At 60.9% G+C, this 230,686-nt stretch carries 210 protein-coding genes, 3 tRNA genes, 1 other RNA gene, 14 pseudogenes and 1 riboswitch (1 of these 229 running past the window's edge); of the genes and pseudogenes, 94 read left to right on the forward strand and 134 right to left on the reverse strand.

Going from position 1 to position 230,686, the window contains the following annotated elements:
* Window positions 1-170 precede the first annotated feature (170 nt).
* The 11 genes and pseudogenes from msrQ to N4R57_18300 all read right to left on the reverse strand — a co-directional run bounded on the left by msrQ (window position 171) and on the right by N4R57_18300 (window position 9,494).
* On the reverse strand, window positions 171-800 hold the full coding sequence (gene msrQ / locus N4R57_18250; GenBank protein ID UYV36898.1) for a protein-methionine-sulfoxide reductase heme-binding subunit MsrQ: 630 nt from the start codon (window positions 798-800) through the stop codon (window positions 171-173).
* Complete coding sequence (gene msrP / locus N4R57_18255) at window positions 800-1,705, reverse strand: protein-methionine-sulfoxide reductase catalytic subunit MsrP (GenBank protein ID UYV36899.1); 906 nt, start codon at window positions 1,703-1,705, stop codon at window positions 800-802. The genes msrQ and msrP overlap by 1 nt, the downstream gene beginning before the upstream one ends.
* 400 nt (window positions 1,706-2,105) lie before the next feature.
* Window positions 2,106-4,135 (reverse strand): annotated as a pseudogene (locus N4R57_18260) (NADPH-dependent 2,4-dienoyl-CoA reductase).
* Between the two features lie 99 nt (window positions 4,136-4,234).
* A complete protein-coding gene (locus tag N4R57_18265) occupies window positions 4,235-4,612 on the reverse strand; it encodes a DUF4175 domain-containing protein (GenBank protein ID UYV36900.1) in 378 nt (125 codons plus the stop codon).
* A 167-nt stretch (window positions 4,613-4,779) separates the two neighbouring features.
* A pseudogene (gene arsH / locus N4R57_18270) lies at window positions 4,780-5,424 on the reverse strand (arsenical resistance protein ArsH).
* A 10-nt stretch (window positions 5,425-5,434) separates the two neighbouring features.
* A complete protein-coding gene (locus N4R57_18275) occupies window positions 5,435-5,791 on the reverse strand; it encodes a metalloregulator ArsR/SmtB family transcription factor (GenBank protein ID UYV36901.1) in 357 nt (118 codons plus the stop codon).
* 218 nt (window positions 5,792-6,009) lie between these two features.
* Window positions 6,010-6,303, reverse strand: coding sequence for a monooxygenase (locus N4R57_18280; GenBank protein UYV36902.1), 294 nt, complete (start codon window positions 6,301-6,303; stop codon window positions 6,010-6,012).
* Between the two features lie 55 nt (window positions 6,304-6,358).
* The gene (locus N4R57_18285; protein UYV36903.1) at window positions 6,359-6,739 is read right to left on the reverse strand and encodes a hypothetical protein; all 381 of its coding nucleotides are present in this window, start codon (window positions 6,737-6,739) and stop codon (window positions 6,359-6,361) included.
* Between the two features lie 25 nt (window positions 6,740-6,764).
* A complete protein-coding gene (locus N4R57_18290) occupies window positions 6,765-7,535 on the reverse strand; it encodes a DUF6478 family protein (protein UYV36904.1) in 771 nt (256 codons plus the stop codon).
* Between the two features lie 183 nt (window positions 7,536-7,718).
* Window positions 7,719-8,411 (reverse strand): hypothetical protein, encoded by a 693-nt coding sequence (locus N4R57_18295; protein ID UYV36905.1) that lies wholly within the window; start codon window positions 8,409-8,411, stop codon window positions 7,719-7,721.
* 162 nt (window positions 8,412-8,573) lie between these two features.
* A complete protein-coding gene (locus N4R57_18300; protein UYV36906.1) occupies window positions 8,574-9,494 on the reverse strand; it encodes a threonine/serine dehydratase in 921 nt (306 codons plus the stop codon).
* Window positions 9,495-9,573: 79 nt separating this feature from the next.
* On the opposite strand from N4R57_18300, the gene N4R57_18305 reads away from it, so the two are divergent.
* Entirely contained in the window at window positions 9,574-10,416 is an 843-nt protein-coding gene (locus N4R57_18305; GenBank protein UYV36907.1) for a TIGR00730 family Rossman fold protein, read from the forward strand.
* Window positions 10,417-10,577: 161 nt separating this feature from the next.
* Here N4R57_18305 and N4R57_18310 read toward each other — a convergent pair whose 3' ends face one another.
* The gene (locus N4R57_18310; GenBank protein UYV36908.1) at window positions 10,578-11,012 is read right to left on the reverse strand and encodes a 6,7-dimethyl-8-ribityllumazine synthase; all 435 of its coding nucleotides are present in this window, start codon (window positions 11,010-11,012) and stop codon (window positions 10,578-10,580) included.
* Window positions 11,013-11,097: 85 nt separating this feature from the next.
* Window positions 11,098-11,375, reverse strand: a riboswitch (FMN riboswitch).
* Window positions 11,376-11,495: 120 nt separating this feature from the next.
* Between N4R57_18310 and N4R57_18315 the strand changes: the two genes are divergently transcribed.
* Genes N4R57_18315 through N4R57_18325 form a run of 3 tightly spaced genes read left to right on the forward strand, consistent with a single transcriptional unit; the run spans window position 11,496 to window position 12,637 of the window.
* A complete protein-coding gene (locus N4R57_18315; protein ID UYV36909.1) occupies window positions 11,496-11,828 on the forward strand; it encodes a metalloregulator ArsR/SmtB family transcription factor in 333 nt (110 codons plus the stop codon).
* Complete coding sequence (locus tag N4R57_18320) at window positions 11,825-12,310, forward strand: SRPBCC domain-containing protein (GenBank protein ID UYV36910.1); 486 nt, start codon at window positions 11,825-11,827, stop codon at window positions 12,308-12,310. Before N4R57_18315 ends, N4R57_18320 begins: the two co-directional genes overlap by 4 nt.
* A gap of 12 nt (window positions 12,311-12,322) precedes the next feature.
* Window positions 12,323-12,637 (forward strand): hypothetical protein, encoded by a 315-nt coding sequence (locus N4R57_18325; GenBank protein UYV36911.1) that lies wholly within the window; start codon window positions 12,323-12,325, stop codon window positions 12,635-12,637.
* 156 nt (window positions 12,638-12,793) lie between these two features.
* On the opposite strand, the gene N4R57_18330 is transcribed toward N4R57_18325, so the two are convergent.
* Window positions 12,794-13,267, reverse strand: coding sequence for an MOSC domain-containing protein (locus N4R57_18330; protein ID UYV36912.1), 474 nt, complete (start codon window positions 13,265-13,267; stop codon window positions 12,794-12,796).
* A 338-nt stretch (window positions 13,268-13,605) separates the two neighbouring features.
* Between N4R57_18330 and N4R57_18335 the strand changes: the two genes are divergently transcribed.
* On the forward strand, window positions 13,606-14,217 hold the full coding sequence (locus N4R57_18335) for a LysE family translocator (GenBank protein ID UYV36913.1): 612 nt from the start codon (window positions 13,606-13,608) through the stop codon (window positions 14,215-14,217).
* A gap of 4 nt (window positions 14,218-14,221) precedes the next feature.
* Window positions 14,222-14,677, forward strand: a complete 456-nt coding sequence (locus N4R57_18340) for a GNAT family N-acetyltransferase (GenBank protein ID UYV36914.1) — start codon at window positions 14,222-14,224, stop codon at window positions 14,675-14,677.
* A 176-nt stretch (window positions 14,678-14,853) separates the two neighbouring features.
* On the opposite strand, the gene N4R57_18345 is transcribed toward N4R57_18340, so the two are convergent.
* On the reverse strand, window positions 14,854-15,846 hold the full coding sequence (locus N4R57_18345) for an asparaginase (protein UYV36915.1): 993 nt from the start codon (window positions 15,844-15,846) through the stop codon (window positions 14,854-14,856).
* A 220-nt stretch (window positions 15,847-16,066) separates the two neighbouring features.
* On the opposite strand from N4R57_18345, the gene N4R57_18350 reads away from it, so the two are divergent.
* Window positions 16,067-16,555, forward strand: coding sequence for an invasion associated locus B family protein (locus tag N4R57_18350; GenBank protein ID UYV39616.1), 489 nt, complete (start codon window positions 16,067-16,069; stop codon window positions 16,553-16,555).
* 27 nt (window positions 16,556-16,582) lie between these two features.
* Here the strand turns inward: N4R57_18350 and N4R57_18355 are convergent, their stop codons facing one another.
* Window positions 16,583-16,798, reverse strand: coding sequence for a hypothetical protein (locus N4R57_18355; GenBank protein UYV36916.1), 216 nt, complete (start codon window positions 16,796-16,798; stop codon window positions 16,583-16,585).
* A 90-nt stretch (window positions 16,799-16,888) separates the two neighbouring features.
* Here N4R57_18355 and rlmN point away from each other — a divergent pair.
* Window positions 16,889-18,075, forward strand: a pseudogene (gene rlmN, locus N4R57_18360) (23S rRNA (adenine(2503)-C(2))-methyltransferase RlmN).
* A gap of 229 nt (window positions 18,076-18,304) precedes the next feature.
* Window positions 18,305-18,535, forward strand: a complete 231-nt coding sequence (locus N4R57_18365; protein ID UYV36917.1) for a hypothetical protein — start codon at window positions 18,305-18,307, stop codon at window positions 18,533-18,535.
* Window positions 18,536-18,920: 385 nt separating this feature from the next.
* Here N4R57_18365 and N4R57_18370 read toward each other — a convergent pair whose 3' ends face one another.
* Together N4R57_18370 and serB are read right to left on the reverse strand one after the other, a co-directional pair.
* Window positions 18,921-19,751: a 3-keto-5-aminohexanoate cleavage protein gene (locus tag N4R57_18370; protein ID UYV36918.1), complete on the reverse strand. Its 831-nt coding sequence runs from the start codon at window positions 19,749-19,751 to the stop codon at window positions 18,921-18,923.
* Between the two features lie 152 nt (window positions 19,752-19,903).
* The gene (gene serB, locus N4R57_18375) at window positions 19,904-20,779 is read right to left on the reverse strand and encodes a phosphoserine phosphatase SerB (protein UYV36919.1); all 876 of its coding nucleotides are present in this window, start codon (window positions 20,777-20,779) and stop codon (window positions 19,904-19,906) included.
* A gap of 158 nt (window positions 20,780-20,937) precedes the next feature.
* Between serB and N4R57_18380 the strand changes: the two genes are divergently transcribed.
* From N4R57_18380 to N4R57_18395, 4 genes are all read left to right on the forward strand, one after another.
* Window positions 20,938-22,083: a phosphoserine transaminase gene (locus tag N4R57_18380; GenBank protein ID UYV36920.1), complete on the forward strand. Its 1,146-nt coding sequence runs from the start codon at window positions 20,938-20,940 to the stop codon at window positions 22,081-22,083.
* Window positions 22,084-22,182: 99 nt separating this feature from the next.
* Window positions 22,183-23,778 carry a phosphoglycerate dehydrogenase gene (gene serA, locus N4R57_18385; GenBank protein ID UYV36921.1) on the forward strand — a complete coding sequence of 532 codons (1,596 nt, stop codon included), beginning with the start codon at window positions 22,183-22,185 and terminating at the stop codon, window positions 23,776-23,778.
* Between the two features lie 250 nt (window positions 23,779-24,028).
* A complete protein-coding gene (locus N4R57_18390; protein UYV36922.1) occupies window positions 24,029-24,538 on the forward strand; it encodes a hypothetical protein in 510 nt (169 codons plus the stop codon).
* Window positions 24,539-24,827: 289 nt separating this feature from the next.
* The gene (locus N4R57_18395) at window positions 24,828-25,646 is read left to right on the forward strand and encodes a serine/threonine protein phosphatase (protein ID UYV36923.1); all 819 of its coding nucleotides are present in this window, start codon (window positions 24,828-24,830) and stop codon (window positions 25,644-25,646) included.
* 254 nt (window positions 25,647-25,900) lie between these two features.
* On the opposite strand, the gene N4R57_18400 is transcribed toward N4R57_18395, so the two are convergent.
* The gene (locus N4R57_18400; protein UYV36924.1) at window positions 25,901-27,478 is read right to left on the reverse strand and encodes a hypothetical protein; all 1,578 of its coding nucleotides are present in this window, start codon (window positions 27,476-27,478) and stop codon (window positions 25,901-25,903) included.
* A gap of 101 nt (window positions 27,479-27,579) precedes the next feature.
* Between N4R57_18400 and N4R57_18405 the strand changes: the two genes are divergently transcribed.
* Window positions 27,580-28,752 carry an acetyl-CoA C-acyltransferase family protein gene (locus N4R57_18405; GenBank protein UYV36925.1) on the forward strand — a complete coding sequence of 391 codons (1,173 nt, stop codon included), beginning with the start codon at window positions 27,580-27,582 and terminating at the stop codon, window positions 28,750-28,752.
* Between the two features lie 79 nt (window positions 28,753-28,831).
* Here the strand turns inward: N4R57_18405 and pbpC are convergent.
* A pseudogene (pbpC, locus tag N4R57_18410) lies at window positions 28,832-30,876 on the reverse strand (penicillin-binding protein 1C).
* Between the two features lie 2 nt (window positions 30,877-30,878).
* Window positions 30,879-36,310, reverse strand: a pseudogene (locus tag N4R57_18415) (alpha-2-macroglobulin family protein).
* Between the two features lie 176 nt (window positions 36,311-36,486).
* Here N4R57_18415 and N4R57_18420 point away from each other — a divergent pair.
* Window positions 36,487-38,706, forward strand: a complete 2,220-nt coding sequence (locus tag N4R57_18420) for a response regulator (GenBank protein UYV36926.1) — start codon at window positions 36,487-36,489, stop codon at window positions 38,704-38,706.
* Between the two features lie 18 nt (window positions 38,707-38,724).
* Here N4R57_18420 and ilvD (N4R57_18425) read toward each other — a convergent pair whose 3' ends face one another.
* The 7 genes from ilvD (N4R57_18425) to N4R57_18455 all read right to left on the reverse strand — a co-directional run bounded on the left by ilvD (N4R57_18425) (window position 38,725) and on the right by N4R57_18455 (window position 47,920).
* On the reverse strand, window positions 38,725-40,557 hold the full coding sequence (ilvD, locus tag N4R57_18425) for a dihydroxy-acid dehydratase (protein ID UYV36927.1): 1,833 nt from the start codon (window positions 40,555-40,557) through the stop codon (window positions 38,725-38,727).
* A gap of 170 nt (window positions 40,558-40,727) precedes the next feature.
* Window positions 40,728-41,768, reverse strand: a complete 1,041-nt coding sequence (locus N4R57_18430; GenBank protein ID UYV36928.1) for a fatty acid desaturase — start codon at window positions 41,766-41,768, stop codon at window positions 40,728-40,730.
* 77 nt (window positions 41,769-41,845) lie between these two features.
* Window positions 41,846-43,138, reverse strand: a complete 1,293-nt coding sequence (locus N4R57_18435; GenBank protein UYV39617.1) for an amidohydrolase family protein — start codon at window positions 43,136-43,138, stop codon at window positions 41,846-41,848.
* A gap of 168 nt (window positions 43,139-43,306) precedes the next feature.
* Window positions 43,307-44,248 carry an ABC transporter permease gene (locus N4R57_18440; protein UYV39618.1) on the reverse strand — a complete coding sequence of 314 codons (942 nt, stop codon included), beginning with the start codon at window positions 44,246-44,248 and terminating at the stop codon, window positions 43,307-43,309.
* The gene (locus N4R57_18445; GenBank protein ID UYV36929.1) at window positions 44,248-45,315 is read right to left on the reverse strand and encodes an ABC transporter permease; all 1,068 of its coding nucleotides are present in this window, start codon (window positions 45,313-45,315) and stop codon (window positions 44,248-44,250) included. Before N4R57_18445 ends, N4R57_18440 begins: the two co-directional genes overlap by 1 nt.
* Window positions 45,312-46,850: an ABC transporter ATP-binding protein gene (locus N4R57_18450; protein ID UYV36930.1), complete on the reverse strand. Its 1,539-nt coding sequence runs from the start codon at window positions 46,848-46,850 to the stop codon at window positions 45,312-45,314. Before N4R57_18450 ends, N4R57_18445 begins: the two co-directional genes overlap by 4 nt.
* An 80-nt stretch (window positions 46,851-46,930) precedes the next feature.
* Window positions 46,931-47,920: a BMP family protein gene (locus tag N4R57_18455; protein UYV36931.1), complete on the reverse strand. Its 990-nt coding sequence runs from the start codon at window positions 47,918-47,920 to the stop codon at window positions 46,931-46,933.
* 216 nt (window positions 47,921-48,136) lie between these two features.
* On the opposite strand from N4R57_18455, the gene N4R57_18460 reads away from it, so the two are divergent.
* Window positions 48,137-48,613, forward strand: a complete 477-nt coding sequence (locus tag N4R57_18460; GenBank protein ID UYV36932.1) for a hypothetical protein — start codon at window positions 48,137-48,139, stop codon at window positions 48,611-48,613.
* On the opposite strand, the gene N4R57_18465 is transcribed toward N4R57_18460, so the two are convergent.
* The 3 genes from N4R57_18465 to N4R57_18475 form a co-directional block, all read right to left on the reverse strand.
* Window positions 48,588-50,366, reverse strand: coding sequence for an SLC13 family permease (locus N4R57_18465; protein UYV36933.1), 1,779 nt, complete (start codon window positions 50,364-50,366; stop codon window positions 48,588-48,590). The two genes, N4R57_18460 and N4R57_18465, sit on opposite strands and share 26 nt — an antisense overlap.
* 84 nt (window positions 50,367-50,450) lie before the next feature.
* A complete protein-coding gene (locus N4R57_18470) occupies window positions 50,451-50,948 on the reverse strand; it encodes a RidA family protein (protein UYV36934.1) in 498 nt (165 codons plus the stop codon).
* 72 nt (window positions 50,949-51,020) lie between these two features.
* Entirely contained in the window at window positions 51,021-52,055 is a 1,035-nt protein-coding gene (locus N4R57_18475; GenBank protein ID UYV36935.1) for an AraC family transcriptional regulator, read from the reverse strand.
* A gap of 127 nt (window positions 52,056-52,182) precedes the next feature.
* Between N4R57_18475 and N4R57_18480 the strand changes: the two genes are divergently transcribed.
* Window positions 52,183-52,740 carry a hypothetical protein gene (locus N4R57_18480; protein UYV36936.1) on the forward strand — a complete coding sequence of 186 codons (558 nt, stop codon included), beginning with the start codon at window positions 52,183-52,185 and terminating at the stop codon, window positions 52,738-52,740.
* Complete coding sequence (locus N4R57_18485) at window positions 52,668-53,213, forward strand: hypothetical protein (protein UYV36937.1); 546 nt, start codon at window positions 52,668-52,670, stop codon at window positions 53,211-53,213. The genes N4R57_18480 and N4R57_18485 overlap by 73 nt, the downstream gene beginning before the upstream one ends.
* 294 nt (window positions 53,214-53,507) lie before the next feature.
* Here N4R57_18485 and N4R57_18490 read toward each other — a convergent pair whose 3' ends face one another.
* The 7 genes from N4R57_18490 to N4R57_18520 form a co-directional block, all read right to left on the reverse strand.
* Window positions 53,508-54,326 carry a TIGR00282 family metallophosphoesterase gene (locus N4R57_18490; GenBank protein UYV36938.1) on the reverse strand — a complete coding sequence of 273 codons (819 nt, stop codon included), beginning with the start codon at window positions 54,324-54,326 and terminating at the stop codon, window positions 53,508-53,510.
* 189 nt (window positions 54,327-54,515) lie between these two features.
* Window positions 54,516-55,073 carry a 5-formyltetrahydrofolate cyclo-ligase gene (locus N4R57_18495; GenBank protein ID UYV36939.1) on the reverse strand — a complete coding sequence of 186 codons (558 nt, stop codon included), beginning with the start codon at window positions 55,071-55,073 and terminating at the stop codon, window positions 54,516-54,518.
* Window positions 55,070-56,461: a magnesium transporter gene (gene mgtE, locus N4R57_18500; GenBank protein UYV36940.1), complete on the reverse strand. Its 1,392-nt coding sequence runs from the start codon at window positions 56,459-56,461 to the stop codon at window positions 55,070-55,072. Before mgtE ends, N4R57_18495 begins: the two co-directional genes overlap by 4 nt.
* A 73-nt stretch (window positions 56,462-56,534) precedes the next feature.
* The gene (locus tag N4R57_18505) at window positions 56,535-56,978 is read right to left on the reverse strand and encodes a CAP domain-containing protein (GenBank protein UYV36941.1); all 444 of its coding nucleotides are present in this window, start codon (window positions 56,976-56,978) and stop codon (window positions 56,535-56,537) included.
* A gap of 31 nt (window positions 56,979-57,009) precedes the next feature.
* Window positions 57,010-58,350: an 8-oxoguanine deaminase gene (locus tag N4R57_18510; protein UYV36942.1), complete on the reverse strand. Its 1,341-nt coding sequence runs from the start codon at window positions 58,348-58,350 to the stop codon at window positions 57,010-57,012.
* Between the two features lie 205 nt (window positions 58,351-58,555).
* Window positions 58,556-59,365, reverse strand: coding sequence for an inositol monophosphatase family protein (locus tag N4R57_18515; GenBank protein UYV36943.1), 810 nt, complete (start codon window positions 59,363-59,365; stop codon window positions 58,556-58,558).
* 59 nt (window positions 59,366-59,424) lie between these two features.
* Window positions 59,425-59,793 (reverse strand): helix-turn-helix domain-containing protein, encoded by a 369-nt coding sequence (locus N4R57_18520; protein UYV36944.1) that lies wholly within the window; start codon window positions 59,791-59,793, stop codon window positions 59,425-59,427.
* 303 nt (window positions 59,794-60,096) lie between these two features.
* Here N4R57_18520 and N4R57_18525 point away from each other — a divergent pair.
* Window positions 60,097-61,058 (forward strand): annotated as a pseudogene (locus tag N4R57_18525) (NADPH:quinone oxidoreductase family protein).
* Here N4R57_18525 and N4R57_18530 read toward each other — a convergent pair.
* The gene (locus tag N4R57_18530) at window positions 61,045-61,917 is read right to left on the reverse strand and encodes a LysR family transcriptional regulator (protein UYV36945.1); all 873 of its coding nucleotides are present in this window, start codon (window positions 61,915-61,917) and stop codon (window positions 61,045-61,047) included. The pseudogene N4R57_18525 and the gene N4R57_18530 overlap by 14 nt on opposite strands.
* Window positions 61,918-62,057: 140 nt before the next feature.
* Here N4R57_18530 and N4R57_18535 point away from each other — a divergent pair, with 140 nt between their 5' ends.
* Both N4R57_18535 and N4R57_18540 read left to right on the forward strand, forming a co-directional pair.
* The gene (locus N4R57_18535) at window positions 62,058-62,276 is read left to right on the forward strand and encodes a DUF1127 domain-containing protein (protein UYV36946.1); all 219 of its coding nucleotides are present in this window, start codon (window positions 62,058-62,060) and stop codon (window positions 62,274-62,276) included.
* Window positions 62,277-62,416: 140 nt separating this feature from the next.
* Window positions 62,417-63,151, forward strand: a complete 735-nt coding sequence (locus N4R57_18540) for a Bax inhibitor-1/YccA family protein (GenBank protein UYV36947.1) — start codon at window positions 62,417-62,419, stop codon at window positions 63,149-63,151.
* Between the two features lie 89 nt (window positions 63,152-63,240).
* On the opposite strand, the gene N4R57_18545 is transcribed toward N4R57_18540, so the two are convergent.
* The 7 genes from N4R57_18545 to gatC form a co-directional block, all read right to left on the reverse strand.
* Window positions 63,241-63,768, reverse strand: a complete 528-nt coding sequence (locus N4R57_18545; GenBank protein UYV36948.1) for a GNAT family N-acetyltransferase — start codon at window positions 63,766-63,768, stop codon at window positions 63,241-63,243.
* 126 nt (window positions 63,769-63,894) lie between these two features.
* The gene (rpmG, locus tag N4R57_18550; GenBank protein ID UYV36949.1) at window positions 63,895-64,062 is read right to left on the reverse strand and encodes a 50S ribosomal protein L33; all 168 of its coding nucleotides are present in this window, start codon (window positions 64,060-64,062) and stop codon (window positions 63,895-63,897) included.
* A gap of 111 nt (window positions 64,063-64,173) precedes the next feature.
* Window positions 64,174-64,549: RNase P RNA component class A (gene rnpB / locus N4R57_18555), an RNA gene on the reverse strand.
* Window positions 64,550-65,218: 669 nt separating this feature from the next.
* Complete coding sequence (locus N4R57_18560) at window positions 65,219-65,926, reverse strand: N-acetylmuramoyl-L-alanine amidase (protein ID UYV36950.1); 708 nt, start codon at window positions 65,924-65,926, stop codon at window positions 65,219-65,221.
* A gap of 6 nt (window positions 65,927-65,932) precedes the next feature.
* The gene (locus tag N4R57_18565) at window positions 65,933-66,673 is read right to left on the reverse strand and encodes a hypothetical protein (protein ID UYV36951.1); all 741 of its coding nucleotides are present in this window, start codon (window positions 66,671-66,673) and stop codon (window positions 65,933-65,935) included.
* A 35-nt stretch (window positions 66,674-66,708) separates the two neighbouring features.
* Window positions 66,709-68,196, reverse strand: coding sequence for an Asp-tRNA(Asn)/Glu-tRNA(Gln) amidotransferase subunit GatA (gene gatA, locus N4R57_18570; GenBank protein ID UYV36952.1), 1,488 nt, complete (start codon window positions 68,194-68,196; stop codon window positions 66,709-66,711).
* Window positions 68,196-68,483 (reverse strand): Asp-tRNA(Asn)/Glu-tRNA(Gln) amidotransferase subunit GatC, encoded by a 288-nt coding sequence (gatC, locus tag N4R57_18575; protein UYV36953.1) that lies wholly within the window; start codon window positions 68,481-68,483, stop codon window positions 68,196-68,198. Before gatC ends, gatA begins: the two co-directional genes overlap by 1 nt.
* Before the next feature lie 210 nt (window positions 68,484-68,693).
* Between gatC and aroC the strand changes: the two genes are divergently transcribed.
* Entirely contained in the window at window positions 68,694-69,800 is a 1,107-nt protein-coding gene (gene aroC / locus N4R57_18580; protein ID UYV36954.1) for a chorismate synthase, read from the forward strand.
* A gap of 1 nt (window position 69,801) precedes the next feature.
* Window positions 69,802-70,746 (forward strand): AEC family transporter, encoded by a 945-nt coding sequence (locus tag N4R57_18585; protein UYV36955.1) that lies wholly within the window; start codon window positions 69,802-69,804, stop codon window positions 70,744-70,746.
* Here the strand turns inward: N4R57_18585 and N4R57_18590 are convergent.
* From N4R57_18590 to N4R57_18600, 3 genes are all read right to left on the reverse strand, one after another.
* Entirely contained in the window at window positions 70,743-71,618 is an 876-nt protein-coding gene (locus N4R57_18590) for a DMT family transporter (protein ID UYV36956.1), read from the reverse strand. The two genes, N4R57_18585 and N4R57_18590, sit on opposite strands and share 4 nt — an antisense overlap.
* 79 nt (window positions 71,619-71,697) lie before the next feature.
* Complete coding sequence (locus N4R57_18595; GenBank protein UYV36957.1) at window positions 71,698-71,985, reverse strand: HU family DNA-binding protein; 288 nt, start codon at window positions 71,983-71,985, stop codon at window positions 71,698-71,700.
* 130 nt (window positions 71,986-72,115) lie between these two features.
* A complete protein-coding gene (locus N4R57_18600) occupies window positions 72,116-73,594 on the reverse strand; it encodes an AMP nucleosidase (protein ID UYV36958.1) in 1,479 nt (492 codons plus the stop codon).
* A gap of 113 nt (window positions 73,595-73,707) precedes the next feature.
* Here N4R57_18600 and N4R57_18605 point away from each other — a divergent pair, with 113 nt between their 5' ends.
* From N4R57_18605 to N4R57_18630, 6 genes are all read left to right on the forward strand, one after another.
* Entirely contained in the window at window positions 73,708-74,127 is a 420-nt protein-coding gene (locus N4R57_18605; GenBank protein UYV36959.1) for a VOC family protein, read from the forward strand.
* A gap of 212 nt (window positions 74,128-74,339) precedes the next feature.
* Window positions 74,340-75,095 (forward strand): class II aldolase and adducin N-terminal domain-containing protein, encoded by a 756-nt coding sequence (locus N4R57_18610; GenBank protein ID UYV36960.1) that lies wholly within the window; start codon window positions 74,340-74,342, stop codon window positions 75,093-75,095.
* 39 nt (window positions 75,096-75,134) lie between these two features.
* On the forward strand, window positions 75,135-76,298 hold the full coding sequence (locus N4R57_18615; protein ID UYV36961.1) for an acyl-CoA dehydrogenase family protein: 1,164 nt from the start codon (window positions 75,135-75,137) through the stop codon (window positions 76,296-76,298).
* Between the two features lie 8 nt (window positions 76,299-76,306).
* The gene (locus N4R57_18620; protein ID UYV36962.1) at window positions 76,307-78,334 is read left to right on the forward strand and encodes an acetate--CoA ligase family protein; all 2,028 of its coding nucleotides are present in this window, start codon (window positions 76,307-76,309) and stop codon (window positions 78,332-78,334) included.
* Window positions 78,334-79,116 (forward strand): carnitinyl-CoA dehydratase, encoded by a 783-nt coding sequence (locus N4R57_18625; GenBank protein ID UYV36963.1) that lies wholly within the window; start codon window positions 78,334-78,336, stop codon window positions 79,114-79,116. The genes N4R57_18620 and N4R57_18625 overlap by 1 nt, the downstream gene beginning before the upstream one ends.
* A 335-nt stretch (window positions 79,117-79,451) precedes the next feature.
* Window positions 79,452-81,332: a polysaccharide biosynthesis protein gene (locus N4R57_18630; GenBank protein UYV36964.1), complete on the forward strand. Its 1,881-nt coding sequence runs from the start codon at window positions 79,452-79,454 to the stop codon at window positions 81,330-81,332.
* Here N4R57_18630 and N4R57_18635 read toward each other — a convergent pair.
* The gene (locus N4R57_18635; protein ID UYV36965.1) at window positions 81,329-81,736 is read right to left on the reverse strand and encodes a VOC family protein; all 408 of its coding nucleotides are present in this window, start codon (window positions 81,734-81,736) and stop codon (window positions 81,329-81,331) included. The genes N4R57_18630 and N4R57_18635 overlap by 4 nt on opposite strands.
* Before the next feature lie 35 nt (window positions 81,737-81,771).
* On the opposite strand from N4R57_18635, the pseudogene N4R57_18640 reads away from it, so the two are divergent.
* A pseudogene (locus tag N4R57_18640) lies at window positions 81,772-82,579 on the forward strand (acyl dehydratase).
* Between the two features lie 6 nt (window positions 82,580-82,585).
* Here the strand turns inward: N4R57_18640 and N4R57_18645 are convergent.
* Window positions 82,586-83,625 (reverse strand): annotated as a pseudogene (locus N4R57_18645) (FAD-binding oxidoreductase).
* An 82-nt stretch (window positions 83,626-83,707) separates the two neighbouring features.
* Between N4R57_18645 and mnmD the strand changes: the two are divergent.
* Together mnmD and N4R57_18655 are read left to right on the forward strand one after the other, a co-directional pair.
* Complete coding sequence (mnmD, locus tag N4R57_18650; GenBank protein UYV36966.1) at window positions 83,708-84,385, forward strand: tRNA (5-methylaminomethyl-2-thiouridine)(34)-methyltransferase MnmD; 678 nt, start codon at window positions 83,708-83,710, stop codon at window positions 84,383-84,385.
* A 1-nt stretch (window position 84,386) separates the two neighbouring features.
* Window positions 84,387-85,253: a DMT family transporter gene (locus tag N4R57_18655; GenBank protein UYV36967.1), complete on the forward strand. Its 867-nt coding sequence runs from the start codon at window positions 84,387-84,389 to the stop codon at window positions 85,251-85,253.
* On the opposite strand, the gene N4R57_18660 is transcribed toward N4R57_18655, so the two are convergent.
* Complete coding sequence (locus tag N4R57_18660) at window positions 85,218-87,182, reverse strand: lytic transglycosylase domain-containing protein (GenBank protein ID UYV36968.1); 1,965 nt, start codon at window positions 87,180-87,182, stop codon at window positions 85,218-85,220. The genes N4R57_18655 and N4R57_18660 overlap by 36 nt on opposite strands.
* Before the next feature lie 166 nt (window positions 87,183-87,348).
* Between N4R57_18660 and dapA the strand changes: the two genes are divergently transcribed.
* Entirely contained in the window at window positions 87,349-88,224 is an 876-nt protein-coding gene (gene dapA / locus N4R57_18665) for a 4-hydroxy-tetrahydrodipicolinate synthase (protein ID UYV36969.1), read from the forward strand.
* Window positions 88,225-88,263: 39 nt separating this feature from the next.
* On the opposite strand, the gene N4R57_18670 is transcribed toward dapA, so the two are convergent.
* From N4R57_18670 to smpB, 4 genes and pseudogenes are all read right to left on the reverse strand, one after another.
* Window positions 88,264-89,448, reverse strand: a complete 1,185-nt coding sequence (locus N4R57_18670; protein ID UYV36970.1) for an aspartate/tyrosine/aromatic aminotransferase — start codon at window positions 89,446-89,448, stop codon at window positions 88,264-88,266.
* A 3-nt stretch (window positions 89,449-89,451) separates the two neighbouring features.
* Window positions 89,452-90,305, reverse strand: a pseudogene (sseA, locus tag N4R57_18675) (3-mercaptopyruvate sulfurtransferase).
* A gap of 103 nt (window positions 90,306-90,408) precedes the next feature.
* Complete coding sequence (locus tag N4R57_18680) at window positions 90,409-90,708, reverse strand: hypothetical protein (GenBank protein UYV36971.1); 300 nt, start codon at window positions 90,706-90,708, stop codon at window positions 90,409-90,411.
* 116 nt (window positions 90,709-90,824) lie between these two features.
* A complete protein-coding gene (smpB, locus tag N4R57_18685) occupies window positions 90,825-91,301 on the reverse strand; it encodes an SsrA-binding protein SmpB (protein ID UYV36972.1) in 477 nt (158 codons plus the stop codon).
* Window positions 91,302-91,607: 306 nt separating this feature from the next.
* Between smpB and puuE the strand changes: the two genes are divergently transcribed.
* The 6 genes from puuE (at window position 91,608) to N4R57_18715 (ending at window position 96,901) form a co-directional block, all read left to right on the forward strand.
* The gene (gene puuE, locus N4R57_18690; protein ID UYV36973.1) at window positions 91,608-93,020 is read left to right on the forward strand and encodes an allantoinase PuuE; all 1,413 of its coding nucleotides are present in this window, start codon (window positions 91,608-91,610) and stop codon (window positions 93,018-93,020) included.
* A 5-nt stretch (window positions 93,021-93,025) separates the two neighbouring features.
* On the forward strand, window positions 93,026-93,871 hold the full coding sequence (locus N4R57_18695) for a bifunctional allantoicase/(S)-ureidoglycine aminohydrolase (protein UYV39619.1): 846 nt from the start codon (window positions 93,026-93,028) through the stop codon (window positions 93,869-93,871).
* Window positions 93,872-94,357 carry an ureidoglycolate lyase gene (locus N4R57_18700; GenBank protein UYV36974.1) on the forward strand — a complete coding sequence of 162 codons (486 nt, stop codon included), beginning with the start codon at window positions 93,872-93,874 and terminating at the stop codon, window positions 94,355-94,357. It begins immediately after the preceding gene.
* A gap of 51 nt (window positions 94,358-94,408) precedes the next feature.
* Window positions 94,409-95,842 (forward strand): purine permease, encoded by a 1,434-nt coding sequence (locus N4R57_18705; protein ID UYV36975.1) that lies wholly within the window; start codon window positions 94,409-94,411, stop codon window positions 95,840-95,842.
* Between the two features lie 348 nt (window positions 95,843-96,190).
* Window positions 96,191-96,448, forward strand: coding sequence for a YjhX family toxin (locus N4R57_18710; GenBank protein ID UYV36976.1), 258 nt, complete (start codon window positions 96,191-96,193; stop codon window positions 96,446-96,448).
* Window positions 96,449-96,472: 24 nt separating this feature from the next.
* A complete protein-coding gene (locus N4R57_18715; GenBank protein ID UYV36977.1) occupies window positions 96,473-96,901 on the forward strand; it encodes a GNAT family N-acetyltransferase in 429 nt (142 codons plus the stop codon).
* Window positions 96,902-96,983: 82 nt separating this feature from the next.
* On the opposite strand, the gene N4R57_18720 is transcribed toward N4R57_18715, so the two are convergent.
* Entirely contained in the window at window positions 96,984-97,763 is a 780-nt protein-coding gene (locus N4R57_18720; GenBank protein UYV36978.1) for a thioesterase family protein, read from the reverse strand.
* A 199-nt stretch (window positions 97,764-97,962) separates the two neighbouring features.
* On the opposite strand from N4R57_18720, the gene N4R57_18725 reads away from it, so the two are divergent.
* A complete protein-coding gene (locus N4R57_18725) occupies window positions 97,963-99,471 on the forward strand; it encodes a fumarate hydratase (GenBank protein UYV36979.1) in 1,509 nt (502 codons plus the stop codon).
* A 213-nt stretch (window positions 99,472-99,684) separates the two neighbouring features.
* Here the strand turns inward: N4R57_18725 and N4R57_18730 are convergent, their stop codons facing one another.
* The 4 genes and pseudogenes from N4R57_18730 to N4R57_18745 form a co-directional block, all read right to left on the reverse strand.
* A complete protein-coding gene (locus tag N4R57_18730; protein UYV36980.1) occupies window positions 99,685-100,464 on the reverse strand; it encodes a 3'(2'),5'-bisphosphate nucleotidase CysQ in 780 nt (259 codons plus the stop codon).
* Window positions 100,451-101,796, reverse strand: a pseudogene (locus N4R57_18735) (TldD/PmbA family protein). The gene N4R57_18730 and the pseudogene N4R57_18735 overlap by 14 nt, the downstream one beginning before the upstream one ends.
* 329 nt (window positions 101,797-102,125) lie before the next feature.
* Window positions 102,126-103,652: a DUF2125 domain-containing protein gene (locus N4R57_18740; GenBank protein ID UYV36981.1), complete on the reverse strand. Its 1,527-nt coding sequence runs from the start codon at window positions 103,650-103,652 to the stop codon at window positions 102,126-102,128.
* A gap of 246 nt (window positions 103,653-103,898) precedes the next feature.
* A complete protein-coding gene (locus N4R57_18745) occupies window positions 103,899-105,425 on the reverse strand; it encodes a DUF2125 domain-containing protein (GenBank protein UYV36982.1) in 1,527 nt (508 codons plus the stop codon).
* 130 nt (window positions 105,426-105,555) lie between these two features.
* Between N4R57_18745 and N4R57_18750 the strand changes: the two genes are divergently transcribed.
* Together N4R57_18750 and N4R57_18755 are read left to right on the forward strand one after the other, a co-directional pair.
* Window positions 105,556-106,308: an SDR family oxidoreductase gene (locus tag N4R57_18750; GenBank protein ID UYV36983.1), complete on the forward strand. Its 753-nt coding sequence runs from the start codon at window positions 105,556-105,558 to the stop codon at window positions 106,306-106,308.
* Window positions 106,305-106,913, forward strand: coding sequence for an enoyl-CoA hydratase/isomerase family protein (locus N4R57_18755; GenBank protein UYV36984.1), 609 nt, complete (start codon window positions 106,305-106,307; stop codon window positions 106,911-106,913). Before N4R57_18750 ends, N4R57_18755 begins: the two co-directional genes overlap by 4 nt.
* A gap of 201 nt (window positions 106,914-107,114) precedes the next feature.
* On the opposite strand, the gene N4R57_18760 is transcribed toward N4R57_18755, so the two are convergent.
* Window positions 107,115-108,179 carry a GGDEF domain-containing protein gene (locus tag N4R57_18760; protein ID UYV36985.1) on the reverse strand — a complete coding sequence of 355 codons (1,065 nt, stop codon included), beginning with the start codon at window positions 108,177-108,179 and terminating at the stop codon, window positions 107,115-107,117.
* Window positions 108,180-108,452: 273 nt separating this feature from the next.
* On the opposite strand from N4R57_18760, the gene N4R57_18765 reads away from it, so the two are divergent.
* Window positions 108,453-109,796: a mechanosensitive ion channel gene (locus tag N4R57_18765; protein ID UYV36986.1), complete on the forward strand. Its 1,344-nt coding sequence runs from the start codon at window positions 108,453-108,455 to the stop codon at window positions 109,794-109,796.
* A gap of 78 nt (window positions 109,797-109,874) precedes the next feature.
* Window positions 109,875-111,047, forward strand: coding sequence for a TIGR03862 family flavoprotein (locus N4R57_18770; protein ID UYV36987.1), 1,173 nt, complete (start codon window positions 109,875-109,877; stop codon window positions 111,045-111,047).
* 84 nt (window positions 111,048-111,131) lie between these two features.
* Here N4R57_18770 and N4R57_18775 read toward each other — a convergent pair whose 3' ends face one another.
* Window positions 111,132-111,884 (reverse strand): DUF1013 domain-containing protein, encoded by a 753-nt coding sequence (locus N4R57_18775; protein UYV36988.1) that lies wholly within the window; start codon window positions 111,882-111,884, stop codon window positions 111,132-111,134.
* 143 nt (window positions 111,885-112,027) lie between these two features.
* On the opposite strand from N4R57_18775, the gene N4R57_18780 reads away from it, so the two are divergent.
* On the forward strand, window positions 112,028-112,675 hold the full coding sequence (locus N4R57_18780; GenBank protein ID UYV36989.1) for a ribonuclease T2: 648 nt from the start codon (window positions 112,028-112,030) through the stop codon (window positions 112,673-112,675).
* A 70-nt stretch (window positions 112,676-112,745) separates the two neighbouring features.
* On the opposite strand, the gene N4R57_18785 is transcribed toward N4R57_18780, so the two are convergent.
* The 5 genes from N4R57_18785 to N4R57_18805 form a co-directional block, all read right to left on the reverse strand.
* Window positions 112,746-113,072 (reverse strand): H-NS histone family protein, encoded by a 327-nt coding sequence (locus tag N4R57_18785; protein UYV39620.1) that lies wholly within the window; start codon window positions 113,070-113,072, stop codon window positions 112,746-112,748.
* Window positions 113,073-113,392: 320 nt separating this feature from the next.
* A complete protein-coding gene (locus N4R57_18790; GenBank protein UYV36990.1) occupies window positions 113,393-114,367 on the reverse strand; it encodes a quinone oxidoreductase in 975 nt (324 codons plus the stop codon).
* Window positions 114,368-114,401: 34 nt separating this feature from the next.
* Entirely contained in the window at window positions 114,402-115,076 is a 675-nt protein-coding gene (locus tag N4R57_18795) for a class I SAM-dependent methyltransferase (GenBank protein ID UYV36991.1), read from the reverse strand.
* On the reverse strand, window positions 115,073-116,059 hold the full coding sequence (locus N4R57_18800) for an NAD(P)H-quinone oxidoreductase (GenBank protein ID UYV36992.1): 987 nt from the start codon (window positions 116,057-116,059) through the stop codon (window positions 115,073-115,075). The genes N4R57_18795 and N4R57_18800 overlap by 4 nt, the downstream gene beginning before the upstream one ends.
* A gap of 43 nt (window positions 116,060-116,102) precedes the next feature.
* Window positions 116,103-116,801, reverse strand: a complete 699-nt coding sequence (locus tag N4R57_18805) for a COQ9 family protein (protein ID UYV36993.1) — start codon at window positions 116,799-116,801, stop codon at window positions 116,103-116,105.
* Window positions 116,802-116,906: 105 nt separating this feature from the next.
* Here N4R57_18805 and rpsU point away from each other — a divergent pair, with 105 nt between their 5' ends.
* On the forward strand, window positions 116,907-117,113 hold the full coding sequence (gene rpsU, locus N4R57_18810) for a 30S ribosomal protein S21 (protein ID UYV36994.1): 207 nt from the start codon (window positions 116,907-116,909) through the stop codon (window positions 117,111-117,113).
* Between the two features lie 288 nt (window positions 117,114-117,401).
* Window positions 117,402-118,271, forward strand: coding sequence for a glutathione-dependent disulfide-bond oxidoreductase (gene yghU / locus N4R57_18815; protein UYV36995.1), 870 nt, complete (start codon window positions 117,402-117,404; stop codon window positions 118,269-118,271).
* A gap of 80 nt (window positions 118,272-118,351) precedes the next feature.
* On the opposite strand, the gene sigJ is transcribed toward yghU, so the two are convergent.
* The 5 genes from sigJ to N4R57_18840 all read right to left on the reverse strand — a co-directional run bounded on the left by sigJ (window position 118,352) and on the right by N4R57_18840 (window position 121,845).
* Window positions 118,352-119,230, reverse strand: a complete 879-nt coding sequence (gene sigJ, locus N4R57_18820) for an RNA polymerase sigma factor SigJ (protein UYV36996.1) — start codon at window positions 119,228-119,230, stop codon at window positions 118,352-118,354.
* Window positions 119,231-119,776: a hypothetical protein gene (locus tag N4R57_18825; protein UYV36997.1), complete on the reverse strand. Its 546-nt coding sequence runs from the start codon at window positions 119,774-119,776 to the stop codon at window positions 119,231-119,233.
* Complete coding sequence (locus N4R57_18830; GenBank protein UYV36998.1) at window positions 119,773-120,162, reverse strand: hypothetical protein; 390 nt, start codon at window positions 120,160-120,162, stop codon at window positions 119,773-119,775. Before N4R57_18830 ends, N4R57_18825 begins: the two co-directional genes overlap by 4 nt.
* 104 nt (window positions 120,163-120,266) lie before the next feature.
* On the reverse strand, window positions 120,267-121,277 hold the full coding sequence (locus tag N4R57_18835; GenBank protein ID UYV36999.1) for a Hint domain-containing protein: 1,011 nt from the start codon (window positions 121,275-121,277) through the stop codon (window positions 120,267-120,269).
* A gap of 109 nt (window positions 121,278-121,386) precedes the next feature.
* Window positions 121,387-121,845, reverse strand: a complete 459-nt coding sequence (locus N4R57_18840) for an Lrp/AsnC family transcriptional regulator (protein UYV37000.1) — start codon at window positions 121,843-121,845, stop codon at window positions 121,387-121,389.
* 146 nt (window positions 121,846-121,991) lie between these two features.
* Here N4R57_18840 and ald point away from each other — a divergent pair, with 146 nt between their 5' ends.
* From ald to N4R57_18855, 3 genes and pseudogenes are all read left to right on the forward strand, one after another.
* On the forward strand, window positions 121,992-123,107 hold the full coding sequence (gene ald, locus N4R57_18845) for an alanine dehydrogenase (protein ID UYV37001.1): 1,116 nt from the start codon (window positions 121,992-121,994) through the stop codon (window positions 123,105-123,107).
* Between the two features lie 159 nt (window positions 123,108-123,266).
* Entirely contained in the window at window positions 123,267-123,692 is a 426-nt protein-coding gene (locus N4R57_18850; GenBank protein ID UYV37002.1) for a DUF2946 family protein, read from the forward strand.
* Between the two features lie 175 nt (window positions 123,693-123,867).
* Window positions 123,868-125,114 (forward strand): annotated as a pseudogene (locus N4R57_18855) (PepSY domain-containing protein).
* Between the two features lie 89 nt (window positions 125,115-125,203).
* Here the strand turns inward: N4R57_18855 and N4R57_18860 are convergent.
* The 6 genes from N4R57_18860 to mscL all read right to left on the reverse strand — a co-directional run bounded on the left by N4R57_18860 (window position 125,204) and on the right by mscL (window position 130,590).
* Window positions 125,204-125,962 carry a DUF1624 domain-containing protein gene (locus N4R57_18860; protein ID UYV37003.1) on the reverse strand — a complete coding sequence of 253 codons (759 nt, stop codon included), beginning with the start codon at window positions 125,960-125,962 and terminating at the stop codon, window positions 125,204-125,206.
* 33 nt (window positions 125,963-125,995) lie between these two features.
* A complete protein-coding gene (locus N4R57_18865; protein ID UYV37004.1) occupies window positions 125,996-126,988 on the reverse strand; it encodes a YHYH protein in 993 nt (330 codons plus the stop codon).
* 154 nt (window positions 126,989-127,142) lie between these two features.
* The gene (locus N4R57_18870; GenBank protein ID UYV37005.1) at window positions 127,143-129,098 is read right to left on the reverse strand and encodes an acetoacetate--CoA ligase; all 1,956 of its coding nucleotides are present in this window, start codon (window positions 129,096-129,098) and stop codon (window positions 127,143-127,145) included.
* A gap of 141 nt (window positions 129,099-129,239) precedes the next feature.
* Window positions 129,240-129,316, reverse strand: a tRNA-Met gene (locus N4R57_18875).
* Between the two features lie 243 nt (window positions 129,317-129,559).
* A complete protein-coding gene (locus N4R57_18880; protein UYV37006.1) occupies window positions 129,560-130,024 on the reverse strand; it encodes an SH3 domain-containing protein in 465 nt (154 codons plus the stop codon).
* Window positions 130,025-130,158: 134 nt separating this feature from the next.
* Entirely contained in the window at window positions 130,159-130,590 is a 432-nt protein-coding gene (gene mscL / locus N4R57_18885; GenBank protein ID UYV37007.1) for a large conductance mechanosensitive channel protein MscL, read from the reverse strand.
* A gap of 152 nt (window positions 130,591-130,742) precedes the next feature.
* Between mscL and N4R57_18890 the strand changes: the two genes are divergently transcribed.
* Window positions 130,743-131,441, forward strand: a complete 699-nt coding sequence (locus N4R57_18890) for a glutathione S-transferase N-terminal domain-containing protein (protein UYV37008.1) — start codon at window positions 130,743-130,745, stop codon at window positions 131,439-131,441.
* Window positions 131,442-131,504: 63 nt separating this feature from the next.
* Here the strand turns inward: N4R57_18890 and N4R57_18895 are convergent, their stop codons facing one another.
* A complete protein-coding gene (locus N4R57_18895) occupies window positions 131,505-132,143 on the reverse strand; it encodes a pyridoxamine 5'-phosphate oxidase family protein (protein UYV37009.1) in 639 nt (212 codons plus the stop codon).
* A gap of 71 nt (window positions 132,144-132,214) precedes the next feature.
* Here N4R57_18895 and N4R57_18900 point away from each other — a divergent pair, with 71 nt between their 5' ends.
* Window positions 132,215-133,657, forward strand: coding sequence for a PLP-dependent aminotransferase family protein (locus N4R57_18900; GenBank protein UYV37010.1), 1,443 nt, complete (start codon window positions 132,215-132,217; stop codon window positions 133,655-133,657).
* A gap of 29 nt (window positions 133,658-133,686) precedes the next feature.
* Here N4R57_18900 and N4R57_18905 read toward each other — a convergent pair whose 3' ends face one another.
* From N4R57_18905 to pheS, 4 genes and pseudogenes are all read right to left on the reverse strand, one after another.
* Window positions 133,687-134,136 (reverse strand): YtoQ family protein, encoded by a 450-nt coding sequence (locus N4R57_18905; GenBank protein UYV37011.1) that lies wholly within the window; start codon window positions 134,134-134,136, stop codon window positions 133,687-133,689.
* A 46-nt stretch (window positions 134,137-134,182) separates the two neighbouring features.
* Window positions 134,183-136,578, reverse strand: a pseudogene (gene pheT, locus N4R57_18910) (phenylalanine--tRNA ligase subunit beta).
* Window positions 136,579-136,587: 9 nt separating this feature from the next.
* Window positions 136,588-136,866: a YrhK family protein gene (locus N4R57_18915; protein ID UYV37012.1), complete on the reverse strand. Its 279-nt coding sequence runs from the start codon at window positions 136,864-136,866 to the stop codon at window positions 136,588-136,590.
* Window positions 136,867-137,221: 355 nt separating this feature from the next.
* A complete protein-coding gene (pheS, locus tag N4R57_18920) occupies window positions 137,222-138,295 on the reverse strand; it encodes a phenylalanine--tRNA ligase subunit alpha (GenBank protein ID UYV37013.1) in 1,074 nt (357 codons plus the stop codon).
* A gap of 135 nt (window positions 138,296-138,430) precedes the next feature.
* Here pheS and N4R57_18925 point away from each other — a divergent pair, with 135 nt between their 5' ends.
* A complete protein-coding gene (locus N4R57_18925; protein ID UYV37014.1) occupies window positions 138,431-139,618 on the forward strand; it encodes a YbfB/YjiJ family MFS transporter in 1,188 nt (395 codons plus the stop codon).
* A 57-nt stretch (window positions 139,619-139,675) separates the two neighbouring features.
* Here N4R57_18925 and N4R57_18930 read toward each other — a convergent pair whose 3' ends face one another.
* The 5 genes from N4R57_18930 to N4R57_18950 all read right to left on the reverse strand — a co-directional run bounded on the left by N4R57_18930 (window position 139,676) and on the right by N4R57_18950 (window position 143,516).
* Window positions 139,676-140,620 (reverse strand): 3-hydroxyacyl-CoA dehydrogenase NAD-binding domain-containing protein, encoded by a 945-nt coding sequence (locus N4R57_18930; GenBank protein UYV37015.1) that lies wholly within the window; start codon window positions 140,618-140,620, stop codon window positions 139,676-139,678.
* Window positions 140,621-140,670: 50 nt separating this feature from the next.
* Window positions 140,671-142,086, reverse strand: a complete 1,416-nt coding sequence (locus N4R57_18935) for a TrkH family potassium uptake protein (GenBank protein ID UYV37016.1) — start codon at window positions 142,084-142,086, stop codon at window positions 140,671-140,673.
* Window positions 142,087-142,179: 93 nt separating this feature from the next.
* Window positions 142,180-142,542, reverse strand: coding sequence for a 50S ribosomal protein L20 (gene rplT / locus N4R57_18940; protein UYV37017.1), 363 nt, complete (start codon window positions 142,540-142,542; stop codon window positions 142,180-142,182).
* A 13-nt stretch (window positions 142,543-142,555) separates the two neighbouring features.
* A complete protein-coding gene (gene rpmI / locus N4R57_18945; protein UYV37018.1) occupies window positions 142,556-142,756 on the reverse strand; it encodes a 50S ribosomal protein L35 in 201 nt (66 codons plus the stop codon).
* Between the two features lie 244 nt (window positions 142,757-143,000).
* Window positions 143,001-143,516 carry a DUF421 domain-containing protein gene (locus tag N4R57_18950; GenBank protein UYV37019.1) on the reverse strand — a complete coding sequence of 172 codons (516 nt, stop codon included), beginning with the start codon at window positions 143,514-143,516 and terminating at the stop codon, window positions 143,001-143,003.
* Window positions 143,517-144,016: 500 nt separating this feature from the next.
* On the opposite strand from N4R57_18950, the gene N4R57_18955 reads away from it, so the two are divergent.
* Window positions 144,017-145,186: an amidohydrolase family protein gene (locus N4R57_18955; GenBank protein ID UYV37020.1), complete on the forward strand. Its 1,170-nt coding sequence runs from the start codon at window positions 144,017-144,019 to the stop codon at window positions 145,184-145,186.
* Between the two features lie 79 nt (window positions 145,187-145,265).
* Here the strand turns inward: N4R57_18955 and N4R57_18960 are convergent, their stop codons facing one another.
* Complete coding sequence (locus tag N4R57_18960) at window positions 145,266-145,490, reverse strand: hypothetical protein (GenBank protein UYV37021.1); 225 nt, start codon at window positions 145,488-145,490, stop codon at window positions 145,266-145,268.
* A gap of 69 nt (window positions 145,491-145,559) precedes the next feature.
* Window positions 145,560-147,005, reverse strand: a complete 1,446-nt coding sequence (pyk, locus tag N4R57_18965; protein UYV37022.1) for a pyruvate kinase — start codon at window positions 147,003-147,005, stop codon at window positions 145,560-145,562.
* A gap of 181 nt (window positions 147,006-147,186) precedes the next feature.
* On the opposite strand from pyk, the gene N4R57_18970 reads away from it, so the two are divergent.
* The 3 genes from N4R57_18970 to N4R57_18980 all read left to right on the forward strand — a co-directional run bounded on the left by N4R57_18970 (window position 147,187) and on the right by N4R57_18980 (window position 149,418).
* A complete protein-coding gene (locus tag N4R57_18970) occupies window positions 147,187-147,927 on the forward strand; it encodes an N-formylglutamate amidohydrolase (GenBank protein UYV37023.1) in 741 nt (246 codons plus the stop codon).
* A gap of 198 nt (window positions 147,928-148,125) precedes the next feature.
* The gene (locus N4R57_18975) at window positions 148,126-148,443 is read left to right on the forward strand and encodes a DUF1244 domain-containing protein (GenBank protein UYV37024.1); all 318 of its coding nucleotides are present in this window, start codon (window positions 148,126-148,128) and stop codon (window positions 148,441-148,443) included.
* A gap of 177 nt (window positions 148,444-148,620) precedes the next feature.
* Complete coding sequence (locus N4R57_18980) at window positions 148,621-149,418, forward strand: dioxygenase (protein UYV37025.1); 798 nt, start codon at window positions 148,621-148,623, stop codon at window positions 149,416-149,418.
* 97 nt (window positions 149,419-149,515) lie between these two features.
* On the opposite strand, the gene N4R57_18985 is transcribed toward N4R57_18980, so the two are convergent.
* The 5 genes from N4R57_18985 to N4R57_19005 form a co-directional block, all read right to left on the reverse strand.
* On the reverse strand, window positions 149,516-150,463 hold the full coding sequence (locus N4R57_18985) for an alpha/beta fold hydrolase (GenBank protein ID UYV37026.1): 948 nt from the start codon (window positions 150,461-150,463) through the stop codon (window positions 149,516-149,518).
* Between the two features lie 160 nt (window positions 150,464-150,623).
* Window positions 150,624-151,487, reverse strand: coding sequence for a D-amino-acid transaminase (locus N4R57_18990; protein UYV37027.1), 864 nt, complete (start codon window positions 151,485-151,487; stop codon window positions 150,624-150,626).
* Window positions 151,488-151,544: 57 nt separating this feature from the next.
* The gene (locus N4R57_18995) at window positions 151,545-152,174 is read right to left on the reverse strand and encodes an exonuclease (protein UYV37028.1); all 630 of its coding nucleotides are present in this window, start codon (window positions 152,172-152,174) and stop codon (window positions 151,545-151,547) included.
* Window positions 152,175-152,178: 4 nt separating this feature from the next.
* Window positions 152,179-153,147, reverse strand: a complete 969-nt coding sequence (locus N4R57_19000) for a dipeptide epimerase (protein ID UYV37029.1) — start codon at window positions 153,145-153,147, stop codon at window positions 152,179-152,181.
* Window positions 153,148-153,222: 75 nt separating this feature from the next.
* On the reverse strand, window positions 153,223-154,224 hold the full coding sequence (locus tag N4R57_19005) for a DUF1611 domain-containing protein (GenBank protein UYV37030.1): 1,002 nt from the start codon (window positions 154,222-154,224) through the stop codon (window positions 153,223-153,225).
* Between the two features lie 344 nt (window positions 154,225-154,568).
* Between N4R57_19005 and N4R57_19010 the strand changes: the two genes are divergently transcribed.
* The 3 genes from N4R57_19010 (at window position 154,569) to ilvD (N4R57_19020) (ending at window position 158,205) form a co-directional block, all read left to right on the forward strand.
* Window positions 154,569-155,525 (forward strand): L-malyl-CoA/beta-methylmalyl-CoA lyase, encoded by a 957-nt coding sequence (locus N4R57_19010; GenBank protein UYV37031.1) that lies wholly within the window; start codon window positions 154,569-154,571, stop codon window positions 155,523-155,525.
* 70 nt (window positions 155,526-155,595) lie between these two features.
* On the forward strand, window positions 155,596-155,946 hold the full coding sequence (locus tag N4R57_19015) for a RidA family protein (GenBank protein UYV37032.1): 351 nt from the start codon (window positions 155,596-155,598) through the stop codon (window positions 155,944-155,946).
* 426 nt (window positions 155,947-156,372) lie between these two features.
* Complete coding sequence (gene ilvD / locus N4R57_19020) at window positions 156,373-158,205, forward strand: dihydroxy-acid dehydratase (GenBank protein ID UYV37033.1); 1,833 nt, start codon at window positions 156,373-156,375, stop codon at window positions 158,203-158,205.
* 19 nt (window positions 158,206-158,224) lie between these two features.
* Here ilvD (N4R57_19020) and N4R57_19025 read toward each other — a convergent pair whose 3' ends face one another.
* On the reverse strand, window positions 158,225-158,530 hold the full coding sequence (locus N4R57_19025; protein ID UYV37034.1) for a hypothetical protein: 306 nt from the start codon (window positions 158,528-158,530) through the stop codon (window positions 158,225-158,227).
* A gap of 52 nt (window positions 158,531-158,582) precedes the next feature.
* Window positions 158,583-159,035: an Lrp/AsnC family transcriptional regulator gene (locus tag N4R57_19030; protein ID UYV37035.1), complete on the reverse strand. Its 453-nt coding sequence runs from the start codon at window positions 159,033-159,035 to the stop codon at window positions 158,583-158,585.
* Between the two features lie 73 nt (window positions 159,036-159,108).
* Between N4R57_19030 and N4R57_19035 the strand changes: the two genes are divergently transcribed.
* Together N4R57_19035 and N4R57_19040 are read left to right on the forward strand one after the other, a co-directional pair.
* Window positions 159,109-159,711: a LysE family translocator gene (locus tag N4R57_19035; protein UYV37036.1), complete on the forward strand. Its 603-nt coding sequence runs from the start codon at window positions 159,109-159,111 to the stop codon at window positions 159,709-159,711.
* Complete coding sequence (locus N4R57_19040) at window positions 159,708-160,322, forward strand: hypothetical protein (GenBank protein ID UYV37037.1); 615 nt, start codon at window positions 159,708-159,710, stop codon at window positions 160,320-160,322. The genes N4R57_19035 and N4R57_19040 overlap by 4 nt, the downstream gene beginning before the upstream one ends.
* Here N4R57_19040 and N4R57_19045 read toward each other — a convergent pair.
* The 3 genes from N4R57_19045 to N4R57_19055 are packed head-to-tail and all read right to left on the reverse strand — an operon-like array spanning window position 160,319 to window position 162,227.
* Window positions 160,319-160,717: a DUF1801 domain-containing protein gene (locus N4R57_19045; protein UYV37038.1), complete on the reverse strand. Its 399-nt coding sequence runs from the start codon at window positions 160,715-160,717 to the stop codon at window positions 160,319-160,321. The two genes, N4R57_19040 and N4R57_19045, sit on opposite strands and share 4 nt — an antisense overlap.
* A gap of 5 nt (window positions 160,718-160,722) precedes the next feature.
* Complete coding sequence (locus N4R57_19050) at window positions 160,723-161,376, reverse strand: GyrI-like domain-containing protein (protein UYV37039.1); 654 nt, start codon at window positions 161,374-161,376, stop codon at window positions 160,723-160,725.
* An 11-nt stretch (window positions 161,377-161,387) separates the two neighbouring features.
* Window positions 161,388-162,227, reverse strand: coding sequence for an AraC family transcriptional regulator (locus N4R57_19055; GenBank protein ID UYV37040.1), 840 nt, complete (start codon window positions 162,225-162,227; stop codon window positions 161,388-161,390).
* 123 nt (window positions 162,228-162,350) lie between these two features.
* On the opposite strand from N4R57_19055, the gene N4R57_19060 reads away from it, so the two are divergent.
* Window positions 162,351-163,313, forward strand: coding sequence for an acetyl-CoA carboxylase carboxyltransferase subunit alpha (locus N4R57_19060; GenBank protein ID UYV37041.1), 963 nt, complete (start codon window positions 162,351-162,353; stop codon window positions 163,311-163,313).
* A gap of 24 nt (window positions 163,314-163,337) precedes the next feature.
* Here the strand turns inward: N4R57_19060 and N4R57_19065 are convergent, their stop codons facing one another.
* The 3 genes from N4R57_19065 to N4R57_19075 form a co-directional block, all read right to left on the reverse strand.
* Complete coding sequence (locus tag N4R57_19065; GenBank protein ID UYV37042.1) at window positions 163,338-163,922, reverse strand: hypothetical protein; 585 nt, start codon at window positions 163,920-163,922, stop codon at window positions 163,338-163,340.
* Between the two features lie 17 nt (window positions 163,923-163,939).
* On the reverse strand, window positions 163,940-164,587 hold the full coding sequence (locus N4R57_19070) for a GntR family transcriptional regulator (protein UYV37043.1): 648 nt from the start codon (window positions 164,585-164,587) through the stop codon (window positions 163,940-163,942).
* A 66-nt stretch (window positions 164,588-164,653) separates the two neighbouring features.
* A complete protein-coding gene (locus N4R57_19075; protein ID UYV37044.1) occupies window positions 164,654-165,340 on the reverse strand; it encodes a M48 family metallopeptidase in 687 nt (228 codons plus the stop codon).
* Window positions 165,341-165,467: 127 nt separating this feature from the next.
* Between N4R57_19075 and N4R57_19080 the strand changes: the two genes are divergently transcribed.
* Window positions 165,468-165,791 carry a TIGR02300 family protein gene (locus N4R57_19080; GenBank protein ID UYV37045.1) on the forward strand — a complete coding sequence of 108 codons (324 nt, stop codon included), beginning with the start codon at window positions 165,468-165,470 and terminating at the stop codon, window positions 165,789-165,791.
* A 90-nt stretch (window positions 165,792-165,881) separates the two neighbouring features.
* Window positions 165,882-165,957 (forward strand) — tRNA-Ala (locus tag N4R57_19085).
* Between the two features lie 65 nt (window positions 165,958-166,022).
* On the opposite strand, the pseudogene N4R57_19090 reads toward N4R57_19085, so the two are convergent.
* The 6 genes and pseudogenes from N4R57_19090 to N4R57_19115 form a co-directional block, all read right to left on the reverse strand.
* Window positions 166,023-166,754, reverse strand: a pseudogene (locus N4R57_19090) (proteasome-type protease).
* Window positions 166,755-166,787: 33 nt separating this feature from the next.
* The gene (locus tag N4R57_19095; GenBank protein UYV37046.1) at window positions 166,788-167,585 is read right to left on the reverse strand and encodes a transglutaminase family protein; all 798 of its coding nucleotides are present in this window, start codon (window positions 167,583-167,585) and stop codon (window positions 166,788-166,790) included.
* Entirely contained in the window at window positions 167,586-168,527 is a 942-nt protein-coding gene (locus N4R57_19100; protein UYV37047.1) for an alpha-E domain-containing protein, read from the reverse strand.
* A gap of 1 nt (window position 168,528) precedes the next feature.
* Complete coding sequence (locus N4R57_19105) at window positions 168,529-169,953, reverse strand: circularly permuted type 2 ATP-grasp protein (protein ID UYV37048.1); 1,425 nt, start codon at window positions 169,951-169,953, stop codon at window positions 168,529-168,531.
* Window positions 169,954-170,123: 170 nt separating this feature from the next.
* Complete coding sequence (locus N4R57_19110; GenBank protein UYV37049.1) at window positions 170,124-173,912, reverse strand: translocation/assembly module TamB domain-containing protein; 3,789 nt, start codon at window positions 173,910-173,912, stop codon at window positions 170,124-170,126.
* Entirely contained in the window at window positions 173,909-175,714 is a 1,806-nt protein-coding gene (locus tag N4R57_19115) for an autotransporter assembly complex protein TamA (protein ID UYV37050.1), read from the reverse strand. Before N4R57_19115 ends, N4R57_19110 begins: the two co-directional genes overlap by 4 nt.
* 432 nt (window positions 175,715-176,146) lie before the next feature.
* On the opposite strand from N4R57_19115, the gene N4R57_19120 reads away from it, so the two are divergent.
* The 4 genes from N4R57_19120 (at window position 176,147) to N4R57_19135 (ending at window position 180,569) form a co-directional block, all read left to right on the forward strand.
* Window positions 176,147-176,635: a spore coat U domain-containing protein gene (locus N4R57_19120; protein UYV37051.1), complete on the forward strand. Its 489-nt coding sequence runs from the start codon at window positions 176,147-176,149 to the stop codon at window positions 176,633-176,635.
* Between the two features lie 83 nt (window positions 176,636-176,718).
* Entirely contained in the window at window positions 176,719-177,135 is a 417-nt protein-coding gene (locus N4R57_19125; GenBank protein UYV37052.1) for a fimbria/pilus periplasmic chaperone, read from the forward strand.
* 108 nt (window positions 177,136-177,243) lie between these two features.
* Window positions 177,244-179,631: a fimbria/pilus outer membrane usher protein gene (locus N4R57_19130; protein UYV37053.1), complete on the forward strand. Its 2,388-nt coding sequence runs from the start codon at window positions 177,244-177,246 to the stop codon at window positions 179,629-179,631.
* Complete coding sequence (locus tag N4R57_19135; protein ID UYV37054.1) at window positions 179,628-180,569, forward strand: spore coat U domain-containing protein; 942 nt, start codon at window positions 179,628-179,630, stop codon at window positions 180,567-180,569. Before N4R57_19130 ends, N4R57_19135 begins: the two co-directional genes overlap by 4 nt.
* Before the next feature lie 587 nt (window positions 180,570-181,156).
* Here the strand turns inward: N4R57_19135 and N4R57_19140 are convergent.
* From N4R57_19140 to N4R57_19155, 4 genes are read right to left on the reverse strand one after another with little or no spacing between them, the layout of a single operon-like run.
* Window positions 181,157-182,323: a CoA transferase gene (locus N4R57_19140; GenBank protein UYV37055.1), complete on the reverse strand. Its 1,167-nt coding sequence runs from the start codon at window positions 182,321-182,323 to the stop codon at window positions 181,157-181,159.
* Window positions 182,324-182,343: 20 nt separating this feature from the next.
* Window positions 182,344-183,309 carry a tripartite tricarboxylate transporter substrate binding protein gene (locus N4R57_19145; GenBank protein ID UYV37056.1) on the reverse strand — a complete coding sequence of 322 codons (966 nt, stop codon included), beginning with the start codon at window positions 183,307-183,309 and terminating at the stop codon, window positions 182,344-182,346.
* Window positions 183,306-184,814, reverse strand: a complete 1,509-nt coding sequence (locus N4R57_19150; GenBank protein UYV37057.1) for a tripartite tricarboxylate transporter permease — start codon at window positions 184,812-184,814, stop codon at window positions 183,306-183,308. Before N4R57_19150 ends, N4R57_19145 begins: the two co-directional genes overlap by 4 nt.
* A complete protein-coding gene (locus tag N4R57_19155; protein UYV37058.1) occupies window positions 184,814-185,248 on the reverse strand; it encodes a hypothetical protein in 435 nt (144 codons plus the stop codon). The genes N4R57_19150 and N4R57_19155 overlap by 1 nt, the downstream gene beginning before the upstream one ends.
* Window positions 185,249-185,469: 221 nt before the next feature.
* Here N4R57_19155 and N4R57_19160 point away from each other — a divergent pair, with 221 nt between their 5' ends.
* The 6 genes from N4R57_19160 to N4R57_19185 all read left to right on the forward strand — a co-directional run bounded on the left by N4R57_19160 (window position 185,470) and on the right by N4R57_19185 (window position 191,608).
* Entirely contained in the window at window positions 185,470-186,396 is a 927-nt protein-coding gene (locus N4R57_19160; GenBank protein UYV37059.1) for a LysR family transcriptional regulator, read from the forward strand.
* A gap of 306 nt (window positions 186,397-186,702) precedes the next feature.
* On the forward strand, window positions 186,703-187,104 hold the full coding sequence (locus N4R57_19165) for an XRE family transcriptional regulator (protein ID UYV37060.1): 402 nt from the start codon (window positions 186,703-186,705) through the stop codon (window positions 187,102-187,104).
* Between the two features lie 1,156 nt (window positions 187,105-188,260).
* Window positions 188,261-189,130 carry a LysR family transcriptional regulator gene (locus tag N4R57_19170; GenBank protein UYV37061.1) on the forward strand — a complete coding sequence of 290 codons (870 nt, stop codon included), beginning with the start codon at window positions 188,261-188,263 and terminating at the stop codon, window positions 189,128-189,130.
* 108 nt (window positions 189,131-189,238) lie between these two features.
* Window positions 189,239-189,862, forward strand: a complete 624-nt coding sequence (gene wrbA / locus N4R57_19175) for an NAD(P)H:quinone oxidoreductase (protein ID UYV37062.1) — start codon at window positions 189,239-189,241, stop codon at window positions 189,860-189,862.
* Entirely contained in the window at window positions 189,862-190,500 is a 639-nt protein-coding gene (locus tag N4R57_19180) for a DsbA family protein (protein ID UYV37063.1), read from the forward strand. The genes wrbA and N4R57_19180 overlap by 1 nt, the downstream gene beginning before the upstream one ends.
* Before the next feature lie 178 nt (window positions 190,501-190,678).
* Complete coding sequence (locus N4R57_19185) at window positions 190,679-191,608, forward strand: DMT family transporter (protein ID UYV37064.1); 930 nt, start codon at window positions 190,679-190,681, stop codon at window positions 191,606-191,608.
* Between the two features lie 472 nt (window positions 191,609-192,080).
* On the opposite strand, the gene N4R57_19190 is transcribed toward N4R57_19185, so the two are convergent.
* Together N4R57_19190 and N4R57_19195 are read right to left on the reverse strand one after the other, a co-directional pair.
* Window positions 192,081-193,034 carry a hypothetical protein gene (locus tag N4R57_19190; GenBank protein UYV37065.1) on the reverse strand — a complete coding sequence of 318 codons (954 nt, stop codon included), beginning with the start codon at window positions 193,032-193,034 and terminating at the stop codon, window positions 192,081-192,083.
* On the reverse strand, window positions 192,998-194,119 hold the full coding sequence (locus N4R57_19195) for a hypothetical protein (GenBank protein UYV37066.1): 1,122 nt from the start codon (window positions 194,117-194,119) through the stop codon (window positions 192,998-193,000). The genes N4R57_19190 and N4R57_19195 overlap by 37 nt, the downstream gene beginning before the upstream one ends.
* 959 nt (window positions 194,120-195,078) lie before the next feature.
* On the opposite strand from N4R57_19195, the gene N4R57_19200 reads away from it, so the two are divergent.
* Window positions 195,079-196,062 (forward strand): tyrosine-type recombinase/integrase, encoded by a 984-nt coding sequence (locus N4R57_19200; protein UYV37067.1) that lies wholly within the window; start codon window positions 195,079-195,081, stop codon window positions 196,060-196,062.
* A gap of 70 nt (window positions 196,063-196,132) precedes the next feature.
* On the opposite strand, the gene N4R57_19205 is transcribed toward N4R57_19200, so the two are convergent.
* From N4R57_19205 to N4R57_19215, 3 genes are all read right to left on the reverse strand, one after another.
* A tRNA-Pro gene (locus tag N4R57_19205) sits at window positions 196,133-196,209 on the reverse strand.
* A gap of 83 nt (window positions 196,210-196,292) precedes the next feature.
* Window positions 196,293-196,643, reverse strand: coding sequence for an antibiotic biosynthesis monooxygenase (locus N4R57_19210; GenBank protein UYV37068.1), 351 nt, complete (start codon window positions 196,641-196,643; stop codon window positions 196,293-196,295).
* Window positions 196,640-196,966 (reverse strand): NIPSNAP family protein, encoded by a 327-nt coding sequence (locus N4R57_19215; GenBank protein UYV37069.1) that lies wholly within the window; start codon window positions 196,964-196,966, stop codon window positions 196,640-196,642. The genes N4R57_19210 and N4R57_19215 overlap by 4 nt, the downstream gene beginning before the upstream one ends.
* Window positions 196,967-197,095: 129 nt before the next feature.
* Between N4R57_19215 and N4R57_19220 the strand changes: the two genes are divergently transcribed.
* Window positions 197,096-197,776 carry an ArsR family transcriptional regulator gene (locus tag N4R57_19220; protein ID UYV39621.1) on the forward strand — a complete coding sequence of 227 codons (681 nt, stop codon included), beginning with the start codon at window positions 197,096-197,098 and terminating at the stop codon, window positions 197,774-197,776.
* A gap of 29 nt (window positions 197,777-197,805) precedes the next feature.
* On the opposite strand, the gene N4R57_19225 is transcribed toward N4R57_19220, so the two are convergent.
* Both N4R57_19225 and N4R57_19230 read right to left on the reverse strand, forming a co-directional pair.
* Window positions 197,806-199,851 carry an NADH:flavin oxidoreductase gene (locus N4R57_19225; GenBank protein UYV37070.1) on the reverse strand — a complete coding sequence of 682 codons (2,046 nt, stop codon included), beginning with the start codon at window positions 199,849-199,851 and terminating at the stop codon, window positions 197,806-197,808.
* Between the two features lie 60 nt (window positions 199,852-199,911).
* Window positions 199,912-201,471, reverse strand: a complete 1,560-nt coding sequence (locus N4R57_19230) for a trimethylamine methyltransferase family protein (GenBank protein ID UYV37071.1) — start codon at window positions 201,469-201,471, stop codon at window positions 199,912-199,914.
* Window positions 201,472-201,578: 107 nt separating this feature from the next.
* Between N4R57_19230 and N4R57_19235 the strand changes: the two genes are divergently transcribed.
* Window positions 201,579-202,208, forward strand: a complete 630-nt coding sequence (locus N4R57_19235) for a TetR/AcrR family transcriptional regulator (protein ID UYV37072.1) — start codon at window positions 201,579-201,581, stop codon at window positions 202,206-202,208.
* Window positions 202,209-202,509: 301 nt separating this feature from the next.
* Here the strand turns inward: N4R57_19235 and speB are convergent, their stop codons facing one another.
* The 4 genes from speB to N4R57_19255 form a co-directional block, all read right to left on the reverse strand.
* Complete coding sequence (gene speB, locus N4R57_19240) at window positions 202,510-203,472, reverse strand: agmatinase (protein UYV37073.1); 963 nt, start codon at window positions 203,470-203,472, stop codon at window positions 202,510-202,512.
* Window positions 203,469-204,332, reverse strand: coding sequence for an NlpC/P60 family protein (locus N4R57_19245; GenBank protein ID UYV37074.1), 864 nt, complete (start codon window positions 204,330-204,332; stop codon window positions 203,469-203,471). Before N4R57_19245 ends, speB begins: the two co-directional genes overlap by 4 nt.
* Entirely contained in the window at window positions 204,329-205,714 is a 1,386-nt protein-coding gene (locus tag N4R57_19250) for a leucyl aminopeptidase family protein (protein ID UYV37075.1), read from the reverse strand. The genes N4R57_19245 and N4R57_19250 overlap by 4 nt, the downstream gene beginning before the upstream one ends.
* Window positions 205,715-205,874: 160 nt before the next feature.
* Entirely contained in the window at window positions 205,875-206,255 is a 381-nt protein-coding gene (locus N4R57_19255) for a hypothetical protein (GenBank protein UYV37076.1), read from the reverse strand.
* A gap of 167 nt (window positions 206,256-206,422) precedes the next feature.
* Between N4R57_19255 and N4R57_19260 the strand changes: the two genes are divergently transcribed.
* Together N4R57_19260 and N4R57_19265 are read left to right on the forward strand one after the other, a co-directional pair.
* A complete protein-coding gene (locus tag N4R57_19260; protein ID UYV37077.1) occupies window positions 206,423-207,070 on the forward strand; it encodes a carbonic anhydrase in 648 nt (215 codons plus the stop codon).
* A 71-nt stretch (window positions 207,071-207,141) separates the two neighbouring features.
* On the forward strand, window positions 207,142-207,675 hold the full coding sequence (locus N4R57_19265; protein UYV37078.1) for an SRPBCC family protein: 534 nt from the start codon (window positions 207,142-207,144) through the stop codon (window positions 207,673-207,675).
* 44 nt (window positions 207,676-207,719) lie between these two features.
* Here N4R57_19265 and N4R57_19270 read toward each other — a convergent pair whose 3' ends face one another.
* The 9 genes from N4R57_19270 to N4R57_19310 form a co-directional block, all read right to left on the reverse strand.
* Window positions 207,720-208,997, reverse strand: a complete 1,278-nt coding sequence (locus N4R57_19270) for a DUF4139 domain-containing protein (protein ID UYV37079.1) — start codon at window positions 208,995-208,997, stop codon at window positions 207,720-207,722.
* Window positions 208,919-209,356, reverse strand: coding sequence for a DUF4140 domain-containing protein (locus N4R57_19275; protein ID UYV37080.1), 438 nt, complete (start codon window positions 209,354-209,356; stop codon window positions 208,919-208,921). The genes N4R57_19270 and N4R57_19275 overlap by 79 nt, the downstream gene beginning before the upstream one ends.
* A gap of 204 nt (window positions 209,357-209,560) precedes the next feature.
* Window positions 209,561-209,836, reverse strand: coding sequence for a phosphate acyltransferase (locus N4R57_19280; protein ID UYV37081.1), 276 nt, complete (start codon window positions 209,834-209,836; stop codon window positions 209,561-209,563).
* Complete coding sequence (locus N4R57_19285) at window positions 209,794-210,414, reverse strand: phosphate acyltransferase (protein ID UYV37082.1); 621 nt, start codon at window positions 210,412-210,414, stop codon at window positions 209,794-209,796. Before N4R57_19285 ends, N4R57_19280 begins: the two co-directional genes overlap by 43 nt.
* Before the next feature lie 70 nt (window positions 210,415-210,484).
* On the reverse strand, window positions 210,485-211,132 hold the full coding sequence (gph, locus tag N4R57_19290) for a phosphoglycolate phosphatase (protein ID UYV37083.1): 648 nt from the start codon (window positions 211,130-211,132) through the stop codon (window positions 210,485-210,487).
* Window positions 211,133-211,202: 70 nt separating this feature from the next.
* Window positions 211,203-211,895, reverse strand: a complete 693-nt coding sequence (gene rpe / locus N4R57_19295) for a ribulose-phosphate 3-epimerase (protein ID UYV37084.1) — start codon at window positions 211,893-211,895, stop codon at window positions 211,203-211,205.
* 59 nt (window positions 211,896-211,954) lie between these two features.
* Window positions 211,955-213,010: a fructose-bisphosphate aldolase class II gene (fba, locus tag N4R57_19300; protein ID UYV37085.1), complete on the reverse strand. Its 1,056-nt coding sequence runs from the start codon at window positions 213,008-213,010 to the stop codon at window positions 211,955-211,957.
* Between the two features lie 155 nt (window positions 213,011-213,165).
* Window positions 213,166-214,131, reverse strand: a complete 966-nt coding sequence (locus N4R57_19305) for a class 1 fructose-bisphosphatase (protein UYV37086.1) — start codon at window positions 214,129-214,131, stop codon at window positions 213,166-213,168.
* A gap of 424 nt (window positions 214,132-214,555) precedes the next feature.
* Window positions 214,556-215,524, reverse strand: coding sequence for an NADPH:quinone oxidoreductase family protein (locus N4R57_19310; protein UYV37087.1), 969 nt, complete (start codon window positions 215,522-215,524; stop codon window positions 214,556-214,558).
* Window positions 215,525-215,798: 274 nt separating this feature from the next.
* On the opposite strand from N4R57_19310, the gene N4R57_19315 reads away from it, so the two are divergent.
* The 14 genes and pseudogenes from N4R57_19315 (at window position 215,799) to N4R57_19380 (ending at window position 230,399) form a co-directional block, all read left to right on the forward strand.
* Window positions 215,799-217,430: a long-chain fatty acid--CoA ligase gene (locus N4R57_19315; GenBank protein ID UYV37088.1), complete on the forward strand. Its 1,632-nt coding sequence runs from the start codon at window positions 215,799-215,801 to the stop codon at window positions 217,428-217,430.
* A 95-nt stretch (window positions 217,431-217,525) separates the two neighbouring features.
* Window positions 217,526-218,338, forward strand: coding sequence for a hypothetical protein (locus N4R57_19320; GenBank protein UYV37089.1), 813 nt, complete (start codon window positions 217,526-217,528; stop codon window positions 218,336-218,338).
* A 202-nt stretch (window positions 218,339-218,540) separates the two neighbouring features.
* Complete coding sequence (locus N4R57_19325; GenBank protein ID UYV37090.1) at window positions 218,541-219,719, forward strand: acyl-CoA dehydrogenase family protein; 1,179 nt, start codon at window positions 218,541-218,543, stop codon at window positions 219,717-219,719.
* 12 nt (window positions 219,720-219,731) lie between these two features.
* A complete protein-coding gene (locus tag N4R57_19330) occupies window positions 219,732-220,859 on the forward strand; it encodes an acyl-CoA/acyl-ACP dehydrogenase (GenBank protein ID UYV37091.1) in 1,128 nt (375 codons plus the stop codon).
* Window positions 220,860-220,992: 133 nt separating this feature from the next.
* The gene (locus tag N4R57_19335) at window positions 220,993-221,808 is read left to right on the forward strand and encodes an SDR family NAD(P)-dependent oxidoreductase (protein UYV39622.1); all 816 of its coding nucleotides are present in this window, start codon (window positions 220,993-220,995) and stop codon (window positions 221,806-221,808) included.
* A gap of 6 nt (window positions 221,809-221,814) precedes the next feature.
* Window positions 221,815-222,282 (forward strand): MaoC family dehydratase, encoded by a 468-nt coding sequence (locus N4R57_19340; protein ID UYV37092.1) that lies wholly within the window; start codon window positions 221,815-221,817, stop codon window positions 222,280-222,282.
* Window positions 222,279-223,211, forward strand: coding sequence for an SDR family NAD(P)-dependent oxidoreductase (locus N4R57_19345; protein ID UYV37093.1), 933 nt, complete (start codon window positions 222,279-222,281; stop codon window positions 223,209-223,211). Before N4R57_19340 ends, N4R57_19345 begins: the two co-directional genes overlap by 4 nt.
* A 5-nt stretch (window positions 223,212-223,216) precedes the next feature.
* A complete protein-coding gene (locus tag N4R57_19350; GenBank protein ID UYV37094.1) occupies window positions 223,217-224,419 on the forward strand; it encodes an acetyl-CoA C-acyltransferase in 1,203 nt (400 codons plus the stop codon).
* Window positions 224,420-224,505: 86 nt separating this feature from the next.
* Window positions 224,506-225,476, forward strand: a pseudogene (locus N4R57_19355) (nitronate monooxygenase family protein).
* Window positions 225,469-226,134 carry a histidine phosphatase family protein gene (locus N4R57_19360; GenBank protein UYV37095.1) on the forward strand — a complete coding sequence of 222 codons (666 nt, stop codon included), beginning with the start codon at window positions 225,469-225,471 and terminating at the stop codon, window positions 226,132-226,134. The pseudogene N4R57_19355 and the gene N4R57_19360 overlap by 8 nt, the downstream one beginning before the upstream one ends.
* Window positions 226,135-226,147: 13 nt before the next feature.
* Window positions 226,148-227,182: a phosphotransferase family protein gene (locus tag N4R57_19365; GenBank protein UYV37096.1), complete on the forward strand. Its 1,035-nt coding sequence runs from the start codon at window positions 226,148-226,150 to the stop codon at window positions 227,180-227,182.
* A gap of 71 nt (window positions 227,183-227,253) precedes the next feature.
* Window positions 227,254-227,664, forward strand: coding sequence for a PaaI family thioesterase (locus tag N4R57_19370; protein ID UYV37097.1), 411 nt, complete (start codon window positions 227,254-227,256; stop codon window positions 227,662-227,664).
* A complete protein-coding gene (locus N4R57_19375; GenBank protein ID UYV37098.1) occupies window positions 227,661-228,698 on the forward strand; it encodes an NADP-dependent oxidoreductase in 1,038 nt (345 codons plus the stop codon). Before N4R57_19370 ends, N4R57_19375 begins: the two co-directional genes overlap by 4 nt.
* 273 nt (window positions 228,699-228,971) lie before the next feature.
* Window positions 228,972-230,399 (forward strand): serine hydrolase, encoded by a 1,428-nt coding sequence (locus N4R57_19380; protein UYV37099.1) that lies wholly within the window; start codon window positions 228,972-228,974, stop codon window positions 230,397-230,399.
* A 209-nt stretch (window positions 230,400-230,608) separates the two neighbouring features.
* On the opposite strand, the gene ccoS is transcribed toward N4R57_19380, so the two are convergent.
* Window positions 230,609-230,686, reverse strand: partial view of a cbb3-type cytochrome oxidase assembly protein CcoS gene (ccoS, locus tag N4R57_19385; GenBank protein UYV37100.1) — the 3' end only. Its footprint extends 81 nt past the window's final position; only the last 78 of its 159 coding nucleotides appear in the window; its start codon lies off the right edge, out of view; the stop codon is at window positions 230,609-230,611.

Raw genomic sequence — 230,686 nt, forward strand, 5'->3', positions numbered from 1 at the left:
GAAAAAACTTCGCTCACCCCCCGATTCACCCCGATTCACCGGGTCACCACGGTGAATCGCCTGTCGTTTTCTTACGCAAAGAGGGGGAGAGCTGGTGATTCACTGTGCAGCGGGTGAATCGTTTGGGCCGAAACCCGGTGAATCGCCCTTTTCGGGGCGAGTCACCTCTTTTACGCGCCGATCCGGCTGTCTTGTCGGCGGCGCGGCTTGGCCAATGGCAGCCGCAAGAGCAGCAACACGGCAATCACCGCCATATAGGTGAGCGACTCGGCCTGCCACGTCTTGCCGATCATCACGAAATGCACCCCGCCCAGCAGAACCGCCAGATAGGTGAGCTTATGGAGCTTGCGCCACCCTGCCCCGCCCAACCGGCGGATCGACCAGCTGTTCGAGGTCAGCGCCAAAGGAACCAGCGCCACGAACCCGGCCATGCCGACGGTTATATAAGGACGGCGCAGGATCTCTTTCGATATCTCGGACAGCAGCGAGACATCGAGCACAAGCCAGACCGTGAGATGCATAAAGACATAGAGGAACGCCGTCAGGCCAAGCGCCCGGCGGAACCGCACCAGATTGAGCCGCGTGCGCTTGAGCAACGGGGTGATCGCCAGACCCGCAATCAATAGCTTCAATCCGGTCTCGCCCAACACGCGTTCCAGCGCGTTGATCGGCTCGGCCCCAAGCGCGCCGCTCTGGGCGAGATAGAACAGCCAGACGATATGCGCGACGCCACCCATATATATGAGCCACGTCGGCACCCGCCGCGCGCCTGCGTTCAATTTGGCGACCAGCGCGCTCATCAGTAGTTCACCGCCAGGTCCATTCCGTCATAAAGCGCGGCGACATCTTGGGCGTAGCCGTTGAACTTGGGCGTCGGGATTTTCTTGGCAAACAAACCGCCGCCGATCACCCGCTCGCGGCCTTGGCTCCAACGCGGATGGTCCACGTCAGGGTTCACATTGGCATAGAAGCCGTATTCGCTCGGTTGCAACATGTTCCATGTGGTTTGCGGCATGCTGTCGGTCAGGGTGATCTTGACGATCGACTTGATCGACTTGAAGCCATACTTCCACGGCACCACAAGCCGGATCGGCGCGCCGTTCTGGTTGGGCATGGGTTTGCCATAAAGCCCGGTCGCCATCAGGGTCAGCGGATGCAACGCCTCATCAAGGCGCAGCCCTTCGCGGTAGGGCCAGTCGATGCCGCCCGATTTTTGCCCCGGCATTTCTTCGGGACGGTGCAGGGTTTCAAAGGCGACATATTTCGCGCCCTCTTTGACACCTGCCCAATTCAGCAGATCAGCCAGCTCAAAGCCGTTCCACGGCACCACCATCGACCACGCCTCGACACAGCGGAAGCGATAGATGCGCTCTTCGATGGTCATCGCGGCAAGGATCTCTTTCAGATCAAAGGAGCCGGGACGCTCCACCATCCCGTCGATGGTGATCTGCCATGGGTCCGTGGTCAGCGCGCCTGCGTATTTCGCCGGATCGGTCTTGTCCCAGCCGAACTCATAAAAGTTGTTATAGCTGGTGATGTGCTCATAGGTGTTGGGCACCAACTCTTCGGTCGCCGCTGCAGCACCACCAGCAACCCCGGCCATGCCAATCGCCCCCATCCCCGCCAGAACGCCCCGCCGGTTCAGCCACATGGCCTCTGGGGTGACGTCATTCCGGGTGAGGGTGTTTTTCCAACGATATGCCATGGGTGCTTTGCCTACTATAAGTATGTGTCGGTACAGAGGTAGCGCTGCGGTGCGTTTTCTCCAAACAAACTCATTTCACGTTGGCGTTGGGGATCCGTAACATTTCAGACTTGTGCGGCGGCGAGTGCGCCGCGTGCGTCACCCGGTTGGAAGGGGTTGCGCCGCGCTTCGCGCGTCACCCGGTTTGAAGGAATTGCGCCGCGCTTCGCGCGTCGCGGGGGCCTCGCTCCGCTCGGCCCAGCGAGCAGCAACGCCCCGGTTCTGATACCCATCGCTGCGCGTGGAGCGGGCGGCGTGCAGCGGGGTGTTTTTGCAATGAAAGACACCTCGGCGCACGAAAAAGGGCCGGAGCTTTATGCGGCTCCGGCCCGATTGGCGTTACATTATATATAGGGCCCGCTCAGAGCGTAGCGCCGAGGCGGGTGCCTTGGTCAATCGCGCGCTTGGCGTCGAGCTCGGCTGCGACGTCCGCGCCGCCGATCACATGCGGGGTGATGCCCCGCTCGATCAGCGCATCCGCAAGCGAGCGTTCGCTGACCTGACCCGCGCAGAGGATGACGTTATCACAGGCGATCACCGTCGGGTTCTCGCGCGCCTCGCCATAGCTGATGTGGAGGCCGGCATCGTCGATCTTTTCGTAGTTCACGCCGCCGACCATTTCGACCTCTTTCATCTTAAGCGCAGCGCGGTGGATCCAGCCGGTGGTTTTGCCCAAGCCCTTGCCAAGCGCCTTGGCCTTGCGCTGCATCAGCGTCACGTCCCGCGCAGCCGGGTGCGGTTGCGGGCCAGCCGGAGCCAAACCGCCACGGGTTTCGGACGGATCGCCCACACCCCATTCCGCGCGCCAAAGCTCAAGGTTCTCGGTCGGGCTCTCGCCCTCATGCACAAGGTATTCGGAAACATCAAAGCCGATACCGCCCGCACCGATCACCGCAACACGCTTGCCGGTTTCCGCGCCGCCGCGCAGCAGGTCGACATAAGAGAGCACATTGGCGCGGTCCTGCCCGTCGATCCCGGGATCGCGGGGCAACACGCCGGTCGCAACGATCACCTCGTCAAAGCCGCTCAGATCATCGGCGCTGGCTTCGGTGCCAAGCCGCAGGGTGACGCCGTGTTTGGCAACCATCGTGGCGAACCAGTCAACGAGACCATAGAACTCCTCCTTGCCGGGGATCTTCTTGGCCATGTTCAACTGCCCGCCGATCTCTTCCGCCTTGTCAAAGAGCGTGACGGCATGCCCGCGCTCGGCCGCTGTCATAGCGACAGACAGGCCCGCGGGGCCTGCGCCCACCACGGCAATGCTCTTTTTCTCAACCGCAGGTTCGATCACGATCTCGGTCTCAAAACAGGCGCGCGGATTGACAAGGCAAGAGGAAATCTTGCCGCCGAACGTATGGTCAAGGCAGGCCTGATTGCAGCCGATGCACGGCGCGATCTCTCCGGCTTTGCCCGCCGCCGCCTTGGCGACGAAATCAGCATCGGCCAGAAAGGGGCGCGCCATGCTGACCATATCGGCGCATCCGTCCGACAGAACCTCTTCGGCGACGCCCGGCGTGTTGATCCGGTTCGAGGTGATCAGCGGGATGCCCACCTTGCCCATCAGCTTCTTCGTCACCCATGAAAACGCCGCCCGCGGCACGCTGGTGGCAATCGTCGGAATGCGCGCCTCGTGCCAGCCGATGCCGGTATTGATGATCGTCGCACCGGCCTTTTCGATCTCCTGCGCCAGCTGCACCACCTCTTCAAAGGTCGAGCCATTGGGCACAAGGTCGATCATGCTCAGCCGGTAGATGATGATAAACTCAGGGCCAACGGCGTCGCGCACACGTTTGACCACCTCAATCGGCAGACGCATCCGGTTTTCATAAGACCCGCCCCAGCGGTCGGTCCGCTTGTTCACATGGGTGACAAGAAACTGGTTGAGGAAATACCCCTCCGAACCCATCACCTCGACCCCGTCATAGCCCGCCTCTTGGGCGCGTTTGGCGGTGGTGGCGAAATCGGCGATCTGCTTCTCGATCCCTGCCTCGTCCAGCTCTTTGGGCGGAAAGGGAGAGATCGGCGATTTCACCGGCGAGGCGCTGACGCATTCGGGGCTATAGGCATAGCGCCCGGCATGAAGGATCTGCATCGCGATCTTGCCACCGGCGTCATGGACGCGGTCGGTGACGCTCTTGTGGTTGGCAATATCTTCGGGGGTATAAAGCCCGGCCGCTCCGGGGGCGACGCCGCCCTCGGCGTTGGGGGCGATCCCGCCCGTCACCATAAGGCCAACACCGCGCGCGCGCGCGCCGCGTAATACTCTGCCACGCGGTTCCAGTCGCCCCGCTCCTCAAGTCCGGTGTGCATCGACCCCATAAGCACGCGATTCTTGAGCGTGGTGAACCCCAGATCGAGCGGGGCAAGAAGATGCGGATATTCTGACGACATTGGATGGCTCCTCCCGTTTGGCTGACGTTACCTCAACCGAATGCAACGGACTTGTCACCCCTCAACCTTGCGTCAATGCTCCGGCATGACGCCAAGTCCTCAGGCCGCGAAAACGATCGACCCCGCCACAAGCAGCATCACCAATGTTATCGGCCCCCACAAAATCCGTTCCGCCCGTGACGGCGTGATCCAGTTCGCCAAGGTCGATAGCGCCTGAACAGCCAGCGCGAGCCAGCTTGCCCAAACCGGCCAATGCGGCCACCAACCGGCGGCTGATATGATTGAAAATACCATGGCGAGCAAAATGAACACCGAAACACCCGCCGCGATCCGGCCAGAGACAGGCAAGGCCCCCGCGTGGCGGCCCCCTTGGGTGATCCTGCCCCACGGCGCGCCAAAGATCAGCGCAAATTGAAACCCGATCGCGCCCGCACAGGCGACATAATAGAGATAGGGCAATACGCTGTAGATCATCATGGATGCGAAGCTAGCAAAGCGACACCGGACGGACAAACCGCCAGAGCCGCCACAAGCGACACCCCCCAACCGGCCCGCCCGCAAGCCCCACCCGAAAGCACTGCCCGCTACCCGGCCCGCTTGGAATTTACCCGGTCAATCAACGCCCGACCGCTCTCCTTGCGCTCGGAATACCGGTCGGTCAGCTGATCCGACACGCCCCGCGTCAATACGGTGAACTTCACCAACTCCTCCATCACATCCACGATCCGGTCATAGAACGGTGACGGCTTCATCCGGTCACTGCCATCAAACTCCAGAAACGCCTTGGCGACAGAGGATTGGTTCGGAATGGTGATCATCCGCATCCACCGCCCCAAAATGCGCATCTGGTTCACCGCGTTAAAGCTTTGCGAACCCCCGCTCACCTGCATCACCGCCAATGTCTTGCCCTGCGTCGGGCGCACCGCACCAAGAGAGAGCGGTATCCAGTCGATCTGCGCCTTCATGATCCCGGTCATCGCGCCGTGCCGCTCCGGCGAACACCACACCATGCCCTCACTCCACGTCACCGCCTCGCGCAGTTCCGCCACCTTGGGATGGTCCGGCGCGGCGTCATCGGGCAACGGCAATCCGCTGGCCGAAAACACCCGCGTCTGCGCGCCCAGCGCCTGCAATATCCGCGCCGCCTCTTCATTCACCAACCGGCTGAACGACCGTGGCCGAAGTGACCCGTTCAGCAACAAGATGCGCGGACGATGCGGCATTGGCGTCTGCGCCAGCAACTCATCCGCCGCAACCGGGCCAAGCGCCCCTGCCACCAGATTGGGCATATCACCCGCATCAACACTCGCCATTTTCGGCCCCTTCACATCCACATGCTATCGTTTCAATCAATGGCGCGCACAGCTCCGGGCGCCCGCCGCAACATTCTTCCAACAGAAAGGTCAGCAATGCGCTCAGCCCCTCCGCATCGGCAAAATACCGTATCGAACGCCCTTCTCTCTGGTTGCGCACCAACCCGGCTTGCAACAGCACAGACAGGTTCGCCGACAAGGTGTTCTGCCGAACCTCCAACGCCTCGGCCATCTCGCCCGCGGCCATGCCACCCTGCCCCGCCTTGATCAAAAGACGAAACACCCGCAGGCGAGTCTCTTGCGACAAAGCGGAAAACCCATCTAATGCATGAATCATATCCATACTTCACGAAATATGGATATATAGCCCAACACGCAACCCCCACCCTTCATCTTGCTGTAAATACTCCGGGGGTGTGGGGGCTGGCCCCCACTCTAGCCTGTGTGTGTCGCACCAAAGGTGCGCATCAAACCTGTCGGGCCCCCGCTTATACCTATGTGTGACGCGCCAGAGGGGCACAACAATACCGACCGCCCCCACCTCAAACCCGGCCGCCAATCCTACCCGCTGTTGTCCACGATCAACGGCGTGTCGAAATACTGAAACCTCGGGCGGCAGCCATATAGCTCTTCGGCCATAGCGCACCACGCTGCATCATGTGCGGCCTCGGCGTCTGCCCGGCTTGGCCACAGGTAAACACCCCCGACAATCCCCGCCTCGCCATCATAAAGGTAATACTTGCGCACCAAAGCGTCATTGGCCTGCCATCGCGGCACGGTAAGCTCGAACTTGGCAATGATCTCGTCGCGGGGCGCGCCCGGTGGCAAATCAAACGTGACGATCTCTGTAATCATCCGCCGTCACCCCTGTATTCGTGCCAAACACGCCCTCTTACCGGCTCACAACAAACTACATCGTCTCAAGACAATGCCGGCGAAACGCTTTTTTCAGCATATCCAACTCGGCCCGCAACAGATCAATCTCGGCCCGCAGATCGCCTTCCACGGCCTCGCCCGCGATCACCGCGAACCGCTCCAGCAAATCACCGCTTTCGCCGTCCTTGACCAAAAAGGTCTGAACCCCGTCGCCAATCGCCTCCTTGGGCACCGGCACCCGCAAGATATAGGCGCCGTCCTGATTGGCCGTGACCTCGACCCCGTCAATCGGCGTGGTGTCCAGCGTCACCTCGATTTTCGGCAGCTCGGCGTGCTCGTCCTCCTTGGGGCGGTGCAATACCGCTTCCCATATGCCGTCTTTCATCCGGGTCTTGGTGACGCTCAAATCGCTCATCTTACTCTCCTACACCTGCCCGCACTTACAGCTCGGCGCGCGGCCTGCGGCTAAAGGTCAGATCGCGCAGCGTGACCTGATTCATCTGCGGCCCCTCAAAGATAAGGTCCAGCCACATCTTCTCGATCCGCTTCTCGTTCAGCTTGCTATAGGCGAGGTCGAATTCCACCATCACCTCTTCGGATCCCAGCGGCAGCTCGCGCACGATTTGTTCGGTGTTCGGCCCGTGCTTGATGTTCAGCCGCACGAAAATCTCCAGCGGCTTTTCCATTTCGACAATCGTATCGACGCGCAGCAGATGCCGCCGCTTCAACCCGCGCACCGCTTCTTCGGGCATATCCACCACCAGCGACAGAAACGAGCCGTCAAAGTTGAACACATCAAGCCTCAGCCCGAAGGGTGCCAAATCCGCCTCCCGCAGATTGCGGATCTGGCGCAGAGTCAATTCCGAGCGTTGGCAATCATGGAACAGCGTCACCTCATTGCCCAGCATGCTCTTGTTGGCGACCGACGACATGCCCGGCACCGGCAATGGCCCGCGCCACAATTGCGGCCGCCAATCCCAATCGGCGTCGAACGGCTTGGCAAAGGCGCTCGACCCGATCATCGGCAGGGCCAACCGGCTCTCCGAAATATGGATCAGCTTGTCGAGATGCGCTTTCAAGCGCCGCGCGCGCTGCCGATCAGCCCGCAGTTGCGGCAGCGCGGCCTCCTGCGCATGGCGCGCCGCACGCGACCATCGACGCAGCGATGCCTTAAAGATCAGCTCGCGAATTATGCCCGTTATTTTCGCCATACCCGTCCGGCTACCTATACGATGATCTCATCCCGGCGCAGTTTTACCGGAAACAGTGTTAACGAAAAGGACTCATTGTATAAAAAAGCGAAACAGGCAGGTGATTGACCACGGTTTCGCCCCACACAACCGGCCATGACCCCGGTGTTTCACCGTATCATGGGGTTCTTTGTGCCGTCGATTTCACTGTTTCTTGGGCTTCGCTGCAATCGCCTGTGGCGCATAACTCTTTACCGGGCTTGCATCGCGTAGATTTTCGGCCAGCGCAAGGATCAACCGTTTGCCCCCTGCCCCGGCCAATGCGCTGCCCTTGGGGGCGTAAACCGCGAAACCGACAAGATAGCCGTTGACCATCATCGCGCCGCGCCAATGCTTGGGATCGCCCTTGGGCAAGCCCTTGTTGCCGCCCCCGGCCATATGCACCAAGGTCACACCATCGCCGTCGATTGTCTCGATCGGCTGTGCCGGCGCCAAAGCCGCGGCAAGGCTCGCGGCAAGCGGCGCCTCGCGTTTGCTCAGGCTTGGCTGCACCTGAACCGTCATCACCACCGGCTCGACATCCGCACCCGACAGCTCTCCCGAAATGGTGTTGCACGCGGCAATCAAGGCGAAGCCGCCGGTAAATCCGCGCCGCAAGGTGGCGGGATCAACGCAATAGCCGCGCGGCCCGCGCACGACCACCTTGCCACCGGCCAATGAGGCTTGCTTGAGGGGGACCACCTTGGGGCGCTCCGGCACGGCTTGCGCTCCGCCCGCACTTTGGGTGACGGTTTTGCTGCTGCGCAAGCCAAGCTCGCTCAGCTGTGCCTCGCTCAGACAGCCCGACAGAGCCATCAGCGACACAGCCGCCAGCCCCGCACGCAGCGCGCTACGCATTTCCCAAAGGTTCCTCAATGCCCGGCCCTCCCGCCAGAACTCACCGCAACAGCCTTACGGCAAGCGCACCCTAACGCACAAGATGCGCAATGGCCCGGAAACACTGCGTTTCCCGTGCCTTGACCGATGCCGCGCGGCGAAAACACCGCGCACGGCGTCAAATCACACCATCGGATCGGGCGCAATATTGCCGCCACAGACCAACACAGCAACCCGCTCGCCGGGGGCGGCGCGATAAGCGCCGCTCATCAATGCGGCAAGGGCGGTCGCGCCCGCGGGCTCGACCAATTGACGGCGCTCGCGCCAAAGCGCGACCTGCGCCGCCGTGATCGCATTGTCCGAAACCAGCACCGATTCTCCCAGATGCGCTTCGGCCAGCCCGTAACAGATTTCGCCAATCCGCCGGGCGCCCAACGCATTGGCCGCCACGCCCGAGACCTCAACATCGACGGGCTTGCCCGCCTCCAACGCCGCATGCAGCGCACAGGAGGTGGCCGGCTCGACCGCCACCACCTTGCGCGCGCCTTGCAGCCAGCCCAAGGCGCCGCCGATCAACCCGCCTCCGCCAACCGCGATCAACACCGTGTCGGCGGCCAGCCCCTGCGCCTCCCATTCGGCCATGCAGGTGCCCTGCCCGGCGACCGTGGCTGGCGCGTCATAGGCGTGGATCTGCATCGCGCCGCTGGCCTCTTCATAGGTTTCCGCCTCGGCCAGCGCGTTGGCATATTCGCCCTTCACAACGCTCAACCGCGCACCGCAGCCCTCGATCAAGGCGATCTTGGATGGCCCGGCCATTTCGGGTACGAAAATATGCGCGTCATGGCCCAGCGCATGTGCGGCAAACGCCACCGCTGCGCCGTGGTTGCCGCCCGACGCGGCCACCAAACCCGCCTGCGGCACCGGCCCGCTCAGCAAAGTGTTGAAGGCACCGCGCGCCTTGAAGGTGCCGGTGTGCTGGACCTGCTCCAGCTTCATCTCGATCTCTTGACCAAGGCCAAAGCCGTTGACCCGCATCACCGGGGTCTGCACCACATGCCCCTTGATGCGTGATCCTGCCGCCGCAATCTCTGCTTTCCAATCCATCTCAAGGCTCCCCTGACTGGCCATATCGGCGCGAACCCTATAGGCCTTGGGAAAACCTTCAAGCAGGGATTGATGCCAAATGACCGATGACCGCCACAGCCCGTTCCGCGACGCGCATAGCGACCGCAACACCGCCACCCATGTGCCCGACACACCGCAAACCCGCGCGCCGGCCTATCGCTTGGCTTTTGCCGATGACGAATTTCTGTGCCGCGATGAATTGCGCCCGGTGCGGCTGCAACTGGAACTGCTAAAACCGCAAATGGTGCTGGACGAACGCGGCATCGAAAGCACCATCGTCCTGTTCGGCGGCGCGCGTATCCCCGAACCGGCCAAGAAAGAGACCGCCCGCACAGAAACTCTCGCCGAACTGTCAAAATTCTATGACGTCGCGCGTGAGTTCGCTCGCCAGATGACAGTGAAATCCATGGAGAGCTATGGCAAGGAATACGTCGTCTGCACCGGCGGCGGCCCCGGCGTGATGGAAGCGGGCAATCGCGGTGCCGACGACGCCGGCGGAAGCTCGATCGGGCTCAACATCGTGCTGCCCCACGAACAGGCACCGAACGAATATGTGACACCGGACCTGTGCTTCAACTTCCACTATTTCGCGATCCGCAAGATGCATTTCCTGATGCGCGCGCGGGCAATCTGTGTGTTCCCCGGCGGATTTGGCACGCTGGACGAGATGTTTGAATCCCTGACACTGATCCAAACGGGGCGGATGAAGCGCGTGCCGTTCCTGCTGTTTGGTCGCGCCTTCTGGGAAAAGATCATCAACTGGGAGGCGCTCTCGGATGCTGGCACAATCTCGGCCGAGGACCTCGACCTGTTCCACTTTGTCGAAACCGCCCAAGAGGCGATGGAGGTGATCGAAAATTTCGACCCCGCCCCGCCGCGTGACGAAATACCGGGCCGCTAACGGAATTCGTCGCGAATTCCGGCCTTTTTTCCGTCGCGGAAAAAGGCACCACCGCAACCGCCCCGCACCAAAAATTCTCGAAGAATTTTTGACCGAATTCTTCGCAAGAATTCGCCCGGCCGCTCACAACCCTTGCGGTTGGACGCTTAATCTCACGCAGATCAGGCCGCTAACGCCGCCCGCGTCCGGCCAATCATCAACGCGGCCCGCGCTGCTTCGCGGCCCTTTTCAACGAAATGCGCGGCGTAGATCGCCTTGTGATGCGCGCTTTCCTGAAACTGATGCGGGGTTAGCGACACGCTCAACACCGGCACACCGCTGTCCATCCCGGCACGCATCAACCCGTCGACAACCGCCTGCGCAACAAAATCGTGCCGGTATATCCCGCCGTCCACCACCAGCGCTGCCGCCGCCACAGCGGCAAACCGCCCCGACACCGCCAGATCACGCGCCAGAAGCGGCATTTCAAACGCGCCCGGCACGTCGAACACCTCGACCTGCGCGCGCGGTATCACCTCGGTGAACCCGGCCAATGCCTGATCCACGATATCCTTGTGCCAGTTGGCCTTGATAAAGGCATAAAGGGCTTGTGTCATGTTTGATCTCCTTTCGTCATCGACACCTGCCCCAGAGCATCAAACGACGACAAAAGGCACGGAGGGCTGCCCCGCGACATAAGCCGTGCGCTCTCTTCCATCCGGACTATGACCGTCGGCCCCGGACTCACACCGGGTCTGCTTGACACTTTGACACTGGTTCCACGGGTCGATCCGAAAACCGGTTCCCACTTTTCGGCCCATGGAGACACTGGTTCCACAGCTCAACCCGAAAACCGGTCCCCACTTTTCGGCCCGTAAAAACGCTAACGCCAAAGCCGCTAGCGGGCTTACCGAAACGCTGCACCTGCACCACCACGGCTTACCGCCGGTGGGGAATTTCACCCCGCCCTGAGAACACTGCAACCATGCCCCATCCGCCAAAGCAGGACAAGCCGGACCCAGCGTCGCGAACCTTGCACCGCCAACTCCCTTCTTTAATTAACCCTTGCATTAATTAACGAATCGCCTATACAATATGGCATGACACAGCTCACCCAAACCTTCGCCGCTCTGGCCGATGACACCCGCCTCGCCATGGTCGAACGCCTCATGGCCGAGGGCGAACTACCCGCCGGCGCGCTCGCGGATACCGCGCCAATCTCGGCCCCGGCCATATCGCGCCACCTCAAGGTGCTGCGCGAGGCGGGCATCGTCGAACAACGCATCGCTGGCACCCACCGCTTTTATCGCGTGAACCGCGAGGCGATGGCCCGCATTTCGCGCTGGACCATCGACCACCGCAGCTTCTGGGACGCCAGCCTCAACAAGCTCGACAGCCTGCTCGCCACCGACCCAAAGGGAGACATCAAATGACCGCACCCGACACGCTCACAACCGACACGGCGCTTGAGTTCATTCGCGACTATCCCGTCGCGCTCGACCGGCTCTGGCTGGCCATCACCGATCCGGCCCAACTGGTGCAATGGTTCGGCCCCGAAGGCGTCGACCTACATGAGTGCAGCCTCGATTTCACCCGCACCGGGCCGTGGCACTGCGATATGGTCGGGCGCGAAAGCGGCGATCACTTCATCGTTTCGGGGCAAATCACCCATGTCCGACCACCCAACAATGGCCAAGGCTCGGTCGGGCTCACTTGGGCTTGGCATGACGCCAACGGCCAGCGCACCCACGAAAGCCACGTCATGTTCGAAGTCAGCGAAACCCAAGACAACCGCGCCCGCCTGCGCCTCTCCCACCGCGACCTGCCCGATATGGACGCCGCGCAAAGCCACACCAAAGGCTGGCTCTCGACCCTGCTTTGCCTCGATGCCTTCCTTGCAACAAACCCCCAATAAAGGAGCCTTCCCATGCCCGATTTTCTCTTGATCTATCACGGTGGCAAACAGCCCGATACGCAGGCCGACATCGACGCCGCCATGGCCGCTTGGGGCAAATGGATGGAGGACAACGGCCCGGCGCTCATCAATCCCGGCAACCCGGTCGGCATGTCCAAAACCGTAAGCCCCTCGGGCGTGGCCGATAACGGCGGCGCCAACCCGGTCAGCGGCTATACGATCCTGCGCGCCGACACGATCGACGCCGCCTGCGCCATCGCCGCCCAAAACCCGATGGTGCTGGATGGCAGCGGCAGCGTTGAAGTGGCCGAGATCATCGAAATGTGACCCCACCTGCTTTTGCGAACAGCAACACCCCCTCCCGGCCCGTCGCCGGGCGGGGGGGGGCCGCCCAACGGGCCTAGCATCATGCCGCTCACCGGGCGAGAGTGCCGGTCAAGGCAAGCTCGGGAATACGGGACAAAGCGGCCCCCAGCCCACGGATCAGATCTCGGTATTTTCGGGCCTGATGCCGTCGCCAACGCTGATTTCTCCGCCTTGAACGATCGAGCAATTCAACCCTGAACGATGTATCAAAATATCGTTGACTGACTTCCCCGTCACCAAGTCCAAATACCGACAAGGCGTGTTCAGACGCCCGCCCTCCAACAGGACCGTCCCAACCCAGAACCGCTTGCCGACAAGATGGTTCAGCGGCACATTCTCTGTGGTAAGGTTCCTGCGGTGTTCTTCTGGCGCAAGGTCAACGTCGTGATCCCGCCTTAACGCTATAAGCGTCTCAATCTCGATCAGCGTTACGTCTCGAATGTCCGGAAAAGCCGAGTATTTTCCTGTTCCCAAAGCATAGCGGTCCCCTTCGACACCCACGCCCTTTATCAATTGCGCCGACTGCTGCGCTATCATGGGCTGCCTTACGGCTGGCGTTGTATGAATATGCAACAGTTTGCCGTGCCACATGTGAAACCCTCTGCGTCATTTCTTGCTGTTCATCGGAACCTTATAGATCAGCTGTAAACGCACAAGGTGCAGCAAACTCGCCAACGCCCGGAGTCACCGCGCACAGCGCCGCCGGCCAGCGCCCGACCGCCCCATGGCCTGGCGCCGCCCTATGTGGCGCCGTCAATCCCGGCTCCTTGCTGCCATTCGCTGCGGCGGCACAAGAAATCAACGCGAAATCGGAAAGTGAGCGGCAGCACTGCGGACTTTTCTGCCGTTGAGTACATCTGAACCAATGTCCGCTGGCGTAATGCAGCAGCAGCTACCGGTCAGATAAAAAGTGCTGTAGGACTCGCTGTATGGAACCATTTGCCTTAGCTGTTTTCGCTGCCGCCCTTATTCTGAACGCAGGAACCCCCGGCCCCTCTATTGCCTCCCTTGTCTCACGCGTGATTTCGCGTGGCTGGGCTGATGTTGCGCCCTTTGTAGCCGCGATGTGGATCGGAGAAATCATCTGGTTGTCGTTGGCTATGGCGGGCCTTTCAGCATTGGCCGAAACATTTCATGGGGCGTTTCTAATCCTGAAGTACCTGGGAGTGGCCTATCTGATTTACTTGGCCTGGAAGATGTGGACCGAACCTGTAAACACTGACGAGAGTTCGTTGCCTAAGCGGCAATCGGCGGGGTCTATGTTCTTTGCCGGGTTTGCGCTGACTTTGGGCAATCCGAAAATTATGGTCTTTTATCTCGCACTCTTGCCGTCACTGATTGACCTGACCCAACCGAGTTTCGGCCTTTGGGCGATTATTGCGGTAGTCACTGTTGGAAGTTTGGCTGCGGTCGACCTCTTTTGGATTGCATTGGCACACCACGCTCGCTCGTTTCTGAAAACGCCGAAGGCGATCCGGGTTGCGAACCGTGTAGGCGCAACTGCCCTCGGCGGCGCTGCGGGCGTCATAGCTTCGAGGTAATCGCATGGCGCTTGAAGGCATAGTCAACAAACAAATCGCTTCTCTGACATTCAAATTCGAGCCACCATCGCCAATGGAATTCATCAAGTTCCGCGCGGATTGTGGTTGGGGAGAAATTGGAAAGGATACAGCCCAAGCGGCCCTGGACGCGAGCGTTCTCGACCTAACATGTCGGTCCGGCGAAGAGCTTGTCGGTTTCGCCCGTGTTGTAGGCGATGGTGTACTATACTTCTACATTCAAGATGTCATCGTCAGTTCAGATTGGCGCGGACACAGGATCGGCCAAAAGATAATGAGCCTCCTGATGGAACGCCTACAGGAGCGTGCGACTGACGGTGCCACCATTGGTCTAATGGCTGCGGATGGAAAAGAGCCCTTTTATGAACACTTCGGGTTTCAAGCCCGCCCCACAGATCGTCTCGGCGCTGGCATGACCCAGTTTGTAAAGAAGAATAGCTAAGTAAATTCTCGAAAGCTGTCATTCGTGCGCCGCGCAGCACCAGTCAAGTTGGCCTCAAACCGGCCCTTCGCCGCACGCCACCTGACCGACAACATTGTATCTTTCCGGCGCGATCCGGCTGCGATTTAACCGCAATTCTAACGTCTGGCACCGGCGGTCTGGCACCCCCTCAAAGCTCAGGCAAACGCCGCGCCGGGCCGCACCTCTGCTGCGCGTATCCCGTTGCAATTCACCAACGGCGCATTCAGAAACTGCTGCGCGGCGGGATGCGCAGGGTCCAGAACACCCAACTCCACAAGGATCGACGCGATCGCGCTCTCTGCGCCGCGGGTCTGCCCGTCCACCATTTTGAGCGCCACGCCCAAGCCTTGCTCTGGCAGGATCGCGACGAAAAACGCCTCTGCCCCGGTTTTCAGGGCAACGCCGCCGCCCATGGCCCGCATCAACTCGGTACAGGCGCGCCCCTCTCCGGCCACCAATTCGGGATGCGTCCACATCGCCTCGCGCAACCGCTTCGCGGCACGCCCGCGCGCGCTGCTCTCGTCCATGCTGGCAAACCGCGCCATCGCCCGCGCCATTCCGCTCAGCGAACAGGCGAAATTCGGCGCCGAACAGCCGTCGATGCCAAAGCCGGGGCTGGTCTCTCCGGTCATATCCTCAAAGGCCTCCAGAACCGCCCTTTGCACCGGATGATCCAGCTCAAGATACTCTGGCCCCGCGCCCAGATGCTGACCCAATGTCAGGAAACCTGCGTGCTTGCCGGAACAATTGTTATGTGCCTGATCGGGCGTGCCGGTGCCGCAGATAATGCACTTTTCCTGCTCCTTGTCGCGCGGGATATGCCCGCCACAGCGCAGGTCATCGTCGCTCAATCCCCGCGCCTCAAGCCACGCGCGCACCCGTTCCACATGGATCGTCGCGCCATTATGCGACGCACAAGACAACGCCAGATGCTCCGAGCCAAGGCCCGCCGCATCCGCCGCGCCGCTCTCAACCAAGGGCAACGCCTGCAACATCTTCGAAGACGAGCGCGGCAACACCGTTAGCCCCGGATCACCCCAGGCCTTGACCACCGCCCCCGAGGCATCACAAATCACCGCATGCCCCATGTGTCGGCATTCAAGGAAATCTCCGCGCCACATCTGCGCCATCTCGACCGGTTCAACCATCTCTCGCGCTCCCTTCACGTTTCCGCGGAAATCCGCCAATTGCCCTTTCGTCAGTGGCAGATTTCAGGCTATTGTTGCAATGTCGAGTGGAAATGTCGCCCGTTCTCCGCCAAAAAGGCCCGCGAAGGCCGCGGGACAGTGGCGAATGATTGAGGCATGTAGACAGCTGGAGGCTGTAAGAATGGTATTAGGACGTGCGCTAGGACTGGCTGGAACCCTTATGGTGCTGGCCGGAACACCCGTATTTGCACAACAGGCGAGCACCAATCAGGTCGCCGCCAAAACCGACTGGTCGGTGTTCGAAGACAAGAACCCGCGCGAATGCTGGGCCGTGTCGTCGCCCAAGGAAACAGTCAACACCAAGGGCGGGCGCGTTGTCGCTGTGAAACGCTCTGACATCCTGTTGATGGCGTTCTTCCGCCCCGATGCGGGTGTCGCGGGTCAGATCAGCTTTACGGGCGGCTATCCCTTTGCGTCCGGTTCGACCGTGAATGTCGATATCGACGGCAATACGTTTGAGCTGTTTACCGAAGGCGAATGGGCGTGGCCCGCCTCGCCCGAGGATGACCGCAAGATCCTCACAGCGCTGAAGCGCGGCTCAAGCGCCGTGCTGACGGCGCGCTCTGGCCGTGGCACGCAGACCAAAGACACGTTCTCGCTCTCCGGTTTCACCGCCGCAGTGGCCGACGCCGAGAAACGCTGCAAGTAACGCGCTAATCCGGGTCAGCGTCTGCCCCTAGGGCTGGCGCGCCCAACGATGGTGGTTGGCGAGTGTGCCTCGCGCCATGATCGCCACGCCTGCGCATCGCGCCGCCGCAATCAAGCCGCGACCATCAAAGCGCCAGCCCGCCAAAACGGGCGGGCGCAGCGCCCCCTCAAGGCCGAGAGCGCCTTTGGCAAAATCGCCGGTCGGCAACGGGCGGGCTGACCTCTCGTTCCGGGCCGGGCCCATGCCTTAACCCGCCCCCTTTTGCAAACGCCCCCGAATCCCCTATATAGGCGCATCTCTGCCCCTGTACGCGCGCGCCAAGGAAACACCGCCATGACCGATCAACAACCCGTCACACCGGACGTCAAAACCGTCCCCCGCGCTGTGCCCAAGCGCGAGGATGGCAAGCGTAACCTCGTCGGCCTCACCCGTGAGCAGCTGCGCGATACGCTGATCGAACATGGCACGCCCGAGAAACAGGCGAAAATGCGCACCGGGCAGCTCTGGCAGTGGATTTATCAAAAGGGCTGTCGCGATTTTGGCGAGATGACAAACCTCGCCAAACCCTACCGCGCCGAGCTGGCCGAGCATTTCGTGATCGCCGTGCCCGAGGTGATCTCGAAACAGGTCTCAACCGATGGCACCCGCAAATACCTTGTCCGCATCGCTGGCGGTCATGAGGTCGAAGTGGTCTATATCCCCGAGGAAGACCGCGGCACGCTCTGCATTTCTTCGCAGGTCGGCTGCACCCTCACCTGTTCCTTTTGCCATACCGGCACCCAGAAACTGGTGCGCAACCTGACCGCGGGTGAAATCATTGGTCAGGTCATGGTCGCGCGCGATGACCTCGATGAATGGCCGATCCCCGGCGAAAGCTCTGCCGCGCGCCCGCGCCTGCTGTCCAACATCGTCCTGATGGGCATGGGCGAGCCGCTCTATAATTTCGATCAGGTCAAATCGGCGATGAAAATCGCCATGGACCCCGAAGGCATCTCGCTCTCGCGGCGTCGCATCACGCTTTCAACCTCCGGCGTCGTGCCCGAAATAGCCCGCACCGCCGAAGAGATCGGCTGCCAGCTCGCCATTTCGTTCCACGCCACCACCGACGACGTGCGCAACCGCCTTGTGCCGATCAACAAACGCTGGCCGCTAGCCGAATTGCTCGACGCGCTGCGCAGCTATCCCAAAGTGTCCAACTCCGAGCGGATCACCTTTGAATACGTAATGCTCAAAGACGTGAACGACACAGATGAAGACGCCCGCCGCCTCGTGCGGCTGATCAAAGGGATCCCTGCCAAGATCAACCTGATCCCGTTCAACGAATGGCCCGGCTCGCCCTATGAACGCTCCGATTGGGCGCGATCGAAAGCTTTTCGGAAATTATCTACAAAGCCGGCTACGCCTCGCCCATCCGCAAACCACGGGGAGAGGACATCATGGCCGCCTGTGGTCAGCTGAAATCAGCCACCGAACGCGCCCGTAAATCCCGCGCCCAGATCGCTGCGGAAACCGGCCTCTAACACCAATACCACAACGCTTTTCCGCCGTTCTGCGCGGGGCCGGACGCGCGCCTTTTCCGGTGCGCGCCCGGTGTCCTGATGCGATATGGCAGCTTGGGAAATTGCGGCTGAATTCCGGCCAACTGTGCCCCATCGCGCCCAATATTTCCCATTTCAGGACAAACATTCGCCCTGACGGGTATTCATGTTGGTTTCATCAACAATACGATTGCCATTAAGGACCGAGTACATGAAACACGACGCAATTGATGCCGACATGACAAGCAAAGTTTGTGACATTGTTCTGCGTGAACGCGATATGTCGCTCTCTGAACGCGAATGGAAATTCCGCCTGCGCGGCTATGGCTTTGCCATCCGCGACTGCGCCGAAGGCCAGATCGTGACCTCGCTTTTGAAAGGCGATGACATCTGCGCCCTGCCTGCGCCAAAACCCGTTTACAACCCGCGCTACGCCGCCTGAGCGATCGCCAGTGATGGGCGCAGCGTTCCATCACCGCATGGGGGTCGCCGGCCTGACGGTTTGCGCCGCCTGACGGCGTCGCCCGTTTTGATTGGGTTGCGCGGCCCGACGGCGTCATCCGTTTCAACTAGGTTGCGCCGCCTGCCGGCGTCATCTGTTTTAATTAGGTTGCGCCGCCTGACGGCGTCATCTGTTTAACTGGGTTGCGCCGCCTGAAGGCGTCGCGGGGGGGCCTCACTCCGCTCGGCCCCCGCAGGTAACAGAGCGGTCGCTCAACGAACAAAAACTGCGTATTTCGCAACGCAGCGCATCGAGCATCTAACCAAGAAACAAATGCTCGGCCCATAAGCATTGCACGGCTTGGTAAGCTGATGCGCGCCTGCGATCAAACGGCACGCAACCCCAGTATTTTTCGCGCCTCGGCCACGCTCGCCACCGGGCGCTCATATGCCTCGCAAAGCTTAACCGCCCGCTCAACCAATGCGGCGTTACTGGGCGCGAGCCTGTCGCGATCCAGCCGGATGTTATCCTCCAGCCCGGCGCGGGTATGACCGCCCGCTGCAATCGCCCATTCGTTGACCTCAATCTGATGCCGCCCGATCCCCGCGGCACACCATTCCGCCTCTGGGGCCAACCGCTCCATGGTCTTCACATAATAATCAAACACATCCTTGTCGGCGGGCATGGCGTTTTTCACCCCCATGACAAACTGCACATAAAGCTTACCCGGCAAACGCCCCTCGCGACTCATCTTTACCGCCTGATGAATATGGCTCAGATCGAACGCCTCGATCTCTGGCACCACGTCATAGGTGGTCATTTCACCAGCCAGCCACGCCACCAAATCAGGTGCGTTTTCATAAACCCGCGTCGGAAAGTTGTTCGACCCGACAGACAGGCTCGCCATATCCGGGCGCAACGGCAACATCCCGCCCCGCGCCGCCCCCGCGCCCGACCGTCCACCGGTCGAGAACTGGACAATCATGCCCGGGCAATGCCGCTCCAAGCCTTCCTTGAGGCGGGCAAACCGCTCCGGGTCCGAACTCACGCTGCCGTCGTCATTGCGCACATGGCAATGCGCAATGCTCGCCCCCGCCTCAAACGCCGCCTGCGTGCTTTCGACCTGCTCCTCAACCGTGATCGGAACCGCCGGATTATCCGCCTTCGTCGGCACACTTCCGGTGATCGCCACGCAAATAATACAAGGCTTGCCCATCTCTCACTCCCGTTCCTTCATCTGACCGCAAATATCCCGGGGAGCGCGAGGGGCAGCGCCCCTCGCTCCGCCCTCACACCCAAAGCGCAGCCTTTCGACAGATAGAACCAGCCTCCGCCCGGCGCGGCAACCCCTCGCAGACCGACGCGCCCTCAGGTTACGAATTCATCCCGCGCATAGCCCTGCAAATAGAGCAACGCCGTTAGGTCGCCGAAATTCACCCGCAGATCACATTCCGCCGCCACGCTCGGCTTGGCATGAAGCGCAACACCCGCCCCGGCACGCCCCAGCATCCCAAGGTCATTCGCCCCGTCACCCACGGCTATGACCTCACCCTCGCCAATGCCCAACCGCGCGGTGATCTCCTCCAACGCGCGCACCTTGGCCTCGCGCCCCAAAATCGGCCGCCCAACGTCACCGGACAGCTTGCCGCCCTCGATCTCCAGCGTATTCGCGCGGTTCTCGTCAAATCCCAGCATCCCAGCGACCTTGCCGGTAAACGCGGTGAACCCGCCGGAAACAAGCGCCGCATAAGCGCCCTCCGCCCGCATCGTTGCCACCAACTCGCGCCCCCCCGGCATCAGGGTGATGCGCTCGGCCAGAACCTGATCAACGATCCCCGCGTCCAGCCCGGCCAGCAGGCCAACCCGCTCGATCAATGCGCCCTCAAAATCCAGCTCGCCGTTCATCGCCCGCGCCGTGATCTCCTTGACGCGCTCACCAACGCCCGCCGCATCGGCAAGCTCGTCGATGCATTCCTGCTCGATCATCGTGCTGTCCATATCCGCGAGCAGCATCCGCTTCCTGCGCCCCGCCTCGGGCTGGATCACAAGGTCCACACCCAAGCCCTGCACATCTTCCCAAACGTCCCAGAGGTTGCCCGGCACCGCGCCCACGCCAAACTCCGCCGCCTCATCCGGGGCAAGCCAGCGCACCTCGCCGCCGCCCCATGCATTCCGCAGCGCCTCAACCAGCGCCGGATCAAGGTTGCGCGCGCTCGGCGCAGTTAACAGCGTGACGATATTCATTGACGAAGTTTCCGATAATAGCCTCTCGCCGCTCACTTCCGGCGCTTGCCTGCTCTCTAGCGACATTTTGGGCCTTGCGAAAGACCCCGACCCTCCGTAAGTCCACCCGTGGGACACCCCTCCCCAACGAGGGGCGCTTATCTGGAAGGATAGCATTCATGGCTATTGAACAACCGGCAACGCGGCCGGCAAACCCGCGTTTTTCCTCTGGCCCTTGCGCCAAAATCCCCACATTCGAGCTCAGCAAACTGTCGGACGCCGCCCTTGGCCGTTCGCACCGTGCCGCTGTCGGCAAGACCAAGCTCAAGGACGCGATCGAAGGCACCCGTGAGGTGCTCGGCATTCCGGCGGATTACAAGATCGGCATCGTGCCCGCATCTGACACCGGCGCTATGGAAATGGCGATGTGGTCGATGCTCGGCGCGCGCGGCGTTGAAATGCTGGCATGGGAAAGCTTCGGCTCCGGCTGGGTCACCGATGTGGCCAAACAGCTCAAGCTCGACGCGACAATCAAAACCGCCGATTACGGCGACCTGCCCGATCTCGCTTCGGTCGATTTCGCCAATGACGTGGTGTTCACATGGAACGGCACAACCTCGGGCGTGCGCGTCCCCAATGGCGACTGGATCGACGCAAACCGCGACGGGCTGACGATCTGTGACGCCACCTCCGCGGCCTTCGCGATGGACCTGCCTTGGGATAAACTCGACGTCACAACCTTCAGCTGGCAAAAGGTGCTCGGCGGCGAAGCAGCCCACGGCATGATCGTGCTCAGCCCGCGCGCGGTGGAGCGGCTGGAAAGCTATACACCGGCGTGGCCCATGCCGAAAATTTTCCGCCTGACCAAAGGCGGCAAGCTGATCGACGGTATCTTCTCGGGGGCTACGATCAACACGCCCTCCATGCTCGCGGTCGAAGACTACCTCGTCGCGCTCGATTGGGCGCGGTCGGTGGGCGGCCTCAAGGGCATGATCTCCCGCGCTGATGCCAACGCAAAGACCATCGCCGATTTCACCGCCTCGCGCGACTGGATTGCCAATCTGGCAAATGATCCGGCCACCGCATCGAACACCTCCGTATGCCTCAAGTTCACGGACGCACGCATCACGGATGGCGCCGCTTTTGCCAAAGCCGTGGCCAAACGGCTGGAAGACGCCGGCGTCGCGCTCGATATCGGTGCTTACCGCGATGCGCCTGCTGGCCTTCGCATCTGGTGCGGCGGCACGGTTGAAACCTCCGATGTGGCGGCGTTCCTGCCTTGGCTCGAATGGGCGTTCAACGCCGAACTCGCGGCGCAAGCCTGAGCATCGGCAACGGTGGGGTGAAACCCCACCCTACACCAACACCGTAGGGCGGGGTTTCACCCCGCCTTCCCCCGACATTTCACACAAAGGACCAAACCCATGGCTCCCAAAGTTCTCGTATCCGACAAACTTTCCGAAACCGCCGTCCAGATCTTCCGCGATCGCGGCATCGACGTTGATTTCGAACCCACCCTTGGCAAGGACAAAGACAAGCTCGCCGAGGTGATCGGCCAATACGACGGCCTCGCCATCCGCTCCGCCACCAAGGTGACCGAGAAGATCCTCGCCAATGCCGACAACCTCAAGGTCATCGCCCGCGCCGGGATCGGCACCGACAATATCGACAAGGACGCCGCCTCGAAAAAGGGCGTGATCGTCATGAACACACCCTTCGGCAACATGATCACCACCGCCGAACACGCCATCGCAATGATGTTCGCCGTCGCCCGCCAAATCCCCGAGGCATCGGCCTCCACCCATGCGGGCAAATGGGAAAAGTCCAAATTTATGGGTGTTGAGCTGACCAATAAAACCCTCGGCGTGATCGGCGCGGGCAACATCGGTGGCATCGTCTGTGACCGCGCCCGTGGCCTCAAGATGAAAGTCGCCGCCTATGACCCCTTCCTGTCCGAGGAAAAGGCCGCGAAGATGGGCGTCGAAAAGGTCGAGCTTGATGACCTTCTGGCGCGCGCCGATTTCATCACCCTGCACGTGCCCTTCACCGAGCAGACCAACAACATCCTCAGCCGCGAAAACCTCGCCAAAACCAAACCCGGCGTGCGTATCATCAACTGCGCCCGTGGCGGTCTGGTCGACGAAGAGGCGCTGGCCGATATGCTGAAATCCGGCCATGTCGCTGGCGCGGCCTTCGATGTGTTCTCGGTTGAACCCGCCACCGAAAACCCGCTCTTCGGCCTGCCCAATGTGGTCTGCACACCCCACCTTGGCGCGGCAACAACCGAAGCACAGGAAAACGTCGCCCTGCAAGTGGCCGAGCAGATGTCGAACTACCTGCTCACCGGCGCCGTTGAAAACGCGCTCAACATGCCATCGGTCACTGCGGAAGAGGCCAAGGTTATGGGCCCGTGGATCAAACTCGCCGGGCACCTCGGCACTTTCATTGGCCAGCTGACCGACGAACCGATCAAGGCGATCAACATCCTCTATGATGGCGTCGCCTCGACCATGAACCTCGACGCGCTCAACTGCGCGGGCGTGGCGGGCATCATGAAAACCGCCAACCCGGATGTGAACATGGTCTCCGCGCCAGTGATCGCCAAAGAACGCGGCGTGAAAATCTCCACCACGAGCCAGGACAAATCCGGCGCGTTTGAGGGGTATATCAAGATCACCGTCGTCACGGATCAACGCGAACGCTCCATCGGCGGCACCGTGTTCTCCGATGGCAAACCCCGCTTTATCCAGATCAAAGGCATCAACATCGACGCCGAAGTGGGCCAGCACATGCTCTATACCACCAACGACGACATGCCCGGCATCATCGGCACGCTGGGCAAGACGATGGGCGAAAACGGCGTCAACATCGCCAACTTCACGCTCGGGCGCAATCACGCGGGCGGCGATGCGATCGCGCTGCTCTATGTCGATGCGCGGGTTCCGGACGATGTCCTCGACAAGCTCAAGGCCACCGGCATGTTCCAACAGGTCCAGCCGCTGGAATTCGACATCGCCTGACACCGCGTTCACCGCAAAACCACCCAACGCTGCCCCCTACCACCGGGGCGGCGTTTCGAGTTGTAGGACTCGGGCGGGAGGAAACTGTCGCCCGATTTCCGTGGGAGTACCCGTAAGGTGCGTTGGTCGGCAATGCAGACCGAGCTGCTGTTCACCCCACTTGAACCTACCTCGGCTTTCGATAGCATCATCGTATATCGGCGGGTCGCAATCTCTGTCGGTTTCAACCTAGGCTGATAGGAACTGATAGATGGCCGGAATATTGAACATGTCCACTAAAGCGGCTTTAGCGGTATCGTTCTTATTTGCAGGGATCGCGCCTGCGAAGGCCGAACCGTTCAACAACCATCAGATCTGGAATTTTGCATGCAATCTGAGTAACTTGAAACGAGATGGCTATTCCCCCGATAAGGAAGAGTTGGCCCTAGACATAGTATGGAATCGGGATGCGAACCTCGCGCGGAGTTTGACACCATCAGGAAATGACAAGGGGCTGAGAGTGCTGAACGGCTTCACCGACACTACTCAGAACACGGTCCACTTCCTGATGTCGCCAGCAACAGCCAAATTCACCGGTGAGGACACAAAGAACGGCCGTTATGGTGGATGGGTAGAAGCTTTCGGCCCAACGATAATCTCTATTCGCTCAGATGGAAGCGCAGCGATGACGAGACACGACATCATTTACGGCGGAATAAAAGCATTCAGTCATGAAGGAACGTGCAAGATCAGCGGAAAATCATTGACGTCCGATCAGTAGAACGCCCAGTCAACAAAACCCTGAATAAGACAATCTGGGCCGTGCTTCCGGACGCAGGTAGACATTCGTTGACTGCACGGCATCGGCAAAACGGCTACAGGCAGTTGTTCGGCAGTTCCTTTTTCGGGTTCCTCGTATTCACTCTCGGAAGTGTGCTTGCTGCGGGAAGTTCGAACTTCCCGCCAGTTCGCCCCTGATGGCGACAAACTCAGGTAGTTTCTGGGCGCATAAAAAAGCCTACCATCCTCTCGGTCAGCAGGCAGATAGGCCACGTGCCCTACGGTGCGGAATGGCTCCTGCCACCGGGGCGGCGTTTTTATTTCGCGCGGCCCCGCTTCCCTCGGCCCCGCCAATCCGCTACTCCACCGGTATGAGCGAACCGATCTACGCCATCGGCGATATCCACGGCCAGCACGAGATGTTGCTCGACGCCCTCACCCGGATCGAGGCCGACGGCGGCACCGCCGCCCCCGTTGTCTTCCTCGGCGATCTGGTTGATCGCGGCCCCGACAGCCGCGCCGTGATCGACACGCTGCTCACCGGCATCGACCAAGGGCGCGACTGGACGGTGCTGCGCGGCAATCATGACCAGCTCTTTCTCGACTACCTCACAAGCGGGCAAACCACCTCGCCGCTGATCCGCTCGGCCCGCCCGTGGTTTGACAAAGCCCTCGGCGGCAGCGCGACATTGGCCTCCTACGGCGTCGACATGTCCCTCACCGGACCCGAGTTGCTCGCCGCCGCCCGCGCCGCTGTCCCCGAAGCACACCGCACCTTCCTCGCCAGCCTGCCGTTCCATCATACGGTCGGCCCGCTGCTCTTTGTCCACGCAGGCATCCGCCCCGGTGTCGCCTTGGCCGCGCAATCCAATGACGATCTGATCTGGATTCGCGAGCCCTTCCTGTCGCACTCCGACCCCTTCGACCACCTCGTCGTCCACGGCCATACCGCCGTGGAAATGCCGCGCCACTACGGCAACCGCATCAACCTCGATAGCGGCGCTGGCTGGGGCCGCCCGCTCACCGCCGCCGTGATCACCCCGCCCCGCGCTTGGCCCTTACCGACACTGGCCGCATCCCGCTCCTTCCTTGACGCATACGGGCCCTGACGCAAACGGGCCCTGACGCACACCGCCCCTAACGCAAATGGGCGCCCCCCTTCATCTGACCGAAAATGTCCCGGGGTCCGGGGCAGCGCCCCGGCGCTCTCCCCCCGCGCAATATTTTGATATTTGCTAAACCCACCGCCCCTTGTGGCAACACCTCCACACCCCCACAAACACCCCGCGCTGCACGGCAGCCGGGAGTCAGCCGAATGTCAGCCGAGAGTCACCCCCCGGCCAATTCCACCTCATCGCAAAGGTTAATCGTTGCGCACCGCACCGGTCACCGCCGCCGCGCCCAACGCCGTGATGATCCAACCCGCGGCCTTGGCAAACCACCTCAACCACCAGCCCGCCTGCCCCCATGGGCTGCGCGATGTCGATGGCGCCCATGCGCTCTCCTGCCCCAGACTAACAATCGGGATCACCACATCGGCAGCATAGGCAAACCCTTGAAAAGTCTCCCAATCCTGCCCCGCTTGCCCTTTTGACGCCCAAAAGGCGCCGGGGTTGTCCGGGTAGCTCTGCGTCGCAGCGAGCCAGTCTTGTGAAATCAACACCGGCGCCGCATTCGGCGTCATATCTCCCGCGGCCCATGTTTTTTGAAAAAAGACCCCCAGACCCAGAATAAGCAGCACCGCAAAGACCAAAATCTGCCCCGGACGATAGCCATAGCCAACCGCGACCCGCATCACCGAATCATGCAGCCAAAGCACCGCTTTCGTGACCGGGTTGGTCATGCTCTTGCGGTTCTCCCGCCGCAAAATCCGCTCCTTGCGCATCAACACCGCGCGCGCATCGCTGCGATGGCCCAGATGGCTCAAAACCCGCGCCAACTGCTCATAGGGCTGCGCCGTGAACGGCGTGTCCTTCGGCCTGCGCTCCAACCACTTCAACCGCGCCTTGACGCTGGCATCTGCATGGCGCGAAAAATCGTCATAGGTGAACCCGTCCAGCCGCAAATCATACCCCGCGCCCGGCCCCTCCGGCTCGTCGCGATAACGCGCCGCGCTGGCCCCGGCCAAAGATACGGTGCCGCGTGATATCTGGTTGTTTGCAAGGTATAAAATCCCGCCGATCCGCGCCCTTGCCAGCGACAAGGCGTTGTCCACCCCATGCTCTTCCGAGCCTTGGAAAACGGCGCCGCCCTCCAACTCGCTCTTGGGGCTGACCGCCGTGTGGGTGACGAACACGTCATGCCCCACATTGGCCGACGCCATGAACACCGCCCCGTCACAGACAAGGCTCGTCTCGCCGTTGCCATAGGGGTAATTGCCAAGGAAAACAGAGCCTTCAACCTCGATCGACGGCGCGAAAACCGCGTCCTGACCGGGGCTTGTGATCTCCACATCGCACAGCTGCAAATCCCCCGCGATCCGCGCCCCGGCAAGGCTGATCTCGCCGCTCACAACCGTGCCCGCCCGCAGGAAAAGCGCCCCGTCCAGCCGCGCATTGTCCCCCGACACACCGGCCAGCGCACAGCCCGAGAAAAACAGCCCCCGCAACCGCGCATTCACCATTTCAACCGGATCGCCCAAGCGGCACGCCGTCAGCGAAATATCGGCTGAAATATCAGCGCCTTGCAAATCAAGCGTGCCTGAAATCCACGCCCCACGAAGCCGCAACCCCTTGTCATGCAACGCCAACCCCGGTTCGCCCCCGGTCAGCAAAAGCCGGATCAACCCGGCGCGTATCACGACCGCATCGCTTTCGGCTTCGGGCATCGCCCCGTCGCCGATGGTCACACGCCCGCCGGTCGCACAATCGGCCACCAGCTTCTTTTCCGCCGCGCTCAGCGGTTCATAATCTTGCAATCGCATGGGGCTAAGTGCTGGCATGTCTTTGCCCGTCGGGCAAGGCCGCATCGCGGGTCTTTTATCTGCTTCGGGCAGACCGTATGATGGATTAACTGATATTTCATTATATGGGCGGAGACTTCATGACTGACATCGTAATCCTCGATGGTGCGCGCACCGCAATCGGCACATTCGGCGGCGCTCTCGCTGGCCCCCCGGCGCAACTCGGCGCGATCACCGCGCGCGAAGCTATGAGCCGGTCGGGCGTCGAAGCCGGACAAATCGGCAATGTCGTGTTCGGCCATGTCATCAACACCGAACCGCGCGACATGTATCTCTCGCGCGTGGCCGCGATTGATGCCGGTATCCCCGATACCACCCCGGCGATGAACGTGAACCGCCTCTGCGGCTCCGGCGCACAGGCCATCGTGTCGGTCGTGCAATCCCTCATGCTTGGCGATTGTGATTTCGGCCTCGCCGGCGGTGCCGAATCAATGAGCCGCTCACCCTATATGGTCACAGCCCAGCGTTGGGGCCAAAAGATGGGCGATATCAAGACGTTGGACGCGATGCTCGGTGCGCTGAACTGCCCCTTCGGCACCGGCCACATGGGCGTCACGGCAGAGAATGTCGCCGCAGAACACGGCGTCAGCCGCGAGGATCAGGACGCCTTCGCCCTCGAAAGTCAGGCCCGCGCCGCCTATGCTATCGCCGAGGGCCGCTTCAAGGATCAGATCGTCCCGGTCGAGGTCAAGGTCAAGCGCGACATGGTCGCCTTCGACACTGATGAGCACCCCAAGGCCACCACGCCCGAAGCCCTCGCCGGGCTCAAGACCGTGTTCAAGAAAGACGGCACCGTCACGGCGGGCAACGCCTCGGGCATCAACGACGGCGCGGCCTCGCTCGTTCTCGCCCGTGCCGACGCCGCTGAAAAGGCCGGTCTCAAACCCCGCGCCCGCGTGCTTGGCTATGCCCATGCGGGCGTCCGGCCCGAGGTGATGGGCATCGGCCCGATCCCCGCGGTTGAGAATTTGCTGGCCCGTACCGGTTTGAAAATAAGCGATTTTGACGTGATTGAATCAAACGAAGCCTTCGCCTCACAGGCGCTTGCCGTCAACGCCGGCCTCGGCCTTGATCCAACCCGCGTGAACCCCAATGGCGGCGCAATCGCGCTCGGCCACCCGGTCGGCGCGACCGGCGCGATCATCACGATCAAGGCGCTCTACGAACTTGCCCGCACCGGCGGCTCGCGGGCGCTGATCACCATGTGCATCGGCGGCGGTCAGGGCATCGCGCTGGCCATCGAAACCGTCTGAACAAAGCAAAAAACCGGGTCAGCGCTTGCTGCCCGTTGGGTGGCGCTGCCCCGGCGGCCTGCGGCCTTGACTCCGGGCCTCAATCCACCCGGATCTCGACCCGCGCCGCGCGCCCCTTGGCGTCAATCACGCTCAGTTTCACGAACCCTTTGCCCCGCCACGGCACGGCAATTTCGCGCGCCTGCGCGCCCGTCACCACCGGCGCTCCATCGGCCAGAACCGAGAACGGCGGCACCCCGTCGCGCACCTTCACCACCAGCGGCATGTCGTCCTCTAACGGAAGCCGCGCCCCGTCCGGCGGAAACGCCAAAACCGGCGCATCGGCGGCGGCTTTGAACACCGCCTCGCGCCCGCGAAACCGCTGCAACGGCAATGGCAATTGCGCATTCGCCACAAGCAGCGTTTCCGGCGGTGGCGGCGGCAGGGCGGCGAAACCCGGCTTAACCCGCTGAAACGCCTCGGTTAATATCGGCGCGGCCAGATCACCGCCAAACGCCCCCGGCACCGGCGTGCCGTCGGCCCGCCCGATCCACACAGCGGCCACATGCGCCCCGTCAAACCCCACAGCCCATGCATCGCGATGGCCATAAGATGTGCCCGTCTTGAACGCCAGCCGCCCCTCGGCCTTGCCCCCGGCGGCGTCAAACCGGCAAGGATATTGCCAACCTGCCACGCCGCCGCACGGCTTACGATCCGCTGACCGGCGCCACCCTCCTGCCCCTTGCGCCACTGCAACTCAATCGCTTCACCACCCCGCGCCAGCCCGGCAAACAGCTGGATCAGGTCCTGCATTCTAAGGCCCACACCGCCCAGCGCCACGGCCAAACCCGGCTTGCCTCCCGGCAATTCCGGCCGCGCCCCCGCGCGGCGCAACCCGGCCATAAACCGCGCCGGTCCGATCTCGTCCATCAGCAACACAACCGGGATGTTCAGCGACAATTGCAACGCCTCGCGCAGCCGCAATTCCCCGCGAAACGCCCCGTCAAAATTGAGCGGCGCGTAAGACCCAAACGCCACCGGGCGGTCGTCGATAATCGTCTCGGGATGCGCCAGCCCGCGGTCGAATGCCATCGCGTAAATCAACGGCTTCAGCGTCGATCCCGGAGAGCGCACAGCCTGCGTCATATCGACAAACCCGCGTCGCCCGTCGCGCGCGCCATAGCTGGCCGATCCGACCGAGCCGAGGATCTCACCGCTGCGATAATCCGCCACCATCATCGCCACCGAAACCTGCGCCGGCAACCCTTGCAGGCTCTCCTTGGCCAGCGCCTCAAGAGCGGCCTGCAACTCGGTGTCCAACGTCAAGTCATGCCTTGTTTTCAACGGCTCATCCGCCCGCGCCCGATCGCTCAGATGCGGCGCCAAACTCGGGAAAGACAGCCGGACGCGTGGCACCGGCTCGCGCTCTGCTGTGATCAGCGCTTCGGCCTTGACGACGCCGCTGTCTCCCAGCCGCTCCAGCACCCGGTTGCGTGCCGATTTTGCCGCTTTCCAGTGCCGGTCAGGGCGGCGCGCCTCTGGCGATTGCGGCAGTGCCACCAGCAAAGCCGCCTGCGCCGGGGTCAGCCGCCTTGGCTCCTTGCCAAACCACGACAGTGTCGCCGCCCGCACCCCTTCAAGGTTGCCGCCAAAGGGCGCATGGGTAAGGTAAAGCGACAGGATCTGATCCTTCGTCAGCCGCCGTTCCAAAGCCATGGCAAGCCGCATCTGGCGCAGCTTGCCCTTGATCCGCCCGGTGCCGCTATCTTCCAAAAGCCGCGCCACCTGCATGGTCAGGGTCGATCCCCCCGACACCACCTCGCCGTGCCACAGGGCCTGCACCACGGCCCGCGTCATGGCCCGCATATCAACCCCGCCATGGCGATAAAACCGCTTGTCCTCATAGGCGATCAGCATATCCAGATAGGCGCGATCCACCTGCGCCACGGTCGCGCCCAACCGCCAGCGCCCATCGGCCAGCGTATAGACCCGAAGCAAGCCACCATCCCGCCCACGCACCTCGACCGAGGTTTCCGACAGCAACGGCGGCAGCACCGTCGCTTCAACCCACGCGTCCACCCCGTCCCGCGCCGCCGCCCCGAAAAACAGGCAAACGGCGAGGGTTATGAGCGGCCAAGCTCGCATCCTCATTCAAAGACGCTAAGCCGCCCCGTGCCGGTCTGGGCGCGGTATTGCGGGCGATACATGTCCTCGACCTGCGCCGCCGGGTGGTGGTATTCGCCCGGGCTCACCGCCCGCACGATATAGGCCAAGCGGAACGCCTCGCTTTTGCGCCAGTCGATCGCCGCGATGAAGCGGTCAGAGCGGAATTCGGCGTGTTTGGCCGATTGCGGCTTCATCCAGTCGAGCCCGCGCACATCGCCCGAGCGCAGCAGGTTGGGGTTGTCGATCTCGAACCCCGCAGGTAGCGGATCATTCACGATCAACCGCGCCTCGCCCTTCTCGAACGGAGTCACCTTGAGCACCACGACATAGCGCTCGCCAACGCGCGACTCGCGCACGTCTATCGGCTCGCCTTCCATCGTGAAATATTCCCGCTCGATGCGATAGCCATAGCCGCCCGCCTCGGGCGCAACTTCGGGCACACCAAAGGTGGTCAGGGTCACATCGGTCTGCCGTGCGCTTTCGTTGCGAATGGCCATCCCTGCGCCCATGGCATCCGCCTCAAGCAGCTTGACCAGCGGCCCCGTCACCGGCGCCCCGTTCAGGGTCAAACCGGCCACCGACGGATCTTGCACCAAGGCCCGCGCTGCCATCAACGTCCACACGCTTTCCTGTGTCGAGCGGTGCCTCTGTGCCCCGCCCAGCCGCGCCGCCAGCGCATCGCGGTCCACTGCGTTGCTCCCGGCTTCCACGGCCAACGTCAGAACCGCCGCCGCATCGCGCCGATGGGTGCCGTAATCCGCACGCCAGACATGGCCCTCGTCACCTTTCTGCGCACCGATCATCCGGCCCGCACGGGCAAACATCTGATCCGCACGGGTCTGATCGCCATACATGGCCAACGCAGCGCCAATCTGGGCCACGGCCAGCGGTGTGCTGAACGCCTCCGCCTTCTGGTCGGCATAATACCGCAAGTCCGCCATCGCCGCCGCGCCTTCACGCGCCAGAACCAACAAGGCATAGGCAAGCGCGCTGCCGCCCTTGTCGAAATCGGGGGCGTAATTCACCCGGTTGCGCAGGTTATCCATCGCCAGCCTAAAGGCGAACTGCGGCACCTCGTGCCCCTCGGCCCGCGCCCGGCTCAGGAAATCGCTGACATAGGCATCCAGCCACAGATCACCGCTCTCGGGATACCAAAGCCCAAAGCCGCCATTGCTCGATTGCCGCGCCAAGACGCGCTCAATCGCCTGACTGATCCGCTCATTGACCTTGCGGCGTTCATCAAGGCCCAGCGCCTTGGCCACCGGCCCGAAATAAAGCAGCGGCATCGCGACCGAAGTCACCTGCTCGGTGCAGCCATAAGGATAGCGGTCCAACGCGCTCAGCAATCCCGGTGCATCCAGTTTGGCCAGCGGCCCGGCCGAAACAATCGCCGATCCGGTGCCCGGCTTCATCTCGGCAAAGACATTGTCGTCCAGCGTGAACGTATCGCCCTCCGCCAGCTCGAACCGCCGCGTGATTGCGACCTCGGGGTCATTCACCCGCACCGGCATGACCAACTCCTTGGTCAACAGCTTGCCATCCGGCGTGGTCAACGCCACGCGGATCGTGTGATCGCCCACCTCGCCCGCTGTCACCGGAATGCGGAACGCCGCCTTCTCCTTGTCGCCCAGCGTCAAGCCCGACGGCACATTCCCCGCCAGCGTCACGCCCTCGGCGCTCACATCCAGCCCCATGCGCCCGCTCGGCCCATCGGCATGGACGATCTCAAGCAACAGGCGTGATGTATCGCCCGGCGCAAGGTATCGCGGCAGGCTCGCTGTAACCACAACCGGATCACGCACCAACACTTCGGCATCGGCCTGCCCAACCGCGCCCTTGCTCCACGCCACGGCCATCAGTTTCACTGTGCCGTTGAATTCGGGAATGTCGAACGCCACCTGCGCCCGCCCATCCGGGCCCACCTGCACCGGTCCGCTAAAGAACGCGACCAGCTTCTCGGTCGGCGGCGGCGATTGCGTTCCCGCCTCGCTGGCGCTGTCGCCACCGGATCGAACAGTGCCCATCGCGCCGTTCATCCCGTCGATCAAGCGGCCATAGACATCGCGAATATCCATGCCCAAACGCCGCTGACCAAAGTAATGCCCCGAGGGATCCGGGCTTTCAAACCCGGTCAGGTTCAGAATGCCAACGTCCACCGCCGCTACGGTGACATAGGCGCTCTCGCCCGGCGCAATGCCCTCCACCTGCACGGCGGCGTTCAAAACGCCACGCGGCGACGACATCTCTGGCGCATCCATCGTCACGTTCAACTGCTTCGCACCGGGGTCGATCTTGGCATAGCTCAGGCCCATCGCACGCGCCGGGTTCTGTCCTGCCGCCACATCCATCGGGCGGATCACCGACGCGGTCACATAGGCCCCCGCGCCCCATTCATCCGTCACATCCAGCGGGATCAGGTTCTCACCCTTCTTGACCTCAACCGCTTTCATCGTGATCAACCGGTTGCTCATCACAGTGATCAGCGCCTTGCCCTCATAGCGCGGAACAAGCCGAAGCTGCGCCACGTCCCCGCTGACATAGCCGGGTTGATCGAGCGAAAGCTCCAACATATCCGGCGTGCTCGCCGTGTCGGCAGGCACATACCAACCGGCATAGAAATCAGCCGAGCTTGACACGAATGTCCCGTCCAACCGCTCTACAACAAGCTCATAGCGGCCCCAGTCCACATCGCCGCTCACCTCAACCGGGGTCGCGCCCAACATGACCTCACCGCCCGAGACTTTCTTGCGGGTGGTGATCACTTCCCACTTCCAATCGCCGTATTCCTGATACCACTGATACCGGCGATACACCCGGTTCAACGACCACTTCGCCCGCATCTCGGTGGGGGTCAAATCGGCCCCCAAGGCGATGATCTGGAACCCGGCATTGGTGCCTTCTTCGACCACATCGTCAAACAACGGCTTGATCCCGATCACCGGGCCTGCAGGGGCCACGTCGCGGCTCATCCGCCGCTCGACCGGGCGGCCCGACCCTTCGGACACCCGCGTGATGATCTCAAGCGATAGGGGCCGGTCATTGGCCGGAGCCTCCGGCAGCTTCATTTGCACAAGGCTCTTGCCATCCGCACCGGTCCGCTCGCCGCTGAAATAGCCGCGCCGCGGCGTCGCCCGCTGGTCATAGGCACCAAACAGGTAACCGGGCCATGCCTCAACCCCGCGCTTCGCCCGCAGGACCGTGTCGCCCTCTACCGGCAAATCGCTTCCCGGCGCGCCAAACAGGTAATCCACATCCACCGTCAGCGCCGCCGTCTGACCGGGGTAAATCGCGCTCTCGGGCATGGTCAGATCAAAGTCGATCCGCTCGGGCAGGAAATCCTCGACCAACAGCGTAGTGCTGGCAAGGCTCGGCGCATCCACATCCGCCTTGATGTCCAACCGCCACGTCCCGCGTGGCACCGCTGGCCCCACCGGCATGGTAAACACATGCCCCCCGGCCACACCCTGACCCGAGAAATGGCGCGCATATTCCACCCCATCGGGCCGCGTCAGGATCGCCGTCAGCGGCAGATCGTCAATGCCCCGCGCCACGCCATCTCGTGCCAGAACGGTCGCGTGAATCACCTCTCCGGCGCGATAGGCGCCCCGATCGGTTGTCAGGAACGCATCAATCGGCCCCGCCGGTGCACGCCCCACCACACCGCGATCCGACAGGTCAAACGCCGGATCAGCAAGCGACAGGAACGCCATGTCACTGTCACCCTGCTCAACCATGATCAACGCGGGCTCTGCCCCGTCCGATCCGCGCGTCAATCCGCCCTCGAACTTGGCATAGCCATTGGCATCCGTCATCGCCGTGCCCAGAACCCGGTTCGACCGTGACAGCAATGTCGCCTTGACGCCCTCTCGCGCCTCGGCCGTGCCAAGCGAGCGTACGAAGACATGCAAGCCATCCGCCCCGCTCATCGTGGTCAGCCCCAGATCGGTCAACACAAACCACTGCGTTGCGCCCGGATCGTCGTATTTGTCCTCACCCGGCATCGAGGCCGTCAGCGCGTAAACACCGGGGGCAAGGTCTTTGACGATCTCGCGCATCGGCAGGCGGGTTGTCATGTCACGGTTAAGCTCGTTCTTGACCTCGCCCTTGCCGGACCAGACCTTTTCGCCAACTTTACCTTTGAAATCCCGCTCGGCATAATACGATATGCTGCGCCCGAAATAGCGTTCCTGAATGGCGCGCAGAATATTGCGGTCCGATACCGCCCGCAGGGTCAAATCAACCTCGCTCATATTCACCGTCTGAACCGGAATCGCCGCGTCTGCCGCCTTGGGCAGCACATAAGCCCGCCCCGCGAAATGCAACGAAGGCGAACGGTCGCGCACATAGAACCGCAACTCGACATCCTTGGCCATTTCCTCGCCGCTCTGCGCCGGAAGCCCCTCGCGGAAGGTGATGACATAGCGCCCGCCATGCTCGATCCCGCCGATGCAAATGCGCTTGCCCTCGGCCTCGACCGACATGCGCTGATCCGGCAGCTTCACATAGGGCGCGTAATCGACACCGGTTTTCACCAAGCGTTCCGAGAATTCGGCGCAGATGCGCGGCTCGGCCTTGTCATTTTCCACCTTGTGATTGGCAATACGGAACCCGTATTTCGCAATCGCCTTGTCCAACCGCCCGCTCAAGTCATCGCGTGCGCCCAATTGCTGGGCCAACCGCAAAACCGGAATCGTGTCGCGCCCACGGCTCTGCCGGTCAAGCGCATCGGCCATAACAGAAAGCGCATTCGCACGCTGCGCCTCGTTCAAGGCCCGCAGATAGGCGTTCACCGTCGCATTCATAGCGCGGCTCGCGTATTTGCGCCGATCGCTCGACTTTTTGGTGGGAATAAGAAGCGACAGGCGCGCGTATTCGACCCACAAATCGCTGCGATCACTTTGTGCCACCGCCGCGCCGGTCCACCGCATCGCATTCAGAAAATCATTCTCCCCCGCCGCTCGGCGGCCGAATCAAGCAAGGTCTGCAAATCCCAATTGCCGCCCGGATGCAGCGGCCCGATGCCCCGCGCCTGCGCCAGCGCATTTCTCAAATCCCGCTTGGACAGGAACCGGTCCAGCTCCTCACCACGTGCATCCACCACCCGCGACACCGAAGGATCAAGGGTCAAAACCTCTGCTGAGCGCGCCCCGTCATAGGGTTTCTTCTCGCTGACGCCCGACTTGGGAAAACAAGAGTTCGAGCGTTCATTAAAGGTAAATGCGCGGCACTGCGGATCGTTCAAACAAGCGTTCTGACAAGATTTCAAATCCGTATCGAACAGCGCCTGAAGATCGGCACCGAAGAAATCAACATCCTTGGTCACGACCAATCGTCGCTCTGGCACATACTCCTGTGCGGCGGCGGGCAGGGTCAGTCCAAAAACCAATGCGAAGGCGGCGAGAAAACGGCGCATGAAATCCTCCTGTCTGAATGGCGCGATGGTTGCACGGCCCCGCGGATATGGCAACATCTCGCCGCTGGCGGAAAACCTGACTTTTTGGACCCTGCACAGCCGCTGGCCTTAAGAAAATATTCACCACAATCTCCGATGCTCCCCCCCATGAAACTGGGGCTCGGCGGAGGACATGCATGAACCTCGCCACAAAACTTGCACAAGAACGCCGCCTGCGACTGGCGGCGGAACGGCTGCTTGAACAAAAGCAGGCCGAGCTTTTTACCGCCAATCGCAAGCTCGGGCTTCATGCCCGCAAGCTTTCGGATGAAATCATTGAAACCCGCGCACAGGTGCAAACCGTCCGGGACGAGAATGAAAAGGTAAAATCTGACCTCTCCGTCGCCCACCAAAAGGTCGAGGTGGCGCATCAAAAGGTCGAAATCGCCGAACGCCGCCTGTGGCTCTCCATTCAAGCCGTCCAAGACGGTTTTGCCTTTTTCGACGCTGACAGCCGGTTGATCGCGGCCAATACCGCCTATGTCGCCGTGTTCGATGCATTGGAAGAGGTGGCGCATGGCATCACTTACACCCGTATGCTCCAATTGCTCACCGAAGAAGGGATCGTCGATATCGGTGATATGGCGCCCGCCGCGTGGCGCAACATGATGCTCCGCCGCTGGCACCAGCAATCCCCCGACCCGATCGTTCTGCGCCTGTGGAACGGCGAATACATCAAGATCATGGATCAACGCGGCCATGGCGGCGACGTGGTCTCAATTGCCCACAATATCTCTGACACTGTCCGCTACGAGGCTGAGCTCGAACAAGCCCGCGCCGATGCCGAGGCCGCCAGCCGCGCCAAATCCTCTTTCCTCGCCAATATGAGCCACGAAATCCGCACCCCGATGAATGGCGTCGTCGGCATGGCCGATCTGCTCAAAGACACCACGCTGAACGAGGAACAAGAGCTTTATATCGACACGATCAAGAACTCGAGCGAGGCGCTGCTCGTTATCATCAACGACATTCTCGACTATTCCAAGATCGAGGCGAACAAGCTCGAACTGCGCGCCGAACCCTTCGACCTTGAACGCGCCATCCATGAAATTTTCACCCTGCTGCAACCCACCGCCAGCCAGAAGGGCATCGACCTTCTGGTCGATTTCGACCTGTTCCTGCCCACCGTCTTTATCGGCGATCCGGGGCGCGTCCGGCAGGCCCTGACCAATCTGATCGGCAACGCGGTAAAATTCACCCCCGCCGGCCATGTGCTTGTGCGCGTCGTCGGCTTTCAATGCGAAAACAGCACCGAAACCCAGCTTCACGTCACCGTCGAAGACACAGGCATCGGAATTGCCAAAGACAAAGTCGGCCACATCTTTGGCGAATTCAATCAGGTCGACGACGAACGCAATCGCGCGTTTGAGGGCACCGGGCTTGGCCTCGCCATTTCGCAAAAGCTTATTCACCTCATGGGCGGCGATATCTGGGTCGATAGCGAAGAAGGCGCCGGCTCAAGCTTCGGTTTCAAAGTTACCCTTCACTCCGAAACGCCCGTGGCCCCTGCCGTGCCGCAAATGCCGCCCGGCCTGTCGCGGGTTCTCGTCGTCGATAGCCAGGACCCCCACCGCGCCATCCTCAGCAAACAGCTCAACGCGCTTGGCCTCTCGCCCACCGAAGTCAGCAGCGGCACGGATGTGCTTGCGCGTATCGACGAGGGGTTCGATTTGATCATAGCGAGCCATAATCTCCCCGAAATGCACGGGCTAAAGCTCGCCTGCGACCTGCGCGCGCGGGGCAATCAGGTGCCAATCATCCTGCTGTCCTCAACCCACGCCCTGACCGAAGAAGACCTCGAAAACACCCCTGTTCAGGCGTTCTTGCCCAAGCCGACGCCGCGCGCCGATCTCTTTGCGCGGCTTGACGATCTCGCCGCCGCCTTTGGCAATCCCACCGCCGCTCAGCACCCCGGCCCTGCGGCCGTTTCGGCCAAACGCGCCATGCGTATCCTCGCCGCCGAGGATAACAAAACCAATCAGCTGGTGTTCCGCAAAATGGTCAAGACCCTCGATATAGACCTGCAATTCGCCGCCAACGGGGTCGAGGCGGTCGCGCTCTATCACTCCTATGATCCCGACCTTATCTTCATGGATATTTCCATGCCCAAAATGGACGGCAAAGAAGCCACCGGCGAAATCCGCGCGCATGAAGAGACAACCGGCAGGCATGTGCCCATCGTCGCGCTGACCGCTCATGCGATGGATGATGACAAGGACGGCATCCTTGCCGCCGGGTTGGATCACTACCTCACCAAACCCCTGCGCAAGGCCGAAATCTTCGCCGCCATCGGCGCCCATTGCCCGGATGCTGCACGCCCCGTCGCCCCCGGCGAAAACGACGCCGAAACCGGTTAGCGCAGCGCGCCGCACGGCTCACGGCACGTTGCGATACCCGCCCTTGTCCGCGCTCTCGGCAAAGGCCGCATAAAGCCGCAGCGCCGATGTCACCTTGCGCGGGCGCGGCCCCGGCCTCCATGGGTTTGGCCCGGCGTCCATCTCGGCCCGCCGTGCCGCCAATTCCGCCTCATCAATCAGCAATTCGATCCTGCGCCCCGGAATATCCACCGCCACCTTGTCGCCATCGCGCACAAGGCCAATCGCCCCGCCCGCCGCCGCTTCGGGCGAGACATGGCCAATCGACAAACCCGACGTCGCCCCCGAAAACCGCCCGTCGGTTATCAACGCACAGCTGTCATCCACCTTCTGCGCCTTCAGGCTCATGGTCGGTTTCAGCATCTCCTGCATCCCCGGCCCGCCCTTTGGCCCCTCATAGCGGATCACGACCGCCGTTCCCGGCCCGATCTCGCCCGCGTCAATCGCGTTCAGCGCCGCCTCCTGATCGTCAAACACCCGCGCCGTGCCCTCCCAGCGGTGCATCTGGCTCGGCACTGCGCCGGTTTTCACAACACAGCCATCCGTCGCGATATTGCCGCGCAACACGGCCAGCCCGCCCTCTTGCGAATAGGCATGTTCCAACGACCGGATACAGCCGCTTTCACGATCAAGGTCCATCTCCTGCCAGCGCATCTCCTGCCCATAGGCCTTGATCGTGCGCCGCCCTCCGGGGGCCGCGCGGTAAAAATGGCTGACCTCGGCGTCGCCGCTCTGGCGGATGTCCCACTTGGCCAACTGCGCCTCCATCGCGCCGCCGGCCACCACCTGCGTGCCGGTATCCAGCAAGCCACCGCGCTGTAATTCGCCCATGATCGCCATGATGCCACCGGCGCGATGCACGTCCTCCATGTAGTAATCCGGCGTCGCTGGCGACACTTTGCACAGATGCGGCACCTTGCGGCTCAGCCGGTCAATATCGGCCATGGTGAAATCCACTTCGGCCTCTTTCGCCATGGCCAGCATATGCAGGATCGTGTTGGTCGACCCGCCCATCGCGATATCGACCTTCATCGCGTTTTCAAACGCCGCCCGCGTGGCAATAGTGCGTGGTAAAACACTGTCGTCCTCGCCCTCGTAATAGGCCTTCGCCATCCCCACGATCCGCTGCGCCGCCCGCTGGAACAGCCCCTTGCGGTCCGCATGTGTCGCCAACAACGAGCCATTCCCAGGAAGCGCCAGCCCGATTGCCTCCGCCAGACAATTCATCGAATTGGCGGTGAACATCCCCGAACACGATCCGCAGGTCGGACAGGCATGATCCTCGATCGCCTGCGCCGCCCCGTCTTGTTCGGGGTCAAACGCCGCGACATAGGCTTGGATCGGATCAACCCGCGTGATCTCCTTTTGACCGGGCAGCCGCCCCGCCTCCATCGGCCCGCCCGAGACAAAGATCACCGGAATATTCAGACGCAGACCCGCCATCAGCATTCCCGGCGTGATCTTGTCGCAATTGCTCAGGCAAATGATCGCATCGGCGCAATGCGCCTCGACCATATATTCGATGCTGTCGGCAATAATCTCGCGGCTGGGCAGGCTATAGAGCATCCCATCATGGCCCATGGCGATGCCGTCATCGACGGCGATTGTGCTGAATTCACGCGGGATGCCCCCCGCCTTCCAGATCTCATCACAGACCAGCCGCCCAACTTCGGCCAGATGCACATGCCCGGGCACAAACTCGGTAAAGGAATTGGCCACAGCGATCACCGGCTTGCCGAAATCTTCGGATTTCACCCCCCCGGCCAGCCAAAGCGAGCGCGCCGCGGCGGCGGTTTTCCCTTCGGTGACTCGTGCTGATCTCAATTTCGGCATGGCTGCGTCCTTCCTCGCGTCGCGTGACGGAAACAGAGCACCCCATCACCGCATTGGCAAGAAAGACACCACGTCCAAACGCGCCGCCCCCCGCAGCGGGCAGAGGCTCACCCCAATCACCGTTGGATGCTCACGCCACCACGCGCCAAAGGCCGGACCCAAACCCGGCCTTATTCGTACAGCGCGCGCGCCTGTGCAAAGGACAACAGCTTGCGGCTCTTTTCGTCCCACAAATGCAACCGCGCACAGGAAATGCTCTGACGAATCGTCATCCGGTTCGCCTCGGCCAACGCCTTGTGATCGCGCAGAACCTCGGTCAGCCGGTAAAACGGAATGCGGCTATAAAGGTGGTGCACATGGTGAATGCCGATATTGGCGCTGAACCATTGCAGCGGTTGGGGCAACACATAATGCGAACTGCCATCAAGCGCCGCGTCGTGCAATTGCCAGTCATCCTCTTCGTTCCAATGGGTGTCTTCAAACTGGTGCTGAACATAAAACAGCCACATCCCCGCTGCCGCCGCCAACAATGTTGACGGCAAGAAGATCAACAGCAGCGCGCCCCAGCCCCCGAAATACCAAATCGCAGTCAGCGCAATAACAAGCGCCAGATTGGTCGCCATCGCGCTCAACCAGTATTTCGCGCCGCCCATCAGGCCAACAGGCACCCGGTTCTGCACAAAGAAAAGGTAAACCGGCCCGAATACAAACAGCGTGATCGGATTGCGATAAAGCCGATACAACAGCCTTTGCCGCCGGGTCATCGCTGCATATTCCTCAACGGTCACCGTGCGAATATCACCGATCCCGCGCTTGCCAAGGTTTCCGGCCGATGAATGGTGAATTGAATGCGTCCGCCGCCACACGTCATACGGCGTCAGCGTCAGCACCCCGATCACCCGACCAACCCAATCGCTCAACAAGCGTTGCTTAAAGAAAGAGCCATGGCCGCAATCATGCTGAATCGTAAACAGCCGCAACAGGAAGGCCGCATTCACAACCGATAGCGCAAAGCTCAGCCAATAACTCACATCAAGCGCCAGCCAAGCCAGAGCCCAAAGCAACAGGAACGGCACCACGCTCACCCCCAGTTCAAAGGCAGACCGCAACTGGCTGGGCTCGCGGTAATGCGCCAGCGTCTTCACCCAATCGCGCCCTGTCGGGGCCTCCACCGCGTGATGCGACGGGCCGGAACCATGTGTTTCTGTCATATGCCTGCTTTTATGTTGCCTCTGGCAAGACCGTTAAACGACCTGACCAGCATAGCAAGCGATATATGAAGAAACCGCTAACTCTGGCGTATCTGTCGCGGGGTCAATTTCGGATCGGCCCGCTCCGGCCGCCCCGCCAGATCAATCGCCGCCACCGGCGCCGGCGTCTCGGCAATCACCTTGCCGCTGCGCACAACATAGCGCCGCGCCGCGCGCAGGCGGATCGCCTCGATCGTGTCACCGGCATGCAGAATGTTGAAATTCGCCCGGCACCCCTTGGCCACGCCATAGCCCTCAAGCCCCATGATCGCCGCCGAATTCACCGTCACCGCGTCAAAGCACCAGCGCATGTCCGCCATGCTCGACATTTGCCCGACATGCAGCCCGACCCACGCCACATCCAACATGTCCGCACGCGACAGCGAATACCACGGGTCCATCATACAATCCTGCCCAAAGCCCACCGTGATCCCCGCATCACGCAATTCGCGCACGCGCGTCATGCCGCGCCGCTTGGGATAGCTGTCATGCCGCCCCTGCAACATGATGTTGATCGCCGGGTTCGGAATAGCATGCAGCCCGGCCTCAACCATCAGCGGGATCAGCTTCGAGACATAATAATTGTCCATCGAATGCATCGAGGTCAGATGGCTCCCCGCCACCCGCCCCTGCAAGCCAAGCCGCTGCGTTTCATAGGCGAGCGCTTCGACATGGCGGCTCATCGGATCATCGCTTTCATCGCAATGCATATCCACCATCAAACCGCGCTCCGCCGCGATTTCACACAAGGCCCGCACCGACTCCGCCCCATCCGCCATGGTCCGCTCAAAATGCGGAATGCCGCCCACCACATCCACGCCCATATCCAGCGCGCGCAGCGTGTTTTGCATCGCCGTCGGGTCGCGCAACACGCCATCCTGCGGAAAGGCGACCAGTTGCAGATCAAGGTAATCCTTCACCTGTTCACGCACCTGCAAAAGCGCCTCAACGCCCTTCAACTCATCATCGCATGTGTCCACATGGCTGCGAATGGCACCAATCCCCTGCGCCACGGCCAAATCGCAATAATTCAACGCCCGCTCGACAATCTCATCCACCGTTTGCAGCGGCTTCAACTCCCCCCAAAGCGCGATTCCTTCCAGCAAAGTGCCCGACACATTCATCCGGGGCCGCCCAAGGCTGAGCGTTGCATCCATATGGAAATGCGGGTCCACGAACGGCGGCGCAACAAGGCATCCCGCGGCGTCGATCACCCGGCCCGCCTCTGCTTTGATCCCCGTCTCGACGGCGGCAATCACGCCCCCGTCACAGGCAATATCAACCACGCTGCCATCCGTCAGAGCGGCGTTCTTAACCAGCAAATCCACCATAGTGTCGTTTCCTCTCAACCGGCGCGCCAGCGCCATGCCCGACCTCCCCCCAGGGAGGGCATTCTTCCCACATTTGTCGCGCGACACGCCACTGCACCCTCTTGGCGGCACCGGCTGTACCTGCGTCTAGCTGCCCTCCCGAGGTCGGGCAAGGCGCTACCCTTTGCCCTACCGCTGCCCCTTGCGCCACGGCACCAACAACGCTCGTGGATAATCCGCCCTCCGCGCCACAATGACCAGCGCGATAATCGACAGAATATAGGGGATCATCAAGAACACCTGCCCCGGAATGAACGCCCCCGCCTCGGTCTGCAACCTGACCTGCAACGCATCGAACATCCCGAACAGCAACGCGCCCAACAACGCTTTGCCCGGCTGCCAGCTCGCAAAAATCACCAAGGCGATGCAAATCCAGCCGCGCCCGTTCACCATGCCGAAAAAGAACGCATCAAAGGCGCTCATCGTCAAAAACGCCCCGCCCAGAGCCATCAAAGCCGACCCCGCCACCACTGCGCCCATGCGCAGCTTCATCACCGACAGGCCTTGCGCGTTCACCGCATCGGGGCTGTCGCCCACCGCCTTGATCGCCACGCCCAACGCGGTGCGGTTCATCACCCACCAGACGATCACAACCATCAACAGCGCCAACCACGTCATCGCCGTCTGTTGAAACAACACCGGCCCGAAGAACGGCAAATCGCTCAGCACCGGAATATCCAGCGCCCGGAACGGCTCAATCCGCGGCGGCGAACTGACCTGTGGCAAGGCGGTGCGATAGGTGTAACTCGCGACCGAGGTCGCAAACAACGTGATCCCAAGGCCCGATACATGCTGCGACAGGCCCAACGGCACCGTCAAGATTGCATGGAACAGCCCGAACAATGCCCCGGCCAGCGCCGCGATCAACACGCCGGTCCAAAGCCCCGCGCCCAGCCACACAGCCATCCAGCCGGTCATCGCACCGACCACGAAAATCCCCTCGATCCCAAGGTTCAAAACCCCGGCCCGCTCACACAACAGCGCACCCAAGACGCCGAATATCAACGGCGACGCAATGCGCAAACTCGCCGCCCAAAAGCTCTCGGATAAGAAGATGTTGAGAATATCCATCATGCCGCCGCCCGCCGTGCAAACCGCACCTTATAAGAGGCAAAGAAGCTCCCCAGCAGCACGCAAATCAACGACATCGACACCGTCAGATCGGCGAGGAAGCTCGACACGCCCATCGCCCGGCTCATGCTGTCTGCACCGACAAACACGCTCGCCACATAGAGCGCGGCCAGCACCACACCGGCGGGATTAAGCCGCGCCAGCATCGCCACGATGATGCCCGTGTATCCGAACCCCGGCGACAGATCGGCGGTCAGATAGCCTTTCAACCCGGCCACTTCGCTCACCCCGGCCAGCCCGGCCAATCCGCCCGACACCATCGCCACGGCGAGGAAAACCTTGTTCACGCCCAGCCCCGCGTGCCGCGCCGCCGCCCGGTTTTCCCCCACCGCACGCAGCTTCAACCCCCAGACGGTTTTTGTCATCACCACCCAGGCGATTACCGCCGCCACCAGCGCAAGGATCAACCCCGCATGTATCCGCATCCGCGCCATCAGTTGCGGCAACACCGCCGCGTCGATGATCGGCTCGGATTGGGGCCAGCCAAGGCCCATCGGGTCTTTGAACGGCCCCTCCAGCATCATTTGCACGAAAATCAGGATGATGAAGTTGAGCAGAAGCGAAGTCACAACCTCATCCGCGCCAAACCGCGTTTTCAAAATGGCCGGAAACAGCATCCCCAACCCGCCCGCAATCGCTCCCGCCAGCACCACCAGCGGGATCATCAACGCCGCCGGCCCGTCCACCATCCCCGTGCCAATCCAAACAGCCGCCAGCGCCCCGAGGTATAACTGCCCCTCGCCGCCGATATTCCAAAGCTTGGCACGAAAGGCCACCGCCGCCGCCAATCCGGTAAAGATCAGCGGCGTCGCCCGCGTCAGCATCTCGGTAAAGGTGAACATCGAGCCGAAAACGCCCTTGAACATCTGCGCATAGGCCGGAAACACCGGCGCCCCCGCCGCCATCAAAGGGATCGCCGCAAGGATCAGCGCGACCACCGCCGCAATCACCGGCACCAACGCCTGCACCACGCGCGAGGTGTTCTCTCTTGGAACGATCTCCATCATGCCGCCGACCCCGCGGTTTGTCCTGCGCTTTGTCCGGCCATCAAATATCCAATCTCGGCCCGGTCGCGGCTTGGCGTTTCTTGCAGATGCCCGTCATGCATCACACAGATCCGGTCCGCGAGCGACAACACCTCATCCAGATCTTCCGAGATCAGGATCACCCCCGCGCCCCGGTCCCTTGCCTCAAGCAAGCGGCGTGACACTTCGGCAGCGGCGCGAAAATCCAAGCCCCGCGTCGGCTGGTTCGCCAGAATTATTCCGGGGCTGTTCTCCAACACCCGCGCAAGGATCAGCTTCTGGATATTCCCGCCCGACAACAGCTTCGCCTCGGCCTCAATCCCCGGCCCGCGCACATCGTATTGGGCGCATAGGTCTTCGGCATGGGCGGCAATCTCACCCTTGCGCAAGAACCCCGCGCGCGCCACATCCGGCGCGTCCAGCCGTTCCATCACAAGGTTCTCCGCCACGCTCAACGCGCCAACAACGCCGTCATGATGGCGGTCCTCCGGGATGCGCCCGATCCCGGCGCGCAACGCATCCTTCGGGGTCATCTTCTTGTGGACCTCACCGGCGATCTCGATCTCTCCGGCCTCTGGCGTGATCAGCCCCGACAAAAGCTGCGCAAACGCGCTCTGCCCGTTGCCCGACACGCCCGCGATGCCGATAATCTCACCGCCGCACAGCTCAAGCGAGACATCGCGCAGTGCCCGCATCTCCCTGCCCGGCGCCACGCTCACCTTGTTCAGCCGCAACACCACATCGCCCGGCACCCCGGCCTCGCGCTCCGGCATGGCGTGATCTTCGCCAACCATCATGCGGATGATCGCATTGGCATCGGCCTCGGCTGTCACCATCTCGCCAGTCTTTTTGCCATGGCGCAACACGGCGATCCGGTCGGAAAACGCCAAAACTTCCCGCAACTTGTGGGAAATGAAAATCACCGACAGCCCATCATCTACCATGCCGCGCACAGCCTCAAACAACGTGTCCGCCTCTTGCGGCGTCAACACGGCGGTCGGCTCGTCCAGCACCAGAATACGCACGTCGCGATACAACGCCTTCAGGATCTCGACCCGCTGACGCTCGCCCACCGACAAATCCCCGATCTTCGCATCCAGCGGCACATGCAGCCCCGACCGCTCCATCAACGCAGCCAGCTTCTCTCTCGCCGCATCCCGCTCGCGAAACAGCCGCCAAAGGCTCTCAGTCCCCAAAACGACCGAATCCAAAACGCTCAAGTTCTCGGCCAGCGTGAAGTGCTGATGGACCATGCCAATCCGCGCATCAATCGCCGCCTGCGGCTGACCGGCGGGCAGCACTTTCTCGCCGCCCTCGTCCCAGACATGGACCGCACCCTCATCGGGCACATATTGCCCGAACAGCATGTTCATCAATGTGGTCTTGCCCGCGCCATTTTCACCCAAAAGCGCCAAAACCTCGCCCTTGCCGAGATCAAGATCAATCGCATCCGCCGCCACGACCGAGCCGAACCGCTTGGTCATCCCGCGCAAGGCAAGAACCGGAGCTTTCGTCATGCAATTTCCCCCAATGAAGCACGCGCGTCAGGGCGCGGCGAACAGGCACCGCGCCCTGACATGTCCGTCACGTCAACCGATCAACCGTCCGAAACCGGCGCCGCGTCATTCACATTGACCCGGAACAGCCCATCGCGAATCTCGGTTTCTTTCTCTTTCACGGCTTTCATCACATCCGCCGGCACCAGCTTGTCATCGGCCACAAGCGATCCACCGCCATAGCCCATAAAGCTGTATTGCCCGTAATCGGCGGCCTCAAACGTGCCCCCGGCCACGGCGCCAATCGCGCGACCAATCGTCGGCTCCATATGCCAAATCGCCGAGGCAAGGATCGTATCGGGGTAATCCGCCGATGTGTCGACCACGTTGCCAATCGCCTTCACGCCGCGCTCCACGGCGGCATCCGACACGCCAAAGCGCTCGGCATACATGATGTCCGCACCGGCATCCATCATGGCAAAGGCGCTCTCCTTGGCCTTGGGCGGATCGTACCAGCTGTCAATGAAGTTAACCAAGAACTTGACCTCCGGGTTCACCGCCCGCGCCCCGTCCATAAAGGCGTTCATCAAGCGGTTCACCTCGGGAATGGCATAGCCACCGACCATGCCGATCTTGTTGGATTTCGTCAGCGACCCGGCGATCATCCCGCTCAAATAGGACGGCTCGTGAATCCAGTTGTCGAACACGCTGAAATTCGGCGCAACCGGGCCAAAGCTCGACCCCATAAGGAACCCGGTTTCGGGGTAATCCTTGGCCACTTTACGCGCCGCGCGTTCAAGGCCAAACACCTCGCCCACGATCAACTGGTGCCCGGCTTCGGCATATTCGCGCATCACCCGCTCATAATCGGTGTTGGCCACGTTCTCCGAGAAAACATAGTCGATCTCGCCCCGCGCCGCGGCGGCATTCAGCGCCTTGTGAATCCGGCTAATCCACTGCTGTTCCACCGGCAGCGTGTAAATCGCCGCCACTTTCACCTTCTCGGCCGCCGCCACGCCGGTGGCCCCTGCCACCCCCGCCGCCGCAGTCAGGGCCAGCATCGCCCGCCGTGTCATAGAAAACGTCGTCATAGGTCGTCCCCCTGTTGCCTCCCGCGTCTCCTCAGACGCCAGAGCATGTTTGATTGCCCCCAAAGGTTCCCCGACTTTGACCATTCAGTCAAACTTATTTACCGCCCCTCTGCCCGCAAATCAGGCGCACAGAAACTTTCGCCTATTTTTCAGCCACTTGGGATTTAGTTTTTGCGAATGCCTCGCAATTGCAATATTTAACCCTATATCAATTGCATGAACAGACGCGATTTCAATATCCGGCTGATGGCGCTTGGGGCCACGCCCCTCGCTCCTGCTTTGCCCGGCGCGGCGGCAACAGCCCCCCCCGCTGCCCTGTCGGGCAAGGCTCTCATGCATTACCCGTGGGCGGCGCGCTATGCCCGTGTCCATGATGCCTGCTCGCCGGAACGGCTGGCCCGTGCCTTTGGCATTTCCCCTGATATTGCGGGTGAATTATTCGCAAAACTGCAATTTGACGGCGTGATCTCGGCGCCCGGCCTTACCGGCGTGGCACGCGCGGTGAACCCAATCAACTGGGACCTGCAATTCTCCCCCAGCACGGCACAGGTCTCCCGCAACGCGATGGCCAAACGCCTGCGAAAGGCGCTCACCGACCGTCGCGATGCGAACCCGTCAGAGCCGGACACCCCACCCGAGGACACACCGGCACTCTCCGACACGCCCTCTACAGCGGCCACAGAAACGGAATAATCGCGCTCGCAAGCAATCCGATCGACAGGTTCAAGGGCACACCAACGCGCAGGAAATCGGCAAACTTATAGCCCCCCGGCCCATAGACCAACATGTTGGTCTGATAGCCGATCGGCGTGGCAAAACTCGCGCTCGCCGCGACCATGACCGCCACAACCAATGGCCGCGCATCCACGCCCATCGCCTCGGCCAAGCCGATGGCAATCGGCGTCACCACCACGGCCACCGCGTTGTTGCTGACCATCTCGGTCAGCAGGCTGGTCAACAGATACACCGCCCAAACGATCAACGCCGCAGGCAACAGCATAAGATAAGGCGCAATCGCCCCAACGATCAGTTTGACCGCGCCCGATGCCTCCAACGCCGCCCCGATCCCCAGCATCGAAAAGATCAGCGCAAGCAAGCGCCCGTCGATAAAGGAAAACGCCTCGTCCGCGTCGATGCAGCGGGTGATCAGAACGGTCACCACCGCCAACACCGCCAACAGGAAAATCGGCGCCACACCAAACCCGGCCAAAGCCACCAAAGCGACAAGCGCGATAATCGCCACCGGCGCGTGCTGGCGGCGAAATGCCCGCTCGGACGGGTGCGAGACATCGACCATGTCCATATCCACCGACAGACGTTGAATATCCGCCGGTGCCCCTTCGAGCAAAAGCGTGTCGCCCACCCGCACCACCAGATCATCAAGCTGCCGCCCGATGTTCTGGTTCTTGCGATGGACCGCCAGCGGATACACCCCATAGCGCCGCCGCAGCCGCAGATTGCCAAGGCTGCGCCCGACCATCTTGCACCCCGGCGTGATCAGAACCTCAACCGTTGTCGTCTCCACCGCGCTCACCTGATCGACAGGGCGCAGGTTCTTGTCCTGTTGCAGGCTCAACAGCTCGGCCATCTCGGTGCGCAAAACCACCCGGTCACCCACCTCCAGAACGACCCCGGCCATGTTCCGCCGCAACGAAGCATCCCCGCGCAGCACATCCACCAGCCGCACACCGGCCCGTTTGAACAGCTGCACCCCGGTCACTTCCTGCCCGATCAACTCGCTCTCCGGCGGGATCACCACCTCGCTGAAAAACTTCATCTTTGAACGGTCGGATAGCAGCATCGCCATACTGTCGCGATCCGGCAGCAACATCGGCCCGATGAACCGCAAATAGATCATCCCCCAAATCACCAGAATGATCCCAAGAGGCGTCACCTCGAAAATCGAAAACGCCGCCATCCCCTGCGCCCGCGCCACACCGTCCACCAACAGGTTCGTCGAGGTCCCGATCAAGGTCAGCGTGCCGCCCAGAATGGCCGCATAACTCAGCGGGATCAACAGCTTGGAGGCCTTCAACCCCAAAGTCCGCGCCAGTTGCACAAACACCGGGATCATCACCACCACCACCGGCGTATTGCTCACCACCGCGCTGGCCAGAATGACAAACCCCAACAACAGAGCAATCGCCAGCCGCGGGTTGGTGCGCGCCTGCGCATCCGCCATCCGCGTGAACGCATCCAGCGCCCCGGTCCGCACCAATGCTCCCATCACAATGAACATCGCCGCAATCGTCCACGGCGCCGGGTTCGACAACACATCCAGCGCCGCATCATAGGGCAACACCCCCAGCGCCAGCAAAACCCCCATGCCCGTCATCGCCACAACTTCGGTGGGATAAATCTCGCGAAGGAACAGCACGAACATCGCCACCACCACGCCCAGCGTGATAACCGCCTGCGCAGTCTGCGACATTTCGAAAAGACCCATGGCTCTGCTCACCTTGTTACCGGATGCGCCCATTCTGACCTATCCGGCAAGCGGTGGGAATAGGGCATCGCCGCGCGCCCCGACTTAGGCGCTCGGCACCTTCGCCACTGCCCGCAATTCCACCAATCCGCCGGGCACAATCAACTCGGCCACGCCAATCGCGCTCCACGCCGGGTATGGCTCCAAAAGATAGCGATCCTTGACCGCCATGAACGCCTCCATGTGACGCGCCATATCGACATGATAGCTGGTGATCTCGACAACATCGGCCAAGCCGGCACCCGCTTCGATCAATATCGCCTCAAGCGCCTCGAACGCGGTCTCGAATTGTGCCACCGGATCGCGCACAGCCACCAAGGCGGCCAACCCGTTCTCGCCATCCGCTGTCACCGCTTCGGCCCCCTCCAACCCACTGGCCGAACCGCCGACCGACCCGCTGGCTTGGGGTTTGTTGCCATCCGTGCTGGTGCCAATGATGCCAGAGCAGAAAATCAGCCCCTCGGCCTCAACCGCCGGGGCGAAATGCCAGTTGTTGTAAACACCCCTAAGCGCCTTGGGGATAATCCGTCGCGCGTCGCTCATTATTCTGCCCTTTCACTTGCCACCTGCCGAGCGTGGCGCAAATCACCGCAACATGCCAGCCACCTGCCCATCTCAGCCCTGCGCAGCCGTCCTGTATTCAACCGGCGACACGCCATAGACCCGCTGAAACTCCCGGTAAAAATTCGACCGCGTCAAAAACCCCGACTGCGCCGCAATCTTGGCAACGCTGTCTTGCCCCTGCACCAACATCGCGGCGGCATGTTCCAGACGGAAATCATTCACATATTGCGAGACGTTCTTCCCCGTCTCGCGGTTGACCGCCGCAGACAGCACACGCACAGGCAGATGCATCCGCCGCGCAAGCCGTTGCACGGTGATGTCGGGGTCCAGAAACAGCTGCTCCTGCCGCATCAGATCACAAAGCCTGGCTTCGATCTCGGCCTCGCCACCGCGCGACGCGGGCGCCTTGGCGGGCGCGACCTGCGGGGCCTGCACCATCCGCGGGATCGTGATCAGCGCCGCAAGCATAATAACGATAAGCGGCACCGAGCCATAGGTGATCAACGTCGCCGCATTCGCGCCCCGGTTCATCATGAAATCCAGCGCAATCGCCGTGTCCAGCAACAACACAAACCCAAGGATCCCAACGCCCCGCAATATCCCGTTGGACAGGCCCCGCGTCGCCTCGACATGGGCATAGCTCAAACCATCAGGGCCCCGCCGCCACAGCATGAACAGCGCCGCGATATACACCAGATAACTGGCGCTGATCAGCCAATCGAGCTGCCGCAGATCATCCACCCACAGCCAAAACGCCCCAAGGATCACAACCGGCACAACAAGGTGAAACACAGCAAGCCGCCAAAACCGCGCCGCCCCAACCGTCAGCGAGACAAAGCTCAGATAAATCATCGGCCCAAGGTACATCGGCAACACGCGCTGCAACGGCACCAACCGCTCCTCGCCATAGCCAAACCTCACCCCAACCAGAACCGCTTCAATGGCACATAACCCAAGCAACCCGACAAACATGACATTCGCCCGACGCGCCCCCAATTCAAGCCCCCAAACCAGCACAGCAACCCCCAGCAACAGGGTCGCCGTCATCAACGGCAGCGGGAAACTGACCATATTCGGGTCGTCCATTGTCCTCTTTTCGTCCTGTCCTGTCCTGCATCGTGATCGAGGACAGGTATAAGGCCCGGCCCCGGTTGCTTCAATGTGATGCGCCACTCACCTTCATCGCCATCACCCAACAACATCGGAGCCTCCAATGAAACGTATCTTACCAACTCTGCTGGCCATCCTGACCGGCTATGCCGCTAGCGCATCAGAACACAGCTACCAACCCGCCCTCAGCGAGCTGCACATTCAGGACCAGAGCGGAACCCGCGATCTCGACGGGCTCTTGTGGTATCCAACAAACGCCCCCGGCCCGCTGAGCGACGATTACACAAGCAAAGTCTGGGTCAGCACCCAAGTCGCAAAAGACGCCCCACCCGCCTCCGGCCCCTTCCCGCTGGTCGTGCTGTCTCATGGCATGTTCGGCAATGCCATGAATCAGGCGTGGCTCGCGGGTGCTTTGGCCAAACGGGGCTATGTCGTCGCCGCGATCAGCCATCCGGGAACATCAACATGGTCGCGCGATCCCGATCAACGCCGAGAGCTGTGGCAGCGCCCTAAAGACATCTCGCGCGTGATTGACCATGCCACAACCTCCCCCGGCTTGCCGCTCTTGTCGATCCCGACAGGATATTCATGGCCGGGCATTCGCTCGGCGGCTTCACCGCCGCCGCTTTGGCGGGCGGGCGCTATGACACGGCCAAGCTGACGCGCTTTTGCACCGAGGTTCCTGACGAACTCACCTGCAAGATCCTGCGCGATTGGAAGATTGCTCAAACCCCCGCCGACCGCGCCGAAATGGAGAGCGACCTTTCCGACCCCCGGATCAAAGCCTTCGCCGTGTTCGATCTCGGCGTCACTCAGAGCTTTTCCGAGGCGAGCTTGCGCGCCATTGATCGCCCCGTGCTGCTGTTCGGTGCGCCGATCATGAATTCGGGTCTCACATTGGACATTGAATCGCGCACGCTGGCGGCGCTGCTTCCCGCGCAATCCAGCAAATACATCGAACCAGAAACGCTGTCGCATTTCGACTTTCTCGGGCAGTGCAAACCGGAAGGCTTCGACTTGCTCGCCAAAGAGATCCCCGGCGATGAGATCGTCTGCGTGAACGGCGGCGCCAAGCGGGCCGCCCACCATCAGATGATCATCAAAGAGGTCACAGCGTTCTTCGCGACGCCCTGACTGCTGGCCAAAATGCTGGCCTGCGTGCTGGCCTGACTTCTGGGCTGGGCCGGCTCTCTGCGCCGCCTCACGGCGCACCAATTTCTTAAAATTGTCGGCAAATCGGTAAGGGTTGATTAACCTTTGTTAACGCCGCAACCCGCTCCCCCGGCAGCCGGATGTCAGCCGGGAGTCAGCCGGATGTCACCCCCCCGAATCGGCGGCTTTCTCGCAAAGGTAAATGCCACCGCACGCCGCGCTAGCGCCCTGTTAACCAGACGCCGCGCTCAGGTCTCAAATATCGGGCCTCTCAATTCAGGCGTCTGGCCCGCATTGGCTCAACCGACCACCCTGCCGCACCATCTCGATCCGGGTCGTTTTGCCGGTCTTGTCATCGGTCTCGACATAAACCCCCGACAGGGTCGCCTCACCGCTCGCAGGGGTGAACCGCGACTTGGTCATCCCGGTGACAAAGCGGCGCATCGGCTCGGCTTTTTCCATGCCGATCACGCTGTCATAATCGCCGCACATCCCCGCATCGGTCTGGTATCCCGTCCCCCCCGGAAGGATCTGTGCATCGCTGGTCGGCACATGGGTATGCGTGCCCACAACAAGGCTCGCGCGGCCATCACACCAATGCCCCATAGCCATCTTTTCCGAGGTCGCCTCGCAATGCATGTCCACCAAGACCGCCTGCACCGCCCCGCCCAAAGGGTAAGGTTTCAGCGCCTGTTCGATCTCGGAAAACGGGTCGTGATAGGCGCGTTTCATAAACACCTGCCCCAACACCTGCGTCACCAAAATCTTGCGCCCGCGCCGGTCTTCAAACACCTTCGCCCCGCGCCCCGGCGCGCCTTTGGCAAAGTTGAGCGGCCGGATAACGCGCGGCTCATTCTCGATGAATTGCAGCATATCTTTCTGGTCGAAAGCATGATCGCCCAGCGTCACGCAATCCGCCCCGGCGTCCAGCAACAGCTTCGCGTGCTCCCCGGTAAGCCCCATCCCGTTAGAGGCGTTCTCACCGTTAACCACGACAAAATCCACCCGCCACGCCTCGCGCAGCCGCTTGAGGCCCTCAGAAACCCCCTTGCGCCCCGCCCGGCCCATCACATCGCCTAAAAAAAGTATCTTCATACACTAGGGCTTAGGCCCACTCGCGCGCCGGGGCAAGAGCCGATCTAAACCGCTCCGCCTCACAGCGCACCCAGCGCTCCTCGACGGTTAAAACCTCTCCGGCCATCGGCAAATTTCATCGACCAAAGGGGAGTTGGCGCACGGTGAAATTTGAGTGTTTTTACCAAGAAAGTAAGGCTGTCGCGCGTTTTACACCGTGATAATCTCGCGCTCTGTAACAACCATATCTAGCGGCTGATCCGTTGGCTCCAAAGGCAGCTCCTCGGCCTCCTGAGCGGCATAGGCAAAGCCGATCGCAAGCGTGGGCCGCTTATTGCGCAGCTTCTCCAACGTCCGGTCGTAAAACCCACCGCCATAGCCAAGCCGATTGCCGGCACGATCAAATGCAACCAACGGCACGATGAGGATTTCCGGCTCGAAAAAATCATCTACTACAGGCACTTGCGCCCCAAACGGCCCTTCCCGCAACGCGCATCCCGGCGACCAGCGAGAGAACTGCAACGGCTGTGCTTTGGCCATAATGACCGGCACCCCCACCGGTCCATGGGCGGCTGCCTCCTCCATTGCGGCAAGCGGGCTGATCTCGGTTCGGATCGGCAAAAACCCCGACAAGGGAACGCCGCGATACCCGGCCAGAACCTCACTCAAAAACCCAGCCCGTCCCGGCCCATGACCGTCATGCGCCAGCTTGCGCCGCGCGAAAGCCGCCTTGCGTGCGGCTGTCTTCCGCTCTGCCAAATCGCTCATAATAAAACCACCGCTGCCAGTCCGAGAAACGCAAAGAACCCGACAACATCCGTGACCGTTGTGACAAACGCACCAGATGCCAGTGCCGGGTCAACGCCCAGTTTCTCAAGTAGCACCGGAATCACGGTGCCCGCCAACCCGGCGACGACCATGTTGATCACCATTGCGACGCCAATCACCACGCCCAACATCGGCGAGCCGAACCAGACGATCCCGACAACCCCCATCGCCACGGCAAAGATCATCCCGTTGATCAACCCCACCAGCACTTCGCGCCGGATCACGCGCCAGACGTTCGAGCCGGTCAAATCCTTGGTTGCAATTGCACGCACCGCCACGGTCAGGCTCTGCGTCCCCGCATTGCCCCCCATCGAGGCGACAATCGGCATCAGCACAGCCAAGGCCACGAACCCGGCGATCACGTCTTCAAACAGCGCAATAACCAACGAGGCAAGCACAGCCGTCACGAGGTTCACAGCCAACCATGGCAGGCGCTGACGGGTTGTGTTCAGCACCTTGTCAGTCAGCGAGCCTTCCCCCACACCGGCAAGTCGCAGGATGTCTTCCTCGTGCTCTTCGTCCAGAACCGCCATGGCGTCATCAATGGTGATCACACCGACAAGACGTTCATTTTCGTCGACAACCGGGGCCGAAATCAGGTGATATTGGTTGAACGCATAGGCCACGTCGCCTTCGTCCTGATCCACCGGAATCGTGCGAAACGTGTCCTCGGTGATGTCGGCCAACTGCGCCTCGCGCGGGTGACCCATTATTTTGCCTAACGTGACATAACCGGTCGGGCGCATCCGTGGATCAACCATAATGACGTGGTAGAATTGATCCGGCAGGCTCTCTGATCCGCGCAGGAAATCAATGGTTTGTCCCACGTTCCAATGTTCCGGCGCCATCACCACTTCGCGCTGCATCAACCGCCCGGCCGATTCCTCGGGATAGGACATCGCCTGTTCAACGACGACCCTGTCAGCATCATCCAGCGCACCCAGAATGGCTTCTTGCTGTGGCTCATCAAGGTCTTCCAGCAGATCGACGACATCATCGCTTTCCAGCTCGCGCACAGCATCGGCAAGAACATCGGGATTCAAAACCGCGATCACTTCCTCGCGGATGGATTCGTCGAGTTCCGAGAGGATGTCACCGTCAAATTCTACGCCATAAATCTCGATCAGGCGGCGCCGGTCAAAGGCGTTGATCTGCTCAAGAAGGTCAGCGATGTCCGCCGCGTGGAGCGGCTCCATAAGCTCGACCAGCTTGTCACGATCGCTTACGTCGACAGCATACAGAATCGACGCGACATCGCGTTGATTCAGCTCATAGCTGTCATCCTCAGGGGTGTCTGTTTGCTCTAAAAGCTGGTCCTGATCGCTCATGCCAGTGCCCCCTGTTTTCATTGCCGCGACCATACGTGAGGAGGCAGTGGGAAAACAATGGTCTAAGCCTGATTCAACAGCCTCCGCGCGGCGATCCGATGACCATCACCCAAATATTGCCCGCCTCCCGGATTACGCCAATCTCGCGGGCCTTGCGCTGCAACATATTGCTGCGGTGGCCTTTTGACGTGATCCAGCTTTGCATGACCTCTTGGGGTGTTCTCTGCCCCTTGGCAATGTTCTCGGCGATAAGACAAAAACGATAGCCCTTACGCTTGGCCCGCTTGCCCACGCTCGACCCGTTTGACCCCTTATGCGAGAAGAAGCCTTTCTTTGCCATGTCCCGGCCGTGACCCTCGGCCACCGCTTCCAATACCGGAGAGATGGCAAGCGCACCCAACCCGTTTTGAGCGCGAAAAGCATTGGTGAGCTGCACCACCTCGCGGACCGGCTCAGCCGATAGCACGCTGGCACATATTGCAATTGCCGCTGCCAAAGTTGCTGCGAGAAGCCGCATGCTCAATCCTTTCAGTTCCTCAAAAAGCGTCTCAAATTTTCTCTGCCAATGCTCGTGCCAATGCGTTCTGTCGCGCCACCACTGACCGCTGATCAATCGTTGCCATGCGCCCATCCTGCACCACGCGGCGGCCTTCGACCAGCAAATCGCGCACCCGTGTCGGCCCCGCCAGCAAAAGAGCAGCCGGATCCCAGCTTCCCGCGCTATCGAGCCCCGTCGCGTCCCAAATCGCAATATCAGCCCGCTTGCCCGGCGCGATCTGGCCACAATCGGTGCGTCCCAAAACCTCTGCTCCGCCCCGCGTGGCAATCTCAAGAGCCTCGCGCGCGCTCATCGCGTCGGCGCCACTGGCTACCCGCTGCAGCAACATGGCCATCCGCGCTTCACCAACCAGATTGCCTGTGTCGTTGCTGGCAGACCCATCCACGCCCAACCCCACTTTCACCCCGGCATCCCGGAATCGTCGGACCGGGGCAATCCCGCTTCCAAGGCGACAGTTCGAGCATGGGCAATGCGCAATTCCGGTTCCTGACCGTGCAAACAAATCAATCTCGCGCGCGTCCAGCTTTACACAATGAGCGTGCCATACGTCATCTCCGGTCCACCCTAGGTCTTCGGCGTATTGCCCCGGGCGACAGCCGAATTTCTCTTCGCTAAAGGCGATATCCTCGTCGTTTTCCGCCAAATGCGTATGAAGCATGACACCTTTGTCGCGCGCCAGAATGGCCGTATCGCGCATCAACTCACGGCTGACCGAAAATGGCGAACACGGCGCCACGCCCACCCGCACCATTGCGCCGTCGCTGTCATCGTGGAACCTGTCGATCACCCTGATGCAATCGTCGAGAATTGCGGCTTCCTTCTCGACAAGGCTATCTGGCGGCAGGCCGCCATTGCTTTCGCCAACACTCATTGCGCCGCGTGTGGGATGAAACCTAAGGCCGACCTCTGCCGCTGCTGCGATCGTGTCATCCAGCCGCGTACCATTGGGGTAAATATAAAGGTGATCCGACGTCAGAGTGCAGCCCGACAACGCCAACTCGGCCAACCCCACTTGAGCCGAAACAAACATCTCCTCCGGGCCCATATGGCCCCATATCGGATAGAGCGTTTTCAACCACCCGAACAAAAGCGCATCCTGCGCGCCGGGTACGGCGCGGGTCATGCTTTGAAACAGATGATGATGCGTGTTGACCAGCCCGGGCGTCACGACACAGCCTTGGGCGTCAATAACCTCTCCCGACGTTCGCAGCCCCTGTCCAACCGAGACCACGACACCATCGCGGATCAGGATATCACCCGAGCGAAGCTCTCTTCGCGTTTCGTCCATCGTCAAAATGAAATCAGCATTGCGAACAAGGGTTTCGGGCATTTACGCCTCCCGCTAAGGGGATTGCGCTCCCCTCATAAACCCATAGTCGGTTCAGGGGAAAAGGAGCAGAGACCCGAACCGTAGAACAATTATTGCGGAGTTATATTTATCTTTCAACCCCTATAGCGTGTGGAGCGTGCCCTACCGCAGAGTGAGCCTTTTTCATCACGACGTTAAGCTGCCGGAGAGCACACCGCAGCGGCGTTCACTCAATTCCCTTTAAAATCTCCAGAGCGGCGGCGTGCTGTTCTTTGCCTGCGGCGGCGACGACGCGTCCGCCATTATGCGCGGGTCCGCCTTGCCAATCAGTGACGATGCCTCCCGCCGCTGCGATCACACCTATTGGCCCTTGAATGTCATAATTGGACAGACCCGCTTCGATCACCAAGTCAACCTGACCCGCAGCCAAGAGCGCGTAGGCATAGCAATCCATCCCGTAGCGCACCAATTTGACTTCGCGCGCGACGGCCTCGAATGCTTGGCGCTCCTCTATGGTGCCAACTTCGGGAAATGTGGTGAACAACATCGCCTCAGCCAAGGGGCGACTCCCGCGCACACCAAGCGCATGTTCGCCCTGAGGGCCCGTCATTCGCGCTTCTCCAAACCCGCCCCAGAACCGCTCACCGATATAGGGCTGGTCAATCATGCCAAAAATCGGGCCGTTTTCATCAGAAACGGCTATCAAAACGCCCCAAGTTGGCGTGCCGGTGATAAAGCCGCGGGTTCCGTCGATTGGGTCCAGAACCCAGGTCAACCCGCTCGTGCCTTCGGTAATACCGTGTTCTTCGCCTATGATTGCGTCATCCGGTCGGGACGTCGCCAGAATATCGCGCATCACCGTTTCGGCGTTGCGATCTGCCTCCGTCACCGGGTCAAAACCGCCATCAAAAATCTTGTCGCCTTTGTCCGCAGCCTCAAGACCTGCCGACCTAAAAAATGGCAAGACCGCCCTGCGTGCGGCATCAGCCATCGCATGGGCGGTCTCTTTAATGTTTTCGCAGTCAACTCGGGTCACGTGCCGTACTCCTGTTGCGCCATGTCGCGCGCAACAGGTAACCCGCCCCTGCGTTCGGCTCAAGCCACGTCGGAAAGAACCCGTGCCAGCTCAAACAACCGGCGGCGCTGATTTTCGGGAATAGCATAGTAGGACCGAACAAGATCCAGTGCTTCCTTGTCGCCCATCAGATCCGAGGGAACAGCCTCGCCTCCGGCGTTCTCCGTCTCGGCGTCCAGCCCTTCAAAGAAGAAACTTACAGCAACATCCAGTGCTTCGGAAATGTCCCAGAGCCGTGATGCACTCACCCGGTTTGCACCGGTTTCATATTTCTGAATCTGTTGGAACTTGATCCCAACTTTCTCCGCCAGTTGTTGTTGCGTCATACCGACAAGCCAACGTCTATGACGGATGCGTTTGCCCACATGAACGTCTACAGGATGTGCCATGAAAGTTTCCTTGTTACTCGTGCCAAAAATCATACGTCCACTTACGGAAAACCCCATCAATCCGATGAACGCTACTCGTTGCTGTCTGAAAATACTTGCAACAGCTTGGTTTACAAATCCACCTCTTAGAAGGCAAAAAAGGGTAATATCCGCACCTTTTGCGTGCATTACAGCAACATTCGACAATTTAAAAGAATGCAACCCTCGGTAAAACCTAAGGAAATCGCTCTCCTTAGCAGCGGCGCGTTGACTTACAAAAACGCTCGCGGGTAAGAGAGCGTCTCCACACATATGGATTTTCAGATGCGTGCTTACCAAATTTCTGCCGACGGAACTGGTGCGGAACTTACCGAGATCGCCATTCCCGAACCTAAAGCAGGCGAAATTCGTGTGCGAATCGCTGCCTGCGGGCTGAACTTTGCTGACCTGCTGATGCTCAAAGGCAAGTATCAGGACATGCCGCCCGCCCCATTCACAATGGGGATGGAACTTTCCGGCGTTGTTGATGCGCTCGGAGACGGGGTGAATGGGCCGCCCCTTGGAACTCCGGTGGCCGTTTTCGGCGGTCAAGGAGGCCTTGCTGAATTTGGCTGTTTTCCCGCTGAACGTGTGATGCCTCTCGCGGCGGGGACCTCCTGCCCGAGGCGGCCGCGCTGCAAATCGCTTATGGGACAAGTCATGTTGCGCTCGATCACAAGGCGCGTATGCAACCGGGGGAAACCCTGCTTGTGCTGGGAGCCGCCGGTGGCGTTGGCCTCACCGCTGTTGAGATCGGCAAACTGATGGGGGCACGGGTTATTGCCTGCGCACGCGGTGCCGACAAACTCGCCGTGGCCAAGCGCTCTGGCGCGGATCATCTGATCGACGCCAAAACCGAGGACATACGCGAAGCCGTCAAAGCCCTTGGTGGTGCCGATGTGGTTTATGATCCTGTCGGAGGAGAGCAATTCACCGCGGCTCTGCGCGCCTGCAAGCCAGAAGCGCGCATTCTCACCATCGGGTTCGCTTCGGGAGATGTGCCGCAAATTCCTGCCAACCATCTGCTTGTTAAAAACGTCGATGTGCTGGGGTTCTATTGGGGTGGCTATATGAAATTCCGCCCCAAAGTTATCACCGACAGCCTCGCCACCCTCTTTGGCTGGCTGTCCGAGGGCCGGATTGCACCCCATATCAGCCACACGCTCCCGCTTGAGCGCGTCGAAGAGGGTTTGGAGCTTTTGCGCAGCCGTACCTCGACCGGGAAAGTCGTAATTACGCCGACCTGATCAGCGCTGCAGGCGCGCTGCAATATCCTTGCCGCAGCAATTCTGCCAAGCGACCCATCACCTCGTCACGACCGGTGTTGCCATACATATTGATTTGCTGATGTCCCAGATTGGGCAACGCCCCAGCAGAGGAGATCGCTTCCAAATGCGGCGGGATGCTGTCTTCCATAAGCGCACCGACCGCCAGATCAGCGCTAATCAATGCTTCTACCGCGCGGTCTTCGTCGGATTCCACTGCTAGCTCCCACGAGATCCCCGCCTCGTCCAACTTGCGAATAACAATCGGGCGAAAAATGCAGAACCTGCAAAATGCCAACCGCAATGGCCGCTTGCGCCATTCCTGACCGTCAACTGCGCCGACCCACCGCAAAGGCATATCAGTAAGCGTCTCTCCGCCGGAGTGGACGCTTTCTTCGGTAGCAAGGATCAGGTCGACTTCCCCACGGCTTAGCTTTTCGTGAAGATTTACAGTGCTCGATGAGATCAGCTGCACTTTTACGCGCGGGAATGCGGTGTTGAAGGTTTTCAGAACGCGCGGGATCACGGGATAAACAACATCGTGCGGCACACCCAGCACGACCTCCCCCTCGAACAGATCGTCGGTGAGCCGACCCACGACCTCGTCATTAAGGCTCACCATCCGGCGGGCGTAGGTCAAAAGCTGCTCGCCCGAGGCCGTGAGAGCGATCTTGCGGTTGGAACGGTCAAGCAACCCGACATCCAGCAGTTCTTCCAGCCGTTTAAGCTGCATCGAGACCGCTGATTGCGTCAGATTCAACATTCCAGCAGCGCGCGTCACACCACCATGGTCTGCCACCGCTACAAATGACCTCAAGGTCGTCAGATCAAGATTTCGCATCCGTCAGGGCTCCGCCATCCAATTCATCACCATTCGTGATAATCAAAAGCATAAACATTCACCTTCAAGATGCAAGGCCAGAGGATAGACATCAACACATCGAATGCTAACGGCACCAAATATCACGAAAGGAAAAGGTCATGTCTTCTATCGAAATCTTCTCGCGCGACAGCCGCCGGCTTTCCCGCCCGTTCCTTCTTGCTGCCCACCTCACGGCGTGGCGCTCACTCCGTAAGCAACGCGCAAATCTGTCAAAATTAGACGCCAGAGCACTGGATGATATCGGTTTGACGCGCTCGGATGCCAATACCGAGGCTCGTCGCCCCTTCTGGGATGTGCCGGAAAGCTGGCGGGATTGATCCGGAAACGACAAACACACCGTTTCCGCACGAATTCCGCCGGTTCTCCTTGAAAAACCAACATCTATACCCGATATTTTATGCAAACCACCGTCGCGATCATGCGACAGGGGTATAGATTTGCAAAATCGGAGGATTCGATGGCAGAATTTGACACCACCCGCACAGGCGCACTATCGCGCGAGTCGGTAATCGACGAAGGGCTGCGGGCTTATATGAACAAGGTCTATGGCCTGATGTCGGCGGCACTTCTCGTGACCTTCGGCCTTGCCTATTTCGTGGCCCAGAGCCCGGCTGCGCAACAAGTGCTGCTGGTGCCGCCGATCGTTTATGCCGTTATCTTCGGACCGCTGGCCTTCGTTCTGATCTCGAGCTTTGCGTTCGAGAAGCTTAGCGTGACTGCCCTGAACGGGTTGTTCTGGGCTTATGCCGCTCTGACAGGCGTATCGCTTTCTGTGATCTTCATGATGTTCTCGATGACGTCAATTATCACTGGCCTGCTTTACACAGCAATCGCCTTCCTTGGGCTCACGCTCACGGGCTACGTGACCAAACGCAACCTTGGCCCGCTTGGTCAGGTCGCGACCATGATGGCTTGGGGCCTTGTCGGCATCGCGATCTTTAGCTTCTTCACGGGTGGCCTCAGCGCCGGTGGCGTCTGGTGGTATAATCTCGCGATCCTCGGCGTCTTTGCCATTTTGACCGCGACGTCGACCCAAGGGATCAAGAACATGTATCTCGAAGCGCGTCATCATGGCGGGCAAGAGGCACAGCTTTTCCTTGAGAAAGCGGCGATCATCGGTGCACTGCAACTCTACATCTCGTTTATCGCGATGTTCCGCTCGATCATGTATCTCTTCATGGGCGACGACTGATACGCACAGCGAAACCTTCTATGCAATCGGGCCGGCCTCGCGAGAGACCGGCCCTTTTTCGTGTCATACGGTGCGCGCCGCGTCGCCTGTCACAAGAGCTTGCGCATTTCCACCACTGGAAAGAACACCCCCGGCCCCATGCGCAGTTCCACCTCGCCTACGACCTCGAACCCTAGCGAGCGGTAAAACGGCGCTGCCGTGCGCGTGCTGAGACAAGATAACAACCTGATCCCCGCCACGCGGGCACTGTCAAAGCTCTGCTCCATAACCGCTCGTGTTACGCCCCGGCGCAGCCAATCAGGATCGCAGGCCACATGCCGAACGTGCCCGACATCCGCGGCCCCCTGCCCGCTCCGCAGTAGCGTCGCACTCCAGCCGCCCACCGCCACAACCTCACCACCGCAAAGCGCGACGAAGTAGGTTGGCAGCATCAGCAGTTCGGGGTTGGCCCGCGTCATCAAGGGCAACGCTGCGGCCAATATTGGCGTGGGATAGTCCTCGGTCAAAAGCTCGGAATACGACCGCTCAAGCAGGCGGCCGACGGCCATCCTGTCACGCGCACGAGCGGGGCGAATCGTCAGGTCTGGCACATCGGGCAGCGGTGGCAGGGCGAGCATCGTCAGGGTCTCCTCAAGGTATTTCGCGAAAATCTATCCGCGCCCTGATCCCGTCCCCGCTTTCTGAAAAAGAAAAAGCCGCGTCCCGGACCGGGCGCGGCTTTGTCTTTGTCTGGTCAGGCGATCTTACTTGATCTTGCCTTCCTTGTACTCGACATGCTTGCGCGCCACGGGGTCGTATTTGCGTACGACCATCTTCTCGGTCATGGTGCGTGCGTTTTTCTTGGTCACATAGAAGTGGCCCGTGCCCGCGGACGAGTTCAGGCGGATTTTGATTGTGGTCGGCTTCGCCATAGGTCTTCTCCTGCGGCAGACGCAAATGCGTCCGCGAAATTCTCATGAAGTTTGCCTTTTAACGATGGTCACGCCCGAGTCAACCGGGATTCGCCGCAAACCAGCAGGAATATGCGCGGAGAGCCTATAAGCCGGATTCTGTCCAAGGGATTTCTCCCTCTGGATGACCATTCCTCTGAACGCGCTGTTGCCAGCGCGCCTCCAGCTGCCTACCCGGATCGTCGGGGCCAAGGCGGCCCATGCGCGATCCCTATTCGGCATTGCTCCCGGTGGGGCTTGCCATGCCGGTCCGGTTACCCGTCCCGCGGTGGGCTCTTACCCCACCGTTTCACCCTTCCCTTCGCATGCGAAGGGGGTCTCTTCTCTGTGGCGCTTTCCGTCGGATTGCTCCGCCCGGGCGTTACCCGGCACCGTTACCTTGTGGAGTCCGGACTTTCCTCCCACGAAGCAGGTCACCCCGCCCGCAAGCGGCCATCCAGCCCTCCGCGCAACTGCGCACCTAGTCCTGAAATGTTGCCCCGTCAACGGGGACATACGCTTGCCCTGCGCATTGCCCCGCGCTATCCCGCAGGTCCTCAACCGGGATTTTTGTCATGACCTGCCTTCTGCCTCTCAAGGCCCTCGGTCCGCGCATCTGCGTTCTCGGCCCCTCCAACAGCGGCAAATCCACCCTTGCGGCGGCGCTCTCCCGGAAGCTTTCGATCCCTGCTGTACACCTCGACCAACTCTGCCATCTCCCTCAAACCGATTGGCAGACCCGCCCAGAAGAAGAGTTTCGCAAGCTCCACGACGCGGCGATCGAACAGCAAGAGTGGGTGATCGAAGGCAATTACAGCCGTTATTTTCCACAACGCCTTGGCCGTGCAACCGGGGTTATCCAGCTTGATGTCTCAATGCCCCGCAGCCTTGTTCGCTATGTGCGGCGCACCCTCTTTCAGTCGCACCGGATCGGCGGTTTGGATGGGGGCCGGGACAGCCTAAAATGGGTTATGATCCGCTATATTGTGTTTGACCCGAAACGCAGCCGCGAACACCGTTTCAAACGGTTTCAATCCTTGGCACTGCCCAAAGTCTCGCTCTCGTCTCAGCGCGCAATTTCGCAGGCCTATCAACGCTGGGGACCTTCCACGCCCGCACGAATAGCCACGCAATCGACCTACCGCCGCTTCACCCGTGGTTCGCCGCGCACGGCCTGCACCGGCCAGCGCGCAGCCAGCTCCGCCATCGCCGCGCGATCCGCGTCGCTCACAGGCCCGTCGGCCCAGGGCCGGAACCGCAGCCGGAACGCCTCCAGCACCAACCCCTCTCCCACATCTGCCACGGGATACCCAAACGCCGCCGCGTCCCGCGCAAAATCACTCGGTTTCGCATCGCCCAGCGGCCAAATGCTCAGCCCGCGCCGCGCCAGCCGCGCCCAATCGAACCTTGGCCCCGGATCAATCTTGCGGCCCGGCGCTATGTCGGAATGCCCGATCACGTGCTCAGCAGGGATGCCATGCCGTGCCATGATCGCGGCCAGCAACCCCTCCAGCGCAGCCATTTGCGGCTCGCCAAAGGGATGATCCCCGCGATTGGCCAGCTCGATCCCGATGGAATGGGTGTTCACGTCATCGCACGCGCCCCAGCGCCCTGCCCCCGCGTGCCACGCACGCTCGGACTCATCCACCATCTGCACGGTTTCACCAGTTTCCGAAATCAGGTAGTGCGCCGACACCTCGATCTCAGGATCGCACAACCGCTCCAATGCGGCCCCAGCGCTCTCCATCGCGGTATAGTGCAACACGATCAGACAGGGTGGCGCCCCTTCACGGCTGCCAAAGGCCGTGGTCGGGCGCTGGATTATCTCAGGCGAGGTCGCGCCCAAGCCAGATCACCCGTTCTTGGCTGCGCGAAACGGGCTGGGATCCCAAGTGCACGCATAGCCGTCACCATCCGGGTCAAGCCCAAGCCGGTCTTTCTGCGGTCCACCCTTGGCCAAAAACTCGCTCTGGGCCAGGTCAGGCGAAGGATATTTAGCGCAGTTGCGCTCATATTTTGCCTGAAGATTCATGCCAGTACGACGGTATTTGTTCGTGCCACGCGGGTGCGTGGTGTTCAGCGCATATTCCACGATGCTTGGCCCGGTCGAGCCGGTGCGCGTTGGCACGGCGGTGGGTTGAATCTGTTGATACTGCGCCTGTTGTTGGGCGCGCAAAGCGGCGTCAGCCTTGATCGAACGCTGAGCGCCAACGGCGTTAAAGTCGTTCTCGTTCGAAATACCGGCCGGGTTGCTCACCGTGGGGGGCGGCGGATTGGAAGGGCTGGCATCCAGCGGTTTTTGCCCTGAATTGGCGCGCGTTGCGGCAAGCACTGCCTGCGTGTCGCGCGCAAGCTCTGTTCCTTGAGCCGGGGGTGGCGTGCCTGCCGAGCCTGTTGCCGACAGGGGCGCTCCCGTTATGTTCGGAGCCGGCGGCACAACGGGGGTTTGCCCGCCTAACTGCGCTTCCCGAGCTGCCCTTTGTTGCTGATAAGTGTCGTAGTCTCCAAACCCGACCCCAGCGCCGCTATCGGGCACGCTCGTTTGACAGCCTGCAAGCACGGCAATCGCCGCCAAACCCAAGAAATACCGCATCACTCTGACGTCCTGCCTCGTTGTTTTAATGGCTTCTACCACCATTTTCCGGGTTTTTCCACAAATCCTGCCGCTCGCTCCAACGCTTCGGCGCAATTCAGCAAATCGCCCTCTTCCCATGGTCGCCCGATCAGTTGCAGCCCCAAAGGCAGACCCTTTGCGTCCAGCCCCGCAGGGACCGCGATCCCCGGCAACCCGGCAAGGTTCACTGTCACTGTGAACACGTCGTTCAGATACATGGCCACCGGATCAGCATCGCTCATCTCGCCAAGACCAAAGGCGGCACTTGGCGTGGCCGGAGTCAGGATTGCGTCGATACCTTGGGCAAAGACATCCTCGAAGTCTTTCTTGATCAGCGTGCGCACTTTACGAGCCCGGTTGTAATAGGCGTCATAGAAGCCAGCAGAGAGCACATATGTCCCCACCATCACCCGGCGCTGAACTTCGTGGCCGAACCCTTCGGCGCGGGTCTTTTCATACATCTCGGTGATGCCGTCACCCTGGGCCAGCTTGGCACGGTGGCCATAACGCACACCGTCATAACGGGCGAGGTTGGAAGACGCCTCTGCCGGCGCAATCACGTAATAAGCGGGCAGCGCATATTTCGTGTGCGGCAACGAGATATCAACGATTTCTGCCCCAGCACTGCGCAACATGTCGGCGCCCTTGGCCCACAATGCTTCAATCTCGGCTGGCATTCCGTCCATGCGATATTCTTTGGGCAATCCGATTTTCTTGCCCTTGATATCGCCGGTCAGCATCGCTTCGAAATTCGGCACAGCCAGATCCACGCTGGTGCTGTCCTTGGCGTCATGCCCGCACATAGTCTCCAGCATGATTGCGGCATCGCGCACGTTCTTGGTCATCGGTCCCGCCTGATCAAGGCTTGACGCGAACGCCACCACGCCCCAGCGCGAACAGCGACCGTAAGTCGGCTTGATCCCGGTGATCCCCGTGAATGCCGCGGGCTGGCGGATAGATCCGCCTGTATCGGTGCCTGTCGCAGCAAGACACAAGTCAGCTGCAACCGCGCTGGCCGAACCACCCGAGGAGCCACCCGGCGTCAGCGCCGTATCATCGTTGCCGCGCCGCCACGGGTTAACCGCATTGCCATAAACCGAGGTTTCGTTGGACGAGCCCATGGCGAATTCATCCATGTTGAGCTTGCCCAGCATAACCGAACCCGCATCAAACAGGTTTTGCGTAATGGTGCTTTCGTATTCCGGCTTGAATCCTTCAAGGATGCGACTTGCCGCCTGACTGGGAACACCCTTGGTGCAAAACAGGTCCTTGATCCCGAGCGGGATACCACACATCGCGGGCGCATCGCCCGCAGCAATCCGCGCATCGGCCGCTTTGGCCTGCTCCAACGCGATCTCCGGCGTGTGATGCACAAAGGCATTGAGCGCCCCGGCCCCCTCAACTGCGGCCAGACAATCTTGCGTTAGCTCAACACTGGTGACGTCTCCCGCGCGCAGTTTGTCACGCGCCTCGGCGATGGTCAGTTTGTTCAGATCGCCCATTACTCAACCACCTTCGGAACTGCGAAAAAGCCCTCGCGCGCGTCGGGCGCATTGCTCAGAACCTTGTTCTGCTGATCGCCGTCCGTCACCACATCTTCGCGCCGTTTAAGGCGCATCGGCGTGACCGAAACCATCGGCTCGACCCCGTCTACATCCACTTCATTCAACTGTTCTATGAAGCCCAGAACAGCGTTGAACTCTCCGGCCAGAGCGGGAAGAGCGTCTTCCTCAACCTTGATCCGTGCCAGTTTGGCCACCTTGGCGGCCGTATCCTTGTCGATCGACATGAGCGACTCCTGCAAATCCGTCGCCTTGGCTCTTAGCGCTCCTGCAAGCCACCTTCAAGGTTATGCACCATGGCCCGGCGCCACAAACCGCGAATTCATGCACCCTTGGTGCAACAGGATGCGGATGAACGCGGCCCACTGCTCGTTCTGTCTAATCCCTTGGCACGGCTGGCTCATCCCGTTATTCCCACTCCCAAAGGAGCCCGCCACATGAGCATGAATACATTCGGACACCTCTTCCGCGTCACCACATGGGGTGAAAGCCACGGCCCTGCGCTCGGCGCCACAGTCGATGGTTGCCCGCCCGGCGTGCCGCTGTCCGAAGACATGTTGCAACATTGGCTCGACAAACGACGCCCCGGTCAGAACAAGAACACCACTCAGCGACAGGAGGCAGATGCGGTCAAAATCCTTTCTGGCGTGTTCGAGGGCATGACCACCGGCACTCCGATCCAGTTGATGATTGAAAACACGGACCAGCGCAGCAAAGATTACGGCGAGATCGCCCAAACCTTTCGCCCCGGCCATGCCGACATCACCTATCACCTGAAATACGGTCTGCGGGATTATCGCGGTGGCGGACGCAGTTCGGCTCGCGAGACCGCTGCCCGTGTCGCCGCCGGTGGCGTGGCACGTGAAGTGATCAAAGCGTTGGTGCCGGGCCTTGAAATCAAAGGCTATATGACCCGCATGGGTGATATGGAGATCGACCGCGACGCCTTTGACTGGGACGCGATCGACACCAACCCCTTTTGGATTCCCCAAGGGGCCGACATTGCCCAAAAGTGGGAGGACTACCTCACTGATATCCGCAAAGCCAAGGACTCGGTCGGCGGCGCGGTTGAGGTTGTCGCTCGCGGCGCCCCTGCCGGGCTTGGCGCACCGGTTTACGCCAAACTCGACACCGATCTCGCCGCAGCGATGATGTCGATCAACGCGGTCAAAGGCGTTGAGATCGGCGAAGGCATGGCCGCCGCTGGCCTCAAGGGCACGCAAAACGCTGATGAAATTTTCATGGGAAATGACGGTCAGCCCGTTTTCTCGTCAAACCACGCCGGTGGCATCCTTGGCGGTATTTCGTCCGGTCAGGACATCGTTGTGCGCTTCGCCGTGAAGCCGACGTCTTCAATCCTCACCCCGCGCCAGTCGATCCGCCTTGATGGCTCGGCGACCGAGGTGATCACCAAGGGCCGGCATGATCCTTGCGTTGGCATCCGCGCCGTGCCCGTGGGCGAAGCGATGATGGCTTGCGTGATCCTCGATCATATATTGTTGCATCGCGGGCAAGTGGGCGAAAATCGCGGCAAAATCGGCTGATATGCTCGCCATCCTGTCAATCACCTTCCCGATCTATGCCGCCGTGGCTTTGGGTTATTTTTCTGTGCGCAAAGGGGTTTTTAAACCTGACCACATGCCGGTTTTCGGCGGCTATGTGATGAACATCGCTCTGCCCGCGCTTTTGTTTAACGCAGTGGCAAGCCGCAATGTCAGCGAAGTGTTCAATCTCACCTATATGGCGGTGTTTCTTGTCGGCGGCCTAATGACCATCGCATTGGCCTGGGTCTGGTTCACCGCAATGGGCTACAGCCCTTCGCGGCGCGCGGTGGCCATAATGGGCACCACCTGCCCGAATTCGGGCTTCATCGGCTACCCGGTGTTACTCCTGACCTTCCCTGCTCTGGCAGGGCAAGTGCTCGCTCTCAATATGTTGGTGGAGAACTTTGTTCTCATCCCGATCTGCCTTGCCATGATGGAAGCCACAAAAGCTGGCCAAGACGGGCATACACTGCGCAAGATCGCCCGCATCCTTGCCGGCTTTTTTCGCCGTCCAATGGTGATCGGCCTCATTGCAGGGCTGATCGTTTCACTCTCCGGGTTTGCTCTTCCCGACCCTGTGACGCGCTTCCTTTCGATGCTGGCGGCCTCTGCCTCGGCGCTTGCGCTCTTCGTTATCGGCGGCTCGCTTGTGGGTCTGCCGTTTCGTGGCAACAGGTCTGTGGCAGGACAGATCGTTCTGGGCAAACTCGTCTTACACCCTGCGATGGTGGCCGTTGCGATGGTGCTTGTCTCTCTCGTCGGTCTTGCTCCGCTCAGCCATGAGCTACGCATTGCCGTGATCATCTCCGCCGCGATCCCGATGTTCTCGATCTATGCTCTCTTCGCCCAAGAGCTGAACCACGAAGGCATGGCATCAATCGCCCTGATCACTGCGACATCTGCGGCGTTCATCACGCTCAATCTGTTGCTGCTCTACCTGCTCTAAGGCTTGATCTGTGCTTGCTTGGAAAGCTGCACAGCAAGGATACCAGCCGCAACAATCGCCACCCCGATCACGTCCAACGCGCCCAGCTCCTCTCCCAAAAACACCGCAGCAACCGCCACGCCGAAAAACGGATTGAGAAAGTGAAATGTTGCCGCCTTCACCGCCCCGATGTCGTTGACCAGCGTAAACCAAACCCACGTCGCCATCAGCCCCGGCACCAGTGTGGTATAAACGAACGCCACCACCAGCTGCCAAGACCACGTCACGCTGATCGTTTCGGTGAAAGCGGACACAACGGCAAGACATGCCGCGCCAACGAACATTTGCAACCCGACGATCATCATCACATTGCCACCCGAAGACGCCCCGCGCACCGATAAGGTTGCCACCGCCAAAGCGGTCGCGCCAACAAGACACAGAACCAATCCGGTTACATCCAATCCACCTTCCAGCCGTCCGCCCATGATGATCGCAACGCCAACAAACCCTGCAATCAGCCCGAGCATCGCGACCGGATGCAATTTGTCGCGAAACACAATCCACCCAAGCAGCGCTACAATCAAAGGCATCGTCGACGCGATGATCGACGCCAACCCGGCCTCGATCCATTGCATCGCGACAAAGTTAAGCCCGAGGTAAAGCGCGTTTTGGCAAATCCCGAAAACGATCGTCGCGCGCCATTGTCCCGGTGTAAGCCGAAAGCTCTGCCGCAGCGCCAGTGCAATTGCGACCCCAATCAGGCCCGAAATAAAAAACCTGAGCGAGAGCGAAGCGACCGGCGGCGCATAGGCCACGATCACGCGGGCGGATGTAAAGGCCGACGACCACATGAAGGCAAACACCACCCCCATCAATATTACCCGTAACTTCATGCGCTCCTCACCCCGGCCCGAAAAATGAAAAGGGCCGCCCTCTGGGCGACCCTTTCCGAAACTCGTGCAAGATGCAAGATCAGCCGTTAACGCTGTCTTTCAGAGCCTTGGCAATGGTCATCTTGACCACTTTATCCGCTTCTTTCTTGATCTGCTCACCCGTAGCAGGGTTGCGAACCATACGCTCAGGGCGTTCGCGGCAATAAATTTTGCCAACACCCGGCAGGGTCACTGCACCACCGCCGGAAACTTCGCGGGTGATGATTGCCACAACAGCGTCCAGTGCGCCTGCGGCTGATTTCTTATCGCTGCCCATTTCTTCTGCCAGTGCGGCCACAAGCTGGGTTTTGGTCATTGGTTTTGCCATTTTAGGTCTCCTTCACTTGCCCGAACACTAGGGCCTCATTGCCGTCATATAACGGGATATAGCAGATGAACACAACGAATAGTGGGTCTTTGCAAGCGAAAACAAGCATTTTGTGGCTGTTTTTGCAGTGTCAGAGGAACGCTGTTTCGTTGAAGCTACGTAATTTCCGCGAATGTAGCCGTTCAAGCGGCATATCACGCAGCGACTCCATAGCGCGAATCCCTATCATCAAATGCCGCTCAACTTGTGTTTTATAGAAATCCGAGGCCATGCCCGGTAGTTTCAATTCGCCATGCAATGGCTTGTCAGACACGCACAGCAAAGTGCCATAAGGCACCCGAAAACGGAACCCGTTTGCCGCAATCGTTGCGCTCTCCATATCCAGCGCAATCGCCCTGCTTTGGCTTAAGCGTTGCACAGGCCCCTCATTCTCACGCAGTTCCCAATTGCGGTTATCAAGACTGGCGACTGTCCCCGTCCGCATAATCCGCTTCAGGTCATATCCCTCTAATTGCGTCTCTACAGCCACAGCGTTTTCCAAAGCGATCTGTATCTCCGCCAACGCGGGCACCGGCACCCAAACCGGCAGATCATCGTCCAACACCTTGTCTTCACGCAGATACGCATGTGCCAACACGAAATCACCCAGAGATTGCGAGTTTCTCAGCCCCGCACAATGTCCAACCATAACCCAGGCATGCGGGCGCAGCACCGCAATGTGATCCGTCGCCGTTTTGGCGTTCGACGGCCCAACCCCGATATTGACAAGTGTGATCCCTGACCCGTCCGGGCGCTTCAAATGATAGGTCGGCATTTGCGGCAATTTGTGTGGCATGATCAACGACGCATCTGCCTCGGTGATCTCGGCGTTTCCCGTTGCGACAAAACTGGTGTAGCCGCTTTTTGGATCCCCCAGAACCTGACGCGCATAGGTCTCGAACTCGTTCACATAGAACTGATAGTTGGTAAAGAGCACATGGTTCTGAAAATGCTCTGGGTCCGTTGCTGTATAATGCGACAAACGCGCCAGCGAGTAATCCACGCGTTGTGCTGTAAAGGGCGCAAGCGGCATCTCTCCGCCCGGCCCCGGCTGAAACGTGCCGTTCACGATATCATCGTTCGTTGTGCTCAACTCTGGCACGTCGAAGTGATCTCTCAGGGTAAAGGCAGAGGCACCCTGCTGTGGCACTGCGATCGTCGGATCACCCGACACCGCAAAATGCACAGGAATCGGCGTGTCCGACAGCCCGATTTCCACCGGCACGCCATGGTTCTCGATCAAAAGTCCGATTTGTTGGCGCAGATAATTCGCAAAAAGCCGCGGTCGCGTAATGGTTGCAACATGAACACCCGGTTCCGGCACATGGCCAAAACTCAGCCGACTGTCGATCTTGGCAAAGCTGGTGGTCGCGATCCGTATTTGCGGATAACAGGCGCGCGCACGTCTGCTCGGCGCCTCACCTTCCATCGCCTTTGAAAATTCGCGGCATAGGAACTGCACGGCGGCGTCATAAAGCTCACAAAGCCTTTCCACAGCCGCTTTCGGGTCGTCAAACCGCGCCGCCGGCATCAAATCCGGCCCCAGAAAGTCTCCATGCTCCATGTCCATTTCGCGCGTCCTTTCGGGCGCCACCGCGCCAACCTGACTCAAATCTGAGCCACGTTGACACGGCTCTGTGCGGCTTTCAAGCTATCCCAAACCACCCAAGGGAAGACCGCACCATGGATTATGAAACCGTCGACGCCGCCGATTTCGGCGCGAGCCTGCGCGGTCTTGGCATCAATATTCTCTGCCACGACCTGCGCGCCACGGCTCGTTTCCTCGAACAGGTCTTCGATATGCAGGCTCATCGTCTGTCCGATGACTTTGCCATCATGACTTATGGCAGCGCAGTGTTTCAGCTTCACCAAGACACCACTTACACCAAAAACCCGCTGCTGAACCTGCTCCCTGAAAACCCTCCCCGCGGCGCAGGGGTCGAAATCCGGCTATATGATACAGACCCGGATATCGCCGCCGCCCGCGCCGAAAGCGCCGGTGGTACACTCTTGCAACCCGCAACAGACAAACCCCACGGCCTTCGCGAAGCCTATATCCTTGATCCTGACGGGTATGCGTGGGTGCCTTCTCGGCCGTTATGACTTTCCCCTGTTTCTTTCCTGGAAAAAATAACCAATTCTGTCCCTGACAAACGAAACCACCCTCCGCCACCAGGCATCGCGCCAGCCGCACACTGAATAAAAGCGCGCGGTAGCACCCATTTGAATCACGCCGCCCCAGACGTCGCAAACGAACAAGACAGGGCGCAAACTCCCATGGTCGGTTGACCGCATACGACAAAGGACCAAAGCTCATGACCGTCACCTCCCTGCGCCCGAATATGGATCACTGGCAAGAGCGTGTTGATCTCGCCGCTGCCTTCCGCTGGACAGAGCGGCTCAACATGCATGAGGGCGTCGCCAATCACTTTAGCCTTGCGATCAATGACGACGGCACACGGTTCCTGATGAACCCCAACCAAATGCATTTTGCCCGCATCCGCGCGTCGGATTTGCTCGAAATTGATGCCAACAACCCGGAAACCCTTACTGGTCCGAACGCCCCCGATCCAACGGCTTGGGGATTACACGGCGCTTTGCATCGCCACTGTCCTCATGCCCGCTGCGCCATGCACGTGCATTCCATTCATGCCACCGTGCTCGCCTCGCTGGCGGACAGCACCTTGCCGCCAATCGACCAGAATTGCGCAACCTTCTACAACCGCGTCGTGATTGATGAACACTACGGCGGCCTCGCATTCGAAGAAGAAGGCGAACGCTGCGCCGCGCTCTTTTCCGACCCCTCAAAGAAGGTCATGGTGATGGGCAATCATGGCATCATGATCATTGGCGCCACGGTCGCGGAAACCTTCAATCGCCTCTATTATTTCGAGCGCGCCGCAGAAACCTATATCCGCGCGTTGCAAACCGGCCGCGAGCTGCGCATTTTGCCCGATGAAATCGCCGAAAAAACAGCGCGTGAGCTCGAAGCATACCCAGAGCAAGACGCCCGGCACCTCAGCGAATTAAAAGCGATCCTTGATGAAGAAGGCTCAACCTACGCGTCCTGAGCAATCCATGCCCATTCTCACACCGACAAAGGACTCGCAATGCACTTCGCACTGACCGACGAACAGCAAATGATCGTCGACACCACCCGCAGTTTCGTCGAAAAGGAACTCTACCCGCACGAGGCCGAGGTCGAGCAGAGCGGCCATCTTTCGATGGATGTCATCCGCACGGTGCAGGCCAAGGCCATGGACGCTGGCCTTTACGCCGCCAACATGCCCGAAGATGTGGGGGGCGCGGGGCTCGATACCCTTTCATGGCTACTCTATGAAAAAGAACTCGGACGCGCCAATTACGCGTTACACTGGACCTGTGTTGCAAGGCCCTCCAACATCCTGCTTGCGGGCACGCCGGAACAACGCGAGAAATACCTCGCGCCCTGTATTCGAGGCGAAACCTGGGATTGCCTTGCCATGACCGAACCCGGCGCCGGCTCGGATTTGCGCGGGATGAAAGCCACAGCCAGAAAAGATGGTGACGATTTCATCCTCAATGGCACCAAGCATTTTATATCGCACGCCGATATTGCCGGGTTTTCCATCGTTTTTATGGCCACCGGCGAAGAGGACACACCGCGCGGCCCAAAGAAGCTGATCACAGCTTTCTTTGTCGACAAAGGCACGCCCGGATTCAGGGTCCGCGACGGCTATCGCAACGTCAGTCACCGTGGATATACCAATTCGGTGCTTGAATTCGACGATTGCCGCTTGCCCGCCTCTGCGGTTCTGGGAGAAGTCCACCAAGGGTTTCAGGTCGCCAATGACTGGCTCGGCGCGACCCGCTTGCAAGTGGCCGCAACCAGCCTCGGGCGCGCTGAGCGCGCTTTGGAACACGCCATTTCCTATGCCGCTGAACGCCGCCAATTCGGCCAACAGATTGGCAAGTTCCAAGGCGTCAGCTTCAAACTGGCCGACATGGCGATGGAGCTGAAAGCCGCCAATCTTCTGACGTGGGAGGCCGCTTGGAAATTCGATCAAGGCACCGTGACCGAGGCCGACATGTCGATGGCGAAACTGAAAGCAACCGAAGTTTTGGCCATGATCGCCGATGAAGCCATCCAGATTCATGGCGGTATGGGGCTGATGGATGAATTGCCCCTCGAACGCATCTGGCGCGATGCGCGGGTCGAACGTATCTGGGAGGGCACGTCGGAAATTCAACGCCACATCATAAGCCGCGAACTTCTTCGCCCGCACGGGGCGTGACGCGCACCATGTCAGAGACCTCTCGTGGACTGACACGCTTTCTTAGGCCGCGCTCTATCGCCGTGATCGGCGGTGGCGCATGGTGCCACGCGGTTGTTCTGCAATCGCAAAAAATGGGGTTCTCGGGCCCGATTTGGCCGGTTCACCCCAAGGCCGACAAGATCGCAGGCATGTCTGCCTACGCAGATATCCAAGACTTACCAGGCCCGCCCGATGCGGTGTTCATTGGCGTCAATCGCACCGCAACAATCGACGCCGTGACCCGGCTTGCCAGTTTTGGCGCAGGCGGCGCCGTCTGCTTTGCCTCCGGCTTTTCCGAAGCCTCGGCAGAAGACGAAAGCGGTGCGAGCCTGCAAGAGCAACTCGTTCGGGCCGCTGGCGACATGCCCATTCTCGGCCCCAATTGCTATGGCTTCATCAATGCACTTGATGGCGCTCTGCTCTGGCCTGACCAACACGGCTGTAAACGGGTCGAGCAGGGCGTGGCCATCCTCACCCAAAGCTCGAACATCGCTCTAAACCTCACCATGCAGCGCCGCGCCCTGCCGTTGGCTTATACCGTGTCTTGCGGGAACATGGCCCAAACCACGCAGGCCCAAATCGCCATTGGGTTGCTTGACGACCCTCGTGTGACGGCCATCGGCCTGCATATCGAAGGTTTCTCCGATCTGCGCGCTTGGGAGGCTCTTGCGCACAAGGCACATAGCAGAGGCGTCCCACTTATCGCCCTCAAAGTAGGCCGTTCAGATCAGGCACGCGCGGCCACGGTCTCTCATACCGCGTCCCTTGCGGGCGGTGACGCCGGAGCACAGGCGTTTCTGAACCGGCTGGGCATACCGCGCCTGCCTGACTTGCCCAGCTTCCTCGAAACTCTGAAACTCCTGCATGTCACGGGCAAATTGCCCTCTAACAGGCTCGCCTCAGTTAGCTGCTCAGGTGGTGAAGCGAGCCTCATGGCAGATATCGCGTCGGGCTTTGACGTTAGCTTTCCGCCGCTTAACGACCGGCAACGCCGCGATCTGCGTGCCGCGCTTGGCCCCAAGGTCTCCCTCGCCAATCCGCTCGACTATCACACCTATATCTGGCGCGACACACAGGCCATGACGCGGACCTTTGCCGCAATCACCGACCCTTCGATCGCGCTGACTGCGCTTGTGGTCGATTACCCTCATACCGATGCCTCCGACTGGCGCTGTGTGACCGATGCGGCGATTGGGGTACGCGCGCAAACCGGAACCCCGGTGGCCGTTGCGGCCACACTGGGCGAATTGCTGCCCGAAGACACCGCGCAGGAACTGCTAAATGGCGGCGTCATCCCGATGCACGGCCTAACAGAAACGCTTCAGGCCGCCGAAGCCGCTTCCAAACAATATGTAATATGTGAAGAGCCCGTGCTTCTGCCCGGCCCCGAACGCCAAGCAACACTCCTTTCCGAGGCCGATGCCAAGACCGCGCTCGCCGCACATGGCCTTCCCATCCCGCGCCACACCCTCGCCCCAAGCCGCGAGACTGTCGCACAAGCGGCGGAAAAGCTGTCGTCGCCGCTTGTCCTCAAAGGAATGGGACTTGCCCATAAATCCGAAGCCGGCGCAGTGGTGCTTAATCTTACACCTGACACAATTGAAAACGCGGCCGAGACCGTGCCGGGCAACAGCTTCCTCATAGAAGAAATGGTCGAACACGGCATCGCCGAACTGTTGGTCGGCATCACCCGCGACCCGGCACATGGTTTCACCCTCACGCTTGCCGCCGGCGGCGTCCTGACCGAGCTCATGGCCGATAGCACGTCTCTGTTGGTGCCCTCACCGCGCGAAGCCGTTTACGAGGCGCTAGCTAAGCTGCGCATATGGCCGCTTTTGTCCGGTTTTCGCGGCAAACCCCCGGTGAACATCGACGCCGTTCTTGACGCGGTCATGGCGATACAATCCTATGTCATCAGCAATGCCGCGACAGTTGAAGAAGTCGAAATCAACCCGCTGATCTGCACCAAAGAAACCGCCATCGCCGCCGATGCGCTGATCCGAAAGGCCCCCTGATGAGCAACCCTATCAAAACCCGCCGCGAAGGCGCGATCCTCGAAGTCACGCTCGACCGTCCCAAGGCGAACGCGATCGACCTCGCCACCAGCCGCATCATGGGCGAGGTGTTTGCTGATTTCCGCGATGACCCCGATCTTCGCGTGGCCATTATCACCGGCGCGGGCGAAAAGTTCTTTTGCCCCGGCTGGGATTTGAAAGGCGCCGCCGATGGCGATGCGGTTGACGGTGACTACGGTGTTGGCGGGTTCGGTGGCCTTCAAGAGCTGCGCGATCTCAACAAACCTGTGATTGCTGCGGTGAACGGCATTTGCTGTGGTGGCGGACTTGAATGGGCTCTTTCGGCGGACATAATACTTGCCGCAGATCACGCCACCTTCGCCCTGCCCGAAATCCGCTCTGGCACCGTGGCTGATGCCGCATCGGTCAAGCTTCCCAAACGCATTCCTTATCACATTGCAATGGAACTGCTTTTGACCGGACGTTGGTTTGATGCCGAAGAAGCCGAATCCTGGGGGCTAGTCAATCACATTCATCCCGGTGCTGACCTGATGAAGCAGGCATGGGATTTGGCCCACCTGCTCGCCTCTGGCCCTCCGCTCGTCTATGCCGCAATCAAAGAGATCGTGCGCAGCGCCGAAGACGCGACGTTCCAAGACACGATGAACCGCATAACCAAGCGCCAATTGCCAACGGTAGACCGGCTCTATGCTTCAGAAGATCAACTAGAAGGTGCGCGCGCATTTTCAGAGAAGCGCGATCCTGTCTGGAAAGGGAAATAGTCGGTTTGTCCCAACACCCGACATTTGATGCGCCCCGTGATTCTCTCAGGTGATTAAAGTTAGGCGGGTCGCAGTATGCCGACGCGCAAGATACCGCCGATCAACGCAGTGTTTTTGTCGTCTGCCCCGGCTCCATGCCAACATCTAGTAGTTTTCTGCCGTTTTGCGGTTGCAGCATCGTAAAGCTTGCTTAAAACCCATGCAAAGTCGTAAGCTCGGTCAACGTTTTGGTAACAAGAAATTTTTACAATCCATGGTTAGTGGTTGCGACCAACATTGGTCGTGAACTCGTAAACATTTAGAGTGTCGGTTAATTGGGATTGCGCGGAGGCGGTATGTTTTTTTATGAGATGGTCACGACCCTGACCAGAACGCAAAAGCGCTACATTTTTCAAGCGATCGACGCGCTCATGGTTCCTTTGGCGTTGTTCCTTGCGGTCATGCTGAACGCGTCTGTTACTTTGTCCTGGTCGTTGGCAATCGCATTGGCACCGCTCTGTGCGATAATTGTGGTGATCGCGGCAATTGCCTCTCACATGCTCGGCCTCACCCGGATCAAGCTTAATGCCTATGAGTTTCAGGGTATTTTACGCACCAGCGTGTTCGCCGTTATCCTTGGTCTGTCTGGATTGCTGCTTAACGTTGCTTTTGGCAAACCCGCGACAATCGAGACGTTCCTGATTTTCACGATGACGATCCTGATCATGGGCGTTGCGGGGCGCATGTCGATGCGGCAGTTTTTGCTATACATCTATCGCAGCGGCTCTGACCGGATGCGCGTGCTTGTCTATGGGGCGGGTCAGACCGGCCAACAGCTTGCAGCGGCGCTGCGCACCGATGACGCGGTTCAACTGGTTGCCTTCATTGACGACAATCCGACGTTGCAATCGCTCGTCGTATCCGGCCTTCCGGTGTATTCCCCGACCAAGGTCAAAGAGCTTGTCGAGCGCGAAGCCATTGACCGTGTTGTTCTTGCCATGCCTTCGTCTTCGCAAACAATTCAGGCGCGTATTGCACACAAGCTGCGCCAATTGGGCTGCGAGGTGCATTCGCTCCCCTCCTTCGCGACACTGGTCAGCGAAGGAGAGCTAGGCACCCGCGTCGCGCCAGTCTCGCTCAGCGATCTGCTTGGCCGCTCACGCCTTGAAAATGAACTGCCTTCGGTCTCTGATACCTATTCAGGCCGCCGTCTGCTGATTACCGGGGCCGGTGGCTCGATCGGGTCGGAATTGTGCCGGCAGCTGATTTCCTGTCACCCCGAGCGCATCGTGCTGCTCGATCATTCCGAATTGGCGCTCTACAATATTGCCAAGGAGCTCTCCGAGCTGGCGGCGAACACCCATATCGAACCGGTGCTGGGCTCGGTCTGCAATCGCGAGCTGGTGGATCAGGTCTTGGCGGACCATGACATTGATGTTGTTTTGCACGCTGCTGCCTACAAGCATCTGTCGCTGGTCGAAACGAATGTTATCGCCGGGATCGAGAACAATGTTTTCGGCACCAAAACTGTCGCCGATGCGGCCCGCGCGGCCGATGTTGACCGGTTTATTCTGGTGTCCTCAGACAAGGCCGTGCGTCCGACCAATGTTATGGGCGCGTCCAAGCGCCTTGCCGAACTTATTGTGCAGGATTTCTCGACCCGCTCGGACAAGACCCTGTTTTCCATGGTGCGCTTCGGAAACGTTCTCGGCTCTTCCGGCTCGGTCATTCCGCTGTTTGAAGAACAAATCGCGCGTGGCGGTCCCGTGACACTCACCCATGGCGAGGTCACCCGCTATTTCATGACCATTTCCGAAGCTGCGCGCCTTGTGTTGCTGGCTGGCTCTTTTGCCCGTGGTGGCGATCTGTTCGTGCTCGACATGGGTGATCCGGTGCCGATCCATAAGCTCGCCCGCCAAATGATCGAAGGCGCAGGCCTGACCGTCATGGACGAAGAGAAACCCGATGGCGATATAGAGATCGTCGAAATCGGTCTGCGGCCGGGTGAAAAACTGCACGAAGAGTTGCTGATTTCGCCTGACATGCTGACAACGCCACATCAGAAAATCATGCGTGCCCAAGAGAACTTCCTCTCTGAGCTTGAGGTCGCCAATGCGCTGAAAGACCTGCGATTGGCGATCAGCGCCCGCGATTCGAACGCCATTCGCGCGGTCATTGCCCGCTGGGTCGAGCGGTACGAGGTGACACCGCAAGACGACGAATTGCAGATCAGCTAGACCCTGTTCGAAATCTCGATCAAATTGCCATCCGGGTCGCGGAGATACAGTGATCGTATCGGCCCTTGTGCGCCGCTGCGATTGACCGGGCCAAGCTCCACCTCGACATTGGCTGCCGCGAAATGCGCCATCCACTCTTCCAATGGCCCTGCGCTCAGAAAGCACAGATCAGCCGACCCCGCCGTGGCCAAAGCGGCCTTGGGTTCAAACTCGGCTCCGGCTTGGTGAAGATTGATTTTCTGTGCCGCAAAGCTGAGCGCCCAGCGCTCGCTGCCATCTGCCGGGTAAAACCGCTCGGAGCGCATCCCCAAAACATCGGTATAAAACTTCAAGCTCGCTTTCAGGTCTGCGACCGTGAGAACAAGATGATCGAGGCTTTCAACCTGCAACTTAGCTTGCCTCATTGCGCCAACGCTCTCTTCTTTCTAAGGTCCACGCCATGCAGAATGACAGCCCCCAATCCCATAGTCAAAATGACAGCCTCGACCCGGCCCGCGCCAGCGCATTGCAAGTCACTTTGGGGGCTGAGGCCAGCATCACCAATGGCTCCCCGTTGCCGCCATTTTTTGAACAGCTTTATTTCTGGGAAACCCGCCCCTCAAGCGAGCTTGGCCGCGACGGCCATCCACGCACCGGCCTTGGGTTGATCCCCGATATGGGCTTGCCCCGACGCATGTGGGCGGGCGGGCGGCTTGCGTTTCAAGCCCCGCTTTTGGCCGGTCGCCCGGCCGAAAAACGCAGCTTTGTCGAGGCGGCAACGCACAAACAGGGCCAAAGCGGGCCATTGGCTTTCGTCACTCTGCGCCACGAATTTCATCAAGATGGCCGCCTGTGCCGCACCGAATGGCGCGATCTTGTCTATCGCGAGGCACCCGGCCCCTGACCAAGCAACTCCCGTGCCGCCAACCGCCCCCACGGACGAGGAAACCCGCCGCGAAGTCAGCTTCGACAGCACCACCCTGTTTCGCTATTCCGCGCTGACGTTCAATGGCCACCGCATTCATTATGACCTCGATTACACCCGCAATGTCGAAGGGTATGGCGGGTTGATTGTGCATGGCCCGCTGCTGGCCCAGAGCCTAATGCTACTGTCCGAGGAAGAGTTGGGACCGCTCAAAGGCTTTTCCTTCCGCGCGACCTCACCCTTGTTTCATTTCGAGACTGGCACGCTTTGCCGCAAGGGCAAATCGCTTTGGGTGCGGGGCCCGGACGGGCGACAATGTATGCAGGCCGAAGCCGACATTTAGACAACGTCAGAGCGACGCGTCGGGGCGGAACCCTTCGGGGATTTCGTCGCGCCCCTCCAACACCAGATCGGCCATGACCCGTGCGATACCGGGGGCCATGCCAAATCCGATCTTGAAACCGCCATTGGCGATGAATTGGCCGTCGAACAAGGGGTGTGCGCCCAAGATTGGCGCACGGCTCTTGGCACGCGGGCGCACCCCGGCCCAGCGCTCTTTGACCTTGGCATTTCTTAAAATGGGCATCGCGGCAAACGCCTTATGCAACACCTCATCAAGTTGCTCATCGGTGGTGTCCGGCGCATCATAGTCGCGCTCGGATGTCGACCCGACAGCCACCGTCCCGTCGTCGTGCGGCACTATGTGCACGCCATTGGCAAAGACCTGCGGCAAGGCGCGCGCGTCATAGTCAAGCACCGCGCCCTGCCCCTTGACGCCATTACCGACCATCCGGCCAAGTGCGTCGCTGATCCGGGTCAAATCCCAAACGCCTGCGGCCCAGATCACACGCCCGGCGTCATCGGCTTCGCGGACGATCTCACCGCCTTTGGCAACAATCGCGGCGGCCAACGCTTCGGCAGCCGCGCGTGGGTGCATCCTCGCGCTTAACGTGTCATGGACAAACCACCCGGTGGGGCTAAGCGGTGCCCAATCGCCGAATTTCTCGCCATCCACCACCTGCCAGCGCGCAAGATTGCCCCACAGCTTTTTCGCTGTGACCTCCCTTGCGCGGGCAAGATCACAGGCGCGCTCATCCATCAATGGCTGCACCCTCCCCATGCGAGCGTAGCCCGCTGAAAGCCCCCCTCGCCCTCGACATCGGCCCAGAACCGCGCCGCTGACAGCAAGCTTTCAAGCTGAAACGCTTTCTTGTCGTTCCAGTTTTCGGGCACATGCGGTGCCAATGCGCCGACCACACCGCCCGAGGCGCCTGCGCCCACGCCATACGGGTCAACCACCCGCACACTCGCGCCTCGTCGCAAGCACTCCCAAGCGATTGAAAGCCCGATAATTCCGGCCCCGCGGATCGTTACATCAACCATTGCCAAAGCCCGCGCCCCTCTGCATTGTCGCGTGGTTGGCGGAGAGACTTGCCCGCCCACATCAACGCTCTTACGGGATCACACGGACATGAGCCAGCAGGCAGACATCGAATGGCGTGACGGTTTGGTGCCGGTCTCGACCCGCTTTGATGATCCGTATTTCAGCCTTGATAACGGCCTTGCGGAAACCACCTATGTCTTTCTCGATGGCAATGACCTTCCCGCGCGATTCTGCGACGGGTTTCACATCGGCGAACTCGGCTTTGGCACCGGTCTTAATCTTCTGGCCGCGCTGCACCTGTGGCGCAAAAACGGCCAGACGGGCCGCCTGCATTTCACCAGTTTTGAGGCTTTTCCGATGGCTGGCGATGACATGATCGCGGCCCAAGCAGCGTTTCCCATGCTTTCCGAGATCAGCGCAGAGCTCGCGCCGTATTGGCAAGCCGGATCAACGGCATTCGACCTCCCCGACCTCTGCTTCAACCTCATCACTGGCGACGCCCGTGAAACGCTGCCGAACTGGCCCGGCAAAGCCGATGCATGGTTCCTTGACGGGTTCTCTCCGGCCAAAAACCCCGAGCTTTGGGAACCAGCCCTAATGGCGATGGTTGCCGAGCATACGGCACCGAGCGGCACCGCCGCCACCTATACCGCCGCCGGCTTCGTGCGTCGGGGGCTGACCGATGCGGGCTTTGATGTTCAAAGACGCGCCGGGTTCGGCCGCAAACGACACATGACAATCGCGACATTCGAAGGCAGCCCTTGAGATGAGCCAGCAAAACACCCGCCTCGGCATCCTCCTGATGGTTGCCACCACATTCGTTTTCGCCATGCAGGACGGTATCTCGCGGCATCTGGCCGGGGAATACAACGTGATGATGGTGGTGATGATCCGCTATTGGTTCTTTGCGGCGTTTGTTGTGGCCGTGGCCGGTCGCAAGGCGGGTGGCGTTATGGCTGCCGCTGCCACGGCTCAGCCCGTCGTCCAGATTTTTCGTGGCGCGCTTCTGGCGCTTGAAATTTGCGTGATGGTGCTGGCCTTCACCCTGCTCGGATTGGTGGAAAGCCACGCGGTGTTCATTTGCTATCCTTTGCTTGTCGCGGCCCTTTCCGGTCCGATTTTGGGCGAGCATGTGGGCTGGCGGCGGTGGGCGGCGATCGGGGTCGGATTTATCGGCGTGCTGATCATTTTGCAGCCGGGTTTCGGGGTGTTTTCCCCCTATGCTCTTGTGCCGCTCGCCTCGGCGTTGATGTTTGCGCTTTACGGTCTGCTGACCCGCTATGTGGCGCGGCGCGATTCTGCGGCGACCTCGTTCTTTTGGACCGGCGTTGTGGGGGCGGTTGTGCTCACGCCTTTGGGCCTTTGGTCATGGGAGCCGATGACCACCTCCGATTGGGGCTGGATGAGCGTACTTTGTGTCACCGGGGCGTTCGGCCACTGGCTCTTGATCCGGGTTTACGAAGTGGCCGAAGCCAGCGCAGTTCAGCCTTTTGCCTATTTGCAACTGGTGTTCGGCGCGGCCATCGGCGTCACCGTCTTTTCCGAAGACATCCCGCTCAACGTGTTGATCGGCGCGGGGATCATCGTCGCGGCCGGGCTATTCACCCTCTGGCGCGAGCGGCAGAACGCTTGAACCGAGAAGCTCTTTGCTGAACGGTTGCGGCAATGGCGGCTTGCCCAAACGCGCCCGGTAGACCGGCATCGACTCGGCCACGCGCATCACATAGTTCCGGGTTTCATTGAACGGGATATGTTCGATCCAGTCGATCATATCGATGTCGCCAGCCAGCGGGTTGCCATAGCGTTTCATCCAACGCACCGGGCGGCCCGGCCCGGCGTTGTAACCGGCGGCAACCATGATGACATTGCCATCAAACTGCGCCGCAAGAGTCGCGAGATATGCGCTGCCCAACTTGGCATTATAACGCCAGTCGTTCAGAACCGCCGCCGGATCGTGATCCACTTTCAACTCGCGCGCCACCTGCCGCGCCGTTGCTGGCATCAACTGCATCAGCCCCTGCGCCCCGGCGCCTGACACCACCACCGGGTCGAACTCGCTCTCGCGCCGGGCAATGGCCAGCGCCATCTCCTTGCTGACCGGCAGATCCATCTTGTGCAACGGATGCAGCGCATAATAGGGCCCCGGCAAAACGATGCTTTTGCTCGCCGCGAACTTGCCCAGCATCACGCCCAGATGCGGTGCTCCAAGGTCTTCGACCATGTTGCCCAGTTGGCCCAAGCCCTTGCGATCCAGCCCCTCGGCCATGTGCAGCATGAATTGCTCGGCCAGCGTCAGCCGGTTCATCGCCACGGCCAGCGCAATCACCTGCGCCAGATCGCTCTTGGCAAAGTCGGCCTCCTGCCACGCCGGAAAATACTCGGCCCCTTTCAAGGCAACATCCGGCGCAATCCCGGCCCGCTCGGCAGCCAACAAACCATAAAAGCTGGTCTGCTGTTTGGCCCCTTCGGCCCAAGCCGCCTTGGCCTTGTCCATCTGGCCAAGCGCCGCCTGCGCCTCGCCCAGCCAGTATCCCGCACGACCCAGTGAAATCGGTGTCCAGACCGCCTCGCGAAACAGCTCGAAATGCGCCAGCGCCAGCGCCGGATCATTCAGCTTGCGCAGAGCAAGATAGCCCGACAACCATTCCAGATCAGAAAAGGACGAGCCTTCGACCAGCCCGTGATTGGTGGCGATCCTATAGGCCAGCTTGGCATTGCCTTCGCGCATCATTCGCCGGGCAAGATTGCGCCGCCACCCGGCCCAGCGCGCCGGTTCACCCAGCGTACCGGCCTCGGAGCGTTCATAGAGCAACTGGATCGCTTCGCCGGTGCGTCCCTTGCCCAACCGCCACAGAAACCGCTCATAGGCGAGGCCCGGATCATCTTTGAGCGCGTCCGGCACCGCATCGACGAGCGCGTCCACATTCTTGGCCCCGTTGCTCAGACCCAAGCGCGCCTTGGCAAGAGCCTGATGGCCCTCGCTCACCAGCGGCAGCATCAACTGCACATCGCTCGACAGCCCGCGCCAGAGCGCCATGTCCAAACGGGCCTCGTGATGCGGCTTTAACAGCTTGCCGTGCCGTTCAATGAAAAACGCATGATCCTGCGCCGTCAGATCAAAGCTGCGCCACGCCAAGACGATCTCGGCCTCGGCTTCGCCCTGTTCCCCCGCCTGCAAAAGCGCCTCGGCAAAGAGTAGCGCGCCTTGGCCGGTCTGTGGCGGCGTCTCGCGGAAGAGAGCGATCATCTTGTCCCTTGGCAAGCTGCTCAACGGCTTTTCGCTGCGTTTGCGCAACAGCTTGAGCCCCGGCCAATGCCCGTAGGCATCAAGGAACGCGACGATTTCATCGCCCGACCCGCGCCCGGCCCGAAGCCGATACCATTCAATCAATGTCTCTGCCGCGGGTCCGTCGCGCCGTGCCAGCAACGCCGCTCGTTCCCAATCGCCGCGGTTCATCGCATGGATTGCGCTCGCCAATGGGCGCGGCGCCTGCTCGCGCAGGGATTGCGCGGCCAGTGGGCCGCTCAACACGCATAAAATCAAGGCTGCGATTCGCAACATCTCTTGCATTTCCCTCGGCAACGCCGGATAGACACCCCCAGCATAGCGCCCATGCACCTGCCTTCAATTCACAAACTTGGCAGGATGCGATTTGCCCGCTAGGGTCCGGCGCTGAAACCTATCCAAGGGCCACCCCAGTGCCCACGACAACAAGAGGAGCGTTGCCATGTTCAAAGGGTCCATTCCTGCCCTGGTCACGCCGTTCAAGAACGGCGAACTTGATCTGGAGACGCTGGAGAAGCTGGTCGAGTGGCACATTGGCGAAGGCAGCACCGGGTTCGTACCCGTCGGCACCACCGGTGAAAGCCCAACGCTGAGCCACACCGAGCATGACGCTGTGGTCAACACCGTGATCAAAGCCGCCGCAGGCCGTGTGCCGGTTATCGCTGGCGCAGGCAGCAACAACACGCTGGAATCTATCCGCCTTGCCCAAGCGGCCGAGACGTCGGGAGCCGATGCCATCCTCGTGGTGACGCCCTATTACAACAAGCCCACGCAACGCGGGTTGATTGCGCATTTCACGGCCGTGCATGATTGCTGCAACCTGCCGATCATCATTTACAATATCCCCGGTCGTTCGATCGTGGATATGACGCCGGAAACCATGGGTGAACTGGCAAAACTGCCCCGTATTGCGGGCGTCAAGGACGCGACAGGCGATCTGTCTCGCGTGCCGCAACAGCGGATCACCTGTGGCCCGGATTTCATCCAGCTGTCGGGCGAGGACGCCACAGCACTTGGCTTTAACGCGCATGGTGGGATTGGGTGTATTTCTGTCACGGCCAACGTCGCACCCCGGCTCTGTGCCGAGTTTCAGGAGGCCACGCTGGCCGGCGATTACACCAAGGCTCTGGAGTATCTCGACCGGCTGATGCCCCTGCATCTCGCAATTTTCGCCGAGCCGGGATTGGCCGGGGCGAAATACGGGATGTCCAAACTGGGGCTTTGCGCCGAAGATGTGCGCTTGCCGCTCACCTGTGTTTCGGACGACACGCGCAACAAGATCGACGCGGCCATGCGCCACGCAGGTTTGCTGAACTAGGTATAGGCAGGGTGCGTGATTGCACGCACCTTCGCCAATCTAAATACCGATTTCGATAATCGCCTTGGCCAGAACGGGAATCGTTTTCTCGTTCAGCCCGGCGATGTTCATGCGACTGTCGCCGATCATGTAAATCCCATGCTCAACGCGCAGCCGCTCGACCAGTTCGGGCGTGGTGCCAAGCCGCGAAAACATACCGCGGTGCTGCGCAAGGAAGCAGAAACGGTCAGAGCCAGAGAGCTTTTGAAGCTCTCCCGCCAACTGTTCGCGCAGGCGCAACATGCCAAGGCGGGTTGCTTCCAACTCCGCCTCCCACATCGTGCGCAAGGCCGGGTCGGTCAGGATCATGGTCACCACCCGCGCGCCGTGATCAGGTGGAAAGGAATAGTTCTGGCGGTTGAGAAAGCTCAGGTTTTCCTGCGCCACGGCCACCTTTGAGCGGTCTGCGCACACTGCCATCAACAGGCCCGTGCGCTCTCGATAGACACCGAAGTTCTTGGAACAGCTCGCCGCGATCAACACCTCGGGGCAAGAAGAGGCCACCAGCCGGGTCGCCGCCGCGTCCTCATCAAGACCATCCCCAAAGCCCTGATAAGCAAGGTCGATCATCGGCAAAGCGCCCTTGGCGTTCAGCACCTCGATCACCTCCTGCCATTCGGTCAGGTTTAGGTTCGCGCCGGTCGGATTATGACAACAGCCATGCAACAGCACCACGTCGCCCGCCCGAAGCCCTTGCAGGTCTTCGATCATCCCCGCGAAATCAATCGCCCGCGTTTCGCTATCGAAATAGCGATAGGCGACTGTTTCGATCTCAAGATAATCAAGGATACTGAGGTGGTTGGGCCATGTTGGGTCGCTGACGAACACCCGCGCATCGGGGTTGGCCATTTTGATCAGTTCGAACGCCTGACGACAGGCGCCGGTGCCCCCCGGTGTGGCGGCGGCGGCGACCTGATCACGCGCCACGGCGTCGGCCAGCACAAGGTCGATCATCGCGTCGTGATAGGCCGGATCGCCAAGCAGGCCGACATAGGATTTGCTCTCTTGCGTGTCCCAAAGCTGTTTCTCGGCGGCCTTGACCGCATGCATCACCGGGGTGACGCCATCGGCGTTTTTATAGACGCCGACGCCAAGGTCGATTTTGCCGTCGCGCGGATCGTCGCGAAACATATGCATCAGCTGCATAATCTTGTCGACGGGTTGCGCGGTCAGCTTGTCAAACATCGCTTAATCTCCGGTGGCGACGGGCAGGGTTGGAAAAGCCCCCATTCAGACCAAGAGCCGTCATAGACCGCCCAGTCGCTTTTGCCAAAACGCTCCATCGCCAGCGCCAGAACACAGGCGGTCACGCCTGAACCGCAAGAGGCGATCGCCGGTTTGGAAAGGTCCATTCCCGCCGCTTCGAATATCGAGCGCAGCTCGGCCGGGTCTTTCATCGTCTTGTCTTCGTTCAACAAATTGACGAAAGGCACATTCTTTGAGCCGGGAATACGGCCTTGGCGCAGACCGGGCCAGATTTCATCTTCGGTGCCAGCAAAACGCCCGGCAGAGCGGGCATCGACGATCTGGTAATTTCCCAGTTTCGAGGCTGAGGATACCTGTGTGACGTCTTTGACCAAATGGTTCTGACGGCGCACGGTCATATGGCGGTCGCGGATCACTGGTGGCAGGTCTTCGGTTGTGCGATTTTCGGCCAGCCACTTGGGAAATCCACCGTCCAGAACGGCGATATTATCCTGCCCCATCAGGCGGAAAAGCCACCAGACACGCGCCGCGCTCATCAAGCCGTGGGTGTCATAGACGACGACCTGATGGCCATCGCCCACGCCCATCGCCCGCATGCGGGACATGAATTTTTCGACCGGCGGCGCCATATGCGGCAGCTCAGACCGGGCATCCGAGATCTCGTCAATGTCGAAGAATCGCGCGCCGGGAATATGGGCTGCGTCGTATTCGGCGCGCGCATCGCGCGGGTCGCCGGGCAAATAATATGTCGCGTCCAGAACCCTAAGGTCGGGGTCTTTCAGATGTGCCGCCAACCAATCGGTGGAAACAAGGGTTTTCGGATCATCAGCAGCCATGTGCGCCCCCTGGAAAAACTCTGTTCTCCCTAGCGCGGAGGCGCCAATTTCGCAAGGCCGGAGCGCGGTTTGTCGCGCCCCGGCATTGGTAAGAAAGGCAGATTTACTTCGCCATCATGTTCTTGACCACGCCGACAATGGCCAAAACCACGCCACCGCCAACACCGCCCGAGGCCACCTGCCCGACGATCGCGCCGATATCCATGCCACCGGCCATTTCGGTCGCGCCTGCTGCGGCTTCGGCCCCACCGGCGCCCAGCATCGACAGGATTTGGCCACCAATACCGCCACCAACAATGCCCGCGATCGAGTTCACGAGCACACTTTGGTTAAGGTTCTTGAGCAAACCACCAGCGGCGTTACCGCCGATTGCGCCCGAAATCAGGCTAATCAAAAATTCCATTGCGTTTCTCCAACGGGTCTAAACCAAAAGTGTTACCAAGGGCTGACCCATACGCCCCAGTCGCGGAGCAAGGTTAACAGATCGGTGATGCCGCCCTTCATGGGAGATTTGCGGCGCTATTCCCCGTGGCGCAGGAGGCGCTGTTTCTGGCGGCCCCAGTCACGCTTGGCATCGGTGGCGCGCTTGTCGTGCAGCTTCTTGCCCTTGGCGATACCGATCTTGATCTTGGCCTTACCGCGGTGATTGAAATAGAGCACCATCGGCACAAGGGTCATCCCCTTGCGCGCCGTGGCCTGCCACAAGCGGCTAAGTTCTTTCTTTGAAACCAGCAACTTGCGCTTGCGCCGTTCTTCGTGGCCGAAGGTCTTGGCCTGTTCGTAGGGGGCGATATAGCTGTTGACCAGCCACAGTTCGCCTTCGTCCACATGGGCATAGCTTTCGGCGATATTGGCATTGCCAAGGCGCATGGATTTGACCTCGGAGCCTTCGAGCATGATGCCGCATTCGAGGTCTTCCTCGATTGCGTAATCAAAGCGCGCGCGGCGGTTCTCGGCCACGACCTTGTAGTTGGGATTGTCAGGTTTCTTTGCCATAATCGGGGTTGATTACTCCTCTGGTAAGAAATCAGCAAGTATTGTGAACATGCCGATACGGCGAAAATCATCAGGGTGACTTCCGGCTGACCTCCGGCTGACATGCGTATGACATTCGCGCGGGTATGGATTAACCTTTGATTAAGTTAACGCAGCGTGCGGTGCTTGGGTTGTATTTGGTGGCTTTTACGAACAATACAAAGGAGTTTCGGGAAAAATCTGATAATCCTTTGTCGCGCGCGCGCGTATGACAGAGCGACACACAGGACGAAGCCAACCACTAGACGACAAAGCAGGACGACATAGATGAACCGTTACCCTCGCAACATGACCGGCCATGGCCAGAACCGCCCCAACCCGCAATGGCCGGGCAACGCGCGGGTGGCCGTGCAATTCGTGCTGAATTACGAAGAAGGCGGCGAGAATAGCGTGCTGCACGGTGATGCGGCCTCCGAGGCGTTCCTGTCGGATATTGCGGGCGCGGCGCAATGGCCGGGACAGCGCCATTGGAACATGGAATCGATCTACGACTATGGGGCGCGGGCCGGGTTCTGGCGCGTGCATCGGCTGTTTACCGAGGCCGGCATCCCGCTGACCATCTATGGTGTGGCCAGCGCGCTGGCGCGCAGCCCCGAACAGGTCGAGGCGATGCAGAGCGCCGGTTGGGAGATCGCCAGCCACGGGTTGAAGTGGGTCGAGCACAAGGACATGCCCGAGGCCGAGGAACGCGCCAGCATCCGCGAGGCGATCCGCCTGCACGAGGAAGTCACCGGCGCGCGCCCGCGCGGTTGGTATACCGGGCGATGCAGCGAGAACACCGTGCGACTGGTGGCTGAAGAGGGCGGGTTTGACTATATCTCGGACACATATGACGACGATCTGCCCCATTGGATCGAGGTGGGCGCGCGCGATCAGCTGATCATCCCCTATACGCTTGAGGCCAACGACATGCGCTTTGCCACCGCGCCGGGGTGGGTCACGGGCGAAGATTTCGGCAGCTATCTGCGCGATGCGTTCGACGCGCTCTACCACGAGGGCAAAGCGGGGCAACCGGCGATGATGAGCATCGGTTTGCATTGTCGCCTGATCGGGCGACCGGGCAAGATTGCCGCGCTGAAACGCTTTGTCGACTATATCCAGAGCTTTGACGATGTGTGGTGCCCGCGCCGGATTGAGATTGCCGAGCATTGGGCCAAGACCCACCCGCATCAGCGCCGCGAACGGCCAAGCGCGATGGAGAAGGCGCGATTTGTCGAGATGTTTGGCGGCGTGTTCGAGCATTCGCCGTGGATCGCAGAGCGGGCTTGGGCGCTTGAGCTTGGCCCCGCGCATGACAGCGCGGCAGGGGTGCATAGCGCCCTTGCGCGGATGTTTCGCAGCGCCAGCCGCGAGGAGCGGCTAGGCGTGTTGACGGCGCATCCCGATCTGGCCGGGAAGCTGGCGCAGGCCGGGCGGTTGACCGAGGAGAGCACGGCGGAACAGGCCGGTGCGGGGCTGGACATGCTGACCGATCAGGAACGCACACAGTTCACCGCGCTGAATGATGCCTATGTCGCCAAGCACGGCTTTCCCTTTATCATCGCGGTGCGCGACCATGACAAACCCGGCATCAAGGCCGCGTTTAAGCGGCGGATCGACAATGACACCGAGGCGGAGTTTGCCGAGGCCTGCAAACAGGTCGAGCGCATCGCGCGCTTGCGGCTGGAGGATATGCTGTGAGTGATGTGAGCTATGCGGTGCCGCCCGGCGGCCTGCCGGATCAGAGCCAGAACCCCGAAGGCACGGCCATCTTCACCGAGGCCTATGCGGTGATCCCTGCGGTGACGATGCGCGACATCGTAACCTCGTTCCTGCCGGGGTGGGAAAAGACGCGGGCGTGGATTTTGGCGCGGCCCCTGTCGGGGTTTGCCGAAACATTCGCGCAATACGCGGTGGAGGTCGCCCCCGGCGGCGGCAGCCACGCCCCCGAACCCGATGTCGAGGCGCAAGCGGCGCTGTTCATCACCCGCGGCACCGCGCGGCTGACCCTTGGGCGGGCCATCATCGAGCTGCGCGCCGGGCATATGGTGTATATCCCGCGCAGCGCGGTCTGGACGCTGTGGAATACCGGTGACGAGGTGCTGCATTTCCAATGGGTGCGCAAACGCTATGCCCCCCTGCCCGGTCAGCAACCGCCCGAGGCGCTGGTGGTGCATGAAAGCGAGGTGCGCCATTCGGCGATGCCCGATTGCGATGGCAAATGGGCGACGCAGCGGTTTTTCGACCCGCTCGATATCCGCTATGATTTCCACATGAATATCGTCACGTTCCAACCCGGCGGGCGCATTCCTTTTGCCGAAACTCATGTGATGGAACACGGGCTTTACGTGTTGCAGGGCACGGCGCGGTATCTTTTGAACAAGGATTGGGTCGAGGTCGGCCCCGGCGACTTCATGTGGCTGCGCGCCTTTTGCCCGCAGGCCTGTATCGCCACGGGCGACGCGCCGTTCCGCTATCTGCTCTATAAGGATGTGAACCGGCATCCGCTTTTGGGGCCGAGACCCCGGTGTCACCGGGCGGGGTGGCGTTGAATGGCTGAGATCGGGATCGCGCCGCTGACGTCTGCTGCCTTCGCCCCGTTTGGCGATGTGCTTGAGGTTGCGGGCGCGCCGGACAAGATTATCAACGCCGGATTTTGCGGGCGCTGGCATGACCGCGCCGCGTTGGATTTCGGCGCGGATGGCCGGGCCGGGATTTCGATATTCAACGCCGAGCCGCGGGCGCTGCCCTATACGCTTGATCTGTTGGAGCGCCACCCGGAGGGGAGCCAGGCGTTTTTGCCGATGCACGGGCACGAATGGCTTGTCATCGTGGCGCCGGATGCAGGCGGAAAACCGGGCAAACCGCTCGCTTTTCGGGCAAGCGGGGCGCAGGGGGTGAATTTCCATCGCGGCACATGGCACGGCGTGTTGACGCCTTTGCATACGCCGGGCCTGTTTGCTGTGGTGGACCGCATCGGGAGCACGCCGAACCTTGAGGAATACCGGCTTGATCCGCCTTATGTAGTTTTATCTTGACCAGCGCGACCCGCCGACAAGAGCGGGCGCGATCCCAACAAGGAGACAGTGATGACCGCACCCAACATTGGCAGCGCAGAGCAGCTGCGCGACCCTGATTACCTGCCACCTCTGGCGCAGGCGGTGCCATTGGGCATTCAACATGTGCTGGCGATGTTTGTGTCAAACGTGACGCCCGCCATCATCGTCGCCGGGGCGGCGGGGATCGGCTTTGGCTCGGACCAAGGGGCGCTCGGCTTTCCTGATATGAGCTATTTGATCCAGATGTCGATCCTGTTTGCGGGGATTGCCACGCTGATCCAGACCATCGGGATTGGCCCGGTGGGGGCGCGGTTGCCGATTGTGCAGGGGACATCGTTTGCCTTTGTGCCGATCATGATACCGGCGGTTGCGGGGCTTGGCACCGCCGGGTTGGGCGGGTTGATGACCGGCGTGGTTCTGGGCGGGCTGTTTCACTTTGTCCTTGGGTTTTTTGTCGGGCGCATCCGCTTTGCTTTGCCGCCTTTGGTGACCGGGTTGATCGTGCTGATGATCGGCTTGGCGCTGGTCAAGGTGGGCATTCAATATTCCGCCGGGGGCGTTTTGAAATACAACGCCGTGCATCTGCAATCCGCCGCGGGGGCGGCGCGGGTGCCGGTTGACTTGCCTGATCGGGCGGCGGGTTTTGCCAGCGCGTTCGGGACGATGCAATACTGGCTGCCGGCGCTTATTGTGGTGTTGGTCACGCTGCTTTTGAAATTCTTCGCTCGTGGTTTTATCTCGATCGCTTCGGTGTTTCTTGGGATTGTTGCGGGCTATGTCGTGGCCTTGGCCATGGGGCAGGTCAGCTTTGCCAATGTCGGCAATGCGCCGCTGTTTCAGGTGCCGATGCCGTTCAAATACGGCTGGAGCATTGATTGGGCGATTGTGATCGGCATGTGTTTCATGGCCGTGGTGTCGGTGATTGAAACGGTGGGTGATACCAACGGCATCACCAAGGGCGGCGCCGGGCGCGAGGCAACCGACGAGGAAGTCAGCGGCGCGACCTTTGCTGACGGGGTCGGCACGGCCATTGCCGGGGTGTTTGGCGGCTTGCCCAATACCTCGTTCAGCCAGAATGTCGGGCTGATTGCGATGACCGGCGTGATGAGCCGCCATGTGGTGAGCATTGGCGCACTGTTCCTGATCGTGGCCGGCTGCATGCCGGTGGTGGGCGCATTGATCCGCACCATGCCCGAACATGTGCTGGGCGGTGGTGTGATCGTGATGTTCGGCATGGTCGCCGCGTCAGGCATCAACATGCTGTCCGAGGTGAACTGGAACCGCCGCAACATGGTGATTTTCGCCACCTCGCTGTCGCTTGGCCTTGGTCTGCAACTGGTGCCTGAGGCGCTGCAACACCTGCCGCGCACGGCGCAGGTTTTGCTGACCTCGGGGCTGTTGCCTTCGGCGGGGCTGGCGATCGTGCTGAACCTGATCCTGCCCGAAAATCTGGGCGAGGATTAAGCGCTCGGACAGCGCGCGCTCGGCATCTAAATGATAGCCACCGGATCGCTTGCGATCCGGGTCGCGCCCGACCCCGCCCCCCAGGGCGGGCGCGACCCTAGCGTTGCGGCGGGAGGGCCACACCGGGCCGCTATCCCGCCGCAGGCCATTCACGGCGGCGCATCAAATGCGCTATGACACCCCTGCCCCGGACTTTTAACAACCATCCGGGTGACGGAGATTTTATGCTGGAGATTGCGGGAAACCGCTAGGCCCTCTCTCTTGGGGCCGAACACCACCAAGACCTGCTCACGCGTGACGCTGAGCCGGGGTCTTTATTTGTGTTCGCATAAAAACCGGAACTTCAAAGTGAACATTTCAAAGACAGAACAGCGGGTTCTGCACGTTTTGGCGCAGGGTGGAGCGATCCATTTTGAGCGCGCCAGCAACGGCAAAATCCGCGAAATCATCTGCTTTACCCGTGACGGTCACGTTCTGAGTGATTGTTCGGGTGAGGTTTTCAAACGGTTGCACCGGCGCCGGTTGATCCGCTCGCAATCCGGCAAACCCTATCGCATCACGCGCGAGGGGATTGTCGCGGTGCGGCCACAACTCGACAACCGTTAACCAATGAACACTGGAAAAAGACCAATGATACGAGACTACACAAACGACGACACGGATGGCTTGATCGACATCTGGTGGGAGGCGAATGCGCTGGCGCATCCGTTCCTGCCCGAGGCGTTCGTGGCGCAGGTGGCCTATGACATGCGCCATAGCTACCTGCCCAATGCCGAGACCTCGGTTTTGGAATTAGACGGCACGCCCATCGGCTTTATCGCCATGATCGGCACTGAGATTGGCGGGCTATTTCTTTTGCCTGCACATCACGGGCGGGGCCATGGCCGCGCTTTGGTCGATCATGTGGTGGCGCAAAAGGGGCCGCTGACGGTGGAGGTTTTTGCCGAAAACGCTGTGGGCCTGCCGTTTTATGAGCGGATGGGCTTTGCCAAAACGGGTGAGTATCTGCACGAGCCGTCCGGCGCGATGACGCTTCAAATGGCGATGCCCGGCGGTTAGGCCCGGAACGTGCAGCGCGGCGGCTTGGGCTTTCGCGCTGCACTGCCGCGCGCGGGGCTTATGCCCCTTTTTGCGGAAAGCCTCAGACGAAAATCGCCACGTTCTGACGCGCCGCGCCAAGCCGGTGACCCTTCAGATCGTGTAGCGCCATGTTTTGTAGGGAATAGCCGTGCTCGGCCTGTTCGCTGAACGACGACAGGCGCACCCAATCCAGCGTGTCGGGGATATGGGCAATGTCGAGCGACCAAGTGATCGTGCTGACCGGGCCGAAACGGTCAAAGCTGGCCATTGCGGCGGGAGGAAGCCCGTCACCGAGGCAGGCCATGGTGATGATCGGCGACAGCGCGCCGGGATCGCGCAGGCGCATCCAGACGGAAAAGGCGGGCGTTTCGGCGCCAGAGAGCAGATGCGCGCCGGTGGCGAGGCGCATGTCGAAATTCGACATGAAGTTGATCTGCGCGCTTTCGGGCATGAAGCGCGGGCAATCCTCAGGGGCGGGGACGTCTTCGTGGCTGAAATCATGGGCGAGAGCGCTGTCGCGCGCCTCTCCGAAAACCAGCGTCACGCGCACGGCGCTTTCCCCTTGGGAGCGGCAGTCAACCTCGACAAAGGCGGCCGAGCGCCCGCGCCGCAGCAGGGTCGGACGCAGATCAAGCGCGCCGCTTGCCGGGCGCATATAGGCGACCTGCATGGTGCGCAGCGGTGGCAGATCGGGAAACGCCCGCTGCGCCGCCGCAACGCTCAGCGCCGCCGTCAGCCCGCCGAATGTGGTGCGCCCTTGGGTCCAGTTGTCGGGCACGTCGCTGGCGAAGCCGCCATCAGTTTCGACCATATCGGCGAGTAGGGTGCTAAGCGGGATCATCGGGCCACCTTGGGGTTAATTCATGCTGTTTGCGGCATCAGATCACATTCCCGGCGGCGCTTGAATCGCTTTGCGAGGTGACGTGACGTTCAGGCTGCGGCAATTCAGCATGCAATTGCACACAATTTTTTGGCTTACCGCCGCTTCAAAGGCTGTTAAAAAGCAATCAGCCACCGTTTCCCGCGAAAGGACCTGCCAAATGGCCGCCATCACCGAAGAGCACCTGATTGAGAGCATTGCCGAGGGGCTTCAGTATATTTCCTATTACCACCCTGCCGATTTCGTTCAGGCGATGAGCGCGGCGTGGGAGCGTGAGGAGAACAAGGGCGCCAAGGACGCAATGGCGCAGATTTTGGTGAATTCGCGGATGTGCGCCATGGGCCGCCGCCCGATTTGTCAGGATACGGGCGCCGCGAACATTCACATCAAGGTGGGCGTGGAAGCGCCGCTCAAGCTGAAACGCTCGCTGCAAGAGATCGCCGACGAGGGCACGCGCCAAGGTTATCAGCGCGACACCAACCCGCTGCGCGCGAGCGTTGTGGTCGACCCGTTCGGGGCGCGCAAGAATTCGGGCGACAACACGCCCTGTATGCTGACGGTTGAAATGGTCGCCGGTGACACGGTCGAGGTCGAAGTCGCGGCCAAAGGGGGCGGCTCGGAAAACAAGTCGAAGTTCACCACGCTGAACCCGTCGGGCAATGTGGCTGATTGGGTGGTTGAGACGGTCGAAACCCTTGGTGCGGGCTGGTGTCCGCCGGGGATTTTGGGCATCGGCGTTGGCGGCAATGCCGACAAGGTGATGGCGCTGGCCAAGCAGAGCCTGAGCGAGCCGATCAACATGGCCGAGATTTTGCGCCGTGGTCCCAAGGACCATATCGAAGAGCTGCGCGTCGAGATTTACGAGCGGGTCAATGCGCTGGGCATCGGGGCGCAGGGCTTGGGCGGTGTGACCACCGTTCTGGACGTGAAGGTGAACACATGGCCGACCCATGCGGCGTCCTTGCCGATTGGGTTGATCCCGAATTGCGCGGCGACGCGGCATGTGCATTTCACGCTTGATGGGTCCGGCCCGGCAGAATTCACGCCGCCGAACATGGATGACTACCCCGAGATCCTGCTGGATGCGGCGGGCGTGCAATCGCGCAAGCTCGACCTTGATAACCTGACGGATGAGGTGGTGGGTTCGCTGACCCCCGGTGAGACCTTGCTACTATCGGGCACGCTCTATACCGGGCGCGACGCGGCGCATAAGCGGATGATCGACATGCTCGACAAGGGCGAGACGTTGCCCGTCGATCTGCGCGGCAAGGCGATTTACTACGTGGGTCCGGTGGATGCCGTGGGCGACGAGGCGATTGGCCCGGCGGGACCGACGACATCGACCCGGATGGACAAGTTCACCGACCGGATTTTGGGTGATACCGGTCTGAAAGTGATGGTCGGCAAAGCCGAGCGCGGCGCGGCCGGATTGGAAGCGATTGCCAAGCATAAGGCGGCGTATCTGATCGCGGTGGGCGGGGCGGCTTACCTTGTGTCGAAAGCGATCAAAGCGGCCAAGCCGGTGGCGTTTGCCGACCTTGGTATGGAAGCGATTTACGAGCTTCAGGTGCAGGATATGCCGGTGACGGTTGCGGTAGATACCAGCGGCAATTCGATCCACAAGACCGGCCCGGCCGAGTGGAAGAAGAAGATCGCCGAGAAGGTGTGATGGCGCGTTGAGACCGCACGGAATCAAGGCCGCAGGCCGCCGTGCGATCGTCATGCTGGAAGCATGCCTTCGGCATGACCCGCCCCCGGGGCGGCGATTGGTTAGTGATGCGCGCGACAGCGATCTAGTTCGGAATTGGCCACCATAAAGTGCCCTGACGGACCGTCGGTTCGCCACCCCGCGGCTCGGCGACCGCACGGCTCTCGCGCAGCCCTAGGCCAACGCCCCCTGCAACGCGCCATACACGCCGGACCCCGCCGCCACCACGCCGGGCAGCAAGGGGCGCGCGTTGTTGAACACCAGTGGCGCGCCGCTGCGGTCCGAGACGGTTGCGCCAGCTTCTTCCAACAGCAAAGCCCCGGCGGCGATGTCCCATTCCCAACTGTCCCGCAGGGTCAGCATCGCGTCATAGCGCCCCTGCGCCACCAGCGCGAGGCGATAGGCCAGCGAGGGGCGGTAGACCCGTTCGAACTCCGGCGCGGCCCCGCCTTTCCAGAAGCGCGGCTCCATCAAGGGCCGGGCCGAGAGCACCGTTGCGCCGCGCAGATCGCGTCGCGTCGAGGCCTTGAGCGGCGCATCGTTCAGCGTGGCCCCCTGCCCCGCAGATGCCGCGAACAGCCGCTTTAGCATCGGCAGGTAGACCACCGCCGCCACCACGCGCCCGCGTTCGGCCACGGCCAGCGAATGCGCCCAAGTCTGCCCGCCTTCGATAAAATTGCGCGTGCCGTCGATGGGATCGACGATGAACACCCGCTCGGCGCCAAGCCGCGCCGCGCCGTCTTCGGTCTCTTCCGACAGCCAGCCATAGTCGGGCCGCGCCGCGCGCAACCGGTCTTCGAGCATGCGGTTCACGGCCAAGTCCGCCTCGGTCACCGGACCGGCATCATCGGGTTTGTGCTGGGTTGTATAGACGCCGCCAAAGTAGCCGCTGGCGATTTCACCAGCGCTCAGGGCCACATCGCGCAAGAGGGCGAGGTCGTTATGCTCCGGCAAGGGTGAGCCCTTCGACCAAGAGCGACGGCACCACGCGCGACAGCCAGCCGCGCGCATCATTGGCCGGCACAAGCCCGCGCAACATCGGGTTGAGGTTGCCCGCAATCGTGCATTCGTTCACCGCATAGGTGATCTCGCCGTTTTCGACCCAAAAGCCCGAAGCCCCGCGCGAATAATCACCCGTGTTGGGGTTGATCGTCGAACCGATCAGCGAGGTGACAAGCAGGCCCGTGCCCATGTCCTTGAGCAGGTCGTCGCGGCTGTGATCCCCGGCGTTAGCGCCACGCTGGACGCGCTGGGCGAGGGTGTTCCACCCGGCGAGCGGCTGGCGCTGGCGGTGCTCTCCATGCCGAGCTTGCGCCCGGTGGCAAGGTCAAGCGTCCAGCCCATGAGCATGCCATCCTCGACAATCGCACGGCGCTGCGTTGGCAGCCCTTCGGCGTCAAAAGGTCGTGACGAGGCCACACGCGGGCGCAGCGGGTCTTCGATCAGCGACAGCCCCTTGGGCAGCACCTGTTCGCCCAGACGCTCGCGCAGGAAGCTGGAGCCGCGCGCGACAGAGGCGCCATTCACCGCCGCCAGAAGATGCCCGATCAGCGAGCTGGAAATCCGCTCGTCAAACAGCACCGGATACGCGCCGGTCGGAGGTTTGCGCGCATCCAGCGCGGCAACGGCGCGTTCGCCTGCGGATTGGCCGATCTCTTGGGCGCTGCGCATATCGGCGGCGTAGATGCGGCTGTCGCCGTCATGGTCACGCTCCATCCCTGTGCCGGTGCCGGCAATGGCCACCGCATAGAGCGAATGCGAGCTGCGCCCATAGCCGCCGGAAAACCCGTTGGAGGCGGCAATATGCAGGCGCTGCGCGCTATAGCTGGCGCTGGCGGATTGCACCTGTGTCACGCCTGCGACGGCCTTGGCTGCGGCTTCGGCCTCAAGCGCGCTGTGTTGCAGGGTTTCGGGGTCGGGCTCTGTGCCCGCTTCGGACAGGTCAAGCGCGGCGATGTCCCAGTTTTGGGCCAGCTGGCCGGGCGTGGCGAGACCGATATAGGGGTCTTCGGGGGCTTCGCGTGCCATGGCGACAGCGCGTTCGGCCATGGTGCGGATCGCATCGGGCCGGTCGTCCGACGTGGACACCATCGCCTGTCGCTGACCCAGAAGAACGCGCAGCCCAAGATCGACCCCTTCGGCCCGCTCGGCATGTTCAAGCCGCCCGTCGCGCATATCAATCGAGATCGACCGGCCATCGACGACCATCACGTCGGCGGCCTCGGCCCCGGCCTTTTTGGCGGCATCAAGCAGCGCCTGGGACAGGGTTTCGGGCGATTGGGGCATGGGGCGTGTCCTTTGCAATGACTGCCAAGGAGGTAGACCGCCGAGGGGTGAGGTTCAAGGGTGCTCGTCCGCGTTGCGTGCAGGAAGGCAAGCCGGGACAGTCTAACCTCTGGCCCGGATTCAAGGCCGCAGGCCGCCGGGCTAGCGCCTGCCCGTCCCGGCGGGCTGGCGCTTTCGAGAGGTCAGCGCGCGCTTGAGGCGTGGAGTGACCTGGCTGGATAAACTGCCCGCCACCAAGGTTGGAAGCGCCACCCCACGGGCAGGCGCCAGCCCGGCTTCACGCTCAATTCAAACGCCGCCCCGGAGTGACCTCCGAAGCGGCGTATCGCTTAACGCAGGCGCTGGCCGTTGGCCGATACTTCGCCGGTTTTCTTGACGTCGATTTCGGTGGTCAGCACGTCTTCGCCTTCACCCGGCTTGGCGAACATGCCCATCATCATGCGCGCGCCCATGGTGTCTTGCTCGGTGATGAGCCCCATCGCCACCAGCTTGTCCATCAGCCCGTTCGCCCCTTTGAGCATGAACGCCGCCTGACCTTCGGGGGCTGGCATGCCGCCAAAGGTGGTCCAGTCGCTGTAGTCAAAGGTGAAATCGCCGGTCCCGGTCAGCTCGGCGCCGACACCTTTGATCATCAAGCTGTTCAACTTCACACGTTCGGCCGTGACAGGCAGGCCCGCAGGCTGTGCCCCGCCCATGATGGCGCGGATATCGAGGAAGTTGAACAACAGCTTGGTGTCGCCCGACACATCAAAGGCAATGGTCATCGGATCACGCGGCAAAGTCGCGGCCGGATCAAACATGCCCCAGAGCTGATCGCTGATCGACACGCCGTTCAGCGCCATCTTGATCGCGGCGGGCTGTGCCTCTTCGGATTTCATAAGAGGCAGCAAGATGCGGCCTCCCGCGCCTTCACCCGAGATCGAGATCGGCAGCGGCATTTCGGGCATCAACAGATCGGCTTTGAACGCGCCAGCGGTGCCACCATAATCCAACCCGGATTTATCCAGATTGACGGTGATGTCATAGTCGGCGGCGGTCGTGTCCTGAGTGCCAACCTGGCGACCATCAATGAACGTCCGCTGATACGAGGCGTTCTCGGCGATCTTGCTGGTCAGAACGAGTTTCAACCCGGCCTCAAGCTGTTTATCAAGGCCAAGCACATCAAGCCCCGCTTTCGGGAGCATGAAGGTCGAGGTGCCATCAATCCCTTTAGCCGCGCCGCCCGCTTCAATTTTCAGGTCGGCTGCGCCTTCCACGATGGTGGCGGTATAGTCGAGCTTATAGCTCTCCATTTTGGTGGTGTTGGTGACCGTCACCATCGCCTCGCCGATATTGGTGAGCGTGGTCATCGCCGTTGGACCCATGAGCATCTTGCCCGACACATCCTTCGCCGGTTCGCCATTGATGGTCAGCGCCCCCAAGGTCGCCTCGTAATTCGCGAAGCCCCAGACGGTTTTCACATTGTTCGGATCGCCCGACATGATCCCCGGCGCATCGTCACCGGTCATCTCGAGGACCATAGACATGCTGCCTTCGCCCTTGATGTCGCCGCCCATGGTGATTTGCGTTTTCGCCGGGAAGTGGACCTCGACCGTGCCGCCATCTGCTGGCACAAACCGCGGGCCGCTCATCGTCAGATAGGCATTGCCGGCGTCTTCGGGAAAGGCCACCGACAGGCGCATATCGCCGATCTGGAGCGCATCACCATCGCGGCTTTCGCTGGCGTCCATGGTCAGGCCAAGCGCCTGCACCTGGGCTTTCCAGGCCGACCAAGCGTCATCGACAGTGATATCGGCAAACGCCGGAGACGCGGCAAGCATGGAGCAAAGCGCGGTGGTTTGGAACAAACGGGTCATGGGGAGTCCTTGTTACTCGGATGTGAATTGGCGCAGAGACTAATTCGCCCGGCGCGAAAGCTAAAGAGACAGAATGAGGTAAGGCCCCGAATAGGCGCGGATTTTCGCGCAAGCTCTTGGCCGGGGTATTTGCGCCGCGTCAGGTATGGAACCGGACAGGCAACAGGACGGGCAAATGAACGGGCCACGAAAAAAGGCCGCGACGACTGCCGCGGCCTTTTGAAACTTGCGCAGAGCGATCAAGCGTTACTTGATGCGCTGCCCATTGGCGAGGATCTGACCATCGGGTTTGACCTCGATCTTGGAGGTCAGCACATCGTCACCCGCTGGCACGGCGAACATGCTCATCATCATGCGCGCGCCCATGACCTGATCTTGGGGCACAAGACCCATGGCCACTAGTTTGTCCGACAGCGCATTGGCACCCGACAGCTTGAGATCAAGCGCACCGTCGATGCCCTGCATCCCTTGGCTCATCAGCGCCTTTGCGAATTCGATCACAAAGCCGCCCTTGCCGGTCAGCGATGCGCCCGCGATGGTCACTTCGAGGTTGTTGAGGTCGATCTTCTCGATCTCGCCCGGCATGCCCATTTCGCCGCGCTCAACCTTTTCCATCTGCTTGGGGTCCATCAGGTCAAAGCCCAGCTTGGCCTTGCCCGACAGATCAAACGCCACGGTCGCCGGATCATGCGGCAGTTGCCCCTGCGGGTCGACCATGCCCCAAATCTGTTCCGACACCGAGAACTTGCCCAGCGTCACGCCAAGGGCGAAATCCTGTGCCGTGTCGGATTTCGAGACCGGCATCACCAGCTTGAAGCCGCCATTGGCCATCGACATATCAACCGGGAAGGGGAGTTCGCCGCCAGCCATGTTCATCTTCATATCTGTGGCGTTGCCGACATATTTGATCCCGTCCGAGGACATCGCCACTTCGAGCGCGCCGCTGCCGGTTTGCGACGAGGCTTTGACGTTGTCACGGCCATCGACGAATTCGAAATTCATGTTGCCGCCTTCGTAATTGAAGGCCCCGGCCACATTCATCCCGGCCTTGAGCATGGCATCCATGTTCTGAACGTCAAAACCGCCGGTGGGATAGGCGCCGCCGCCATTGAACATCAACTTGGCCATCACACCCTGAAACTTGATGAATTCCTTGGGGTTATCGGGGTTGGCAAAATCGACGTTATAGGTGACCGGCCCGGTGGTCATCATCTGGGTGATGTCGCGCAGGTTGCCAATTTTCATGGACGACGTGCCGCTGACATCCTTGATCGACATCTCGGCTGCATTCACCGGGATCTGCTGGCCATCGGCCATCAGGCTAACCAGCTTCATCGCAATTTCAGCCGCCGAATAGGTATAGGTCATGTCATTGGCCGACCCCGACACCACCATGTTGAACGCGGCAGTGTCGTAGTTAAGCTTGACCGTCACCGGGTCATCGCCGCGCGGCATGATGTCAACGGTCACAGGCATCGTCGCGGGCAGGCCAACGGCAACAGTGCCATCGCCGGCATCGGTAAAGTCGATCTTGGCAAAGGTGATGGCGACTGTGCCCTCACCTTCGGGCAATTCCATGCTCATCTTGACGTCAGAAACGCTCAAAGTGTTGCCATTGGTCGCCTCGGCGCCGCTCACGTCATAGCCGAAGCTGCCCATATAGGCTTTCCAGTCGCCCCAGACTTCCTGAGCGTTGACATCAGCGAACACCGAAGTCGTCGTCATCAATGTCGCAATGGCGGTCATCCCGCCCAATTTCTTCAAATTCTTCATACTAAGATCCTTCCAGACTAAATAGATAAGCATAATCTTGTGTCTTGCGGCCACAGAATCAAGTGTTCATGGCTCTGGACCACCGCTCGCCCCCAGTTTACCACAGGCTGAGCCGATGAGGGAGATGGTTATGACTGACTTGACAGGAAAAACAGTGTTGATAACCGGCGCAAGCCGCGGAATCGGCGAAGCGACCGCGCGGGAATTCGCCGCCAAAGGGGCCAATGTGGTGCTCGCGGCGCGCTCGAAAGAGGACATTGCGCGTATCGCCCAAGAGATCGGCAGCAGCGCCCGCGCCGTGGCCTGTGACGTCAGCAATTATGGCGATGTCGACCATGCCGTGGCCTTTGCTGTGCGCGAATTCGGCGGGCTTGATGTGCTGATCGGCAATGCCGGGGTGATCGAACCGATCTCGCTTCTGGCGGACTCCGACATCCAAGGCTGGGGCGAGGCGATCGATATCAACCTCAAAGGGGTTTACTATGGCATGCGCGCCGCGTTGCCGGTGATGCAGGCAGCGGGCGGTGGCACGATCATCACCATTTCCTCTGGTGCGGCCCATAATGCGCTCGAAGGTTGGAGCCACTATTGCAGCTCCAAGGCGGGCGCCGCGATGCTGACCATGTGTGCCCACAAGGAAGGCGCGCTGAAAGGCATCCGCGCGATGGGCCTGTCGCCGGGCACCGTGGCGACGCAAATGCAGCGCGACATCAAGGCCAGCGGCGTGAACCCGGTGGCCCAGCTTGACTGGGAAGATCACGTGCCACCGGAATGGCCGGCCAAATGCCTGCTTTGGATGTGCAGCAGCGACGCGGATGACTACCTCGGACAGGAAATCGCCCTGCGCGACGAAGAAATCCGCAAACGGATCGGTGTGGCATGATCGAGCTGACCAAGGACGACGGCCTCTGGACTGTCACGATCAACCGCCCGGACAAAGCCAACTCGTTGACCAGCGACATGCTGAGCGACCTCGCCGACATCGCCGAAGGCGCGGGCGCGGCACGGGCGCTGATCCTGACCGGTACGGGGCGTGTCTTTTCCGCCGGTGCCGACCTTGATGAAGCCCGCGCCGGCCTCGCCACCTCGCCCCTATGGGAGCGGCTCTCGGGCGCGATTGCTGGCCTGCCTTGCCTGACGATTGCCGCGCTCAACGGCACGCTTGCCGGGGGCGCGATGGGCATGGCGTTGGCCTGCGACATCCGCCTCGCGGTGCCGGGGGCAAAGTTTTTCTACCCGGTGATGAAGCTCGGCTTCCTGCCGCAACCCTCCGATCCGGGCCGCATGGCCGCGCTGATCGGCCCGTCGCGCAGCAAGCTTATCCTGATGGGTGGCCAAAAAATCACCGCCGACGAGGCGCTCGCCTTTGGCCTGATCGACCGCATCACCGAGCCAGACAGCCTTTTGCCCGCCGCCCGCGACATCGCCGCCGACACGCTCGCCGCGAAACCGGATATTGCCGCTGGCATTAAAGCTCTCTGCCAATAACGCCGCCGCCCCTTCATCTGACTGGAAATATCCCGGGGGTGTGGGGGGCTGGCCCCCCACTTGTCCTGTGGTGTGGTCGCACCAGAGGTGCGCAAGGGCCGTCGCTGGCCCCCCACCTCTGCCAATAGGGTCACGCCTAACCCGCGCACTCATGCGCTGTGGCAATCAACCAACCCGTTTCAAACCACCGTTTGAGCGACGTCACCCCGCCGCCTGTTCGGCCTCAAGCCGGGCAATGCCGTCGTGCTTGTGGGAATACATGGCCGCATCGGCCTGTTGGATCAACGCATCCGCGTCGGGGTAAATCTCTGTCCCGGCACCGGCGATGCCTATGCTGATACCGATCCGGCCCTGCAATCGCTCTTCGATGCGTTTCGACAAGCGGCTGCTCAGTTCAAAAGCGCGCTGCGGCGATGCGTCGGGCATCAAGATGCAAAACTCGTCCCCGCCATAGCGGAACGCCTCATCCTCGGCGCCAGCTGTGTCGCGTATCACCTCGCCCACTTCGCCCAAAACGGCGTCACCGGCGACATGACCGTCCCTGTCGTTAATTTGCTTAAATCCATCAAGATCGAGGAAAATCAAGGCCAGTCTTTTGTCCTCACGCTCGGCAGTTTCCAGCAACGCATCAAGACGGCTGAACAGGGTCCGGCGATTCGACAGCCCGGTCAGGTCATCAATATTGGCCAGCCGGTTGATCTCCCGCGTGCGTTCATCGACGAGCAATTCGAGCGATTCCGCATAAGTCACCAGATCGTTGCGGGCAAAATGCACCTCTTGCACCAGCCCCTGAACATAGGTGTCGAACACGAATTGCAGATCGAACATGAACAGCCGGTGCAGCGCCTGCTTGAGGGCTGGTTCCCCGTCCGGGCCGCCCACTTCGCGATAGATCAGCTCCTCAAGTTGCACCATGGAGGAAACATAGAATTTCGGGTCAACCCCGATCCGCGCGTGCACCTTGCCGATCCGCAGGCGGGAATTGACGTAATCAACGCCATAGTTGCCGCCAAACAATTCAAGCACATAGCCGCGCATCGCCCGCCGCAGACGTTTCAGCGTGTCAGCATCGCCAATAATCGCACGAATGCCGGAATTGCGCAGTTCCAGTTCATAGAACCGGTCAACAATCTGATCGACCGAGGCAGCTGCCTTGTAGCGATTAGCAAGCAGCACGCTCTCTTGCTCCTTTGCAATCCCCAAGAGCTGTTTACGGGAGCGGATTTCCGGCAAGGAAATCTTGAGCAACTGCGCGAGCGACTGCATAAATAATACCTCTGGCTAAGCTGCTCCGGCACGTTCGCTAGGGAGCATTATTATTTCCGCACGATTTTATTCTGAACGACTCTGCGCCCCCAGTCTTACGCCGGATGGATTTCGGAAAAATTAAGTTAGCCAGGGCAATTTTAACCGCATTTGCACCAAACTGTGCTGCACCCCGGCACAAGCGCCTTACCGACACCAAGCCGCAGCAGTCTTGCGCCGCGCGGCGCAATCGGCCAATCAGGGGTGGAATGTGCAGGTAAAGGGGTGTGCGGTATGGAAAATCCGCCAGAGTTCATCACACAGGCGCTGGCCTATGCGACGCAGGGGTGGGATTTGGCAAAGGGCTGGCTTTTGTCGCCGCCCGCGTGGTCGCAATTCGGGCTTCTGCTGCTGGCCTATTTTATCGCATTTGTGGTGGCACGGCGGTTGCGCCCGGTGCTGGCCAAGCTGCTCACCCCGCCCGAAGGCCAGGAAAATATCTTTGCCCAGGCACGGCGCTTTGTGCTGCAATTCCTGCCGTTGATCCTGCCGCTTCTGGCCTATGCGCTCACCGGGGTTGGCGAGGGGCTGACCCGGTCGCTTTTTGGCGAAGGGGCGGTGATCGCCTTTGGCAAGCGTATCTTCCTGTTCCTTGCGGCGCGCATTCTGGTCAAGGAGATCATCCGCGATCCGTTCCTCAAGATGCTGGGCCGCTATGTTCTGATCCCGGTCATGGCGCTTTACGCGGTTGGCCTGCTTGATCTGGTCACGGCCAAGCTGAGCGCGACGGTGATCCAACTTGGCAATATTTCCTTTTCGGTCATGTCGCTGGTGCGCGGGATCATTGCCGGGGCTTTGCTATTCTGGCTGGGCCGGTGGTCAAACGAGCAATCCACCGCCTTTATTCACAAACAGGCGGAAATGCCCCCCGCCACGCGGACCTTGGCCCAAAAGGCCGCCGAGATGGCGATTTTCGGCATCGCTTTCCTGTTGCTGATGAACATCATGGGCATCTCGCTTACCTCTCTCGCGGTGATTGGCGGCGCGGTGGGTGTTGGCATCGGGCTGGGTCTGCAACAGATCGCGTCGAACTTTATTTCCGGTGTGATCCTGCTTCTCGAAGGGCAGGCCACCGTTGGTGATTACGTCGAGCTGGATGGCGGCGAGGCTGGCCGTATCGTCAAGATGATGGCCCGCGCCACGATCCTTGAAACCTATGACGGGCGCTGGATCGTTGTGCCGAACGAGCATTTCATCACCACGCGGGTGATCAATTATTCCGATGCCGGGTCGGCCAACCGCTATGAAGCCCCTTTCTCGGTCAGCTATGACACCGATATCAACATCGTCCCCGCGATTATAGAAGAGGCGGTGGGCAAGCTGGATTTTGTGATTTCAGGTGGCGAGGACGGCCTGCTCGACCCCGATTGCGAGCTGCGCGCCTTTGGCGACAGCGGCGTGGAATTCGCGGTGGAATTCTGGGTCAACGGCATCGACGACGGCAAAAACAAATTCACGCCCAAGGTGCTGGTTGCGATCTGGAACGCGCTGAAAGAAAACGACATCGAGATCCCCTATCCGCATCGCGTGGTCGAGTTGAAGGGCGGATTTCCCGTGGCAGAGCCGGTCAAATCGTGAGGTCGGTCTTCCCTTTCGGCGCGCAAGAGCCATGCCCGACTTCCCCCAAGGAGGGCATTGTTTTGCAAAGGCCTGCCAATGACTGACGCGCTTATCATCGGGGCGGGGCCTGCGGGGCTGATGGCGGCCGAGCAATTGGCCGCGGCGGGCCATAAGGTCACCGTGGCCGAGGCCAAGCCATCGCCCGCGCGCAAGCTGTTGATGGCGGGGAAATCCGGCCTGAACCTGACCAAAGCCGAGCCGTTCGAGAGCTTTGTTGCCGCCTATGGTGACGCCGCGCCCGCCCTGCGGCCGATGCTGGAAGCGTTTGGACCAGAGGCGGTCAAATCATGGGCCGAAGCCCTTGGGCAACCGCTGTTCACCGGCTCCTCCGGGCGGGTGTTTCCAACGGCGATGAAGGCCTCGCCCCTCGTGCGGGCATGGTTGCGCCGGTTACAGGATCAGGGCGCCAGCCTCAGCACGCGCTGGCGCTGGACCGGAGGCTGTGATTTCGACACGCCAGAGGGGCCGCGCACCCTGACGCCGCGCGTGACCGTGTTGGCCTGTGGCGGGGCAAGCTGGGCGCGGCTCGGCTCGGACGGGGCATGGGCGGCTCAGCTGCCCAAGGATCAGCTTAGCCCGTTCCAACCCGCCAATATGGGTTTTGACATGGCGTGGTCGGAGCATATGCGCAAACATTTCGGCACGCCGGTCAAAACCGTGGTGTTGCAGGCTGGCGATACCCGCGTGAAGGGCGAATTTGTGGTCTCTCATCGCGGGCTTGAAGGCAGCGCGATTTACGCGGTCTCCACAGCCTTGCGCGATGGCGCGCCGCTGGTGCTCGACCTCTTGCCCGACCTGAGCGAAGATGACATCCGCGCGCGTCTTGGCCGTCGCCGCAAGAAAGAGAGCCTTGGCAATGCCCTGCGCAAATACCTCAACCTGCCGCCGGTCAAACAGGCGCTGTTGATGGAGTTTGCCCGCCCCCTGCCCGCCGATCCGGCACCGGTGCTCAAGGCGTTGACGATCCCGCATCGCGGCCCGCGCCCGATGGACGAGGCGATCTCGACCGCCGGGGGCTTGCGGTTTGACGCGCTCGACGCGGGGCTGATGCTGCGCGATCAGCCGGGGGTGTTTGCTGCGGGTGAAATGCTCGACTGGGAGGCACCGACGGGTGGCTATCTGTTGACCGCCTGCCTTGCCACCGGGCATTGGGCCGGTCGCCACGCGGCGGCCTATCTGGACGCAGCACAAAACACTCCCGCCATGTAACGCAAAAAGCCCCGGCACAATGGCCGGGGCTTTGCTTATGAGGCGTCGGGTCAGCGGTTTTGGCCGACCTCAAGACAGACGTGCTCAGGGCTGCTCTTCGCCATCGCCCGAGGGCAGGTCAAAGAAGCTTTCGGCATCGAGGAAATCGCCGTCGCTCTTCTTGTCGTCGTCATCATCGTCATCAGCCAGCGAGAAGGTTTCGAGCCCTTCGATGGCGGTCGGGATCTTGGGCTCTGCCTCCATGCCGAGGCTCTGCTCGGTCGAAACCAGCTTGCGACGCTCGTCATCGCTCATCACTTCGCCTTCGGCAGCCTTCTTGGCAGCGGCTTTTTGCACCACGGCGTCCAGCTCGGATTGTTTACACAGGCCAAGGGCAACCGGGTCGATCGGCTGGATGTTGGCGATGTTCCAATGCGTGCGCTCGCGAATCGCCTTGATCGTCGGTTTGGTCGTGCCCACCAGCTTGGAAATCTGCCCGTCCGACAGCTCCGGGTGGAATTTGACCAGCCAATAGATCGACGCCGGGCGGTCCTGACGCTTGGACAGCGGGGTATAGCGCGGGCCGCGGCGTTTTTCTTCGCCCACGGCGGCGGCGTTGAACTTGAGCTTCAGCTTGTGCATCGGATTGGCCTCGGCCTCGTCGATGTCCTCCTGCACCAGCTGGTTATTGGCAATCGGGTCAAACCCTTTGACGCCAGCAGCCACGTCGCCATCGGCGATGCCCTGCACTTCCAGCTCGTGCAAGCCGCAGAAATCGGCGATCTGCTTGAAGCTGATCGTTGTGTTATCCACCAGCCAGACGGCGGTGGCCTTGGCCATGAGCGGTTTCTCGGACATCTCGTCACTCCTATCCAGTCGCTTGGGCCCGACATACAGCTTTCCCGTGCCCTTGAAGGGGCGGTCCTGCGGTCAGGACGGGTTTCCGTTGTCGGGGAACTTGAGCGCTATATAGTGCGCATAAACGCGAAAGGGAAGAGTGAATGCGGTATGTGATGGCGGCGCTTGTGGCGGGTTTGATGACAGGTCTGGCAGGGCCAATGCGCGCCGATGGGGAACCCACGGGCAAGTTTGACTACTATGTGATGGCGCTTAGCTGGTCACCGAATTGGTGCGCGATCGAGGGTGACAGGAAGAAATCACCGCAATGCGATACCCGCCATGATTTCGGCTGGACGCTGCATGGGCTCTGGCCGCAATACCACCGCGGCTGGCCCGCGTTCTGCCCCACGGTCGAGCGCCAGCCGAGCCGTTCACTAACCAATACGATGGCCGATATTATGGGCACGTCCGGGCTGGCCTGGTATCAATGGAAAAAGCACGGCGTTTGTTCCGGGCTTTCGGCACCTGCCTATTACGATCTGTCACGCGCGGCCTATGACAAAATCAAACGGCCTGATGTTTTCCGCAAATTGCAAAAGCCGGTCAAACTGCCTGCGAAGATTGTGGAAGAGGCGTTTCTAAAAGCTAACCCCGGTCTTGAGCCTGACATGATTACCATCACCTGCCGCGCCGGGCGGATTCAGGAAGCGCGGGTTTGCCTGTCAAAAGAATTGCGCCCGGTGCCCTGTGGTCAGGACGTGGTGCGCGATTGTAAAATGAAAGACGCGCTTTTCGATCCGGTGCGATAGCCAAACGCAAAACGGGCGCGGCGTCATCCCCATGTCGCCACGCCCGCTTGTCATTTTGCAAAACCGTCGATCAGATCAACAGATCGTCGATGCTTTTGCCGCTTTCCAGCGCGTCATTCACCCACACGGGGCGGCGTCCGCGTCCGGTCCAGGTTTGGGATTTATCCGCCGGGTTGGCATATTTCGGCGCCACTTTGCCGCGCGTTTTCTTGGCCGGTTTGGGCGCATCTTCGACGCCGGTCAGCTCGGACAGCGAAAAGCCCATTTTCCGCGCTTCCGCTTTCAACGCTGACAGCGCCTTTTTCTTTTCACGCTCTTCAAATTTGGCAACCGCTTTGGTGACCTTCTTTTCAAGCGACTGCAATTCCGTGAGTGTCATAGCGTTGAGTTGCGCCATGGTGATTTTTTCAGCTTTAGCCAAAGAGTTTCTCCATCAATAAAGGATGGCGTCCCTTACGAAAAAAAGGTGATTCTTTTCAATTAAATTGTTCGGGAGAATGCCAAATTGCCAAAAAAACATGGATTCCGCTCCCCTTGCGCGAAAACTCGCCCAAGGAAGTGCACGTTTTAGGGGCAATTTGGCAAAAATAGGCGCTAATGCGCGTCAGCTTCTTTTTTTGGACTTTTTCACAAAAGAAAAACTTTTTTCATTTTCCGTCCGGTCAAAAATACAAATTCCGAAAAAGAGCGCCCGAGATCTAGGCCGAATGCGTCGCCCTATAATTCCAGAATGGTCGAGCCGGTGGTTTGCCGCCCTTCCAGAGCCTCATGCGCGGATTTCACATCGCTCAGCGCGAACCGCTGGCCGATGCGGATTTTCACCGCGCCGCTTTGCACTTTGGCAAACAGCCGGTTGCTCATCTCGACACAGACATCATGATCAGCGATATGCGCAAACAACGTCGGCCGGGTGATTTTAAGCGAGCCTTTCTGCGCCAGAACCCCAAGGCTGAACGGTGGCACCGGGCCGGAGGCGTTGCCAAAGGAAATCATCATGCCCAGCGGTTTCAGGCAATCAAGCGAGCCTTCAAAGGTGCTCGCCCCGATCGAATCCATCACCACATCGACGCCCTTGCCATCGGTCAGTTCGCGCACGCGGGCGGTGAAATCCGCTGTGTTGTAATTGATGCAATGCGCCGCGCCATGCTCCAGCGCGAGGGCGCATTTTTCGTCCGTTCCGGCGGTTCCGATCAAGGTGATCCCCTCGTCGCGCGCCCATTGGCAGGCGATCAGGCCGACACCCCCGGCGGCGGCGTGCATCAACACCGTATCGCCCCGCTTGATCGGCGTGGTGCGGTGGAACAGGTAATCCACCGTCAGCCCCTGAAGCATCATCGCGGCGGCGGTGTCGAAATCAATAGCATCGGGCAGCTTCATCACCGCCCCCGCAGGCATCACCCGCGCTTGCGCATAAGCCCCCGGCGGGACGCTGGCATAGGCCGCGCGGTCACCCGGTTTGAGGTGGCTGACGCCTTCGCCCACGGCTTCGATAAGCCCCGCCCCTTCCATGCCCAGCGCCAGAGGCAAGTCGTTGGGATAAAGGCCGGTGCGCTGATAAACGTCGATAAAATTCAGCCCGACCGCCTTGTGCGCGATGCGAATTTCGCCCGGCCCCGGTTCGCCCACCGGGCGATCAACCATTTTCATGACCTCTGGTCCGCCGAACTCTTCGATGATTACCGTTTTTGCCATTGCTCTTGCCTCCTCAAAAATTCCTGTTCCGCGCCTAGAGCGGCGCGCGTGTCATCTGGATCGCTACTGCCTGATCCGAAAAGCCGATAAAGCGATAGCTGTCCTCGGGCAGCTCCTCTTGCAGGGCCTTGTATTCATGGTTGCGCCAGCCGGGATAGCCGTAAAGCTCATCAAACAAGATCACCGACCCCGCCACCAACCGCGCGCGAATTTCGCGCAACACAAAGGCGGTGGGCGTATAGGTGTCCATGTCAAAATGCGCCAAGGCAAAGGGCGCGTCCCCCTGCTCAGAGAGCCAGCCCGGCACCGTGTCCTGCACCCAGCCCTTGACCAGCCGCACGTTGGCGCGCACCTCGGGCAGCACCCCGTCGAGCGTATAGCGCCCGGCCTCGCCACCCTTGGAATGGCCGGTCCAGTCTTCCTCCAGCCCTTCGAAGCTGTCAAAGCCGGTGATCGTGCCACCGGCCTCGTCCAGCATCTTGGCAAAGAGGTTCACGCCGTGCCCGCGCCAGACCCCGAACTCGGCATAAAGCGCGCGCGCACCATGCGCCGCCAGCGCCTGTTTCAGGCAATATTTCCTGAGACCGGGCTTGCGCGGGAACAGCATCGCCCCTGCCATCTGCTCGCGAAAGGTTTCGAAACTTTCGCGGACGGCGTGGTCCTGAAGCAGGGTCAGGGGCGTGTCGCGTGGCGGGGTATCGTCGCTCAAGACGCGACCTTGAGCACGATTTTTCCCACATGGCCGCTGCTTTCGATCCGCGCATGCGCGGCCACCGCATCACCCAGCGCGAATTCGCTGTCCATCACCGGGGCGACCGTTCCGGCATCCAGCAAGGGCCAGACCTTCTCGCGCAGTTCCTCGGCGATCCGTGCTTTGGCCAGATCGCTTTGCGGGCGCAATGTGCTGCCGGTGATGGTCAACCGCCGCGCCATGACTTGGGCAAAGTTCAGCTCGGCCACCGGCCCGGACAGGAACGCGATCTGCACCAGCCGCCCGTCATTGGCCAAGGTCTTGACGTTGCGCGCGATGTAATCGCCGCCGACCATATCAAGGATCAGGTTGGCACCGCCTTCGGCTTTGAGCACCTCGACGAAATCCTCGGTCTTGTAGTTGATTGCCCGCTCGGCCCCCAGATCGGCACAGACCTTGCATTTGTCGTCCGACCCGGCCGTGGCAAACACCCGCGCGCCGAAGTGGCGGGCCAATTGGATCGCCGTCGTGCCGATACCGGACGAGCCGCCATGCACCAAAAACCGCTCACCTGCTTGCAAGCCGCCGCGCATGAACACATTGGTCCAGACGGTGAAATAGGTCTCGGGCAGGCAGGCCGCCTCTTTCATGCCCATGCCCTTGGGCACCGGCAGGCAATGCGCCGCCGGGGTGGCGACATATTCGGCATATCCGCCGCCGGGCAGCAGGGCGCAGACCTTGTCACCCACGGACCAATCGCTCACCCCTGCGCCGACCTCGACAATCTCGCCCGAGGCTTCGAGGCCGGGCAAATCGCTGGCCGTGGGGGGCGGGGCATAGGCGCCGGCACGTTGCAGCGCATCGGGGCGGTTCACCCCGGCGTAAGCCACCTTGATCACCACATCACCGTGACCCGCTTGCGGGACGGGGCGCTCACACAGGGCCAGCACCTCTGGCCCGCCAGATTTGGTGATTTCCACGGCTTTCATCGTCTTGGTCATTCTTCTCTCCTCTGAAGTATTGCGGTTGGCGCGACGCTCCGGGTTATTTTCCGGGCGAATGTCCGGGCCAATTTCCCGGCATGTCTTCGCGCGGTTTGGGCGCACGGATGCGGCCCAGAATATCAAGCGGCCCTTTCAGGACCCGCGACAGGGTTTCGTTATTGCGGATGTTGGCCTTGAGCGTTTCAAACCGCATCACGTCCTCGATCCTGCGATCAAGAAACGCCCATGTTGCGGCGTGCCCCTCGCTGTCATCGCCAAGCCAGTACAGCACGGTCGAGGAATAGACCCCCGAAAGCGTCGCGCGTTTGGTGTACCAGTTGATGTCGTCGCTGCTGTCGCCGAGGCTCTCCCAGATCAGCCCGCAGGTGTCCCAGATCAGCCGCGCACCATCGGGGGCGTATTGCGGCAATGCGAACAGGGCCATGCCGCGCCGCACCAGCTCGCGATCTTCGACCGCTTCCAGCCGATAGCGCACCGCCGCTGTGATCCGGTCGCGAAAGCGCATCTCGCCCAGCTCTGCCTGCTCAAGCCGCGCAACCATCCGCGCGTCGCCGCGTTTGTGGTAGGCCACGGCAAGGTCAACCGCCCCGCGCGGAAACAGCCCCCGCGCCAGCCCCGGCGCGATCCCGGTCTCGGCAATGGCCGCCTCGAATGTGGTCGCGCTCCAGCCGTCGAACGGCACGTGGTTCAGCGCGGCATCAAGCAGCTTTTCGCGAGTATCCGAGCGGGGTTCTGGCATGGCAACGACTCCTTTGCGCCTACCCTAGACAAACTCAAACCGAGTTGCTATACGGCGGCTTCCTGCAATTCTGCAACTTCAACCTAGAAAGGTGGTGACAACCACATGCAGGTAAGTGTTCGCGACAACAACGTCGATCAGGCGCTCCGCGCCCTGAAGAAAAAACTCCAGCGCGAAGGCGTGTTTCGGGAAATGAAGCTCAAGCAACATTTCGAGAAACCCTCCGAGAAAAAAGCGCGCGAGAAAGCCGAAGCAATCCGCCGTGCCCGCAAGCTGGCCCGGAAGAAAGCCCAACGCGAAGGTATGCTCTAAGCAACCTCTTCAGCGATCACAATTTTGACGACCCCCGCGGCCCAGCCCCGGGGGTTTGTCGTTTTTGGGGGTAGGAGTTGAGGCGATCTTTGTTTCGCAAAGGGCGGCCCTCGACCGCGGGTGGGGGTGAAGCCCCCGCCCATGGGGGCGGTCGGGGGCCGCCCGGCGTGCCGCCGGGCGAAAGAGGCAATCGCAAACCGCCCCCTTCACAGTTTCTTGCACCCCCTTTCCTCTCCGGCCCGCGCGTGGCTTACTCGCGCCAAATCACGCAACAAAGGAAACCGCGATATGACTGATAGCTACACCCCGCCCAAGGTCTGGAAACATGATGCCGAATCGGGCGGCCGTTTTGCCAGCATCAACCGCCCCGTCTCGGGTGCGACGCATGAAAAGGTGCTGCCGGTCGGCAAACACCCGCACCAGCTTTATTCGCTGGCCACGCCCAATGGCGTGAAGGTCACAGTGCTGTTCGAAGAGCTTTTGGCGCTGGATATCGAAGAGGCGGAATACGACGCTTGGCTGGTCAAGATCATGGACGGCGATCAGTTCGGCTCTGGCTTTGTCGGGGTGAACCCGAATTCGAAAATCCCCGCGCTGATGGACCGGTCCAACGACACGCGGGTGTTTGAATCCGGTGCGATCCTGCTTTACCTCGCCGAGAAGTTCGACAGGTTCCTTGGCGATGACCGCCCCGAGATGCTGTCGTGGCTGTTCTGGCAAATGGGCAGCGCGCCCTATCTTGGCGGCGGCTTCGGTCATTTCTACGCCTATGCGCCGGAAAAATGGCAATACCCGATCGACCGCTTCACCATGGAAGTCAAACGCCAGCTTGATGTGCTAGACAAGCGGCTCGCCGACCATCAATTCCTTGCCGGCAAAGACTATACCATCGCCGATATGGCCAACTGGGCATGGTATGGGCAGCTGGCGCTCGGGCGGCTCTACGAGGCGGGTGAATTCCTTGACGTCGAAAGCTATTCCCACGTGCAACGCTGGGCCAAAGAGCTGGACGCACGCAAACCCGTCAGCCGGGGCCGCATGGTCAACCGCTCTTTTGGTGAGCCGTCTTTCCAACTGCGCGAACGCCATGACGCGGGCGATTTTGAAACCCGCACATGGGACAAGATCGGCGACGACGCCGAAACCGGCGAAAGCTGAGACACTCTGCGCGATTGCTTGTCCGGTTGGCGGGCTGGCAATCGCGCCCAACCACTTCTGCCCAGCCACTTCTGCCCAGCCTATGCTGCCCTGATCAGCTTGTCAGGATTGCGCATCAAATAGACCCATGCGATGCGCCCGTCGCCATCCGCCGCCATCGTGACCAACGTATCCAAGCGCCCCGCGATATAGCGCGCCAAAGCGGGTGCGCCATTGGCCCGCACCCGGCGCAGCGTGACGTCGGGTATCGCCTTGTCCTTGGCCATGATCGCGGCAAAGACCTGACAGATTTCCTCGGGGCCGCGCAGCACGCGCCGCGCCGCGCGCGCCTTGGCGCCGCCATCGCTTATCGCGACGGCATCGGGGGCCATCATCCGGCGGGCGGTTTCAAAATCCCCCGCCCCTGCGGCCATAAAGAACCGCGCAATCAGCGCCTGCGCTTCGCCCTCTGGCACGTCAAAGCGTGGCCCCGATTGCTGCACGCGTTTGTGGGCGCGGCTGACGATCTGGCGGCAGGCGGCTTCGGTCTTGCCCAGCGTTTCGGCGATCTCTGCATAGCTGGCGTCAAACGCCTCGCGCAGGATGAACGCCGCCCGCTCGCTGTCCTCCAGCCGCTCCATCGCCCACAACAGCGCCAGCTCGCATTCCTGCGCCAACGCATAATCCGCTTCGGCACCCGCGTCTTCGCCTTCGCCCTCGATCAGAGGTTCGGGCAGCCACGGGCCGACATAGGTCTCGCGCCGGGCGCGTGCCGATTTAAGCTGATTGATGGCGATCCGCGTCGCCACCCGGCGCAGCCATGCGGGCGGGCTTTCAATCGTCGCAATATCCGCGCCGTCAAAGCGTAGCCATGCCTCCTGCACCGCATCCTCGGCGGCGGCACGCTCGCCCAGCATGCGATAGCAGAGCGCCATCAAAACCGGGCGCTCTGTCTCGAATATCGCGGGTTTTTCGCCCATTCACCCGGCCTTTCGCGTCACGGCCACCTCGGCCCCGTCAAAGCGCAGCTTGGCACAAAGCTGCCCATGCCCCAAGCCGCGTTTGAACACCGGGTAAAACCGCCCGGTTGCTGCCGCAAAGGACGCCGCAACGCGGGCATCCTCGCCATAACTCTCGGCGATCTTATCGCCCAGCGCAGCCGCCTCTGGCGTATCGGCAATCGCGGCCATGGCAAAGCGATAACCTAGGCCGACATCGCCCGCCTCCTCGGCGCGCCCCTCGGCGCAGGCGCGCAGGCTTGCGACCGGCACTCCGGCCTCGACCGCCATGTCCACGACCAGTTGCGCACATGGCCCGCAGTCCCCCTCGTGGGTTGATCCAAACAGCGCCCCGGCCCAGACCAGCCGCCCCGGTTTCGGCCCGCGATATTGCGCGACCAGCGGAAACATCGCCAGCCTGATCCCCGCACTGCGCGAGACATTGATCACGTGATGCGCATAGGCCGCGTCATAGGCATAGCGCCGCTCAAGCCCGCGCATCGCCCAATGCAAAATCGCCCGTATCATCGGCCCGCCTCCTGTTCGCCAAGGTGCAGCGCCGCGATCAGCGCGGCCCACGCCGGCAGCTGAATGCCAAACAGATTGGCCAACGCCACGAGGTCCACCGCTGCGCCGCGCATCGCCGCCCAGATCCAGATGTGAAACAGCGCATGCAGCACCGGCCACGCCGCGCCAAACACGCCCAGCGCCCGCACGCCCTGCGCCGCAGCAACCCAAAGCGCCGCGCCCGACACAAGATAGGCCAGCGCCACATCACGCAGGAAATGGCTGTTAAACGCGCCGGTCTGGGCCACACCGGGCACGGCCTCGTAAAACCACATCGGCCAGAGAAAGATGAAAACGGCCATGGCAAGGTTGAACAGCGCCACGGCGGTCAGAACAGGTTTGGTCATATCGTTCGCTCCTTTGACGATATGACAAGACAGCCCGCGGTTTTGTGACAGGGCGATGGGCAGACCCCATCGTGGTGGCAGTCTGGCTTGGCCTGTTTCAAAGCTCAGCCAGCGTTAAAGCACCACGGCCATAGACGCGCGCGCGGCCTCCTCTGCCGGGTCCGGCGGGCGCGCACCCAAAAGGGCCAGCGCCTCGCCATAGCGCAGCAATGGGCGCGCCGGCGGATAGGGTTTGGCCAAAAGCCAGTCAGGCAGGCTGGCATAGGTTTGCGCCATCTCTCCGGGCAAAAGGCTCTCGCAAGGGCGCCTTCGGCGAGCAAGACCTCATGCGCTGCAAGCGCAAAATGCACATAGCCGACGCGCGCACAGGAGCGGATGCAGATGTCGACGCCGTTCACCATCGCCTTGGCCGGGATCAACACCTCGGACGCGCCGAACATCAGCTCGGCCAAGGGCGAGCGGACCAGCACGCGATGCTGCTGTGACAGCTTGAGCGGTGCGTGATTGCCGATCGTTCCGGGCGCAAAGAGCACCGGCGCATTCGCCCCATGCCCGCGCACCACGCGCCGCCCGGCCCATTGCACCTGTTGCGGCCCGTTATCGAGCGTCAGCAGCCGGTCCCCGGCCCAGATATCCGCCGCCCGCACCCCGCCCATCGCCGTGGCGATCCGCGTGTCATCAGCAAAGCAAACGAACGCGTGGGAGTAGCTGGCGTTGGTGTCCACGACATAGAATTGCGGCTCGGCCTCGGCGTTGTAATTGTCCCAATACCATTGTTCGAGATCGAAATTCGGGCTCCAGACGATATGGGCCAATTCGCCATTTTGGTCGAGCCCTTCAAAGACGATCACCCCGCCGGTACCCGGCGCATCATCGCTGCGCACCACCTCCGCGTCCTCGATCGACATGGGTCCGCCATCGCCTTCCCATGTCAGGTCATAGGTATCGCCAGGCTCGAACAGCCGCGGATCGGTGTCGCCGTCATTGACGGTGACCACCAGATCCGTGACCGCGCCCGGCGGATTGTCGAAACGCGATTCTCCCGTCGCGACATTCACATTCGTTCCGGTCGCAGCCGCGAATTCCTCGTCAATCGCGTAAAAGACAAGTGGCATAGCAGCCCCCCAGTTTCGCGGGAGAGGCTATGCGCACGCAGTCTAAGGCTGCGTTAACCAACCAAGCGCATTGTGCTTAGGATTTTGTGCAAATCTTGCGCGATTTTGCCTAAACCGGCAGCGCCGTCGTTTTGAACACCGTGCGCAAGGCAAAGCTCGACTGCATCTGCGCCACACCGGGCAAGCGGGACAGGTGCTGGCGGTGGATGCGGGCGAAATCGTCGGTGTTCTCGGCCACGACCTTGAGAATATAATCCGCCGTGCCCGCCATCAGGTGGCATTCCAGCACATCGGGAATGCGGCTCACCGCCTTTTCAAAGGCGTCCAGAACCTCATCCGCTTGGGCCGACAGGGTGATCTCGACAAACACGGTCGTCGGCATGCCCAACTTGCGCGCATCCAGCAGGGCAACATAGTCGCGGATATAGCCTTCGCTCTCCAAACGCTGCACCCGCCGGTGACAGGCGCTTGCCGACAGGTTCACCGCCTCGCTGAGGTCCGAGTTGGTCATCCGCCCCTTGCGTTGCAGCACCTCCAGAATACGACGATCCAGACTATCCAACGCCATTTGCGCACATCCCTTCGATGATTTTTCGAATCTTACGAATATTCTTCGAGTTTACCCGTGATTCAGGGCAAAAACCACACCCCATTGTTTGCGACTTGCCACACGCTTTCCCGTATAATTTCACGCGAGGAGAGGATATCGCGACCATGAAAATCGGATGCCCCAAGGAAATCAAACCCCAGGAGTTTCGCGTCGGCATGACGCCGAATGCCGCGCTCGAAGCGGTGGCGCATGGCCATGAGGTTGTTATCGAAACCGGTGCCGGGCTAGGCGCAGGGTTTGACGATGCCGCCTATATCGCCGCCGGAGCCAGCATCCTTGGCACCGCAGCCGAGGTGTTCGCCAGCGCCGATATGATCGTCAAGGTCAAGGAGCCGCAGGCGGTCGAGCGCAAGATGCTGCGCGAGGGGCAGGTGCTGTTTACCTATCTCCACCTTGCGCCCGACCCCGCGCAAACCCGCGACCTGCTTGCGTCGGGCTGCACCGCGATTGCCTATGAAACCGTGACCGACGCGCGGGGCGGCCTGCCGTTGCTTGCGCCGATGTCCGAAGTTGCCGGGCGGCTGGCGCCGCAATGCGGTGCCTGGGCGTTGCAAAAGGCCAACGGCGGCAGCGGCGTGTTGATGGGCGGCGTGCCCGGCGTGCGCCCGGCCAATGTGGCGATCGTCGGCGGCGGCGTGGTTGGCACGGCGGCGGCGCGTGTGGCCGTTGGCATGGGCGCGAATGTCACCGTGCTTGACCGCTCGGTGGCGCGGCTGTCCTATCTTGATGACGTGTTCATGGGCCGCCTGACCACGCAATATTCTGACAAGGGCGCCATGGTCGACCTGCTGCCACAGATGGACATGATCGTCGGTGCGGTGCTGATCCCCGGTGCCGCAGCACCCAAGCTGGTCAGCCGCGAACAGCTGTCCTTGATGAAGCCCGGCTCGGTTCTGGTGGATGTCGCCATTGATCAGGGCGGCTGCTTTGAAACCTCACGCGCAACCACCCATGCCGAACCGATTTACGAGGTTGATGGCGTTGTGCATTACTGCGTTGCCAACATGCCCGGCGCGGTGGCCCGCACATCGACCATCGCGCTTGGCAATGCCACCATGCCGTTCATGCTGCGACTGGCTGACAAGGGCTGGAAACAGGCCTGCGCCGAAGATCCGCACCTGCTGAACGGCCTGAACGTCCACGCGGGCAAGCTGACCTACGACGCCGTGGGCGAGGCGCTCGGGATTGACGTGACCTCACCGCAGGCGCTGATCCAGTAAACCCCTCCTCCCCCCGTGCGCCTGACGCGCCGGGGCTTGCGCGGCCCTTCCCTCCCGAAGGGTCGCGCCTTTTTTCCCGCGCGACAGGTAAAAACGACTGGGACAGGCGCATTTCTCCGTGCTACCCATCGCGCCATGACGACCCTGAACACGACCAACATGGCAACCAAGACACGCCGCTGGCCCGCAATCGGGCTGCTGGCTGTGTTCAGCCTCGCGCTGATCTTGCGCCTGCTTGGTCCGATGGGGGCGCTGCCCGAAAAGGACGGCTATGTCGCCATCTGCACCGGCAGCGAGATTGTCTATATCCCGCTCAGCGAGCTTGACGGTGATCTTGACGGTAATCTTGACGGCGACAGCAGCGATGAACGCGAGGCCCATAGCGAGACTTGCGACTGGTTCTTCCAGTTCCATGCGCTTGCAACCGTGCCCGCCTCCAAGCCAGAGCCGCAAGCGCTACGCCCTGTGGTGGTACTGCGCCCGGCAGTCGAGCATGCGGTTCATGCCGCCGCCTTGCCACGCGGCTTTCACGCCCGCGCGCCGCCGCTTTCTGTCCACGCTCACACACTCTCAACCTTTATCTGAGCCCCGCGCGGAGGTCCGCGTGGCGGCCCTCTCTTAACGTGGACAACTCACTATGACTGACACAACTTTCGCGCCCGGAGCATCCTCTGGAGCGGCCCAAAGCAACGCGCTCTATCGCGCGGTCTGGCGCTGGCATTTCTATGCCGGGCTTTTGATCCTGCCGATTATGATCCTGATGGCGGTGACCGGCGGGATTTACCTGTTCAAGGATGAAATCAACGACGCGCTCTATCCCGAGATGCGCAAAGTCGCGGTGCAAACATCCGCCCCCCTCCCCCCAGCGCCATCGCCGCGGCCGCCCTGACCGCGCATCCCGGCACGCTCAAGGCCTATAACCCTCCCGCCGCGCCCGACCGCGCCGCCGAGGTCAAGATTCTCGGCGAAGACGGGCTTAAGGACACGCTGTACATCAACCCCTATACCGGCGCCGTTCAAGGCAGCTTCTGGGACAGCGGACCGGCTGGATCGCCGCCAATGTATGTGGTGCGCAAACTGCACAGCCTCAACCTTGTCGGCTGGTGGGGCAACCGCATCATCGAGATGGCAGCCGGCTGGATGATCCTGCTGGTCGGCACCGGGATTTACCTCTGGTGGCCGCGGGGTCGCAATGTCGGCGTGCTGAAACCACGGGCGCGGCGCGGGCGGCCTCTGTGGCGTGATCTGCATGCCGTGACCGGGCTTTATACCGCCGGGTTTATCCTGTTCCTCGCCTTTAGCGGACTGCCGTGGTCGGGGTTCTGGGGCAAGCATTTCTATGATCTGACCTATGCCGCTGGCCTTGGGATGCCCGATGGCTATTGGGGCAATTACCCCACCTCGGACAAACCCGTGGGCGAGGCGATCGACCGCACGCCTTGGATCATGGAGCATCAGCCGATGCCCGTGTCCGGCGCCGCCTCTGGTGTGCCAGCGGGGTTGAATCAGATCGTTGCAACGGTGGAAGCCGCCGGAATGCACCCCGGTTATGCGCTCAACATGCCGGGCGGAGAGACAGGTGTTTTCACCGCCTCTGTCTATCCCGATGACATCACACAGGAGCGGGTGATGCATCTCGATCAATACACCGGCAAGGTGCTGTTCGACATGGGACTGGCCGAGCTTGGCCCCTTCGGGCGCGCCGCTGAATGGGGGGTCAGCCTCCATATGGGACAGGCCTTTGGTCTGGCGAATCAACTGGTCTTGCTGCTGGCCTGTGTGGCGATGGTGTTGATGGCGGTCTCTGCCGCCGTGATGTGGTGGAAACGCCGCCCCGCCGGACGGCTGGGCGCGCCAACCGTGCCGTCAGATTTCCGTATCCCGCGCGGGGTGCTGGTGATTGCAGTGCTGGCGGGGGTTCTGTTCCCGCTGGTCGGGCTGTCGTTGCTGGTGATCGCCGCGTTGGAGCTTTGCCTCTATGCGCTGCGGCGGATGAAAGCGGCGTGATGTAGACGCCCATTTGGGGCGGCGTTCACACGTCGCCCCGATCTCTTCCCGCCCCGGGTTTGATCCGGGCTCATCCGGTCCAAGTCACGTCACACCAAGCCCAGCTTGATCGCGCACCACAACAGCCCGATCAATATCGGCTGATGCACGAGGTAGATCATCAGACTATGCCGCCCCGGCCACAGCAGCGCCTTGGGCACGCGCCCGCCGCCAAACGTCACCCGCAGCCATGTCCAAACGCCAAACCGCGCCGCCAGATGGGCAAACATCATGCCAAACAGGAACGGTGCGAACCACGGGAACACCGGCTCGAAATCGAGCGTCGGCGGCACCCACGGCGACAGGCCGGTCCACGCCCCCCAACGCCCGGTGAACACCTCCGAGCGATAGACCATCGGCAAGGCGACCACCCCCACCCCGACCAGCCCCGTCAGCCACAAGGGCCGGCGCAAAAACGCCAGCCCCAGCACCGAAGACAGCGCAATCGAGTGTAGAATACCGAAGAAGATGAACGCATGCGGCATGGCCACCCACGTCGCCACGCTCACCGCGCCTGCCGCCGCCACCAACAGGCCCAGCCGCCGGAAATACCCGGCCCAGCGCACCCCGGCTCCATGGGCCAGCACAAGGCTCACCCCGGCGAGGAAGATGAACCCGCCCGCCACGCACATGGCAAACACGGCCCAGCCGCCCGCAAGTGTTGTCCCCGCCGCAATCAGCCCGAAATCTTCCAAGTCGCGGGTAAAGTGAAACACCACCATCCCGACAATCGCGATGGTCCGCGCCAGATCGACCGCATCAATCCGCCCGCGCAACGCTGCGCTTGCCCCGTCGGCCTCAACAGTCATACGTGAAAGCGGGCCCGACCCCGCACAGCGCCATCATGGGCGCGGTGGCCGCTTGGACGCATCACAGACAGCGCCCTCTTCGCCCGTGACACAGCCCGCTTCGGCCTTGAGACAGGGCAGGATCGCGTTCGAACCGGGTGCACCGGCGTGGTAATGATAGCCTTCGCTCTCGCTCGTATGACCGTTGCATTTGTCCAGATCCGTGGGTTTGCTCCCGTCCTTCAACAGATGCGCAAAAATCGAATAGCCATCCATCGCGATCCCGATCATGGCCGCGTCGCCCTCTTGCGGTTTCAACCCGTCCAGACAGTCAGTCACCGCGTGATAGTGATAGCCGACATGCAGGTTCACATGCCCGCCGCAGTCATCAAACGGTGCAATCGTATGCGCCCCGATGATGTGATCCACCGGCGCGGGCCCGTCCAGCCGGATTCCGTTCAGCGCCACGCCGGACCCCGCCATCCGCGTATCATTACTGCGCCATGTGTCCTGCGGCTCAAGCGGGATCGAATAGGTCACCGTCGCATCCGAAGGCATATATTCGATCCGGCATTCCACACAGTAGTTGTTGTATTTCTCGTCCACATCGGGCCGCGCCGCCGCTTCACAGGACGCCTTGGTATCGGTCACGTTGATCTTGCCCGTCACCGGATCAAACAGCTGCCAGACGTCGTCGCCATAAAGCTCGGCCAGCCGTTTGACAAAGGCTCCGTCGACGTCATGCACTTCGCCATCCTTGAGCCAGATGCCGCCCTTGTCGGCCCCGTCGCTCACCGATGTCGGACACCACGGGCCGGGCTCATAGGTTTTCGGCTGCGCCTTGACCGTGATCTGGAAACATTTGGTCTTGGTCCCGCGCGACAATGTGCAATCCACTTCGGTCGGACCGGCCACCACATTGGCGCCGTCAAACAGATGGGCAATCTCATGGAGCTTGCCCTCCTGTTCATGCGCCATGGCAGGCATGGCAATAATCCAGGAAAGCGCTGCGATAGGGGCAAGCGTTGCAAAAGAGAGGCGGTTCATAACATATCCTTTTCCATTCGATGACTGGGCCAACTCCTTAACGCGTCCCTACATCATTTCTGTCGCGCGGGAGCAAATTTCTTCACCCCCTGCGCACCATTCCGCCTGTTGCCTCTCTCGTTATCGCCCCGCCGCCATCCTCTGGCGATTTGGCTCAACGCGCCCGTTCGGCGGCATAATCCACAAACACGTCAAAACTGTCCGGATTGGCCATCGAATCACGGTTCACCACCGTCTTTGGATCGCCCCCCAGCAACAGCTTCTTCACCGGCACTTCCAGCTTTTTACCCGACAGGGTGCGCGGCACCTCATCCACCTGCACAATCTCATCCGGTAGGAACCGCGCCGAAACCTGTGCACGAATGCCCGCGTTGATCCGCGCCTTGAGGTCATCGTCCAACACCAGCCCCTCGCGAAGCACGACAAACAGCGGCATGAAGCTCTCGCGCCCAAGGAACTCTAGGTCGATCACCAGCGAATCCAGCACCTCATCCAAGGCCTCGACCGCGCGGTAAATCTCGCTTGAGCCAAGCCGCAGACCGCGCCGGTTGATCGTCGCATCCGAGCGGCCATAGATGATCGAACCGCCCTCGGGCGTGAACTCGATCCAGTCGCCATGCCGCCAGACACCGGGATAGGTGTCGAAATAACTCTCGAACAGGCGCGAGCCATCGTCGTCACCCCAGAAATAGAGCGGCATCGAGGGCAGCGGCTCGGTGCAGACCAATTCGCCCACCGCGCCGATCAACTCCTTGCCCGCCTCGTCATAGGCACGCACGGCATTGCCCAGCGCACGGCACTGCATTTCACCGGCGCGCACCGGCATCATCGGGTTGCCCACAACAAAGGCTCCGGCCAAATCGGTGCCGCCGCTGATCGGCGCCAGCCACAGATCGCGCTTCACTTGCGCGTAGATCCAGTCATAACCCTCCTGGCTCAGCGGCGATCCGGTCGATCCCAACGCACGCAACGCCGAGAGGTCCAACTCGGCGCCCGGTCGCACACCGGCCTTCTCGCAGCCCATGTAAAACGCGGCCCCCGCCCCGAAATACGTCAGCTTCTCACGCGCCACAAAGCGCCAGACCTCAAGCATATCAGGGTGGTTCGGTGCGCCGTCAAACAACGCCACCATCGCCCCCCGCGCCAAGGCAGTCCATTGCGAATTCCACATGATCCACCCCGAGGAGGTCATCCAGGAATAGCGATCTTCAGGCCCCAGATCCTGATGCAGGCTTTGCTTGGCCCCTTCCAGCAACACGCCCCCGTGGCCATGCACAATCGGCTTGGGGTTGCCCGTGGTCCCCGATGAATAAACGATCCAGATCGGATCGGAAAAGCCGACATCAATCGCCTCCGCCGGCGCCTTGTCCTTGGTCACATCGGCCCAGTCTTCCCACCCCTTGGGCGCTGTGCCTTGGGTGACGACCATCACCTTATGCGCAAGGCTCGGCAAATCGTCGGTGATCTCCTGCAACAATGCGCGCCGGTCGATCTGCTTGCCGTTATGGGTATAGCCGTCCTGCGCAATAAGAACCTTCGGCTCGATCTGGCGGAACCGGTCTGAAATCGCCACATGCCCCATGTCCGGCGCACAAAGAGACCACACCGCACCCAGCCCCGCCGTCGCCAGAAACGCCACCACCGCCTCCATCGCATTGGGCAAAACGGCAACCACCCGGTCGCCTTTTTCCACGCCCATACGCTTCAACGCGGCCTGAACCGCGCCCACCTCACCGGCCAACTCGGCCCATGTCATCTCGCGTCGGCCAAAGGTTTCGGATTGCAACACGACGGCCAAAGCGTCGGGCTTGTCCTCGGCATGGCGCAACACCTGCCGCGCGAAATTCGTCTGCGCGCCGACAAACCACTCCGCCCCCGGCATCTTGCGCTCGGCCAACACCTCGCTCCAGCCGCTCACCGGCAGATCAAAGAACGCAATAATCGCGGTCCAGAACCCCTCAAGATCACTCACCGACCATTCCCAAAGCGCGTGGTAGTCTGCAAAAACCAACCCCCGCTCGCTCTCCACCCATCGAATGAATTGCGCCATCCAGCTGGCCTCGGCCTGCTCTTGGCTTGGCTGCCACAGAATCTCACGGTTTTCGGTCATGTCGTCCTCCCTCTTGCGCGCCATCGTTTCCCGCCACGCGGCGCGGCGCAAGCGCGAACACAAAATGACGTTGCGCATTTTCGCCAACGGACCGGCACAGAAACGATGTTGACCACAGAAAGAATGGGGGGAGAGTGTGTATGGTGGCGTGAGGTGGACTTGAACCACCGACCCCAGCATTATGAGTGCTGTGCTCTAACCAGCTGAGCTACCACGCCATTCACACGCCCGCCCGATTAGCCCCACTCGCCGCCCCTGTCAAACCGAAAATCCACCCGTGGCTTCATCTGACCGAAAATATCCCCGGGGGGTTTGGGGGGCTGGCCCCCTTAAGGTGGTGGGTCGGGGGCTGGCCCCCTTAAGGCGTGGGTTTGGGGGCTGGCCCCCCTAGAGCGGGGGGCCGGGGCGCCAGCCTCATACGCCAATCCAAAAAACCTGTGCGCCGCAGGCGCTCCTTTGGATCACTGCCTCAGGTATTTGGCAAATGCCCAACCCTGTGCGCCCGAAGAGTGGCGCACCCGGACCCAACTGCCTTTGCGTTCAAGAATGCGCACCCGGTCGCCATGATGCATCCGCCGCAGGATCTTGAAATCACCGCCCGGTCCGCTGCGCAGGTTCAAAAATCCGTCACCCGGCGAATACACCCGCCGTTGCAGCGTATTTGCCTTGGGCCGGACAAGATATTTGCTATAGGCCCAGCCCTCACGCCCGCTGGTCCGGTGGCGCACGCGCAGCCAGCCGCCCTTGGCCTCCAACACATCGACCTTGGCGCCATGGGTCATCCGGCGCACGATGTCATAGGAACTCCCCGGCCCGGTGCGCAGGTTGAGATAGCCATCACCGGGGCTGTTCACCCGCCGCATCTCGGCCTGCGCCGACACGGCCATCAAAACGAAAAACATGAGCGCGCTCAAAATTCGGATCATCTGAAATCTCCCGTCTGAAAATCAATGCCCGACCATAACATGCCGCCCCCGCTTGCACGCAAGGTTAAAGCCCGCGAAACGCAAAAAGGCCCGCCGTCTCGGGCGGGCCTTTCCATCAATACTGTCACCCAAGCTTACTTCTTGGCGAGCGCGTCGCGAATCTCGGCCAGAAGTTCCAGCTCGGTCGGCCCTGCCGGTGCCGCCTCTTCTGCGGGCTTCTCGGCTTCGGTTGCGGCTTTCGCCTTGTTCACCGATTTGACCAGCATGAACACAACCCATGCAATGATCAGGAAGTTGATCACGGCCATGATGAACGAGCCATAGGCAAACACTGCCGCGCCGCTTTCACGCGCCGCTTCAAGGCTCGCACCCTCGGCCACTTCACCGCTCAGAACGGCGTATTTGCTGGTGAAGTCAACGCCACCCATGAACAGCCCGATGATCGGGTTGATCAGGTCGTCGACCATTGATTTGACAATGGCGGTAAACGCCGCACCGATGATGATACCAACGGCCATGTCCATCACGTTGCCCTTCGCGATGAAATCCTTGAATTCTTTGAGCATAGTTACGTCCTCACTAATTGTCCCACTGCGCGGCGTTTGGTTTATTTTTGAACACCACCTGTTTAAAGATAGCACGTTCATACATCTTTCTACTTATGTATTTATGGGAATGAACCCCGGTTTTTCCCCCAAATGTGGCAATGGAGACTCAATTGAATTCACTCACCGATCACCCGATCAATTCCCGCTGGCCTGCACAGAATCCGACCGTGCTTCAGCTTTATTCGTTTCCCACGCCAAACGGCGTCAAAGCGTCGATCATGCTCGAAGAAACCGGCCTCGAGTATGAGGCGCACAAGGTCACCCTGTCGGATGCCGATGTGAAAAGCCCCGAGTTTCTGGCGCTCAATCCCAACAACAAAATCCCTGCGATCCTTGATCCGAACGGCCCCGATGGCACCCCGCTGGCACTGTTCGAAAGCGGCGCGATCCTGATCTATCTCGCGGAAAAGACCGGCAAGCTCCTCTCCTCCGATCCCGCCACGCGATACCAGACGATCCAATGGCTGATGTTTCAGATGGGCGGCATCGGCCCGATGTTCGGCCAACTCGGCTTCTTTTACAAATTCGCCGGCAGCGCGATCGAAGACAAACGCCCGGTTGAACGCTACATCGGCGAAACCAAGCGCCTGCTCGGTGTGCTTGACGGCGCTCTGGCGGGCAAAGACTGGATCATGGGCGAGTATTCCATCGCCGACATCGCCATCGCCCCTTGGATCCGCTCGCTGGATTTCTACGGCGCGAAAGAGACGGTGGGCTATGACAGCTTCAAAAACGTCACCGCCTATTTTGAGCGTTTCGCCGCCCGCCCCGCCGTGCAGCGCGGGCTGAATATTCCCCCGCGGGAGTGACCCGAAGGGTGAGGAGCCGGGCCAGCGCCCTTGACTCCGGGCTGTCATTGGCGCCCCCCCCCTTCACACCCCGAAATTGCGAATATGCGCCGGCATCTCGACCCCGTCGAGGTTTCGCTCATCCGGAACCGGCGGCAAAACCCGCGTCTCGACCGGAATCACCCCCGCCCAGATCGGCAGCGCGTAATCCTCTTCGTCGTCCACCGGCCCGCCGCTGCGCACCTTGGCGCTGGCCTCGTCGATCTTGAGACCAAGCACAGTGGTCGCTTTCACCTCCTGCGCCGTATTGGGCCTGAGCATCCCGGCCCGCCCCGGCCATAACCCGTTGATGAACCGGTTCAGCTTTTCCTCCTTGTCGGCATCGGCAACCTTGAACGCACGGCCAAACACCATCGCCGCGCGATAGTTGGCCGAATGGTGAAGCCCCGACCGTGCCATCACAAAGCCGTCCAAAACCGACACCGTCAAACACACCTCTGCACCTGCGCTTTTCCTAATCGCGCGGCTGGCCGACGAGCCGTGAAAGTAAACATGATCCCCTTCGCGCCACTGCAACGTCGGCGTGGCATAGGGCTTGCCATCAATCACATAGGCCACGGTGCACATGCTGGTCGCATCCAGAACCGCATGCACGGCCTCTGCATCATAGGCCCCGCGCTCATGGGCGCGGCGCAGGCGGGTTCGTTCGGTGGGCTGTGTCATTGGCGTGTTCCCTTGGCTGTTGGCATGACCTCTTGCTCCAATCGCACTACCCCGCTATTGGACTTATCCAAATGTCCACTTCATCACTTTCAGATCAGTCCAATTTGCAAAGCAGCTTTCAGGCGGCGCTCTTTGCCTTGTCGCTCGATCGTGCATCCGCGACGCCGCTCCATGCCCAGCTGACCGATGCGCTGCGCAAGCTGATCCTGTCGGGGCGCGCGCCGCTAGGGGCGCGCCTGCCGGCCTCGCGGATGCTCGCGGCGGAACTCTCGATCAGCAGGATGACCGCCACCACCGCGCTGGATCAGCTCACCGCCGAAGGCTACCTTGAGGCGCGAGCCGGCTCCGGCACCTTCGTGGCCGCCGATCTGCCCCATATCGCGCCGCCCCGGCCCGCCTTGGCCAACACCCCTCTGCCCAAGCCGCGCACCCCGCTGCCGTTCCACGCCGCGATCCCTGATCTTGCGCTCTTTCCGCACAAGCTCTGGGCGCGTCACCTTGAACGAGCGTGGCGGGCGCCCGATGCGGCCATGCTCGCCCTGCCCGATCCCGCCGGATACGCGCCCCTGCGCCGCGCGATCACCGAACACCTGTCAGCGTGGCGCGGGATGGAGGTCGAGCCGCAACAGGTCATCCTTACCTCTGGCGCGGCCGAGGCGTTTGAACTGGTCGCACGCAGCCTCCTTGCCCCCGGCGATACGGTGCTGACCGAAGACCCCGGCTTTCCCCCGATGCGTCAAGCGATGCAGATGACCGGCCTTGCGCCCTTGGCCCAGCCGGTTGACGAAGACGGCTTTGACATCGCCACCGCCGCCAGCCGCGCCCCTGATGCGCGCGCCGCGCTTGTCACGCCCTCGCGGCACTACCCGCTCGGCCTGACCCTGCCGCTCAGCCGCCGCTTGGCGCTGATCGACTGGGCACAAGAGCGGGATGCGCTGATTATCGAAGACGACTACGACAGCGAATTCCGCTATGTCGGCCAACCGCTGCCCGCGCTTGCGGCGCTCGATCATGGCGGGCGGGTGTTTTACATCGGCTCGTTCTCGAAACTGCTCAGCCCGGCGTTGCGGCTGGCCTATCTCGTGGTGCCGCGCCGCCGGTTAGAAGCGGTAGAGCGCACAATGGGCAGCTTTCGTCATACCGCCTCGATGGTGCCGCAACCGGCACTGGCGAACTTCATGCAAAGCGGTGAATTCGCGGTCCACCTGCGGCGGATGCGGCGGATATATGCGCGGCGGCAAAAGGCGCTTCTGGCGTCGCTTGCCCGTCACCTGCCGGATCACCTCGTGGCGCAATCCGAACCCTCTGGCATGCATATCGTTGCGCGCCCCGGCCCCGCGCTCACCCGCCCGGATACCGAGATCAGCACGCTTGCCGCCAACAACGGGCTGACGCTGCGCGCGCTCTCTCCCTATTTCGAAAGCAACCCGCAACAGGGCTTCATCATGGGCTTTGCCGGCTTCGACGAAAGCACGCTGGAAAGCGCCGTCAAACGCCTCGCCGCGCTACTTTGAAGGGCGCGTGCACGCAGGCACCAACCCGATCACCCCGGCAATCCGCCGGTCAGAACATAGCGCAGGATCTCAACCACCTGCCCCGGTTCCCGCGCCACGGCCAGCGCGGCTGCGTCCACCTCTTTCAACGCGTGATCATGCTCGGGCATCTGCAAGACGATCAACGACTTGCCCAACGCCGCCGCATAGCCCGCGTCAAACGCCGCGTTCCACTGGCGGTATTTCTCGCCAAAGCGCACCACAACCACATCCGCATCGGCAATCCCCTTGCGGGTGCGGATCGCGTTGACCATCGCGCCCTTGTGGTCATGCCAGTATTTGTTCTCTTCGCCGCCCAAAATCGCCACGCCGCAATCATCCGACGCGCCATGATCCGTCACCGGCGCGAAAAACTCCACGTCCAGCCCTTCGGCCCCGCCGATGATTTGCTCACGCCAATCCGTGTGAATTTCGCCTGAAAGATAAACCTTGAGTGTCATCAACCTAATTCCTTTTGCGTAGGGTGGGGTTTCACCCCACCACCCGTCAGCCGCGCAACACGCTGCCTGTAGCCTTGCTCACCTTCTCGACGATCTTGGCACCGACGGCTTCGATATCGGCATCCTTCAACGTCTTGTCGCTTGGTTGCAACCGCACCGTGATCGCGAGCGATTTTTTGCCCTCGCCCAGCGATCCGCCGATGAATTCGTCAAATACCCGCACGTTCTCGATCAATGCCTTGTCCGCACCGGCGGCGGCATTGACCAGCGTCAACGCCTCGACCGCCTCGTCCACGACAAAGGCGAAATCGCGCTCGACCGCCTGAAGGTCAGACGCATTCAGCGCCGGACGTGCCGTCGCCTTGCGCCGTGCGGCGGGCACCTCTTCGGGCCAGAGGGTAAAGGCCACAGCCGGGCCTTTCACATCCATCGCGGCCAGAACCTTGGGGTGGACCTCGCCAAAGGTGCCCAGCACCTTTTTCGGCCCCAAACAAATCCGCCCGTGCCGCCCCGGATGCCACCATTCGGCTCCGTCACGCAGGATCTGCACCTTGGCCGGTGCGCCAATCGCGGCCAGCACCGCCTCGGCGTCGGCCTTGGCGTCATAAACGTCGACATCACGCGCCGCGCCGTGCACGTCCTTGGGCGATGTCCGCCCGACCAGCAGCCCGCAAATCTGCACATGCTGCTCTTCCGGCTCGCCGCCATGAAACGCCGGACCCACCTCGAACAGGCCAAAGTTCCCCTGCCCGCGCGCCTGATTGCGTGCGGCGGCCTGCAGCAGACCGGGCAAAAGATCGGGGCGCATGTGGCTCATCTCGCTGGAAATCGGGTTCTCCAGCATGGTGACGTCGGTGCCGCCGCCGAACAACGCGGCGCTGGCCTGATCAATGAACGAATAGGTCACGCATTCGTTGTAGCCCAGCTGCGCACAGGCCCGCTTGGCCGCCTGTTCGCGGCGTTGCAACGGGGTCAGGATCGGGCGCGGCACACCATCCTGCACGCGCCGCATCGGCTTGCCTTCCAGCTTGGTCAGAGAGGCAACCCGCGCCACCTCTTCCACCAGATCGGCCTCGCCCATCACATCGGGGCGCCAGCTCGGCACATGCGCCATGTTCCCTTCCAGCTTGAATCCCAGCTTGGTCAGCGTCTGGCGCTGCTCGCTCTCTGGAATTTCCATCCCCACAAGCGAGATCACCCGCGCCGGGTCCAGCTTGAACGCACGCGCCGTATTGGGCACCTCGCCGGCGGTCACAACGCTCGACGCTTCTCCACCGCACAGGTCGAGAATCATCTGCGTCGCCAGCTCGATCGCGGGCATGTTGAACTCGGGGTCAATGCCGCGCTCGTTGCGATAGCGCGCGTCCGAATTGATCTTGAGCGCGCGGCCCGTGTAAGCGATCTGCACGTGGTTCCACACCGCCGCCTCAAGAAAGACATTGGTCGTCTCACCGGTACAACCCGTGGCCAGCCCGCCCATGATCCCGCCGATCGATTCAACACCCGCATCGTCGGAAATCACCACTTGCCCTTCGCTGAAGGTGTATTCCTTCTCATCCAAGCCAACGAGGGTCTCGCCCCCTTGGCGCGGTGAATGCGCAAATCGCCCTGCACCTTGTCGGCATCGAACACATGCAGCGGGCGGTTCTGGTCAAAGGTGAAGAAATTCGTCACATCGACCAGCGCCGAAATGGGCCGCAAGCCAATCGCCCGCAACCGATCCTGAAGCCACTGCGGGCTTGGCCCGTTGGTGACATTGCGGATCAACCGCCCGGCGAACACATAACAGCCGTCGCTCGTGTCCTCATCAATGCTCACCTTGATCGGACAGGGGAACTCCCCCTCGACATGCGCGCTCTTGGCCGGTTTCAACGTGCCCAGACCCCGCGCCGCCAGATCACGCGCAATGCCGCGCACGCCCAGCGCATCCTGCCGGTTCGGCGTGATCGCGATGTCGATGACCGGATCGACCTTGGCCGGCTCATTCGCCGCCAGCCAGTCGACGAACCGCTCGCCCACTTCGCCGCTCGGCAGCTCGATGATGCCGTCATGCTCGTCAGAAAGCTCAAGCTCACGCTCGCTCGCCATCATGCCGTGGCTTTCCACGCCGCGGATTTTCCCGACAGACAGCGTTACGTCGATGCCCGGCACATAATCGCCCGGCTTGGCCAGAACCACCGTAATGCCTTCCCGTGCATTGGGCGCGCCGCAAACGATCTGCTTTTCGCCTTCGTCGGTTTCAACCGTGCAGACGCGCAAACGGTCCGCATCCGGGTGCTGCTCGGCCGATGTGACCTTGGCCAGCGTAAAGCTGGACAGCCGGTCCAACGGATTGATGATCTCTTCGACCTCAAGCCCGAGATCGGTCAGCGCCTCGGCGATCGCATCGACCGAAGCAGTGGTTTCAAGGTGATCCTTGAGCCAGGAGAGGGTGAATTTCATGTTGGACCCCTAGTTGAGCTTGGCGGCGACATCATCGTAATCGCCCATCCGCAAAAGTTTGATTTCACGCCACAGCCGGATCGTCGGCTTGAGCGCGAAAAAGATCGAGCCGATCAGGAACAGCCATGTCCCCGACACTTGCAGGCTCTCGAAGAAGAAAAACACCGACCCGACGACAAACAACGCCGCCGCCGCGAAATCCACCGCCGTATAGGCGACCTCGGTCAGCGCATAGAACCGGCGCTGTTCGGGCGTGTGGTCCGAGCGGGGGGTGTGGAAGAGTTTCATGGCTCTACTTCCTGTTTCTATCTGTTTTTCTCTGTGTTTTCATTGCTTTAACCCAGAAAAATTCGTATAATTAGCTCTAGAAGAAGCCTTCGAAACAGATAGGAAAGGAATTGAACGATGGGTTGGAATGCTCGGGATCTCTTCACAAAGCGATTCGCTGATTTTATGATTAAAATCAACCGCTTGCGCGAATTTTTGAACCAGCAACCGGGAACCGGGTCCTTCGCCTTCGGCTCAGTCGCTCGCAAACAACTCGCGACCCGGTTCCCGGTTGCTACTTTTAACCCATATCTAGACGCTCTTGTCAACCCGCCACTACATATTGTGTAAAGGAGTGGCTTTCGAGCAACTTCCCTCACCGCGACAACCCCCCATGCAGGTTCGGCTGATCCAAGCTCGCAAAGCCATAATTCCTGAGCCAGCGCAGGTCTGAATCAAAGAACGCCCGCAAATCCGGTATCCCGTATTTCAGCATCGCGATCCGGTCGATCCCCATGCCAAAGGCAAAGCCCTGATACTCATCCGGGTCGATCCCGCCAGAGCGCAGCACATGCGGATGCACCATGCCCGAGCCGAGCACCTCCATCCAGTCGTCGCCCTCGCCGATACGCAGCTGCCCATCGACCCACGAGCATTGAATATCCACCTCGGCCGATGGCTCGGTGAAGGGGAAATGCGAGGCGCGGAAGCGGGTCTTGATCCCGTCGATTTCAAAGAAGGCCGAGAAGAACTCCTCAAGCACCCATTTCAGGTTCGCCATCGAGATGTCCTTGTCCAGCGCCAGCCCCTCGATCTGGTGGAACATCGGGGTGTGCGTCTGGTCATAATCGGCGCGATAAACACGACCCGGACAGATGATGCGAATGGGCGCGCCCTGTCCCAACATCGAGCGGATCTGGACCGGAGAGGTATGGGTGCGCAGCACATGCGGCGGACGGTTGTCGCCCTCTTCGCGGTGCATGTAGAACGTGTCCATCTCGGCGCGGGCCGGATGGTGGCTGGGGATGTTCAGCGCGTCGAAATTGTGCCAGTCGCTCTCCACCTGCGGCCCCTCGGCCACGGCAAAGCCCATGTCGGCGAAGATCGCGGTGACTTCCTCTGTCACTTGGGAAATCGGGTGGATCGTGCCAACCCGCCGGTCGCGCGCAGGCAATGTCACGTCCAGCCACTCAGCGCGCAGGCGTTCATCCAGCAACACATCGGCCAGCGCCTCTTTCTTGGCGACCAAAGCCGAGTTGATCTCGTCCTTGAGATGGTTGAGCTTTGGCCCCATGATCTGCCGCTCTTCCGGCGTCATCTTGCCCAGCTCGCGCATTTTCAGGGAAATCTCGCCCTTCTTGCCCACGGCCTGCACACGCAGGTCTTCCAATGCGGTCTCGTCGCCCGCTTCGGCAATCAAGCCAATGTATTTCTGTCTCAGATCGTCCATCCGACCCTCCGGGAATAAGTTGAGCATGTGCTAGCCACCCAAGGCCATGATTGCAAGCCAATGCGCCGCTTTCATAGGGATTGCAGCGCCCCGATTGGCGTGACAAGCTCTGCCTGAATTGCAAAGGCCGCTGAAATGACCCCCGCTCCTGCCTCTCCTGCGCGTCCTTGGCTGGTGCTGGCCGGGCTGGCGCTTGGGTTGACCGTGACCAACGGGTTTGCGCGCTTTGCCTATGGGCTTTTGCTGCCCGCGATGAAGGCCGAGCTGGACTGGACCTATGCCCAGGCCGGGTGGCTCAATACCGCGAATGCGCTTGGCTATATTCTTGGGGCGGTGCTGACCATGGGGTTGATCGGGCGGGTCGGGCCGACGCGGCTCTTTGTGTTCGGCTTGCTGACCACGACTGTCACGCTTCTGGCGACCGGGCTTTACACCGCGCTCTGGTGGCAAACGCTCTGGCGGGTGCTGGCCGGGGTGTTCGGGGCGATGTCGTTCTCCACCGCAGGGGCGCTGGCGGCACAGCTGTTCCAGAACGATGCGCGGCGCAATGCCTTGGCGATTGCCTTGCTGTTCGGGTCTGGCGGCGGGCTGGGGATCGTGCTGGCCGGGGCGGCCTTGCCCTTGATGCTTGGCGTTTATGGCAACGGCGCATGGCCCTATGGCTGGGTGCTGATCGGGCTGGTCAGCCTTGCCGTTCTGCCGCTTGGCCTGTGGTCCGCAACACAGATCACCCCGCCGAAACCCGGTGCAACGCGCCCCGCCCCCCTGCCGATCCGCGCCATGTTGGGAGAGCTGGGTGGCTATGCCTGTTTCGGCATGGGCTATATCGTCTACCTCACGTTCCTCTCCGCTTGGATGAGCGAGCAATCCGCAGAGCCGTGGTTCATCGCCTTGGTCTGGGTGGTGCTCGGCTCTTGCATCTTTGTCTCGCCGGTCCTGTGGCGGCCCGTGCTGGCGCGGCACGCATCGGGGCGACCGCTGGCGTTGATCCTCACCGGCATCGCGGTCGGCTCGGCCCTGCCCGTGCTGGTGCCGGGCGGCGCGGCGCTGATCCTGTCGGCCACCATCTTTGGCCTATGCGTGTTCATGCCGCCGGGCGCAGTGACCAGCTTCACGCGCCAAAACCTCGGCCCCGAAAGCTGGGGCGCGGCGATCAGTTTTTATACCGTGGTCTTTGCCATCGCCCAAACCGCCGGCCCCTATGCTGCCGGGCTTCTGGGCGATCTGTCGGGCAACATCGGCCATGGGCTTTTGGTGGCGGCTGCTGTGTTGTTGCTGGGCAGCGGGCTGGCCATGCTGCAAAAACCGCTGGCGGAGGGCTAAGGCGCGGATCGCGACCGCAGGCGGGGAAACCCCGTAACCCGCCTCGTTATGCAGCCCCTACTCCGTCTCGCCGCCAATCCGCCCCTTCAGCCGCAACAACCCGACAAGCCCTTCATCGCGCAGCCGCTTCAAGTCTCCCTCGCCCAGACCGGCCAGCATCCCCTCGACCTCATCCACCAGCGTCGCGCTCACCTCGTCGCTGAGCACCGGATCACCCAGTTCGGCCCAACGCGCTGCCTGTGTTGGGCCCAAATGCGCCATATAGTGTCGAAATCCGCCATCGCCCCCGCCAAGATGATAGGTCGCAAACGGCCCCATCAAGGCCCAGCGCAACCCCGGCCCGAACGCCATCGCCCGGTCAACATCTCCGGCACTGGCATAGCCCTCGCTGACCAAATGCACCGCCTCGCGAAACACGGCCGAGGTCAGGCGGTTCGCCACATGCCCGACCACATCGCGCTTCAAGGTGATCACCTCACGCCCGATGCGCGTGTAAAACGCCGCCGCCCGCGCCATGGCCTCGGCATCTGTCGCCTTGCCGGGGACCAGTTCGACCAAGGGGATCAAATGCGGCGGATTGAACGGATGCGCCACCAAAACACGGCCCGGATGCACCGCTTGGGCCTGAATATCGCTCGCCAATAGCGAAGAGGTTGAGGAGGCGATCAACGCCGCCTCTGGCGCGCCCGCCTCGATCTCGGCCAGAATGGCGCGCTTTGCGTCAATCCGGTCCGGCCCGCATTCCTGCACCAGATCGACACCCTCGCAGGCCGCGCCAATCGTCGTGGCAAAGCGCAGCCGCTCCTGTGGCACCGGCCCCTGCGCCATGCCCAACCGCTCAAGATCGGGCCAGGCCGCCGCCACAGCATCCCGCACCCGCGCCTCGACCCCCTCGGCCACGTCCTGCACCGTCACGCGCATCCCATGCGCCAGAAACAGCGCGGCCCAGCTTTGCCCGATCAGCCCGCCACCGATCACCGCTATGCGCGTTATATCTGCCATTCTCGCCCCCTTTTGCCGCGACCATGCGATGTCACATCACGCCCGACGCGTCAAAACGCGCGCCAGAATTTCACGCTGAACAAAACATATACCGTGAACATCTCCAATCGCCCGACATACATGCCGAACGCCAACAGCAGCTTGGACAGCGGATCAAGCGGCGCGAAATTCCCCGCAGGCCCGATCACATCCCCCACGCCCGGCCCGACATTGGCCAATGCAGTCAGCGCTCCGCTCAGCGCCGTTTGGAAATCCAACCCGCACAGCGCAAGAGCGGCCGCCAAGACACCCACGCTCAACAGGAAAAAGGCAAAGAACGCCGCGACACCCAACTGCACATCATCAGGCACCACCCGCCCCTCATAGCGCAGCCGGATCACCCGATGCGGCGCGCGTATCTGCCTGATCCCGATCGACAGCGCCCGAAACAGGATGATCCAGCGCATCGCCTTCACCCCGCCCGCGGTCGATCCGGTGCACCCGCCTATCGCGATGAGAAAGAAAAACACCGCCGCGGCGAACGGCCCCCATTGCAGGAAATCCTCGGTGGCATAGCCGGTCGTGGTGACAACCGAAATGACGTTGAACGCCACGGTGCGCAGCGCGTCCTCTGGCGCGCGTCCGGTGCTCAGCATCAACCAGATCGCAAGCCCGCCAATCACCAGCGCGAGTGTTTTGAGCAGGAAAACGACCTGCTCGCTGCGCAGCGGCCCGCGTTGCGTGGCCTTGATATACCACGCAAACGGCAATCCGCCGAGCAGCATGAACAGCACACAGGCCCATTGCAGGAACCGGCTCTCGAAATGCCCGAAAGACGCGTCGTAATTCGAAAAGCCACCGGTCGAAAGCGTGGTCAGCGCATGGGTCACCGCGTCAAACCCGCCCATACCGCCCAGATGATACACCAGACCGCACAACAGGATCAGCCCAAGGTAAACCAGCAACGTCGCGCCCGCAAAACGCGGCACGCTCGTCAGCATCTTGTCCTCGGTGTCCGAACTTTCGGTCCGAAACAATTGCATCCCGCCCGTGCGCAGGAACGGCAACAATGCCATGCCGGTCACGATAAAACCGACCCCGCCCAGCGCCTGCAACAGCGCCCGCCACATCAGGATACCTTTGGGCGTGTCTTCCAGCCCCGACAACACCGTCGCCCCGGTCGTGGTCAGCCCCGAGAAACTCTCGAACACCGCATCCACCGGCGAAATCTGCCACAGGAATAGCGGCAGCGCGCCGTAAACCCCGGCGCCAAGCCATATGGTCGACGTGATCAGAAACGCCTGATTCCGGCTAAGCGCGGGCACCGACCGCCAGCTCAATAAGACCAACGCACCCCCGAGCGCGCCCAGCATAAGAAACGCCTCGAAGAACTCTTTTCGGGTCGCCGGGAACAGCAGCGCATCAAGCCCCATGAACATCGCGAAAAGCAACATCATGGCGGCATTCGCAAGAACCAATATGCTCACGCATTTTGCCTTTGTGCCGGAAAGCAAAAAAGCCGCTGGATCATGATGACCAGCGGCTTTCAAATTCGTTCAGGGCCATGTCTGGCCGGGCCGTCAGGCCAGCGCGGCTTTCGCCTGATTGACGATCGCGCCAAACGCTTCCGGCTCATGCACGGCCAGATCGGCCAGCACTTTACGGTCCACTTCGATCCCGGCAAGGCCCAGACCGTTGATGAAACGCGAGTATGTCAACGCCTCGTCGTGGCTACGCACGGCTGCGTTGATCCGCTGGATCCACAGCGCGCGGAAATTCCGCTTGCGGTTCTTACGGTCGCGTGTGGCGTATTGGTTGGCCTTATCTACGGCCTGACGTGCAACCTTGAAGGTGTTCTTGCGACGGCCATAGTAACCCTTGGCTGCCTTAACGACCTTCTTGTGACGTGCGTGCGTGGTGGTTCCGCCTTTAACTCTCGACATATCCTACCCTCCCTTAACGCGAATACGGCATCATGCTCTTGACGATCTTCTCGTCAGGAGCGCTCAGCGTGGTTGTGCCGCGTGCATTGCGGAGGAATTTGTTGGTACGTTTGATCATGCCGTGGCGCTTGCCGGCCTGTCCGGCCAGAACGCGGCCCTTGGCCGTCACCTTGAACCGCTTTTTGCAGCTCGATTTCGTCTTCATCTTGGGCATTTCCGTCTCCTTGATCTTCGGGTCGGTTTGCGCGCGACTCGGCATGCCTCTTAGGCCGGCCACGCGGTTCAGAGGGGCGATATACGAGGCACCTCGCGATATTGCAAGGAGTTTTGCATCCTGAGCCGACCCCAAACAGGCGTTTCCCGCACGGCCCGGAGGGGAGGCCACCTTCGCATCGCCGCCCGCACCACGCGCGGCTCACACCGGATAGCGGGCTCAGGCGCCGGTTTTCACCCCGTTTTCACACCGTTTTCACGCCGGCAAGAAGACCATCGTCCAATCCCTCGCCGTGCAGCACCGAAATGTCGCCCGTGGATTCCAGAACAATGGCGCGAACGTCGCTAACGTGCAGAACATTTGCCTCGCGCAGTTTAGCGACAATATCGCTGCGGGTCGTGCGGGTCCGGGTCAGCGCGTCCTCCTGAAACACACCATCGCGCATCAGCAAGGTCGGCGTGTTGCCGATCACCCCTTCAAAGTCGTCACGACGGGAGCGGGTGCGGGACACCGCGTATTGAATCCCAAGAAGCGCCGAGATGGCGATCAAAGCCTGCGCCAAACCGCTCCATTCCGTCGCTTGCACGCATCCCGCCAGAAGCGAGCCGATGGCAACAGTGGTGACAAAGTCAAACGACGTCATCTTTGAGAAGGCGCGCAAGCCAATCACCCGCACACAAATCACCACCCAAGTCAGGCCGATAACGGCCAGCAATGTGCCGCGCAAAACAACGTCGAGAGCGGTCATATCAGTGAACATCAATTCCCTTTCTGGAGTTTGGCACGCTGGCAACCGCGACGGGCGAGCGCTCCACAGAAGCATCGGGCCTCTGCGGGCATCCGGCTGCCTGTCTCGCTGGCCCAAGGCATCAAGACTCCTAACATTCGTCAGATCAACGCCCGACAGGACGGTTTGTTCCAAGGGCGCGTGATCTGGCCTGCTGATCTGACCTGTTTCGCGCCCCCTGCGAAAGCCCGCTGCCCCGCAAACTCTCGCATCTGAACTCTGCCTCTTTTGCGGGCATTTCGCCCCCAACCGCAACCTCTGCCGAGGTGGCACCACCGATCCGCCCGTCGCCGCGTTTCACCAACATCAATGGGCCGCACGCGCCGCAACGCCCCTTCCAAGCGGCAAAACCCGCCCGCCCTCCGGCGCAGCGAACTCTTGACATTTTGCCCGATTTGGCGGGTTATTAATGTTAGTACACTATCAATTAATCTCGGTCCCGACCGACCAAAGACATCAAAAAGGAACCTCCGATGGCCGACGTCAAGAAAGACACACCCGAACCGGGTCGCACCCTGATCCGCAACATTGGCTTGCTTTTGACCGGAGACCTCGACGCGCCGATCGCAGACAGCGACTGCCTGTTGATCGAAGACGGCGTGATCGTCGGGCTGGAATCGGGCGACGCGGACCGCACCATCGACGCCGCCGGTTCGGCCATCGCGCCGGGGCTGATCGACGGGCATTGCCATCCGGTGTTCGGCGACTGGACCCCGCGCCAGAGCCAGACCGGCTGGATCGAAATGAACGTCAACGGCGGCGTGACCAGCTTCATCTCTGCCGGCGAAGTCCACCTGCCGGGCCGCCCGAAAGATGCCGAAGGCGTCAAGGCGCTGGCGATGGTCGCCCAGCGTTGCTTTGAAAATTTCCGCCCCGTCGGAGCCAAGGTGCTGGCCGGTGCGCCCGTGCCCGAGCTTGATTTCGACCGCGACTTCTATGTCGGCCTGAAAGAGGCCGGGATCCGCCACATCGGAGAGATCGGCCTCGGCACAGTTGCCAAAGGCCCCGACGCCGCGCGGGTGACCGCATGGTGCCGCGAGCTGGGGATCGAAACGATCATGCACACGGGCGGCCCCTCCATTGCCGGCTCGCACCACGTCACCGAAGAAGACGTGCTCGAAGCCCAGCCCGACGTGATCAGCCACATCAACGGCGGCCCGACCTCGATCCCGCACGAGGCGATCCGCAGCCTGTGCCGCAACGCCACCGGCGCGCTGGAAGCGGTCCACAACGGCAACGAAAAATCCGCGATTGTCGCCATGGAAGCCGCGCTGGCCGAAGGGCGGCTCGCGGATTTCCTGATCGGCACGGACGCCCCCGCCGGCTCTGGCGTGCAACCCAACGGGATGTTGCGCATGGCGACATTGCTGGCCAGCATCGGCGGCCTGCCTGCGGAACAGGCCTGGTGTTGCGGCAGCGGCAATGTCACGCGCAAACGCGGGCTCGATCAGGGCATTCTCGAAGCCGGACGCCCCGCCGATATCGTCTTTATGGACCGGCCCAGCGGCTCGGAAGGCGATACCGTGCTGGGTGCCATGGCGATGGGCAACATTCCGGGCATCGCTGCGGTGATGATCGACGGCAAGATGCGCACAGGCCGGTCGCGCTCGACACCGCCTGCCGCCCGCATTCCGGCAAACTGAGGCGCAACCGCTCTATTGCGTGTTGAAGATTGAAATCATGGTGCCCCGGCCTCCGGGCCGGGTCGCCACGGTAGCGGGATCAGTTCACGAAACGCCCGACCACCTTGACCACCACATTCGGCACTTGGTCAATCTTGTAGCCACCCGGTTTCTGCGTCATCGCCCAGGCCAAAAGCCCGCCGCTGATGATCAACGTAATCGCCGCCACCCTTGGCGTGCGGCGTTCCGCAAAAGAAGACACAATGGCGGGAATCGAAAACACCCCGACGACAAGCCCGATCACCAATGCCAGATCATGATCCATAACTGCTGCCCCTGCACTAACCCGAAAAATACTGATTAAACGGTTTCTTATACTGAAACTGGGGGCAGTTTACTCTGGATCAGAGGCAAAAATCAAACTTTCATCACAGGGCGCCACGCGCAGAATATTGGTGGTTCCCGGCTGGTTGAACGGCACGCCGGCAATCACAACGATCTGGTCGCTGGTGTCGGCATAGCCATGCACCCGCGCCGCGCGGGCGGAATTCACCACCGCCTGCTTAAACCGCTGCAATTCGCCCGTCATGATGCAATTCGTGCCCCAGCTCAGCGCCAACCGCCGCGCCGTGCCGCGCAGGCTCGTCATGGCGATGATCGGCACCCGCGGACGCTCGCGGGCAATCAACAACCCGGTGGTGCCGGATTGGGTAAAGCAACAGATCACCTTGATCTCGGTCGTCTCTGCGATCTCGCGCGCGGCGGCGACGATGCCATCGGCCACACTTGTGCGCTCGGCCCGGCGCGAGGCTTCGATGATATCGCGATAGTTTTCGTCCTGCTCGACCTCTTCGGCCACGTTGTTCATCGTCGTGACCGCCTCGACCGGATACTCCCCGGCGGCGGATTCCGCCGACAACATCACCGCATCCGCGCCCTCGTAAATGGCATTGGCCACGTCGCTGACTTCGGCGCGGGTCGGCATCGGGCTCTCGATCATGCTTTCCAGCATCTGGGTCGCCACGATCACCGGCTTTGCCGCCGCGCGGCACTTGCGCACCAGACGCTTCTGGATCGGCGGCACGTTCTGCACAGGAAGCTCGACCCCCAGATCGCCACGCGCCACCATGATCCCGTCGGACACGGCGAGGATTTCGTCAAAACACGTCACCGCCGAGGGCTTCTCGATCTTCGACAGAACCGCCGCCCGCCCATCCGCCAGCGTTCTGGCCTCGATCACATCCTCGGCCCGCTGCACAAACGACAGCGCCAGCCAGTCGACCCCCAGATCACAGGCAAATTCCAGATCCTTGCGGTCTTTCTCGGACAGCGCAGCAAGCGGCAACACCACATCCGGCACATTCACCCCCTTGCGGTTGGAAATCGTGCCCCCCGTGACCACCACGCATTCGGCGAAATCGCTGCCACAGCTTTCCACCCGCAGGCGGATCTTGCCGTCGTTCACCAACAGGTTCGACCCGACCTCCAAAGCCGCAAAAATCTCGGGATGGGGAAGGCAAACCCGGCTCACATCGCCCTCGGCCTCGTTCAGATCAAGCCGGAAGGCCGCGCCCTCCTGCAACTCTTCCTCGCCATTGGCAAAGGCCCCAACGCGCAGCTTCGGCCCCTGCAAATCCGCCAGAATCGCGATCGGGCTGTCCAATTCGCGCTCGATATCGCGGATAATCCGGTGGCGCTCGCGCATCTCGTCATGGGTGCCGTGGCTCATGTTCAACCGGAACACATCCGCCCCGGCCTCATGCAGCGCCTTGATCATCTCATAATCATCCGATGCCGGGCCCAGCGTGGCCACGATCTTCACATTGCGATGTCGTCTCATATCCTGCCCAATCCTTGCGCTTGTCCGGTGGTCTTATCCGGTGGTCTTATCCGGCTGTTCGGCGCATCTGCACCGCACGGTTCCCTAAAACATAGCATCATGCTGCAATTGCACAATTCACTTCCCGGCCACGTCGCGGCAAAACTTGCCTTCATCACTGCCGCATGAGAATGAAGTACAAATGACAGAACAAGCATTCGAAATCCACGGAGAGTCGCGCGATTCGCGTTGGCTCATCACTTGCGATCACGCCTCGAACATCGTGCCCCCTTCGGTGAACGGTGGCGATCTGGGCCTGCCGCCATCGGAAATGGGCCGCCACATCGCCTATGACCTCGGCGCTGCCGAAGTCACCCGCGCGCTGGCCGACCTGATGAACGCGCCGGCGGTGCTGTCTCGGTTCTCGCGACTGGTGATTGATCCCAATCGCGGGGCCGATGATCCGACCCTGATCATGAAGCTTTACGACGGCACCCTGATCCCCGCCAACCGCCACATCACCGAGGCCGAGGCAGCACGGCGGCTCGACGCTTTCTGGCGGCCCTATCACGACGCTTACGAGGCGCTGGCCGCGCGGCGTGACGACACCGCTCTGGTCGCGATCCACAGCTTTTCGCCCAAGCTCAACGGTCGCGCCCCGCGCCCGTGGCAGATCGGCATTCTGCATGCTGGCGAAAGCTCGTTCGGTCCGGCGCTCATCGAACGTCTGCAACGTGAACCCGACCTCTGCGTTGGCGATAACGAACCCTACGCCGGCCACCTCCCCGGTGATGCGATCGACCAGCACGGGCTGCAAACGCCGCGGCCCAACGTGTTGATCGAACTGCGCCACGACGTGATCGAAACCGCCGAGCAACAAAACGCATGGGCAAGGCGGCTCGCCCCGATCCTGACCGAAGTGCTGGCCGACACCGGCTTGTAAGCCCCCGCACGGAGCCAAGGCCGCAGGCCGCCCATTGCCGACAGGCGATTTTGCCAAAGCAAAATCTGCCGAGAGGGGGCAGCGCCTGCCCGTTCCGGCGGGCACCGCACGTCTTGCTCTCTGCCGCACAGCCCCCCAATTGTCCCCCCCGCCATTTTCCGCCACACTCCCCCCGACACTTGCCAAAGGAGCCTGACCATGGACGACGCCACCCGCACCGAAATCGAAGCCGCCGCCTTTCGCCGCCTGCGCAAGCACCTGATGGAGGACCGCCCCGATGTGCAAAACATCGACCTGATGAACCTCGGCGGCTTCTGCCGCAACTGCCTCTCGCGCTGGTATCAGGAAGCGGCCAATGAACGCGGCATCGAAATGGACAAAGCCCAAGCGCGCGAAATCTACTACGGCATGCCCTTCGACGACTGGAAAGCCCAGAACCAAACCGAAGCAAGCCCCGCCAAACAGGCCGAATTCGAAACCGCCTTCCGCGAAAACGTGCTCAACGAAAAGGGATAAGCGCAGCTCTCAAAACCGGACCTCCACCCGTAGGGCGGGGTTTCACCCCGCCACGCTCGGCGCATTAGCCCCCTCCACATTCTGCGCGTTTTTGCACCAAACCTGTTCGCTCAACCCCCTATCCATCACGCCCGCACAGGCCTATCTTTCTTTCAACCCGATCGAAGGACCAACCCCATGACCCGTATGCCGACCTATTTCATCTCCCACGGTGGTGGCCCGTGGCCGTGGATTCCCGACATGCGCCGCGCCTTTGCTCCGCTGGAAGCCTCGTTCAAACGCCTGCCCTCCGAGTTGCCCGCGCCACCCAAGGCGGTGCTGATGATCTCGGGCCATTGGGAAGAGCAAGACGCCTTCGCGGTGATGCACTCGGCCAATCCGCCAATGGTCTATGACTATTCCAACTTCCCGCCCCACACGTACGAGGTCACCTACCCCGCCCCCGGCGCCCCGGCGCTGGCCGAACGTGTCGCGGCGATGATCGACGCCGCAGGCCTGCCGACCCGGCTGGATGACACGATCGGCTATGACCACGGCACCTTCGTTCCCATGGCAATCCTCTGGCCCAACGCCGACATCCCCCTGTTTCAGGTCTCGATGCGCTCGACCTACGCCCCGGACGAGCACATCGCCCTCGGACGCGCCCTCGCGCCGCTGCGGGACCAAGGCGTGCTGATCATCGGCTCGGGCCTGTCCTACCACAACCTGCGCGAATTCGGCCCCCGCGCTCAGGTGCCCTCGGACGCCTTCGACACTTGGCTCAATACCACGCTCGCCCTGCCCGCCCCGGACCGCACGGCAAGGCTGATGGATTGGGAAAGCGCGCCCTACGCCCGCGACTGCCACACGAGAGAGGACCACCTCGTGCCACTCTTCTCGGCCCTCGGCGCGGCCGAAGATGACACGGCCACACGCACCTATCATGACACAATGATCTTTGGCGGCGTCACCGCCTCAAGCTGGCGCTTCGGCTGATCCATATAACGCCGCGCTTTTGCAGCCGCGGGGTGGGTGGGCGGGAGCGGATGCAAAAGCGCGTCCCGCCACAACCGGCAACCAAAGCGCCCGCAGGCTATGCCCGCCGCTGCGCCGCGATCTTGCGCACAAACGCAGTGCATTCCTTGGCCGCAGTGATCGGCAGCATATGCCCCCGCCCCTCCAGCGTGTCATAGCTTAGCCCGAAGCCCTGCATCACTTCGCCCTGCGACGCCGGGTCCAGCAACCCATCCTCGGCGGCATATAAAACCCCACCGGGCACAGACAGCTCGCCATAGCGCGCCTGCTGCTCTTGCAAAGACGGCAATACCGCCACCGCATCTCTCGAGCTTGTCACAAACCCTTTCGGGCGAAGCCCCAGCGCCGCGCCGCCCCGGCTTAGAAAATCGGTGCGCGGACGCTCCGGCGCGAACACCGCCGCCAAAACCTCTTCGGTCGTGCGTTTGGCCATCGGCACGGCAATCGTCGCGCCCATCACCTTGCGAAGCCAGTCCGGCGAGACCATCAACGGTTTGAACACCTCGCCCATGCCCTCAACCGCATGGGTCGCGGGCGACAAAAGCGCAATCGCGCCCGTGCCGTCGGGCCGCTGCAGCGCCATGTTCAACACCACCGCCCCGCCCAGAGAATGCCCAACCAGAACCGGCTTTTCGACCTCCAATTGATCCAGCAATTCCCAGATCATCCGCGCCTGTTCGGACAGCGGCGATTGCGCATCACTGTCGCGGCGGGAATAACCGCATCCGGGCCGGTCCAGAGCAATCACCCGATGCTCCAGCGCCAGATCCTCGATCATGCCATAATCGAAATGCTGCAACTGGCCGCTGATCCCGTGGATCAACACCACCGGCGTGCCATTGGCCTTGCCCACGTCGATGTGGTGAATGCTGCCGCCCGCCACTTCGGCCAGCTTGCCACGCTGCGGCACCATCGCCTCGGCCTGGCGCGCCTGCCTTTGCGTGCTGACCAGAAGCATCACAATGACCGCCACCAGCACCAGCACTAAAATCATCAAAATCGTCATGCACTATCCCTTTTGAAGGAAAGTAAACGGCAGGCATTACGCCTTCTTCAAGAAATTTCTCGCAAATCGGGACATTTCGCGGCAGCAATCGCCGCTCGGCGCGCCCGCTGGGCGGGGACACCCCCACCCAGCGACCGCATCATCCCGCCATAGCGCCGGCTCAGATCGCGGCGTTACGGCTTTCTTCCAGATAAATCTCGCGCAGACGCTTGGCCACCGGGCCCGGCGTGCCATCGCCAAGGGCGGCGCCATCAATCTCGACCACCGGAAACACAAACGTGCTGGCCGAGGTCACAAATGCCTCGTCCGCCGCCTTGGCTTCCTCGATGGTAAAGGGGCGCTCCTCAACCTGCATCTGTGCCTCGCGGGCAAACCGCAAAACGGCGGCGCGGGTGATCCCGTGCAAAATATCGTTCGAAAGCTGGCGCGTGATAATCTTGCCGCCCTTCACGATATAGGCGTTGTTCGATGTGCCCTCGGTCACCTTGCCGTCCTCAATCAGCCACGCATCGTCACAGCCCGCTTTCTTCGCCGCCATCTTGCCCATCGACGGGTAAAGCAGCTGAACCGTTTTGATGTCGCGCCGACCCCAACGGATATCCTCGATCGAGATCACCTTGATCCCTTTCTTGGCCGCCGGATTATCGGCCAGCCCCGGCTTGCTCTGTGTGAACAGAACCAGCGTCGGCTTGACCACTTCGGGGTCGGGAAAGACGAAATCGCGGTCACCCGCCGACCCGCGCGACACCTGAAGGTAAATCATCCCCTCGTCGATGTCGTTCACCCGCACCAATTCGCGGTGAATCTCCAACAGATCGTCAAACGCTTCGGGCTTTTGCATGTCCAACTCGGTCAACGAACGCTCCAGACGCGCCACATGTCCCTCAAAGTCGATCAGCTTGCCACCCAGCACGCTCGTCACTTCGTAAACCCCGTCCGCCATCAAAAACGACCGGTCAAAGATCGAGATTTTGGCGTCTTCCTCGGGAAGGTATTCTCCGTTGACGTATACTGTGCGGCTCATCGGCTTGGCTCCTTGGGCAATCGTGTTATCGGTTCATCGGGCGGCGCTGCGCAAAGGTCAAGCCGCGCCGCGTTGGTCTTGGTCAAAATCTTTGGCGCTCAAGCGCCCCTGCTCAAGGAAGTGACGCAAAACATAGGCCACAGACTGCGCATCCCCCAAGGCGTCATGCGCCTTGGCTCCCCCGTCATCGACACCGAAATGCGCACACAGCGTGTTCGAGCGCAGGGTGACAACCTCGTCCCTCGCGATCCCCGCCGTGACCAGCAAGCGCACGGCATTGCCGAATTGCGTGGCCGGAACGGGCGGCGCGATCCCGGCAAGGTAACAGGAAATCCCAAGCGCAAAAATCTCGTCATTGCCCCAGGCCCAGATCATGTCCTCACCGGCAAATTCCGCCAGCCCACGCAGCGCCGGGTCAAGCGCGACACCCTCGCGCGCAACCCGCGCATCGCTGATCCCGGTCAGCTTGGTAAACAGCGGCGACAACGGCCAAACCGCGCCATGCCGGTCCCGCGGGATCACCACCTGCTCATGGGTCTCAAGCAGCGGGAAATCCCCCTCAAGGCCCAGCCGTACAGCACCGATCTGAACCAGCACCGGGTCCGGGTCATCCGGCCCGCACCAAAACCGCTGCGGCGCCCCCGCATCAGTCAGGAACTCAACATCCCATACAATCGCGGTTTTCATGCGCCTATCCCCACAAATCCGCGACAGGCGGATGCACCCCGGCCTCGTCAAACATCAACGGATGCTCGCGATCCTCGGCCAACAACAGCGGCCCGTCCAGATCGGTCACCATCACGCCCTGCGCCAACAAGGTCGCCGGAGCCATCGCCAACGAAGACCCGACCATGCAGCCGACCATAAGCTTGTAGCCTTGCGCCAGCGCCGCCTCTTTCAGCGCCAAACCCTCGGTCAAGCCGCCGGTCTTGTCGAGCTTGATGTTCACAACATCATACTTGCCCTTCAGCGCGGGCAAAGACGCCCGATCATGCGCGCTTTCATCGGCACAGACCGGCACAGGCCGCTCCATCCCGATCAACGCCTCATCATCGCCTGCGGGCAACGGCTGCTCAACCAATGCCACACCCAAGCGCACCAGATGCGGCGCAAGATCGGCATAAACCTCGGCGGACCACCCCTCGTTGGCATCCACAATAATGGTCGATTTCGGCGCACCCGCACGCACGGCCTCCAAACGGGGCATGTCATCCGGCGTGCCCAGCTTGATCTTGAGCAACGGGCGAAACGCATTCTCCGCCGCCTGCGCCTGCATCTTCTCGGGCGTGTCGAGCGACAGCGTATAAGCGGTGATCTCCGGCCCCGGCGGGGTCGACAACCCGGCCAGCTCCCACGCCCGAACCCCGGCCTTCTTGGCCTCAAGATCCCACAGCGCACAATCCACCGCATTGCGCGCCGCGCCCGCTGGCAACATCCCTTGCAGGCTTTCCCGCGTGATCGGGCCGCTCAATCCTTCGATCTCGGCTGTCACACTCTCCAACGTCTCGCCATAGCGCGCATAGGGCACACACTCACCCCAACCCGAGATAAACCCGTCCGACACCCTAACCGTCAGCACTTTGGCCTCGGTCCGACTGCCCCGCGAAATGGTAAAAACCTGCGCCAGCTTGAACGTATCCGGTGTCACCGTGATCTGCACAGCGCCCCTCCCCTTCATCTTGCTCAAAATACTCCCGCCGGAGGCTCCGGCGGGTCGCTTCGGGCTCCTCAGCCCTCAGATAGCCAGCAACGCATCCACCAGCTTGCCGGCACCATAACGGAACGGATCGGTGGTCGGCAGCCCCATATCGGCCTCAACCTCGGCCAGATAGGCTTTCGCCTCTGCGTCCGGCATATGCTGCGTGTTGACCGAAATGCCGACAACCTGACACGCCGGGTTCGCCACCTGCGCCAAGGTCAGCGCCACATCGCGCAACGCGGCAAGCGTTGGCTGCTGGTATTCGGGCAAGCCGCGCATGTGCTCGCGCGTCGGCTCATGGGCAAGGATCAACGCATCCAGCTGGCCGCCATGGATCAACGCCATCGTCACACCGGAATAGGACACGTGGAACAGGCTGCCCTGCCCCTCGATATGATCCCAATGATCCGCGTCATTGTCCGGCGTCAGATATTCCACCGACCCGGCCATGAAATCGGCAATCACCGCATCCAGCGGCACACCATTGCCGGTGATCAGAATGCCGGTCTGTCCGGTCGCACGAAAGCTCGACTTCAGCCCGCGTTTCTTCATCTCGGCGTCCATGCACAGCCCGGTATACATCTTGCCAACCGAACAATCGGTGCCCACGGCAAGCACCCGCTTGCCGCTGCGCTTCTTGCCATTGGCAATCGGGTATTCCACCGACGGGATGCGCACATCATGCAGCACCCGACCCGTTGCCTCGGCCACCGCCACAAGGTCCGGCTCGTCGCGCAAAAGGTTGTGCAACCCGCTGGCAAGGTCAAAGCCCTCTTCCAGCGCCATCACCAGCACTTTTTTCCACTCGGGGCTAATCACGCCACCCCGGTTCGCCACGCCGATCACCAGCGTTTTGGCACCGGCGGCCTTGGCCTCGGCCAGATCCATATCGGTCAGCCCCAGATCGGCCTTGCAGCCGTCCATGCGGAACTGCCCCACGGCATTGTCCGGGCGCCAGTCCTTGATGCCTTGCGCCACTTTCGCGGCCAGTTGGTCAGGCGCATCGCCCAGAAACAGCAGGTAAGGTGTCTTGATCATGGCAGCGGCCTTTCAGTTGCGCGTGTCTTTTCCCGCCCGCGAGGGTCGGGGATTTCGCACCGGAGAGGCTTGCAAACTCCGCCTGATCCCGCGAGGAGAAAGCAGAATATTCGCCTGACACCGAAATTCATCGAAGATTCTTCGAACCGCTCAGCGAATGGGCAGTTTTTCAACACCTCCCGCCGCGAAAAGCATCAATTCTCGCGCGCGGCTTGTTTTTAAGGGGATTCACGAAACTCTTGCCGCCTCGACGCTCCCGAAACGCGCTTGCGGCATCTCCCGCAATTTAATAACGCTTTCCCCCAAGAGTTTCGCAATATTCTAACCATCAAAAGGTGCCCGACATGTCCTTTCACAAACAACCCCTTGCTCCCGCTCGCCCCAACCGCTGCCAACTCTTCGGCCCCGGCTCGCGCACGGCCCTGTTCGAAAAGATGGCCGCCAGCGCCGCGGATGTGATCAACCTCGACCTCGAAGACAGCGTCGCCCCTGATGACAAAGACACGGCCCGCAAGAACATCATCGAAGCCACCCATGATGTGGATTGGGGCAACAAATACCTTTCGGTTCGGATCAACGGGCTCGACACGCCGCATTGGTACAAGGACGTCGTCGAACTGCTCGAAAACGCGTCGGACCGGCTGGATCAAATCATGATCCCGATGGTGGGCAACGCCGCCGACATCTATGCCGTTGACGCGCTGGTCACCGCGATCGAAGCTGCCAAAGGGCGCAAGAAAAAGATCAGCTTCGAAGTCATCATCGAAACCGCTGCCGGCCTCGCCCATGTCGAGGAAATCGCCGCCGCCTCGCCGCGCTTGCAAGCGATGAGCCTCGGCTACGCCGATTTTGCCGCGTCGATGGGCATGGCCACCACCGGGATCGGTGGCACGCAAGAGGCCTATTACATGGTCCACGAAGGGCAAACGCACTTCCCCGACCCGTGGCACTATGCGATCTCCGCAATCGTCGCCGCCTGCCGCACCCATGGTGTGCTGCCGGTTGACGGCCCGTTCGGCGACTTCTCCGATGATGCGGCCTATACCGCCCAAGCCAAACGCGCCGCGACGCTGGGCATGGTCGGCAAATGGGCGATCCACCCCAAACAGGTCGCCCTCGCCAACGAGGTCTACACCCCCTCGGCCGAAGCCGTCGCCGAAGCCCGCGAGATCCTCGCCGCGATGGAAGAGGCCCAGAAAAACGGCCTCGGTGCCACCACCTACAAAGGCAAGCTGATCGACATCGCCTCGATGAAACAGGCCGAAGTGATTGTGCGCATGGCCGAACTGGTCCAAGGCTGACCGCGGTGGGTGCGTGCATGCGCGCACCCCTACCTCGCCGAACCACATACCCTCTCAAGGAGACCACCCCATGCCCGACATCACACGTCACCACACCAACGACCGGATGAGCCAGATCGTTGAACACGGCGACACCATCTATCTCGCCGGTCAGGTCGGCACCGCCGGCGCCAGCATCGAACAGCAGACACAGGATTGCCTCGACAAGATCGACACGCTTCTCGCCGAAGTCGGCAGCGACAAAAGCAAGCTGCTTCAGGTTGTGATCTGGCTTGCCGATATGTCCGACTTTGCCGCCATGAATGGTGTCTATGACGCATGGGTGCCCAAAGGCCACGCCGCCGCCCGCGCCTGTGGCGAAGCCAAGCTTGCCACCCCGGAGTATCTGGTCGAGTTTATCGTGACCGCCGCCAAAGCCTGACGCAGCTGCGTCAGCCGTGCCATCGCCGTCCCGTGGGGTGGCGATCGACGGTCGTTTGGGCCACTTTAAGCCTGCAAAACCCGTCGCCCCATGAGGATGTCGTTATCTTCAGCCAATCGCCGCCCCGTGGGGCGGGTCGGCGATGGCACGGCGGGCTTCGCCCTCGAGTCCGTGCAGGCTTGCCAAACCCCACCGCACGCGCCGTTAACCTAACAAACGGTAAACATATGCGGTTTTCGGATGTCATACGCCTAGCAGCCGAAAGTCAGCCGGAGGTCACCCCCCCGCCGCTCCCCCGCCCCAGCCTCCGTTAACCCTGCGGGACGCTGCGTTCATCCCGTCGTAACCCACCCGTGCTTGAGCCTCCCTCGCCTTGGCGCTAAAGGTCACTAAAGCAACACACAGCAAGCCATTCGGAGCCACACCATGCCAGCCTATCGTTCCCGCACGTCTACCCATGGTCGCAACATGGCCGGGGCCCGTGGCCTCTGGCGCGCGACAGGCATGAAAGACGATGATTTCGGCAAGCCGATCATCGCCATCGTCAACTCGTTTACCCAGTTCGTGCCGGGGCATGTCCACCTCAAAGATCTCGGCCAATTGGTCGCGCGCGAGGTCGAAAAAGCCGGTGGCGTGGCCAAGGAATTCAACACCATCGCCGTTGATGACGGCATCGCCATGGGCCACGACGGGATGCTCTATTCCCTGCCCTCGCGCGAGATTATTGCCGATAGCGTCGAATATATGGTCAACGCCCATTGCGCCGATGCGATGGTCTGTATCTCGAACTGTGACAAGATCACGCCCGGCATGCTGATGGCCGCCATGCGCCTTGATATTCCGGTGGTTTTCGTCTCGGGCGGACCGATGGAAGCGGGCAAGGTTATCCTCAAGGACGGCAAGGAAATCGCGCTCGATCTGGTTGATGCCATGGTCGCCGCCGCCGACGAAAACATGAGCGAAGAAGACGTTGATGCGATCGAACGCTCGGCCTGCCCGACCTGTGGGTCGTGCTCGGGCATGTTCACCGCTAACTCGATGAATTGCTTGACAGAAGCGCTCGGCCTGTCGCTGCCCGGCAATGGCTCGACACTGGCCACCCACGCCGACCGCGAGCGGCTTTTCCTCGAAGCCGGGCGCACGGTCGTCGAGCTGTGCAAACGCTATTACGAAGGCGACGACGACAGCGTGCTGCCGCGCAACATCGCCACCAAGACCGCGTTTGAAAACGCCATGACGCTCGACATCGCCATGGGCGGCTCCACCAACACGGTGCTACACCTTCTTGCCGCTGCCTCCGAGGGCGAGGTTGATTTCGACATGTCCGACATCGACCGCCTGTCGCGGCGTGTGCCGTGCCTGTGCAAGGTGGCCCCGGCCAAGTCCGACGTCCACATGGAAGACGTCCACCGCGCCGGTGGCATCATGGCGATCCTGGGCGAGCTTGATCGCGCCGGTCTGCTTGATACCTCGGTCGGGTCGGTCCACGCGCCGTCGCTTGGTCATGCGCTGGCGAAATGGGACGTGGCCCAAACCACCGACAAGGCCGTGCACGACTTCTATCGCGCAGCACCCGGCGGCGTGCCCACGCAAACCGCCTTCTCGCAATCGCGCCGTTACGACAGCCTCGATCTCAACCGCGAATCGGGTGTGATCCGCAACAAGGAACACGCGTTCTCCCAAGACGGCGGGCTCGCCGTACTGTTCGGTAACCTTGCCGAAGAAGGGTGCATTGTAAAAACAGCGGGCGTTGACGATTCGATCCTCACCTTCTCCGGCCCGGCCCGCGTTTGCGAAAGTCAGGACGCCGCAGTGAACTCGATCCTCAATGGCAAGATCAAGGCCGGCGACGTGGTGCTCATCCGCTACGAAGGGCCGCGCGGCGGACCGGGGATGCAGGAAATGCTCTATCCGACATCCTACCTTAAATCCAAAGGGTTAGGGGCGGAATGTGCGCTTGTGACCGATGGCCGCTTCTCGGGCGGCACCTCTGGCCTGTCGATCGGCCACGCCTCTCCCGAGGCGGCAGAAGGCGGCACCATCGGGCTTGTGGAAGAGGGCGATCTGATCGAGATCGACATCCCCAACCGCACCATCAATCTTGCGGTTGATGACGCCACCCTCGCCGCCCGCCGCGAAGCACGCGAGGCCAAAGGCTGGCAGCCCGACATCAAGCGCAAACGCAAGGTGACAACCGCGCTCAAGGCCTATGCCGCGTTGACCACCTCGGCCGCCAAAGGGGCCGTGCGTCAGGTCTGACGACCTGGCGCTCTAGCGGCTATTCACAGCCCTCGCCCAGCTCGACCCGGTAGCGCGTTTTACCAACCGCGCCGGGCGGCGGGGGCATCGGCACAAGGTAAACCTTCAAGTCGCACCGCTGGACGTGCAGGGTCCATTCCTGCGCCCCATCCGCCCGCGCTCCGGTGTTTTCCACCGCCCGCAGCGGTGCCTGCCTGAGCCGGTCAGCCACCTCTGGTGACGACAGGATCGTGTCGATCTTTTCGGCACTGTCATAGAACCCGGAAACCGCCGCCCCAACGGGCCCGGCGAGCACAACTGCCATCGCGGTCATCAGATATTTCATCGTGTTTCCTTTCGGTTGCGTATCGGTTCCCGGACAAGCTCGAATACCGCTCTCAAGCGCGTTCATCCTTGGGCGAGCCCATCACCACATAAGACGTGATCGCATTGACCACCGGCACCGTCCCCAGCACTTCGGTGTGAAACGCCTTATACGCCGTCAGATCCGCAGCTTCGATCCGGAGCAGGTATTCCACGGTTCCGGTGATGTTATGACACTCGCGCACCTCCGGCGCTTGGGCCATGGCGCGCTCAAAAGCTTCCTGTGCATCTTTGGTGTGCCGACTCAGCCCAACCGCCACATAGGCCACAAACCCGATTCCCATCCCAGCCGGATCAAGAACGGCGCGGTAACCTTTTATTACCCCGGATCGTTCAAGCTCTTGCACACGGCGCAAACACGCAGAGGGAGACAAGCCCACCCGATCCGCCAGATCAAGATTGCTGATCCGCCCGTCGCGTTGCAGTTCGCGCAATATCTTGCGGTTTACGTCGTCCAATTTCGTCATGGATTGCAGAACTAGAGCATTTTACCGCCAGTTTGCAACCTAATGCGGCACGACCCCGTCTATTCTTGCGGGCATGTCATACGAACTTCTCACCGCCCTCGTCGGCTTTGCTCTGGTCGGCTCGATCACACCGGGGCCCAATAACATGATGCTCATGGCGTCCGGTGCGAACTTTGGGTTCCGCCTGACGATCCCGCATATGTTTGGCATCGGCGCGGGCTTTATGGTGATGATCTTTCTTGTCGGGATCGGCCTTATTGGTGTGTTTGACGCCTGGCCTCCGGCCCACACACTGCTGACCATGATCAGCGTGGCTTACCTGCTCTGGCTCGCTTGGAAAATCGCCAATGCCGCCGCGCCGGAAACCGGACAGACCGCGGGCAAACCGCTCAGCTTTTTGCAAGCCGCGATGTTCCAATGGGTCAACCCCAAGGCTTGGACCATGTCGCTCACAGCGATCACGCTTTACGCGCCAGACAGGTCACTTTTGGCAATCACGCTTGTGGCGCTGGCCTTTGGGTTGGTGAACCTGCCCTCAACCTCGACATGGACAATTCTGGGCCAGCAATTGCGCCGCTTGCTGTCCAGCCCGGCACGGCTCAGAGCGTTCAACTGGACCATGGCCGCGCTTTTGGTGGCGTCACTGATCCCGGTGGTTTACCCTTCCGGGTCATGACCCTGACGCTCTTGCACACCTCGCCCGCCCATTGCCCTACCTTCACCGCCCTGCGCGACCGCATCGCGCCGGGGGCCGAGCTGACGCAGGTGGTGCGCGAAGACTTTCTCGCCCGCGCTCAGGCCGGCATCGACGCCGCGCTTGAGGCCGAGATCACCCAGACCATCCAAGCCGTCGATGGCCCCGTCCTATGCACCTGCACCACCATCGGAGACGTCGCGCGCAAGGCCGGAGCGGTGCGCATCGACCAGCCCATGATGCAGCAAGCCGCCCGTGCCGGTGGTCCGATCCTTATGGTCTACTGCCTGCAAAGCACTTGGGAGCCATCCCTCGCCCTGCTGGAAGAAGCGCTGGAACAGCAAGGCACCCCGCAGAAGGTCCACCCGCTTTTTCTCGGTGACTACTGGCCCCTGTTCGACGCGGGCGAAGGAGAGGCGTTCGCCGCCGTCCTTGCTGCCGCCATCCGCGAGGCGGTCAAGACCATGCCGGACCTCGCCTGCGTAGTGCTGGCACAGGCCTCCATGGCGGGCGCTGCACCTTTGCTGGCGGATCTCTCCGTGCCGGTCCTCGCCTCGCCCGAACTCGCCCTGCGCGCGGGTCTCGCGCTCTAGAGGTGATAGGTCAGCGCGGCGCGGACCAACAGGCCAAGCGCATCGGGCTGGACCTCCTCCGGCTTATCAAACAGCACCGCCCGCTTGCCATCAAACCGCGTGCCCTCGGGGGCGATGGGCCGGAAATCTTCGATCAAAGAGGTCTGGCAATGTACGAACAAGGCAAAGCCACCAGACTTCGGAGCGCCCAGCCGAATGGTCGTCCCCGACTTTGTTTCCGGCGTCAGGTAAGCGGGCTGGCCCCAGCGTAGCTCCTCTGACACCCGCCCCGCCTCTGGCGTGTCGCGCGCCACGCCAAGCACCAACGCCCGCAAGGCAAGGCACCCTTGCCGCGCCGCCTCTGGCATCGCATCAAACGCGGCTTCCACATCGGCTGGCATCGCTTTTGTGTCCATAACACTCACCCGTCTAACCCCTTCACCGGCTGGCGCAAAATGGTTTTCAGCGCTTCAGGCACAACGCGGCGCGGGTCGGACAGATAGATCTCGTGATGCTCACCAGCAAAGCGCAATCCCTGCTCCGGCATCACCCGGTCATGCAGATCGGCCAGCACCGGCGCTTCGTCGGTATAAGGCCCGATATGCAGCCGCTGCAAACAGCGCCCCTCTTCAAAGCACAGCAATCGCACCGCGTGCACCATCGCAGGCGCGGCGCCGTCTTTCTTCTTGGCTTGCTTGGCCAGAACGCCTTCGCGCACCTGTTCGACCAGATCACCAGCCACCGCATCCGGCATCCGCAGCATCGCCCGCCATTGCCATGCCGCCCGATCATTGGTGACATAGGCGCTCTTGTCCTCAGACCACCAAAGCGCCTCAAGCGGAGGCACGACAAAATCCTGCCCTGCGTCTTTCATGGCGAATTTCACACCATAGGCCATTGGGTAAAGCGCACCCAATGCGGCAGTATACTCCGGCCCATTCGGATCGCCCTGCCCGTCGATGACAAGAAAGGGCATCTCCGGCACATCAACTGCCTGCCACGCGTCCGGCTTGGCGGCATAAAGCCGCTTGTCGGCTTTCTTGAAATCCAGCTTGGTCGCGGTTCGCTTGGTCATGGCCCGCTCGGTCATGGCCTAAGCGGCAGACAAATATCGGTCAGCAAATCCGCCGGGGCGACATCGGCGGGCGTATTCAGATACACCTCGAACGCGGGCGCGTCGCCGGGGTCGCGCCCCGAGCCGGGCAACCATTCGCTATAGAGGTAGTCATAGGCCTGCTGCATCCCGGCGTATGGTCCGCGATACCGCAACCGCCCCACCGGGCCGCCAGCGATGCGATAGGCCTCAAACCCGTCGGGCAAATCCACCCCGTCTTCAAGCTCATAACCGGCCATTGAACGCAACTCGGCCTCGGGAACCGATGACGGGTCATCGAAATACACCCCAACCATCGTGCGCACCTGCCCCCAAAGGTTGCGCGCACCGATCATTGCGCTGGCCTGCTCGAAGGCATTGCCAATCTCTATGTAAGGGCCGCGGTGGCGCATCACGGCAAGCGCCCTTTCCGGCGCGTCCTCGATCACAACGTCAAACATGTCTGGCTGTCCTTCTCGCTTCATCAATTGCAGCGCAGCTTCTGCGCCATTGGTGCGAAACTGAACCGGGCTCATGCCATAGGCCGCGCGAAAGGCGCGCCCGAAGCTTTGCACAGACGGGTAACCGACACGTTTGGCCACCTCTTCAACCGGCCACGGTTTGCGCAAGAGCCAGCACGCCGCGCGGTTAAGCCGGATACGGCGCACCGCCTGCGCACAGGTCTCGCCGGTCATCGCATGGAACACGCGATGCCAGTGGAACCGGCTCATCGCCGCCACATCCGCCAGCCTATCCAACGACAGATCGCCATCGGGATTGGTGTGGATATATTCCAGCACGCGGATCATCCGCTTTTCATATGCCGCCCGCACGTGTCGTTCCTTTGGTGTTTCGCTCTCAATACATCGCATGAGACCACTGAACAAATCTTGCGGAGTTGCATCATCGCGCCAGTGCGGCCATATAACGGCAAACGCCTTTGCGGAGTTCATGCGATGATAAACTACCTCGACTTCGAAAAACCTTTGGCCGAGATCGAAGGCAAAGCCGAAGAGCTACGCGCCATGGCGCGTGCCAACGAGGGAACGGACGTCGAAGCCGAGGCTGCCGCGCTCGACAAGAAAGCAGCAGAGCTTCTTGAGGAGCTTTATAAAACGCTGACGCCTTGGCGCAAATGTCAGGTTGCTCGCCATCCTCAACGCCCCCATTGCACCGATTATATCGACGCGCTGTTTACCGAATACACACCGCTGGCCGGTGACCGGAACTTTGCCGATGATCAGGCCGTTATGGGCGGGCTGGCGCGATTCAACGACATCCCGGTGATGGTGATCGGACATGAAAAAGGCCACGACACCAAAAGCCGCATCCTGCACAATTTCGGCTCGGCCCGCCCCGAAGGCTATCGCAAGGCCGTGCGCCTGCTAGAGTTGGCCGATAAATTCGGCCTGCCGGTCATCACTCTGGTCGATACCGCCGGGGCCTATCCCGGCAAGGGTGCAGAAGAGCGCGGCCAATCCGAGGCCATCGCCCGCTGCACCGAAAAATGCCTGCAAATCGGCGTGCCGCTGATTTCGGTCATCATCGGAGAGGGCGGCTCTGGCGGAGCAGTGGCCTTTGCCACGGCGGACCGTCTGGCGATGCTCGAACACTCGATCTATTCGGTGATCTCGCCCGAGGGGTGCGCCTCGATCCTGTGGCGCGATTCCGAGAAAATGCGCGAAGCCGCCGAAGCCCTGCGTCTCACCGCGCAAGACCTTGAGAAACTGGGCGTTGCCGACCGTGTGATTAATGAGCCCAAAGGCGGCGCGCATCGCAACCGAAGTGCTGCGATTGAAACCGTCGGCGCCGCGATCACCACCATGCTGGCCGAGCTTGACGGCAAATCCGCCAAGAAGCTGGTCCGTGACCGGCGCAAGAAATTCCTTGATCTCGGCTCCAAAGGCCTCGCCGCCTGATCATCTCGCCAAATGGCACACGCGTCAGAGCACGCCTTCAAGCCCGAGCGACGTGATCAGCCGATAATAGCCGAACAGCACCGCGATAAAGAACGCCACAAGCACCAATTCGTATTTGAAATGGTGCGAATGGAAAAAGTCGCGGTCGCGGTGGTGCAGGATATCCATCAACTCATCCCCGAACCGCACCGACAAAAACGTCCCCAAGCCCGACAGAACAATCACCCCCCAAAAGGGCCAAGGCGTTGTCAGGATCTCATGCAATATCCGCGTCACCAGCGTGGTGTCATACGCGCCGGGGGCCAATGACAGCACGCCCAAGTTTATCCCGATCGCAATGGCCCAGACCACCACTTCGGACACCACCATCCTGATCCCGAACAAAACGCGAAGCGGAAAATCGAGCAGAAACCCGGCATCAGCCACCGGCGTGCAGAGGACAAAGAAACTCCACGTCAGAGCCGCTGCGATGCCGCCGGTCGCCACATCATATTTCACGCTGAGATACAGGAAATATCCCACCAGCAGCGCCACCAGCAGCAGAAACTTGAGCAAGACCTGACGGCCCGGCGGTGGTGTAGAGTGCTCTTGGGGATGTGTCGTTTGCATCTGTGGACGCCTTGTTTTCAACTGAGAAGCATCTTGAGGCCCTGCGTCACGTCTGATCGCACCGCCAGCCGCAACCCCGGCTCGTCCCCGGCCTTGAGCGCGGAAATGATCAGCCGGTGATAGGGCGGCAGCGACTTGCGCTTGAGCCGCCCGTAAAGCTTGCGCATCGTCGGCCCAAGCTGAAGCCAGACGGTTTCCGCCGTCGCCAGCATCGCAGGCGCTTGCGCGCGCAAATACAGCGTTCGGTGGAACTCAAGATTGGTGCGAATATAGCCCACCGGGTCTTGCATGCTGATCCTCTCGGTCAGGGCCGAATTGATGGTCTGCAACCGCTCAATCAAGGCCATATGCGCACGCGGCAGGGCACGGCTGGCCAGCTCCACTTCGATCAGGGTGCGCAGGGCTGCCAACTCCTCGATCCGCTCAGAGCTCAGCTCAGGCGTTGCCACGCGCCCGGACGACGACATAAGCAGCGCGCCCTCGGCCACCAATCGGCGCACCGATTCGCGTGCCGGTGTCATCGACACGCCGAACTCCTTGCCGATCCCGCGCAAGGTCAGCGCCTGACCCGGTTGCATGTCACCATGCATGATCCGCATCCGCAGCTGGCGATAGACCCGGTCATGGGCCGATGGTTTCGGGTCGGGGCGTTGTGTTCCAAGCATGAATTATATGTGATCACAACGGCAGCATTCGTCAATCCCGAACCGCGCCAGAAACAGCGCCCCGGATCAAAACTTGTGCCGGTGCAGGCTGCTCCCGTGGGCTTTGAGCCATTGGCGCGGCGCGCTGTGATCACCATAAAGCCGCTCGACCTCGGCCCAGAACCGCGATGAGTGATTCATCTCGGACAAATGCGCCACCTCATGCGCGGCGACATAATCCAGCACGCTATCGGGGGCCATAATCAAGCGCCATGAATACATCAGCCCGCCCTCTGACGAACACGACCCCCAGCGAGAGCGCGTGTCGCGCAGGGTGAGCCGGGTATAGTCCCGCCCCAAGGCCGTAGAATAGCGGTCAGAGGCCTCAGCAAGCCGCGCGCGCGCCAACTCCTTAAGAAACCCAAGGAGACGTGCGCCTGCGCGCTCTGGTTGGCCCGGAACGGCCACCTCGCCCTCACGCAGCGTGACCGCCCGCCCGGTGCCTGCAACCACGCGCACCATCGCGCCGCGGATCGGCACCTCCACGCCCAGCCCGACGATAACCTCCTCGGGGCGTTTGGACAGGTTGGCGCGCAGCCACTCGGCTTTCTCTTCGGCAAATCCCAATGCCTCAGCCTCTCGTACGCCCTTGGGACAGGTCAGCGTGACCTTGCCGTCAATCGACGACACCCTGAGCGAAATCCGCCGCGCCCGCGCCGAGCGGCGCAGCAAAACTTCGACCGGTGGGTTACCTGGCAACACATGGCGGGTCATTTGCCGAATCTCCCGGCTCTGGACAGCTTGCTCATCACACTCCAACGAAAGCCTTTGACACCTGCGCCACGTTATGGCAGTTGGCGCGGATCGTCAGCAAGACAATAGATTTTCGAAAGGGAAGCCTATGCCCAAGGAAGAATGGGGCGTCAAACGCCTGTGCCCGACGACAGGCAAACGCTTTTACGACCTGAACCGCAATCCGATCGTCAGCCCCTACACCGGGGAAGTCGTCGAATTTGAAACCGGCAAGCGTGGTCAAATCGCCGCCGACGCCGAAGATGCGGTCACAGCCAAGGCCAAGGAAACGGATACCGAGGTAGAACTCGAAACCTTGGATGACGCCGATGTAGATGTCGATCTGGATGATGATGTTCTGGACGATGATGACGACGACGGTGATGTGTCGCTCGACGAAATCGCCGATGTCGCAGCGGACGACGACGAGTAAACACGATTTGGGCTGTTGCGGGCATTTTCTACTTGATCCCGCAGCGGCCTTTGCCTAATACCCGGCGGACGGGTTAACACCCGCAAGTATGGGGCCTTAGCTCAGCTGGGAGAGCGCCTGCATGGCATGCAGGAGGTCAGCGGTTCGATCCCGCTAGGCTCCACCAAACCCCCTTAGGTAAAACTGTGGTGTATCAATGACACCGACAACAAGCGCCGCGCGCTTGCTGTGTCAGATGTCATAGGTCGGCAGCTTTTCCAGCGCCATTTTCAACGCGTCGCCCCAGCCTTCCGAAATCGACCGATAGACCTCGTCGCCCTCTTCGATTCTGCGCGAGCCTGTCTGCGTGGAAGGTATCGTTTTCATAGACATGAACGTCGAACGGCGGCGCCACCGACAGATCGATTTCACCGTCGAATCAAACGAGACCAACAAGAGGCGCATCGCCTCGTCAAACGACAGCTCCGGGTCAAACGCCCGCACCAGAATCGGCTTGCCGTATTTGGTCTCACCAATCTGGAAAAACGGAGTGTCTTCGGTGACCTCGATGAAATTCCCAGCCGGGTAGATCAGGAAAACCGTCGGCGGCCCGCCTTTGATTTGTCCGCCCACAATCACCGAAGCGCTAAACCGGTCGTCCGAGGTCTGACCGGTCGGGCTGCTGTAGGAAATCACCTCCTTCAGCGTCGCTCCGACAAGGCGCGCCACCTGAAACATCGAAGGCTGGTTCAGAATTCCGGGGTCGCGATCCTCGACAGCTTCCGAACGCTCTTGAAGCAGGCTGATCATCGCTTGTGTCGTGGCAAGGTTGCCAGCGGTCATGATCGTGATCGACCGCTCTCCCGGCACGGACCAGGTAAACATCTTCCGGCTTGTCGCAAAGTTATCGACGCCGGCATTCGTCCGGCTGTCGGACATAAAGATCAAACCCTGATTCAGCCGCATTCCAACGCAATAAGTCATTCCGCCTCACTAACGATTGCTTAGTAATTAGGCTTACTGCTGCACCTGCAAAGACACAATCATTGATTCGGCTGCGCTCCCGTGACGTAACCCCGAAATCGGCGCGGCATCATGGGCGTCACGCCCGGTGGCGATGCGTATATACCGCTCATCAGGGGACACCCCGTTCGAGACATCAAACCCGACCCAGCCCAGCCCATCAACATGCACCTCGGCCCAGGCATGGCTTGCGTCTTGATCGACCCGGTCATTCATCATCAGATAACCACTGACATAACGCGCCGCATGACCGCAAAGCCGCACCGCAGAAATAAAGATGTTCGAATGGTCCTGACAGACCCCACGGCCGATCGTCACCGCCTCTTCCGCCGGGGTTTCCGCAGCGGTAAATCCAGCTTGATAGGGAACGGCCTTTAGCACCGCCGCCGACAGCTCGTGCAGCCCGTCGAGCACGTTGCTCTGTTTTGGCAATACTTTGGACAGGTCTTTGATCCCCGGCCCTGCTTGGGTCAGCGCGGTCGCCTGCGCAAAATGCCAGAGCGGCGCGCGGCCATAAACCTTGCCCAGAACGCCGGTCTCATTCAGCGTCTCAACCGTGCCTTCGGCCTTGAGCACCAGCTTCTGTGTGCCGGCATCGGCGCTGACCAGATCAACATGGTTGCCATAGTGGTCAAGATAGCTCGCCTCGACTTTGCCGCCCTCAATGATCACATCCCAGTTTTCGACCCGCTGCACCGTCGAATCAAGCGGCCGCTTGCGCACTTTTTGCAAAGCGTAATGCACCGGCTCATCATAAGAATACTCGGTGGAATGGCTGACTCTAAGCTGCATCTATTGGTTAAACCTGTAATCCTGTTCGATCTGAAGGCCCAGTTGCGTGGTGTCCTGTAACACGGAACTTAGGAATTCGTGTAAGCCTTCCTCAAAAATCGAAGCAATATCGCGCCCCTTAAGCCGTGCATTCATCGCGTCGACCAAATCATGCGCCTTCGTCCTCTGGCCGTAATCGCTTTCGATATAGCTGAGATTATCCGAGATTTTCGATACACAGAATGCCAGAGATCGGGGCATGCGGCGATCAAGGATCAGAAAGCTCGCAATATCTGACGCCGCGAACTGCCCATCAACAGCCCAGCGGAATGACCGATGTGCCGAGACAGACCGCAGGATCGTCTCCCACTGAACATTGTCCATGCTGCTGCCCACAAAGGACGACGCAGGCAACAAGGAGTAATATTTGACGTCGATGATCCGCGCCGTGCTGTCGATCCGTTCGATAAACGTGCCGAGGCGGCAGAAATCAAACATGTCGTTGCGCAGCATCGTGCCATGCAGAGCGCCCCGCACCAGCGCCGACTGATGCCGGATCGTCGCCAGAACTTCGGGTAGATCGGTTTCAGGAATCGGATTTCTCAGCACATCGCTGAGCAACATCCAAGTTTCGTTCACCGCTGACCACACCTCGGTCGTCAGCGCTGTACGCACCATGCGGGCATTGTCGCGCGCGCTCTTGATCACGGACAGGACCGAGCTTGGATTGTCCGGGTCGCGCAACAGAAAATCCGTGACCGTGCCGCTGTCATAGACATCGTGCTTGGCCTCATACGCCCGTTGCGAGGCCGAGGTTACAATCACCGACTTCCATTCCGTATCCGGGTCAACGGATCGCGTCAGGGCAATACGAAACCCCGCTTCGATCAAACGTGCGGTATTCTCCGCCCGCTCAAGGAACCGGAACATCCAGTAAAGCCCGCCTGCGGTTTTTCCCAGCATGTCAGCCCTTTAATACCCATGTGTCTTTGGTTCCGCCGCCTTGGCTTGAGTTTACCACAAGCGACCCCTCGGTTAGCGCCACGCGGGTCAAGCCGCCCGGCACGATGTTCACACCCTTGGGCGATACCAAGGCGAAAGGGCGCAGATCAACGTGGCGCGGGGCCAACCCGGCATCGGTGAAAATCGGCACGGTCGACAGAGACAGCGTCGGCTGCGCGATATAATTGTGCGGCTTCGCCCTAAGCTTGACCTCAAAATCCGCGAGCTCCTGCTTGCTCGCCGCGGGGCCAACCAACATGCCATACCCGCCCGAGCCGTGAACCTCTTTCACCACCAGATCGGCAAGATTATCCAACACGTATTTCAACGCTTCCGGTTCTGCACAGCGATGGGTTTCCACGTTCTTCAGGATGGCCCGCTCGCCGGTGTAAAACTCTACGATCGCGGGCATATAGCTATAGATCGCCTTGTCATCCGCCACGCCCGTGCCCGGCGCGTTGGCAATGGTGATATTGCCAGCGCGGTAAATATCCATGATCCCCGGAACGCCCAGCATCGAGGTCGGGTTGAACGTCAGCGGATCAAGGTATTCGTCGTCGACCCGGCGATAGATCACATCAATCACCTTGTAGCCGCGCGTGGTGCGCATGGCGATACGCCCATCCATCACCCTAAGGTCATGCCCCTCGACAAGCTCAACACCCATCTGATCGGCAAGAAAGGAATGCTCGTAATAGGCCGAGTTGTGAATGCCCGGCGTCAACACCACCACGCGAGGCCGCCCATCGCATCCGGCCGGGGCCGACGCCTCCAGCGATTCTCGAAGGTTTTTGGGATAGTTGCTGACCCGCTCGACCTTGATCTTGCTGAACAGTTCCGGGAACATTTGCAGCATCGTTTCGCGGTTTTCCAGCATATAGCTGACACCCGATGGCGTGCGGGCGTTATCCTCAAGCACAAAGAAATCATCTTCGCCGGTGCGCACAATGTCGGTGCCGACGATATGGGTATAGACGTTGCCCGGCGGGCTGAACCCCATCATCTCAGGCAGGAACGCCTCATTGCTCGAGATCAGCTCATAAGGCACCACACCGGCGCGCAAAATCTCTTGCCGGTTATAGATGTCATAGAGAAACGCATTGATCGCGCGAACCCGCTGGTCAATCCCCTTGGACAGCTTGCTCCACTCGCGCGCCGACAGGATACGTGGCACAAGGTCAAACGGGATCAACCGCTCTTCGGCGTCGGTTTGCCCATAGACGTTAAACGTAATCCCGGTGCGGCGAAAGAAGGCCTCGGCCTCATGCGATTTGCGCGCAAGACGGTCGGTTTCCTGTTTCTGAAACCATGCGTCATAGGTTTGATATGGGGATCTAACGCCGTGATCCGACGCCATCTCGCTGAAATACGGACTCTTTGCATTCATATGACAAGCCTAGAGTAGTCGTGCGTTTGCGCAACTCTAATATTTTCGGGCCCAAGTTGGCGCCCCTTGCGCGGGCAATTATTGGGCAGTTTGATCAACAAAGCAGCAAAAGTGAATCCGGCCAAATCGACCATTGGGAAATGATCGGTTTGATCGCCTGATCACCCCTCTCAATAATCGCGCTCAAAGAACACGCCGAGACTGCTTTCGCCTTCCGAATTCACGCTGCCCCGGCCCGTAACAGAGGGTGAAATCTGGATGTTGAGATTGATCTCACTGCTTCCGTCCGACCCGACCGTAACATCGGTATAAACCTTGTCTGACAGGTATTTACCCACCTTCGCACCGGTCGTACCGTCTTCGCTTGTGGTGATGTCCAGATCATCCACCCCAAGGTTCTCGCGCAGCTTGTCCAAAAGCCCCGAGCCACCCCCGGCCAAGGTTTGCACGGCAGCAGCAAGCTGCACCGCCTGAAGCGCGGAAATCTTGGACAATCCACGCCCGAACAAAAGCCGTGACAGGATCTCATCCTCGGGCAAATCCGGGCTTGAGGTAAAGGAAATCTCAGGGTCCGAGGCAAGCCCCGACATGATGATGCTAATGTCCGTATCCGCCGATTGAGCGGTCGCCACCAGATAAATGAACGGGTCAAAACTACCGCGCAACTGAACATAGCCTTCGCTGAGGGTCAGGCGCTTGGTCAATACATCAAGCCGCCCGCGGATCAGGTCAAAACGCCCTTGGGTGATCACATTTGCGGTGGTTCCGGTCAGCCGCAATTGCCCACCCAGCTCGGCATCCAACCCGCGCCCGCGAATGAACACGCGTGCTGGCGCGTCTACGACGATGTCGATCGGATACACCGCACCGCCACCGCTGCTACCGCTGCCGCCGCCTGTGTCCAACAGCCCGGCACGGGCGCGGGTGCGGCGCACCGCGCCCGGCTCGTTCACATGGCGCAAGCCGTCAAGAACGGGGGCAATCTGCCCACCGCTTTCCGGCACCTGCACTTCGGTCGTTCCAAGGCTTAACGCCGCGCGGATCGCCGCCCCCGAAGTCAGCGGCCCGCGCAGGCTCACGCGTCCATCCACGCTGGTGCGAAACAGCTCTGCCTCGCGGATTGCGACCCCATTCAGCACCGCTTCGAGGTTGGCAGTATAGGGCGCGTTCAGCCCGACCGGTCCGGTTACGGTGATCTGCCCGCCACCCGCCACCTGTGCGCTGGCCGTTACATCGGCCTTTGCACCGGCAAGCGTTACGGTCGCATTGATCGGCGCAAGCGAAATGTTTTGCTCCGGCACAGCAAGTCGCGCCTTTTGCACGGTGACCCGCCCGGACAGCGACGACAACGCCAGCGGCCCATTCAGCGAAAGGTCATAGGCTGCCGTTCCCAACACCACATTCGGCGCAATAAAGCGATTGGCAAAGCCAAGCGGAGCGCGGCCCGCGATCTCAAGGTCGGCTTGCAACGTTGCCGCTGAAATCTGCCCCGACACGCGCGCCTCTGTGCCGCCGGGGCCACGACCCTGCACCGCAATCCGCCAGCTTTGACCGACAAGCTCTGCCGTGCCTTGCGCTGTTGCCGGACCGTTCACACCCGGCGCAAGCAACCCGATGTCGCGCAGGCTCGCGTCGAACCGAAGCGACGGCGCCGCGCCACTTGCCGTGCCGTTGACCTCTATCCGCCCTTGCGGCGTTGTGAGGTCGATCCGCTCGGCATGAAGCACCTCGCCCGCCGCGCGCCGCACCGTCCCGCTCAACGTGCTTGTGCCGCGCAACAGTTGGTCAATCGTATCAATCCCGGCCCCAAGGCTTCGCCCTGTCCCGTCGAACGTGGCCTCAAACGTGCCTTTCAGCGGATCGACCCAGCCTGTTGCCTCAAGCGTGACACCGCCGGACACAGGGCGCCCAACCGGCGTGGCATAGGGCGCAAGCGAGGCCACCTCGGCCTGCACCGTTCCCGTAATCCGCCCAAGGCCGGCATCGTCATCAATCGCAACGCTCGCCTTGACCCCGGCGCTTGCTTTGCCCGGGCCGGTGGCGCGCATGTCAACAACCCAATCGCTGGCGCTCGATTGCTTGGCCGTGCCCGACAGCGTGCTTGCCCCGTTCAGCCCCGGCATCACCCGCGCCGTCTGCGCGATTTGCGCGCTCAGCGTCAGCTGGCTCGCCCCGGTGGCCAACGCGCCGGACAACCGCGCGCTCGCATGATCCGATGTGATGGTGAATTTCTCAATCCGCGTGCCGGTCTCGTCCCGCGCCATTCTCAGCGCCAGTTGGCTTGCGCCCTGGAACAGCGGATCAACCTGCGCCTGCCCGATACCCAAATCGCGCCCGGTGCCGTCCACACCCAGCGTAAAACTGCCCGCAAGCGGCTTGCTTTGCCCGCTGAGCGTCACTTCAGCCGCCCCGGTCATGGCCACACCGGCAAGATCGGCGAAGCGCGCCATATCGTCGGCCTTCAACTTGGCCGCGCCTGAGATGTCGATGTTCAAGCCGTCCATCAACCCCTTGAATGCGGCATTCCCCGACAACCCGTAATCCGCACCGTTCAAAGCAAACGAGGTCAGGCGCAATGGCGCATCCTCGGCCCAGCCAAACGCCAGCTCACCGTTCAGCGCGCTGCCCAGCGCCCGCGCCAACGCCGCATCCGCCGGAACCAATCCGCGGGCCGAGTAGCTGGCCGCACCGCGCACGCTGCCAATCGCAGTGCCCTCGCCTTGGAAAATCGTTCCCGACCCGGCAAGCCGCATCGCCTCAATCGCGATATCGGCCCGGTTCAGCGCCTCGATATCGGCGTCAAGCACCCATGTGTCGCCCTTTTCCGCGTCAAACCCTAGCGTAAAACCCGCACGTTGCACCCGTGTTTGCACGCCGCTGATGGGCAACAGCACCGGCTCACCGCTCGTCGCATCGCTCAGCGTGCCGTTCAGGTCGAACTTCACCGGCCAGCCATCGGCGCTCAGATGCAACATCCCGGCAAGGTTCAGCGCCCGCGTGTTCAGCGTCAGATCGTCAAGCTGCACCCGACCGTCCTCAAACGCCGCGCCTGACATGGCCAGCCGGATATCCGGCCCGAAGAACCCGCGATATTGTGGCAGGAACACCGGCGCAATATCACCGCCCAGATCGGCCACGAACTTGCGCTGCGCCTGCACCGATCCGTCCTCTGACGCGGGCACGCCGGTCAGCGTCACGCTGCCTGCAAGGCGGGGCTGGTCGTCCGTTGATAGCCCAAGCGTTGCCTTGAACGCGTCAAGCGGGCCCGTCCCCTCGACCGACATCGCAATCGAAGGTTGCCCCGGCAAGTCAATCAAATGCGCGACGATCCCGCCTGCGCCCTCGCTCACGTTCAACGCTAGATCGAGAACGGTTGATGTGTTGGAATAACTCACCGCAAGGCCAAGGCGGTCAGCAGGGCGCTCAACCTTGATGATCTCAAGCTTAGCCTCGCCCGCACCGCCATCAAGCTTGGCCGATCCATCCAGCGAGACAACCGTCTCACGCCCGATCACCGGCGCGCCCAACACGATCCGGGGCGAGGTGATCTGCCCGATCGTAACCGTCACCGGCAAGTCAGGCAGCGCAAACCCAGAGGCCTCGGGCGCAGGTACATCGCCGCCCCCCGCCACCGGCCCCCGCGGGAGCAAAATTTCGTCAGCAGAAAGCTTATCAACGCTCAGATGCCCCTTGAGCAAAGCGGAACGCGTCCAGACAAGCTCTACCCCGCGCATGGTCAGCCATATGCCCTTGTCGTCGGCAATGGTCAGCTCTTGGATCTTGGCCTGACTGCTCAAAGCGCCCTCAAACCCGATAATGCGCACCTGCCGACCGGCATCCGACAGGCTGTCCTCAAGGATGCTCTGTAGATAGCCGCGATCATCCTGCGTCTGCGCCGAAGCCAACACAGGCCAGCAGAGCAAAGCCGTGGCAAAAAGCAAAACCGTGAACCGTCTCAAAACGCCTGCCCTATACCAACATAAATTTGCACGCCGTCCCCGGTTGCCCCGCCAATCGGCGCCGCCACGTCAAGCCGGACAGGCCCGATTCCGGTGTCATAGCGCAGTCCAACACCGGCCCCCGCATGCCACTCTCCGGCGCCCTCAAACAGGCCATTCGCGCCGACGTAACCCGCATCCACAAAGCCGACCAACCCGATGGTATCCGTGACAGCGGCCCGCACCTCGGTCGAAACGGCCAAGAACGACCGCCCCCCGGTAATGCTCCCCCCGCCAAGGTCAACGCCAAGCGATTGATATGGCTGCCCCCGCACGGTGCCGCCACCGCCCGAATAAAACAGGTAATCCGGCGGCAGGTTCGCAAGGCTCGCACCGACAACCGAGCCCAGCTGCACCCGCCCGGCCAAAACCAGATCACGATCACCACCAATATTGCGGTAAGCGCGGCCATCGGCCTCAAATCGCATGCCCCCGCCATTGCCATCAACACTGACAAATGGCGTCGCTTCGGCGCGCAGATAATAGCCTTTGGTCGGGTCCAGCTTGTCATTGCGATTGTCCCAAGTCACCGCCCCCGGCAGCGTCAGGAAAAAGAACCGCCGGTCGCCAAAACTGTCATCCGTCTCAGAATAGCGCAGCCCGACACCCAGCTCGAATTCCAACGTGTCCGAGTAATGCCGCACCAGCCCGATACCAACCTCGGAAATCCATTCGCGATAGGTCGGTTCGTCCTCGTAAGACAGCGCGGCAACGACATAGCCGGTCATGTCCGAGCGGATCGCAGCGGGAAAATCCAACCGCGCATCAAGGCTATAATCCACACCACCCGATTGCCCGGCAATACCGCCCACCTCGGCCCCGATGCGGAACCGCTCGGCCCCGCCGAAAAGGTTGCGATGCAGCCAGAAGCCCGACAACGTCAGCCCCTCCAGCGATGAAATCTCGGCCCCGAACCCAAAGCGGCGCGGCTTTTCATCCGCCAGCGCCAGATTGATGTCCATCGTGTTGCCCGGGCCCAATGTCTCGGCCTCGGTCAGCGAGACAGATGAAAACGCGCCCGTGCGGCGCAACCGCTCTGCGGCTTTCTTTTTCTCGGCCGGGGAAAACACTTCGCCCCGCGGCAGATCGGCAATCTCCTGAATGCGCTCGGCACGCACCGCACTTGGCGTGGTCTGGCGCAGGTTGCCGAATTTGACCACCGGGCCGGGGGCAAGCCTAAGCTGAGCGGAAAGCGTGCTGCTGGCGTGGTTCGCGCGCAGGTTCTGATCCGCGATCCGCACCTTTGCGTGCCCTTTGTCACGCCAGTCAGAGACGGCCCCGTCCACCGTTTCCTGCAGCACTTCGCTGCGGGCGACGGCACCGGCGCGAAACCCGTCCGGCGGGGTGCTTCCCTGTGGCAGAGGCGTCACCTCGGCGCGATCAAACCGAAACTGCCGCCCCGGTGTGATCTGCACCCTTGCGGTTTTGAACCGCGGCGGCGCGGAAAAGGTCGAAATCCCCGCCGCTTCGCGCCCATCTAGCGAAATCTTGATGACACCGCCGTAATATCCGTTTGCATAAAGCACGCGCAAAAAACGGGTGTAATCGGCCTGTGCCGCCGCCAGAACATCACGCGCCGGCGCGTCTCCTTCGCTGGCGCGTGTCGCAACAAGCGATGCGTCAAGCAACTCTTCGCGCAGATCACCATCGCCGCCCGCCACATCAAACCGCTGCACCTCAAGCGCAGGCACACCAACTGGCAACACAAAAAGCGCAACGCACAGCGTCACGCCCACCAAATACTTTGGACCGATTTTTTTCACGTCCCGTTCACCACTGCTCGGAGGGGGCTTCTCCCCTACCATACCCAAGCTGTCCCGGAATCACCATTCACGAAAACCTGAGAGAGGCCCCTTGGCCCCGTCGCGCGCGCGACTGCGCGGATTATCGCCCGTCGCGCTTTATTGCCAAATTGTGGCACGCAAAGCCCACCGGCTGCGCCGAGCAACCCCTTAGTGTGGCAAGACAGTGGAATCTCCTTTGGGTAGAAAAAGTGTTGCACCGTCGCAACGCGCTTAAAAAAAGGGGCATTCGCAACTCATGTTAACCGCGTAGAACGCAAGTTGCGCCCCAATTGCCCACTTCAATTCAATTTTTCGCCGCATTTCGCGGGAACTTCATAAGGAGTTTCGTCGCATGCATCTGATCGCAAAGCGGACGTGTGTTGGTAACAATTGACAGGAAAGGCTCCTCAAATGAAACACCCCCAACTCCTCAAACTCATTGCGCTCGGCGCATGCCTCTCGGGCACATCCGTGATGGCCGCAGAAGAAGTTACAAACCTGAACGTCAACGCCTTCGTGGCCGACAGTTGCACAGTCATTGCAGGCACTGCACTGTCTTTCGCGACCGTCGACACCTCAAGCGATGCAAGCCAAGTCACCCCCGGTGTCATCACCGTTGTCTGCACCTCCAGCCGCACCGGCATGACCGTTTCCCTCGGGAGCGGTGGTCAGGCTTCAAGCGGTGTGCGCTACATGTCCGATGGCGGCAGCAACACCATCCCTTACAAGCTCCACTCGGACATCGCGCATGCCAACGAAGTGGCCATTGATGGCAACGTTTTCTCCGGCAACGCAGCGCCCGCAATCCCGGTCATCATCCCGGTTTACGGCCAAATTCCCGCTGGCAACTACGCCACGGGGTCGTATTCTGACTCCATTGTAGTGACGCTGACCCACTAATCAGCAACGTTGTGTACAAAAAAATGGGAAAACCCGTGACAAAATCGAGCAGCATAAAACGGATTAGCAAGGCAACTCTGACATTGGCCGCGTGCCTGTCACTGATCACGGTTGCGACGGTTCCAACCGCCGCAACCGCCGATAGCCTGACCGTTTCCCCGACACGTTTGGCAGTGCCAAACCCAAACAAACAAACCAGCCTCACGGTCAAGGCGGGCGGCAAGTATCTGTCCGTCCTCCAGGTCCGTGTGATGAAATGGAACGAACGCGACGACCCGGCCAAGATGAAACCCACGCGCGACGTGGTGATCAGCCCCCCCGTGGCCAAGCTTCGTCCAGGTCAGGAACTGACTGTGCGGATCGTGCGGGTCAAAAAGCGCGCGGTGCGCAAGCGTGAATGCTACCGCGTGCTGGTTGATCGTCTGCCCGGGCGCGAGCAAAGCAAAAAGGCTGTGAAGCTTCAGGTTCGGCATTCCGTGCCGCTGTGCTTCACCTCCTAAGCAAGCCCTCGCGGTGGCGTCAGCCCACCACAAGCTGACGTCACCGTATGGGTCGACCCCTGAGCCCTCGATTGGTGTGTTTCCGTGCGTGATGTTTTAAAGTCCATAATGATCGGTGCTATTCTGGCCGTGCCCCCCGGCACCGCCATCCCCGAGCCAGCGCCCGCTCGGCTTGACGTCAACGCCAGCATCCCTGACGAGCTGCCCGTTTTCGAGACCGACACGCCGCTCATGCTCGAAGTGTCGGTTAACGGCAAAAGCACCGGGCTGGTCGCTGAGTTTCTGGTTCACGCGTCAAACCGCCGCCTCTCGATCACCCGTACCGAAATGAAAGAGATCGGCTTGCGCCCACCTGCCAGCTTGGGCAGTCAGATATACCTCGATGACATCGAAGGGCTAAGCTTTGACTATTTCGCCACGCGTCAAAGCATTAACATCAACGCGCTGCACGGTCTTATGCAGCCCGTCGTCAGCTCGGCGTCCTACCGGCCCGGCTTTGAAGAGCCGATCAAATCCTTCGGCGCTGTTCTGAATTATTCGCTCAGCGCGCAATTGGGCAACAACTCGGGGCGTGGTTTCGGGCTTGAGGCGGCAAGCGCCGCGCTGGATGGCTGGATCTTCTCCCCCATTGGCACGCTCAGCTCGACCGGCTTTGTTCAACACTCCACCGGCGCCACCGGCCAAACCCGGTTTGTGCGCCAAGAGACTCGGTTTGAATCCCACAACGCCAAACATGCGCTGACCTTTGCGGCGGGCGATGTCATGTCGTCCTCGCTGCAATGGGGGCGCCCAATCCGTATGGGGGGCGTGCAACTGCGCCGCGATTTCAGCCTGCGTTCCGATCTTGTGACCGAGCAATCGCTGTCCTTCTCCGGCGCGGCGGCTGTGCCCTCTACGGTCGATGTGTTCATCGAAAATAACCGCGCCTACTCCGGCACGCTCGAATCCGGCCCGTATGAGTTACAGGACCTGCCCGTCTATACCGGAGCAGGCGACGCCGAAATCGTAGTGCGCGATCAGAACGGCAATGTCACCCGCCGCAAGGTGCGCTTCTTCGCGGCCCAGAACCTGCTCAAGAAGGGGCTGGCGGATTACTCGCTCGAAGTCGGCCACGCCCGGCAATCCTATGGCAGCAAAAGCAACGATTACGCCAACGATATGATCGCCTCAGGCAGCTTGCGCTACGGGCTAAGCCGCAAGGTCACGCTCGAACTCCACGCCGAGGCCAAGAATGACCTGTCGATGTATAGCCTTGGCTTTTACACCGTGCCTTTTTCGCTGGCTGAAACCGGTCTCACCGTGGGGCAAAGCCACTATAACGGCACACGCGCGGGCTTTGTGCATGCCTCTTTGCGCACCACGGTCTGGGGCATCGACGTAAACGCCAGCAGCATGCGCTCCGAGCCGGGGTTTGCCGATCTGGCCTATGCCACCGGCATTGATTTTCTCGGCGCAGGCGAAATCGCGACAAGCGGCTCGCTTCTGGAAACCCCGCGCGCGCTCGACGTGCTTAGCCTTGCCATTCCGGTGGGCGGCGACAATCGCAAGCTCGGGCTGAGCATGGTCAATTCCAAACGCGCCAACTCCGAGGACCTGATCTATTCCGCCTCATTCGGCCGCCCCTTTGCCAATGGTCGCGGCTCGCTCAGCCTCAATGGCTCCTACAATTCCAAGAACCGCGAAAGCCGCGTTTCGCTCAGCATGTCGATGTCGCTGGGCAAGCGCACCTATGTGCGCAGCAACGTCGCCCATGATTACACCGGCGAGCTGACGGCAAGCACAAGCCTCGCCCGCTCGCTTGGGCAAGACATCGGAGACTATGGCTACAACTTCGAGATCGAAGGCAGCAAGAACAACGCCATCGCCTCGGCGCGCGGCGATTATCGCAGCCGCTACGCCCGCTTTGGTCTTGAGGCGCGCCAAGGCAAGAATGGTGGCTTCTTGCGGGCCGAAATGGACGGCGCACTGGTTGGCACGGGCGGCGCGATTGTTGCCGGCAACACTGTGCGCGACAGCTTTGCCGTGGTCGATGTCGGCGCGGCCGACGTGCCGATCTATTTGCAAAACCGCCGCGCTGCGCGCACCAACAAATCGGGCAAGGCGCTGGTGCCCGGCCTTGCCTCACACCGCAAGAACCGCGTCTCGCTTAACCTGCGTGATATTCCCGCCGACACCACCATCGGCGTCACTGCGATGGAGGTTGTCCCGGCCCGTCGCGCCGGGACACTGGTGGATTTCCAAGGCTCTACTGCGCCCTCGGTCGTTGTCGTGTTGCGCGATGCGGCTGGCAACCACCTGCCACCGGGCGCGGTGATCTATGCCAACGGCTCGAAATCCGAAACCTATGTCGGCTATGATGGCATCGCCTATATCGAAGACGTGCAAAAGACCAACACGCTCAAAATCCAAACGGTCAACGGGCCCTGCACCGCGCGCTTCACCCACGCCAAAAGCGTCAGCATGCAAGACATGATCGACCCGGTGGTGTGCAAATGATCCGGCGCGGCGGCACATCTCTGCGCTTGGCGTTTCTGGCGCTTGCCTCATGGCTGTTGCTTGCATCGGCCAGTGCGGCGGCGACCTGTTCCGCCTCGGTCAGCGATATCAATTTCGGCAACGTCAGCGTGCGCGCCGGGGCGGTGAACCAGACCTCCGGCGTGATCACCGTCACCTGCACGGGCATCCTCGCCCCCCTGACCGGCGCCTGTATCAGCTTCGGACCCGGCAGCGGCGGCGCGGGCGGAGGCAACTCTCCGCGCTACATGCGGCGCGGCGACAACGCAGCCCTCGCATACCAACTGCGTCCACTTGGCAATGGCGGCACCTTTGGCACGCTCAACCACATGTTCGTCAAACCGCCTTTGACAGGCGGCACCATTTCGGTGCCCTTTTATGCCGACATCACATCGCAATCCGTGGGCGTCGGCACCGGCTCCTACAGCTCGACGTTCTCTGGCACCAATAACATCAGCCTCACCTACGGCGTTCTGGCCTGCGGTCTATTGGGGGCAACCGTGCCCGTGCCGCCCTTCACCGTAAGCGCCGAAGTTGTGCCGAGTTGCGAAATCGACGTCACCACGCTCAGCTTTGGCTACATCAGCAGTTCGCTCAATTCCCCGATCGACGAAAGCGCCACAGTCAATGTGCGCTGCACTTCGGACACCGCCTATTCCGTGCGCATGGGCATGGGCACCGGCCCCGGCGTGACCAACCCGGCAATGCGCAAGATGAGTTCGGGCGGCAATACGCTCGCCTACGGCCTTTACCGCGACAGCGCCCGCTCGCTGGTCTGGGGCGACACCTCGACAACTGATGTCGACGCCAACGGCCTCGGCAGCAATCAGGCGTTCACCGTCTATGGCCGCATCCACGCCGGCCAATCCCCACCACCGGGAAGCTATTCTGATTCAGTTGTGGTGACGGTCAATTACTAATCGCACGCACCTTGCGCCCCGCCGCAACCGGCTGCGCCCGATGCCCCTGCCCCTGTCCCGCAAACAACAAAGGCGCCCTTGGGCGCCTTGTTTCATTGGTCGGAGTGAGAGGATTCGAACCTCCGGCCCCTGCCTCCCGAAGATCGGAGCAGGTGGCCAAGTTATTGATTTCTGGTCAATGGAGCGCTGTTTTTCGGCCTGCGCTGCCAAGCAAACCAATCGAACTCAGGTTAGACGGGTTCGTTGAACCAAAGAGCGCTGTCTACTTTCAGAGCAAACCAAATCCGAAGACTCTTCGAGAGGTGGAGGAAACATGCGGCTCAGGTCAGTTTCATTGTGCTAAAACACGCCTTGGCTTTACGGGCACAGCCTCTCTTCGCCTCGAGTGCACAGCATAGAAAACAAGTTTAGTAGCGCTACGATGTTCCTAGGCACATTGCGGAACCTGAAACAAAAATTCCCTTGCACTGCAGGCAAAAGGGGAACTTGAAGCACCGAAGTAGCCTTCTGTGCTCTAAGCTCCCCTTGGGTCACGTGCTGACCTTGCAAAGCACTTCTAACTCGCTGCGCCCGAGTCCTACCAGGCCTTAGCTTGATACCTCTGCTACCCGAGATAGAACCTCTTCCGTGTCATCACCCAATGCCGAAGGCGGCGTCGTGGGACAAACCGTTGCGCCATCAACTTTGAAGCCCAGAGTGGGAACTGCATAGCTCCCGCCGAAGGGATCAGTCATTTGATGCATTAACCCGCGCGCTTGTATTTGTGGTTCCTTCAACACTTCGCCAAGAGTGCGCACTCTCGCAGCAGGCACCGCCTGCTTGTCCAAGCGCAATTCCCATTCGTCGGCGGTCTCCGTTTTGAGGGTCGCCACCAACTCATCCCGCAACGCCTTACCGTTCTGCGCTCTCGTCGAAGGCTCGGACCAACGCTCATCTTGCAAGATGTCCTCGCGCCCCAATGCACCGCAAAGGGCCTTGAACTGCCGTTCGTTGTTTGCCGCCAGCATCAAGAGACCTTCTTTGGTTTCAAAAGCACCCGATGACGGACTCGCGCTGAACGCTTCGTTCCCTGTCGGTTTGTGCTCGATCCCCATCGACAAATTCTGCGTCATCATGGACGCCATCAAAAGAAGCGAGGAATCCAGCATAGCGACGTCAAGCTGGATTGCTCTTGGATTGCTTCGATGATCGAGCACAGCAGTCAGAACCGCAAACGCCGCATTCAACCCCGTCACATAGTCGATGTAAGGCGCACCAACTTTGGTCGGCCCCGAATCCTGGGTGCCGGTCGTGGTCATAATTCCACACATACCCTGAATCACATGATCATAAGCAGGGCGATGTGACATCGGACCGTCCTGACCAAAGGCGGAAATCGAACAGTAGATGATATCGGGCCGCAAAGCCTTCACGTCATCAAACGACAAGCCCAAACGCGCAGCCGTTCCCGGGCGAAAGTTCTCAACGAAAATATCGGCTTGCGCAATCAGCTTGCGGATCGTTTGCTGCCCCTCCTCGGTCTTCAAATCAAGCGTAACCGACTTTTTGTTCGCGTTCTGGGTAAGATAGTTCACGCCCATGTTCTGACCGGCATGCTCGGGAAGCGCAGGCCCCGCACGTGCCCAATCGCCGCGCTCGGGAGGCTCGATCTTGGTCACATCCGCACCCAGAAGAGCAAGCTGATAGGTCGCATAGGGGCCTGCCAGAACCTGGGTCAGGTCAAGCACGCGAACGCCTTCAAGTGGCTTAAACATACGTTTTGTCCTTCGCGTTCTTAGTTGTTTGTTTTGCCAATGGTCTCGGTCATCGCTTTGAACAATTTCCACTGCGCCTGCATCTCTGCTGATGCATCAGCCGCGTTGCGATACGAGATTGGAAAAGACATGGTTTCCGACATTTTGAGCACATCGGGATCGGTTGTCGCAGCAAAGAGCGCTTTGGACAGTTTTTCCATGATCTCGGGCGATGTTCCCTTCGGCGCAGCAAGGACAGTCACAACATCCGTTGCGATCGGGATCCCCTGTTCCTTGAAGGTCGGCACACCGGGGTTGCTTGCATGTCGGTCTGATGTGAGCGCACCGATCAATTTCACTTTATCAGGGAAGCGCACGTGAATGCCGCCGCTCAGGGCAATATCCGCCTGGCCGCTCATCACCATATTGATCATGCCGCTTCCGCCGACGACTGGCACATAGGACAATTCGATGCCTTCGGTCTTCTCGATGTATTCCATCACCATGTTTGCCGCCGGGCCCAGCGTTGCGAATTTAAGACCGGGGTTTTCACGCGCATAGTCGACGAACTCGCGCATTGTGTTGAAAGGGCGATCAACCGGCGAAGCCATGCCGTATTGGTAAGCGGTAATCGTGCCTGCATATTCAAAATCATCAGGCGTAAAGTTGAGACTTTTGTTAAGCAGCGGGTTCCATGTGAACGCATCCGATGGATTGAAAACGAGGGAATAGCCGTCAGGTTTCATCGCCGAAACCTGCTTGACCGACATGCTCGCACCTGCCCCCGGCCGGTTAACGACGTTCACGGGCTGCCCCAACTCGCGACTTAGGGTTTTTGCGACAACCCGGCCTACGGTGTCCGTCGCACCGCCAGCTTTATACCCGACATACAAAGTGATCGCTCGCGTCGGATAATCCGCCTCTGCAAGTGCCGGACCTGACAGGGTCACAGCACCTGCAATTGAAAGCAAAAACGAAGTTACAGCGGTTCTCAGCTTGGTCTTCATGATGGAGTTCCTTTCTCTCTGCGTTGTTTTTTCTGAAAGGCTGCAAAACGCCAAACAGCGAGAAGCGTGAGCAGCAAAAAGACGATTGCGATGGGATGTTCGACCAACGCGCGAGGATCGCCATTGGTGAGCGCGATGGATTGGCGTAGCGCCAGCTCGAAAGCTGGACCAACCACAAAGCCAATCAAAAATGTCACAAAGGAATAATCGTATTTCTTCGCAAAAAACCCGATTACGCCGAAGATAATCATGATAGAAACATCAAAGATGCCGCCACCCTCTAGGTAGGCACCAAGTGCGCAGAAATAGACCACAGTGGGCGCGATGAATTTCATGGGTAGCGTGACCACCCACGAAAAAAACCGCTGCCCGACCGAGCCAATCGTCAAAAGCGCAAAGCTGGCCAAAATCATGGCGGCATAGATGCCGTAGACCAGTTCGGGCTGACGCACGAACATCATCGGGCCAGGGGTCACACCGTGAATGACAAAGGCACCGATCAGCACTGCAGCGATCACGCTCCCCGGTATTCCAAGCGCAAACAAAGGCACAAAGCTGGCTGGAACAACCGCGTTATCTGCGCTTTCCGATGCGGCGACCCCTTCGATTGCGCCTTGCCCGAATTTCTCCGGAGTTTTTGATGCTCTCTTGGCCGCGCCATAGGATAGAAACGAGGCGATGCTCGCCCCCAATCCGGGCAATATGCCAATGCCAATCCCGATAACGGTTCCGCGGGCAATCGAAGGTCCCGACCGGCGCCAATCATCCTTGGTGACACGCTTGTCGTCGGCGGTTTTTGCCACAGGAACAGCCGCGTGGTTTTTCCGCCGGCCATAGCTCTGAGCGATTTGCGCGACCATTTCCGACGTTGCAAGCATGCCGATGGCAACAGGCACGATAGCGAGGCCGTCATAGAGTTCGAGGAAACCATAGGTAAAGCGCTCGATCGCAGTTTCAGGTTCGGCACCTACTGTCGCCACGAGCAAACCAAACATGCCAGCAATCAATCCGCGCTCGAGCGATCCCCCGGCAAGGCCGGCAATAAAGGTCAGAGAGAAGAGCAGGATTGCCGCCATTTCGATCGGACTGATAAGAAGCGCAAAACTGGCCAAAGGAGGCGCTAGAAGAATAAGTGCCACGGTCGACACCAAATCCCCTATCACCGACGCGTAAAGGCCCATTTTCAGAGCTTTTTGTGACTTGCCTTGTTGAGACAGCGGGAACCCGTCCAGCGCCGTAGGCGCCGAAGACGCTTCACCTGGGACATTCAGCAATATGGCGGAAACAGCACTTCCAGCGGTGCTACCTTTTGCAATCCCCACAAGGAACGAAATCGCGATAATTGGAGTCATATAGAAGGTCAGCGGGATCGACACCGCCACCGTCACCCCTTTTCCCATGCCCGGTATGGCGCCGACCACGTAGCCCACAAAAACACCCACAAAAACCCAGCAGATGGTCATCGGGTCGAGAACTGCTGCGAACCCGGTTGTTATCCCTTCCATCATGCTATTCCCGATCCGAGAACATGGTAGAGAAGCCAATAGGTCAACGCCATCAGCACACCGGGAAGCAGGATCAGTGAAAGCAGACGGCGCTCACCCAGATCCAACATCAGGGCGCAGACAGCAAACCCACCCGCGGCGAGCGGATGCACATAAAGAAACAAGAGCGCGCCACCTATCAAAACGCCGGTGACAACCAGCAGCGCTCGCACTTCCGCTAATCGTAAAGCGCTCTCGTTTTCTGGAGCGCGCCACTGTCGAAAGCTTTCAACGCCGCTAAGGACGCACATGCCTCCTGCCGCGAGGTAGGGCATCAATCGTGCTGAAACGGCATAGCCGTCGGTAGGCGCAATCTCGGCTGGAATGATGAAAACCAGCAAAAGAATGCTAAACAAAAACAGCAGAAATGCTGCGATGAAACGTCCTGGCGGCATGAGCCCCTCCCCTATCGGTGTTTTGCACACGTCAGCAAATTCGGAGACGTGTCCTCGTTGCAAAAGACCTACTTGCGAAACATATCGAAGTGCAGTCAGAAGAAAATTTGATTTTTCTTTGGCACGTGATAGATTTTCATTATGTCGCCAACCAGCCCTCAGTTTGAAAGATTACGCATTGGTCACCTACGCTTGCTCAGCTTGATCGAAGAACTCGGACCTTGCGAAAGGTCTCGGAACGCTTGAACCTAACGCAACCAGCCCTAAGCAATATGTTGAAGCAATTAGAAGATGCCTTCGGTGTGCGTCTTGTTAAACGCTCTCACTCGGGTGTTGCGCTCAACAAGCATGGTCGAGTGGCGCAGGAAGTGCTGCACGTTCATTTGGCATCGCTTGATCAGTTGAGCCACAGCCTTCGAAACCAAGAAGTGCCCCCTCTGCGCATCGGCGTAAACTTGGTGGTTGGCATAGACCTGTTGCCTCTTATTTGCGTCGAATTGAATTTATACGAGCCCGAAAATCCTATGCGCCTCATCGCATCCGAAGGTGCAGAACCCGCAATGATTGATGCGTTATTGGCCGGAAAAATTGATTGCTACATCGGTCGTTTGGATTGGGGCACGGTGCCCGTTGATGTCCGCGCCCGGCTTCGCAGCGAACCAATTGTCAAAGTTGGCGGCGCAGTCATCTGCTCGGTTGGCCACCCGCTTCTGGAACAGTCCCGGGTAGAACCGCACCAACTGATCCAACACCCTTGGGCACTCCCCGATCCGGCAAGTTTTCTAAACGCAACACTGGAAACCGCTTTTCGCCTCAACGGGTTGCTCCCTCCCAAACCGGTCGTGACTTCCAACTATCACATTGCATTCAATCAGTTTCGACATGCAAAGCTCTTAAGTGTTGTCCCCGAACCATCTATCGACATGCCGGAACGCTTGGGTTTCATTCAACATCTAAAGGTAGAGGGGTTTGAACTCGGCTACGATAACATGGAGTTTATTGTGCTTGAGGACCAACAGGGCTTGCCGGCCATAGAAACCATGCGCGCCGCCGCCAAAGCAGCCGTTCGGCAACTTCAAGGTGTTAAAGGTTATCAGCAACCAAACTCAGCGCCAAATATTTCGCCGGCTGCATCGCCTACTAGCTGAACGCAAGATGCCATCATTGCAAGCTTAGGAAACCAGTGCGTCAAGGCGGTCCACTAGCATCATTTTTGCTATTGAAGACATCAAGATTAATCAAATTTGACCACGTCGGAATTATTGAACTCAATCCCGGCAAATTCGCTACTTTACTTCGCTCAAACAAGCGAAAAATCAAGTGATTCATAGGAGCCATGCACGCTCTATTCCTCCTGCCCTCTGCTGCAATCTTCCCGCCGCACGTTCCCAAACTAGAAATCGCTATAACAATAGAAAGCAGCATTTGCTGCGCAATTTCAAAGAGAGTAGAAAATGCCCACAAAACCGCACGAAGACACACTGTTGGCCAAGTTCGTCGAGCGCCGGACGCTCGAACTGAAGCCGACCAAGAGCCAAGCCGAGATAGCGGCGCAGGCAGGATACACCAACGCGAACATGATCACGATGATCAAGCAGGGGAGCTCCAAGGTGGCCTTGGATCGCGTCCCGGCCACGGCGCACGCACTGGAAGCGGACCCTGCCTACGTGATGCGGCTCGCCTTGGAACAGGCGATCGGCCGGACGGCGGCCGAAGCAATTGTCGAGGTGTTCGGCGAACCCGTCACTGCGAACGAAGTTGGCTGGCTGCAGGCGATCCGCGAGGCTTCCAACAACACCGACCCTAGGCTGACCAGCAGGTCGCAGGCGGCGATCAACACCATCTTTGGTAGGTAAGCACCATGAATGACAAAAGTGACGACCTGACCCCCAACGAGTGCGCCTGGTTGCGCTTCCTGCGCGAGGTGAGCAATGACTGCGACCCTGGGCCCACATTGCGCCGTGTGCAGCTCCTAAGGCGTCTCTGTGCGCCTCGGAGGGCTTGATATTTGCAAGTGCTAGTGCGGTTAAGAGGAATGGCTTGATCGCAGCGCCTCGCCGGATCCCTGCATGACGTTTCCATCGGGTTGAAGAATGTTTACATGACTGAAAAAGTCGGAAACATTTGAGGCTCGAAAACGTGTGATTTTGCCTCGTTTTCGGGCTTAGATGTTTACCCAATGTTTACATTATGTTGACAGATTCTGCTCCCAAACCACGTTTTCCCAGAAAAATGTAAACATTTGAGAAGTGCGGAACCAAGAAATTAAGGGCTTGGCGACTCAGCGTATCGACACCAGGGTCACAGAAACGCGCAGTGGCGGCCTGAAGCCCAGTTCACAGCACGTAAGTGTGACGAACGCGGATCATGCTCAGGGACGCACAGTGCGCGCCTGAGAGCGAGTGAATGCGTGTAGAGCTTGTGCAATGAGCGACACTGGTCAGAGCAGGGTAGGTGATGCACAAGCAGTGGGAACGAGTAGATGTTCGGCAGCGCGATCAACGGCTGGAGAACGTTGAGATGTGCTGGATCGTCCAGAGGAGGTTGGGGATGCGCTAGACTGCAAGCATCCTTTCCGTCCCCATGGATGGTTATGCTCCTCTATTCTCGTTCCGGGTGATACGGCTTATTGCATCGCAAAACCCTAATGAGGAATGGCTCGACGTTCCGGTGGTAGCCATCTTGCATGAGCGCGGGAAGAGCGAAGTCCTAGAAAAACCTCAAGGGCATGAAGAGGATGCGTTCTGGCGCCGCGATGTCCGCGCGTTTGGAAGCTCCCATGTCGCGCCCTTGTTTTCGTCCTCTGAGTATTTGGAGTCGTCCAGGGGCGCTCTGATGTGAAATCGATCTGTCATGGCTGACGACCGTGCCGTGCTCGCCAGTCTGTATTCTAGTTACTTCGAAACAGCCCCTTCGCACTGCTGACACGCTCGTGCTACAATTAGGTCATTGCGCCCTCCTGGGTGACCTACTGACTGGAACGGGTGCCCGAAGTTGGACAAGCTATCCGTCATGCATGCTTTTCGCCGCATCGTCGAGCGCGGCAGCTTTGCGCGCGCAGCTGAGGATCTTGGTGTGTCTCCGGCTTTGCTCAGTCGCGAGGTGAAGCTGCTGGAAGAGAGCCTGGGGTCGGTTCTTCTGACTCGGACAACGCGGTCGATGTCGCTGACCGATGCCGGGCGTCTCTACTATGAGGAAGCCATAGGTATTCTCAACGCGGTTGAGCAGGTCGAGAACCGCATCCGCGAGGGAGCTGGGGCGGTGCGTGGTCATTTGCGCGTGAATGCTTCGAGCTCATTCGGGCAGATGGTTATCGCGCCGTTTTTGCCGCAATTTCTTGAAGCCTACCCGCATCTGCGCCTCACGCTATCGATGGATGACCGGGTGGTGGACATGGTCGAGGGTGGATTTGACCTGTCGATCCGTATTCGCGCGGCGATGCCAGACTCGGCCCTGGTCGTGCGCAAGATCGGCAAGATGCGTCAGCGGATTTACGCGTCGCCAAGCTATCTTGAGCGGCATGGAGTGCCGCAGAGGCCAGAAGACCTCCTTGATCACAAGATCATTGGCTTCCTACTCGCAGATCACCTGACAACCTGGAGCCTTTCAGGACGGGGTGAGGCGGTCACGCTTGAGATTGATCCGCCGGTGCGTGTGGGCAACAGCCTCGTGCTGCGCGATTTGCTAATTGGCGGACAGGGGATCGGCACCTTGCCCGATTTCGTCTCGAAAGGCCCTGAGGAACGAGGAGAGCTTGTGCGTGTTCTTCCCGACCTTGAGCTCCCGACGCCGGAGATCTTCGCCGTCACGGCGTCCCGACTTGGGATGGATGCCAAAGCCTCGGCCTTCATCGACCATCTTCGAGCGGCGTTGCGCGCCTGACATTCTTCAAGCCACGTAAAGAATGAAGTGAGAGCAGCGGGGTTATTCCGGCGCGCCACATTTCCCATCCTCTTGGGCATGCAAACACCCAATCCCGAGAGGTTCATCATGACACGCGTTCTTGTTCTCTATTATTCCAGTTATGGCCATGTCCGCGCCTTGGCGCAGGCCGAGGCAGACGGCGCACGCAGCGTTATCGGCACCCATGTTGATGTGCGCCGTGTGCCGGAAACCGTGCCCGAAGAGATCCGCCGGAAAGCAGGGTTCGTCGCAGACGACACCCCGCTGTCGTCGCCTGCCGACCTTGAACACTACGACGCCATCATCTTCGGCACGCCAACCCTGTTCGGCATGATGGCCGGTCAGATGAAATCATTCCTAGACCAGGCAGGAGGTCTTTGGGCGCGCAATGCGTTGGTGGGCAAGGTCGCGGCGGTCTTTACCTCGACCGGATCGCAACATGGCGGGCATGAAGCAACGCTTCTTTCCACGCAGATCCCGCTTCAACATTTCGGGATGCTGATCGCCGGGATGCCCTACACCTATGCCGGTCAGACCTCGATCGAAGAGATCGTCGGTGGCGCTCCCTATGGCGCCGGCACCATCGCAGGGCCGGATGGGTCTCGCAGCCCGTCGCAAAAAGATCTCCAAGGAGCGCGGTTCCAAGGTGTTCATGTGGCCCGGATCGCCGCACGGCTGGCCGGGGCCAACCTGCAAGGGGAGGCCGCTTGATGCCGACCCTTACAGTAGATTTCTTCCATGACGTCGTGTGCTGCTGGTGTTTCAACATCTCGTCGCGGATGCGCGACTTGAGCACCGAGTTCGATCTCGATGTCCGTCATCACACCTTCGTCCTGCAAGCCAGCCGCGCCGAGATGGCAGCACGATGGGGCACACCAGAAAAGGCTCGCGAAACGATCCTGGGTCACTGGGCGGTCTGCCGAGAGGTGAGCGACCGGCCCGAGTTGGTCGACATTGATGCGATGCAGGCGGCACCGTTCGACTATCCGCACGGGTTGACCGCTGCGGTTGGTTGCAAGGCGGCGGAACGGATCGGCGGGCAGGCCGCCCATTGGGACATGTTCGACCAGCTTCAACGCGTGCATTTGAGCGGGGTGCGCAACATTGCCGACCCCGAGGTCGTGCTGGATGCGGCGGGGGCACTTAGTTTTGACACCGCGCATTTCGCAGACGTCTTCAACGACACGGCAACGGTTCTGGCCGTCAAAACCGACCGTCAACGCGCCCGGTCGCTCCAGGTTCAATCCGTCCCGACACTCATCATCCGGGAAACCGGCGCACGCTTGGTCAATGGGCCACGCGAAGACCTTGCCGCGCAAATCCGTGCCGCAAAGCGGCTCGTGGCCTAAAAGGAGACCGACATGAAATCCCTTCTGATCCGACTGTTCAAACCATCGCGATTGCCGCGCCATGCGCGCTGCGATCTATCACCTCACTTGCGGCGGGATATTGGGCTGCTCCCGTGTCCGAAGCGTCCGCAACTGAAAATCCACACCCTGTGGTAATCCGCCAAATAGGAGCATCGCCATGTCCCGCTCGACCGACATCTTTCTGACCGCCCTGGCTCCTGCCGTCTGGGGCAGCACTTACCTGGTCACCACCGAAGCCCTGCCAGAAGGTTACCCAATCACGCTGGCCACGTTGCGTGCATTGCCTGCCGGGCTGCTGCTATTGGCGGCGACACGCTGCCTGCCGCCGCGTGCCTGGCTGGGACGCACCTTTCTCTTGGGCAGCTTCAACTTCGCGCTGTTCTGGGTGCTGCTTTTCGTGGCAGCCTACCGGTTGCCGGGAGGGGTGGCGGCGACATTGGGGTCGTTGCAGGCGATGATCGTCATCTTCATGGCGCGCGGCTGGTTGAGCACTCCGATCCGGGCCGGGGCAGTAATTGCCGCCGCCACGGGTGTGTTTGGCGTCGCGCTCCTGCTGATCAGCCCAGAGGCGCAGCTAGACCTGGTCGGCATTGCTGCTGGTATTGGCGGGGCCGCCTCTATGGCGGCAGGCACAGTGCTCAGCCGGAAATGGCAACCGCCGGTTTCGGCGCTGAGCTTCACCGCTTGGCAACTGACGGCGGGTGGCCTGATCCTTTTGCCACTGGCGCTGATCATGGAGCCGGCTTTGCCACCGTTGACGACCACGAACCTTGCCGGATTGGCATGGCTTGGCCTGATTGGCGCAGCGGCAACTTATGCGCTCTGGTTTAGGGGTGTGGCGCGGATCGAGCCCGGAGCCGTTTCCATGCTAGGCATGATGAGCCCGGTGACAGCGGTGACGCTTGGGTGGCTCTGGCTGGGCCAGTCGCTCTCTCTAGTTCAGCTTCTGGGTGCTGCAATCGTCTTGGGCTCGGTCTTGGCTGGACAGAAGGCGAACCGACCGCAGGTGGATCAGATAAAGCTGCAGAACGAGCTGCGGAAAAACATGCGTTGCACATTCCCGGTCTGGAAGGTTAAACTCATGTAAGTCGTAAAGCTCGTTGGCAGTGGCAGCTCAAAACCCAGATTGATCTGTTTCACCGCCGACAATGAACGCACTCATTCGCCGCGCATACGGAACAGGTTTTCCTAGCCGAGAGAAACGCTTCGGCTTTGGTTCGACGCAAAATCATGATCAGGCGCATGATTAGCTCTTAAGGCAGCTGCTTTGACGCCAAATTCTCGGATATTAGCGCCGGGAGGAGGTCCTCGCGTGCCTCTGTGAGATCTGAGGATAGTCAGTAAACGCTTACCTTGAGGCGTTCATCTGTCTTCTGCGGAGGCGGGAGAACCGTGGGGGCCTATTAACTAGGGAACCTAATATATCTATATACTCTTCTACCACAATATACCTACTCCTACATCCCCACGCACGAGAAAGAGGCAGAAGCAGAAGAGTGTGGGGCATGGGCTAGAAGACGCACCCGACACGCTCGCCTGGCACACGTGCCGTTCAACGCCTACCTCCAGACGAAGCCACTCCAGCGCCGCCGCAACTCATCTAAGGATTTGCCGACTACATCGTTCATCTCCTCCCAGCTCTGCAGCCCCCTGCCTTCACGGTCGTTCTTCCGCGGCAGTTTTTCGCCGGACCGGCGCAGCTCTTCACGCTCTTCTCGGGCGCGTGCACGGTTCCTCAGCTCGACGCCGTAGACGCCGCGTGTCCGCATCTGAACCTGGGCATCCTCCAGAAGGTGCTTCCAAGGTTCGGTCGTGCCGAGCGCAAAGGAGAGGAATGGCTTGGTTAAATTCCGAAACGACACGGATCCGAGATCGTCGATGGTGGCGAGGCCACGATCTTTTAGGGCATCTTCCCCGGAGAGTGTAACCTCGATGCGCGCGCGGCGTTCTTGATCTTGCAGAAGTTTCTTCGTGTTCTTCTCTCGGTTTCTGCGGTCTGCGATTTTGTGCTGTAGGCTGACCTGGCAACCGGCAGCCTGCGCCCCCTTCAAAACGGTCGAGTTCAGGTAGAGATCCTCGCCGGTGTTGCTGGTTAGAATGCGCTGTCTGATCTCAGGAAGATCGATCATCCAATCGGCGTTTAAGCTATCTGGTTTGCCGTGAGCGAATAGAAAGCGTGTTCTATTGTCCTTGTGACCGCTTGGGGCAGGGTCATTGTAGATTTGGCGTGCATCGATATCACGAGGTTGCTTCAGTGCGGGATTGCAATAGAACTGGTGCCGGTTCCAATGATGGCGCTGAATAAGGCCGACCATTTGCTCACGGCGAAAGAGTGCCTCTTCTGGAAAACTAGTATCACGCGGATAGAAATCGACGGATATCTCAATCAGATGAGGTATGACTACTCTGTCGATACCAGGACCGTCGCGGATCACCCTTAGAGTTTTCAATAGCGTGTCCGGCGTGGGCTCCTGGATCATGACTGCGAAATGATACCCGGTCTTCTTTGACATGTCTGGAATCGGGATTTTCGCACCCCAATCTCTTCCCCCTGGCTGATTGTGAGGTCATGAACATAAGGAGATCCCCCTGCGTTCTTGGCTATACTCATTCTGAGCGCGCTATAGTCAGTTTGAGTCGCCGTGTTCACCAACAATACGATCCGGTCGATCAGGGCAACGACCTTGTAGGCATCTCGGATGGCTACATCCGGGACCAAGGCGATCTTGTCTTTCAGATCTGCGCGGACTGCACCACTTGTGGATGTGGAGGACGTCGCGGTGGGCAAATATCGCAGGTGAGGCGGCGGTGGGGAGGCCCCGGCGCAGTTTCGATATTCCTCTTCCTGAGCAGGCGACGAATAGCGAAGCTCGATCTCGAACGGCGACAAGTCTGCCGGCTCTGATGTCACTGGTTTCGTCATCGCGGGGATTTTCGTTTCCGGTCCGGCCGTGCATTTTTCGGTGATCGCCTTCAGCACCAGTTCGATCTCTGGCGATTTCTTGATCATTTTGCCGTCAACCACAAAGTGCCCGGACTCCAGATGCTCCAGGTAGGCTGGCAGAATGCGCTTCATCGACCGGAGGCGAGAATCAAAGAATGAGGGCTCCTTTTTCTCACCGAGCAGCTTGCGCCATTGTTCGGCTAGATCGCGTTTTGTGATTTCCCGCGTGCGGCTTTTTCGTTCGGCTTGAGCAAGACCGTGCTCTTTGAGTTTCGGACGGAAGTTTAGCTCATAAAGGGCGACTGCGACACTTTGCAGGATCATATGCGGGTTTGGCTGCTTTCCGCCTTTTTTCAGCATCCCAGGGTGTCCATCAACAAGTAGCCATTGCCCAAAAGCAACCAGCTCCGCATATTTGTTCAGCCACCCGCTTGCCGAGATCGCATCAGAGAGAGACGCGGGGATACGTCTTTTGACTTCGCTGTATTGGCGCGAAACAATGGTATTGAGGCGCAGAATGAAACTTTGGCTTGTGATCGCGCCCTTCGGATCGCCTTTTTCGAACAAGCCCGACCGCGCCGCTAATTGGTGTGCACTGCGATCTAGAAGAAATTCATTCCCTACTGGGTGCATGCCGTTACTCGCGCTGTCCACTCGAATTTTTCTGTCGGTCTATGTATTGGATGCAGGAAACTCAAGCAGCACATTACGAGACGTTGCGGTCTCGCCGATACTAGGACGGAGGGCGAACACGAGGTGCGCGAGCAAGCGACCATGCACTTCTTCCGAAGAGCCAAGAGGAGCAGTTAAGCGTTATCCTCGACTGGGAGGGGTCATCCGCACGTAACAAGCGCGCCTGGCTGCGGTTCCTGTGCGAGGCGAGCAATGACAGCGAACGAGCCAACCTTGAGCCGTGTGCGGCGCCTACAGCGTCTCTGAGCGCCTCGGAGAGCATGATGCAGACGTATCAGGGGATGGCCGCGAGGAATGACTGAATCGCCGCACCTCACCGGAACCCTATCCTCCTCTGTTTTCGCTCAGGGCGAAACGACTTCTTGCATCGCAAAACCCAGATAAGGAATGGCGCGACGTTCCGGTGAAAGCCATCGTGCATGATCGTGGGAAGAGCGAAGCCCTAAAAAAATCTAAACGTGCGCGAAGGGGATCCATTCTGACTCCGCGATGTCCAGGTGCCCTAAAGCTCCTATACCAAATGTGTTGATCATGAGAGCCGCTCTGTGCCTTTGTGGGTGGCGATTACAGACGAAACATTTTGTCGCGATAGCAGGCGACAGCTTCCGCGTTTTTCTAACGCAAGGTGGTAATCGGTAAGTATTCTCGATTTTGGCTGAAAGATTCTTTTGTTCAATTTCAATGGGTTGAAAAATTATTTGAAATCCAAAGCGCATTCCTCGTCGCGAACGCTATAGAGTAAATGATTTTGCCAAAAAAGGAGCGCACTTTGTCCCCGCCGTATACCCCCAAAACTCTCGCAGAGCGCTGGAGTTGTAGTTCCGAAACCGTCCGTCAGCTCTGCAAGTCCGGGCGCTGGAAGGCTTTAAAGTTGGCCGTCAATTTCGCATCTCGGCACAAGTAGTAGAGGAATATGAGAAGTGCAGGAATACAGAATTGGCCGCCTCAACGGCCGTTTCGTCGTCGTCTGGTATGATGAAGCTGGAAACAGACACCGGCATCGTCTTGAGGCGGAAACCCGCGAACGCGCCGAAGCAGAAGGCCGTGATGTCCTCCTCGCCCAGACCGCCGGAAAGAGTGAACTGACCGTGGCAACGATCTGGAAGGCATACAGCGAGACCGTCGTAGGCCGCCCGGTGCACGAAAGCATGGAATACACTGGCCGTTCTGTGCTGCCGTGGTTTGGCGCCTTTCGCCCGGATCAGATCAGTGTGCAGGATTGCAAGGCCTACATTGCAGATCGCCGGAAGGCAGGTATTCAGGATGGCACGATCTGGACCCAGCTCGGCAAGCTGCGGACCTGCTTGAATTGGGCGGAGAAGACTGGGTTGATCGACAGAGCGCCCTACATCGAACGCCCCAGTAAACCGGCCCCCAAGGAGAGGTATCTGACGCGCCAGGAGATCACACAGCTCCTGGCGGTCGATTGTGCACCGCATACCAAGCTCGCTATCCGGCTGATGTTGTCTACGGCGGCCAGGGTAACGGCCATATTGGAGCTAACCTGGGATCGGGTGGATTTCGAGCGTCGTCAGATCAACCTCCGCACTGGCGAAGGGCATAGGAAAGGAAGGGCTATCGTTCCTATGACTGAGAGCCTTCGTGCCGCGCTTCTGGAGGCGCGGAAGGCCGCACTGTCCGACTTTGTCGTGGAGTGGGCTGGTGGACCTGTGAAATCCATCAAGAAAGGCTTCAAAGCGGCTGCGGTTGAGGCGGATCTACCTGATGTGTCACCTCATGTGCTGCGGCACACTGCAGCAGTGCATATGGCTGAGGCAGGCGTCTCGATGGAGGAAATCGCACAGTTTCTCGGCCATTCGGATTCGCGGATCACTGCGTCAGTCTATGCGCGTTACAGCCCGGAGCACCTCCGTAAAGCCGCCAGCGCGTTGGAGTTCGACTAGGCTCAGGTTCAACGAACCTCGGATCACTGTCTCGCAAACAACAAAGGCGCCCTAGGGCGCCTTGTTTTATTGGTCGGAGTGAGAGGATTCGAACCTCCGGCCCCTGCCTCCCGAAGACAGTGCTCTACCAGGCTGAGCTACACTCCGACCGTGAGGATGCGAATTACAGAAGCACGCCCGTTTTGGCAAGAGGTCGGTGCAGGGATAATTGGTCGCGCCGTCTCGGCACTCTAAGCCCCACCATGCACGGCTCGGCTGTCTTGCGGCGCGCCCGCCCTGTCCTCCAGACCATAATCGCGCATCACCCCGGCCACGCGCAGGCGATAGTCGGCAAACACCCCGCCGCGCCCCTTGCTTTGGGCGCCCCGGTGCTTGACGCGGTTACGCCATGCCGCAACGCTCTCCTCGTCGCGGAAAAACGACAGCGACAGCATCTTGCCGGGCGCGCTCAAACTCTCGAACCGCTCGACCGAGATAAAGCCGTCATGCGCTTCCAGATCCGCTTTTAGCGCCGCGGCGATGCCGAGGTATGCCTCTCGCTGCCCCTCCGCTGGCCAAACTTCGAAAATCACCGCGATCATGCTGTCGCCCTCCCATGTGGTGCCGACGCAAGCTTTAAGAACGTGCGATCCTCGCGCAAGATAAACCTTTTTTTCTGAGCAAAAGCATAGTTCTCGCGGCCCAACGGGTCATCAGCCAACCGCGCCCGATACTCTTCGTATGCCGCCAGCGAAAGCAGCGAATAGACGCCATAAGCCAGCGTGCTTGACCCTTCATGCGGCGCAAAATAGCCGATCAAATCCGCACCACAACGCGGGATCGCTTGCCCCCAGTTGCGGGCATATTGCTCAAAATTTTCACGCTGCACGGGGTCGATGTGATAGCGGATGAAACAGGTAATCATTTTGGCCGTCCTTTCATTGTTTAGACCATATTGACACATCGTCGCACGCCCATGCTTTGGCCCGGACCAAAGCATCTCCGCTTGACGCCGCGTGCCGCGCACACCACGCTGATCAATATGAAAACCCAGATGAAAGAAGGCCCGGATATTTCGCGCATAGGTGCCATGCTGGGCGATCCGGCCCGCGCCAATATCCTCATGGCGCTGTTTCAGGGCAAAGCACTGGCCGCAGGCGAATTGGCGCTAGAAGCGGGAATCACCCCTGCCACCGCATCTGGCCACCTGAAACAGCTTGCTCAAACCGGCCTTGTCACCCTGCGCAGTCAGGGGCGTCACCGGTATTATCAACTCGCCGGAGAAGAGGTCGCCCACGCGCTCGATGCCCTCATGGGCCTCGCCGCTGCAAGCGGCCACATGCGCACCCGCACCGGTCCGCGCGACCCGGCCTTGCGGGCGGCGCGCGTCTGTTACGATCACCTTGCTGGAACAGCGGGCGTGCGGATATTTGACAGCCTCGCCATGCGCGGCTTCCTCGAACTGGGCGGCCCTGACATGCGCCTCAACGACGCGGGGCTTGATTGGGCGACCGGCTTTGGCCTCGATATGACGGCCCTGACGAGCGCCCGCCGCCCGCTCTGTCGCCTTTGCCTTGACTGGAGCGAGCGGCGCAGCCATCTCGCCGGTGGACTTGGCGCAGCGATCTATTCACAGCTTACCACCAACGGCTGGGCCCGACGCGAGAAAGACAGCCGCGCCGTCTCCTTCCTACCCTCTGGCCGCGCCGCGTTTGAACAGGCCTTCCCGATCTAAACAGCGCCGCCTCGCCGCCCTCCCGCCGCTCAGATATCCTTGAGCAGGCGCAGCGCATCATAAATCGCCGCATGGGTGTTGCGCGCGCTCACCGCGTCGCCGATCCGGTAAAGTGCAAACTGCCCGTCTGGATTGCGCACAACCTCTTGTACCTGCCCGTCGATCAAGGCGTCGTAATCGACCTCACCAAGGTTCCGGCTCGCGGGTTTCAACTCGAAATAGAGATCATCGAGCGGCATCGTGCCATAGTTCACCACCACCTGATCATACTCAACCTCGCGCCGCAGATCGCTGTAATCCGTTCCGATCTCTGCGATCAACTTGTTGCCCGCGCGGCGCACACCCAGCAGGCGTTTGGTCACACTAAACGTCACATCCCGCGCCTGAAGCTCTCGCATATAGGGCACAAGGTTCATTGCCATAATGTCCGGTGCGAACATTCGGTCGGGCGTCATCACCTCAACCTTCGCTCCCGCCTGCGCTGCAACTTCGGCGGCCATCAACGCCGGATGATCGCCGCTTTCGTCATAGATCAGAACATGCTCTGCCGGTTTCACATCCCCCGCGATTATATCCCACGCGCTGATGACATGCGCGGCCTCTTTGCCGCTCTCAAACAGCTCAAGGTTGGGCAAGCCACCGGTTGCCACGATCACCTCGTCGGGGGCCAGCGCACGCACGTCCTCGACCTCGGCAAACGTGTTGAAATGAAACACCACATCGCGCGCCGCACATTGCGCCATTCGCCAATCGATGATGCTGATCATCTCGCGCCGTCGCGGGTTTTGCGCACATAGGCGCAATTGCCCGCCGGGGTCGGGCTGAGCCTCGAACACGGTCACATCGTGACCGCGCTCTGCGGCCACCCGCGCCGCTTCCAACCCGCCCGGACCGGCACCGACAATCACCACCTTTTTCTTCGCTTTGGCCGGTTCAATCTCGTGCGGCATTCTCAATTCGCGCCCCGTGGCGGCGTTATGCATACACAGCGCATCACCCGCCTGATAAATCCGGTCCAGACAATAGGTCGCGCCGACACAGGGGCGGATGTCCTCCTCGCGCCCCTCGATGATCTTTTTCACGATATGGGGATCGGCCATATGCGCCCGCGTCATCCCCACCATGTCTAACAACCCGGCTTGAACCGCATGGCGCGCGGTCGCCACATCGGGAATTTTGGCGGCGTGAAAGGTCGGCATGCCGGTGGCTTTCCTGACCTCTCCGGCGAAATCCAGATGCGGCGCGTTCTTCATCCCCTGCACAGGGATCACATCTGTCATCGCCGGGTCGGTGTGAATGCGCCCGCGAATGACATTGAGGAAATCAAGCTGCCCGCTTGCCGCCAGCAGCTTGGAAATCGCGATCCCTTCCTCGGCGTTGATCCCGCCCGGCGCATCCTCATCCGCGGTGTAGCGGAAGCCGATGATGAAATCGTCGCCCACCCGCTCCCTGATCGCGCTCAACACTTTCAGCGGCATTGCCATACGCTGCTCAAGGCTCTGCCCGCCATATGGCCCATCCAGATCATTGGTCAAAGGCGACCAGAATTGATCGAGCAGGTGGCCGTACACCTGCAACTCGATCCCATCCATGCCGCCTTCTTTCATCCGCTCTGTCGCATCGGCAAAATCGCTGATGATGCGCTCGATATCCCAATCCTCGGCCAACTTCGGAAACGCCCGATGCGCCGGTTCGCGGTGCTTTGACGAACTTAGCGACGGCAGCCAATCACCCTTGTTCCACCCCGTTCGCCGCCCCAAATGGGTCAACTGGATCATCGCCGCACAGCCATGCTCATGCAGCGCATCGGTCATCCTGCGCACCCATGGCACCACCTCGTCTTTATAGGCGAGGATATTGTTGAACACCGGCGGGCTGTCTTTGCTCACCGCCGCCGATCCCGCAGTCATGGCAAGGGCAACACCCGCTTTCGCACGCTCCTCGTGATAGGCGCGATAGCGGTCTTTGGGCATGCCATCTTCGGGATAGGCCGGTTCATGGCTTGTCGTCATGATCCGGTTTTTCAACGTCAGATGCTTTAACTGATAGGGCTGCAACAGCGGGTCTTTTGACATTTTCGGGCCCTATTCTACACTTTTCCAATGGGTTACGCGGGCGATCTGCCCGCCGTCGTCTCAATGCCACATGTCTGGCGTGGCATCCTTTTTCTCATCCATGAACGCACGCAACGCGGCATCAATTGCCGGGTCAATCGCCGGCGCCTCATAGCGTTCCAATGTTGTGGTCCAACGCTGATAGGCCCGTGTCGCCATGTCCACCTTGCCGTCCTCGGCCCAGGTCTCCCAAGTGCGATTGTCATCAAGGGCGCTGTCCCAATAGGCGGTCTGATAATGGCGCAAAGTGTGCTGGCAGCCAAACATATGCTCCCCCGGCCCACCCTCGGCCAACGCGTCAAAGCCCAGCGTTTCCTCGCTCACCTCCATGCCCTGAAGATAGGAATGCAGCGCGCCCAGAAGATCGCAATCCATCACCAGCTTCTCATAGGACATGCTCAGCAAGCCATCCAAATAGCCCGCCGCATGCATGATGAAATTCGCTCCCGACTGCACGGCGCTCATCATCGACATCATGCTCTGCTGCATCGCCTGCCCATCGGGCAGCTTCGATGTGGTGAAGTTTCCGGCACAGCGCAGCGGCAGCTTATAGCGCCGCGCAAACTGTCCCATGGCAAGGCTCGCCACCGCCGGTTCCGGCGTGCCAAACGTGGGCGATCCCGAGCGCATCGCCATCGAGTTCATGAAACTCGCGATGACAGCAGGCGCGCCGGGCCGTTCCAACTGGGTGATCGCTGCGCTGACCAGCGTCTCAGCGAGGTTCTGTGCCACCTGCCCCGCCATGGTCAGCGGCGCAACCGCCCCTCCCAGCAAAAATGGCAAGTGGATAGATCCCTGCCCCGCCCGCGCATAGGCGCGAATGCCGCGACTGGTCACCCCGTCAATCACCATTGGCGAGGTGGTATTGAAATTGCCCATGATGACACAATGCCGATCAACGAAATCCGCACCAAACAGAATGCGGCACATCTCGATCGAATCCTCCGCCCGCTCTGGCGCGGTGATCGACCCAAGAAAAGGCCGGTCGGAATAGCGGATATGGGCATACACCATATCAAGATGGCGCTTGTTCACCGGAATGTCTGTCGGCTCGCAAATCGTGCCACCCGAATGATGCAACCAAGGCGAGGATTGCGACAGCTTCACCAACTGCTCGAAATCACTCAGCGTCGCATACCTGCGCTCGCCATATCGGTCGAGCATGAAGGGGCTGCCGTATGAGGGCAGAAAAACGGTGGCATCGGTGCCGATCTCGATGTTGTTGGCCGGGTTCCGGGCGCATTGGGTAAACCGCTCTGGCGCGGTCTTGAGGATCTCGCGCGCCAAGCCCGGCTCGAACCGCAAGCGCCATGTGGCACCGGCTGTGGCCTCGACCTTCACGCCGCGCTCGCGGAAAAGCTCGACCACTTCGGGGTCGTCTCGAAATTCGATGCCGATCTCTTCCATGATCCGCTCTGACGTGGTCTCGATCATGTCCATCTGGGTGTCGTCGAGAATCTCGTAAGGGCGCATCTTGCGGGTGATGTAAGGCACTTCCAAATGCGGGTTCTGCCCGGCTTCGCCGCTGCGTTGCTGCCCCGCGCCGCGCTTGCGCCGCCGCCGTTCTGTAAGAGCTGCCATCCCGGTTGCCTCCCTGATGCTTGATCGCATAGGGAAATCTCAACTCGAACTCGACACATGTGTCAAGAATATTGTATTCCCATGTCATGACGGTTTAAGATCATCCCATGAATACACATCTCCCTCCCCGCAAAGACGACACCGAAGGTCTTTGGCTCTCTGCGGCCTATGATCTGCTCACTGAAAAGGGCGTTGAAGCGGTCAAAATCATGCCGCTCGCCAAACGGCTCGGCCTCGCGCGCACGGGGTTTTACTGGCACTTTCGCGACCGCGATGCGCTGCTCGAAGCAATGATTAAACATTGGGAAGAGAAAAACACCGGCAACCTCGTCTCGCGGTGCGAGGCATATGCGCAGAACATATCCGAGGCGATGTTCAACCTGTTTGACTGCTGGCTCGATCCGACCCTGTTTGACGCGCCGCTCGACCTTGCTATCCGCAACTGGGCCCGCAACGACCCATCACTACAAAGCCGGTTGGATGCGGCGGACACCCGGCGTCTAGCCGCGGTGCAATCCATGTTCGCCCGTTTCGGCTATGCGCCCGCGGATGCCAAAGTGCGCGCAATGACGGTGCTCTATACACAGATCGGCTATATCTCGATGCGCGTCACCGAAGACCCTGCCACGCGCCTCTCACACATGCCGGCTTATGTCGCGGTTTATACGGGCCACGCCCCTGACCCGTCGGATATCGAGCGTTTTCGCGCGCGCCACATCAAACCCGTGACGCCTTAGCGGTTGCGCCGCCTATCGGCGTCGCCGGGGGGGCCTCGCTTCGCTCGGCGCCCCGAAACGCGAGGGATCGCTCCACATTTGCAAGTGTTGGGATCGTGCGGAGCGGTTGCTTTTGAGTATTTTTGGCAAGATGAAAGCTTGAAGCAGAGCTTCGATCGAACGCGTTTCTTTCTTGGCAACAATCCTCATTCCGCAGCTTCAAAGAGCGCGACAAGCATCCTTTCCAGCGCAGGGTGGGTGGGCATAGAGTATGGCTCGCCCCAAACGCGCGGTGTCGTGGGAGCGCTGGAAAGGATGCGGCCTAGGTTGTGAGCGATCCCGCCATTTGGCACATAAGTTCGAACATGATCGACACGCCAAGGAACGCGGTTCCGCCCGAGGTGTCGAAAGGCGGCGATACTTCGACAAGGTCCGCTCCGACGATATTCACACCTGCCAGCCCGCGCACCACCTGAAGGGCTTGAAAGCTGTTCGGGCCGCCGACTTCGGGCGTGCCGGTGCCGGGTGCAAACGTCGGGTCAACGAAGTCTATGTCATAGGACACATAGGTTTTGCCCGACCCGACGATTTCACGTGCTTCGCCCATAACGTCCTCAACGCCACGCGCGTGAAACTCTTCGATCGGGATGATCCTGATGCCGACAGATGCCGCGAAATCCATGTCCTCGCGATCATACATCGTGCCCCTGATACCGATCTGCACCACGCGTTTCGGATCAAGCAGACCTTCTTCGACGGCACGGCGGAACGGGGTGCCATGCGTGTACATCGTGCCGCCGAAATAGGAATGGTAGAGATCTGTGTGGCTGTCAAAATGCACCATGCCCACCGGCGCTTTGCTTGCGACAGCGCGCAGAACCGGAAGTGATGTCAGGTGATCGCCTCCCGCTGTCATGGGCACGATCCCGGCGGCCAGAACCTCGTTATAGAACGCGGTGATCCGCTCCATCGTTTCCGGGATATCCGCCGGGTTCGGCCCGACATCGCCGAGGTCTGCGCAATTCACAGCTTCGAACGGGCGCATTCCGCTCACCGGATGTTGCGCGCGGATCATGGTCGAGGCATCGCGCAATTGGCGCGGGCCATGGCGCGGGCCGGGGCGGTTGGTTGTCCCGCTGTCCCACGGCACCCCGATCAGGCCGATTTGCACCTCGTCAAACCGCGCCTCCCCCGGTGCAACATGTGGAAGCCGCATAAATGTTGGCACCCCGGCAAACCGGGGCAGCTCAAAGCCGCTTACGGGCTGAAAAAACGCGTCGTTCATCGCAAAACTCCCAATCGTTTGCGGGCCGTCACCGGCCCATCGCCCTGTTCTATGATCCGGGCGATTGCCGCGCCCATATCTTCATAGGCCACGGCCATATGGTGCGCATTGGCATGCAGCAGCGTCACCTCATCCACGACCCAGGCCACATGCCCTTTCCAGAACAGCAAATCACCACGCGCTGGCGTGCGATCACCAAGGGCTTCGCCCAGCGCGCCCTCCTGCAAGTCGCTGTCACCGGGACAGGCCACACCGCAAGCACGGCACGCCGCCTGCACCAGACCCGAGCAATCAATCCCGAGCGCGCTATCGCCGCCCCAAACATATGGCGTGCCCAGAAACCTTTCGGCCACCGCCACGGGATCGGCCTCATGCGCCGCGACGGGCCGCAAATGCGAAGCCGGCACAAACCGCCCATCATCCGTCTCGGCCCAGCGCCCGTGCACGCCCATAACCCGCACCATCGCGCCAAGGCTGAGCGGAAAATGCTCCTCCTGCGTTTTGAAGTCCGGCGCGCCCAGAGCATAGGTCATGCGCGTCTGCACCACATGACTCGCCGCACCCTTTGCTTCAGCCAACACCGACGCGTCGAAATACCCGACGTAACCGTTGCCAAGAGCATAGCCAAAGACGCGCTCGCCCTCATCCGGTTCACCCTCCAGAACGCAAACGGTTTGCCCGTAAAGAAGCTCCCGCTCCCGCCGCCCTTCAGCGCTCCAAATCGTCGCTGACGGGGCAATAACCTGCATCCACTCCCCATCGGTAAAACGCTCGGCCTCAACCATACCTTTGAGCGAACTATGCGCCACCGCGCCGTTGCTCCGCAAAAGGCGGCGATCCCTCGGGGCCTGTTCGCTCACAGCGCCAACACCTCTGGCAGCGCCTCAAGGATCGCACGTGCACCCATGCCGACACCCCCCTTGGGGCGGCCCGGCGCGGCGCTCGGCTGCCAGCCATAAATGTCAAAATGGGTGTAACGGGCCTCGTCTCCGGCAAACCGGCGCAAGAACAGCGCCGCAGTGATCGACCCGGCAAAGCCCCCCTTTGGCGCGTTATCAAGATCGGCGATCCCCGGCTCGATCATCTTCTCATAAGGCTCCCAGAATGGCATCCGCCACACCGGATCACCCACCGTCTGTGCACCGGCTGAAATCGCGCTCACCACATCATCATCATCGCTGTAAAACGGTGCAAGGTCCGGCCCCACGGCCACCCGCGCCGCGCCGGTCAACGTCGCCATCGAGATCATCAGATCCGGCGCGTCTTCGGCCCCAAAGGTCAGCGCATCGGCCAGAACCAACCGCCCCTCTGCGTCGGTATTGTTGATCTCAACCGACAGCCCCTTGCGGCTGGGCAGGATGTCACCGGGGCGCATCGCGTTGCTGCTCACCGAATTCTCGACCGCCGGGATCAGAACCCGCAACTTCAAGGGCAGCTCAAGCGCCATGATCATCCGCGCAAGGCCCAACACCGTCGCCGCGCCGCCCATGTCCTTCTTCATCAACCCCATCGACGCGCCCGGCTTCAGGTTCAAGCCGCCCGTGTCAAAACACACGCCCTTTCCCACCAACGTCAGGCTCGGCCCGGCCGCGCCCCAACGCAGATCAATCAAGCGTGGATCTTCGGCGGCGGCGCGGCCCACCGCATGGATCATGGGAAAACTCTGCTCGATCAATGCCTCGCCCCGGATCACATCAATCTCTGCCCCGAACTCCCCGGCCAGATCGACAACCGCCGCTTCCAAGGCGACCGGCCCCATGTCGTTGGCGGGCGTATTGATCAGATCGCGGGTCAGCGCCTCACCCGCCGCAATCGCTTCGATCCGCACGGCATCCACAGCATCCGGCGCCACCAGCTGCGCCTTGATCCCGCTCGCCTTGGCATAGGTGTCAAACGCATAGCCCGCCAACAGCCAGCCAAGCACTTCTTGGCCAAGCATGTCACCGCTCAGATCACTGTGAAGCCGGTAAACGCCCTCGGGAAGCTTCGCCGCCGCAGCAGCAAGGTGAAACCGCCCCCGCTTGCGGGCCTTTTCGTCGCCATAACCGGCCAGCGCCGCTTCGGGCGCGCCGCTTTCCCCCGGAATAACCAACGCCTGGCCCAGCTTGGCCTCGAACCCGGCGCTCTTCACCCATTGTGCCACCCGCTCCGGCTGGCCTTCCAGCCACGGTTCAATCGCTGCGGCCTCAAGCAGGGTCAACGGGATCACCGCATCGCTTTCCTCGGCAAATTTCATCGGCATTGGCGCGTCTCCCGGTTAAGGCCATTCGCGCCACAGCCTATCCCTTCCCGCGCCACCTGCAACCCCGACAAACGGGTTTCTCAACCATCTTTCAACCACCTTAAAGCACCGTCAGCCGCGCCAACGGTGGTGCAGTCTCGCTCACCCCTGCGCGCCCGGTTCAGATCGACAAATCCTGCAACTCCCAGATCTCGGTCAGCGACCGTTCTCCGATCCGCACCAATCGCGCCAAAACAGCGGCAAGCGCGATCTCATCACCGCTCTCGATACATTCGGTCACCTGCTTGGCCACGCGGGCCAACATCAGCATGCCGATCTGCTCGGAAATCGCTGCGATTGACCGCGCCGTTTTGTGCATATCCGCACGCCGCCCCTCACGATAAAGCCGCTCGCTCTGCGCCAACTTCACGGCAAGCTCCTCCATCGCGCGGCACACGATGTCTTCGGCGCTCACATCGCCCAACTGCGCATACAGCGCCTCAAGCTTGTCAGCATCCACGCGCACGGCCTCGCTCTGCGCCAGAATTGTTACGTTCTTCACGGTCTTACCCTTTCAAATCTCACCCCCACGGCTTGGCACGACCATACACATGAACATCTTCTCAAATGGTTGAGGTCGGCTCGCATTTTCTCTCGAATTCTTCGTGAATTATGACTATCTATGCCCGAATGCGATTACCCCCGAACTCGAATAACAACGGAGCGACAATGCAAAACGCCAAGCCATTGCCCAAGTATCTTGTTCAACGCTTCCACGGCTGGAAGGCGACCACCTATGCCGATAACGCAAGCTGGTATCACCGCCTCGCCGACGAAGGGCAACATCCCCGCGCGATGGTGATCTCCTGCTGTGACAGCCGTGTGCATGTCACCTCGATCTTCGGCGCGGACATGGGAGAGTTCTTCCTGCATCGCAACATCGCCAACCTCGTTCCGGCCTATAAACCCGACGGGCAACAGCACGGCACATCCGCGGCCATCGAATACGCGGTGACCGCGCTCAAGGTGGCGCATGTGATCGTGCTTGGCCATTCAAGCTGCGGCGGTGTTCAGGGCTGTCTTGACATGTGCTCCGGCAATGCCCCCGAACTCGAAGAAAAATCGAGCTTCGTCGGCCGCTGGATGGACATTCTGCGCCCCGGTTATGATCGGATCAAAGACCTGCCCACCGAAGAACAGGCCGACGCCCTTGAAAAAGAGGCGGTGCTGGTCTCGCTCGAAAACCTGATGACCTTTCCGTTTGTCGCCGAAGCGGTGCAATCCGGGCGCATGTCGCTGCACGGTCTCTGGCACGAAATCGGCGAAGGTCAGGTTGCGCAGTATCTGCCTCAAACGGGCGAGTTTCAGCCGATCTAACCCCCGCGCCTTAGGGCAGGCACCACACCGTGATAGCTTTTGTCGTGTGTTTCCAGCGCAAAGGCCCGATCATGCTGTTTCTCAGACGTGCCGCCACCCTGCTTCTAGCCCTTGTTTTGCTACTGGTCGTCGTGGCCTACCTCTTGCCGCGCAACGTGCATGTGGTGCGCGCGATCCCGATCGACGCGCCGCCCGAAACGGTGTTTCCATTCGTCAACTCGCTCAAAGAAGGGGTGAAATGGTCGCCCTGGCTCAGCCGCGATCCCAATACAACGCTCGCGTTTTCTGGCCCAGAAAGCGGCGTTGGCAATGCTCTGGAATGGACCTCCCGCGACCCACAGGTCAGCACGGGCAAACAGGTTATCACAAAAAGCACCCCCAACAGCCATGTAACGACAGCGCTTGATTTTGGCGATATGGGCTTGGCCACGGCCCGCTTCACCTTGACCCCCGCAGGCACCGGCACCCTGATCAGCTGGCGTTTTGACGCCGATATGGGGCGCAACCCGCTATCGCGTTGGATGGGCCTGATGATGGACCGCTGGGTTGGCGACGATTTCGAACAGGGTCTCGCCAACCTCAAGACGCTGATCGAAAACCGCTGACACCGCGCCCCGGGTTTAACCCCGGGGCCACGCTCTCGTGCGCCTTAGCGCAGCTCTTTGTTGTCCGGCCACTCGATGCTGTAATCCAAGGTGATCTTGGTGCTTTGACCTGCCTCCAACACGCTCTCCCATGCCATCACCCCTTTCAGGTCATCAACATCGGTGTTGCTTGGACGCGGCTTGGCGTTCCATGTGATCACAAGATCCTCCTGCTCCGAGTATGGCACCTGATCCAGCACCCGCAGCGGCCATGCTTCGCCGGTCAGGTTCTCGACCCCGATCACCACCTTGTCCTTGATCTGGTTCGAACGGCTCAAGACGCCGTAATCGCCCTCTTGCCGGTCCCTGATCCGGGTCAGGCGCAAGCCTTCGATCGCCCCGAAAGGCAGCCGCGCCTCCGCCCCTGCGGGGATCACCGCATCGCTGCTGCGCTGGCCTATAAAGGCCCCATCCCGGTACAATTGCGTTGACGCGCTCGGAAGGATCAACTCGCCGGAATTATTGGTGAATTCCGCCATCAAAAAGGCGCTCTGATCCCGTTTGGGCACCGCCACAGCGGTGATCTTCGCATCAAAGCTAAGGTCGCCCAAAGCCACCCGAACCGTATCCGCCGACGACGTCAGATCCAGCGTGCTCGGATAGCGATATGTCACGCTCAGCCCGTCGAAATTTGCCGCCGCCTCTTCCACAACCGCCGGCTCCGGCAGCGGCGCCATCATGCCACCGACCATCGCGTCCCCCTCCGGCGTGGAGCGCAGCACTTTGCGTTTCGGCGTCGGGGCCGGGTCTTCGATCCGCCTGCGTTCGGGCCAAAGCTGCCCCGGCTCGACCGCCCCCTGCGGCGCGTTGGTCGACATGGTCAACGCCACGCCGGTCCAGTTCTCACCGGTGTTCTGACGCACCAATGCCCCGCGCTTCAAGGTCAGCTTTCCGCCCTTCCGGTCGAGATAGGCATCATACACCGGCGCCCATCCCGCCCGTCGGTCATAATAGGTGATCTCCAGCATCCCCTGCATCGCCGCCTCGCCGCTCACGGCGACCGACACAAGGTTGCGCATCCCTTCTTGCGGGACCAAAGCCTGCCACGCCGCGCGCGCCTTCTCCAACTCTTCGCGCAGGTCCTTGATCTCGCGATCAACCACGCGCGCTGCGGCCTCGGCCTTGACCCCGGCCTGCCGCGCAATCAACGTCTCTTCGCCGATCATACGCGCAATATTGCGAAGATCGTCCACGCTCGCGCCGCTCATCGCCTTGCCATCCCCCAACTGCCGCAGAAAAGCGATGCGCGTGTCCGCCGCCTCTCTCCCGGCGCGAATGGCCACGGCTTCGTCCTCCTTGGCCTGCACCGCCTTGAAGAGGGCCCCTCCCACGCGATCCGCGCCGCCTTCTGCGCGTCGGTTTCGCGGCTGTCCGCTGGCGGCACGAAATCATCGCGCAGCTTCACCGCGCCCATTGCCGCCCCTGTCACCTTGACGCGCACGGTCTCCATCGGCGTGCCTTCGGGCAGGTCAATCAACTGCAAGACATGGCCGCCAGCCGGGGCCTCAAACGGCACCATCCGCACGATTTTGGCACCTTGCGGGTAAAGCGTCACATCGCTGACCCGGCTCGACAACATGATATCATCAGCCAGCGCAAAACTGGGAAAGAACGCAAGGACAAGGGGTAAGGCACGCATCATCAAAATCTCCAAGTTGTTCAATGCCCCGATCAAACCGCAAGCACTGCGGAATGAAAAGGCACATAAACTCAGACGTGCGCCAATGGGCGATCCTTGGCCGCGCTACGAAAAAAATGATGCACTAGCGGAAAAACCTGAATTTGTGCGCCAAGAGAGAGCCCAAAGACGGTGAACGCATGCGCACGACCGCCCGATCTCGCCCCGTCAGACCATTCCAATGGTCACCGCCGTTGCGGCCACAATATCATCCACGCTCGTGCCGCGGCTCAGATCACACACCGGCTTGGCAAACCCCTGCAGGATCGGCCCCAACGCCTGTGCGCCGCCCAACTCCTGACAGAGCTTATAAGCGATATTGCCTGAATCGAGATCGGGAAAGATCAGCACATTTGCCGCCGTCGCTCCGGCGATCCCCTTCTTTTGCGCAATCACAGGGTTCAACGCCGCATCCGCCTGCAACGGCCCTGCGAAGCCCGCCAATTCTGCCGCCTGCCGCACCAGATCAACGCGCCCCCCGCGCCGCTTGACCCGGTCGAAAAAGACAACATTGCCACGTTTGCCTGCCCCAACAACACTTTGGCCGTCCGCTCCGATGCTCGTGCAATATCGCTCAGCGCAACAGCATCAGGGTCTACGTTCACCGCGCAATCGGCGAACAGCAATTCGCGCCCGTCCGGGAACAACATCAAGAAAAACGACGATGGCACCGATACCCCGTCGGCCAATCCAATCGCCATGGCCGCCGCTTCGATCACGCGCCGCGTCGGGCTGTCCGCTCCGGCGACCATCGCGTCGGCCTCGCCTGCGGCGACCATCGCTGCGGCTTGATACAGCGGCTTCTTCAACAGCCGCCGCGCCATCGCCTCCTTCATCCCGCGGGCTTCGACCAGAACGGCAACCTGCGCCTCGCTGACCTCTCCAAGGGCAAGAACCTCGCAAATGCCTTCGCCCGTCAGCCGCCTCGCCGCCTCGGCCACGCGCGCATCAGCCAACTCGGGAAAGACCACCCGCGCCTGCTTGGCCTTCGCCGCAGCAACCTGTCTTTCGATAAACCCCATGGGTGCCCCTCCTGCCCCGGCAAAAGGCCCGAAAACGCGCAATAGCGTCAAGCGTTATCAGTCAGCACAATCAACCCGCGCGCGCCACGATCCCCGGCAATTCGGCGAACTCCGAGAACACAAACTGATGTGGCAAATCCTCAACCTCGGCCTTGCGATAGCCCAGCGTAAACAGGGCAAACGGCACCTGCGCCGCCGCCGCAGTCGCCGCGTCCACTTCGCTGTCACCCACGAACAGCCCGCTATGCGCGCCCATCGCCGCAAACACGGCGCGCAATGGCTCCGGGTCCGGCTTCTTCACCGACAAGCTGTCGCCACCCAAAACAGCCGGGAAATACCGCGCGAGGTTCAATTCGTCCAACACCTGCCGCGCCGCCGTTTCCGGCTTGTTGGTGCAAATGCCCAACGCATGCCCCTCGGCTTGCAGCCGGTCCAGCGCGTCGAACACGCCGGGATAGACCCGCGTCAAAGCCGTGCTCGCCTCTTCGTAATAGCCAAGGGTGATCCGGCTCAACTCATCATGCCGGGCCATGTCGATGCCTCGTGCGTCCATCGCCCGCGCCACCAAAGTTGGCAATCCATTCCCGACAAACGAGATGACCGTGCTCAGGGTCAATGGCTCCGCCCCGGCCCCCACCAACATCCGATTGGTCGCGGCATGAATATCGGGCGCAGAATCAATCAGCGTGCCATCCAGATCGAAAACAACTGCGCTCATAAAGCATCCCTCGCTTGTCCGGCGGCAAACACCTCACCCACGCGGCCACCTGTCATCGCGGCCAAACGGCCTAGCGCGCCGCGTCCGCCGCAGCGGCTCGAATGGCCTGGATGTTCTCGCCATATGGCGCGGGGTTCGCAACCGATCCGCCTTTGAACACCGCTGATCCCGCCACCAATACATCCGCTCCGGCCGCAGCCACCAAGGGTGCCGTCTGTGGCGTCACACCGCCGTCGATCTGAATGTGGATCGGCCTGTCGCCGATCATGTCGCGGATCTTGCGGGTTTTCTCGACACCCGAATGGATGAACTTCTGACCGCCGAAACCGGGGTTCACGGTCATCACCAACACCATGTCACACAGGTCCAGAACGTCGGCAATCGCCTCGGCCGGGGTGCCGGGGTTCAACGCCACGCCCGCCATCTTTCCGGTCGCCTTGATTGCCTGAAGGGTGCGGTGAATATGCGGCCCCGCCTCGATATGGGCGGTGATCATATCCGCGCCCGCTTCGGCATAGGCGTCGATATAGGGGTCCACCGGCGCAATCATCAGGTGAACATCCATAAAGGTCTTCACATGCGGGCGGAACGCTTTGACGGCGGGCGGTCCAAAGGTCAGGTTCGGCACGAAATGCCCGTCCATCACATCGACATGAACCCAATCCGCTCCCTGCGCTTCAATCGCCTGAATTTCTTCTCCGAAATTCGCGAAATCCGCGCTCAGGATTGACGGCGCGATCTTGATAGACCGGTCAAAACTCATCTCAACGTCCTTCTATGTCTCAACGCGCTTCTTACAGGGCAATCACCCCGTCAGCCCGCTCACGGATCAAGCGACCCATCGGCATACCGCTTCGCCATTTCATCAAGGTCAATCGGCTTCAACTTGCCCGCATTGCCCGCCGTTCCAAACCGCTCAAAACGGTCTTCGCACAGCGCTTGCATCGCGTCCATCGCCGGGATCATGAACTTGCGTGGATCAAATTCCGACGGCTTCTCCTTGGCAATCTTGCGCCAAGTGCCGGTGATCGCCATGCGGTTGTCCGTGTCGATATTCACCTTGCGCACACCCGACTTGATGCCGCGCTCGATTTCCTCGACCGGCACACCATAGGTCTGCGACATATCTCCGCCATGCTCGTTGATCAGATCCTGAAGGTACTGCGGCACGCTCGACGAACCATGCATCACCAAATGAACATTCGGGATCTTGGCGTGAATCTCTTCAATCCGCTTGATGGCCAGCGTTTCACCTGTCGGCTTTTTCGAAAACTTATAGGCGCCGTGGCTGGTGCCACAGGCAATCGCCAGCGCATCCACCTTGGTCAGCGCGACAAACTCCTTGGCTTCGTCCGGGTCCGTCAAAAGCTGATCTTCGCTCAACTTGCCCACCGCGCCCGAGCCGTCCTCTTCGGCGGCCTGACCGGTTTCAAGCGAGCCCAGAACACCCAACTCGCCCTCGACGCTGGCACCAACCCAATGCGCCATCTGGCTCACGCGGTCGGTGATCGCCACGTTGTAATCCCAATCCGCGGGCGTCTTCATGTCGGCCTCAAGCGAGCCATCCATCATCACGCTGGTAAACCCGTGCTTGATCGCGCTCAAACAAGTCTGCTCGTTGTTGCCGTGATCCTGATGCATGCACAGCGGAATATCGGGATACATCTCGCTCAGCGCCTGAATCATATGCTTGAGCATAATATCCCCGGCATAGCCACGCGCGCCGCGGCTGGCTTGCATGATGACGGGCGAATTCGTCTTCTCCGCCGCCCGCATGATCGCAAGGCCCTGCTCCATGTTGTTGATGTTGAACGCCGGCACGCCATAGTCGTTTTCGGCGGCGTGATCGAGGAGTTGTCGAAGCGTAATCAGGGCCATCATGAATTCCTTACATCCAAAGTCGTGCCACGCGCGCCCGTGAATCGGCAGCCACAGCACCAAAACGTTTCATGCGCTACGGCTTAACGCCTAAGAAACGACGCCGCCACCGCCAATCCCGCTTCCCCGCGCGATGTTAGCGCAAAAATATGGGCTCAGCCGTTTTCTTTTGCGTGATAGGCCGCCACGTCTTCGACCAAGGTCTTGCTGCCGAAAACCAGCGGAATTCGCGCATGAAGCCGTTCCGCCTCGGCGTCCAGAACCGGGCGCTGCCCATCGGTCGCCAGCCCACCGGCCTGCTCGATCAAAAAGGCAATCGGCGCGCATTCATACACCATCCGCAACCGCCCCATTTCATAGCCGGGCCGCGCGTCACCGGGATACAGAAACACGCCCCCCCGCGTCAAAATCCGATGCGCCTCGGCGACAAGGCTGCCAACCCAGCGCATGTTGTAATTCTCGCCCTTGGGTCCGGTTTCGCCGGCAAGACACGCAGCGATGAACCCCTGCACCGGCGGGGTCCAATGGCGCTGGTTCGAGGCGTTGATGGCAAATTCCTTGGCCTTGGCCGGAATATCAATCGCCGCGTCGGTCAAGACAAACTCGCCGCTCTGCGGATCCATGGTGAACATCATGGTGCCGTCGCCAAAAGTCACCACCAGCGCCGTCGCCGGTCCATAGACAACATAACCACCCGCGACCTGTTCCCGTGCTGGGCGCAGGAAGCTTTTCTCCGGGTCGTCAACCGCCTCGAAAATCGAGAAAATCGTGCCGATCGAGACATTCACATCAATGTTCGACGACCCGTCCAGCGGGTCAATCGCCAAGGCATATTTGCCCGACGGATTCAGCTCCAGAACCTCTTCCTGTTCTTCGCTGGCATACCACCGCACATCACCCTCGCGCAGCTTTGCTTCAAACATCTCATCCGCCATGACATCCAGCGCCTTTTGCTGGTCACCATCGCTATTCTCGTCACCCATGACAGCACCCAGCGCCCCGGCAAGCGGCCCCTTGGCAATAATCGCCGCCACGTCGCGCGAAACCTCGCACAATGCTTCAATGACAGGGGCGAGCGGTGCAGGAAGCTTGGTCTTGTCGATGATCTGGCCGGTGGACATTGCGTGTTCTCCATTTCCCTCGCGCGGATGCGATGCGCGAAACCTGCTGGGCTTATAGGATTTCATCACGCCAAGTTCCACCACTGCGATGAGAAAATACCACGCAAAGCACAGCGCCCTAAATCAGGCTTTGCGCCGCCTGTCGGCGTCGCCGGGGGCCTCGCTTCGCTCGGCCAGACGCTCAATTCTCAAACGTCGCTTACCATTTCAGGGGGTGGAGAGTTCTGAACCGCTGGGACATGGGTATTTTTGCCATTAAAGAAACACGCTTCCGAGAAAAAGGACCGGCAGCTTTTATCTTTTCCAATAGACGCAAATCCAAGCTTTCTCCTTCGCGCCCGTCAAGCCAAGGCGGCGCAACCTCCTGCCAAACTCGGGAACGGTTGGCAGGAGGCGCTTGATTACCAAGGGTGGTCAGCGCGTATCAGGGGACGAGCACAATTTTCCCGGTCGCACCGCGGCCCAAAATGCGCTTGAGCACCTTCGCCGCGTCAGCGAGCGGGTAGCGGCCCTCAATCAGCGGCGTGATCTGACCGTCTGCGTACCAGCCGAACAGCTCTTTCATGTTGTCGGCATAGACCTGCGGTTCGTGCATTGTGAAGTTCCCCCAGAACACGCCCACAACTGCGTATTCCTTGACCAGCGCAAGGTTCACCGGGAATTTCGGGATATCGCCCCCGGCAAAACCGATCACCAGCAAGCGGCCATTCCGGGCCATGAACCGGCTCGCGGCATCGAACGCCTCGCCGCCGACCACGTCATAGACCACATCCGCGCCCTTGCCCCCGGTCAGCTTCTTCACGTCCTCGCGCAGGTTGTCATAGCCGATCGCCTCATCCGCGCCGCTATCGAGCGCCAGTTTGCGCTTTTCGTCTGATGAAGCGACCGCGATCACCTTGGCGCCCATGATCTTGCCGATCTGCACAGCGGCAATCCCCGTGGCACCGGCCGCGCCGTACACCACCAGCGTTTCACCGGCCTTCAGGTCGCCGCGCTGCTTCAGCGCGTGGTGCGATGTGCCATAGGCCACCATCATCGCACAGGCGTCCGCCGGGTCCATTGCATCGGGCATGGCAAACGCCTGCGCCGCCTGCACCGCGACCTTTTCGGCATAACCACCCAACGAGGTGCGCGCCGCCACGCGATCACCCGCCTTGAACCCATCAACGCCTTCGCCAACGGCAGCAACCACGCCCGCCACTTCCATGCCCGGCGTGAACGGCGTCGGTGGTTTCAGCTGATAAAGCCCCTGCACAAGCAACCCATCGGGGTAATTCACGCCCGAGGCTTCGATGTCGATCACGATCTGCCCCTTACCCGGCTCCGGGTCGGGCAGCTCGCCAACGACCAAATCTTCCAACGGGCCGAATTCACTACAGATGATGGCTTTCATGTCTCTCTCCCTAAAAATGTTTCGAATTACCCCTGACACAGGCCTAATTCGAAACATTTTGTCGGCGCGCCCTCGGCCTGATGCCTTGATCCATGCCGTGGTCCAGTGTGCAGCCTAGGCTCCCCTTGCCCCGCCCCGCAAGGCCCGTCGTCCGCTTGTGCCGGAACGTCACTTCATGACGGCCGGTAAGGCGCATGCCTTTCCCCTTCCCATCCCCCCGCCCTTCGGCTTAGGCTCTGCGCCTGAAAGACATTCTTGGGAGAGAGGAACAGCCATGCTTGGCATGATGATGCAACGTCCGCTGCTGATCAGCGATATCATCACTTACGCGGCAGAAATGCACCCCAACGGGGAGATCGTTTCCGCCCGAACCGAAGGCGACATTCACCGCCAGACTTATGCCCAGACGGGCAAGCGCGTGGCACAGCTGGCCAACGCTCTGCGGGCCCGTGGCATCAGGACCGGTGACCGGGTCGCCACGCTCGCTTGGAACGGATACCGCCACTTCGAGCTCTATTATGCCGTGTCGGGCATTGGCGCGGTTTGCCATACGATCAACCCGCGCCTCTCGGCCGAGCAGATGATCTATATCGTGAACCACGCCGAGGATCAGGTGATCTTTGTCGACACCACCTTTGTGCCGATTCTTGAAGCGGTGAAAGACCACCTGCCGGCTGGCCTGACCTATGTCATCATGACCGATCGCGCGCATATGCCCGAGAATACGCTCGACGCGCTGTGCTACGAAGAGCTGCTCAGCGACCAGCCAGAGAGCATCGACTGGCCCGCGCTCGACGAAAACACCGCTGCTGGCCTTTGCTATACATCCGGCACCACCGGCAACCCCAAGGGCGCGCTCTATTCCAACCGCTCGACGGTTCTGCACGCGCTCTATGTTGCGATGGCGCTTGGCACGACCCTCCCGCAAGAGGCGAAAATCCTGCCGGTTGTGCCGCTGTTCCACGTAAACGCTTGGGGCTTGCCGTATTTTGCACCGCTGATGGGGCATTCGCTTATTATGCCGGGTGGCGCGCTCGATGGGCCCTCCCTGTGGAAGCTGATGGACAGCGAAGGCGTCGATTCGGCTTGGGGCGTGCCCACCGTCTGGCTCGGTCTCATGGCCGAGATCAACGCACAGGGGCGCAAACCCAACAAGTTCGGCCATGTGGTCATCGGTGGCTCCGCCGCGCCACGCTCCATGATCGAAGATTTCGAGAAACAGGACGTCGCCGTGGTGCACGCTTGGGGGATGACCGAAATGTCGCCCATCGGCACCCATGGCACCATGCCGAACTGGGTCGAAGAAAAGCCCTTTGATACCAAGGTCGACTACAAGGCGCTGCAGGGCCGTCGCGTCTTTGGCGTCGACCTCAAGATCGTTGACGAAGAGGGCAACCGCCTTCCCCATGATGGCGAAGCAGTGGGCGAATTGTTCGTGCGCGGCAATGCCGTCGTTTCGGGCTACTTCAACAACGAAGAAGCCACCAAAGGCGCAATCGACGCCGATGGCTGGTTCGGCACCGGCGATGTCGCCCTGATCACCCCCGAAGGCTTCCTCAGCATTCAGGACCGCGCCAAGGACCTTGTGAAATCGGGCGGCGAGTGGATCTCCTCGATCGACCTTGAAAACGCGGCCATGGCGCATCCGGCGATTGCAAATGCCGCCGTCATCGCCGTGCCACACCCGAAATGGGATGAACGCCCGGTGCTCTTTGCCGTGCCCGCCGGGGCGGACCGCCCGTCGCTCGCCGAGGTGCAAACCACCATGGAAGAGCATTTCGCCAAGTGGCAGATGCCTGATGACCTGATCTGGGTGGACGAATTGCCACTGACCGCAACGGGCAAAGTGTCCAAGCTGACCCTGCGCAAGGGGCTTGGCGATTACACGTTGCCTGATCAACGGTGACACCAATTAATTGGCAAGGAAGCGCCCAATAATTGCCTGAAAGCAAACGCAACTTGCCCCTTGAACCCGTCAACGAACCAAAAGGGGCAAGTTGCATGACAGCTCGCATTCGCAAAACACTTCTCGCAACCGGACTGTTGCTGTCTACTCTGGCCGCGCCGCTCAACGCGCAGTCCTACGAGGAAATGGGCAGCCAGATCCTCGCCAAGATCGACGCGCACCCGCAAAAGGTGCGGATCGAATCCGCGCATACCTTCAACAACTCCATCGCCGGCCGCATCAACGCACGAGTGTCCGCCTCGCAGAACCTTTCGATGCTGAACGCCTTTTTCATGCAGAACGATGTCGATGGCACCCCCGGCTTGACCTCCGGCGACGGCGACATCCTGTCGGAACGCAACATGGCCGCCATGCGGGCGCGCGAACTGTCCCGCATGTGGATGCAAGACCTCAACGGTGACTTTCAGATTACCGAGGCCGAGATGGAACGCTACTTCAGCTACGACGCCCGCAAACCGATCCGCTCCGGCGGCATCTATCTTGCCCCGACCAAAGAGCAGGTCGCCCATATTCTGGACAAGAAGATCGAAGACGCCATGAAGGCCGACCTCAACGGTGACCGCGTGCTAACGGGCGAAGAGCTGGTCGCGGCCTTTGAGACGAAGATGCAAGATCGCAACTTCCGCGTCCGCCTACGCAACCGCAACAAGCTGTTCCCGCAACCGGACTTGCTCGACCTCGACGGGGATCAATCCGTCTCGCTGACCGAGTTCAGCGATTATGCGACCCTGATCGTCGGCCTGATGGATCTCAACGACGACGATGCCATCTCGCGCGAAGAACAGCGCGCGATGCGCTATGCCATGCAGCAAATTGCCCGCGACATTCGTCGCCGGAATCAGGACTGATCCGCGGCAACCCGCACTGCTTTTCACAACAAATCAAGGCGCCCTTCCCCGATGGGGGAGGGCGCTCTGGCTTGCCCCCCTCGCGAACACCTTCCCCGCCCCCTTCCAAACGCCACGGCACTTCGCCAAATGACGCACCGTCAGAGCCCGCGCCCCCTTGCGCCGGACCCCGATTCCAGTGTGCTTTTGAGCGACCGATGCGATGGGAGGAGCAACCGTGTCCGAGTCACTGGAGGATTTCCGCACCGAAATTGCGGAATGGATCGCTACGAATTTGCCACAAGAGCTGCGCGGAACCCCGCAAAGCGAAGACAGCATCTGCTGGGGTGGGAAGCGTTGGCAGTTCAAATCAGACGCCCAACGCCAATGGCTGGAGCGTTGCCACGCCCGCGGCCTGACCTGTGCACGCTGGCCCACCAATGTGGGTGGCGGCGGCATGTCACGCGGCCAAGAGAAAATCTTGCGCGATGAAATGGCCAAAGCCGGGGCGCCCTCGCCGCTGGAATCCTTCGGCATCTGGATGCTTGGCCCCGCCTTGCTCAAATTCGGCACCGAAGAGCAGAAGCAAGCGCATCTGCCCGACATCACCGCCGGTAAAATCCGCTGGTGTCAGGGCTATTCCGAACCCGGCGCCGGGTCTGACCTCGCCAGCGTGCAAACCCGCGCCGAGGACATGGGCGATCACTGGCTGGTCAACGGCCAAAAGATCTGGACCTCCTACGCCGACAAGGCCGACAAGATCTTCGCCCTCGTGCGTACCGACCGGGACGCGCCCAAACATCTGGGCATTTCCTTCATGTTGATCGACATGGAAAGCGAAGGCGTCAGCACCAAGCCGATCCGCCTGATCTCGGGTGCGTCGCCCTTCTGTGAAACCTTCTTTGACAATGTCAAAGTGCCCAAGGAAGGCGCCATCGTCGGCGAACAGAACCGCGGCTGGGACGTGGCCAAATATCTTCTGACGCACGAACGCGAGATGATCGGCGGCGGCGGTGGCGGGCTCACCGCTGGCAGCACCCTGATCGACATGATCGGCACGCTGGACCCCACCGCAGCAAGCGATCCGGTGCTCCGCGCCGAGGCGATGGAACTCGAAGTCGATGCCATGGCGTTTTCGCTCACCATGGAGCGTTACAAGGACATGGCCGAAGGCGGCAGCGGCGTCGGCCATGCCTCCGCCATGCTGAAATACTACGGTACCGAGCTGAACAAGCGGCGTCAGGAACTCCTCATGTCCGCCAAAGGCTCAGAGGCGCTCGATTGGGAAGAAGGCCAAGCCGCGGACTGGCTCCGCTCCAAGGCCAACTCGATCGAAGGTGGCACCTCCGAAGTGATGCTCGACATCATTTCGAAACGTGTCCTCGACCTGCCCTCGAAATAAGGAACGCCGCCAATGGAAAAACTGTTCGATACCGAAGACGAAACCATGCTGCGCGACGCCGCGCGCGGGTTTCTCGATGAATTCGCACCGCTCTCGGTGTTCCGCAAGAACCGCGATGCCAGCCGTGATTACGATCCGGCGCTCTGGGCCGAAATGGCGCAAATGGGCTGGGCCGGGGTGATGGTCCCCGAAGCCAACGGTGGCGCCGATATGGGCCACCGCGCCGCCGGCATCCTCTGCGAAGAAATGGGCAAGACGCTGGCCGCCTCGCCCTTCATCTCTTCCGCCGTGATCGCCGCCAACACGCTGCGCGCCTCCGCGTCGGACCACCTCGCCGCCATCGCCGCAGGCGAGGCGACCTATGCGCTCGCCATCGACGAAGGCGCCAAGCATAGCCCCAACGCCACGGCCCTCGCCGCACGCGCCGACGGCAATGCCTTCCGCCTGTCGGGCCGCAAAACCTTTGTCGCCGACGGCTCCGCCGCCTCGCGCTTGTTGGTTCTGGCGCGCACCTCCGGCGCGCCGGGCGATGCACAGGGGCTGACCCTGTTTGACATCGACGCCGCCCGCGCCGGGCTTGAGATCGACCCGACGCAAAGCATCGACGCACGCGATTTCGCCCGCATCGACTTTAACGATGTCAACGCCACCGGCGACGATGTGGTCGGCGATGTTGACAACGGCCTCGCCGCGCTCGCCCCCGGCCTGCGCGCCGGACAGGCGGCGCTGGCGGCCGAGCTTTCGGGCCTCAGCACCGGGATCGCCGCCATGACCCTCGGCTACCTGAAAGAGCGCAAACAGTTCGACCGCACCATCGGCAGCTTTCAGGCGCTGCAACACCGCGCCGCGCATCTCTTTGCGGAAATCGAAGTGACCGCCTCGGCCATCGCCGCCGCCGGTCGCACGCTGGATGCCGACGCAGATGCCGATGCGGCACAGGTGTCGGTCAGCCTCGCCAAGGCCCGCGCCACCCAAACCGCCAAACTGGCGGTGATGGAAGGTGTGCAAATGCACGGCGGGATCGGCATGACCGATGAATACGACGCCGGCTTCTTTATGAAACGCGCGCGTGTCGGCGCGGAATGGCTCGGTGACTACGGCCACCACGCCGCCATCGTCGCCGCCTCGCGCGGGCTCTGAGGCCATGCTCATCGGCCCCGCTCCCTATCTCACCCCGTCCCGGGCGCGCCCCGGGGACCTCTGCTCCATAGCCAAGAGGCCTCGGATCAACCCCGAGGCGGGAAACCCCGAAAGGAACCATTTGATGACCAACATGACCCCTTCCGCCCTGTTTGACCTGACAGGCAAAACCGCCCTCGTCACCGGCGGTGCAACCGGCATCGGCCGCATGGCCACCGAAGGCCTCGCCGCCGCTGGCGCGCGCGTCCTGATCTGCTCGCGCAAAGCCGACGCCTGCGAAGCTGTCGCCGCCGAAATCAACGCCCTCGGCCTGCACGGCAAAGTCGAAGGCTTTGGCGGTGATGTCGCCACCGAGGAAGGGATCGACGCCATCGTCGCCGAAGTCTCTAGCCGCACCGACAAGCTCCACATCCTGATGAACAATGCCGGCCGCACATGGGGCGCCTCTCTTGGCGAACACCCTTACGAGGCGTGGGACAAGCTGCTCACACTCAACGTGCAGGGCATGTTCCACCTCACCCAGCAACTCTTGCCGCTGCTCAAATCCGCCGCCAGCGCCGATGATCCGGCCCGCGTGGTCAATGTCGGCTCGGTCATGGGCGACATTCCCAAAGGCACACAAACCTATTCCTATGCCGTCTCCAAAGGCGCGGTGCACCACATGACCCGCGTGCTCTCCAACGACCTCGCCAGCGAATACATCACCGTCAACGCCATCGCGCCGGGGCCGTTCGTGTCAAAAATGACCGCCTTCGCCATCGGCACCAAAGAAGGCCAGGACGAAACCGCCAAGGGCGTGCCCGTAGGCCGCGTTGGCCGCCCCGAGGACATCGCCGGCGCTCTGCAATATCTCTGCGGACGCGGCGGCTCTTATCTCTCCGGCGCCATCCTCCCGCTCTCCGGCGGGATGCAAAGCGTTGCCGCTGGCAGCCTCTTCAATCTGGAGTAAACGGACATGAGCAAAACCCTCACACTCGACGAAATGCGCGCCCTTGTCGGCAAGGAAATGGGCGTGTCCAGCTGGTTCGAAATCGACCAAAAGCGTATCGACGCCTTTGCCGATGTGACCGAGGATTGGCAATTCATCCATGTCGACCCGGACGCGGCGGCGAAAACCCCCTTCGGCACCACCATCGCGCATGGCTTCCTGACGCTTTCGATGCTCTCGGCGATGGTCTATGAAATGCCGGTGCTCGACGGGGTGGTGATGGGCGTGAACTATGGCTTTGACAAAGTCCGCTTCCTGTCGCCCGTGCCTGCCGGTTCGCGCATCCGCGCCCGCTTCGTGCTCAGCGAACTTGACGAAAGCAAACCCGGTTTCGTCACCTCCTATACGGCTGTTACAGTCGAAATCGAAGGCCATGACAAACCCGCCCTCGCCGCCGACTGGATCGGGCGGCGCTATTTCGGAGAAACCGCATGACAGAAGTTCGTTTTGATGGCCGCGTCGCCATTGTCACCGGCGCAGGCGTGGGTCTGGGCCGCTCGCACGCGCTCGGCCTCGCGGCGCGCGGGGCCAAGGTTGTGGTCAATGACCTCGGCGCATCGCGCGACGGGTCCGGCGGCTCTTCGGACGCCGCCAATGCCGTGGTCAAGGAAATCCGCGATGCGGGTGGCCACGCCATCGCCAACGGTGCCAATGTCGCCAACGCCGAACAGGTACAGGCGATGGTGGACGAGGCGATCGCCGAATTCGGCCATGTCGACATCTTGGTGAACAACGCCGGTATCCTGCGTGACAAAACCTTCGCCAAGATGAGCCTCGAAGACTTCGCCGTGGTGATGGACGTCCACCTCACCGGTAGCGTCAATTGCACCCACGCGCTCTGGCGCCACATGCTCGAACGTGAATACGGCCGCATCGTGCTGACCACGTCGGCATCGGGCATCTATGGCAACTTCGGACAGTCGAACTACGGCGCGGCGAAATCCGCCATGCTCGGCCTGATGAACGTCTTGCACCAGGAAGGCAGCCGTAAAAACGTGCATATCAACATGCTCGCCCCCACCGCCGCCACCCGCATGACAGAAGAGCTGTTGCCCCCCGAGGTGCTGCCGCTTCTCAAACCGGAAACCATCACGCCGGGCCTTCTCGCGCTGGTCAGCGAGGACGCGCCGTCCAAGATGATCCTCGGTGCGGGCGGTGGCTGTTTTGCGGAAACCAAAATCTATGAAACCGCCGGTGTTGCTTTGGGCGATGACGAACTCACCCCCGAAGCGGTGCTTGCCAATTTCGACCGTATCCGCGACCCCGAAGGCCAAACGCTTATGCCGGGCGCTTTCGACCAGACCAATAAATACATCCAAATGGCTGCCAAACTGCGCGGCATCCCCCTCGACAAAAAGGACTAACTCCAATGCGTGACGCACTTATCGTTTCCACCGCCCGCACCCCGATCGGCAAAGCCTATCGCGGCGCGTTCAACGCCACCTCGGCACAAACCCTGATCGGCCATGCGATTTCCAACGCCGTGTCGCGCGCCGGGCTCGACGGCTCCGAGATTTCCGACTGCCTCGTCGGCACCGCGATCCAACAAGGCTCCACCGGCGGCAACATCGCCCGTCAGGGTGCCATCCGCGCGGGCCTTCCCGTGACGGTCGCAGGCATGTCGATGGACCGCCAATGTGCCTCGGGCATGATGGCGATTGCCACGGCCGCCAAACAGGTCGTGCATGACGGCATGGATATCGCCATCGGCGGCGGCGTCGAATCCATCTCGCTGGTCCAGAACGAGAAAATGCGCGTCGATCACATGGCCGACAAATGGATCAAAGAGCACAAGCCCGAGCTCTACATGACCATGCTCGAGACGGCTGAAATCGTCGCTGAGCGTTATGGCGTGAGCCGCGAAGATCAGGACGCCTATGCGCTCCAGTCCCAGCAACGCACCGCCGCCGCTCAGGAAGCGGGCAAATTCAACGACGAGATCGTGCCCCTGACCACCCAAATGGGCGTCATGGACAAGGAAACCAAAGAGATTTCCTTCCACGAAGTCACGCTTGAAAAAGACGAAGGCAACCGCCCCTCGACCACGCTGGAAAACCTGCAAGCGCTGAACCCCGTGTTCAAGGGCGGCCAGTCGGTGAAAGAAGGCAAGTTCATCACCGCCGGCAACGCCTCGCAACTCTCCGACGGGGCCTCCGCCGCGGTGGTCATGGAAGCCAAAGAAGCGGAAAAGCGCGGCCTCGCCCCGCTGGGCCGCTACGTTGGCGTCATGGCCGCAGGGTGCGAGCCTGATGAAATGGGCATCGGCCCGATCTACGCCGTGCCAAAACTGCTCGAAGCGCACGGGCTCAAGATGGATGACATCGGCCTCTGGGAGCTGAACGAAGCCTTCGCGTCGCAAGTGCTGCAATCCCAACGCGTGCTTGGCATCCCGGGTGAGATCCTCAACGTCAACGGCGGCGCAATCTCGGTCGGCCACCCCTACGGCATGTCCGGTGCCCGCATGGTCGGCCACGCGCTGATCGAAGGCAAACGCCGCGGTGCGAAATACGTGGTCTGCACCATGTGTGTCGGCGGCGGCATGGGTGCCGCAGGCCTTTTCGAAGTCCTCTGATCGTCGCATGGGTGGGGTGAAACCCCACCCTACACCCACCACGTAGGGTGGGGTTTCACCCCACCATCACCCAACGCGAGACATCAATGACCCTCCCTTCACAGCTCCAGAACCTGCGCATTCCCGTTATCGGCTCGCCCCTGTTCATCATTTCAAATCCCGATCTCGTCATCGCCCAGTGCAAGGCCGGCATCGTCGGCCCTTCCCCGCACTCAACGCGCGTGAAAAAGACGGCGATCCGATCCAGCTTGAAGCATGGCTCAAGCGCATCACAGAAGAGCTCGACGCCCACAATCAAGCCAACCCCGACACCCCGGCCGCCCCCTATGCCGTGAACCAGATCGTGCACCGCTCCAACGAACGGCTCGAACGCGATCTCGAGATTTGCGCCAAATGGAACGTGCCGATCTGGATCACCTCCCTCGGTGCGCGGGTCGAAGTGAACGACGCCGCCCATTCCTGCGGCGGGATCACCCTCCACGACATCATCAACAACCGCTTTGCCAAGAAGGCGATCGAGAAGGGCGCCGATGGCCTCATCGCCGTTGCTGCCGGGGCCGGTGGCCACGCCGGTGCGCTCTCGCCGCTCGCGCTGATCTCGGAGATCCGCGAATGGTTCGACGGGCCGCTGGCCCTCTCCGGCGCCATCGCCAATGGCCGCTCGATCCTTGCCGCCCGCGCGATGGGCGCGGATCTCGCCTATATCGGCTCGCCTTTCATCGCTACCGAAGAAGCCAACGCCGTGCCCGATTACAAGCAGATGATCGTCGATAGCGGCGCGGATGACATCGTCTATTCCAACCTCTTCACCGGCGTGCATGGCAACTATCTCAAGCCCTCCGTCGCCCGCGCGGGGATGGACCCGGACAATCTCGAAGTCTCCGACCCCAGCAAAATGAACTTCGGCGCCGACCGCGAGAAGCCCAAAAGCTGGAAGGAAATCTGGGGCTCGGGCCAAGGGATCGGTGCGATCACCGAAATCACCCCCGCCGCCACGCTTGTCGACAAGTTGGCAGCCGAATACGCCGCAGCACACAAGGCGCTTTGCAGTGGCTGAGTTTTTTCTTATCCGTCACGCACAGGCCTCCTTTGGAGCGGCCAACTATGACAAGCTCTCGGATCTGGGCCATGTCCAGTCGCAAGAGCTTGGCCGCGCCCTCAAGGCCCAAGGCGTCGCGCCCGATGCGTTCTGGATCGGCTCGCTCACGCGGCATCGCGAAACCCTTGACGGTATCCTGAACGGCATGGGCACGACCGCCACGCCCGAGGTCCACGCCGGGTTTGATGAGTTCGACTTCTCAGCCCTGCTTGACGCGCGCTACGCTGGCAAACCCGCGCCCGACAACATGCACACCGAACGCAAAAGCCACTTTCGCACCCTGCGCGATACCGTGCTGGAATGGGAGCGCGACGAGATCGCCGCGCCGCCCGAAACCTGGGCCGAATTCTCCGCCCGCACACAGGCCGCCCTGCGTGCCGCGATGGATCCCGACGCCGAACAGGTGCTCGCCGTGTCCTCCGGCGGCCCGATCGGCGCCCTCGTGTCACAGGTGCTTGACTGCGGCCCCGGTCAGCAAATCAAACTGCAACTCCAGACTAGGAATTGCTCTGTCACCCGTTTCGTCTACTCTGCCAAGTCTCTCTACCTGAGCGGGTTCAACGAAACGCCCCATATCAACGCCGCCAATTCCGCGCGGCTTCTGACCTATAGCTAAGGAGCCTCTCATCATGAGCGCAAACACGGCTGCCCAACTCGACACCGATGCCGTCGAAAAATACCTCACCGAACATTTGCCCGGCTTCAGCGGCCCGATTGAACTGCACAAGTTCTCGGTGGGTCAATCGAACCCGACGTTCCGGCTCACCACGCCCTCGGGCAAATACGTGCTACGTCGCAAGCCGCCGGGGGTGCTCTTGAAATCCGCCCATGCGGTTGACCGTGAATACCGGGTGCAAAAGGCGCTCTATGACACCGACGTGCCCGTCGCCAAAATGCACCTGCTGTGCGAAGACGACGATGTGATCGGCTCGGCCTTCTATGTCATGGAAAACGTCGAGGCCCGCCGCTTTGACCGCCCCGTGCTCGAAGAGCTGGCGCAGGGCGACCGCTACGCCATCATTGACGAAATGAACCGCGTGCTGACCACCATTCACAACGTCGATATCGACGCGGTCGGCCTGTCCGACTACGGCCCCCCCGGCAATTACTACGAACGTCAAATCGGACGCTGGGCCAAGCAATACGAAGCCTCCAAAACCGACGACATCCCCGATATGGACGCGCTGTCGGAATGGCTGCAATCCAACATCCCGCCCGATGATGGACAACGCACGCTGGTGCATGGCGACTACCGGATCGACAACATGCTGTTCCACCCGAGCGAACCGCGCATCCTCTCGGTGCTCGATTGGGAACTCTCGACCATCGGCCACCCCTATGCCGACCTCGCTGCCGTGATCATGCAGTGGCAAATGCCCTCGGATGCCGAAAGCCGCGGTCTCGCGGGGATCGACCGCGCAGCGCATGGCCTGATGAGCGATGAGGAATTCGTCGCGCTCTACTGCAAACGCCGTGGGCTTGATGGGATCGACGGGTTCGGCTTCTACCTTGCCTTCACCTTCTTCCGCATGGCGGGGATCATTCAGGGCGTGCTGAAACGCGGCCTTGATGGCAATGCCTCCAACCCGGAAAAGGCGCTGCGCCTTGGCAAGGCGGTTCCGCTCTTTGCCCGCGCCGGGCTTGACGCGGCGAAAACCGTCTGAGGCCCCCTTCTCCGCCCACTCCAACTCGCTCCCGGCTCGCGCCGGGAGCCTCGATTTGCAAAGCGAACGTAATGGACGATAAACTGCGCGAAGAACCTTATCCGTTTCAGGCCCACCTCGGCTTCACCATTGATGAATGGTCCGACGGTTACTGCCTCCTGACCCAGCCGATGGTGCCGCATCTTGGCAATCGCTACGGCATTCCGCATGGCGGTGTGCTGGCCACGCTGCTCGATACCGCCCTTGGCTATGCCTCCTGCTTTACCGGCGATCCCGACGACAAACAGCTCGCCATGACGCTCTCGCTCAATGTGCAATACCTCTCGGTCGGACGCGGAGAAAAGCTCATCGCAGAAGGCCGCAAAATTGGCGGCGGCAAAACCGTCGCCTTTACCGAAGGCACGGTAAAAGACGAAAACGGCACCCTGATTGCCACCGCAACAGGGACATTCAAATACCGCTCTGGAAAGGGAAAACCATGACCGATCAAATGCAATGTATCACCCTCGCCGCCCGCCCCGTTGGCGCGCCCAAAGACAGCGATTTTGCGCTCGAAACCCGTGACGTGCCTACTCCGGGCGCGGGCGAAGTGCTGGTGCGCGTTCACTACATGTCGCTCGATCCGTATATGCGCGGACGCATGGATGATGTGAAATCCTATGCCGACCCGGTGCCAATCGGTGGCATCATGGAAGGCGGCGGCGCAGGCGAGGTGCTGGCCTCGAACGACCCCAACTTCGCCCCCGGTGACATGGTGTTCGGCATGTTCGGCTGGACCACACATGGCGTGCAGCCCGGCAATATGCTGCGCAAACTCGACAATCGGGTTCCGATCACCACCTCGCTTGGCGTGCTGGGCATGCCCGGTTTCACCGGCTGGTATGGCCTGACCGAAATCGGCAAACCGAAAGCGGGCGAAACCCTCGTTGTTGCCGCCGCCACCGGCCCCGTGGGTCAGATGGTCGGCCAAGTCGCCAAGGCCCGCGGGCTGCGCACCGTTGCCATCGCTGGCGGCGCCGAGAAATGCAGCCTCGCCACCGAAAAGTTCGGCTTTGATGCGGCCATCGACCACCGCGCCTATGACGACGCCCGCAGCCTGCGCAAGGCGCTGGCCGAAGCCTGCCCCGATGGCATCGACATCTATTTCGAAAACGTCGGCGGCAAGGTGTTCGAAGCGGTCCTGCCGCTGATGAACCGCTTCGGGCGCATGCCTGTCTGTGGCATGATCTCGGGCTATAACACCGGCGCCCTTGGTGGCAACGCAGGCGACGGCCCGGACCGCTTCCCGATGTTCTGGCGCACGCTGCTGGTCAAACATCTGACCGCGACGGGCTTCATCATCTCGAACCACTTCGATCAGTTCCCCGAGTTCCTGAGCGAGGTTGTCCCGATGCTATCGGATGGCCGTGTCGCCTATCTCGAAGACATCGCCGAAGGGCTCGAAAACGCGCCGCGCGCCTTTACCGGACTGCTTGAGGGCAAGAATGTCGGCAAGCAAATCGTCAAATTGATCTAACGCGCGCGCGCCTTTTACGCGCCGCAAATCACCACGGCCCCGGCATTCAACCGGGGCCGTTTTGCTGTGTATGTCGCTTCGCCACATTCCCGCCACATTCGCTTATCTGGGGCGCGCTTTTGCACCCACCCCAACATCTGCCAAAATCAATCTCCTATCTGCTTGAAATCTAATCTTTTATTAAAAGGCCTCTCATGCTAGGTTCATTTCAGCAGAATAAATGCCAGTCGGAAAACCGGCGGCGATTGAGGCAGTAAAAAAAGGTAAGACACCATGCGCATGCGTGGCAGGCACCCCGTTCGCAACGGAATTTTCATCTTTGCAGCTATCTGGATGTTGGTCATCCTACCGCTTTCGGCGGCGGCCGCGCCCTATGCGGCGCTGGTCATGGATGCGCGCACCGGCGAGGTGCTGCATTCACGCAACGCCGATACCCGGCTTCACCCGGCATCGCTGACCAAGATGATGACGCTCTATATCGCGTTTGAAGCAATCAAACGCGGCGAAATCACCCTCGACACCAAGATCCGCGTTTCGCGCAATGCCGCCTCCGAGCCGCCGTCCAAGCTTGGCCTGAAATCGGGGCAACGCATCAAACTGCGCTATTGCATCCGCGCGGCGGCGGTGAAATCCGCCAATGACTGCGCCACCGCGATCGGCGAGGCGATTTCCGGCTCCGAAGCCAAATTTGCGCGCCGGATGAACCGCACCGCCAAAGCTTTGGGCATGACCCGGACCACCTTCAAAAACGCCCACGGCCTGACCGAAAAAGGGCACCTCTCGACCGCCCGCGATATGACAAACCTTGGTCGGCACCTGTTTTATGACTACCCGCAGTATTACAACCTGTTCTCGCGTCGCTCGACCAACGCGGGCGTGCGCGAAGTTGCGAATACCAACCGCCGCTTGCTCGCCGCCTATCGCGGGGCAGACGGGATCAAAACGGGCTATACCCGCGCGGCTGGGTTTAACCTTGTTGCCTCGGCTGAACGGGGCAAAGAGCGGGTGATCGCCACCGTGTTTGGCGGCCGCTCCTCGGCCTCGCGCAATGCAAAGGTGGCCGAATTGCTTGACCTCGGCTTCCGCCGCTCGCCATCCCGTGCGCCGGTCCGCAAGCCTGCTCCGCCGGTCTATGTCCAAGAAAGCCCCAAGAAACACGTGCCCGGCACCGCCGGCAAAACCATCCGCCTGCTCACCGCAGTCAAGAAAAGCCTGCGGCCACGGATGCGCCCCGGAACCAAACCCGCCGCTCCCGCGCCGGTCCTAGTGGCCGGGCTTCAGGACGGCATCAAAACCGCCCTGCTCGAAGCCCAGGCAGCACCAGCGCCCAAAGCCGTTGTCTCCACCAAGAAACCGGCCGTCACGCCCAAGGCACGCCCCAAGGACGTCGTGCTCGCCTCGGTTGCTCCGGCGGCCAAAGTGGACCCGGAACCCGAAATCGTCACCCGCGCCAGCGGCAAAGGTGGCAAGCATTGGGGCATCAATGTCGGTCGCTATGGCAGCCGCTATCAGGCCGAACGCGTCCTGCTGAAAACCGCGCTGAACGAGATGGAAACCCTCGACGGCACCAAACGCCGCGTGGTCAAACGCAAAAGCGGGTATGACGCGAATTTCACCGGGTTGAACCGCGATCTCGCCGAACTCGCCTGCCGCCGTTTACAGGCCCGCAACGTGACCTGCTTCATGATCGGGCCGGGATGACACCTTGCAGGAATTGCGCCGCCTAACGGCGTCGCCAAATCTCGACGGACCAGTCTCTGAGGGGTTGCGCCGCGCTTCGCGCGTCGCGAGGGGGCCTCGCTTTGCTCGGCCCCGACAAGGTGCAGCGCCAGCGCAAAACCATCGCGCCGGGGCGCATGTCTCTCCGTCGGATTTAGGTGTTTTTCCCAAGACAGAAAGCCGGTCGCGCCTTAGCCCTTGGGCTTGTCGTCATATTCATCCGACAGGATCCGGCGCGCATTGCCTTCGGGGTCGTCATATTGGTTGGA

The organism is Rhodobacteraceae bacterium D3-12 (assembly GCA_025916135.1).
Lineage (GTDB): Bacteria > Pseudomonadota > Alphaproteobacteria > Rhodobacterales > Rhodobacteraceae > JAKGBX01.

Coding starts and splice junctions, on each gene's coding strand:
- msrQ (UYV36898.1), bottom strand. CDS start 800: ATGAGCGCGCTGGTCGCCAAATTGAACGCAGGCGCGCGGCGGGTGCCG.
- msrP (UYV36899.1), bottom strand. CDS start 1,705: ATGGCATATCGTTGGAAAAACACCCTCACCCGGAATGACGTCACCCCA.
- N4R57_18265 (UYV36900.1), bottom strand. CDS start 4,612: ATGATGATCTACAGCGTATTGCCCTATCTCTATTATGTCGCCTGTGCG.
- N4R57_18275 (UYV36901.1), bottom strand. CDS start 5,791: ATGGATATGATTCATGCATTAGATGGGTTTTCCGCTTTGTCGCAAGAG.
- N4R57_18280 (UYV36902.1), bottom strand. CDS start 6,303: ATGATTACAGAGATCGTCACGTTTGATTTGCCACCGGGCGCGCCCCGC.
- N4R57_18285 (UYV36903.1), bottom strand. CDS start 6,739: ATGAGCGATTTGAGCGTCACCAAGACCCGGATGAAAGACGGCATATGG.
- N4R57_18290 (UYV36904.1), bottom strand. CDS start 7,535: ATGGCGAAAATAACGGGCATAATTCGCGAGCTGATCTTTAAGGCATCG.
- N4R57_18295 (UYV36905.1), bottom strand. CDS start 8,411: ATGCGTAGCGCGCTGCGTGCGGGGCTGGCGGCTGTGTCGCTGATGGCT.
- N4R57_18300 (UYV36906.1), bottom strand. CDS start 9,494: ATGGATTGGAAAGCAGAGATTGCGGCGGCAGGATCACGCATCAAGGGG.
- N4R57_18305 (UYV36907.1), top strand. CDS start 9,574: ATGACCGATGACCGCCACAGCCCGTTCCGCGACGCGCATAGCGACCGC.
- N4R57_18310 (UYV36908.1), bottom strand. CDS start 11,012: ATGACACAAGCCCTTTATGCCTTTATCAAGGCCAACTGGCACAAGGAT.
- N4R57_18315 (UYV36909.1), top strand. CDS start 11,496: ATGACACAGCTCACCCAAACCTTCGCCGCTCTGGCCGATGACACCCGC.
- N4R57_18320 (UYV36910.1), top strand. CDS start 11,825: ATGACCGCACCCGACACGCTCACAACCGACACGGCGCTTGAGTTCATT.
- N4R57_18325 (UYV36911.1), top strand. CDS start 12,323: ATGCCCGATTTTCTCTTGATCTATCACGGTGGCAAACAGCCCGATACG.
- N4R57_18330 (UYV36912.1), bottom strand. CDS start 13,267: ATGTGGCACGGCAAACTGTTGCATATTCATACAACGCCAGCCGTAAGG.
- N4R57_18335 (UYV36913.1), top strand. CDS start 13,606: ATGGAACCATTTGCCTTAGCTGTTTTCGCTGCCGCCCTTATTCTGAAC.
- N4R57_18340 (UYV36914.1), top strand. CDS start 14,222: ATGGCGCTTGAAGGCATAGTCAACAAACAAATCGCTTCTCTGACATTC.
- N4R57_18345 (UYV36915.1), bottom strand. CDS start 15,846: ATGGTTGAACCGGTCGAGATGGCGCAGATGTGGCGCGGAGATTTCCTT.
- N4R57_18350 (UYV39616.1), top strand. CDS start 16,067: ATGGTGCTGGCCGGAACACCCGTATTTGCACAACAGGCGAGCACCAAT.
- N4R57_18355 (UYV36916.1), bottom strand. CDS start 16,798: ATGGGCCCGGCCCGGAACGAGAGGTCAGCCCGCCCGTTGCCGACCGGC.
- N4R57_18365 (UYV36917.1), top strand. CDS start 18,305: ATGAAACACGACGCAATTGATGCCGACATGACAAGCAAAGTTTGTGAC.
- N4R57_18370 (UYV36918.1), bottom strand. CDS start 19,751: ATGGGCAAGCCTTGTATTATTTGCGTGGCGATCACCGGAAGTGTGCCG.
- serB (UYV36919.1), bottom strand. CDS start 20,779: ATGAATATCGTCACGCTGTTAACTGCGCCGAGCGCGCGCAACCTTGAT.
- N4R57_18380 (UYV36920.1), top strand. CDS start 20,938: ATGGCTATTGAACAACCGGCAACGCGGCCGGCAAACCCGCGTTTTTCC.
- serA (UYV36921.1), top strand. CDS start 22,183: ATGGCTCCCAAAGTTCTCGTATCCGACAAACTTTCCGAAACCGCCGTC.
- N4R57_18390 (UYV36922.1), top strand. CDS start 24,029: ATGGCCGGAATATTGAACATGTCCACTAAAGCGGCTTTAGCGGTATCG.
- N4R57_18395 (UYV36923.1), top strand. CDS start 24,828: ATGGCTCCTGCCACCGGGGCGGCGTTTTTATTTCGCGCGGCCCCGCTT.
- N4R57_18400 (UYV36924.1), bottom strand. CDS start 27,478: ATGCCAGCACTTAGCCCCATGCGATTGCAAGATTATGAACCGCTGAGC.
- N4R57_18405 (UYV36925.1), top strand. CDS start 27,580: ATGACTGACATCGTAATCCTCGATGGTGCGCGCACCGCAATCGGCACA.
- N4R57_18420 (UYV36926.1), top strand. CDS start 36,487: ATGAACCTCGCCACAAAACTTGCACAAGAACGCCGCCTGCGACTGGCG.
- ilvD (UYV36927.1), bottom strand. CDS start 40,557: ATGCCGAAATTGAGATCAGCACGAGTCACCGAAGGGAAAACCGCCGCC.
- N4R57_18430 (UYV36928.1), bottom strand. CDS start 41,768: ATGACAGAAACACATGGTTCCGGCCCGTCGCATCACGCGGTGGAGGCC.
- N4R57_18435 (UYV39617.1), bottom strand. CDS start 43,138: ATGGTGGATTTGCTGGTTAAGAACGCCGCTCTGACGGATGGCAGCGTG.
- N4R57_18440 (UYV39618.1), bottom strand. CDS start 44,248: ATGGATATTCTCAACATCTTCTTATCCGAGAGCTTTTGGGCGGCGAGT.
- N4R57_18445 (UYV36929.1), bottom strand. CDS start 45,315: ATGATGGAGATCGTTCCAAGAGAGAACACCTCGCGCGTGGTGCAGGCG.
- N4R57_18450 (UYV36930.1), bottom strand. CDS start 46,850: ATGACGAAAGCTCCGGTTCTTGCCTTGCGCGGGATGACCAAGCGGTTC.
- N4R57_18455 (UYV36931.1), bottom strand. CDS start 47,920: ATGACGACGTTTTCTATGACACGGCGGGCGATGCTGGCCCTGACTGCG.
- N4R57_18460 (UYV36932.1), top strand. CDS start 48,137: ATGAACAGACGCGATTTCAATATCCGGCTGATGGCGCTTGGGGCCACG.
- N4R57_18465 (UYV36933.1), bottom strand. CDS start 50,366: ATGGGTCTTTTCGAAATGTCGCAGACTGCGCAGGCGGTTATCACGCTG.
- N4R57_18470 (UYV36934.1), bottom strand. CDS start 50,948: ATGAGCGACGCGCGACGGATTATCCCCAAGGCGCTTAGGGGTGTTTAC.
- N4R57_18475 (UYV36935.1), bottom strand. CDS start 52,055: ATGGACGACCCGAATATGGTCAGTTTCCCGCTGCCGTTGATGACGGCG.
- N4R57_18480 (UYV36936.1), top strand. CDS start 52,183: ATGAAACGTATCTTACCAACTCTGCTGGCCATCCTGACCGGCTATGCC.
- N4R57_18485 (UYV36937.1), top strand. CDS start 52,668: ATGGCCGGGCATTCGCTCGGCGGCTTCACCGCCGCCGCTTTGGCGGGC.
- N4R57_18490 (UYV36938.1), bottom strand. CDS start 54,326: ATGAAGATACTTTTTTTAGGCGATGTGATGGGCCGGGCGGGGCGCAAG.
- N4R57_18495 (UYV36939.1), bottom strand. CDS start 55,073: ATGAGCGATTTGGCAGAGCGGAAGACAGCCGCACGCAAGGCGGCTTTC.
- mgtE (UYV36940.1), bottom strand. CDS start 56,461: ATGAGCGATCAGGACCAGCTTTTAGAGCAAACAGACACCCCTGAGGAT.
- N4R57_18505 (UYV36941.1), bottom strand. CDS start 56,978: ATGCGGCTTCTCGCAGCAACTTTGGCAGCGGCAATTGCAATATGTGCC.
- N4R57_18510 (UYV36942.1), bottom strand. CDS start 58,350: ATGCCCGAAACCCTTGTTCGCAATGCTGATTTCATTTTGACGATGGAC.
- N4R57_18520 (UYV36944.1), bottom strand. CDS start 59,793: ATGGCACATCCTGTAGACGTTCATGTGGGCAAACGCATCCGTCATAGA.
- N4R57_18530 (UYV36945.1), bottom strand. CDS start 61,917: ATGCGAAATCTTGATCTGACGACCTTGAGGTCATTTGTAGCGGTGGCA.
- N4R57_18535 (UYV36946.1), top strand. CDS start 62,058: ATGTCTTCTATCGAAATCTTCTCGCGCGACAGCCGCCGGCTTTCCCGC.
- N4R57_18540 (UYV36947.1), top strand. CDS start 62,417: ATGGCAGAATTTGACACCACCCGCACAGGCGCACTATCGCGCGAGTCG.
- N4R57_18545 (UYV36948.1), bottom strand. CDS start 63,768: ATGCTCGCCCTGCCACCGCTGCCCGATGTGCCAGACCTGACGATTCGC.
- rpmG (UYV36949.1), bottom strand. CDS start 64,062: ATGGCGAAGCCGACCACAATCAAAATCCGCCTGAACTCGTCCGCGGGC.
- N4R57_18565 (UYV36951.1), bottom strand. CDS start 66,673: ATGCGGTATTTCTTGGGTTTGGCGGCGATTGCCGTGCTTGCAGGCTGT.
- gatA (UYV36952.1), bottom strand. CDS start 68,196: ATGGGCGATCTGAACAAACTGACCATCGCCGAGGCGCGTGACAAACTG.
- gatC (UYV36953.1), bottom strand. CDS start 68,483: ATGTCGATCGACAAGGATACGGCCGCCAAGGTGGCCAAACTGGCACGG.
- aroC (UYV36954.1), top strand. CDS start 68,694: ATGAGCATGAATACATTCGGACACCTCTTCCGCGTCACCACATGGGGT.
- N4R57_18585 (UYV36955.1), top strand. CDS start 69,802: ATGCTCGCCATCCTGTCAATCACCTTCCCGATCTATGCCGCCGTGGCT.
- N4R57_18590 (UYV36956.1), bottom strand. CDS start 71,618: ATGAAGTTACGGGTAATATTGATGGGGGTGGTGTTTGCCTTCATGTGG.
- N4R57_18595 (UYV36957.1), bottom strand. CDS start 71,985: ATGGCAAAACCAATGACCAAAACCCAGCTTGTGGCCGCACTGGCAGAA.
- N4R57_18600 (UYV36958.1), bottom strand. CDS start 73,594: ATGGACATGGAGCATGGAGACTTTCTGGGGCCGGATTTGATGCCGGCG.
- N4R57_18605 (UYV36959.1), top strand. CDS start 73,708: ATGGATTATGAAACCGTCGACGCCGCCGATTTCGGCGCGAGCCTGCGC.
- N4R57_18610 (UYV36960.1), top strand. CDS start 74,340: ATGACCGTCACCTCCCTGCGCCCGAATATGGATCACTGGCAAGAGCGT.
- N4R57_18615 (UYV36961.1), top strand. CDS start 75,135: ATGCACTTCGCACTGACCGACGAACAGCAAATGATCGTCGACACCACC.
- N4R57_18620 (UYV36962.1), top strand. CDS start 76,307: ATGTCAGAGACCTCTCGTGGACTGACACGCTTTCTTAGGCCGCGCTCT.
- N4R57_18625 (UYV36963.1), top strand. CDS start 78,334: ATGAGCAACCCTATCAAAACCCGCCGCGAAGGCGCGATCCTCGAAGTC.
- N4R57_18630 (UYV36964.1), top strand. CDS start 79,452: ATGTTTTTTTATGAGATGGTCACGACCCTGACCAGAACGCAAAAGCGC.
- N4R57_18635 (UYV36965.1), bottom strand. CDS start 81,736: ATGAGGCAAGCTAAGTTGCAGGTTGAAAGCCTCGATCATCTTGTTCTC.
- mnmD (UYV36966.1), top strand. CDS start 83,708: ATGAGCCAGCAGGCAGACATCGAATGGCGTGACGGTTTGGTGCCGGTC.
- N4R57_18655 (UYV36967.1), top strand. CDS start 84,387: ATGAGCCAGCAAAACACCCGCCTCGGCATCCTCCTGATGGTTGCCACC.
- N4R57_18660 (UYV36968.1), bottom strand. CDS start 87,182: ATGTTGCGAATCGCAGCCTTGATTTTATGCGTGTTGAGCGGCCCACTG.
- dapA (UYV36969.1), top strand. CDS start 87,349: ATGTTCAAAGGGTCCATTCCTGCCCTGGTCACGCCGTTCAAGAACGGC.
- N4R57_18670 (UYV36970.1), bottom strand. CDS start 89,448: ATGTTTGACAAGCTGACCGCGCAACCCGTCGACAAGATTATGCAGCTG.
- N4R57_18680 (UYV36971.1), bottom strand. CDS start 90,708: ATGGAATTTTTGATTAGCCTGATTTCGGGCGCAATCGGCGGTAACGCC.
- smpB (UYV36972.1), bottom strand. CDS start 91,301: ATGGCAAAGAAACCTGACAATCCCAACTACAAGGTCGTGGCCGAGAAC.
- puuE (UYV36973.1), top strand. CDS start 91,608: ATGAACCGTTACCCTCGCAACATGACCGGCCATGGCCAGAACCGCCCC.
- N4R57_18700 (UYV36974.1), top strand. CDS start 93,872: ATGGCTGAGATCGGGATCGCGCCGCTGACGTCTGCTGCCTTCGCCCCG.
- N4R57_18705 (UYV36975.1), top strand. CDS start 94,409: ATGACCGCACCCAACATTGGCAGCGCAGAGCAGCTGCGCGACCCTGAT.
- N4R57_18715 (UYV36977.1), top strand. CDS start 96,473: ATGATACGAGACTACACAAACGACGACACGGATGGCTTGATCGACATC.
- N4R57_18720 (UYV36978.1), bottom strand. CDS start 97,763: ATGATCCCGCTTAGCACCCTACTCGCCGATATGGTCGAAACTGATGGC.
- N4R57_18725 (UYV36979.1), top strand. CDS start 97,963: ATGGCCGCCATCACCGAAGAGCACCTGATTGAGAGCATTGCCGAGGGG.
- N4R57_18740 (UYV36981.1), bottom strand. CDS start 103,652: ATGACCCGTTTGTTCCAAACCACCGCGCTTTGCTCCATGCTTGCCGCG.
- N4R57_18745 (UYV36982.1), bottom strand. CDS start 105,425: ATGAAGAATTTGAAGAAATTGGGCGGGATGACCGCCATTGCGACATTG.
- N4R57_18750 (UYV36983.1), top strand. CDS start 105,556: ATGACTGACTTGACAGGAAAAACAGTGTTGATAACCGGCGCAAGCCGC.
- N4R57_18755 (UYV36984.1), top strand. CDS start 106,305: ATGATCGAGCTGACCAAGGACGACGGCCTCTGGACTGTCACGATCAAC.
- N4R57_18760 (UYV36985.1), bottom strand. CDS start 108,179: ATGCAGTCGCTCGCGCAGTTGCTCAAGATTTCCTTGCCGGAAATCCGC.
- N4R57_18765 (UYV36986.1), top strand. CDS start 108,453: ATGGAAAATCCGCCAGAGTTCATCACACAGGCGCTGGCCTATGCGACG.
- N4R57_18770 (UYV36987.1), top strand. CDS start 109,875: ATGACTGACGCGCTTATCATCGGGGCGGGGCCTGCGGGGCTGATGGCG.
- N4R57_18775 (UYV36988.1), bottom strand. CDS start 111,884: ATGTCCGAGAAACCGCTCATGGCCAAGGCCACCGCCGTCTGGCTGGTG.
- N4R57_18780 (UYV36989.1), top strand. CDS start 112,028: ATGCGGTATGTGATGGCGGCGCTTGTGGCGGGTTTGATGACAGGTCTG.
- N4R57_18785 (UYV39620.1), bottom strand. CDS start 113,072: ATGGCGCAACTCAACGCTATGACACTCACGGAATTGCAGTCGCTTGAA.
- N4R57_18790 (UYV36990.1), bottom strand. CDS start 114,367: ATGGCAAAAACGGTAATCATCGAAGAGTTCGGCGGACCAGAGGTCATG.
- N4R57_18800 (UYV36992.1), bottom strand. CDS start 116,059: ATGACCAAGACGATGAAAGCCGTGGAAATCACCAAATCTGGCGGGCCA.
- N4R57_18805 (UYV36993.1), bottom strand. CDS start 116,801: ATGCCAGAACCCCGCTCGGATACTCGCGAAAAGCTGCTTGATGCCGCG.
- rpsU (UYV36994.1), top strand. CDS start 116,907: ATGCAGGTAAGTGTTCGCGACAACAACGTCGATCAGGCGCTCCGCGCC.
- yghU (UYV36995.1), top strand. CDS start 117,402: ATGACTGATAGCTACACCCCGCCCAAGGTCTGGAAACATGATGCCGAA.
- sigJ (UYV36996.1), bottom strand. CDS start 119,230: ATGGGCGAAAAACCCGCGATATTCGAGACAGAGCGCCCGGTTTTGATG.
- N4R57_18825 (UYV36997.1), bottom strand. CDS start 119,776: ATGATACGGGCGATTTTGCATTGGGCGATGCGCGGGCTTGAGCGGCGC.
- N4R57_18830 (UYV36998.1), bottom strand. CDS start 120,162: ATGACCAAACCTGTTCTGACCGCCGTGGCGCTGTTCAACCTTGCCATG.
- N4R57_18835 (UYV36999.1), bottom strand. CDS start 121,277: ATGCCACTTGTCTTTTACGCGATTGACGAGGAATTCGCGGCTGCGACC.
- N4R57_18840 (UYV37000.1), bottom strand. CDS start 121,845: ATGGCGTTGGATAGTCTGGATCGTCGTATTCTGGAGGTGCTGCAACGC.
- ald (UYV37001.1), top strand. CDS start 121,992: ATGAAAATCGGATGCCCCAAGGAAATCAAACCCCAGGAGTTTCGCGTC.
- N4R57_18850 (UYV37002.1), top strand. CDS start 123,267: ATGGCAACCAAGACACGCCGCTGGCCCGCAATCGGGCTGCTGGCTGTG.
- N4R57_18860 (UYV37003.1), bottom strand. CDS start 125,962: ATGACTGTTGAGGCCGACGGGGCAAGCGCAGCGTTGCGCGGGCGGATT.
- N4R57_18865 (UYV37004.1), bottom strand. CDS start 126,988: ATGAACCGCCTCTCTTTTGCAACGCTTGCCCCTATCGCAGCGCTTTCC.
- N4R57_18870 (UYV37005.1), bottom strand. CDS start 129,098: ATGACCGAAAACCGTGAGATTCTGTGGCAGCCAAGCCAAGAGCAGGCC.
- N4R57_18880 (UYV37006.1), bottom strand. CDS start 130,024: ATGATCCGAATTTTGAGCGCGCTCATGTTTTTCGTTTTGATGGCCGTG.
- mscL (UYV37007.1), bottom strand. CDS start 130,590: ATGCTCAAAGAATTCAAGGATTTCATCGCGAAGGGCAACGTGATGGAC.
- N4R57_18895 (UYV37009.1), bottom strand. CDS start 132,143: ATGACACAGCCCACCGAACGAACCCGCCTGCGCCGCGCCCATGAGCGC.
- N4R57_18900 (UYV37010.1), top strand. CDS start 132,215: ATGTCCACTTCATCACTTTCAGATCAGTCCAATTTGCAAAGCAGCTTT.
- N4R57_18905 (UYV37011.1), bottom strand. CDS start 134,136: ATGACACTCAAGGTTTATCTTTCAGGCGAAATTCACACGGATTGGCGT.
- N4R57_18915 (UYV37012.1), bottom strand. CDS start 136,866: ATGAAACTCTTCCACACCCCCCGCTCGGACCACACGCCCGAACAGCGC.
- pheS (UYV37013.1), bottom strand. CDS start 138,295: ATGGACGATCTGAGACAGAAATACATTGGCTTGATTGCCGAAGCGGGC.
- N4R57_18925 (UYV37014.1), top strand. CDS start 138,431: ATGACCCCCGCTCCTGCCTCTCCTGCGCGTCCTTGGCTGGTGCTGGCC.
- N4R57_18930 (UYV37015.1), bottom strand. CDS start 140,620: ATGGCAGATATAACGCGCATAGCGGTGATCGGTGGCGGGCTGATCGGG.
- rplT (UYV37017.1), bottom strand. CDS start 142,542: ATGTCGAGAGTTAAAGGCGGAACCACCACGCACGCACGTCACAAGAAG.
- rpmI (UYV37018.1), bottom strand. CDS start 142,756: ATGCCCAAGATGAAGACGAAATCGAGCTGCAAAAAGCGGTTCAAGGTG.
- N4R57_18950 (UYV37019.1), bottom strand. CDS start 143,516: ATGTTCACTGATATGACCGCTCTCGACGTTGTTTTGCGCGGCACATTG.
- N4R57_18955 (UYV37020.1), top strand. CDS start 144,017: ATGGCCGACGTCAAGAAAGACACACCCGAACCGGGTCGCACCCTGATC.
- N4R57_18960 (UYV37021.1), bottom strand. CDS start 145,490: ATGGATCATGATCTGGCATTGGTGATCGGGCTTGTCGTCGGGGTGTTT.
- pyk (UYV37022.1), bottom strand. CDS start 147,005: ATGAGACGACATCGCAATGTGAAGATCGTGGCCACGCTGGGCCCGGCA.
- N4R57_18970 (UYV37023.1), top strand. CDS start 147,187: ATGACAGAACAAGCATTCGAAATCCACGGAGAGTCGCGCGATTCGCGT.
- N4R57_18975 (UYV37024.1), top strand. CDS start 148,126: ATGGACGACGCCACCCGCACCGAAATCGAAGCCGCCGCCTTTCGCCGC.
- N4R57_18980 (UYV37025.1), top strand. CDS start 148,621: ATGACCCGTATGCCGACCTATTTCATCTCCCACGGTGGTGGCCCGTGG.
- N4R57_18985 (UYV37026.1), bottom strand. CDS start 150,463: ATGACGATTTTGATGATTTTAGTGCTGGTGCTGGTGGCGGTCATTGTG.
- N4R57_18990 (UYV37027.1), bottom strand. CDS start 151,487: ATGAGCCGCACAGTATACGTCAACGGAGAATACCTTCCCGAGGAAGAC.
- N4R57_18995 (UYV37028.1), bottom strand. CDS start 152,174: ATGAAAACCGCGATTGTATGGGATGTTGAGTTCCTGACTGATGCGGGG.
- N4R57_19005 (UYV37030.1), bottom strand. CDS start 154,224: ATGATCAAGACACCTTACCTGCTGTTTCTGGGCGATGCGCCTGACCAA.
- N4R57_19010 (UYV37031.1), top strand. CDS start 154,569: ATGTCCTTTCACAAACAACCCCTTGCTCCCGCTCGCCCCAACCGCTGC.
- N4R57_19015 (UYV37032.1), top strand. CDS start 155,596: ATGCCCGACATCACACGTCACCACACCAACGACCGGATGAGCCAGATC.
- ilvD (UYV37033.1), top strand. CDS start 156,373: ATGCCAGCCTATCGTTCCCGCACGTCTACCCATGGTCGCAACATGGCC.
- N4R57_19025 (UYV37034.1), bottom strand. CDS start 158,530: ATGAAATATCTGATGACCGCGATGGCAGTTGTGCTCGCCGGGCCCGTT.
- N4R57_19030 (UYV37035.1), bottom strand. CDS start 159,035: ATGACGAAATTGGACGACGTAAACCGCAAGATATTGCGCGAACTGCAA.
- N4R57_19035 (UYV37036.1), top strand. CDS start 159,109: ATGTCATACGAACTTCTCACCGCCCTCGTCGGCTTTGCTCTGGTCGGC.
- N4R57_19040 (UYV37037.1), top strand. CDS start 159,708: ATGACCCTGACGCTCTTGCACACCTCGCCCGCCCATTGCCCTACCTTC.
- N4R57_19045 (UYV37038.1), bottom strand. CDS start 160,717: ATGGACACAAAAGCGATGCCAGCCGATGTGGAAGCCGCGTTTGATGCG.
- N4R57_19050 (UYV37039.1), bottom strand. CDS start 161,376: ATGACCAAGCGAACCGCGACCAAGCTGGATTTCAAGAAAGCCGACAAG.
- N4R57_19060 (UYV37041.1), top strand. CDS start 162,351: ATGATAAACTACCTCGACTTCGAAAAACCTTTGGCCGAGATCGAAGGC.
- N4R57_19065 (UYV37042.1), bottom strand. CDS start 163,922: ATGCAAACGACACATCCCCAAGAGCACTCTACACCACCGCCGGGCCGT.
- N4R57_19070 (UYV37043.1), bottom strand. CDS start 164,587: ATGCTTGGAACACAACGCCCCGACCCGAAACCATCGGCCCATGACCGG.
- N4R57_19075 (UYV37044.1), bottom strand. CDS start 165,340: ATGACCCGCCATGTGTTGCCAGGTAACCCACCGGTCGAAGTTTTGCTG.
- N4R57_19080 (UYV37045.1), top strand. CDS start 165,468: ATGCCCAAGGAAGAATGGGGCGTCAAACGCCTGTGCCCGACGACAGGC.
- N4R57_19095 (UYV37046.1), bottom strand. CDS start 167,585: ATGCAGCTTAGAGTCAGCCATTCCACCGAGTATTCTTATGATGAGCCG.
- N4R57_19100 (UYV37047.1), bottom strand. CDS start 168,527: ATGCTGGGAAAAACCGCAGGCGGGCTTTACTGGATGTTCCGGTTCCTT.
- N4R57_19105 (UYV37048.1), bottom strand. CDS start 169,953: ATGAATGCAAAGAGTCCGTATTTCAGCGAGATGGCGTCGGATCACGGC.
- N4R57_19120 (UYV37051.1), top strand. CDS start 176,147: ATGAAACACCCCCAACTCCTCAAACTCATTGCGCTCGGCGCATGCCTC.
- N4R57_19130 (UYV37053.1), top strand. CDS start 177,244: ATGATCGGTGCTATTCTGGCCGTGCCCCCCGGCACCGCCATCCCCGAG.
- N4R57_19135 (UYV37054.1), top strand. CDS start 179,628: ATGATCCGGCGCGGCGGCACATCTCTGCGCTTGGCGTTTCTGGCGCTT.
- N4R57_19140 (UYV37055.1), bottom strand. CDS start 182,323: ATGTTTAAGCCACTTGAAGGCGTTCGCGTGCTTGACCTGACCCAGGTT.
- N4R57_19145 (UYV37056.1), bottom strand. CDS start 183,309: ATGAAGACCAAGCTGAGAACCGCTGTAACTTCGTTTTTGCTTTCAATT.
- N4R57_19150 (UYV37057.1), bottom strand. CDS start 184,814: ATGGAAGGGATAACAACCGGGTTCGCAGCAGTTCTCGACCCGATGACC.
- N4R57_19155 (UYV37058.1), bottom strand. CDS start 185,248: ATGCCGCCAGGACGTTTCATCGCAGCATTTCTGCTGTTTTTGTTTAGC.
- N4R57_19165 (UYV37060.1), top strand. CDS start 186,703: ATGCCCACAAAACCGCACGAAGACACACTGTTGGCCAAGTTCGTCGAG.
- N4R57_19170 (UYV37061.1), top strand. CDS start 188,261: ATGCATGCTTTTCGCCGCATCGTCGAGCGCGGCAGCTTTGCGCGCGCA.
- wrbA (UYV37062.1), top strand. CDS start 189,239: ATGACACGCGTTCTTGTTCTCTATTATTCCAGTTATGGCCATGTCCGC.
- N4R57_19180 (UYV37063.1), top strand. CDS start 189,862: ATGCCGACCCTTACAGTAGATTTCTTCCATGACGTCGTGTGCTGCTGG.
- N4R57_19185 (UYV37064.1), top strand. CDS start 190,679: ATGTCCCGCTCGACCGACATCTTTCTGACCGCCCTGGCTCCTGCCGTC.
- N4R57_19190 (UYV37065.1), bottom strand. CDS start 193,034: ATGTCAAAGAAGACCGGGTATCATTTCGCAGTCATGATCCAGGAGCCC.
- N4R57_19210 (UYV37068.1), bottom strand. CDS start 196,643: ATGATCGCGGTGATTTTCGAAGTTTGGCCAGCGGAGGGGCAGCGAGAG.
- N4R57_19215 (UYV37069.1), bottom strand. CDS start 196,966: ATGATTACCTGTTTCATCCGCTATCACATCGACCCCGTGCAGCGTGAA.
- N4R57_19220 (UYV39621.1), top strand. CDS start 197,096: ATGAAAGAAGGCCCGGATATTTCGCGCATAGGTGCCATGCTGGGCGAT.
- N4R57_19225 (UYV37070.1), bottom strand. CDS start 199,851: ATGTCAAAAGACCCGCTGTTGCAGCCCTATCAGTTAAAGCATCTGACG.
- N4R57_19230 (UYV37071.1), bottom strand. CDS start 201,471: ATGGCAGCTCTTACAGAACGGCGGCGGCGCAAGCGCGGCGCGGGGCAG.
- N4R57_19235 (UYV37072.1), top strand. CDS start 201,579: ATGAATACACATCTCCCTCCCCGCAAAGACGACACCGAAGGTCTTTGG.
- speB (UYV37073.1), bottom strand. CDS start 203,472: ATGAACGACGCGTTTTTTCAGCCCGTAAGCGGCTTTGAGCTGCCCCGG.
- N4R57_19250 (UYV37075.1), bottom strand. CDS start 205,714: ATGCCGATGAAATTTGCCGAGGAAAGCGATGCGGTGATCCCGTTGACC.
- N4R57_19260 (UYV37077.1), top strand. CDS start 206,423: ATGCAAAACGCCAAGCCATTGCCCAAGTATCTTGTTCAACGCTTCCAC.
- N4R57_19265 (UYV37078.1), top strand. CDS start 207,142: ATGCTGTTTCTCAGACGTGCCGCCACCCTGCTTCTAGCCCTTGTTTTG.
- N4R57_19275 (UYV37080.1), bottom strand. CDS start 209,356: ATGATGCGTGCCTTACCCCTTGTCCTTGCGTTCTTTCCCAGTTTTGCG.
- N4R57_19285 (UYV37082.1), bottom strand. CDS start 210,414: ATGGGGTTTATCGAAAGACAGGTTGCTGCGGCGAAGGCCAAGCAGGCG.
- gph (UYV37083.1), bottom strand. CDS start 211,132: ATGAGCGCAGTTGTTTTCGATCTGGATGGCACGCTGATTGATTCTGCG.
- rpe (UYV37084.1), bottom strand. CDS start 211,895: ATGAGTTTTGACCGGTCTATCAAGATCGCGCCGTCAATCCTGAGCGCG.
- fba (UYV37085.1), bottom strand. CDS start 213,010: ATGGCCCTGATTACGCTTCGACAACTCCTCGATCACGCCGCCGAAAAC.
- N4R57_19305 (UYV37086.1), bottom strand. CDS start 214,131: ATGTCCACCGGCCAGATCATCGACAAGACCAAGCTTCCTGCACCGCTC.
- N4R57_19310 (UYV37087.1), bottom strand. CDS start 215,524: ATGAAAGCCATCATCTGTAGTGAATTCGGCCCGTTGGAAGATTTGGTC.
- N4R57_19315 (UYV37088.1), top strand. CDS start 215,799: ATGCTTGGCATGATGATGCAACGTCCGCTGCTGATCAGCGATATCATC.
- N4R57_19320 (UYV37089.1), top strand. CDS start 217,526: ATGACAGCTCGCATTCGCAAAACACTTCTCGCAACCGGACTGTTGCTG.
- N4R57_19325 (UYV37090.1), top strand. CDS start 218,541: ATGGGAGGAGCAACCGTGTCCGAGTCACTGGAGGATTTCCGCACCGAA.
- N4R57_19330 (UYV37091.1), top strand. CDS start 219,732: ATGGAAAAACTGTTCGATACCGAAGACGAAACCATGCTGCGCGACGCC.
- N4R57_19335 (UYV39622.1), top strand. CDS start 220,993: ATGACCCCTTCCGCCCTGTTTGACCTGACAGGCAAAACCGCCCTCGTC.
- N4R57_19340 (UYV37092.1), top strand. CDS start 221,815: ATGAGCAAAACCCTCACACTCGACGAAATGCGCGCCCTTGTCGGCAAG.
- N4R57_19345 (UYV37093.1), top strand. CDS start 222,279: ATGACAGAAGTTCGTTTTGATGGCCGCGTCGCCATTGTCACCGGCGCA.
- N4R57_19350 (UYV37094.1), top strand. CDS start 223,217: ATGCGTGACGCACTTATCGTTTCCACCGCCCGCACCCCGATCGGCAAA.
- N4R57_19365 (UYV37096.1), top strand. CDS start 226,148: ATGAGCGCAAACACGGCTGCCCAACTCGACACCGATGCCGTCGAAAAA.
- N4R57_19370 (UYV37097.1), top strand. CDS start 227,254: ATGGACGATAAACTGCGCGAAGAACCTTATCCGTTTCAGGCCCACCTC.
- N4R57_19375 (UYV37098.1), top strand. CDS start 227,661: ATGACCGATCAAATGCAATGTATCACCCTCGCCGCCCGCCCCGTTGGC.
- N4R57_19380 (UYV37099.1), top strand. CDS start 228,972: ATGCGCATGCGTGGCAGGCACCCCGTTCGCAACGGAATTTTCATCTTT.